At 32.4% G+C, this 230686-nt stretch carries 195 protein-coding genes, 6 tRNA genes and 1 pseudogene (1 of these 202 cut by a window edge); 123 read left to right on the forward strand and 79 right to left on the reverse strand.

From position 1 onward, the window contains the following. From LPB87_RS01275 to LPB87_RS01290, 4 genes are all read right to left on the reverse strand, one after another. Positions 1-651, reverse strand: the 5' portion of a protein-coding gene (locus tag LPB87_RS01275) for a DUF2268 domain-containing putative Zn-dependent protease (RefSeq protein WP_129537380.1). The gene continues 618 nt to the left of window position 1, outside the view; only the first 651 of its 1269 coding nucleotides appear in the window; the start codon lies at positions 649-651; its stop codon lies off the left edge, out of view. A gap of 554 nt (positions 652-1205) precedes the next feature. After that, the gene (locus LPB87_RS01280) at positions 1206-1760 is read right to left on the reverse strand and encodes a porin family protein (RefSeq protein WP_129537381.1); all 555 of its coding nucleotides are present in this window, start codon (positions 1758-1760) and stop codon (positions 1206-1208) included. Positions 1761-1847: 87 nt separating this feature from the next. Continuing rightward, the gene (locus LPB87_RS01285) at positions 1848-3002 is read right to left on the reverse strand and encodes a helix-turn-helix domain-containing protein (protein WP_230604511.1); all 1155 of its coding nucleotides are present in this window, start codon (positions 3000-3002) and stop codon (positions 1848-1850) included. A 357-nt stretch (positions 3003-3359) separates the two neighbouring features. After that, entirely contained in the window at positions 3360-4571 is a 1212-nt protein-coding gene (locus LPB87_RS01290) for a PQQ-binding-like beta-propeller repeat protein (RefSeq protein WP_230604512.1), read from the reverse strand. A 280-nt stretch (positions 4572-4851) separates the two neighbouring features. On the opposite strand from LPB87_RS01290, the gene LPB87_RS01295 reads away from it, so the two are divergent. The 4 genes from LPB87_RS01295 (at position 4852) to LPB87_RS01310 (ending at position 10244) form a co-directional block, all read left to right on the forward strand. Beyond that, complete coding sequence (locus LPB87_RS01295; protein ID WP_230604513.1) at positions 4852-5658, forward strand: SUMF1/EgtB/PvdO family nonheme iron enzyme; 807 nt, start codon at positions 4852-4854, stop codon at positions 5656-5658. A 360-nt stretch (positions 5659-6018) separates the two neighbouring features. Next, positions 6019-8034: a M13 family metallopeptidase gene (locus LPB87_RS01300; protein WP_230604514.1), complete on the forward strand. Its 2016-nt coding sequence runs from the start codon at positions 6019-6021 to the stop codon at positions 8032-8034. 340 nt (positions 8035-8374) lie between these two features. Next, complete coding sequence (locus tag LPB87_RS01305; RefSeq protein WP_230604515.1) at positions 8375-9511, forward strand: hypothetical protein; 1137 nt, start codon at positions 8375-8377, stop codon at positions 9509-9511. Positions 9512-9536: 25 nt separating this feature from the next. Next, the gene (locus LPB87_RS01310) at positions 9537-10244 is read left to right on the forward strand and encodes a DUF6090 family protein (protein WP_230604517.1); all 708 of its coding nucleotides are present in this window, start codon (positions 9537-9539) and stop codon (positions 10242-10244) included. A 200-nt stretch (positions 10245-10444) separates the two neighbouring features. On the opposite strand, the gene LPB87_RS01315 is transcribed toward LPB87_RS01310, so the two are convergent. Continuing rightward, entirely contained in the window at positions 10445-10672 is a 228-nt protein-coding gene (locus tag LPB87_RS01315) for a helix-turn-helix transcriptional regulator (protein WP_230604519.1), read from the reverse strand. 168 nt (positions 10673-10840) lie between these two features. Here LPB87_RS01315 and LPB87_RS01320 point away from each other — a divergent pair, with 168 nt between their 5' ends. From LPB87_RS01320 to LPB87_RS01345, 6 genes are all read left to right on the forward strand, one after another. Then, positions 10841-11158 (forward strand): hypothetical protein, encoded by a 318-nt coding sequence (locus tag LPB87_RS01320; protein WP_230604521.1) that lies wholly within the window; start codon positions 10841-10843, stop codon positions 11156-11158. 268 nt (positions 11159-11426) lie between these two features. Beyond that, positions 11427-11762, forward strand: coding sequence for a hypothetical protein (locus tag LPB87_RS01325; protein WP_230604523.1), 336 nt, complete (start codon positions 11427-11429; stop codon positions 11760-11762). Positions 11763-12074: 312 nt separating this feature from the next. Beyond that, entirely contained in the window at positions 12075-13046 is a 972-nt protein-coding gene (locus tag LPB87_RS01330) for a hypothetical protein (RefSeq protein ID WP_230604525.1), read from the forward strand. 486 nt (positions 13047-13532) lie between these two features. Continuing rightward, a complete protein-coding gene (locus LPB87_RS01335) occupies positions 13533-13961 on the forward strand; it encodes a hypothetical protein (RefSeq protein ID WP_230604526.1) in 429 nt (142 codons plus the stop codon). Between the two features lie 155 nt (positions 13962-14116). Continuing rightward, positions 14117-14746 carry a hypothetical protein gene (locus LPB87_RS01340; RefSeq protein ID WP_230604527.1) on the forward strand — a complete coding sequence of 210 codons (630 nt, stop codon included), beginning with the start codon at positions 14117-14119 and terminating at the stop codon, positions 14744-14746. Positions 14747-15243: 497 nt separating this feature from the next. Continuing rightward, complete coding sequence (locus LPB87_RS01345; RefSeq protein ID WP_230604530.1) at positions 15244-15381, forward strand: hypothetical protein; 138 nt, start codon at positions 15244-15246, stop codon at positions 15379-15381. Positions 15382-15416: 35 nt separating this feature from the next. Here LPB87_RS01345 and LPB87_RS01350 read toward each other — a convergent pair. Then, positions 15417-15489: transfer RNA gene (locus LPB87_RS01350), tRNA-Met, on the reverse strand. A 118-nt stretch (positions 15490-15607) separates the two neighbouring features. Here LPB87_RS01350 and era point away from each other — a divergent pair. The 3 genes from era (at position 15608) to LPB87_RS01365 (ending at position 20984) form a co-directional block, all read left to right on the forward strand. Beyond that, positions 15608-16489: a GTPase Era gene (gene era / locus LPB87_RS01355; RefSeq protein WP_230604533.1), complete on the forward strand. Its 882-nt coding sequence runs from the start codon at positions 15608-15610 to the stop codon at positions 16487-16489. 274 nt (positions 16490-16763) lie between these two features. Continuing rightward, complete coding sequence (gene der / locus LPB87_RS01360; RefSeq protein WP_129537396.1) at positions 16764-18074, forward strand: ribosome biogenesis GTPase Der; 1311 nt, start codon at positions 16764-16766, stop codon at positions 18072-18074. A gap of 168 nt (positions 18075-18242) precedes the next feature. Next, positions 18243-20984: an outer membrane beta-barrel protein gene (locus LPB87_RS01365; protein ID WP_230604535.1), complete on the forward strand. Its 2742-nt coding sequence runs from the start codon at positions 18243-18245 to the stop codon at positions 20982-20984. Between the two features lie 203 nt (positions 20985-21187). Here LPB87_RS01365 and LPB87_RS01370 read toward each other — a convergent pair whose 3' ends face one another. From LPB87_RS01370 to LPB87_RS01405, 8 genes are all read right to left on the reverse strand, one after another. Beyond that, entirely contained in the window at positions 21188-21925 is a 738-nt protein-coding gene (locus LPB87_RS01370; protein ID WP_230604537.1) for a DUF2490 domain-containing protein, read from the reverse strand. Between the two features lie 222 nt (positions 21926-22147). Then, positions 22148-24697 (reverse strand): TonB-dependent receptor, encoded by a 2550-nt coding sequence (locus LPB87_RS01375; RefSeq protein WP_230604539.1) that lies wholly within the window; start codon positions 24695-24697, stop codon positions 22148-22150. Between the two features lie 238 nt (positions 24698-24935). After that, positions 24936-25349: an Rrf2 family transcriptional regulator gene (locus LPB87_RS01380; RefSeq protein ID WP_035619335.1), complete on the reverse strand. Its 414-nt coding sequence runs from the start codon at positions 25347-25349 to the stop codon at positions 24936-24938. 75 nt (positions 25350-25424) lie between these two features. Beyond that, positions 25425-26231, reverse strand: a complete 807-nt coding sequence (locus LPB87_RS01385; protein WP_230604541.1) for a TPM domain-containing protein — start codon at positions 26229-26231, stop codon at positions 25425-25427. After that, complete coding sequence (locus LPB87_RS01390) at positions 26231-26668, reverse strand: TPM domain-containing protein (protein WP_230604544.1); 438 nt, start codon at positions 26666-26668, stop codon at positions 26231-26233. Before LPB87_RS01390 ends, LPB87_RS01385 begins: the two co-directional genes overlap by 1 nt. Positions 26669-26759: 91 nt before the next feature. Continuing rightward, positions 26760-27341 (reverse strand): LemA family protein, encoded by a 582-nt coding sequence (locus tag LPB87_RS01395; RefSeq protein WP_129537402.1) that lies wholly within the window; start codon positions 27339-27341, stop codon positions 26760-26762. A gap of 32 nt (positions 27342-27373) precedes the next feature. After that, positions 27374-27706: a MerR family transcriptional regulator gene (locus LPB87_RS01400; RefSeq protein WP_129537403.1), complete on the reverse strand. Its 333-nt coding sequence runs from the start codon at positions 27704-27706 to the stop codon at positions 27374-27376. A 1-nt stretch (position 27707) separates the two neighbouring features. Next, entirely contained in the window at positions 27708-28685 is a 978-nt protein-coding gene (locus LPB87_RS01405; RefSeq protein WP_230604547.1) for a M23 family metallopeptidase, read from the reverse strand. Positions 28686-28881: 196 nt separating this feature from the next. Between LPB87_RS01405 and alaS the strand changes: the two genes are divergently transcribed. Beyond that, positions 28882-31521, forward strand: a complete 2640-nt coding sequence (gene alaS / locus LPB87_RS01410; RefSeq protein ID WP_230604549.1) for an alanine--tRNA ligase — start codon at positions 28882-28884, stop codon at positions 31519-31521. A gap of 201 nt (positions 31522-31722) precedes the next feature. Continuing rightward, positions 31723-32469, forward strand: a complete 747-nt coding sequence (locus LPB87_RS01415) for a hypothetical protein (protein ID WP_230604551.1) — start codon at positions 31723-31725, stop codon at positions 32467-32469. A gap of 63 nt (positions 32470-32532) precedes the next feature. Here the strand turns inward: LPB87_RS01415 and LPB87_RS01420 are convergent, their stop codons facing one another. Continuing rightward, positions 32533-34278, reverse strand: coding sequence for an ABC transporter ATP-binding protein (locus tag LPB87_RS01420; protein ID WP_129537406.1), 1746 nt, complete (start codon positions 34276-34278; stop codon positions 32533-32535). Between the two features lie 216 nt (positions 34279-34494). Between LPB87_RS01420 and LPB87_RS01425 the strand changes: the two genes are divergently transcribed. From LPB87_RS01425 to LPB87_RS01450, 6 genes are all read left to right on the forward strand, one after another. After that, positions 34495-35328: a hypothetical protein gene (locus LPB87_RS01425; RefSeq protein ID WP_230604552.1), complete on the forward strand. Its 834-nt coding sequence runs from the start codon at positions 34495-34497 to the stop codon at positions 35326-35328. Between the two features lie 95 nt (positions 35329-35423). After that, complete coding sequence (locus LPB87_RS01430; RefSeq protein WP_230604554.1) at positions 35424-36380, forward strand: GSCFA domain-containing protein; 957 nt, start codon at positions 35424-35426, stop codon at positions 36378-36380. Between the two features lie 188 nt (positions 36381-36568). Then, positions 36569-41656, forward strand: a complete 5088-nt coding sequence (locus tag LPB87_RS01435) for a translocation/assembly module TamB (protein ID WP_230604561.1) — start codon at positions 36569-36571, stop codon at positions 41654-41656. Positions 41657-41660: 4 nt separating this feature from the next. Further along, entirely contained in the window at positions 41661-43961 is a 2301-nt protein-coding gene (locus LPB87_RS01440; protein WP_230604564.1) for a BamA/TamA family outer membrane protein, read from the forward strand. Between the two features lie 448 nt (positions 43962-44409). After that, positions 44410-45417 (forward strand): LLM class flavin-dependent oxidoreductase, encoded by a 1008-nt coding sequence (locus tag LPB87_RS01445; protein WP_230604566.1) that lies wholly within the window; start codon positions 44410-44412, stop codon positions 45415-45417. A 60-nt stretch (positions 45418-45477) separates the two neighbouring features. Beyond that, entirely contained in the window at positions 45478-46098 is a 621-nt protein-coding gene (locus LPB87_RS01450; RefSeq protein ID WP_230604568.1) for a DUF4230 domain-containing protein, read from the forward strand. 220 nt (positions 46099-46318) lie between these two features. Here the strand turns inward: LPB87_RS01450 and LPB87_RS01455 are convergent, their stop codons facing one another. The 6 genes from LPB87_RS01455 to LPB87_RS01480 form a co-directional block, all read right to left on the reverse strand. Next, positions 46319-48076 (reverse strand): aromatic amino acid hydroxylase, encoded by a 1758-nt coding sequence (locus LPB87_RS01455; protein ID WP_230604570.1) that lies wholly within the window; start codon positions 48074-48076, stop codon positions 46319-46321. A 59-nt stretch (positions 48077-48135) separates the two neighbouring features. After that, complete coding sequence (locus LPB87_RS01460) at positions 48136-48525, reverse strand: group III truncated hemoglobin (RefSeq protein WP_129537415.1); 390 nt, start codon at positions 48523-48525, stop codon at positions 48136-48138. A 195-nt stretch (positions 48526-48720) separates the two neighbouring features. Continuing rightward, a complete protein-coding gene (ilvA, locus tag LPB87_RS01465) occupies positions 48721-49965 on the reverse strand; it encodes a threonine ammonia-lyase IlvA (protein ID WP_129537416.1) in 1245 nt (414 codons plus the stop codon). A 209-nt stretch (positions 49966-50174) separates the two neighbouring features. Then, positions 50175-50720, reverse strand: a complete 546-nt coding sequence (locus LPB87_RS01470; RefSeq protein ID WP_129537417.1) for a DUF4136 domain-containing protein — start codon at positions 50718-50720, stop codon at positions 50175-50177. A gap of 34 nt (positions 50721-50754) precedes the next feature. Next, complete coding sequence (locus LPB87_RS01475; RefSeq protein ID WP_230604572.1) at positions 50755-52731, reverse strand: urocanate hydratase; 1977 nt, start codon at positions 52729-52731, stop codon at positions 50755-50757. A gap of 623 nt (positions 52732-53354) precedes the next feature. Continuing rightward, positions 53355-53531 carry a DUF5522 domain-containing protein gene (locus LPB87_RS01480; RefSeq protein WP_164998635.1) on the reverse strand — a complete coding sequence of 59 codons (177 nt, stop codon included), beginning with the start codon at positions 53529-53531 and terminating at the stop codon, positions 53355-53357. 116 nt (positions 53532-53647) lie between these two features. On the opposite strand from LPB87_RS01480, the gene LPB87_RS01485 reads away from it, so the two are divergent. Genes LPB87_RS01485 through hemL form a run of 4 tightly spaced genes read left to right on the forward strand, consistent with a single transcriptional unit; the run spans position 53648 to position 57082 of the window. Next, positions 53648-53983: a hypothetical protein gene (locus tag LPB87_RS01485; protein WP_230604574.1), complete on the forward strand. Its 336-nt coding sequence runs from the start codon at positions 53648-53650 to the stop codon at positions 53981-53983. A 9-nt stretch (positions 53984-53992) separates the two neighbouring features. Further along, positions 53993-54889 (forward strand): pyridoxal-phosphate dependent enzyme, encoded by an 897-nt coding sequence (locus tag LPB87_RS01490; protein WP_230604576.1) that lies wholly within the window; start codon positions 53993-53995, stop codon positions 54887-54889. After that, positions 54882-55757, forward strand: a complete 876-nt coding sequence (locus tag LPB87_RS01495; protein WP_129537421.1) for a glucosaminidase domain-containing protein — start codon at positions 54882-54884, stop codon at positions 55755-55757. The genes LPB87_RS01490 and LPB87_RS01495 overlap by 8 nt, the downstream gene beginning before the upstream one ends. A 38-nt stretch (positions 55758-55795) precedes the next feature. Then, positions 55796-57082: a glutamate-1-semialdehyde 2,1-aminomutase gene (gene hemL, locus LPB87_RS01500; protein WP_230604578.1), complete on the forward strand. Its 1287-nt coding sequence runs from the start codon at positions 55796-55798 to the stop codon at positions 57080-57082. Positions 57083-57230: 148 nt separating this feature from the next. Here hemL and LPB87_RS01505 read toward each other — a convergent pair whose 3' ends face one another. Continuing rightward, the gene (locus LPB87_RS01505) at positions 57231-57662 is read right to left on the reverse strand and encodes a hypothetical protein (RefSeq protein ID WP_129537423.1); all 432 of its coding nucleotides are present in this window, start codon (positions 57660-57662) and stop codon (positions 57231-57233) included. A gap of 134 nt (positions 57663-57796) precedes the next feature. Here LPB87_RS01505 and LPB87_RS01510 point away from each other — a divergent pair, with 134 nt between their 5' ends. The 10 genes from LPB87_RS01510 to LPB87_RS01555 all read left to right on the forward strand — a co-directional run bounded on the left by LPB87_RS01510 (position 57797) and on the right by LPB87_RS01555 (position 66179). Next, the gene (locus LPB87_RS01510) at positions 57797-58162 is read left to right on the forward strand and encodes a hypothetical protein (protein ID WP_230604918.1); all 366 of its coding nucleotides are present in this window, start codon (positions 57797-57799) and stop codon (positions 58160-58162) included. 111 nt (positions 58163-58273) lie between these two features. Then, complete coding sequence (locus tag LPB87_RS01515) at positions 58274-59074, forward strand: MbnP family protein (protein ID WP_230604579.1); 801 nt, start codon at positions 58274-58276, stop codon at positions 59072-59074. 153 nt (positions 59075-59227) lie between these two features. Next, the gene (locus LPB87_RS01520; protein WP_230604581.1) at positions 59228-60265 is read left to right on the forward strand and encodes a cytochrome c peroxidase; all 1038 of its coding nucleotides are present in this window, start codon (positions 59228-59230) and stop codon (positions 60263-60265) included. 220 nt (positions 60266-60485) lie between these two features. Further along, positions 60486-61445 carry a transporter gene (locus tag LPB87_RS01525; protein WP_230604583.1) on the forward strand — a complete coding sequence of 320 codons (960 nt, stop codon included), beginning with the start codon at positions 60486-60488 and terminating at the stop codon, positions 61443-61445. An 80-nt stretch (positions 61446-61525) separates the two neighbouring features. Continuing rightward, positions 61526-61921, forward strand: a complete 396-nt coding sequence (locus LPB87_RS01530) for a hypothetical protein (protein ID WP_230604585.1) — start codon at positions 61526-61528, stop codon at positions 61919-61921. Positions 61922-62096: 175 nt separating this feature from the next. Beyond that, positions 62097-63017: a DUF4274 domain-containing protein gene (locus tag LPB87_RS01535; RefSeq protein ID WP_230604587.1), complete on the forward strand. Its 921-nt coding sequence runs from the start codon at positions 62097-62099 to the stop codon at positions 63015-63017. 38 nt (positions 63018-63055) lie between these two features. Beyond that, positions 63056-63301 (forward strand): hypothetical protein, encoded by a 246-nt coding sequence (locus LPB87_RS01540; RefSeq protein WP_230604588.1) that lies wholly within the window; start codon positions 63056-63058, stop codon positions 63299-63301. Between the two features lie 135 nt (positions 63302-63436). Continuing rightward, the gene (locus tag LPB87_RS01545) at positions 63437-64369 is read left to right on the forward strand and encodes a glycerophosphodiester phosphodiesterase family protein (RefSeq protein WP_129537430.1); all 933 of its coding nucleotides are present in this window, start codon (positions 63437-63439) and stop codon (positions 64367-64369) included. Between the two features lie 108 nt (positions 64370-64477). After that, positions 64478-65503, forward strand: coding sequence for a 2-hydroxyacid dehydrogenase (locus tag LPB87_RS01550; protein WP_305070206.1), 1026 nt, complete (start codon positions 64478-64480; stop codon positions 65501-65503). A 70-nt stretch (positions 65504-65573) separates the two neighbouring features. After that, positions 65574-66179 (forward strand): hypothetical protein, encoded by a 606-nt coding sequence (locus tag LPB87_RS01555; protein ID WP_129537431.1) that lies wholly within the window; start codon positions 65574-65576, stop codon positions 66177-66179. 276 nt (positions 66180-66455) lie between these two features. Here LPB87_RS01555 and lysS read toward each other — a convergent pair whose 3' ends face one another. After that, on the reverse strand, positions 66456-68156 hold the full coding sequence (gene lysS / locus LPB87_RS01560; protein WP_230604589.1) for a lysine--tRNA ligase: 1701 nt from the start codon (positions 68154-68156) through the stop codon (positions 66456-66458). A gap of 888 nt (positions 68157-69044) precedes the next feature. Between lysS and LPB87_RS01565 the strand changes: the two genes are divergently transcribed. The 6 genes from LPB87_RS01565 (at position 69045) to LPB87_RS01590 (ending at position 73592) form a co-directional block, all read left to right on the forward strand. Then, positions 69045-69773 (forward strand): hypothetical protein, encoded by a 729-nt coding sequence (locus tag LPB87_RS01565; protein WP_230604591.1) that lies wholly within the window; start codon positions 69045-69047, stop codon positions 69771-69773. Between the two features lie 26 nt (positions 69774-69799). Beyond that, on the forward strand, positions 69800-70573 hold the full coding sequence (locus LPB87_RS01570; protein ID WP_230604593.1) for a hypothetical protein: 774 nt from the start codon (positions 69800-69802) through the stop codon (positions 70571-70573). 69 nt (positions 70574-70642) lie between these two features. Next, entirely contained in the window at positions 70643-71392 is a 750-nt protein-coding gene (locus LPB87_RS01575; protein ID WP_129537434.1) for a hypothetical protein, read from the forward strand. A 4-nt stretch (positions 71393-71396) separates the two neighbouring features. Then, positions 71397-72095, forward strand: a complete 699-nt coding sequence (lipB, locus tag LPB87_RS01580) for a lipoyl(octanoyl) transferase LipB (RefSeq protein WP_129537435.1) — start codon at positions 71397-71399, stop codon at positions 72093-72095. A gap of 115 nt (positions 72096-72210) precedes the next feature. After that, on the forward strand, positions 72211-72792 hold the full coding sequence (locus LPB87_RS01585; RefSeq protein WP_230604595.1) for a Crp/Fnr family transcriptional regulator: 582 nt from the start codon (positions 72211-72213) through the stop codon (positions 72790-72792). A gap of 59 nt (positions 72793-72851) precedes the next feature. Beyond that, positions 72852-73592, forward strand: a complete 741-nt coding sequence (locus LPB87_RS01590; RefSeq protein ID WP_129537437.1) for an SDR family NAD(P)-dependent oxidoreductase — start codon at positions 72852-72854, stop codon at positions 73590-73592. Positions 73593-73762: 170 nt separating this feature from the next. On the opposite strand, the gene LPB87_RS01595 is transcribed toward LPB87_RS01590, so the two are convergent. From LPB87_RS01595 to LPB87_RS01615, 5 genes are all read right to left on the reverse strand, one after another. Then, positions 73763-74704 carry a proline dehydrogenase family protein gene (locus tag LPB87_RS01595; RefSeq protein ID WP_164998637.1) on the reverse strand — a complete coding sequence of 314 codons (942 nt, stop codon included), beginning with the start codon at positions 74702-74704 and terminating at the stop codon, positions 73763-73765. 259 nt (positions 74705-74963) lie between these two features. Beyond that, positions 74964-75764 (reverse strand): AraC family transcriptional regulator, encoded by an 801-nt coding sequence (locus LPB87_RS01600; RefSeq protein ID WP_230604596.1) that lies wholly within the window; start codon positions 75762-75764, stop codon positions 74964-74966. A gap of 22 nt (positions 75765-75786) precedes the next feature. Then, positions 75787-76917: an MBL fold metallo-hydrolase gene (locus LPB87_RS01605; RefSeq protein WP_230604598.1), complete on the reverse strand. Its 1131-nt coding sequence runs from the start codon at positions 76915-76917 to the stop codon at positions 75787-75789. Positions 76918-77173: 256 nt separating this feature from the next. Continuing rightward, on the reverse strand, positions 77174-77986 hold the full coding sequence (locus LPB87_RS01610; RefSeq protein ID WP_230604600.1) for a hypothetical protein: 813 nt from the start codon (positions 77984-77986) through the stop codon (positions 77174-77176). Positions 77987-78091: 105 nt separating this feature from the next. Then, positions 78092-78385: a DUF3861 domain-containing protein gene (locus tag LPB87_RS01615; protein WP_230604602.1), complete on the reverse strand. Its 294-nt coding sequence runs from the start codon at positions 78383-78385 to the stop codon at positions 78092-78094. Between the two features lie 279 nt (positions 78386-78664). On the opposite strand from LPB87_RS01615, the gene LPB87_RS01620 reads away from it, so the two are divergent. Further along, positions 78665-79618 (forward strand): bifunctional helix-turn-helix transcriptional regulator/GNAT family N-acetyltransferase, encoded by a 954-nt coding sequence (locus LPB87_RS01620; protein WP_230604604.1) that lies wholly within the window; start codon positions 78665-78667, stop codon positions 79616-79618. Between the two features lie 23 nt (positions 79619-79641). Continuing rightward, entirely contained in the window at positions 79642-80589 is a 948-nt protein-coding gene (locus tag LPB87_RS01625) for a ketopantoate reductase C-terminal domain-containing protein (RefSeq protein ID WP_230604605.1), read from the forward strand. Between the two features lies 1 nt (position 80590). On the opposite strand, the gene LPB87_RS01630 is transcribed toward LPB87_RS01625, so the two are convergent. Beyond that, positions 80591-81250: a ribonuclease HII gene (locus LPB87_RS01630; RefSeq protein ID WP_129537445.1), complete on the reverse strand. Its 660-nt coding sequence runs from the start codon at positions 81248-81250 to the stop codon at positions 80591-80593. A 338-nt stretch (positions 81251-81588) separates the two neighbouring features. On the opposite strand from LPB87_RS01630, the gene LPB87_RS01635 reads away from it, so the two are divergent. The 11 genes from LPB87_RS01635 to LPB87_RS01685 all read left to right on the forward strand — a co-directional run bounded on the left by LPB87_RS01635 (position 81589) and on the right by LPB87_RS01685 (position 98555). Beyond that, positions 81589-84720, forward strand: a complete 3132-nt coding sequence (locus LPB87_RS01635; protein WP_129537446.1) for a SusC/RagA family TonB-linked outer membrane protein — start codon at positions 81589-81591, stop codon at positions 84718-84720. Between the two features lie 4 nt (positions 84721-84724). Beyond that, positions 84725-86125, forward strand: a complete 1401-nt coding sequence (locus tag LPB87_RS01640; RefSeq protein ID WP_230604608.1) for a RagB/SusD family nutrient uptake outer membrane protein — start codon at positions 84725-84727, stop codon at positions 86123-86125. 465 nt (positions 86126-86590) lie between these two features. After that, positions 86591-88186, forward strand: a complete 1596-nt coding sequence (locus LPB87_RS01645; protein WP_230604610.1) for a T9SS type A sorting domain-containing protein — start codon at positions 86591-86593, stop codon at positions 88184-88186. Between the two features lie 229 nt (positions 88187-88415). Next, on the forward strand, positions 88416-91187 hold the full coding sequence (locus LPB87_RS01650; protein WP_230604612.1) for a prolyl oligopeptidase family serine peptidase: 2772 nt from the start codon (positions 88416-88418) through the stop codon (positions 91185-91187). A gap of 344 nt (positions 91188-91531) precedes the next feature. Then, positions 91532-91900, forward strand: coding sequence for a hypothetical protein (locus LPB87_RS01655; protein ID WP_129537452.1), 369 nt, complete (start codon positions 91532-91534; stop codon positions 91898-91900). A 372-nt stretch (positions 91901-92272) separates the two neighbouring features. After that, positions 92273-92602, forward strand: coding sequence for a hypothetical protein (locus LPB87_RS01660; RefSeq protein WP_129537453.1), 330 nt, complete (start codon positions 92273-92275; stop codon positions 92600-92602). A gap of 373 nt (positions 92603-92975) precedes the next feature. Beyond that, a complete protein-coding gene (locus LPB87_RS01665) occupies positions 92976-94943 on the forward strand; it encodes a putative porin (RefSeq protein ID WP_230604614.1) in 1968 nt (655 codons plus the stop codon). A 51-nt stretch (positions 94944-94994) separates the two neighbouring features. Then, positions 94995-96356, forward strand: coding sequence for a pyridoxal-phosphate dependent enzyme (locus LPB87_RS01670; RefSeq protein ID WP_230604616.1), 1362 nt, complete (start codon positions 94995-94997; stop codon positions 96354-96356). Between the two features lie 90 nt (positions 96357-96446). Next, positions 96447-96929, forward strand: a complete 483-nt coding sequence (locus tag LPB87_RS01675; protein WP_129537456.1) for a 3'-5' exonuclease — start codon at positions 96447-96449, stop codon at positions 96927-96929. Positions 96930-96988: 59 nt separating this feature from the next. Continuing rightward, a complete protein-coding gene (locus LPB87_RS01680; RefSeq protein WP_129537457.1) occupies positions 96989-98260 on the forward strand; it encodes a DUF2851 family protein in 1272 nt (423 codons plus the stop codon). 67 nt (positions 98261-98327) lie between these two features. Continuing rightward, on the forward strand, positions 98328-98555 hold the full coding sequence (locus LPB87_RS01685; protein ID WP_129537458.1) for a PspC domain-containing protein: 228 nt from the start codon (positions 98328-98330) through the stop codon (positions 98553-98555). A gap of 75 nt (positions 98556-98630) precedes the next feature. Here LPB87_RS01685 and LPB87_RS01690 read toward each other — a convergent pair whose 3' ends face one another. Beyond that, on the reverse strand, positions 98631-100082 hold the full coding sequence (locus tag LPB87_RS01690) for an amino acid permease (RefSeq protein WP_129537459.1): 1452 nt from the start codon (positions 100080-100082) through the stop codon (positions 98631-98633). 393 nt (positions 100083-100475) lie between these two features. Between LPB87_RS01690 and LPB87_RS01695 the strand changes: the two genes are divergently transcribed. The 21 genes from LPB87_RS01695 (at position 100476) to LPB87_RS01795 (ending at position 121095) form a co-directional block, all read left to right on the forward strand. Then, positions 100476-101207, forward strand: coding sequence for a helix-hairpin-helix domain-containing protein (locus LPB87_RS01695; protein WP_347348810.1), 732 nt, complete (start codon positions 100476-100478; stop codon positions 101205-101207). Positions 101208-101217: 10 nt separating this feature from the next. After that, positions 101218-102360, forward strand: a complete 1143-nt coding sequence (locus LPB87_RS01700) for an acyl-CoA dehydrogenase family protein (RefSeq protein WP_129537461.1) — start codon at positions 101218-101220, stop codon at positions 102358-102360. Between the two features lie 380 nt (positions 102361-102740). Continuing rightward, a complete protein-coding gene (rpsU, locus tag LPB87_RS01705; protein ID WP_039111382.1) occupies positions 102741-102935 on the forward strand; it encodes a 30S ribosomal protein S21 in 195 nt (64 codons plus the stop codon). A gap of 164 nt (positions 102936-103099) precedes the next feature. Continuing rightward, a complete protein-coding gene (locus LPB87_RS01710) occupies positions 103100-103996 on the forward strand; it encodes a tyrosine-type recombinase/integrase (RefSeq protein ID WP_129537462.1) in 897 nt (298 codons plus the stop codon). A 31-nt stretch (positions 103997-104027) separates the two neighbouring features. Then, positions 104028-104330 carry a ribosome-associated translation inhibitor RaiA gene (gene raiA, locus LPB87_RS01715; RefSeq protein ID WP_129537463.1) on the forward strand — a complete coding sequence of 101 codons (303 nt, stop codon included), beginning with the start codon at positions 104028-104030 and terminating at the stop codon, positions 104328-104330. Positions 104331-104420: 90 nt separating this feature from the next. Further along, positions 104421-104494 (forward strand) — tRNA-Thr (locus tag LPB87_RS01720). A gap of 54 nt (positions 104495-104548) precedes the next feature. Further along, a tRNA-Tyr gene (locus LPB87_RS01725) sits at positions 104549-104629 on the forward strand. Between the two features lie 52 nt (positions 104630-104681). Next, a tRNA-Thr gene (locus LPB87_RS01730) sits at positions 104682-104753 on the forward strand. Positions 104754-104808: 55 nt separating this feature from the next. Then, a complete protein-coding gene (gene tuf / locus LPB87_RS01735) occupies positions 104809-105996 on the forward strand; it encodes an elongation factor Tu (RefSeq protein WP_129537464.1) in 1188 nt (395 codons plus the stop codon). 61 nt (positions 105997-106057) lie between these two features. Beyond that, positions 106058-106128: transfer RNA gene (locus LPB87_RS01740), tRNA-Trp, on the forward strand. A gap of 18 nt (positions 106129-106146) precedes the next feature. Beyond that, entirely contained in the window at positions 106147-106344 is a 198-nt protein-coding gene (gene secE / locus LPB87_RS01745; protein WP_035619188.1) for a preprotein translocase subunit SecE, read from the forward strand. A 10-nt stretch (positions 106345-106354) separates the two neighbouring features. Further along, entirely contained in the window at positions 106355-106906 is a 552-nt protein-coding gene (gene nusG, locus LPB87_RS01750) for a transcription termination/antitermination protein NusG (protein WP_129537465.1), read from the forward strand. Positions 106907-106973: 67 nt separating this feature from the next. Continuing rightward, on the forward strand, positions 106974-107411 hold the full coding sequence (gene rplK, locus LPB87_RS01755; protein WP_035619182.1) for a 50S ribosomal protein L11: 438 nt from the start codon (positions 106974-106976) through the stop codon (positions 107409-107411). A gap of 13 nt (positions 107412-107424) precedes the next feature. Beyond that, positions 107425-108114, forward strand: a complete 690-nt coding sequence (gene rplA / locus LPB87_RS01760; RefSeq protein ID WP_055094620.1) for a 50S ribosomal protein L1 — start codon at positions 107425-107427, stop codon at positions 108112-108114. Between the two features lie 22 nt (positions 108115-108136). Further along, positions 108137-108637 (forward strand): 50S ribosomal protein L10, encoded by a 501-nt coding sequence (gene rplJ, locus LPB87_RS01765; protein ID WP_129537466.1) that lies wholly within the window; start codon positions 108137-108139, stop codon positions 108635-108637. Between the two features lie 93 nt (positions 108638-108730). Continuing rightward, complete coding sequence (rplL, locus tag LPB87_RS01770) at positions 108731-109099, forward strand: 50S ribosomal protein L7/L12 (RefSeq protein WP_039111372.1); 369 nt, start codon at positions 108731-108733, stop codon at positions 109097-109099. Between the two features lie 262 nt (positions 109100-109361). Further along, a complete protein-coding gene (gene rpoB, locus LPB87_RS01775) occupies positions 109362-113174 on the forward strand; it encodes a DNA-directed RNA polymerase subunit beta (protein WP_230604620.1) in 3813 nt (1270 codons plus the stop codon). A 316-nt stretch (positions 113175-113490) separates the two neighbouring features. Then, positions 113491-117801 (forward strand): DNA-directed RNA polymerase subunit beta', encoded by a 4311-nt coding sequence (gene rpoC / locus LPB87_RS01780; protein WP_230604622.1) that lies wholly within the window; start codon positions 113491-113493, stop codon positions 117799-117801. Positions 117802-117812: 11 nt separating this feature from the next. Then, positions 117813-118124 carry a DUF3467 domain-containing protein gene (locus LPB87_RS01785; RefSeq protein WP_129537468.1) on the forward strand — a complete coding sequence of 104 codons (312 nt, stop codon included), beginning with the start codon at positions 117813-117815 and terminating at the stop codon, positions 118122-118124. Positions 118125-118495: 371 nt separating this feature from the next. Beyond that, a complete protein-coding gene (gene lnt, locus LPB87_RS01790) occupies positions 118496-120022 on the forward strand; it encodes an apolipoprotein N-acyltransferase (RefSeq protein WP_230604624.1) in 1527 nt (508 codons plus the stop codon). A 41-nt stretch (positions 120023-120063) separates the two neighbouring features. After that, on the forward strand, positions 120064-121095 hold the full coding sequence (locus LPB87_RS01795) for a T9SS type A sorting domain-containing protein (RefSeq protein ID WP_230604626.1): 1032 nt from the start codon (positions 120064-120066) through the stop codon (positions 121093-121095). An 88-nt stretch (positions 121096-121183) separates the two neighbouring features. On the opposite strand, the gene LPB87_RS01800 is transcribed toward LPB87_RS01795, so the two are convergent. Together LPB87_RS01800 and LPB87_RS01805 are read right to left on the reverse strand one after the other, a co-directional pair. After that, positions 121184-122773, reverse strand: a complete 1590-nt coding sequence (locus LPB87_RS01800; RefSeq protein ID WP_129537472.1) for a peptide chain release factor 3 — start codon at positions 122771-122773, stop codon at positions 121184-121186. A gap of 176 nt (positions 122774-122949) precedes the next feature. Beyond that, entirely contained in the window at positions 122950-124383 is a 1434-nt protein-coding gene (locus LPB87_RS01805) for an alpha-amylase (RefSeq protein ID WP_230604627.1), read from the reverse strand. Positions 124384-124952: 569 nt separating this feature from the next. Between LPB87_RS01805 and LPB87_RS01810 the strand changes: the two genes are divergently transcribed. From LPB87_RS01810 to LPB87_RS01825, 4 genes are all read left to right on the forward strand, one after another. Further along, positions 124953-126383, forward strand: a complete 1431-nt coding sequence (locus LPB87_RS01810) for a peptidylprolyl isomerase (RefSeq protein WP_129537474.1) — start codon at positions 124953-124955, stop codon at positions 126381-126383. A 79-nt stretch (positions 126384-126462) separates the two neighbouring features. Next, positions 126463-127416: a MoxR family ATPase gene (locus tag LPB87_RS01815; RefSeq protein WP_230604629.1), complete on the forward strand. Its 954-nt coding sequence runs from the start codon at positions 126463-126465 to the stop codon at positions 127414-127416. A 285-nt stretch (positions 127417-127701) separates the two neighbouring features. Next, positions 127702-130473 (forward strand): bifunctional aconitate hydratase 2/2-methylisocitrate dehydratase, encoded by a 2772-nt coding sequence (locus LPB87_RS01820; RefSeq protein ID WP_230604631.1) that lies wholly within the window; start codon positions 127702-127704, stop codon positions 130471-130473. Between the two features lie 128 nt (positions 130474-130601). Continuing rightward, the gene (locus LPB87_RS01825; protein ID WP_230604632.1) at positions 130602-132866 is read left to right on the forward strand and encodes an aconitate hydratase; all 2265 of its coding nucleotides are present in this window, start codon (positions 130602-130604) and stop codon (positions 132864-132866) included. Between the two features lie 258 nt (positions 132867-133124). Here the strand turns inward: LPB87_RS01825 and LPB87_RS01830 are convergent, their stop codons facing one another. Further along, the gene (locus LPB87_RS01830; protein WP_230604635.1) at positions 133125-134504 is read right to left on the reverse strand and encodes a carboxypeptidase-like regulatory domain-containing protein; all 1380 of its coding nucleotides are present in this window, start codon (positions 134502-134504) and stop codon (positions 133125-133127) included. Between the two features lie 242 nt (positions 134505-134746). Between LPB87_RS01830 and LPB87_RS01835 the strand changes: the two genes are divergently transcribed. After that, positions 134747-135940 (forward strand): peptidoglycan endopeptidase, encoded by a 1194-nt coding sequence (locus LPB87_RS01835; RefSeq protein WP_230604636.1) that lies wholly within the window; start codon positions 134747-134749, stop codon positions 135938-135940. Positions 135941-135984: 44 nt separating this feature from the next. Here the strand turns inward: LPB87_RS01835 and LPB87_RS01840 are convergent, their stop codons facing one another. The 3 genes from LPB87_RS01840 to LPB87_RS01850 form a co-directional block, all read right to left on the reverse strand. After that, positions 135985-136350, reverse strand: a complete 366-nt coding sequence (locus tag LPB87_RS01840; protein ID WP_129537476.1) for a DUF1801 domain-containing protein — start codon at positions 136348-136350, stop codon at positions 135985-135987. A gap of 138 nt (positions 136351-136488) precedes the next feature. After that, a complete protein-coding gene (locus LPB87_RS01845; RefSeq protein ID WP_230604637.1) occupies positions 136489-137895 on the reverse strand; it encodes a serine hydrolase domain-containing protein in 1407 nt (468 codons plus the stop codon). 92 nt (positions 137896-137987) lie between these two features. Continuing rightward, positions 137988-139088 (reverse strand): glycosyltransferase family 9 protein, encoded by a 1101-nt coding sequence (locus LPB87_RS01850; protein WP_129537477.1) that lies wholly within the window; start codon positions 139086-139088, stop codon positions 137988-137990. A gap of 478 nt (positions 139089-139566) precedes the next feature. Here LPB87_RS01850 and LPB87_RS01855 point away from each other — a divergent pair, with 478 nt between their 5' ends. Next, positions 139567-140976 (forward strand): amino acid permease, encoded by a 1410-nt coding sequence (locus LPB87_RS01855; RefSeq protein ID WP_129537478.1) that lies wholly within the window; start codon positions 139567-139569, stop codon positions 140974-140976. Between the two features lie 143 nt (positions 140977-141119). Here the strand turns inward: LPB87_RS01855 and ald are convergent, their stop codons facing one another. Continuing rightward, positions 141120-142238: an alanine dehydrogenase gene (gene ald, locus LPB87_RS01860; protein ID WP_129537479.1), complete on the reverse strand. Its 1119-nt coding sequence runs from the start codon at positions 142236-142238 to the stop codon at positions 141120-141122. A 202-nt stretch (positions 142239-142440) separates the two neighbouring features. Between ald and LPB87_RS01865 the strand changes: the two genes are divergently transcribed. Further along, positions 142441-142902: an Lrp/AsnC family transcriptional regulator gene (locus LPB87_RS01865; protein ID WP_129537480.1), complete on the forward strand. Its 462-nt coding sequence runs from the start codon at positions 142441-142443 to the stop codon at positions 142900-142902. A gap of 188 nt (positions 142903-143090) precedes the next feature. Here LPB87_RS01865 and LPB87_RS01870 read toward each other — a convergent pair whose 3' ends face one another. Further along, positions 143091-144539, reverse strand: a complete 1449-nt coding sequence (locus tag LPB87_RS01870; RefSeq protein WP_129537481.1) for a glyceraldehyde-3-phosphate dehydrogenase — start codon at positions 144537-144539, stop codon at positions 143091-143093. Between the two features lie 159 nt (positions 144540-144698). Next, positions 144699-146105 (reverse strand): trypsin-like peptidase domain-containing protein, encoded by a 1407-nt coding sequence (locus LPB87_RS01875; protein ID WP_129537482.1) that lies wholly within the window; start codon positions 146103-146105, stop codon positions 144699-144701. Between the two features lie 145 nt (positions 146106-146250). Between LPB87_RS01875 and dapF the strand changes: the two genes are divergently transcribed. The 4 genes from dapF to LPB87_RS01895 all read left to right on the forward strand — a co-directional run bounded on the left by dapF (position 146251) and on the right by LPB87_RS01895 (position 149871). Continuing rightward, entirely contained in the window at positions 146251-147033 is a 783-nt protein-coding gene (gene dapF / locus LPB87_RS01880; protein ID WP_230604639.1) for a diaminopimelate epimerase, read from the forward strand. A 55-nt stretch (positions 147034-147088) separates the two neighbouring features. Further along, positions 147089-147622 carry a GNAT family protein gene (locus tag LPB87_RS01885; RefSeq protein ID WP_129537484.1) on the forward strand — a complete coding sequence of 178 codons (534 nt, stop codon included), beginning with the start codon at positions 147089-147091 and terminating at the stop codon, positions 147620-147622. 56 nt (positions 147623-147678) lie between these two features. Beyond that, positions 147679-148719, forward strand: a complete 1041-nt coding sequence (mltG, locus tag LPB87_RS01890) for an endolytic transglycosylase MltG (protein WP_129537485.1) — start codon at positions 147679-147681, stop codon at positions 148717-148719. A gap of 507 nt (positions 148720-149226) precedes the next feature. Further along, positions 149227-149871: a peptidoglycan-binding protein LysM gene (locus tag LPB87_RS01895; RefSeq protein ID WP_230604920.1), complete on the forward strand. Its 645-nt coding sequence runs from the start codon at positions 149227-149229 to the stop codon at positions 149869-149871. Positions 149872-149927: 56 nt separating this feature from the next. On the opposite strand, the gene scpA is transcribed toward LPB87_RS01895, so the two are convergent. From scpA to dnaA, 10 genes are all read right to left on the reverse strand, one after another. After that, entirely contained in the window at positions 149928-152066 is a 2139-nt protein-coding gene (gene scpA / locus LPB87_RS01900; RefSeq protein WP_230604641.1) for a methylmalonyl-CoA mutase, read from the reverse strand. Between the two features lie 39 nt (positions 152067-152105). Then, a complete protein-coding gene (locus tag LPB87_RS01905) occupies positions 152106-153476 on the reverse strand; it encodes a methylmalonyl-CoA mutase subunit beta (protein WP_230604642.1) in 1371 nt (456 codons plus the stop codon). Positions 153477-153500: 24 nt separating this feature from the next. After that, positions 153501-153824 (reverse strand): septum formation initiator family protein, encoded by a 324-nt coding sequence (locus tag LPB87_RS01910; RefSeq protein ID WP_129537487.1) that lies wholly within the window; start codon positions 153822-153824, stop codon positions 153501-153503. Positions 153825-153935: 111 nt separating this feature from the next. After that, entirely contained in the window at positions 153936-154544 is a 609-nt protein-coding gene (gene udk / locus LPB87_RS01915; RefSeq protein ID WP_230604644.1) for a uridine kinase, read from the reverse strand. A 200-nt stretch (positions 154545-154744) separates the two neighbouring features. After that, entirely contained in the window at positions 154745-155626 is an 882-nt protein-coding gene (locus LPB87_RS01920; protein ID WP_164998639.1) for an SDR family oxidoreductase, read from the reverse strand. 77 nt (positions 155627-155703) lie between these two features. Further along, entirely contained in the window at positions 155704-156831 is a 1128-nt protein-coding gene (locus tag LPB87_RS01925; RefSeq protein WP_230604646.1) for a methionine aminotransferase, read from the reverse strand. Positions 156832-156931: 100 nt separating this feature from the next. Next, entirely contained in the window at positions 156932-157225 is a 294-nt protein-coding gene (locus LPB87_RS20775; protein ID WP_129537490.1) for an energy transducer TonB, read from the reverse strand. A 170-nt stretch (positions 157226-157395) separates the two neighbouring features. Then, positions 157396-158118 (reverse strand): SAM-dependent methyltransferase, encoded by a 723-nt coding sequence (locus LPB87_RS01935; RefSeq protein WP_129537491.1) that lies wholly within the window; start codon positions 158116-158118, stop codon positions 157396-157398. Positions 158119-158136: 18 nt separating this feature from the next. Continuing rightward, complete coding sequence (locus LPB87_RS01940) at positions 158137-158622, reverse strand: low molecular weight protein-tyrosine-phosphatase (RefSeq protein WP_129537492.1); 486 nt, start codon at positions 158620-158622, stop codon at positions 158137-158139. A 7-nt stretch (positions 158623-158629) separates the two neighbouring features. Next, complete coding sequence (gene dnaA, locus LPB87_RS01945; protein ID WP_039111581.1) at positions 158630-160057, reverse strand: chromosomal replication initiator protein DnaA; 1428 nt, start codon at positions 160055-160057, stop codon at positions 158630-158632. Positions 160058-160245: 188 nt separating this feature from the next. Between dnaA and LPB87_RS01950 the strand changes: the two genes are divergently transcribed. Further along, entirely contained in the window at positions 160246-160656 is a 411-nt protein-coding gene (locus tag LPB87_RS01950; protein ID WP_129537493.1) for a thioesterase family protein, read from the forward strand. 24 nt (positions 160657-160680) lie between these two features. Here LPB87_RS01950 and LPB87_RS01955 read toward each other — a convergent pair whose 3' ends face one another. Genes LPB87_RS01955 through ribD form a run of 3 tightly spaced genes read right to left on the reverse strand, consistent with a single transcriptional unit; the run spans position 160681 to position 162973 of the window. Continuing rightward, positions 160681-161313 carry a YigZ family protein gene (locus LPB87_RS01955; protein WP_230604647.1) on the reverse strand — a complete coding sequence of 211 codons (633 nt, stop codon included), beginning with the start codon at positions 161311-161313 and terminating at the stop codon, positions 160681-160683. A gap of 9 nt (positions 161314-161322) precedes the next feature. After that, positions 161323-161925, reverse strand: coding sequence for an HAD family phosphatase (locus LPB87_RS01960; RefSeq protein WP_230604648.1), 603 nt, complete (start codon positions 161923-161925; stop codon positions 161323-161325). Then, positions 161918-162973, reverse strand: coding sequence for a bifunctional diaminohydroxyphosphoribosylaminopyrimidine deaminase/5-amino-6-(5-phosphoribosylamino)uracil reductase RibD (ribD, locus tag LPB87_RS01965; protein WP_230604650.1), 1056 nt, complete (start codon positions 162971-162973; stop codon positions 161918-161920). The genes LPB87_RS01960 and ribD overlap by 8 nt, the downstream gene beginning before the upstream one ends. Before the next feature lie 106 nt (positions 162974-163079). Between ribD and LPB87_RS01970 the strand changes: the two genes are divergently transcribed. From LPB87_RS01970 to prmC, 3 genes are read left to right on the forward strand one after another with little or no spacing between them, the layout of a single operon-like run. Then, positions 163080-163565, forward strand: coding sequence for a GNAT family N-acetyltransferase (locus tag LPB87_RS01970; RefSeq protein WP_129537497.1), 486 nt, complete (start codon positions 163080-163082; stop codon positions 163563-163565). Between the two features lie 4 nt (positions 163566-163569). Further along, positions 163570-164379: a hypothetical protein gene (locus LPB87_RS01975; RefSeq protein ID WP_230604652.1), complete on the forward strand. Its 810-nt coding sequence runs from the start codon at positions 163570-163572 to the stop codon at positions 164377-164379. Between the two features lie 32 nt (positions 164380-164411). Then, the gene (gene prmC / locus LPB87_RS01980; RefSeq protein WP_230604654.1) at positions 164412-165266 is read left to right on the forward strand and encodes a peptide chain release factor N(5)-glutamine methyltransferase; all 855 of its coding nucleotides are present in this window, start codon (positions 164412-164414) and stop codon (positions 165264-165266) included. Between the two features lie 92 nt (positions 165267-165358). Here prmC and LPB87_RS01985 read toward each other — a convergent pair whose 3' ends face one another. After that, the gene (locus LPB87_RS01985; protein WP_230604655.1) at positions 165359-166603 is read right to left on the reverse strand and encodes an ABC transporter permease; all 1245 of its coding nucleotides are present in this window, start codon (positions 166601-166603) and stop codon (positions 165359-165361) included. 144 nt (positions 166604-166747) lie between these two features. Here LPB87_RS01985 and hisS point away from each other — a divergent pair, with 144 nt between their 5' ends. From hisS to LPB87_RS02040, 11 genes are all read left to right on the forward strand, one after another. After that, a complete protein-coding gene (hisS, locus tag LPB87_RS01990; protein WP_230604657.1) occupies positions 166748-168121 on the forward strand; it encodes a histidine--tRNA ligase in 1374 nt (457 codons plus the stop codon). A 306-nt stretch (positions 168122-168427) separates the two neighbouring features. Beyond that, positions 168428-168498, forward strand: a tRNA-Trp gene (locus LPB87_RS01995). A 353-nt stretch (positions 168499-168851) separates the two neighbouring features. Continuing rightward, positions 168852-169430 carry a nucleotide exchange factor GrpE gene (locus LPB87_RS02000; RefSeq protein ID WP_129537501.1) on the forward strand — a complete coding sequence of 193 codons (579 nt, stop codon included), beginning with the start codon at positions 168852-168854 and terminating at the stop codon, positions 169428-169430. A 96-nt stretch (positions 169431-169526) separates the two neighbouring features. Continuing rightward, complete coding sequence (gene dnaJ / locus LPB87_RS02005; protein WP_129537502.1) at positions 169527-170642, forward strand: molecular chaperone DnaJ; 1116 nt, start codon at positions 169527-169529, stop codon at positions 170640-170642. Between the two features lie 169 nt (positions 170643-170811). Further along, positions 170812-171732, forward strand: a complete 921-nt coding sequence (locus tag LPB87_RS02010; protein ID WP_230604660.1) for an ATP-binding cassette domain-containing protein — start codon at positions 170812-170814, stop codon at positions 171730-171732. A gap of 150 nt (positions 171733-171882) precedes the next feature. Next, positions 171883-173199, forward strand: coding sequence for an ABC transporter permease (locus tag LPB87_RS02015; RefSeq protein ID WP_129537503.1), 1317 nt, complete (start codon positions 171883-171885; stop codon positions 173197-173199). Between the two features lie 175 nt (positions 173200-173374). Beyond that, positions 173375-174538 (forward strand): sigma-54 dependent transcriptional regulator, encoded by a 1164-nt coding sequence (locus tag LPB87_RS02020; protein WP_230604662.1) that lies wholly within the window; start codon positions 173375-173377, stop codon positions 174536-174538. Between the two features lie 97 nt (positions 174539-174635). Beyond that, positions 174636-175289: a DEAD/DEAH box helicase gene (locus LPB87_RS02025; protein WP_230604664.1), complete on the forward strand. Its 654-nt coding sequence runs from the start codon at positions 174636-174638 to the stop codon at positions 175287-175289. A gap of 38 nt (positions 175290-175327) precedes the next feature. Beyond that, positions 175328-175546, forward strand: a complete 219-nt coding sequence (locus LPB87_RS02030) for a DUF2007 domain-containing protein (protein ID WP_129537506.1) — start codon at positions 175328-175330, stop codon at positions 175544-175546. 80 nt (positions 175547-175626) lie between these two features. Next, positions 175627-176430, forward strand: a complete 804-nt coding sequence (locus LPB87_RS02035) for a Cof-type HAD-IIB family hydrolase (protein ID WP_230604666.1) — start codon at positions 175627-175629, stop codon at positions 176428-176430. 2 nt (positions 176431-176432) lie between these two features. Then, positions 176433-176960, forward strand: a complete 528-nt coding sequence (locus tag LPB87_RS02040; protein WP_230604668.1) for a GNAT family N-acetyltransferase — start codon at positions 176433-176435, stop codon at positions 176958-176960. A 151-nt stretch (positions 176961-177111) separates the two neighbouring features. Here the strand turns inward: LPB87_RS02040 and LPB87_RS02045 are convergent, their stop codons facing one another. Further along, the gene (locus tag LPB87_RS02045) at positions 177112-177630 is read right to left on the reverse strand and encodes a hypothetical protein (protein ID WP_129537509.1); all 519 of its coding nucleotides are present in this window, start codon (positions 177628-177630) and stop codon (positions 177112-177114) included. 626 nt (positions 177631-178256) lie between these two features. Here LPB87_RS02045 and mtaB point away from each other — a divergent pair. After that, complete coding sequence (gene mtaB / locus LPB87_RS02050; protein ID WP_129537510.1) at positions 178257-179591, forward strand: tRNA (N(6)-L-threonylcarbamoyladenosine(37)-C(2))-methylthiotransferase MtaB; 1335 nt, start codon at positions 178257-178259, stop codon at positions 179589-179591. 144 nt (positions 179592-179735) lie between these two features. Here mtaB and LPB87_RS02055 read toward each other — a convergent pair whose 3' ends face one another. Next, positions 179736-180452 carry a 3-ketoacyl-ACP reductase gene (locus tag LPB87_RS02055; protein ID WP_230604670.1) on the reverse strand — a complete coding sequence of 239 codons (717 nt, stop codon included), beginning with the start codon at positions 180450-180452 and terminating at the stop codon, positions 179736-179738. 263 nt (positions 180453-180715) lie between these two features. On the opposite strand from LPB87_RS02055, the gene LPB87_RS02060 reads away from it, so the two are divergent. Beyond that, complete coding sequence (locus tag LPB87_RS02060) at positions 180716-181561, forward strand: L,D-transpeptidase (protein WP_230604672.1); 846 nt, start codon at positions 180716-180718, stop codon at positions 181559-181561. Positions 181562-181623: 62 nt separating this feature from the next. On the opposite strand, the gene LPB87_RS02065 is transcribed toward LPB87_RS02060, so the two are convergent. From LPB87_RS02065 to LPB87_RS02075, 3 genes are all read right to left on the reverse strand, one after another. After that, positions 181624-182211 carry a phospholipid scramblase-related protein gene (locus LPB87_RS02065; protein WP_230604674.1) on the reverse strand — a complete coding sequence of 196 codons (588 nt, stop codon included), beginning with the start codon at positions 182209-182211 and terminating at the stop codon, positions 181624-181626. Positions 182212-182322: 111 nt separating this feature from the next. Next, the gene (locus tag LPB87_RS02070) at positions 182323-182949 is read right to left on the reverse strand and encodes a hypothetical protein (protein ID WP_230604676.1); all 627 of its coding nucleotides are present in this window, start codon (positions 182947-182949) and stop codon (positions 182323-182325) included. Between the two features lie 151 nt (positions 182950-183100). Then, the gene (locus tag LPB87_RS02075; protein WP_230604678.1) at positions 183101-183937 is read right to left on the reverse strand and encodes a hypothetical protein; all 837 of its coding nucleotides are present in this window, start codon (positions 183935-183937) and stop codon (positions 183101-183103) included. Between the two features lie 257 nt (positions 183938-184194). On the opposite strand from LPB87_RS02075, the gene LPB87_RS02080 reads away from it, so the two are divergent. The 6 genes from LPB87_RS02080 (at position 184195) to LPB87_RS02105 (ending at position 191800) form a co-directional block, all read left to right on the forward strand. After that, positions 184195-185076 carry a PPK2 family polyphosphate kinase gene (locus tag LPB87_RS02080; protein ID WP_230604679.1) on the forward strand — a complete coding sequence of 294 codons (882 nt, stop codon included), beginning with the start codon at positions 184195-184197 and terminating at the stop codon, positions 185074-185076. Between the two features lie 197 nt (positions 185077-185273). Then, complete coding sequence (locus tag LPB87_RS02085; protein WP_230604681.1) at positions 185274-186731, forward strand: hypothetical protein; 1458 nt, start codon at positions 185274-185276, stop codon at positions 186729-186731. 96 nt (positions 186732-186827) lie between these two features. Beyond that, positions 186828-188609 carry a cytochrome c peroxidase gene (locus LPB87_RS02090; RefSeq protein WP_230604683.1) on the forward strand — a complete coding sequence of 594 codons (1782 nt, stop codon included), beginning with the start codon at positions 186828-186830 and terminating at the stop codon, positions 188607-188609. A gap of 216 nt (positions 188610-188825) precedes the next feature. After that, positions 188826-189425, forward strand: coding sequence for a porin family protein (locus tag LPB87_RS02095; RefSeq protein WP_230604685.1), 600 nt, complete (start codon positions 188826-188828; stop codon positions 189423-189425). A gap of 114 nt (positions 189426-189539) precedes the next feature. Further along, a complete protein-coding gene (locus LPB87_RS02100) occupies positions 189540-190592 on the forward strand; it encodes a histidine kinase (RefSeq protein WP_230604687.1) in 1053 nt (350 codons plus the stop codon). Between the two features lie 494 nt (positions 190593-191086). Continuing rightward, the gene (locus LPB87_RS02105) at positions 191087-191800 is read left to right on the forward strand and encodes a LytTR family DNA-binding domain-containing protein (protein ID WP_207209614.1); all 714 of its coding nucleotides are present in this window, start codon (positions 191087-191089) and stop codon (positions 191798-191800) included. 1 nt (position 191801) lies between these two features. Here the strand turns inward: LPB87_RS02105 and LPB87_RS02110 are convergent, their stop codons facing one another. Both LPB87_RS02110 and LPB87_RS02115 read right to left on the reverse strand, forming a co-directional pair. Next, on the reverse strand, positions 191802-192737 hold the full coding sequence (locus tag LPB87_RS02110) for a DUF6268 family outer membrane beta-barrel protein (protein ID WP_230604689.1): 936 nt from the start codon (positions 192735-192737) through the stop codon (positions 191802-191804). A gap of 173 nt (positions 192738-192910) precedes the next feature. Next, positions 192911-193426 (reverse strand): hypothetical protein, encoded by a 516-nt coding sequence (locus tag LPB87_RS02115; protein WP_129537522.1) that lies wholly within the window; start codon positions 193424-193426, stop codon positions 192911-192913. 193 nt (positions 193427-193619) lie between these two features. Between LPB87_RS02115 and LPB87_RS02120 the strand changes: the two genes are divergently transcribed. From LPB87_RS02120 to LPB87_RS02130, 3 genes are all read left to right on the forward strand, one after another. Further along, the gene (locus tag LPB87_RS02120; protein WP_129537523.1) at positions 193620-195005 is read left to right on the forward strand and encodes an MATE family efflux transporter; all 1386 of its coding nucleotides are present in this window, start codon (positions 193620-193622) and stop codon (positions 195003-195005) included. A 92-nt stretch (positions 195006-195097) separates the two neighbouring features. Next, positions 195098-195325, forward strand: a complete 228-nt coding sequence (locus LPB87_RS02125; RefSeq protein WP_129537524.1) for a hypothetical protein — start codon at positions 195098-195100, stop codon at positions 195323-195325. Positions 195326-195379: 54 nt separating this feature from the next. Beyond that, positions 195380-197317, forward strand: a complete 1938-nt coding sequence (locus tag LPB87_RS02130) for an LTA synthase family protein (RefSeq protein ID WP_129537525.1) — start codon at positions 195380-195382, stop codon at positions 197315-197317. 85 nt (positions 197318-197402) lie between these two features. Here the strand turns inward: LPB87_RS02130 and meaB are convergent, their stop codons facing one another. From meaB to LPB87_RS02145, 3 genes are all read right to left on the reverse strand, one after another. Further along, positions 197403-198497, reverse strand: a complete 1095-nt coding sequence (gene meaB / locus LPB87_RS02135; protein ID WP_230604691.1) for a methylmalonyl Co-A mutase-associated GTPase MeaB — start codon at positions 198495-198497, stop codon at positions 197403-197405. Positions 198498-198768: 271 nt separating this feature from the next. After that, positions 198769-199410, reverse strand: coding sequence for an NAD(P)H-binding protein (locus LPB87_RS02140; protein WP_230604693.1), 642 nt, complete (start codon positions 199408-199410; stop codon positions 198769-198771). Between the two features lie 55 nt (positions 199411-199465). Continuing rightward, positions 199466-199873 carry an Rrf2 family transcriptional regulator gene (locus tag LPB87_RS02145; RefSeq protein WP_129537528.1) on the reverse strand — a complete coding sequence of 136 codons (408 nt, stop codon included), beginning with the start codon at positions 199871-199873 and terminating at the stop codon, positions 199466-199468. Between the two features lie 115 nt (positions 199874-199988). Here LPB87_RS02145 and LPB87_RS02150 point away from each other — a divergent pair, with 115 nt between their 5' ends. From LPB87_RS02150 to LPB87_RS02160, 3 genes are all read left to right on the forward strand, one after another. After that, on the forward strand, positions 199989-200900 hold the full coding sequence (locus tag LPB87_RS02150) for an AEC family transporter (protein WP_230604695.1): 912 nt from the start codon (positions 199989-199991) through the stop codon (positions 200898-200900). A 33-nt stretch (positions 200901-200933) separates the two neighbouring features. Beyond that, the gene (locus LPB87_RS02155; RefSeq protein ID WP_230604697.1) at positions 200934-202151 is read left to right on the forward strand and encodes an MFS transporter; all 1218 of its coding nucleotides are present in this window, start codon (positions 200934-200936) and stop codon (positions 202149-202151) included. A 99-nt stretch (positions 202152-202250) separates the two neighbouring features. After that, complete coding sequence (locus tag LPB87_RS02160; protein WP_129537531.1) at positions 202251-202889, forward strand: peroxiredoxin; 639 nt, start codon at positions 202251-202253, stop codon at positions 202887-202889. A 53-nt stretch (positions 202890-202942) separates the two neighbouring features. Here LPB87_RS02160 and LPB87_RS02165 read toward each other — a convergent pair whose 3' ends face one another. From LPB87_RS02165 to LPB87_RS02180, 4 genes are all read right to left on the reverse strand, one after another. Then, on the reverse strand, positions 202943-205189 hold the full coding sequence (locus LPB87_RS02165; protein ID WP_129537532.1) for a cation:proton antiporter: 2247 nt from the start codon (positions 205187-205189) through the stop codon (positions 202943-202945). Between the two features lie 172 nt (positions 205190-205361). Next, positions 205362-206708, reverse strand: coding sequence for an adenylosuccinate lyase (purB, locus tag LPB87_RS02170; protein ID WP_230604699.1), 1347 nt, complete (start codon positions 206706-206708; stop codon positions 205362-205364). 93 nt (positions 206709-206801) lie between these two features. Beyond that, on the reverse strand, positions 206802-207494 hold the full coding sequence (locus tag LPB87_RS02175) for a sterol desaturase family protein (RefSeq protein ID WP_230604701.1): 693 nt from the start codon (positions 207492-207494) through the stop codon (positions 206802-206804). Between the two features lie 12 nt (positions 207495-207506). Next, complete coding sequence (locus tag LPB87_RS02180) at positions 207507-208202, reverse strand: NAD-dependent deacylase (RefSeq protein WP_230604703.1); 696 nt, start codon at positions 208200-208202, stop codon at positions 207507-207509. A 185-nt stretch (positions 208203-208387) separates the two neighbouring features. On the opposite strand from LPB87_RS02180, the gene cysC reads away from it, so the two are divergent. From cysC to LPB87_RS02195, 3 genes are all read left to right on the forward strand, one after another. Next, positions 208388-208924, forward strand: coding sequence for an adenylyl-sulfate kinase (gene cysC, locus LPB87_RS02185; protein ID WP_129537536.1), 537 nt, complete (start codon positions 208388-208390; stop codon positions 208922-208924). A gap of 116 nt (positions 208925-209040) precedes the next feature. Continuing rightward, positions 209041-210018, forward strand: coding sequence for a sulfotransferase family protein (locus LPB87_RS02190; RefSeq protein WP_230604705.1), 978 nt, complete (start codon positions 209041-209043; stop codon positions 210016-210018). Positions 210019-210081: 63 nt separating this feature from the next. After that, positions 210082-210744, forward strand: coding sequence for an RNA methyltransferase (locus tag LPB87_RS02195; protein ID WP_129537538.1), 663 nt, complete (start codon positions 210082-210084; stop codon positions 210742-210744). Between the two features lie 101 nt (positions 210745-210845). Here LPB87_RS02195 and secA read toward each other — a convergent pair whose 3' ends face one another. From secA to LPB87_RS02215, 4 genes are all read right to left on the reverse strand, one after another. Then, positions 210846-214187 (reverse strand): preprotein translocase subunit SecA, encoded by a 3342-nt coding sequence (gene secA / locus LPB87_RS02200; RefSeq protein WP_230604707.1) that lies wholly within the window; start codon positions 214185-214187, stop codon positions 210846-210848. Between the two features lie 91 nt (positions 214188-214278). Then, positions 214279-214500, reverse strand: a complete 222-nt coding sequence (locus LPB87_RS02205; RefSeq protein WP_007138072.1) for a DUF2795 domain-containing protein — start codon at positions 214498-214500, stop codon at positions 214279-214281. 149 nt (positions 214501-214649) lie between these two features. Continuing rightward, positions 214650-215219 (reverse strand): cob(I)yrinic acid a,c-diamide adenosyltransferase, encoded by a 570-nt coding sequence (locus LPB87_RS02210; protein ID WP_230604709.1) that lies wholly within the window; start codon positions 215217-215219, stop codon positions 214650-214652. A 36-nt stretch (positions 215220-215255) separates the two neighbouring features. Beyond that, positions 215256-215948 carry an ABC transporter ATP-binding protein gene (locus LPB87_RS02215; RefSeq protein WP_129537541.1) on the reverse strand — a complete coding sequence of 231 codons (693 nt, stop codon included), beginning with the start codon at positions 215946-215948 and terminating at the stop codon, positions 215256-215258. A 314-nt stretch (positions 215949-216262) separates the two neighbouring features. On the opposite strand from LPB87_RS02215, the gene LPB87_RS02220 reads away from it, so the two are divergent. Beyond that, positions 216263-216913, forward strand: coding sequence for a DUF6565 domain-containing protein (locus LPB87_RS02220; protein WP_129537542.1), 651 nt, complete (start codon positions 216263-216265; stop codon positions 216911-216913). 107 nt (positions 216914-217020) lie between these two features. Here the strand turns inward: LPB87_RS02220 and LPB87_RS02225 are convergent, their stop codons facing one another. Together LPB87_RS02225 and LPB87_RS02230 are read right to left on the reverse strand one after the other, a co-directional pair. After that, on the reverse strand, positions 217021-217875 hold the full coding sequence (locus LPB87_RS02225) for an alpha/beta fold hydrolase (protein WP_230604711.1): 855 nt from the start codon (positions 217873-217875) through the stop codon (positions 217021-217023). Between the two features lie 49 nt (positions 217876-217924). Further along, positions 217925-218719, reverse strand: a complete 795-nt coding sequence (locus LPB87_RS02230) for a class I SAM-dependent methyltransferase (protein WP_230604713.1) — start codon at positions 218717-218719, stop codon at positions 217925-217927. Between the two features lie 287 nt (positions 218720-219006). Between LPB87_RS02230 and LPB87_RS02235 the strand changes: the two genes are divergently transcribed. After that, complete coding sequence (locus tag LPB87_RS02235; protein ID WP_230604922.1) at positions 219007-220557, forward strand: SDR family oxidoreductase; 1551 nt, start codon at positions 219007-219009, stop codon at positions 220555-220557. Between the two features lie 122 nt (positions 220558-220679). On the opposite strand, the gene LPB87_RS02240 is transcribed toward LPB87_RS02235, so the two are convergent. From LPB87_RS02240 to LPB87_RS02255, 4 genes and pseudogenes are all read right to left on the reverse strand, one after another. Continuing rightward, positions 220680-221126 carry a GNAT family N-acetyltransferase gene (locus tag LPB87_RS02240; RefSeq protein WP_230604714.1) on the reverse strand — a complete coding sequence of 149 codons (447 nt, stop codon included), beginning with the start codon at positions 221124-221126 and terminating at the stop codon, positions 220680-220682. A 138-nt stretch (positions 221127-221264) separates the two neighbouring features. Then, a complete protein-coding gene (locus LPB87_RS02245) occupies positions 221265-221735 on the reverse strand; it encodes an FKBP-type peptidyl-prolyl cis-trans isomerase (RefSeq protein ID WP_230604716.1) in 471 nt (156 codons plus the stop codon). Between the two features lie 147 nt (positions 221736-221882). Continuing rightward, positions 221883-222251 (reverse strand): annotated as a pseudogene (locus tag LPB87_RS02250) (four helix bundle protein). Between the two features lie 249 nt (positions 222252-222500). Further along, positions 222501-224363, reverse strand: a complete 1863-nt coding sequence (locus LPB87_RS02255; RefSeq protein ID WP_129537546.1) for an ABC-F family ATP-binding cassette domain-containing protein — start codon at positions 224361-224363, stop codon at positions 222501-222503. A gap of 748 nt (positions 224364-225111) precedes the next feature. On the opposite strand from LPB87_RS02255, the gene LPB87_RS02260 reads away from it, so the two are divergent. The 3 genes from LPB87_RS02260 to LPB87_RS02270 all read left to right on the forward strand — a co-directional run bounded on the left by LPB87_RS02260 (position 225112) and on the right by LPB87_RS02270 (position 229100). Further along, positions 225112-227415 (forward strand): hypothetical protein, encoded by a 2304-nt coding sequence (locus LPB87_RS02260; protein WP_129537547.1) that lies wholly within the window; start codon positions 225112-225114, stop codon positions 227413-227415. Between the two features lie 22 nt (positions 227416-227437). Next, positions 227438-228232, forward strand: a complete 795-nt coding sequence (locus tag LPB87_RS02265) for a histidine phosphatase family protein (RefSeq protein ID WP_230604718.1) — start codon at positions 227438-227440, stop codon at positions 228230-228232. A 67-nt stretch (positions 228233-228299) separates the two neighbouring features. Further along, positions 228300-229100 (forward strand): histidine phosphatase family protein, encoded by an 801-nt coding sequence (locus LPB87_RS02270; protein WP_230604720.1) that lies wholly within the window; start codon positions 228300-228302, stop codon positions 229098-229100. Between the two features lie 225 nt (positions 229101-229325). Here LPB87_RS02270 and LPB87_RS02275 read toward each other — a convergent pair whose 3' ends face one another. Together LPB87_RS02275 and LPB87_RS02280 are read right to left on the reverse strand one after the other, a co-directional pair. Then, positions 229326-230333 carry an ATP-binding protein gene (locus LPB87_RS02275; RefSeq protein WP_129537550.1) on the reverse strand — a complete coding sequence of 336 codons (1008 nt, stop codon included), beginning with the start codon at positions 230331-230333 and terminating at the stop codon, positions 229326-229328. A 2-nt stretch (positions 230334-230335) separates the two neighbouring features. Continuing rightward, a complete protein-coding gene (locus tag LPB87_RS02280; RefSeq protein ID WP_230604722.1) occupies positions 230336-230683 on the reverse strand; it encodes a hypothetical protein in 348 nt (115 codons plus the stop codon). Positions 230684-230686: the final 3 nt, after the last annotated feature.

A 230686-nucleotide genomic window follows, 5' to 3' on the forward strand; every position in this document is an offset into this window, starting at 1 on the left:
TTTTTTAAAATCCTTTTTATAATCATCAACTTTTAAAGTGTTTTTTCGGATAGATTGATAAAACTTAGGAGCAGATTTTATATGGTTTATAAACTGATCAATACTACCAACTTTACTACCAAAATAATCATTCATTCCAATGCTTGCTTTGTCAAAGTAATTAGTCTTAAAAATCTCTTTGTACTGAGTCGGGTTTTTGTTGGCTAAATCGTATGCTTTCCAGAATCTATGAATATCTTCAGTAAAAAACGAAACTTTTGCGGGATTGCCGTTTAGCTGTTTTGTTACTTTAAGTTTTTTTACAAGATTATTCCATTCGCTATTTCCATGAAGTGAATTTAAGTCAGAATCATTTATAATATTTAATTTATCATCATAGCCTAGATCTACAGCTTTGTTTATAAAAATTAAAGCACTGTCTTTTTTATTTTGAAGAGCCAAACAACAAGCTGCATTATAGAAAGAGCTTCCTTTTCTATTGGGGAAATCAGCAAACTGTGATGCTTTTATATAAAAATTTGTAGCTAAGTTGTAGTTTTTTTCTTTGTACAAACTATCTGCAATGGAACTGTAATTTATTAAAGATTCGTTTTGCCCGAAACTATTAATGTTGAATAAGAGTAAAAGTAATACAATTTTAAAATGTCTCATTTTCAAATTTCTATTTGTTAATTTATTGGAAGGTTTCATTTAGGTGGTACTCAACGTCAGCTTATCTAAAAACGTATGAGCATCATTTCTCAAGTAAATGTAATTGATTTTTACTGCGATATTTCTTATTGGGACAAAATAAGAAGTTCATTTTCAAAAAATAAATGCTTTAAAGATTTTAAAAGCATCTTAAAGCTTATAATTAGTTGATCTTTAGGATATATTCTAAATTGGTATAAATTTAGTTAGTTCTCCAAAGTATGCGAATGAAAAACTGCGAATGTTTCCTGACTTCGTTCCCGCAATCTTTATCTAGGAAACAAAATTGATGATTCTTAAACGGAGAAGTAAGTAGTTTAAAAATAAAAAGCTTCAGATTTCTCTGAAGCTTTATTTTAGCAGCTCTAACGGGACAATTCTCGAACCGTTTTGTGAATGATTTAAGGACATTGAAAGAGCAAAATGATTAATTCAAAATTTCCAGATCCTCTAAGAAATGATGAGTTAATACATTTATGATGCAGCTTGTAATTTTATTATAGTATTATTAAGTTTTAGAAAAAGAAATAACCAACTGATAGCTGGAATACTCCGTTTTTATTTTTACTAGAAGATCCTTCTATATTATTGATATCAGTTAATCCCAGATTATATCTTGCACCAAAATTAAGTCCGTTGTCAAGTTTATAGCCTACACCAAAATTAACACCAAAATCAAAAGTATTAAACGAATCTTTTACATTCGTTTTCTCATTTTTAGCGGCAAGTAAAAAACCTATTTGTGGTCCAGCTTCAAGACTCAATCCTTTTGTTAAATAATATTTTCCCATTAAAGGAATGTTCAGATAACTTAAGGCAATTGTATTATCGTCAAAACTATATCCCTGACCAGAATACATTAATTCAGGTTGAAAAGAGAATTTATCAGAAAGTGGAATTTCTGATAAAACACCAAAATTAAATGATGTTACGACATCTATACCTTTGGTATCATCTCCGCTGATAGATGCAAAGTTTAAACCTCCTTTAGCTCCAAATTTAATTTTTTGGGCATTAACATTTGTAAATCCTAAAACTGTAATAACAGTTAGTAATAAAAATTTTTTCATAAAAAGTGATTTGAATTATTAAGTGCAAAATTCACATAAGAAAAACTAGAAAAGGTTTCAAAAGCTTAAAAATGTATAAAATGGTACTTATTTGCTGGTATTTTTATATTCATTTGGTGTTTGACCAGTAACTTTTTTAAAGGCTTTATAAAAAGTCGTTTTTGAAGTAAATCCAGATTCTAATCCCATCGCCAACAAATTATAGTTTTCATATTCCGAATTTGATATCATCTCCTTGACAGCCTCCACTCGATATTGATTGATATAATGGGCAAAGTTGTCTCCTGTTATCGTGTTTACTATTTGTGAAACATATCCGGAGCTTATACCTAGTTTTTCAGCGACCTTTTCTCGGTTTAATGTACTATCAGTATAAATGTGTTGCTCTTTGCAAAGAAGTTCCAGTTTTTGAAAATAAAGATTATCTGCCGTGATAGATTCTCTGTATTCTTCCTGGGTATTATTTTCTTCTGATAGGCTGGTTTCTATAATTTGGAGATTGGGAGACGAAACAACTAAATTTGTATTTAGAAAATTATAGATGGCATCTTTATTTTTGGCAAGCCTATATTTGTAAATTCCTATATAAGCTGTCCAGTGCATTATTAATGTTGCCGATATAGCCACCCCACTCATGGTAGAGGAAATATCTAATTGAAAAAACAGACCAATCAAATAGGTCGTTAGCCAGATAAATAAGAGCAAATACATGATAGTTAATAAGGTAATGACCCATTTTCTCTCTTGAGGGTCTTTTAAATGCCTTATCATAAAATAAGAGTAAAGAGGTAGAAACAGGATGATAATAATGGCCAATAAAATCTGAATCAGCTGAAGTATATTGATTAGGTACATGTAGGACTCAGGGATTTTATAAATTCCTGCTACATGATCAAGTTGGATTGTAATATTAAGAGTAGAGGCATAGACAAATGGAATATAACACAAATAAATTTTTTGTCTGTTTTTTACCGCATCATCAATACGGTTTATAATAAACAAAAATGTGAAAACAGGTAATAGAAATACCCAATCGATAGCGTCTATAAAAAGTATTAAAGGATAGGATGTAAATACACCTTCAATTTCAAAAACATAATTTAATAAAACAATGGAAAGTGCAAATAGTAAGAAGGCCAGGTATTTATTTGAATTACTATTGAATATAGAAGACTTTAAAATAATTAAGCCTAAGACTATTCCCTGAAAAATCGCAATATTTAAAAGTGTTGTATAAATCAATTTTTTAATATAAAAGTTGTTTTAATATTTTTTCAGGATATTATGATAATTAGTCATTTTTTTAAAACGTAGCTTATTTCATAATAATTGACAAGGCGAATTTATATTAATGCTGATGAACTTTCTTAAGGGATTAAGAAATGATTAACTAAAATGACCCGCTCCCCGAAGCGTTCTCATACAGGCGAATGTCTTCTAGCTTCGCACTTGTAATCTGAATCAGAGATTGTTTTGTAAATTTACACAAACAAAAAAAGCTCCAGATTTCTCTGAAGCTTTGTCTTAGTAGCGGATAATATTGAAACTTAATTTTATTTTGATAAAAGCATTCTGATGCTGAGAAAGTTTCTTTTCTTGTTATTGAATTAATTTTATGTATGCACTATAGATGTCGTCCTTAAGAGAGGTTCGCATATAATATACAATTTCTTCTTTATCTTTTATATTGTATTCAATTAAACCAGCATCACAATAATAATAGAACAAGTTGTCATCTTCAGGAAATTCGATATTTGAAACAGGTAGGGTTGTTAATTTAATTTCTAATACTATTTCACCATTCGTTAAGTTTAGTTTAAAAAGTTTTCCTTTACGAGTATATCCCCAAATTGTATCATCATGTTCGGTAATATATTCGATATTATCATCTTTAAAATCAGTTTTCCATAGCTGAGCTCCTGTTTTTGAATCAACAGCATATACAGAAGAAACTGTGGAACCTTGTGCAGCGAAATATACTTTTTTGTCTTTGCAGAATATGCGTTCCTTGATATTATGTTGATTTTCATCTAATTTATATTGCCATAAAATGTCTAGTTTATTAGGACTTAAGGCAAAAAGAAGATTTTTTTCATTTGCTATAAATATATTCTCACCATCTGTTACAGGTTTTCCATGCATAGGTTCTTCAAAGCTTTTTTGGCTAAGAACTTTTCCTGTATTGGCATCAAAGCTATAAACATTCGAAGCACTTTGAGTAAAAATTTTGTTATCAAAAAAGAGTACTGGAATGTCGTTATTTGGAGTGTCTAATTTGTAGCTCCATGATAAACTCCCGTCTTTTATATTAAGAGCATATATGTTACTGCTTTGATCTTGATTTTGAGCAGTTATATACAGTTTTCCACCATTTATAATTGGAGTTTGATCTTTTAGAACGATTTGATCAGTAATATTGCCTAATCTTGATTTCCAAAAAGCCTCACCAGTTACGTTGTCTATTGCAAAAATTTCACCGTTTATAAACGGAACATATATAACGCCATCATGTATGGTTACTTTATTTGCACACATTTCAGTATTAGAATCTGTAGCTTTTATAGTCCAATTAATATCTTCGGAGTCGAAATCATATGAAAAGATAGAGCCATCGTAATCATAAAGTAGGATTGCTTCTTCGTCTAATTCAACTTTTTTAAGCGGACTTATAACCTTATTAGTAACTGCTTCACTAAGAGGTAATTTATCATTAGAATAATTCGTTTTATCAGGTTTTGATGTGGCTGTAATTTGGCCAAACATATTTATAACAGTAAATATAAATAAGATAGTTATTAGTTCTTTTTTCATTTTTATTTCTAATTGTAATGTTTGATTTGGGTTCAGTATTTTATTCTTAAAATACATTAATGTTGGCAAATATAAACGAAAAAAGCTTCAGGTTTTTCTGAAGCTTTTGTTTTAGTAGTGGGAAACATTCAAATAGCGAATCAGTTTATTGAAGATTGCGAGAGAATTATTGCTTATAAATTTTAATGATTTATATTGAGAAAATATTCCCAATTTGGATAGCTTTGTGTGGTTTTTTGCACACATTAAATAAGTTAACGGTAATTTAAAAACAGACATTATGACAAAACAGACATTTATACTCTTCCTTGGGCTTTTGATACTAAATTCCTGCAGACAAGACAATATTGACTATGTTTTTGTAGAGGGCGGGGCTTTTGAACAAGGTAAAAACAAAATCGTCATTAGCCCCAAAGGCGACACAATAAATGGTTTTACAAGTCCACACCGAATGGTTGAACTTGATGATTTTTATATAAGTAAATATGAAATAACCGTAAAACAGTTTAGAGAGTTTTGTGAAAAAACAGGCAGAAAAATGCCTGAAGCACCTATTGAAAACGCTCATGGAATAAAAGTATATTATAAATGGATAGACGAAAACCCGATGCTTGCAACTTGGGATGAAGCTAATGACTTTGCAAAATGGGCAGGCGGAAGATTACCAACGGAAGCAGAGTGGGAATATGCCGCTAAAGGAGGAAAGAAAACTAGAGGCTATAAATATAGTGGCAGTAATAATCCAATCGAGATTGGATGGGTAAAAGAAAACTCAGACAGCACCTTTCATAAAGTGGGGTTACTTAAACCTAATGAACTAGGGATCTATGATATGACTGGAAATGTTGGTGAATGGGTTTTTGATTGGTATAACCCTGAGAAAGATAGTTTAGTGAGTAAAAAAAATCCACAAGGACCAACAGAAGGAGCATATAAAATTTCGAAAGGAGTTAGCTGGTTTTACGAAACCCAAAGCGCTGATGGAAAGCCATTAGAATATGGAATTCATATGCCAGAAGTTAGATACCAATCTCCAAAAGGTACACGAAATGATGGATTTGGATTTAGAATCGCGAAAAATAAATAAAAACTACTGTCAGTACTTACTACAGTAGATTTGGGCAATAGGCTTAATAGAAAGTTGGTTTTGTATTTAGGATGATTTACGTCGGCTGTTCGTTATCGTTTGGTTGGCAATATGAATAATGGGATTAATTTAGTTTTAAAGCCACTGTAGTCTCAAAATGTTATGCCGGATTACTACATTAACGATAAATAACTGCTTGTAATTAGCGTTTTTATAAATAGTAATTCTAACAAAGACTTTAGAATTAAAAACTGAATTCGTATATTGTTCTGCTAAATTTAACTATACCAGTTGTATACATTTTAAAATGCCTGCTTTCAAATATTTTTCAGTTCATTTTTAATAGAAATCATCTAAACTATGAAAAATTCATTAATACCACTCTTCGTTGCATTCTTAGCTTTTACAGCATGCTCAAAACATCAAGGAAAAAAAAACATTGCTATCACTGGAATAGATTCCACATTGCGACCAGGTGATGATTTTTTTAAATATGTAAATGGGAAATGGTACGACTCTATACCAATACCTGCATCTCAGGCCGGAGTTGGTGTCTATATGTTTATGAATTACCCGCAACGTATGCGCCTGCAAGGAATATTAGACAGTATTTCGCAAAGCAAGAATCCAGCAGGAAGTATAGCACAAAAGGTAGGAGACTTTTATGCATCAGGAATGGATACGGTTACTGTTGACAAACGCGGTTATACACCAATAAAGCCCTTACTTGCCAAAATTGAAGCAATTAGCGATTTACCGTCCTTAATGAATTTTGTAGTTAATGAAGTAAAAGTAGACAATTCTTCTATTATAGGTTTTGGAGTGTCACCTGATGATAAAAACAGCAGTATGAACATTGCCCAAATCTATCAAACGGGTATCGGTTTACCTGATAGGGACTATTATTTCAAATCAGATTCGCCAACTATTGCCATACAGGAGGCATACAAAAAATACCTTACTGCATTATTTCAACAAACAGGAAGCAATACCAACGAGGCTAAAAAGAATGCTAATTTGGTTTATGATATTGACAAACAACTCGCCATTTCGCATAAAACAAAAGTTGAACTTCGAGATGTACAAGCAAATTATAATAAAATGGCTGTGGCAGATCTTGTAAAAAGACATCCCAACATAGGCTGGACTGCTTTTTTAAAAAATTTAGGAGCGCAAACCGATTCTATTAATGTAGGTCAACCTGCTTATTATGACGCCCTTAATAAGCTATTAAAAACCATTCCTATTAATAATTGGAAAATTTATTTGAAAGCAAATTCTATAGAGAGATATGCAGAAGATTTAAGCAAACCTTTTGTAGATGCGTCATTTGAGTATACTAAAGTGCTTTCTGGTCAAGCTGTTCAAAAATCACGTGGCGAAAAAATGGCTAGTGTTCTTGATGCTTACTTAGGCGATGCGTTGGGTGAATTGTATGTAAAGAAATATTTTTCAGAAGATGCAAAAAAACGGATGTTGATCCTCGTGAATAATTTGCAAAAAGCATATGCCAAAAGAATTGATAAATTGGAATGGATGAGCCAAAGTACCAAACAAAAAGCGAAAGAAAAATTGTTTGCCATGACCAAAAAAATAGGATATCCAGATAAATGGAAAGACTATAGCAATGTACATATAGCTAGAGATGCCTATTTTGAGAATATGGTTTCGGCTGCTAAAGCGGCATATCAATTTCAATTGGCAAAATTGGATAAACCTGTCGATAAATCAGAATGGTATACTACAGTTCCAACAGTTACAGCCTATAATAACCCAACTGCAAATGAAATTGTTTTTCCTGCAGGTATTTTACAGCCCCCATATTTTGATAATAATGCAGATGATGCACTTAACTATGGAGGTATAGGAATGGTTATAGGCCACGAAATAACCCATACTTTTGATGATCAGGGTGCTCAATATGACAAAGATGGAAATTTAAAAAGCTGGTGGACAAAAGAGGATTATGCAAAGTTTAAATCAAGAATACAACAGGTTATCAATTTGTATAATACCTATACCGTTTTAGGTGATTTACACATTAATGGAGCGATGACAGTTGGCGAAAATACGGCAGATATTGCTGGAATAGCAGTTGCATATGATGCTTTTAAAATGACCAAAGAAGGACAAGGGAATACAAAAATTGACGGTTTTACTCCAGATCAACGTTTCTTTATTTCTTTAGCTAGAATATGGAGAGTAAAAATGAAAGACGAGTACCTGCGTTTATGGATTAACAATAATCCACATTCTCCACCAAATTGGCGTGTGAATGGCCCTCTAATGAATACGACACCTTTTTACGAAGCATTTGATGTACAATCTGGTGATAAAATGTTCTTGCCGAAGAAAGATAGAATCACAATTTGGTAGTGCCGTTGTTCTTCAAAGTGCTTACATGAAAAATTGCGCAAAGGTCATAGAGACATTTGCGCAATTTTTTTGTTTGCATATCCACATTCACGTAAGTATCAAAAACATCCAGCTAAATAAAAGTTCTTTTGAATAATTTATAATGTAAAAATTATATATTTGAAAATAAATAATGTGTAATACTTATCACATATATCTGCCCTAATTTGGGGCGTTTTCTGTGGTTTTGTCATACGTATAAATTAGTTGGAGGCAATTTTCGGGAACCTTAAATAATAAAAAATAAACCAAATAAAAATAAACCAAAAAAAAATAAACCAAAAAAAAAGTTAATACAAAAATGAAAAAAATAATACTCTTACTTCTTACATTATTCATTACAAATTTTAATTATGCTCAAAACAGATTACTTGACAGTTTAGTTCAAAAGAATGCTTTTCCTTTCCAAAATGATAAAAACATTTCATTTCAAGGAAAAGGATGGGATGTTTTGTTAGACGAAATAAAACAATCTAATTCGGTTTTGTTGGGAGAATCTCATTTTACAAACGAAATACCTTATTTCACAAATGCTATTATCAATGAGGTAAAGTTCGACAACTATTTTCTTGAGGTAGATCCTTATTCAGTAGATATAATCGAAAAAAAAATTAAAACTCTATCTCCCGAACAGCTTGATTTTTTTGTAAAAAAATATAGTACAAACTTTTCTTTTTTAGAGTATGAACCCGAATTTAATTTGTTTAAGGATTTAGTTAAACGTAATACCAAAATATATGGTGCCGAGCAAATTAGCCTTTTTGCAGATCAAATGATAATTTCAACTTTAAAAGAAACTTCGAAAAATAAAAAAGTAATTGAGATCTATGAGCAAATGCTTCATAATTCCAAACTAGCTGCGTCTAAAGAGGGGTTTGAAAAATTCTACTTATTATCCGAAGATTGTCTTCAAAAAATAGATTCGTTGTTGAAGCTAAAACTTTCTGATAATGAGCGAAAACAAATTGAGGCATTAAAGTTAAGTAGAGAGATTTATATTAATAGAAATCATCCCTTAAGAATTCAACTGATGAAAAGCATCTTGCTAAACCAAATGCCTAATTGGAAAGACAAAAAAAATCTTTTCAAATTTGGTGCGGTCCATTTACCAAAAGGGGAAACCATATTAATGAAAACTGATATATATGATATTGGTAGTTTAGTTCTTAATATTGAAGAGGCAAGTTTTAGGAAATCGTTGCATATAATGCTTATCGGAAAAGGAGAAGACGAAAGTGATGACACTAGTTTTAAATCTTTTTTAAATGTACAAAAAGAGGAACAATGGTATTGTTATGATTTAAGACCTTTAAAGAAATCTATTCTAGAAAACAAGCTGAAACTAGATGATGCGTACTTATCGAGAGTTATAAAGGGGTATGATTATCTTATTTATATTCCTAAAGTGACTAAAAGTAAAGAAATCTCAATAAAATAATAGAAAGATATTTTAATAAAAAAAGATGCAAGAAGAAATAACGAAACATTCAGGAAAAATTTATAAAACTGTGAAAAATTCAAAACATACATTTGGTGAGAAAGTGAAGGAAATTATTATAGAAATTTTTATAATCGTTTTTGCTGTAACACTTTCAATATCGCTACACAGCTGGAGCGAACACAAACATCAACAAGAAGAAGTGACGGTATTTCTTGAAAATTTAAAGAATGATTTACAAAATGATGTAAAAAACATCGACATTGAAAAGGAAGCATACAAAAAGTCAAACATAAGCTATGAAAAAATTTTAGCACTAACGACTTTCGAACTTGACAGTATTTATAAGTCTAAAAATAAAGTTGATTTCCCAATTTATTCACATGGACCAAAAATGAATATTGGTAATTATGAAGGTTTTAAGTCAAGTGGTAAAATTGGCTATATTGAAGACGAAAAATTAAAACAGAAAATCTTAAATTATTACCAAATATTTGTACCGGCAATTAACGAAGTCGATAAATATTATAATGATTTTCTGTTTAAGTGTTTTGATAAAATGATAGAAAATGCAGATAAACCAGAAAAAGAGTTATACTCAGACCCAAAATTTAAGAAGACAATTGAATTTCTTGTCAAACTAGGTAATAATAATATAAGAGTTTACGACAAAAATACAAAACCACTAACAATTGAACTTATTAAAGAAATTGAAAAAGAGTTGAATAAATAAAAACTCCTGCTGGCGATAGCGTCTCGCTCGTGAACGTAGCGCGATGATAGTAAAGAGAGCTCTAAAGAAAGATAGCTACTAAAAAAGCTTCAGAGAAATCTGAAGCTTTTTTATTTTAGTAGCAGGAATAAGACTCGAATCTGTGACTTTTCGCTCTGTTATTGTGTATATCCATGCAACTGGGTTAAAATTTAAATGAATTATATTTTGCGAAACAGTTCTGAGATATCGACATTTAAAGCTTTGCTGATGCGTATAAGTTTATCAATACCCATAATTTGTTTGCCTAACATGTATCTTCTTAATGCTTCAATATCTAAATCTGCATCGTGAGCTACATTACGTACTTTAAGATTTTTCTCTTTAATAATCTCTTTTATGTTATTTCCAACAATCTTCACAGATTGTGGTACTTCAGTTTTTCTCATCACATATTATTAAGACTTGAAAATTATAATTAAGTAGCTGAAAAAACAGGAACGTATATATCCAGTCAAATAAGTCTGTTTTTTGTGTATATTTGTTTAATCGTACTAAAAATGTAGTAATAAATTCAATGTAGAGTATAAAATACAAGAGTATTAAAAATTGAAACTATGGAAACGCAACAAAAAGAATTAGCCACAACTATTTTAGAATTAATGAGTAAAATGAACTATTTCACAAAACTAGAACCCGATGCTGAAAATAATTCGTTTAGCGTACCAATAAAATTATCTTCTTATTATGAATTAAATCTAACCGTTTCCTCTTTGCTTAAAACATGTATTAGCTTACTTAAAAAAGATATTTCCTCTGATGTTACAATTGATTTAATAATCTTACTTGAAATCGCTTTACAGCTTCTTCCTGAAGATGAAATGGAGTTGCTGGATAAGATGCGTGAAATAAATCATGATCATAAGGACCTGTAATTTGTAAGTATAAAGTGTTCTTGTGAAAAGCTGACGGATGTATTCGACTTTTGCGCCCATAATCGGAATCAGACATTATTTTTTATGCCTAAATAAAACAAAAAAGCTTAAGATTTCTCTGAAGCTTTGCCTTAGTAGCGGGAAGCATTCAATTATCTAACCAAATTATTTATTAGTCTTTATTTTATACAATTTTTTATTAATATTTTTGATACTTTACATATACTAAATTTAGCTTCTTAGAGAGGTTAAAATAAAATATTGAAGAGTGAATAAACAATTCAAAAAGAATATAAAAATGCAAATCGAAAACGACAATAAAATCTCATTGTTAAGCAAGGAATTGAAAGCGCAAGGCGAAATAAATCTTTATATAAAACTAAATAGATTGAATTTGCCAAAAGAAAAAGAATGGGATGAATTGTTACCTGATATGATAAAGGAGTTGCTTGAAATTGGATGGAGCACTGATATGAAAATTAATACTAAAATAACTTATGGAAGTTATCGAATAGAGGTAATCACTGAAAATTCTAATTTACGAACGAAATTAAATGAAATAATAGATAAGTTTATTGAGAAATTTGAAATTGAAAATCTTTAAAAACAAAAAAAGCTTCAAATTTCTCTGAAGCTTTTGTCTTAGTAGTGGAGTAGGACTCGAACTCGATACTGGCTACTGAAGGTTTAGTTTATTAGCTACTACAGCGGATTTAGGCAATTGGCTTAATGGAAAGTTGGTTTTGTATTTGGATGTTTTGGTAAATCTAAATAATGAGCTTTAGTTTAATCTCAAACTTGATGTATCAAATGGGCGTTGATATATTTTAGAGAAACAAAATAAAATTAAAAAATGAATCTAAACTTAAACTGTTTTAATACAAAAATTCTAATTAGTAATGAAAACATAATTGGAATGGATTTAATTAATTTCAAACATCAAATTGCTTTAGTTACAGTTGATAACTTATGTAGGTTGTTTTTAAAAGTTTTTGATATTGAAAATGGAGATTTTGTCGATATTATTTCGTTAAATGATTTTCACGGAAATCCAAAAGATTTTAATCTTTTTAATAATGTTAATAAATCTTCAAATGATTATTATTCCCGTTCTCTCTATCTTAATGATAAAATTTTATGTAAAGTAAATAAGTTTAATTCTTTATCAAATAATAATTTTTATTTACACCTGACAATTGAAGGAGGCGATTGGCATATAGAAATTGCCCCAAATGGAAACGTCATAAAAAAGATTGAAGATGATGTTCAAAAAAGAGTTGAATTTTATTGTGATCAAAACTATATAATATTTGATATTGAAAATTTTAAAGAACATAAGCTATTCGAGTTTTTTGACATTTTTTTTGAAAGTGATGATTTCTCATATAATCGTGTAATGGATAACTATGTGTTCAGTCTTTTTCTATCATCAGATAATAAAAAACTAGGTTTTATTTATTTTAATAAGGATGATAATAGTCCAAGAGGAAATTATTCAGTATTTGAAGTCAGTGATTTTAATAATCCCCAATTAATTTTTTCTTACCGAATTGACGAATGCGGAAATGGACATAGATTTAATTCTGATAATAACAAAATAGTCTATAGGCTACATGACGAAGTAGTTATTCGAGAATTAGATAATAATAAATTCGAAAAAGAAATTAGAATTGAAACCAATATTTTAAAGGATACTTATCATTGTCAAGGGTTATACAATATTAAAAATTTCATAGTAGAGGTTTATTATAATAAATTTTATTTTTTGAACATTAATACCAAAGAATACTTTTTAGTAGGAAGAGAAGTTGGTTCAACGTATTGTATTAAAGAAGATAAGATGTTTTATACAGAAGGGACTAAATTGAAAATGATAACTATAGATTAAAAGAAAAATATCTAAAACAGATATAATAACGAATTTAGCAATTGGCTTAATGGAAAGTTGGTTTCGAATTTGATATGATTTACTTCCCTGCTGACGCTAGCGTCCTGCTCGTGAATACAAAGTGCTTCAAAGTAGTCGAAAACAAAAAAGCTTCAGATTTCTCTGAAGCTTTTGTCTTAGTAGTGGGAAGCATTCAATTATCTAACCAGATTATCTTGGATTATTACAGTATTTTAGCATTTGCATCTTGATTTTTTCTCTGGTTTTTGTTTGCATTACCACTCATATAAGTGCCAAAAGGATCAATCCAATTTAAAGCCACTTTAATAGTTTGTAGTGAAAAAACTATATATTTGAAGATAAATAATGTGTAAAATTTATCACACATATCTACGCAAATTTGGATGGCTTTGTGTGATTTTGTCACACATATAAATAAGTTATCTGATATTTGCAGAAACATACTGCTAAATAAGAAGCAATCAAATGAAATCGATAAAAGAAAGATTAGAAGAAAACTATATTCTTGGATGTATAAAATATAAAGATGATTATCACTTTTATATTATGCCTATTGCTTGGTGGATTCTTGATTATGTAAAAAATGATCCTTCAATATTAACAGATGATCCATTCAATTTTAGAAATGGAGTTTACATAGTAGCCGAGGATAAAATTGATAAATATCTTGAATCAATTGCTGAAGATAAAATCTCAATTGCTGAAGTAAAAAACATAATGGAGAACTACGCAGAAGAATATTCAAGAATGACTTTTTTTGTAGATTTCGATAAGAAAGAATATATAAATGGATTCGACGATATTGATGTTTTAGACTATTTGCCAAATTCATCTTGGATTGGCAAATTTGATTGGAATCCGATAAATTATGTTCCAGCAGAACTTATAAATTAAAAACATCAAATAACAGCTACTGCAACTGATTTGGGTAATTGGGCTTAATGAGAAGTTGGTTTTGTATTTGGAAGTTTTGGCATAACCGAAAGATTACGCATTTTTAATCCCAAACCCGTTGTAGTACCAGAACGTTAGGAGCAAGCAAATAAAAAATGAGCAAACTAAAATATCTTATAATAATTTCTATTCTTTTTTTCTCTTGTCAAAATCATGAGAGAGAATCATTAATTAATAAGCTTAACGTACAAAGAGAAAAAAACGGTTTAAGCAGTTTAAATGAAAATCTAAAATTAGATTCAATCCTTCATGTGAAAACAGATGAAAATGATTGGAATCTAATAAATTACATTGCTAATTATGAAAAGCTAAAATTGGATAAAAATGATAGAATTAGTGATTTTGGCATAATAGATTTTTATTCTAATACAAATAACAATCAATATAAAACAGTCTATTATAATAAAAATAAAGATGTTTTGAAATTAGTATCTGAACAAGATAGATTTTACAGAAAATTAAATGATACCATAGAAATCTATCTAAATCACAATTATAATTATCTTAAAAATCAAACTATATATTCCATTGACTCGCTTCCAACAAAATTATTTATTGAAAAAAATCAAAAGAAATTAAAGGATATGTTTGACTATGCAAAAAGAAATAATTTAGAATTATGTGGAACTTCTGCAAATGAAATTTTAGTAAAAGGGTTTCCTAAAAGGAATACAGAAATAAATTATTTAAAATTTAACGAAGTCAAAACTGAACTAAATAGATAAAAGCCAGCGCCTAACAGCTACTACAACTGATTTGGGCATTTGGCCTAATGGAAAGTTACTATTGTATTTGGGAGATTTGGCAAATCCGAAGAATAGGCTTAATTTAATCCCAAAACCCGAATCCCGAAGAGTTCTTATGAAAAGCTGGCGAACATCTCCTGACTTCGCACCAGCAATCGAAATAGCTTAATTGTTTGAAACTTAATATAAATGAAGAAAGCTCCAGATTTTTAATATACAACAAATTAAAAACTAGTTGACAAGCAAGTGAACCTGCTTTCTGAAATGTTGCTTATGAAAAGCTACGCAAATGTTTCTGACTTTGCGTAATTTTTTTGTTTCTTATAAATTGCAAACCTGATAAAAGTCTCAAGACTTTTTATGTTTAGTTCTTTTATTACCTTGATTTTTGCATTCATGAAACAATATTCTGAGAAAATTAGTTTTAAAGTCAGAGATTTTATGAGGTTTCGGTTTTTCAATTATATTTGTTTAAAATGGCGCAATGTCTCCTGACTTCGCACCCACAATCTAAAGCAATTAAGCAAGAGTTACTTTCTATGAATTTCTTGCGTAATTATCTTTGCGTTCCTTCGACTTCGCTCAGGATGACAGACGAAAAAATTACTGCATAAAAAAAGCTCCAGATTTCTCTGAAGCTTTGTCTTAGTAGCGGGAACAGGACTCGAACCTGTGACCTTCGGGTTATGAGCCCGACGAGCTGCCTACTGCTCTATCCCGCGTTGTTTCGGGTGCAAAGGTATAACCAATTATTGGATATTTCAACAAAAAATTAAAAAAATGTTTTTATTTTCTGTATTGGCTTGATATAACTACCTTTGCAGAATAAATAGTACACAAATGTCACATAAAGCAGGTTTCGTAAACATTATCGGAAATCCAAACGTTGGAAAATCAACACTTATGAATGCTTTCGTTGGAGAACGATTGTCAATCATTACATCTAAAGCACAAACTACACGTCATAGAATCCTAGGAATCGTAAATGGAGAAGATTTTCAGTTAATCTTATCTGATACTCCTGGAATCATCAAACCAGCATACGAAATGCAGGAATCGATGATGAACTTTGTAAAATCGGCTTTTGAAGATGCTGATATCCTAGTTTATATGGTTGAGATAGGGGAGCAGGAACTTAAGGATGAAGCTTTCTTTAATAAAATCATCCATGCTAAAATTCCAGTATTGTTGTTATTGAATAAAATCGATAATTCAAATCAGGAACAATTAGAAGAGCAAGTAGCTTTTTGGACTGAAAAAGTTCCTAATGCAGAGATTTTTCCAATTTCGGCATTACAGAATTTTAATGTGCCTGAGGTTTTTGGAAGAATTATCGAATTATTACCAGAATCGCCAGCATATTATCCAAAAGATCAATTGACAGACAAGCCTGAGCGTTTCTTTGTAAATGAAACTATCCGTGAAAAAATCTTGTTGAATTACAGCAAAGAAATACCATACGCAGTAGAAATTGTAACCGAAGAATTTTTTGAAGATGAGAATATCATCCGTATTCGTTCTTTGATTATGGTGGAGCGCGATACACAAAAAGGAATTATCATCGGGCATAAAGGAGCTGCTTTGAAAAAGGTAGGAACAGAAGCTCGTGCCGATTTGGAGAAATTCTTCGGAAAACAAATTCACATCGAACTATATGTAAAAGTGAATAAAAACTGGAGAAGTAATGCTAATATGCTAAAACGTTTTGGGTATAACCAATAGTTTTTGTTTAATTGTTAGTTTGTTTCAAGTTTCAGGTTTGAAAATGTAATGTTTAGAATAAAATTGAAAACTGGATTTTAGCCTGTAGGGATAGCTCCGAAAAGATAAAAAACATAGGTACTTAGAAACTTAGTGACTTAGCCACTTTTTTAACTACCTTTGCAAAAAATTAAAATAAAGTATTTTGGATTACAAGTGATTAGGCTTTTAGGAGACTGAGAATTTGAAATCTAAAATCTGATCCCGATAGCTATCGGGACTAAAACAAAAAAAAATGAATAACATTGTTGCGATAGTAGGAAGACCTAATGTAGGGAAATCAACCCTTTTTAATAGGCTGATACAAAGAAGAGAAGCTATTGTAGATTCAGTTTCGGGAGTGACCCGTGATAGAAACTATGGTAAAAGCGAGTGGAACGGAAAAGAATTTTCTGTAATTGATACTGGAGGATATGTTCGCGGAAGTGATGACGTATTTGAAGGAGAGATCCGCAAACAAGTAGAATTAGCTATTGACGAAGCTGATGTAATTATTTTTGTAGTTGATGTTGAAGAAGGCATCACTCCAATGGATGATATTGTTGCTCGTTTGTTACGTAAAGTTACTAAGCCAGTTTTATTGGCCGTAAATAAGGTAGATAATGCCATGCGTGAGAAAGATGCTATTGAGTTTTATAACCTAGGTTTAGGTGAGTATTTTACTTTTGCTAGTATTTCAGGAAGTGGAACTGGAGATTTATTAGATGCTTTAATTGAATCTTTTCCAGTAAAACCAGAACCAGTTCAGGAAGAGGTTGTTTTGCCTCGTTTTGCGGTTGTGGGACGTCCTAATGCAGGAAAATCAAGTTTTATCAATGCATTAATTGGTAAAGAACGTTTTATGGTAACTGATATTGCGGGAACAACTCGTGATGCGATTGATACTAAATTTGACCGTTTTGGTTTTGAATTTAATTTGGTTGATACTGCGGGAATCCGTCGTAAAGCTAAAGTAAAGGAAGATTTAGAGTTTTACTCAGTAATGCGTTCAGTTCGTGCAATTGAGCATGCAGATATCTGTATTTTGGTTATCGATGCAACTCGTGGATTTGAAGGTCAGGATCAGAGTATTTTCTGGCTGGCAGAGAAAAACCGTAAAGGGGTTGTAATCTTAGTTAATAAGTGGGATTTAGTAGAGAAAGATACTATGTCAACTCGTGATTACGAAGAGAAAATCAAAAAAGAATTAATGCCTTTTACTGATGTGCCAATTCTTTTTGTTTCAGCTTTAACAAAACAACGTTTGTTGAAAGCATTAGAGGCAACAGTTCAGGTTTATGAAAACAGACAACAAAGAATACCTACATCTAAATTTAATGAATTTATGTTGAAGGTAATCGAAGCATATCCACCACCAGCAACTAAAGGAAAATATGTAAAAATTAAGTATTGTATGCAGTTGCCAACACCAACGCCTCAGTTTGTGTTTTTTGCAAATATGCCACAATACGTTAAAGAACCATATAAGAGATATCTTGAAAATAAGATTAGAGAAAACTGGGACTTCTCAGGAGTACCAATCGATATTTATATTAGAGAGAAATAATAAAAAGAAATCCCGAGAAATCGGGATTTTTTTATGGAATGAAGTGCGATCGTGAAATATTTATATCTTTAGTAAGTTATCTTTGTTTAGAAAATTATTTGTCTAACAAAAAAATAGATTAAACCTTTGGCTGTTTTTTTGAGTCTTACACTATTAAAAAATTCTTTCATGTTTAGATTGTACTTCTTTTTATTGTTTTTTGGTTTAGGTTATACTGTTAGCGCTCAGAATGATATTGTTATTAAAGGTACAGTCGTTGACATAAATACGCAATTACCATTAGAACTTGCTACAGTTTATTTTTCTGCAGCCAAAGATTCAACTGTAATTGATTATGCAACGACAGATAAAAATGGTTTTTTTAGTATAAATACCAAGAAATACGATAAACCAGTTTTTTTAAAGATAAACTACATGGGGTACCAACCTTATTTTGAGGAAGAAAAAGGGCTTTTGGTAAGTAAGGATTACGGGAAATTATATTTATTAGAAAATGTAAATGCCTTAGATAATGTAATTATAAAAACAGAAGCTCCTCCAATAACAATGAAAAAAGACACATTGGAGTTTAATGCGTCTTCTTATAAAGTACGTCCAGACTCAAATGTAGAAACCTTATTAAAACAATTGCCAGGTGTTGATGTCGATAATGCAGGTAAGGTTACTGTAAATGGAAAACAAGTAACTCAATTTTTGGTAAACGGAAAGCCATTTTTTGATAAAGATGGTGCGATTGCTTTGAAAAATTTGCCAGCAGAAATTATAAAAAAAGTTCAGGTATCTGATTTTAAAACCAAAAAAGAAGAGTTGTCGAAGCAAGAAGCTACTTCGGATTATTCCAGCATTAACTTAACGATAGACGAAAAAAAGAATAAAGGTTTCTTTGGTAAAATTCTTGGGGGCTATGGCTCTGATGATCGGTATGAAAGTAGTCTTATCATGAATTTTTTTAATAACAAACAAAAAATAAGTGTTTTAGCGTCTTCTAATAATATTAATTCTTCGGGGTTTTCTATGGATGAAGTATTTGATAATATGGGAGGAGGAAGGAATAGTAAAGGAATAGGAGCTTCTGGAGGAGGTAGAGGAATTACTCAGTCTAGTTTGGTTGGATTTAATTATTCGGATGAATGGGCAAAAGATTTGGAAGCTTCAGCGAGTTATAATTTTTCGAATTCAATTAATAATAATGCAAGCAAATCAGATCAAACGAGCTTCTTGCCTACAGGAAATATTGTAACAAGTTCTGAATCGAATTCAAGAAATGAAAACACAGGAAATACTGTAAACCTTGATTTAGAATATAAAGTCAGTCCTAGCATTCATATTTTTGTTTCTCCAAAGTTGGGGCAAACACGTTCTAATAATAATGCTGATTCTTTTAGCTTTTCAGAAGATGAAAATGGTGTGTCTTTAAATGAAAGTAATTCAAAATCGTATTCAGAAACGGAGAATAATAGTTTTGGTAATACTATAAATTTCAATAAGAATTTTGAGAAAAAAAAGCGTAACCTAAATTTTGTATTTATGAATAATAATACAAGTAATGATTCGGATGCTTTTAATCGCTCGAAGACTATTTTTTATAAAGACAATAAACCTGATGATGAGAGAAATCAAAATACTAAAAAGAATACTGTAAATGATTCCTATTCGTTAGATTTAGAATATACAGAGCCTATTACGGATTCTTTGCGAGTGCGATTTGGTACAAATTTGGATTTTGTAAGTGCAGTAAACGATGAAAAAACATTCAATTTTGATGCAGACACCGAATCGTATTCAAACTTAAATTCAGCATTGAGTAATTATATCACATCAAGACAAAATACATTTAGCCCTAAAGTTGGAATTACTTGGCAAAAAAGTAAATTTACCATTAATATGAATTCCAGAACGGCTGTTGTTGATTATGATAATCATTCTTTGTATTTGGATAAAACGACAGATTTAAATAGAAAATATGCTTTGTCTTATGGAGATTTCCAAATTAGATATAAGTTTAGTAAATCTAAAAATTTGTCATTTAGGTTAGATCATTCTAATTCGCTTCCTACTTCAATTCAGTTATTACCAGTTTTGAATTTGAGCAATCCATTGAATACTATAATAGGAAATCCAGATTTAAATCCGATAGAAAAAAATAGTGTTAATTTCAATTTTAGAAATTTTGATTTCCGTACACGTTCAGGTTATAGTATGTTTGCTCGGGCAGATTTTTATAATAATGATGTAGTTTCGACTTCTGTTTACGACGACAGTGGAAAAAGAACTACTACTTATACAAACATTTCAGGAACTTATAGTACTTCTGTAGGTGGAAACTGGAATCAATCGATTAAGAAAGATGCTCATGTTTTAAGATACGGCTTGGGATTAAATGGGACGTATGCTTTTGATAAAGGGTATACAAATGCTGTTTTATACAATGCAAAATCTACGGCAATCACGCCAAAAGTGTATCTGTCATACGAATATGGGGAACTGCTTACTATTGCTCCATCGTATAGTTTGTCTTATAATGAGACAAAATATGAGAATTCCTCTAGAGATGCTACTTCGAATGTGATTCATAATATCAATTTACAAGCAACAACATATTGGCCTGAAAATTTGGTTTTTGGTAATGATTTTGGATATACTTACAACTCTAATATTTCTAGCGATTTCAAGAAATATTTTTTCTTGTGGAATACAAGTTTGTCTTATGGGGTTTTGGATAAAAAACTGTTCGTAAAAGTAAAAGTGTATGATCTTTTAAATCAAAACCAAAGTGCAACGAGAACAATTTCGTCAACCTCGATTCGTGATGAAGAAAACACAGTTTTAAAACGTTATGTGATGTTTTCGTTATCGTATAAAATTGGAAATTTTGCGTCGACCAAAAAAGGATCTAAGAGAAAAGGCTAAAGGTTTAGGTGCTAAGGCTCAAAGTAACAAAGGGACAAAGAGACAAAGGTTAAAAATTGGCATTAGCCAATTTTTAAACATCTAACATCTAACATCTAACATCTAACATCTAACATCTAACATCTAACATCTAACATCTAACATCTAACATCTAACATCTAACATCTAACATCTAACATCTAACATCTAACATTTTTCACAATTTACATTTTGCGATTAATTTTGTGATAAATAGTAAAACGCATGATGTCTCGGTTATAAAAATCGATTCCGCTAGCTCTTCTTTGAAAGCTATTTAAATAGCCTAATTCTAAGCCAATATTTGGGGTGGGATGATAGCGTAACGCGAGGTAAATTCGATTTTGATCAAAGGTGTTTTTCTTGTTGTCTTTTCCAAAATTAAACAGTATTTCATCAGAAATAGTTCCTTTAAGGCTTTGTTTGTCTTTTTCCCAAATCGTAAAAGTAGATTGTAAGCGGTATCTAATACGGAAAGAAAAAGAGAAATTATCCAGTAATTCTGTTTTGCTTGCTTTTTGAATAAAGCGTTCTTCTAGCTGCAAACGATTGTGGAGAGTAATTTTGGCGATGTCATTTATAATCGTAATGTCTTGTTGTCCTCTGTATTCTGGGACAGAAAAATCAGGATTCCTATTAGGATCTTGTGTATTAACATGAAAATAAGCAAATCCTCCGCCTAAATCAATAAGTTTAGTTGCTCTATGTCTTCCCTGTATTCTTAAAACCCATAGATTCTCATGAATGGGATTAATGAAGCTTCGGTTATCGAATTCGGAATGAAGTGACCATTTTTCTGTCAGTGGTGCTATATTGTAATATCTAATCCAGGTAAGAGTTTGTTGGTCGATATTTTTTTTGGTTTGCCCTGCCAGTATTTGACTTGTAAGTACTAGTAAAAAAAGTAATCTGCAGGATTTCATTCAGTTGTTATAAATTCAGGTTGCGAATATATACAAATGATGCCGATTATAAATGGGCTTTTGGTGTGATTTTGTGATTTGTCGGCTTGATTAAAAATAGAACGCGAATCCGTTTCATTAGCATTCCTTTCTAGACAATCTATGCAATTTTAATAAAAAAACTGGAGCAAGTTATTTTGAAACTTACCCCAGTTAATAGATATTTAATTTTTATGTTTGGTTCTACAAAGAATATTTTAAAGTAACTCCATAGGTTCTTTGATCACCTAATACACCAGCATATTGCCCTGTATTTCCTCCTGCAGGTAATAATTGCTCGTAGTAATCTTTGTTTAAAATGTTACGTCCCCAGAACTGAACAGATAGCCCTTCGGATGCACGGAAACCTAAACGAGCATTAAAAATGGCATAACCCGGAACAACTAAATATTTAGATGCAGATGGACTTGATGAGAACTCAGAACGAGCGTAAGAATCAATTGCTACGAAAACTTTACCAACATTTCCGAAGAACTTTGCTTTATCAGAAAGTTCTCCTCCTAATGATCCTGCCCATTTTGAAGCACCAGGTAAAGCCGTTCCTGAAACATCTTTGAATGCTACTGGGGCTCCAGTTTCTTCTAACGGAAGTGGCGCATTGGTAAATTTAACATATTTACCATCAGTATAAGTAGCAGCACCATTTATGGTTAGATGGCTGTTTACTATAAAACTAGCGTCTAGTTCAGCACCTCTTACACGTACTTTATCTGCGTTAGCAAGATACCCACGATTTACACCCAATTCGGCAGCTTGAACATTGGTTTGAAAGTCTTTAATATCTGTATTAAAGAATGCTAAGTTGAATATTGAATTTTTGAAAGGAGATGTTTTAATTCCTATTTCATAATGATTTACCTTTTCGGGTTTAATTACAGCAAGATCAAGTAATGGCTGTCCTTTTGAGTCAGTTGGAAGTCCCGCTACATTTACACCTACTGGTTTATAGCTTTTTGCATAAGTAGCATATCCATTGATTTTATCTGAAGCTTTATAAGTTACCGTTAAGTTTCCTGAAAAGTCAGTATTGTCTGTGTCAGAAGTAAAAGCTTGGTCGTTATAAACAGATTTTTTCAATGCTAGTAATGCTGGATCAGTAGTTTGAAGCCCTCCGTAAGTTGTACGAGAATAATCGGCTTCTTTTTTGTCAAAATTATAGCGTACACCCGGAAGTACATGCAAACGATCTGTAATTGCCCAATCTAACTGTCCGAATACGGCAGCACTGGATGATCTAATTTTTGCATCAGTTTTTATCCCATATCCTTCAAAAAGACCTTGAGTTTTCCATAATGGGCTAGTTGAACTTTGAGAAAATCGCCATTGTGCATTTCCAGATTCTTCAGTACCATTTGTGTGTGATGTTTGATCAATAAAAAAGACTCCTACAACACCACTTATTTTTGATGTAAGCTGTCCTGCATAACGAATTTCTTGTGTTATTTGCGTTTGTCTAGTAGGATTTTGAGATTTTGCAAGTACTTGTAATCCTGTAAAATCTCTATCATTTGAAGGATCCCAGTTCCAAAAACGCCATGCTGTAGTAGAAGTAAGGGTACCATTTCCAATTTTCGTATCAACATTAAGTGAGATACCTCCTAAATCTTGTCCAGAACGCCATGGTGTATCTTGATCAATTTTACGGTCAAATGCATTTAGAGTTGGAAGTTTGTAGTTTAAATCGGCAGTAATTGCATTAAATTGGCGATAAGGAGCTCTTTGTGTTGGAGCAACACCCGCAACTACCTGTGCATATCCATCAGGACGTTGCGTTGTAATATCTGCAGCAAGGATGATATTTGTATTTTCTGATGGAGTATAAAGTAATTGCCCTCTAATTCCTTGATTGTTTAATGTGTTTGTAGCTCTGCCAGTTACAATGTTGTCGATTAAACCATCGCGTTGCGTACCTGAGAATGATAATCGGCCCGCTATTTTACTGCTTAATGCTCCTGTAACCGAAGCTTTGGCTTGCAGAAAAGCATAGTTTCCGTAACTAACTTCAAAATCGGCACCAGATGTAAAACTTGGTTTACGAGTAGTAATGTTAAAAGCCCCAGAAGTAGTGTTTTTACCAAACAAAGATCCTTGTGGGCCACGTAATACTTCGATTTGCTCTACATCAATAAAATCTAGTGTTGTTGCAGCCGGACGTGCATAATATACGCCATCAACATAGAATCCTACTCCAGGATCGATCCCATCGTTAGTAAGCCCGAAAGGTGAGCCTAGGCTTCGGATATTAATACCTGTATTTCTGGGATTTGATGAATATAGTTGTACTGATGGAACCAGTTCTTTAATACGATTCACGTTAAAAGCACCAGTTTGCTCTGCCTGCTTTCCTGTTATAACAGATACTGCAATAGGGACATCTTGTGCTCTTTCTATTCGGCGTCTTGAGGAAACTACTACTTCTATAAGAGCATTTTCTTCGTTTAGTGTTATTAGTAATGGAGTAGATATCGGTAATTGTGTAATTTCTATTTCTGTAGTTTTGTATCCTACATACTGAACTAAAAGTGTTAGTGGAAGTTTTCCTTTAGATTCAATGGTGAATTTTCCATTTTGATCTGTAATTGCGTTAGAAGTTGTTCCTTTTATGACAATGTTAGCGGCTTCTAATGGAATGTTTTCGCTGTTTGTAACAACGCCTTCGATATTTTGTGCAAATGTGACTGAGAAGGTTAAAACTAATAGTACTGTAAATGTATTTTTTATAGAATTTTTCATTTTATATTAAGTATATGTAATTAGTAGAATTTAAATTAAATTTTTTTTACTAACACATACACATAATAAGGCTATTATTGTTTTTTACAATAGGTTTTGGGATGCTGCTCTGCAGCCAGCTTGTTTTTGCAACAAGGTTTTTACGTGATTTCATAAGGTTGGTTTTAATTAGTGTGTGTTTATTTTTGGCAAATATATATAAATTCTACATAATTAATAGAATTTAAAATATATTTTTTTATTTTTCTACTAATGAGGCTATTGTAATCCCCTGCATCGCTTGTAAAGTTTTATCTCGAATAAGCATTAAGCCGTGTCTTAAGTGGCATTCTGATTCGGTTTTACAATCAGAGCAAGGCTCGTAAAAGTTTAAAGATGCGCAAGGTAAAAGTGCAATTGCACCATCAAATAGACGATGAATTTCGGCTAGGGTAATGTCGTTTTTAGATTTTATAAGATAATAACCACCGTATTTTCCTTGCTTACTGCTCACAAAATGACCTCGTTTTAGATCAAGTAAAATTTGCTCTAAAAACTTTTTAGGAATATTGGCTCCCTCAGCAATTTCTATAGTTTTAGAAATGTGATTTTCGTCTTGCTCCGCTAAATAAAGTAATGCTTTAAGAGCATATTTGGCTTTATGTGATAACATTATTATAAATTATGAATTGCAAATATATTATAAGTTTTTAAACTGTGACTCGTAACTGTCATTGAAAAGTAAAAATTACCAGCTTCCGCCAGAACCTCCACCAGAAAATCCGCCTCCGCCAAAGCCTCCACCAAAACCGCCACCGCCGCCAGATGATCCGCCGCCAAAGCCTCCAAAACCACCTCCGCCGCTTCGACCAAGATTACTTAAAATGATAACATCAAGTAGGCTAGGACCTCCACCGCCGTTGTTTCCTGAGTTTCCGCCTCCACCTTTATTTCTTGATATAAGAAATATGATGATAGCTATAATAATGATGAAAATGAAAAAAGGAAAATCTTGTCCTTCAGCTGCCTGTTTTCGGGTTCCTTTGTATTTTCCTTTAAAGACATCAAAAAGAGCGTCAGTACCTTTATCTAGTCCCTTGTAATAACTTCCCGCTTTGAATTCTGGGATAATAATGTTTCGGATAATTTCTCCACCAATACCAGCAGTTAATTTGTCTTCTAGTCCATAACCAGGTGATATCCATATTTTTCTTTCGGCTTTAGCCAATAAAATAAGAACACCATTATCATCTTTTGCAGTTCCACCAATTCCCCATTCCTGTCCCCATTTTGGAGTTAATATCCCTATATCTTCGCCTTTAAGACTTTCTATGGTAATTACAACAATTTGGGTAGTGGTAGAGTCAGAATAGCGAATAAGCTTTTCTTCTAACTGTGTTTTTTCTGTAGGGCTTAAAACATTTGCATAATCGTAAACAGAAGTCTGAAATTTTGGTTTTTCAGGAATTGTAAATTGAGCAAAACCTATTTGGGTAAAGAATAGACAAACAATTAATTTTAGGAAAATCGAGGTATTTAGTTTGGGTGTAATCATTATCCTTTTGAGATTTCGTTTGATAATTCGTTAGTATCGTCAGCAGATCCAGGGAAGTATTTTTTTAATTGTTCACCTGCTACCAAGATACCATCAATAAGTCCTTGTTTGAAATTTTGTTGTTTGAATTGTGATAACATCGCTTCTTTGGTAGAATCCCAAAAATTAGGATGCACAACATCATTTATTCCTTTGTCTCCGCAAATAACAAATTGCTTGTCATCTACAGCTACATATATTAAAACACCATTTTGTAATTGTGTTTCATCCATTTTTAGTTCATGAAAAACTTCCAAAGCTCTATCATAATGTGCTTTAGTACTCGATTTTTCTATATGAACTCTAATTTCGCCAGAAGTGTTTTTTTCGGCCACGCGAATAGCTTCAACAATTGCTTCTTCCTCTTCTTTGGTTAAAAAATCTTCTACTTTTGACATTGAAATTATTTTTTGAATGGATAGTAATGATTTTCAATTGTAGCAATTGGTTCTACAATTGAAAATCATTTATTAAAGGTATAAACTTCTTTTAGAATTTTACTTCTACAGGTTTATCAGCTCCTGTAACAGCTTCAAAATATGGTTTTTCTTTGTAATCTAAGAACCATTTGTTTGGAATAGAAAGGATGTATCCGTTATATTCTTGTACAGATTCATTGAAACGAGTTCTTGCAGTAAGAATTTGATTTTCTGTACTAGCCAATTCGTCTTGTAATTTTAAGAAATTTTGGTTTGCTTTTAAATCAGGATATCTTTCTACAGATACTAATAATTTTGATAAAGAAGATGAAACTCCGCTTTGAGCCTGATTAAATTGTGCTAATTGTTCTGGAGTAACATTGCTTGGATCAATTGTAACAGAAGTAGCTTTTGCACGTGCTTCGATAACAGCAGTTAATGTTGATTTTTCAAAATCAGCAGCTCCTTTTACGGTGTTTACTAAATTTCCGATAAGGTCATTACGTCTTTGGTAAGCAGTTTGTACATTACCCCATTCTTTATTAACGGCTTGGTTGTATTTTAAACCAGTATTTTTAATTCCGATAGACCAAAAAGCTATAATAGCGATTAATGCAATAATAATTCCGACAGGTATTAACCATTTTTTCATATTTTTCTAATTTTAAGTTTATTAATTTATTGTTACAATTCGTTTTTAATTTCTATCAATTCTTTTTTTATCGACTCTAATTTACGTATTATTTCGAATTTATCTAATGTTTTCTTTTGTCCTTCTTTTAAGTGGATTTTGGCTCCTTCGAGTGTAAAGCCACGTTCTTTTACCAAATGAAAGATTAACTGCAGGTTTTTTACATCCTCAGGCGTAAACATTCTGTTGCCTTTAGCGTTTTTTTTAGGTTTAAGAATATCAAATTCTCCATCCCAAAACCGTATCAAAGAAGCATTCACATTAAATGCTTTGGCGATTTCGCCAATACTATAATATCGTTTGTCAGGTTGTAATTCTATGTGCATTTTAATCTAATGATTGATTTTCTTGGTTTGCTAATTGCGAAATGGCGACGTATTCTACTGCTGAAATATTTCCGTAATAAAAATTAAGCGGGTTTACTACTTTACCATCTTTATGAACTTCGTAATGACAATGTGGTCCTTCTGATCTTCCTGTGCTTCCTACATATCCAATTACGTCACCACGTTTTACTCTTTGTCCAGGTCGGCAGTTGTATTTGCTTAAATGGGCATACAGAGTCTCGTAGCCAAAACCGTGCCTAATTACGACATGATTACCAAAACCAGAAGCATTATTATCAGCTCTTTCTATGACACCATCTCCAGTGGCATAAACGGGAGTTCCTACTTTGGCTGTAAAATCCATACCCTCATGCATTTTACGTACTTTGGTAAAAGGATCTGTTCTGTAACCAAAACCAGAAACCATACGTTTTAAATTTTCATTCTGTACTGGCTGAATGGCAGGGATTGCAGATAATAAATCTTCTTTGGCACTAGCTAGTTTTAAAATTTCATCTAATGATCTCGATTGTATTGCTAATTGTTTAGATAGAACATCAATTCTTTTAGTTGTTTTGATTACTAATTGTGAATTGTTATACCCTTCTAACGCTTTATATCTTTCAATTCTGGAAAAACCTGCTTTTCGTATCGAATCTGGAATCTCTTTTTTATTAAAATAAACCCTGTATAAATTATTGTCACGTTCTTCAAGACTCTCAACTACAGCATCAATCTGATCCATTTTTTTATTTAAAATCGAATAATTCAATTTTAAATTTTCAATTTCACGAGCTTGTAAGCGGTCTTTTGGAGTTTCAAAGTAAGGAGTGTTCAACAATATTACAAAAGCCAAAAAGCCAAATAATGTAGAAGCCACTAAAAACAAGACAACAAAGCCAAATTTAGTCCTTTTTTTAGTTTTTATTTTTCGGTAGGCCAAATTTTCCGAATCGTAATAATATTTTACTTTCGCCATATTTTAAAATACCCTATTTTTGCACATTGTAAAAATGTTAGTCGAACAAATTTAATAAATTGTTTCAGTTGTTCTGCCCTTTTTTCAATAATAAAATAATTAGTCAGTTAGATAATTTATAATTTAGATAATTAAAAATAGAGTTATCTATACATAATTGACACATTTTCAAATTGGCACATTTTCAAATTTAAATATGAAATCACAAGACGTACGCAAGCAATTTTTAGACTTTTTTCAGAGTAAAGGGCATTTAATTGTCCCATCTGCTCCAATTGTTCTTAAAGACGATCCAACCCTAATGTTCAATAATTCGGGAATGGCCCAGTTTAAAGAATATTTTTTAGGAAATGGAACGCCAAAAAGTCCTAGAATAGCGGACACGCAAAAATGTCTTCGTGTTTCAGGAAAACATAATGATCTTGAAGATGTAGGTTTTGATACGTATCACCATACAATGTTTGAAATGCTTGGAAATTGGTCTTTTGGAGATTATTTCAAAAAAGAAGCAATTAATTGGGCATGGGAACTATTGACTGAAGTTTATAAAATTCCAAAGGAAAATCTTTATGTTTCTGTTTTTGAAGGAAGCAAAGAAGATAATGTTCCGTTTGATCAGGAAGCTTGGGATATTTGGAAGACTCTAATCGATGAAGATCGAATTATTCTTGGAAACAAAAAGGATAATTTTTGGGAAATGGGTGATCAGGGACCATGCGGGCCATGTTCAGAAATTCATGTTGATTTACGTACAGAGGAAGAAAAAGCAGAAGTTTCAGGAAAGAGTTTAGTTAATAACGACCACCCGCAAGTGGTAGAAATCTGGAATAATGTATTCATGGAATTCAACCGTAAAGCTGACGGATCTCTTGAAAAACTTCCGGCACAACACGTTGATACCGGAATGGGATTTGAGCGTTTGTGTATGGCATTACAAGGAAAAACGTCTAATTATGATACAGATGTTTTTACACCGCTTATTGAAAAAGTAGAACAAATTACAGGTTTTAAATACACTTCTGACGAAGTTAAAAATATAAGTGAAGAGCAAAATAAAACTAATATTGCGATTCGTGTAGTAGTAGATCACGTTCGTGCTGTTGCATTTGCAATTGCCGATGGACAATTACCATCAAATACAGGAGCAGGATATGTAATACGTAGAATATTGCGTCGTGCTATTCGTTATGGATTTACTTTTTTAGATACCAAAGAGCCTTTTATTTATAAGTTGGTAGATACGTTAAGCACACAAATGGGTGTTTCGTTTCCAGAAATTAAATTGCAAAAAGAACTTTGTGCAAATGTAATTCGTGAAGAAGAAAATTCTTTTTTACGTACACTGGATCAAGGATTGGTATTACTAGATAATATTATTGCAAATAATAGCGATAAAGTTATTTCGGGGAAAAAAGCATTCGAATTATATGATACTTATGGTTTTCCAATTGATTTAACAGCTTTGATTCTTTCTGAAAAAGGATTTAAATTAGACGAAGCAGGTTTTGAATCAGAATTGCAAAAACAAAAAGAGCGTTCTCGTGCTGCTTCAAAAGTAAAAGCAGGAGATTGGCAAATTTTGATTGATGATGAAGATGAAGAATTCATAGGGTATGACCGTACTGAAGCGATGGTTAAAATTACTCGTTACCGTAAAGTCGAGAGCGCTAAGGATGGAGAAATTTATCAAATCGTATTTAATATGACGCCTTTTTATCCAGAAGGTGGAGGACAAGTAGGTGATAAAGGATATTTTGAGGCTAGTAATGGAGATGTGATTTATATTATTGATACTAAGAAAGAAAATAATGTAATCATACATTTTGCTAAAGAAATCCCAAATAATTTATCAGAGACTTTTAAAGCTTATGTAGACGTAAGTACAAGAAAAAGCTCTGCTTCAAATCACTCAGCGACACACTTAATGCATCAGGCATTGCGTACTATTTTAGGAACGCATGTAGAGCAAAAAGGATCATTGGTAAGTCCGAAATATTTAAGATTTGACTTTTCTCATTTCTCAAAAGTAACTGACGAAGAATTACAGCAAGTTGAAGACTTTGTAAACGCAAGAATTCAAGAGCAATTGCCATTAATAGAGAGAAGAAATGTACCATTTGAACAAGCTGTTCAAGAAGGTGCAATGGCTTTGTTTGGTGAAAAATATGGAGATCACGTACGTGCAATCAAATTTGGTGATAGTATGGAATTATGTGGTGGTATTCACGTAAATAATACTGCTGATATTTGGTATTTCAAGATTGTGAGTGAAGGAGCAGTTGCATCTGGAGTTCGTCGTATCGAAGCAATAACTTCAGAAGCTGTAAAAGAATATTTTGCAAATCAAGCTGAGAAATTAAAAGAAATAAATGCAGTTTTAAAAAATGCACAAGATCCTATAAAGGCAGTTATTTCGTTACAAGATGAAAATGCTAAATTGAAAAAACAGTTGGAATCTTTATTGAAAGATAAAGCTAAAAACATGAAAGGAGATCTGGCTAAGGAATTACAGGAAATAAATGGAGTACAGTTCTTAGCAAAACAAGTTGATTTATCTCCAGAAGGTGCTAAAGATTTAGTTTATGAACTTGGAAATTTAGGAACTAATTTATTTTTACTTTTGGCTACAGCCGAAGAAGGAAAGCCGATGTTAACATGTTATATCTCTAAAGAATTAGTTGCAGACAAAAAACTAAACGCAGGACAAGTAGTTCGTGAATTAGGGAAATATATCCAAGGTGGAGGAGGAGGACAACCCTTCTTTGCAACTGCTGGAGGTAAAAATGCAGATGGAATTCCAGAAGCTTTAGCAAAAGCTATTGAGTACGTAAAGTAAGGATTTAAGGGACTGGGTTTCTAGGAAGTTAAGTCTCTAAGATTTAAATATTCTTAAAATATAATGTAAGCTCAAACAAAAAAATAGTTTTATTGTTTTGTTTGAGTTTTTTTGTTGTGTTTAAGTATGTTTTTGTTAGGTTATTTGTTAATTTTTGATTTACATTTGTTGCTTATTGTTAATATATAACCTATTAAAAAAATGAAAAAAAATCTACTTTGCCTCTTTAGTGCTTTATTAGTACTGGTTTCTTGTTCAAGTGATGTGACTAGAGAAGATGAAATTATTGATGACATACCTACACCTGTTGGTCAGATTCTGTTAACAAAAATGATTGAAAAAAATGCAAAAGGAATAACTCGAACAATCATTAATACTTATGCAGGGAATAAAATAGTTAGTCAAGTATATAATAATACCAAAGAAGGTATCTACTACACATATACAGGAGATTTAATTACTAAAATGGAGTTTAAACTTGCAGATGGAACTGTAGAGCAAATAAACACGTATAAGTATGATGGAAATAAAAAACTAATTGAATTTTTTAGGACACAACCTGGACAAGAAGATTGGGATACTAAAGATATTTTTGTTTATAATGCGGACGGCACAGTATCAGTATATGATGAAGATGGATTTAAGAATTCGACTATTACTTTTTTAAATGGAGAAGTAAGTGAAGTTGTTAGTGAAAATTCACCAAATTTTAAGTATACGTATGATACTAAAAATAATCCGTTTAAAAATGTTTTAGGGATGGATAAAATTGCTTTTATAGATGGTGAAGGTAACGGAGTTTTGCATAATATTATTTCTGAAACATCAAGTTTTGGTGATGAAACTACCACTACTACTTCAAAAATAACATATAATGCGGATGGTTATCCAGTAAAATCTTTTGATAATTTTGAAGATGCAGGAACTACTACAGAGTACTTTTATTAGCTAATTTACAAAAGATAAAAAAGCCCAATATCTTCTTTAATAGATATTGGGCTTTTTTATTGATTATTTACGTTCACCAATTTGTTGACGCCACATGGCATAATACAATCCTTTTTCGAGTACTAAATCATCGTGTTTACCTTGTTCGATAATTTTACCTTGTTCTAATACAAATATTTTGTCAGCATGCATTACAGTTGATAATCGATGTGCAATTAAAACTGTAATTCTGTTTTTGTCCGATATATTTCGGATTGTAGTATTAATTTCTTCTTCGGTAATAGAGTCTAATGCTGAAGTTGCTTCGTCAAAAATTAACAAATTAGGATTTCTTAAAATGGCGCGTGCAATAGATAAACGCTGTTTCTCTCCACCTGAAACTTTAATTCCTCCTTCACCAATTGTCGTGTTTAAACCATCTTCGGCACGCTGTAAGAGCTTTTCACAACTGGCTCTTTTCAGAGCATCATGTAAATCTTCATCTGTAGCGGATGGTTTAACAAACAATAAATTTTCACGAATTGTTCCTGAAAATAATTGTGCATCTTGGGTTACAAATCCCAGTTGTTTTCTTAAATCTAATAAATCAATTTCGGTTGAATCGATATCATTATAAAGAACTTTACCTTGAGCAGGTGTATATAATCCAACCAATAGTTTTACTAAAGTGGTTTTTCCAGAGCCAGATGGACCAACAAAAGCTACTGTCTCTCCTTGTTTAATATCAAAATTAATATTCTCTACAGCTTTGAATTTAGCGGTTTTATGTTGAAAGCTTACATTCGAAAAAAGCAACGAGCGAATGGCTCCAACGTGTTTTGGGTTTTTTGGACGAAATTCTTTTGGAGCGCTTAATAAGGTTTTAAAATTTTCCATAGAAACTTTGGTTTCATTAAGAGCAATTATAAAGTTTCCTAATTCTTGTAAAGGTCCAAAAATGAAAAAAGTAAAGAATACCATAGTTAGTAAATCACCCACAATTATTTTTTGTCCAAACAAGAAATAGTACAGTGTAAAAACGACACAAGTTCTTAAAAAGTGAACAGTTGTACCTTGAATAAAACTTAAACTTCTGATGAAACGGATTTTTTGCAATTCCAATTGCAGGATTTTGAAGGTGTTTAAATTCAAACGTTTTTCTTCCTGATACGTTAATCCAAGACTTTTTACAAGTTCGATATTTCTAAGACTTTCGGTAGTAGAACCAGCCAAAGCATTGGTTTGATTTACAATTTTTCGAGAAACAATTTTTATCTTTTTACCTAAATAAGAACTTACTAAGGCGATAATTGGAGCTGTAATTAAGAATATTATAGAAATGCGATAATCAATTCGGGCAACATAAATGATTACAAATATGAATCCGATAACAGTTTGAAAAATTAGAGAAATAGAAAGTGTAATTAATTTTTCAGAATCAGAGCGTACTTTGGTCAGTTTACTTAAAGTTTCGCCACTACGCTGGTCTTCGAATTCAGCAAAAGGTAAATCGAGTGATTTTTTAATACCATCAGTATACATTTGAGCACCAGTTCGCTGAATAACAACATTGGTGAAATAATCCTGAAAGTTTTTGGTAATTCTTGAAATCATTGCTGCACCAAGTGAAAGACCAAGCCAAAATGCTACAGATTTAATAAAACCAATCTCATTTCCCTTGTATTTAGCTAATCCAACACCGCAATCTTGCATTAATTTCCCCGTAATTACAGAATCGGATAAGCTGAAGCAGATGTTTATAGTTGCCATAACCAAGGCTAGAAACAACAGCATTTTATGTTTGATTATATAGGAATATAGTAATTTCATATATGAATATTAATTTAAAAGAGATGCAAAAGTAATGAATTGATTGGCTTTGTACTGTTGTTTTAAGGTATTAAAATTGTGATTTTTAGTTTAATTGCTGATTTGGCATATGTTAAAACATCTCTTAATTCATGATAGAAAAAAGACCTTTAATAGTTTGTGTTAGGTTTTTTAAAAAGATACTTTTGAGCAAATTATAAACCTACAAATTTATTTATGAAAAATTTTTTATGCCTATTTAGTGCTTTGACTTTAGTTTTAGCGTCTTGTTCAAATGATAAAGATGATAATTCTGTTAATGATTCTGTTGGAGATGTTAGTGTAATTCTTCCTAAAATATTGAAATATAAGGATATGGAAGATCCATCTGAAAATGCTACATATATATCTACATATAATGGGAATAAAATTTTGAGTGTCAAAGATGAGGCAGGAAGAACAGATTATACGTATGATGGTAATTTTATTGTAAAAGAAATTAATTATGATACTGAGAGCATACCTGGTAAAGATGTAATAAGCGATGTGACAGTTTATTCTTATTTAAATGGTAAACTAGTAGAATCATCATATACGGAGGCTTACTCGACAGATTTCCCTAATGGACAATACAAAAGGAGAACAGTACTTAGTCACAATATTGATGGTACAGTAAAAAGAGAGGTTTATAAGACAGATTATGCTACTGGAATAGAAGAAAAAAGTAATTATGTTGAAGTCCTTACTTATACAAATGGGAATTTAGTTAAAAGCGTAGAAACAAATAGCGAAACAAACAGTGTTTTTACAGCTACATATGAATACGATAATAAAAACAATCCTTTAAAAAATATTTTAGGATTTAGTTTGTTAATAGATCATAGTGAAGGAGAAGGATCTATGAGTTCTGTTAATAATACTGTAAAATATACGGCTTCGTATAGTACTGATGTTGAGGCTAGGGTTTATAAAAGAGAGTTGGTTTATGATGAGAAGGGATACCCAACAAAAATTACATCTTATAAAAAAGATGGTACAACTGAGAATAGAATAGATGAATACACATATTAATTATATTTTTTTAAATTATTTAAAAAGCCAAATACTTCTGTGTTTGGTTTTTTTGTTTGTATAAAATGGTTGAAATTTGTTTAAAACTTTAAATCATGCAATTCAGAACTCAGATACCTATTTCACAAAGTAATAATCCGATTGATTATAATTCTAAAGTATTGTCATTAGGTTCTTGTTTTGCTGTAAATATGGCAGAGAAACTAGATTATTTTAAGTTCAATAATAGTTGCAATCCATTAGGAATTTTATTTCATCCTTTGGCAATTGAAAAATTAATAAGTTTTGCGGTTTTGCAGAAGACATTTACAGAAAAGGATGTGTTCTTTCATAATGAACGTTGGCACTCGTTTGATGTACATTCCGATTTAAGTAATGCTAATAAAGAAGATTTGATTTATCATCTCAATCAGATTACTAAAAAGACACATCAAGAATTAACTGAAGCGACTCATGTTATTATAACTTATGGAACTTCGTGGGTGTATCGTGCAAAAGAGAGTAACGCAGTAGTTGCTAATTGTCATAAAGTACCACAAAAACAATTTACTAAAGAACTGTTACCGGTTGAGATAATCAAAGAAAGCATTAAGAATACAATTGACTTAATCGCTTCGATAAATCCAGAAGTGAAAATCATTTTTACTGTATCTCCAGTTCGTCATATAAAAGATGGTTTTGTTGAAAATCAATGGAGTAAATCAAATTTAATTTCTTCACTGCACCCTATTTTAAATAGAGAAGAATATAAGATGCAAACAGAATACTTTGCTTCTTATGAAATCATGATGGATGAACTTCGCGATTATCGATTTTACGCTGAAGATATGTTACATCCCAATCAAATTGCTATCGATTATATTTGGGAAAGATTTAGTGAGAACTACATTTCTAAAGAAGGGATTACTGTAATGAGAGAGATCTACGAAATACAAAAGGGACTTTCCCATCGAAGTTTTAATCCAGACTCAGAACAGCATCGTGCTTTTTTATCAAAATTGCATAAGAGAATAAAAAGTATAGAAGAAAATTGGTCATATATAAAATTTTAAACGCGTTCTTTGTTTAAATATTAAGCAAGAATATACTTATAATGGTGTTTAATTCTAGAATAAGTTTAAATAATTGTGTAAAGTATTGAAGTATATTTTTTACAATTTTGTAAATTGTATATAGTTAGCTAAATTAGTGACTACGTATCTATAATATAAACCAGTTTTATTAGCCCTATTTTCTTTATATGAATAAGAAACGAATTTCTTTTCTAAAAAAAATACTTCGTGTGCTGCTTTGGTGTGTCATAACATTAGTGACATTATTGTTATTGATTATAATTTTAATTCAAGTTCCAGCAGTACAAAATTTTGCCAAAGATAAAGCAATCACCTTTTTGCAAAAAAAGATAAAAACTAAGGTTTCTCTAGATAGAATTTCTATTGATTTCCCTAAAGATATTGTATTAGAAGGGTTTTATTTTGAAGACCAAAAGAAAGATACGCTACTTAGCGGGAAACGTTTAGAAGTTGATATTGATTTGTTTAAATTAATAGACAGTGAGGTAGAGATCAACTCTATTTCTCTTGAAAATACTACTGCTAATATTTCGAGAAACAAAGAAGGAGTTTTTAATTTTGATTATATAATTGCTGCATTTGCTTCCAAAGAGCCAGAGCCAGTAGATCCTAATAGTAAGCCATTTAAAATATCGGTTGTAAAAATTAATTTGAATAAAATCAATCTGAATTTTAAAGATGATTTCTCTAAAAATGATATTCGTGTTAAACTGACTGATTTTCAAACAGAATTTAAAAAATTCGATTTGGATAAAATGGATTTCGATATTCCGAATATTGATTTAAACGGATTGAAATTAGTCTTAAATCAGGATTTGGTTGAAAAAATAGCTGAAGTTTCGGTAAATACAGTAGATACAATTTCTAAAAGATCAGATTTTAATTTGAAATTAAATAAAATCAAACTGTCTAAAATTGATATTTCCTATGATAATAAAGATTCTAAACTTGCTTCAGGAGTAACACTTGATAAATTACAATTGTTGGTCAATACATTAGATTTAAATAATCAAATGCTAGATTTTGATGCTTTTGAGTTAAAAAATCTAAAAGGGAATTTACAATTAGGAGTAAGAGAAAAACAGATTAAAACTCCAGATTTAGATTCTACCGCAATTCCTCAAGCAGGATGGAAGTTAAAATTGAAATCTGCTGATATACAAAATGTTGCTTTTAAATATGATGATATGCAATCGAAACCTAATAAAAAAGGAATTGATTATGGACATATTGATTTGGATAATTTTAATTTAAAAGCCGAAAAACTATATTATGCAAATGATACGATTTCGGGAAGTATAAAATCATTCGCAGTAAACGAAAAAAGCGGACTTAAAATTCAGGAATTTAAAACTGATTTTTTCTACGGGCCTAAAAATGCATATTTAAATAATCTATATTTAAAAACGCCACAGACTTTATTACAAAAAGAGATAAAAGTAGGTTATCCATCAATTGCATCGATTACTAAGAATATTGATAATCTTACATTGGATGCTAATTTAAATCAGGCGAAAATAGGATTTAAAGACATATTACTTTTTGTTCCAGATTTACAAAATACCAATCCGTTTAAGAGTAATCCTAATGCGATTTTATCTGTAAACGCACGAGTGAATGGGAAAGTAAAAGATTTAGTAATTCCGCAGTTTGAAATGGCTGGAATTGGATCTACAAAAGTTTCTATTTCGGGAAAAATTACTGGAATGCCAGATGCGCAGAAAGCCTATTATGATTTAGATATTAAAAATTTTGTGAGTTCATCAAAAGATGTGATTTCGTTTGTGCCAACAGGAACAATTCCTAAAAATATTCAGTTGCCGTCACAATTTAATTTAAAAGGAAAATTTAAAGGATCAGTTAATAATTTCAAAACCAATTTGGCATTAAATAGCAGTTTCGGAAATGCCAAAGTGGATGCTTTATTTGATCAGCGAATTAAGAAGTCAGAGAGATATGACGCAACAATTTCATTTACAGAATTTGATTTAGGTAAATTAATAAAAAATGATTCATTAGGAAAAATTACGCTTAAAGCAAAAGTAAAAGGGAAGGGACTGGATCCCCAAACGGCACAGGCTCATTTAGATGGGATTGTACAAAAAGCAGTATTTAATAAATATACATACAAAGATTTAACTTTAAACGGAGAGATTGCCAAAGGAGCATTTGCAGTTAAGTCAGGAATAAAAGATCCGAATTTGAATTTTGGTTTAGTTGCCAATGGGAGATTTGATGATAAATATCCAGCAGTAAAATTAAAATTAAACTTAGATATTGCAGATCTTGAAAAGCTAAATCTTCATGCAGGCCCGATGAAACTTCGAGGAAACATTGATGCAGATATAATCAATAGTAATCCTGATTTTTTAAACGGAAAGGTTTTCTTATCAAATATTCAGGTTTTAAAAGGGGCACAACCAATCGTATTGGATTCTATTAAAATTTTGGCTTATGCCGATAAAGAAAGAAATAATATTAAGATACAGTCGCAATTTCTTAAAGCCGAAGTTGATGGAAAGTATAAGTTAACGACATTATCGGTAGCATTAAAAAAATCACTGTCAAAATATATGGATCTCCAGGTTCCTAAAACAAAAGGGGATTCAGATGAACAACAAGTAGCGTTTAGTTTATCGGTAGATAGTGATCCATTGTTATTTCAGCTTATTCCAAAACTTAAAGGTTTAGAGCCTATCAAAATTACTGGAAAGTATAATAACGTGGTAGATTCTTTGGAAGTAAAAGGAACTATTCCGAAAATTATTTATGATACAAATACAATTTCTGATGGTAAAATAAATATAGAAGCAAAGGACAGAGCATTAGAATATCAGGTTTCTGTAGCTCCTGTAGAGAGTGGAGATTTTAAAATACCATTTGTTGGCTTGTCAGGTAAAATTGAAAACAATATTTTAGAGTATGCATTGCAAATAAAAGATAAAGAAGACAAGGAACAATATTTTATTAAAGGAGAATTACTTCACGAAAATGCAAAAAGTACTATAAAATTTGATTCAGATAATTTTGTTTTGAATTATGATAAATGGAATTTGAATTCAGAAAACTGTATTGAATTTGGAGATAAAAGACTTTATATAGATAAGTTCTTTTTAGATAATTCAGGAAATGAACTAAAAATTCAATCTCAAAACGAAGGGAAGAATGCACCATTACAAATAGATTTTGTCAATTTTAAAATTGAGACCATTTTAAATATGGTTACCAAAGACAAATTGTTAGCTCAAGGATTGATAAATGGATCGGCTTTGGTTGAAAATGTTATGACAAAACCAACTTTTACATCTGATTTAAAAATAGACGATTTTAGTTTTAAAGGAGAGCCAGTTGGGGATATAGGTATAAAAGTAGATTACAAAACCAATAATTTATTAACAGCTAATATTACATTAAGTGAGCAAGGAAATGATGTAAATCTTACAGGAAATTATAAAATTGATGATAGTACTTTTGATTTTGATGTAGCTATAAATCATTTAAATATTAAGAGTATTCAGGGCTTTAGTATGGGTAATCTTAAAGATGGTTCAGGTTACTTATCAGGTAATTTTAAAATTACAGGTAATGCTGATGCTCCAAAAGTAAATGGGGAACTGGATTTTAATGATACAGCTTTTAAAGTGACAAAATTTGATTCTAATTTTAAAATAACTAATGAAAAAATAAAATTAGAGGATGGTGCAATAATTTTCGATAACTTCTCTGTTTATGATGAAAATAAGAATGAGTTATTTGTTAATGGAAAAATCAATTCTAATGATTTTAAAAATTATGATTTTGGATTAACAATAAAAGCAGACAATTTTAGAGCTATTAATTCTACCGAAGCAGATAACGATTTGTTTTATGGAGATTTATTTCTAGATGCTAATTTGAATATAAAAGGAACGCTTGATAATCCAGTTGTAGGTGGAAACATAAAAATTAATGAGGATACAAAATTTACAATTGTTATGCCTCAATCAGATCCATCTATTGCCGATAGAGAAGGAATAGTAGAGTTTGTGAACGAAGATAATTTACTGTTGAAACAAACTGTTGCAATGGAAAATAAACTTAATCAATCTCAATTAATTGGTATGGATGTGAGTGTTGCTATTTCTATAGACAAAAAGGCAGAGCTTACTTTGGTTATAGATAAAGGAAATGGAGATTATCTGAGATTATTGGGTGAAGCAGATCTTATTGGAGGAATTGATCCTTCGGGAAAAACCACTCTTACGGGAAAATATGAGTTTAGTGAAGGGGCATATGAGATGAGTTTTAATATGATAAAACGAAAATTTGATATTCAAAAAGGAAGTTATATTATATGGAATGGAGAGCCTACAATGGCAAATCTAAATTTAACTGCAATATATAAAGTAAATACTGCTCCGATAGATTTATTAGGCAATCAGTTAGGAAGTAAGTCGCAAGCAATTAAAAATACATACAAACAAAAAATTCCGTTTCAAGCTTTATTAAAGATGAATGGGGAGCTTATGAAGCCTGAGATTTCTTTTGATATTGTTCTTCCTGATGGTAACTATGATGTTTCATCAGATATTATAACTACTTCTCAAGCAAAATTACAGCAATTACGACAAGATCCAGCTGAATTAAATAAGCAGGTTTTTGCACTTTTACTCTTAAACCGATTTGTTGGTGAAAATCCTTTTGCAAGCGAAAGTGGTGGTACAAGTGCTGAATCTATGGCGAGACAAAGTGTGAGTAAAATACTTTCGGATCAATTAAATAATCTTGCAGGCGAATTGATAAGTGGAGTCGAACTGGAATTTGATTTAGAATCTACAGATGATTATACTTCGGGATCTAAACAAAACAGAACAGATTTAAATGTTGGAGTTTCTAAAAAGCTATTAGACGATAGATTAAAAGTAACCATTGGAAGTAGTTTTGCATTAGAAGGACAGGAAAGAGAGAATGAGCAGGATGCAAATATAGCAGGAGATGTTTCTATAGATTACCAACTTACAAAAGACGGACGATATATGCTTAGAGCATATAGAAAAAATCAATATCAAGTAGCAGTAGAAGGTCAGGTTATTGAAACTGGAGTTGCATTTATTATTACGATGAATTACAATAAGTTTAGAGAATTGTTTCATCGTAGCAAAGAAGAAAAAGAACTAATTAGAAAAGAAAAATTACGCAAAGAGAAAGAAAGTCAAAAAGAGAAGGAAGAGAAAAAGAAAGAAGAATTAGATAATGAACAAGAGCAAAAAACGTAGCAATATGGGAACTAAATATTTAAAATATTTTATAATACTCTCTTTGTTTTTTGCATTTGGATGTAGTAATACCAAGTATTTGCCCAAAGGAGATTTATTGTACACAGGCGCTTCGGTAAAAGTAGAAGACTCTATTCTTAAAAAGAAAGAAAAAACAGCACTTCAAAATGAACTGCAAAGTTTGTTGCGCCCTTTGCCTAATAAACAATTTTTAGGATTGCGTATTAAATTATGGATATACAATATAGCTGGCGAACCAAAGAAAAAGAAAGGAACAAGGTATTGGTTAAGGAATAAAGTTGGAGAAGCTCCAGTACTTTACAGCAAAGTCGATTTAGATTATAATTCGGCAGTGCTAAGAAATTATGCTGAAAACAAAGGTTTTTTTAAAGTAAGCGTCAGTGCAGATTCTACTGCAAAAAATAAAAGAGCAACGGCAGAATATACTGTTATACCTAGAAAGCAATATAAAATAAAGAGTGTTAGCTTTCCGGATGATTCTTCGGCTGTAGCCAAAACAATAGCTAAAACAACTCGTAGATCATTGCTAAAAGTAGGTAAGCCTTATGACTTGGACGTTATAAAATCAGAGAGAGAGCGTATCGATTCGCGATTGAAAGAAAAGGGATTTTATTATTTCAATTCAGATTATATCTTGGCGCAAGTTGATAGTACAAAAGGAGATCACGAGGTAAGTATAAAATTAAAAATAAAAGACGAAACGCCAGCCAAAGCCAAAGTGCCTTACACAATAAATGATATAGTTGTATATCCTAATTTTTCTATTTTAAAGGATAGTACAGCTGTAGCATATAAAAAAGAGGATATCGTAAAGTATAAAGATTTCACGATTATAGATTCCACAAATACATTTAGACCCAGAGTATTTGATAGAGCTTTGTATTTTAAGAAAGGAGATTTTTATAATCGATCCGATCACAATCTTTCTCTGAATCGTTTTGTGAATTTAGGAACGTTTAATTTTGTAAAAAATGAGTTTAAAGAATCTGATAGTATAAAAAATGCTTTAGATGCCTATTACTACCTAACCTTATTGCCAAAGAAATTTATTAGAGTTGAGGTATTAGGAAAAACCAATTCGGCTAGTTATTCAGGTACAGAGATTAATGCAAACTGGAATAACAGAAACTTACTTAGAGGGGCTGAATTATTTACATTATCAGTATTTGGAGGAGCAGATTTTCAGATTTCGGGACAAAATAAAGGGAATAATATATATAAAATAGGAGGGGAAGCAAGTTTAACCTGGCCAAGATTAATTACGCCGTTTAATTTTCAAGGTTCTAGTGAGTTTGTTCCAAGAACAAAAGCGAGTTTAAGTTATGAATATCAAAACCGAATTAATCTATATGCTTTAAATTCTTTTAGAGGATCCTTTGGTTATTCATGGAAAGAAAATGTTCGAAAAGAACATCAATTGGATATCATAGAGGTTAATTATGTAAGTCCAAATCATGTAACACCTTATTATTTAGAACAGGTAGAGAAAGATCAATCATTATCTAAAGTACTGGAAAAACAATTGATTTTTGGGCCTACGTATTCGTATACTTACACCAATACGATGCAAAAGAGAAAAAAGAATACATTCTATTTTAATGGCGAGCTTGATTTAGCTGGTAATATAACAGGTTTGGCAACAAAAGCCAATATCAAGAAGGATAATACCATAAAAATATTTGATGTTCCTTTTAGTCAATATGTAAAACTAAAAACTGATTTTAGACATTATTTGAAGCTAGGAAAAGAAAGCCAATTAGCAAGCCGACTTATTCTTGGAGTAGGCTTGCCGTATGGTAATTCTTCTTCTTTGCCTTCGATAAAGCAATTTGTTGTAGGAGGAACTAATAGTATTCGTGCTTTTAGAGCCCGATCAATTGGTCCGGGTAGTTTTAAGAGTCAAGATACAATAAGCAACTTTTTGCCAGATCAGTCAGGAGACTTAAAACTAGAATTTAATACAGAGTACAGAGCTAAACTATTTAGTATAGTACGAGGAGCAATATTTCTAGATGCTGGAAATGTTTGGCTACTCAATAATGACATAAATAAAGCTGGAGCAAAAATCAGTAAAAACTTCATGAAAGAAATTGCTGTTGGTGCTGGAGCAGGATTACGTTTCGACTTATCATTTTTAATATTAAGAACCGATATTGCATTTCCGTTAAGAATACCATATTTACCTGAAGGACAACGATGGGTAATAGATGATATTAATTTTGGAAGCGGTTCTTGGAGAAAAGATAATCTGATACTTAATATCGCAATTGGATATCCTTTTTAGGAGTAGCCAATACAAAACTAGCGTATGTAGAGATGTGCTTTTGCTGTACTAAGGCTAAAATAGCATCGTACTATTAACATCTATACCTTTAAGTAATTGGACGTTTGTTTTTAATAAATTAGATAAAAGCAACTTTTTAGACTTATCCTTATTGCCGCTTATATCTCTGAGGATTCTGTAAATATATCGCTTAGTGATATATTTAATTTTTCTACGAGTTTTCATAAACAAGGGATTTATAATTTGTTATTTAAAGTTACAAAAAATAACTCATGGATTCATTAAGTTGGCCTAATAAATTTAGTATCATCAAACTATTATGTAATCATTCAAAATAAAAATTCACATATTTATCGATGTTAGATTTATTTAACACTGTTAAAAATTTATAATTCAATTAACAATTGAGAATTTATTAATGGTTAATTTTGTAAAAAGATTAATCACAATGAATAATAATATACCAATTTCTTTATTAGAATTAGCATTAATTACAGAGGGTAGTGATGCAAAAGAAACATTTCAGAAAACAAAAGAGCTTGCTCAACTAGCTGATACTTTAGGATACAACCGATTTTGGTTGGCCGAACATCACAATATGGAGCATGTGGCTAGTACAGCAACAGTAGTTTTAATAGGTTACATAGCAAGTCAAACGCAAAATATTCGCGTTGGTTCAGGAGGAATAATGCTTCCCAATCATTCACCGCTTGTTATTGCAGAACAATTCGGAACATTAGAAACACTTTATCCTAACCGAATAGATTTAGGTTTAGGTAGAGCGCCAGGAACTGATTCTTTAACTGCTCAGGCTATTCGTGAAGATTTTTACGCACAGTCGCAACAATTCCCGAAAAACGTTCAGGCTATTCATAATTACTTTTCACCTGATAATGCTTCCGCAAAAGTACGTGCTTTTCCTGCCGAAGGAACTAATGTGCCAGTTTGGATATTAGGCTCTAGTATGGATAGTGCTTCGTTAGCTGCCGCAAAAGGATTGCCATATGCATTTGCAGGGCATTTTGCACCAAGAATGATGTTGCAAGCATTTGAGTTTTATCGAGAAAACTTTATTCCTTCAAAATATTTAAGTAGCCCTAAAACAATGGCGTGTGTAAATGCTATTGGAGCAGATACAAATGAAGAAGCCGAAGTTTTATCAACTACTTTATATCAAATGTTTTTAGGGTTAATACGTAATAGCAGGAAGCCAGTTCAAGCACCACTTGCATCATTAGATGGATTAATGAGTGAGGAAGAAAAATTCCATGTAGATCAAATGGTCGCTTGTACTTTTGCAGGGAATAAAGAAAAGTTAGAAAAAGACTTAAAACAATTTATAGCGCGTTCAGGTATAGATGAATTGATGATTACCAGTCCAATTTTTGATCATCAGGATAAACTAAAAAGTTTAAAAATTCTTAAAGAAGTTATCGACAACATAAATAAAGCGTAGTGATGCTTTCTAAAAAAATCACTAAATTGGCTACATAATAGTCATCATTAAAACATAATTATGTTGAGAAGAATCTTAATAGGAATTGTAATTATAGTCGGAATCGTTCTTGCATTTAAGTATTGTGAATTCAAGAAAGATGATTCAACGAGTTTGGATTATAACACCAATTTAATACAGCAACAAATTGTAAACGTTGGGAAGCTGATAGTTACCGAAGGACATTTCTCTGAAGTAGTAACCTATAAAAACTCAAATAAGTACTTGCTGGATATGCTTTCTTTTGAAAAGAAAGCATTGATTGTAGTGAATGCAAATGTTACAGTAGCATATGATTTACATAAAATGAAGTATGAAATTGATGAAAAAAATAAGGTTATAAAAATCGTATCAATTCCAAAAGAGGAAATTACTATCAACCCAGATATTCAATATTATAATGTTGAGCAAAGTCAATTAAACGCATTTACGGGAGATGATTATAATAAAATAAACAAATCAGTTAAGGCGAATTTGGCAAAGAAAATAGAAAAATCATCGCTTAAAACAAATGCGCAAAATCGACTGATTAGCGAGTTGTCTAAGATTTTAATCCTGACAAATTCAATGGGTTGGAAGCTACAATACGATGGTAAAACAATTCAAAACGAAACAGAGCTTAGTAACGATTTGAAGTTATAGAAATCTAAGTGAAAGATTCAAAGTGACAAAGGTACAAAGTTTTTCTTTTAGTCTTGTCATGATGAGCGGAGTCGAAGCATTATATTGTTAACGCCCTTCGACTACGAAGAAAAAGATAAGATTGTGGTCAATATTACACAGATTTTGCAATCAGAATATTTATGTAATCTTTGTCAAAGTTTTGAACTTTGACAAAGATCTCCTTTATAAAAGTTTCTTTCTAACACTTTTCCTTATCAAAAATCAAGTCCAGACCGCCTGAAATTAAATGGGCCACTTCTGGTCTTTTTGTTTTTAAATTTTCAAGATGTGCGAGTACTTCCTGTAACAATTGAGGTTGATTGCTGTTCTTTAAAAGTTCTGTAATCTCTACAGATAACAACCAGTCATTAGGATGATTTGTCTTTACTTTTTTAAAGATAGAAGTCAATAATGTTTCATGAGAATTGGTTTCTCTTATAGATCTAACTTGTTGGTATAATTCTTCTAGCTCATCACGTTCCTTAGAATGTTTGGCTTTGATTGTTTTTGTTTTTGGAACTGAATTGATGAGGTCAAAACTATTAACATCGGCTGGTCCAGAAAAAGCAGAAACTACTTTCTTGCCAATTGCCATATCATAATTACCCCACTCTGGTTTAAATAAAATAGTGTCTCCGTGAGTTACAGTGCAATTTTTAAAGCTGATTAAAATAATCTCACCATGTAAGTTTCTAGAACCAGTAATGATTTCTCCTTTTACAATAATTCCGCCTTCAAATTCTAATTTTACAGTTTCATTTTCAACTATTTTGTAGGCATTTAAATCCATCGGGCTCATATCTTCGATAGCCAAATTAAAGCCTTTTAATTTTCCGATAGGGCTACCAAAACCTTCAGGATGCGTTAGTGTTCCGTGCCCAACTAATTCTTTTTCACGGTAAGATAAAGCTGTTTTTCCTGTTGTTTGTATGTAAATAGGCTTTCCATCAGCTTCTATAACATTGGTAAAAACGCCAGAAATTTGTAAACCAGTGCTTAATTCAATCGTTCCTAAAGCATTCGAATTAATTAATTTTTGAATACCAGAAATCCCACCTGTACGCAATGCCATTTTATTAGCAAATTCTTCAAGAATAAGACTTAAATAGGCAAAAGTAGGTGTAACGTATAGTTGAGGTTGTAATTTTGTAATATCAAAACTCTGATTTGCTGCCGAGATATCATATGGAATTTTGGTAACATTATCAGTCATGCACCAAGCGCTTTCGCCAATTGATGATAATAAACCAGCACCATAAATCTTAGGATCTTCGATAGTTCCAATTAAGCCATATTCAACAGTCCACCAATGTAAGTTTCTAATTTGTGCCATTTCTGACAATTCTCCCATATTATTTTGTAAATCTTCAACCGCTTTTTCTGCTTGATCAATATCCGCTTGTGGAGTTCCTTCAGCTTCTTTTAAGATCGAAAGCAATCGAATAGCTTCATACATTTGGTAATCTTTGTGTGAAGAGATAGCTTTACAACCAATTTCACCAAAGCGGCGTAAGTATTCAGCATATTCAGGATTAGCAATAATAGGAGCATGCCCAGCACCTTCGTGAATAATATCGGGTGCAGGTGTATATTCGATATGCTCGAGCTGACGAATATCAGAAGCGATTACCAAAACATTATAAGCCTGAAATTCCATAAAGGCATTTGGTGGAATAAAACCATCAACTGCTACAGCAGCCCAACCAATTTCAGTTAGAATTCGGTTCATCCCGTACATGCTCGGAATGTTATTAATTTCGATTCCAGTTTTTTTCAATCCATCTAGATAGGAATGATGCGCTACTTTAGATAAATAATCTACATTTTTGCGCATCACATACCTCCAAACCGCTTGATTAATGGGAGTATAATCACTATAATCTTGAGGTTTAATAAATTGCTTTAAATGATTAGGCAATCGATCTAATAAAGGATTTGTTTCAATAGTTGGGTTCATTTCGAAATCGTTGTAGTTCTTTTGCGAAATTACAAATTTAAAGAACTATTTTTAGTTTTTTATTTAGATGTTTTTTTTAAATCTCTAAAATATTCAATTTTATAGAGGAACATAGAGGCCATATTTACACCACGCATCTTAGCCTCTTCGGCAAGAATACCTATAAAAAGACTGTCTACTGTTTTTGTGAAAATTTCAATCCATCTGTTAAAATGGGATTGGTCTACAGGCAAATGTTTGTGTGGTGGAAATGGACTTCCAGAATAGCTATGTTGTTCTAACAAGATAGTTTGCCAAAATTTATACATTGTTTCTAAATGTTCTGGCCATCTTCCTTGGATTCTTTCATTGAATATTGGTCCAATAAGGTCGTCTTTTTGAACTTTGGCATAAAAAGTATTGACTAATAATTTTATGTCTTCGATTGTTGTTATGTCTAAAATTACCATATTTTTATGTAAAAAGATTATATGCAAAAATACAACTTAATGCAGGGTTTTTCTCTTTAGTTTAGTTAAATGAATCTAAAAAAATGTATGAATAAAGTTATAATTTATCATTTTTGATGCATTGATTAGTTAACGGGTTACAAAATCGAATATTTTTTTTATACCAACATATTTCAGAACGATACAAATGGTATTTTATCCAATAAGTTGTGTGTATAAATCCTGATTTTCATTGAGGTATTGAAACTCAAATCCCTTGGTTATCATATTACTTTTAATGTTTTTGATATCTTTTTTGTTTTTTAGTTCTAATCCAACTACTACTGAACCTACTTCTCTGCTATTTTTCTTTGCAAATTGAAAATAAGTAATATCATCATTAGGTCCTAAAATATCATTTACAAATTCTTTAAGTGCACCCGGACGTTGCGGAAACTGAATCATGAAATAATGCATCAATCCTTCGTAAAGGAGGGAGCGTTCTTTTATTTCGGCAGTTCGCTCAATATCGTTATTACTTCCGCTTACTACGCAAACAATTGTTTTACCTTTTATTTTTTCTTTATAGAAATCCAATGCAGCTATTGTAAGCGCTCCTGCTGGTTCTACAACCATAGCTTCTTCATTGTACAATCTCAAAATAGTAGTACAGACTTTACCTTCGGGTACAAGAATTATATCGTCTAAATTCTTGCGACATATATCAAAGGTCATGTTCCCGACTTGTTTTACTGCAGCGCCATCTACAAATTTATCAATCGTTTTTAAAGCGGTGTTTTTTCCATCGATGATAGATGTTTTCATTGATGGGGCTCCTTTTGGTTCTACACCAATAATTTTAGTATCTGGGCTTAGATGTTTAAAAACTTCTGAAAGTCCCGATGCTAATCCGCCACCGCCTATAGGAACAAAAACATAATCTATAGGTTCTTTATATGATTCCAAAATTTCAAGCCCTACGGTTCCTTGCCCTGCAATAACTTTTAAATCATCAAAAGGATGAATGAAAATTCTATTACTCATTGTAGCATCTTCTGTTGCAGAAGCGTATGCATCATCAAAAGTATCTCCAGTAAGAACAATTTCTACAAAAGACTTTCCAAATAATTGTACTTGTTTTACTTTTTGCTTTGGGGTAGTTTTTGGCATGTAAATCTTGCCTTTAATTTGTAGTAAATTACAAGAGTAAGCAACACCTTGTGCATGATTTCCAGCGCTTGCGCATACAATACCTTTTGTTTTTTCTGTATCATTAAGAGAAGAAATTTTATTGTAAGCACCTCTAATTTTATAAGAACGTACAATTTGCAGGTCTTCTCTTTTTAATAAGACAGTTGCCTTAAATTCATCTGAAAGATTGAGGTTTTGTGTGAGTGGAGTAGCGGCAACTACTTTGCTTAGTTGTTCTTTGGCTGTAATTACTTCGTTAAATAGCATCATGTGTTTTGGTTGTTTTTTAAAATAAAAAAACCTCCCGATTTGGGAGGTTCTAATAAATTGTATTTTGTTTACTTATTTATATAACACCTCGCCACTATTGTTGAATTACAATAATGTTAATAGCGATAATAATGTTATTTAAATTTGTCATTGTTTATTATTTGAAAAAAACAAATGTATTAATTATTTGATAAGAACACGAAAAAAGATTATTTTTTTGCAAGATTTGGAGGATACTGCGCTAGTATTTTGCCCACAAACTCAGCAACTACTTTATCTTTTTTGTCAGGTCCTTGGTTGGTTAAATAACCAACTCCTTCACCTTGCCAAATCATTTCTTTTTTCTTAGCATCGATAAAATCGATGTATAAAGTTCCTTGGGTAGATGTTGATACAGAAGTTTGATTTCCCATCATTAGGTAAGGATTCCATCCATAACCCCATCCGTAACCCCATCCAGCGTTAAACTGGTTTACATTTACTTCTTCTCTTGCTTTAGTAAAAATGTTTATTAATAAATCTGGATTATCACTTTTAGTAAAACCTTTTGCTGCCATTTGTTCATCGATAGCACGTAAAATTCTTCTTTTATCTAAATCAGAAATTTCAACTTTATCGATACCAGGTTTGAAATAAGCATATGTTTTATACTTTGTAAAATCAACAGATTTATCATAATCGGAGTATACACTAATACTACTACAAGAAGTTAGAACTAGAAGTAATAGAATTGGTAAAATAAATAATTTTTTCATGTTTAGATAGTTTTTAAGTTATACCGACTTTGATTTAAAATAATGTTTCGTCAACTATATTAGGGATGGTCACTTTCAATAAAGGTTGCGTGTGCATCGCTCTTTTTATTGCAAAAATTGCTTCATCATTACGCGCCCAACTTCTTCTTGAAATACCATTGTTAACATCCCAAAAAAGCATTGACGCTAAGCGTCTAGATGCCTCTTTAGTTCCATCAAGAATCATACCAAAACCACCATTTATAACCTCTCCCCAGCCTACGCCACCACCATTATGGATAGAGACCCATGTTGCGCCTCTAAAGCTGTCACCAATGACATTTTGTATCGCCATATCAGCAGTATATCTTGATCCGTCATAGATATTAGATGTTTCTCTGTATGGAGAATCAGTTCCTGAAACATCATGATGATCACGACCTAAAACTACGGCTCCAATTTCTCCTTTTGCAATTGCTTGGTTAAAAGCTTCAGCAATTTTGATTCGACCTTCGGCATCAGCATATAAAATGCGTGCTTGTGATCCTACAACTAATTTGTTTTCTTGAGCTCCTTTTATCCATTTGATGTTATCCTGCATTTGTTGTTGAATTTCATCAGGTGCAGTTTTTGCCATTTCTTCTAAAACTTGTGATGCAATGGTATCTGTTTTTTGTAAATCTTCTGGTTTTCCAGACGTACAAACCCATCTAAAAGGGCCAAACCCATAATCAAAACACATTGGTCCCATGATGTCCTGAACATAACTTGGGTATTTAAAATCGATATTGTTTTCAGCCATTACTTGCGCACCAGCACGAGAAGCTTCTAGTAAAAAAGCATTTCCGTAATCAAAGAAATAAGTTCCTTTGGCAGTATGTTTGTTTATGGCATCTGCATGTCGACGTAATGTTTCCTGTACTTTTTCTTTAAATAGATCAGGATTGTTTGCCATCATTTCATTTGCTGCTTCAAAGGTAATTCCGACAGGATAATACCCACCAGCCCAAGGATTGTGTAATGAAGTTTGGTCTGAACCTAAATCAATTTTGATGTTTTCCTGGTCGAATTTTTCCCAAACATCAACCACGTTTCCTAGGTATGCAATAGAAACTACTTCTTTATTGGCTTTTGCCAAAGCAACTCTTTTTACTAATTGGTCAAGATCTTCTACAATCTCATTGATCCAGCCTTGTTCGTGGCGGATTTTAGTAATTTTGGGATTCACTTCAGCACAAACGGTGATGCAACCTGCAATATTTCCTGCTTTAGGTTGTGCACCGCTCATTCCTCCTAATCCTGAAGTAACAAATAAGTTTCCTTCTGGATTTAATTTTATTTTTCTGAAACCATTTAAAACTGTAATTGTTGTTCCATGTACGATTCCTTGTGGTCCAATGTACATATAACTACCTGCTGTCATTTGCCCATATTGAGAAACTCCAAGCGCATTCATTTTTTCCCAATCGTCAGGTTTTGAGTAATTCGGGATTACCATTCCGTTAGTCACAACTACGCGTGGTGCTTCAGCATGTGAAGGAAAAAGCCCCATCGGATGACCAGAATACATAGTAAGCGTTTGCTCATTTGTCATTTCAGATAAATACTGCATAGTAAGTAAATACTGTGCCCAGTTTTGAAAAACAGCACCATTACCGCCATAAGTAATTAATTCATGTGGATGTTGTGCAACTGCATAATCCAGATTGTTCTGAATCATTAGCATAATTCCTTTTGCTTGTTCTGATTTTCCAGGATATTCGCTAATTGGTCTGGCGTACATTCTGTAATCTGGGCGAAAACGGTACATGTAGATACGGCCGTATTGTTCTAATTCTTCTGAAAACTCAGTAATTAATTCAGCATGATGTTGCGGTTCAAAATAGCGTAATGCATTTTTTAATGCCAATTTTTTTTCTTCAGCCGAAAGAATTGCTTTTCGTTTTGGAGCGTGATTTATAGCTAAATCGTATATTTTTTTTGGAGGTAATATTGATGGGATTCCTTGTTGAATTTGTTCTTGGAAAGTCATTTTTTAAAGGTGCTTAGTTGCTAAGATTCTATGTTGCTAAGGTATTTTAGCTAGATTAACAACGGATTAATTTTTTGTTCTTCAGATTATTGTCGATCTGTTGGGGCTCAAATACTAATCGATAAATTTTATTTCTATAAAATATTGTAATCCTAACGAATTTATTTTTTCAGCCTTGTTAAAGGCGTAATATTAATAGAAAACAACACGATCAGTTGGTAAAAGCTCCATAGGAGCGAAATACTATCAATGCAAATTCAATCTGAAATAATTATCTCATTTTCAAATTGACTCATTGGCACATTTTCTAATTAAAAGCTAGGGATACCGGATATCCGACCTATGATAGGATTTGTGGATAGTAATCCTATATTTTTGTGAACAGATATCCATATTTTTATATTTAAAGGTTCAAGAATTTAAATGTTGGAAAAGTCAATTAAAAAGAATTATCTTATTTTTTTATTGAGATATTTCCTAATTATCCTATTATAAAGATTCGGAAATTTAAAGATTTAAAAACTTGTTTCAAAATAATTTTAGATTTCTTATGATTTTGACTTTTAGGATAATCTAAAAATAGCATTATCTAATTTTGAAATCGGTACATTTTTAAAATAATCTTATTTTTTTATCTCTCCAGTTTTCTTATCATATCCATAGGGACAATGGCGACAGCCACTTTTGCAACAATAACCTCTTTTTAAATGGTGTTTTTCTGTAAAACATTTATATCCTTCGGGGGTATAATAAAAATCTTCGCCCTCAATTAATTTATTTTCCTTATTTTGTTCATTCATAATCCTGAATTTGGCAAAAAGCTATTTTTATCTTTAATTTTAAGTAAATTCGGTTGATTATGTTTTTCTTTGTGTAGAAGTAATTTACTAGTACAAATTTATAATTTTTACAGCGAATGTTTTTGATTATTGCTAAATATTTAATTCCGAAAGGATATCGCGGAATGGCTGTATTTCCTTTTGTGCTTATGAAATACCCTTCGGATAAAAAAAATGAAGTTCTTATTAATCATGAAAAAATACATTTACGCCAACAGATAGAATTATTGATATTACCTTTTTTTCTTTGGTATTTAATTGAATATGTAGTGCGGTTATTTCAATATAAAAATGCTGATTTGGCTTATCATAATATTAGTTTTGAAAGAGAAGCATATCAAAATGAAGCTAATATGAATTATTTAAAAAACAGGCCTTTTTTTCGGTTTGTACAGTATTTAAATTACAAATAAAATAAAATTTTGAATCAAAAAATCTATACTATTTTTCCAAACAATATTTCACTTACAATCAAAAGAGAAGACTTGATTCATCCTTTTATTTCAGGGAATAAGTATCGGAAATTAAAATATAATTTACTTCAGGCGAAAGCCGAAAATCAAGAAACGCTACTCACTTTTGGTGGTGCTTTTTCTAATCATATTGCAGCTGTGGCTTATGCAGGAAAAGAAAGCGGATTTAAGACCATTGGGATTATTCGCGGAGACGAACTTATTGATAAAATAGAAGGAAATCCCACTTTAAAATTTGCTCAGGAAAACGGAATGCAATTAGAATTTGTTACTAGAGAGGATTACCGACTTAAAAACGAAATAGATTTTCTTGATAAGCTGAAACAACAATTTGGAGCGTTTTATCTAGTGCCCGAAGGAGGAACAAATGCACTAGCAGTTAGAGGTTGTGAGGAGATTTTAACCCCTGAAGATGCCGAGTTTAATTATGTATGTTGTGCAGTAGGAACTGGCGGAACTATTTCAGGAATTAGCAATAGTGCGTTACCAAATCAAAAAGTTTTAGGGTTTCCAGCGTTAAAAGGGGATTTTTTACAAGATGAAATTCGTATTTTTGCAAAGAAACATAATTGGGAACTGATTACTGACTACCATTTTGGTGGTTATGGCAAAGTCAATTTTGAGCTAATTGCCTTTATTAATCAGTTTTTTGATGAAAATCACATCCCTTTGGATCCAATTTATACAGGAAAGATGGTTTTTGGCGTTATAGATTTAATTAAGAAAAACTATTTTCCTGCAAATTCTAAAATTTTATTGATTCATACAGGAGGATTACAAGGAATAAAAGGAATGAATATAAAGCTGATGAATAAAAACGTACCAATAATAAAAAGCAATGTTTAAAAAAACACTCTTACTCTTACTAACGATAACGCTAATAGGTTGTAATGCAAGCAAACCTGCTATTGTAACAACCCAAAAGAAAGCTACTAATCAGAAACACAAGGTAGCAATAAACACAAAGAAAAAGCCCACTTATACTAAGCCATCTCCAAATAGTAAAACAGAGGTTATTGAGTCAACCTCAAAAACAGTTGTTACTAATAACCTAATTGGGGATTATATTTCTCAGTATAAGGAGATTGCAATGGGGAATATGAAAAACTACGGAATTCCTGCAAGTATTATTTTGGCACAAGGAATTTTAGAATCAGGTGCAGGAAGAGGAGATTTGGCACTTTCATCAAATAATCATTTCGGAATAAAATGTCATAAGGATTGGGTAGGCGAGAGTGTTCGTCATGATGATGATTCATTGCAGGAATGTTTTAGAAAATACAAAGACCCATCAGAATCGTTTCGTGATCATGCTTTGTTTTTGACTGGAAAGAAACGATATGCTGCATTGTTTACTTATGAAAAAGGAGATTATAAAGCTTGGGCAAAAGGATTAAGAGCTGCAGGATATGCAACTGACCCTAGATATCCTGAGAAATTAATCAGCTATATTGAGCGTTATGAATTGCATCAATATGATAATCAGGCTATGGGTAAAGACTACGTTGTAGTTGAAAAAACAACTACAGTTGTTGTTCCAAGAACTCCTAATGCAGCAAATAATATAAATAACCTTGCTTCGTACGAAGTTCAGAAAGGAGATACATTGTATTCTATTTCAAAAAAATTCAACGTACTTGTTGATGATTTAAAGCAAAAAAACAATCTTGTCGATAATACCCTTTCTATCGGACAACGGTTAATTGTAAAGTAAAATTCCAATAAAGATAAAAGTCAAAAGATAAAATTAAAATGATATATCAAAGAAGTAGTCAGCTTTTTGCTGAAGCAGAAAAAGTAATTCCGGGTGGTGTAAATTCACCTGTAAGAGCATTTAAAGCAGTAGGAGGAACTCCAATTTTTGTAAAAAGTGCACAAGGAGCCTATTTATTTGACGAAGACGGAAATAAATTGATAGATTACATCAATTCGTGGGGGCCAATGGTTTTAGGTCATGCCTATGCTCCAGTTGTTGATGCTGTAATTGAAAAAGCAAAATTAGGCACATCTTTTGGAATGCCTACAGAATTGGAAACACAAATTGCAGCTTTAGCAGTTTCGATGGTTCCAAATATTGATAAAATCCGTTTTGTAAATTCAGGAACAGAGGCTTGTATGAGCGCAATACGTTTGGCAAGAGGGTTTACAAAGAGAGATAAAATTATAAAATTTGCAGGTTGTTACCACGGACATTCTGATTCGTTCTTGATTCAAGCGGGAAGTGGAGCTGTGACTTTTGGTAGTCCAAATAGCCCTGGAGTTACTGAGGGGACAGCAAAAGATACTTTACTAGCAAAATATAATGATTTAGAAAATGTAGCGACATTAATTGCAGCGAATAAAGAAGAAATTGCTGCAATTATTATTGAGCCTGTTGCAGGAAATATGGGTTGTATTCCGCCAAATAAAGGATTCTTAGAAGGTTTACGTCAATTGTGTACAGAAAACGGAATTTTATTAATCTTTGATGAGGTTATGACCGGTTTTAGACTAGCGCGTGGTGGAGTTCAAGAATTATTTAATATTAAAGCTGATATTGTAACTTTTGGAAAAGTAATAGGTGGTGGTTTGCCAGTAGGAGCATTTGCTGCTCGTGCAGAAATCATGAATTATCTAGCTCCAATAGGACCAGTTTATCAAGCAGGAACATTATCAGGTAATCCGTTGGCAATGGCAGCAGGATTAGCAATGTTACAAGCTTTGGATAATGACCGTGCGATCTTTACTCGTTTAGAGGAGAAAACGGCTTACCTAGAAGCGGGAATTGATAGAGTTCTTAAAGCTAATAATGTAGTTTTTACGATTAATAGAGTGGGTTCTATGATTTCGGTACATTTTGATGGTGCTCCAGTAACTGATTTTAAAAGTGCTGCTAATGGAGATAACGAAACGTTCAAGAAATTCTTCCACGGATTATTGAATGAAGGTGTTTACATTGCTCCTTCGGCATATGAAACATGGTTTATTACAGATGCATTGACATACGAAGATTTAGATTTTACAATTCAAGCAATTGATAAAGTTTCTAAAACTTTTTAGTTTTAAGATCTCACAATAAATAAAATATTTAAGGTTTGACTTTTTAATTAAAGTTGAGCCTTTTTTATTTTATGGATAAAATGATTCAGGTGAAAATAAAAAAGTCGGAAGAAAACTCTTCCGACCATGACTAGTACAAAGTCTCTTTTTATTTATTTCTTCTTTCCTTCATTTTGTCTTTCATTTTCTCCTTGTTTTCTTCTCTCATTGCAGTCCATTTTTTGTATTGATCTGCATTTAAAATTGATTTCATCTGCGCTTCAGTTGCAGTTTTTTCATCCATTATTTCTTTTTTAAGAGCCGCTTTCTCTTCGGCAGTTGGTTTTACGTTACTGTCTTTTCTGGCTTTACGCATTTCCATGTGTTTTTGTGCTTTGGCACTTTTGTCAGCTAGTAACTTTCCAATCTGAGCTTGTTGGTTGGCATCTAAATTTAATTCGGTAGTTAGTTTTTTTAAATGTTTTTCATTTCGTTGTTCAGGAGTCAACCTTTCTCTTTGTTGTTTAGTAGGTTGAGTCGCGTCTTGAGCAAAGCTTACCATTCCAACGAACAATAGAGCAGCGATAAATAATTTTTTCATGATTTGTTTGTTTTAAAAGGTTATTGGTATTAGACAATTATAAAATAAATAGGTTTAATGCACTTTTTTTAATTATAATTTATTTAACAGGTGATAAAATAAATTTTGTTTCTTAAATTCGCATCGTGAAAAAAATGGTCTTCATATTGATTCTAGCTATTTTTCTAAAACCTGTATTTCCGGTTATAGAGTATATTGTTAATTATGATTATATTTCGACTGTACTTTGCGAGAATAAAGCGCAACCTGTTATGCAATGTAACGGAAAGTGTCATTTAATGAAAGAATTGGCCAAAGCTGCCGATGCCGAAAAACCTTCTTCATCTGATAAAAAACACACTCTTCTGGATAAAGTCGATTTAATGTTTGAATCTACAAATGCATTTGCATTACAATTTTATCCAAACAATACTAAATCACAAATTAATGCGACTTACGCTAATTTGTATTCGCATCTTAATGCTGATTTGTTTTTTCATCCGCCTGCACGTATTTCTTAAATTTTAATTAAAAACACTTTTGTGTCTTGCTATTTCATTTGATTGTTGTCATTTGAGGTAAGCCTATGCACATACTATTTTAAATATCTATTAAGAATATACAACTCAAAAATGAAAAAAATATTATATAAAGCAGTAGCTATTTTAGCTATAACTGTTGCTGTATCAGCATGTTCAAGTGATAATAACGAAGAAGTTTCTGGAACGGGTAAAATCGGATTAAAATTTGACAACTCATTTGGGTCCAATGATTTAATTTTGGAAACACAAGGGAATAAAACTTCTAATAATGAGGTATTAAAAATCACCAACGTTAAATACATCGTAAGTAATGTTGTTTTAACTAAAAGTGACGGAACGTTGTTTACATACCCAAAGGCAAAAAGTTACTTTATTGCTGACGAAGCTAGTGATGCTGGTTACAAATTTATATTAACAGATATTCCTGCTGGAGATTACGTAAAAGTAAAATTTGGAATAGGAGTAGATAAAGAACAATGGCAATTAGGTGCTTCTGGGCAAGGCGATTTTCTTGCGCAAGCTCAGGCGGCAGGAATGTTATGGAACTGGACTGCCGGATATAAATTTCTTGCTTTCGAGGGTAATTTTACTTCAGAAACAGTGACAGCTCCGCTTCCTTTTATGATTCATACAGGACAAACAGGAACCGATTATAATTATACAGAAGTAACATTAGATTTCCCAACTAAAGCTTTGGTGAGAACCAATATTCAGCCAGATGTACATATTATAACCGATTTATCTAAAATTCTTGACGGACCAAATAAAATCAAACTTTCAGATTACAATAAGGGCGGAATGGGCGCTATGATTATGGGTGGAGCAGCTTTGCCTTTAATTACTGCCAATGTAGCAACAATGTTTAGAGTAGATCACGTACACAACGATTAATTTCATTTTTAGGAGCACAGAAGTTGTTTTTCATTAGGAACTCTTGTCCCGCTTTTTGCTATATCTTTTTTATTTTGAAAAAAAATAAAAAAGGATGTCGCGGCAATCGGGGCTAGAAATGAGCTTTTGTGCTTCTTTTAAAATTTAGAAACCATGAGAATAAAATATTTTCTTTGGGTCATGATTCCGTTGTTATATAGTTGTAGTGATCAGGATGATGAATATATAAATGTGCCTTTAGACTTTAAAGTGCCTTCTAATTTCCCAGCTTTAACTTATGATATAACTGCAAATCCACCAACTGTAAAAGGATTTGAACTTGGTAAAAAACTTTTTTATGATGGGCGATTGGCTTCTGATGGAATTGTTTCTTGTGGTTTTTGTCATATACAGGAAAACGCATTTACACATCATGGGCACACAGTGAGTCACGGTGTAGGCGATGCACTAGGTATTCGAAATGCACCACCGATACAAAATCTGGCTTATCAAGCAACTTTTATGTACGATGGTGTAACGAATCATTTAGACTTGCAGCCTATAATTCCATTAACGAGTGAAATCGAAATGAATGGTAATTTAAATGCTATTCTAGAAATGATGCGAGGTGATAAAACCTATCGGACTTTGTTTGGACAAGCTTTTACTGATGGTGCAATTACTACTGAGAATATGTTAAAAGCACTTTCGCAATTTATGGTAATGGTAACCTCTTCTAATTCGCGCTTTGATAAATTCCGTCGTAATGAAACAGGAGGAACGCTTACAGCCGATGAATTGGCAGGATATGCATTGTTTAATTCTAAATGTGCTTCATGTCATGCAACTGATTTAATGACCGATGATTCGTTTCGAAACAATGGTTTGGCAGTAAACCCTAAAGTAAACGATGTGGGACGTTATAAGGTTACTGAACTGGCTAGTGATTATTATAAGTTTAAAGTACAGAGTTTAAGAAATGTAGAAGTTTCTGCTCCTTATATGCATGATGGGCGATTTGGAACACTAGAAGCCGTTTTGGATCATTACGCTAGCGGAATTGAGGCTTCGCCAACTTTAGACCCGATCCTGAGGCAGAATGGAAGGCTGGGTATTCAACTTTCGGAAATGGATAAAAAACAGCTAATCGCTTTCTTAAAAACATTAACCGATCGTCAATTTCTAACAGATAGACGATTCTCGGAGTTTTAAGATTCTCCTAATAGGGTTTTTGAAACCTCTTAGAATATAATATAACAAAAATTGGAGTTTTAGCCCCGATTGTAGTGTAAAGCCTTTTTGAGTAAAGCCCTTATTTTTTCTTGGGTTTACAAAGTGACCAGCGGAAACTTTGTAAATGTATAGAAAAATGGGATTTTAAGAAAAGCTTGCAACGAAAAGCGGGTTGGGAGCTCCTAAAAAAAATAATAAAATGAAAAAAATAATAGTTTTAAGTTTGGTTTTAGTTTGCAATTTTACTTTTGCTACAACGGTAAAAGATAGTATTTCGAGCTTTACATTTCAGCGTTTGGCAATGATGGAAGACTTTGATTGCGATGCTTGTGGCTGTTCTGCAAGTGGTGGAAGCATGGGTTTTAGCTCGATGTTAAATACTAATTTTGTTGGAATACGTTATTTCAACCAAAGTTATACGAGCCGCGATGGTATTTTTGCTAATTCTCCCTGGATAGATGAAAATTTTAATACGGTTCAGGCTTGGGCAAGAATTCCTGTTAGCAAGAGAGTTCAGATTTCGGCATTGGTTCCGTATCATTTTCATAGCCGTGAATTAACCACAGGAACTGAGAGTATTTCGGGATTAGGAGATATTTCGGTAATGGCACTTTATACTGTGTTTGAAACGCAAAAAGACAGTACTGTTTTTACACATAAAGTTGAATTTGGTGGTGGTGTAAAAATGCCAACAGGGAGATTTAATGAGGCGAATAATGCAGGGAGTGTAAACAAAAGTTTTCAGTTAGGAACAGGAAGTTGGGACTATTTGCTAGTTTCTGAATATGTAATTAAGAGAAAGAATCTGGGGCTGAATACTATGTTGAACTACGTTATAAAAACCGAAAATGAACAGAAATACCAATACGGGAACCAGTTTAATTATTCAGGAACATTCTTTTATTTATTTGATTTGCCATCTGTGCAATTAGTTCCTCAATTGGGTTTTGCCGGTGAAGTTTATGCTACAAACAGACAACACGGATTAGACTTACCAAATACAGCGGGAGATATTCTTTTTGGGAAATTTGGATTAGAGGTTGGGAAAGACAAATTTTCGGTTGGTGTAAATGGGATGCTTCCTATAAACCAAAACTTGTCTAGTGGCGCTATGGAGGCTAATTATCGTTGGAGTATAAATCTGAATTATACACTGTAGCTGGATTCATAATCTTTGAGATTTATTAAGTTTGCTTTGTAAGATTTATATATTAATTTCACGATGTTTTATTTGTAGATATGAAATTAAGAAAAATAACTATCGAGGATGAGGTTTATCTATATGTGATGAAGGGAAATATTGATTTTTCTTCTCAAGAGAGCACATTGTCATTAAAAATATTTCTAAGCGATTATAAGCTAACCCCATTGTTCGTTAATTTTGTAACCTGGGATGATCCAATAATTGGGCATCCTTTGAATTTTGGATTTCCACTCTTTAAGTCATTAACTGGCGAAAAGGAGGTTGTTAATCTGAATAGACCTAAATATGTTAGAGCATGTATTTTATATGGTTTGGAAAAAGGATGGAATGGGAAAAATAAATTGGAACCACTTGATGGATTAGAAATATTAAGTAATCTGGGTTATGATGTTTCTATTTTAACCATTAAAAAAGAGGATAGTACTAAATAGCACTAAATAAGAGAAGACTTCTATATCAATACGTTTAAAAACTTGTGGATATGGGAGTTTTTTTATGCGTGATAGTTAAGGGAAATTATATGCTATTATGATGATTTGTAAGAATAGGTTTTTAAATTTGTGAAGCGATTGAGCAAATTAAATTAGATAGAAGTAAAGAGAAAGAATGGAGTTTAATAAGAAAAGTAAAAATAGGGTTCTTAAAGCTGTTAATAGTGAAATGTCTTATAAGAAATTAACTGCTCCCGAGTTACATCAGTTCGTTCAGCATTGGAATTATGATGATGGTATTGAGCCTTTTAATTGGATCGTAAAGCAAAAGATTTGTGATAAAGGTACCGCTCTTTGTTTGTATTGGTTTCTTCAGCCCGATTATTTTTGCAAGTTTAAAAATGAAAACGAAATAAAAGAGGATGTAAATTATGAAACGTATAAGTTAATAAAAGAAATTGAGCAGCGATACTGTAACAGTTTTTATGAGGATGAGAATTTCTCTTTCAATCCTAAAGATGAATTTCTGGATGAAAATTCTAATACGAGATGTATTCCTAAAGAAATGCTTGAGAAATCAGCAGGAACTATTTTTGAACGACAGGATATTGAATTTGCTTTTTTAAGAAAGCCAAATGAAAAAGAATTAAAAGCGATTGATGCTAAAATAAAAGATGCTATAAAAACGATTCAAGGTTCAAATTCTGATTTTATTTATGGTGAAACCGATATTGCAATTCAAGCAATAATAGAAAGTATTGAGTACTGGAAAGGAAAAGAATTAGGGAAAATAAAAATTAATAACCTGTCTTATTTATGGATGGACTGTGTGCACAAACAGCACAATTGGGATTGGATTATCTGGGATTGGGAAACAGGAAATAATGTAGGTGTAGCAAACGCTACAAAAGAACTGACTTGCCTAGCTGATACAATTATAAATCATACAATAGATGGATTTATGCCAAGTTCAATAATTGCCGATTTATATAAAGATCTAGAAGGAGTAACTAATTTTTATGATTTAAAAAGAGATCCTTATAGCGGTATTGGATTGTTATTTAGTACCGATCATATGAGTTTTAGAGATTTATAAGTAGTGTTTTTATTTGTAGATTCAAAAGAAAGAAATATATGGAATCAATTATTGCGAAGAGAATAAAGAAAGCTTTTTTAACTGAGTTTCCATCAGAAACACTAAGACAACTGGCAATCGATTTGAATAAAGATGGGATTAGTAAGGAAAGTATCTTAAAAGAATTTTATGAGTTTGATGCTTTTTTGATAGAGGAGCGAAGGGATAGTGAAGTTGATATTCTTGAGGATGTAATAGACATGATGACAGGTTATTATGTAGGTAGGAATTTAGATTTAAAATAATCAGATGCAAGTATTTTGCCTAGAGGGTAAATAATAAAGGAAAATACAGTTGAAGTTTATAGTAATTTCGCTTTTAATAGCGTCTTACATAGTTGGAATTGCTTAATTTTGCAGTCCAATTTTAATAAAAATAATATGTTTCAGAGTAAAAATTTGTGGTTTGTAGTTTTGGTTTCGTTCATTTTTAATTTTGGTTTTGCCCAAGAAAATGAATATTTATTAAAGTTTAAAACCGCTAAAGAACTGCAAAAGTTTTTAAAATATTCTAAAAAAACTATTCCATTGGTAAGTGCACATAGAGGTGGTCCAACAGTTGGGTTTCCTGAAAATTGTACACAAACATTTGCTAATGCAATAAAGTATAATCCAACAATTGTAGAGACAGATATTGCTTTTAGTAAGGATTCAGTTTTAGTAATGATGCATGATAATACGCTAGACAGAACAACAACTGGAACAGGTGTAATCGAAGGATATACTTATAAAGAATTACAACAGCTTTTCTTAAAAGATACAGAAGGAAAAGTAACTCCATATAAAATTGAAACTTTAGACGAAATTTTGCAATGGGGTAAAGACAAAGTAATCTATAATTTGGATATTAAAAAAGGAGTTCCAATGCAAATGATTGTTGATGCAGTAAGAAGAAATAAAGCAGAGGCTTATTCTGTAATTATTACTTATAACGCAACACAAGCTGCTGAGGCCGCTAAATTGGCGCCAGATTTAATGATTTCGGTTTCGGCAAGAGGAAAAGAAGATATAGAACGTATGGAAGCATTAGGCGTTAAAGCCAATAAAATGATTGCATTTGTAGGTACTAAAGAACCAAAACCAGAAGTATATGAGTATTTACACAGTCGTAAAATTTCTTGTATTCTTGGAACAATGGGGAATCTTGACAAAAGTGCTGCCGCTAAAGGTGATGAATTGTATTACAATCTGGTTGCTAATGGAGCCGATGTGCTTTCGACAGATCGTAACGTAGAAGCGGGTAAGCAACTAATGAAATATGCAACAGATAAAAAATTAAAGTCAAAACATATTGTGGTTAAGAAAACTAAATAATAAAAAAAAAAGCTTCAATTGAAGCTTTTTTTTTACCTAGAAAACTACTTTGCGATTAATTACTTAATTTTAATGAATAAAGAATTCTAATTTTAAAGATAGCACCATATGGATTTAGATCGAGTAGCAGGCATGAATAAAATAACATTTTTCTCGGCTCAGCCATATGATAAAACTTTTTTTAATAAGCATAATTGTGAGTTCGGATTTGATCTGGAGTTTTTTGAAACACAGCTTAATAAGCATACCGTAAATTTAATTCAGAGTTCAAATATTATCTGTGTTTTTGTAAATGATATAGTTGATGAAGCAGTAATTAAACAGCTAGCAGAAAAAGGGGTAAAGATAATTGCTTTGCGTTGTGCGGGTTTTAATAATGTTAATCTTGAAGTTGCAAAGAAATACGGAATTCAGGTATGCAGAGTTCCTGCGTATTCTCCCGAAGCTGTTGCCGAGCACGCAATGGCAATGATCCTTACTCTTAATCGTAAAACGCATAAAGCCTATAACAGAGTTCGTGAGCAGAATTTCTCTCTAAATGGATTGTTAGGATTTGATTTGAATGGTAAAACAATAGGCATAATTGGTACAGGTAATATAGGTAAAGCTTTCTCTAAAATTGTAAAAGGTTTTGGGTGTAAAATTCTTGCTTATGATATTGTCGCCAATCCCGAAATGGAAAAAGATGGTGTTGTGTTTACCAATTTGCAAACTGTTTTTAAAGAAAGTGATATTATCTCATTACATTGTCCGTTAAACGAAAAAACAAAGCATATCATAAATAAAGATTCATTGATACACATGAAAAATAATGTGATGATTATTAATACTAGTCGTGGTGCATTAATAGAAACGGCAAGTGTTATCGAAGCACTTAAAGAAGGTAAAGTAGGGTATTTGGGTATTGATGTGTATGAACAAGAGGAGAAGTTATTTTTTAGAGATCTTTCTGAAGATATTATAAAAGATGATGCCATTCAGCGATTAATGAGTTTTCCTAATGTGTTAGTTACGGCACATCAGGCTTTCTTTACCAGTGAAGCATTGACACAAATTGTACTAGTAACGTATAATAATATCAAAGAATTATTGATAAAAAAAGATATTGAAAATAAATTGGCTTTGTTAGTATAAAGCAGATTTACTTGTATGTAGCAATAATTTATTTTTGTAATTTTAAGACTTTTAAAAAAAATATGAAATCATGAGAAAGACAATTCTTCTAGGCTTAGTATTAATTAGTTTGTATTCTTGCCGCGAAAAAGAAACTTCAATCGATGGGGTAAAAGATATTGATTCAACTACAATGGAGGCCAATACTCAAAGCGACTCAATAATAGCAAATGATAATTTATCAGGGATAGATGAAAAAATAGTTGATTTAATTCGCAAACAACTAACTACAGTATTATTGAAAAACGATTTGGCAGCAATGACAAAAGAAGATCGCTTTTTTTACTACGATGCTTTTGATTTAAATAATGACGGAAAAGACGAGTATATTGTTGGTTTCTCTAGCCCTTATTTTTGTGGTACGGGAGGCTGTTCAGGCTTTATTTTAAAAAATGACGGAAGTTTATTGAATAATTTTACAGTAACCGATTTTCCTTTTTTTGTTGGTCCTAATACTTCTGAGAAATTTCAGGATCTTATAGTAAGCAGTAAAGGAGTTTTATATAATGTAAAAATGAAAAATGGCAAATATCCTTCTAATCCATCAGTTCAGGAAAAATGGAAAGGGGAAGTTCCAGAAGAATCTCCTTCAATTCTGGATATAGATAATAAAAAATTTCAGAAGATTTCCTTTTAAGGATTTAGAAGATTAAAAAAATAACCCCGACAGATTTTAAAATCTGTCGGGGTTATTTTTTGTATTAAATAGAGAATAATTAAACGATTTGTTTAATTATTTCGATAGCCATTCTAGATCTTCTTTGCTTTTATATAGAATATCTTGTTCTTCTTCTATTAATTTGTAGATACTCATATTGCTATAGTTTTGATTAATAAAAGGGTGCAAAAAATCAATAAAAAACCCGATAGATTTTAAAATCTATCGGGTTTGTATTTTATGATAAATAGTGAATTACTCAACCAATTCGACAAATTTAAATTCGCCTTCAACTGCAACTTTAGTCAAACCGTGTTTTGACAAATTTTTCATTGCAGCGTCCCATTTTTTACCGCTTAAATTAGCTGTAACTTTTAGTTGTGCAAGATCCATTTTGTTTTCGTTTTCTTTAAGGAAGTGTATAATTGCTTTCTCCTCATCAGATAATTCAATAGATTGTTTTTTCTCTGGACGCATTTGTGGGAACAATAATACTTCTTGGATAGAGGCATTATTGGTTAAGTACATAATCAAACGATCCATTCCGATACCCATACCAGATGTTGGAGGCATACCGTATTCTAGTGCTCTTAAGAAATCTTCGTCGATAATACCATTAGCTTCATCATCACCTTTTTCAGACAAACGCATTTGATCTTCAAAACGCTCACGTTGGTCAATTGGGTCATTCAATTCAGAATAGGCATTTGCTATTTCTTTACCACAAACCATTAATTCAAAACGTTCTGTAAGTTCTGGATTGTCACGGTGTTCTTTACATAAAGGAGACATTTCTTTAGGGTAATCGGTGATGAAAGTTGGCTGAATGTAGTTTCCTTCGCATTTTGCTCCGAAAATTTCATCAATTAGTTTTCCTTTCCCCATTGTTTTGTCAACTTCAATTCCCATTCCTCTTGCAGCATCAAACAACTCTTCTTCTGTTTTACCAGAAATGTCAAAACCTGTAAAATGTTTGATAGAATCCGTCATTGTAACACGAGCATAAGGTGCTTTAAAGTTAATTTGGTGTTCACCAAAAGTAACTTCGCTAGTACCGTTTACTGCAATAGCACAATGCTCAAGCAAACCTTCAGCAAATTCCATCATCCAGTTGTAGTCTTTGTAGGCTACATATATTTCCATAGCGGTAAATTCAGGATTATGTGTTCTATCCATTCCTTCATTTCTAAAGTTTTTAGAGAACTCATAAACACCTTCAAAACCACCAACAATTAATCTTTTTAGATACAATTCGTTTGCAATACGCATATAAAGCGGAATATCAAGCGAATTATGATGCGTGATAAAAGGTCTTGCCGAAGCTCCACCTGCAATTGATTGTAAAATAGGAGTCTCCACTTCAAGGTAACCTGCATCATTAAAATAGTTACGCATAGCGCTAAACAATTTCGTACGCTTAATGAATGTTTCTTTAACATGTTGATTAACCGTTAAATCTACATAACGCATTCTGTAACGCAATTCAGCATCATTAAATGCATCGTGTACATTTCCGTCTTCGTCTACTTTTGGTAAAGGAAGCGGACGCAATGTTTTACTTAAGAAAGTAAAGCCACTTACACGAATACATTTTGCTCCAACCTGAGTCGTAAACAATTCTCCTTCGATACCAATAAAATCACCTAAATCAGTTAGTTTTTTAAATACCTGATTGTATAACGTTTTATCATCTCCTTCACACAAAACATCACGATTAACATATAATTGAATACGTCCTTCGCTATCTTGTAATTCAGCAAAACAAGCTTTTCCCTGATCTCTAACACTCATCAAACGTCCAGCAACAATAACCTTCTTACCTTCTTCAAAAGACTCCTTAATTTGCTTCGAAGTATGATTTACAGGAAAAAGATTAGCAGGATAAGGATTGATTCCTAAGTTGCGTAAGTTTTGAAGTTTTTCTCTTCGGATGATTTCTTGTTCAGATAAGGCCATTATATACTGTTTTTTAAGTGTGCAAAGATAGTCAAATTTGAAAAAGTGGCAATTTCAAAATTTGAAAATAATTTTAGTTTTTTTAGAAGCAGAAATATTTCGATTTTAGATGGCGTTTTTGAGAGAGAAGGAGGGGATGTGAAAAGAGGAAAGAGAAAAGAGAAAAGAGAAAAGAGAAAAGAGAAAAGAGAAAAGTGAAATGTAAGATGTGAAAAGTGATTTGTTGTTAGTTTCAAGTTTCAAGTGAAAAATCTGCCAAATCTCCTAAATCTGCGTGCTAAAAAAATCATTAATTAGTCACTAATTATTTTTAAACTTCAGGTTAAAAAACTGCGGCTTGGCGAGAGAATTATCAGACGATGTAGTTCTTGTTGTTTCAAGTTTCAAGTTTCAAGTGAAAAATCTGCCAAATCTCCTAAATCTGCGTGCTAAAAAAATCATTAATTAGCCACTAATCATTTTTAAACTTCAGGTTAAAAAAACTACGGCTTGGCGAGAGAATTACCAAACAATGTAATTTATTTTGTTTCAGGTTTTAAGTTTTAGGTTAAAAAACTTTGCATCCCTTGCGTATCTCAACAGCAATTAGCATTGCGCCCTTTGCGGTTAAGTTTCAAGTTTCAGGTTTCAAGTGAAAAATCTGCCAAATCTCCTAAATCTGCGTGATAAAAAAATCAATAATTAGTTAATAATCATTTTAGGTTTCAAGTTTTAAAAATGCGTTCCTTGCGTATCTCGACAGTAATTAGCATTGCGAACTTTGCGGTTAAGCTTCATGTTTCAAGTTAAAATAGTGCTAGTGTTTTCTCTGAGAAACTTCGCAGGATAACTTTTTTAGAACAAAACTTCAGTACATTAGCAACTCAGATTCTAAGCCTTTAAATAAATATGAAAAATTATTTTTGTTTTCTTTTACTCACAATATTTTTTACAAGTTGTCAAGTTACCGAAACAATAAATCTGAGCGAAGATGGAAGTGGAACCATTGAAATAATTCAGCTTAGAGATGAACACAGTTATATGCTTTTGGCGGGAGAAAAGTACTCTAAAGAAGATAAGTTTCAAGATACAACCTATGTTTTTCGAGATTATATTGCAAAATATAACGAAACGTTTTTAAAATACACCCAACTAGAGCAACAGCTATTTCAAAAATATACAAATGTAAAAGTGCATGTAAGGAAGAGCTCTTTTGACAAGGAATTTAAAACTATTATTACATTTCCTTTTACCAAAATAGATGCTGTTCCAAATTTATATAACACAGAAGATTATGCAAGTGATCTTGAGAATAATTATGCGCTTACAGCCGAAAAACATTTTTTTGATGTACAATATAGTTTTGATGGAACAGTTTTTAAACGGATTTTGAATGTTATCAATGAAGCTGAAATTCAAAAAAATAAAAGCCAAATAAAGGATTTTAAATCTAAAACGCATTCTTTAGATCTAACGCTAACTTACACACTTAAATACAATTTTCCTCGTAGGATAAAATCAGTTTCGAATGCTGCAGCAATACTTAGCTCAGATAAAAAATCATTAACACTTACGTTTCAACTTTTAGATTGTTTGCAAGATCCTGCGAGTACTAGTTTAGAAGTTGTTTTAGAATAAATAAAATTAAATATATAAAAAAGAGAATGAAGAAAGTTTTAGTTTGTCTATTGATTGTTTTGGCTTTGTCGAGCTGTACTATGAAAGAAAAAATGGTTATGCATGAAGATGGTTCGGGGAGTTTTTCATACGGATTTGATTTGTCCGGAATATTTAAATTGGGTTTTAAGAGTACCGATTCTACAAAGAATAGTAAAGTAATTGATAGTGTTTTTACTTTCAAAGAAGTTTTTGCAAAAGTAAAAGATAGTGTTGCCAAATTACCAGAGTCTGAAAGACGAAAAATTAAAATGCTTGAAAACTTTAAAGTCAATGTAAAAGCAAATGATGCTGAAAAACAATTGAAGCTTGACATGGAATATAATTTTCAGTCAATAGATAGTCTTAAAAATATGCTTTCGCCTTTAGAGGTTCTTGAAGCAATGCCGAAAATTGGTCCGGGTAAACAGTTAGGTAATTTGAGTGTGCCTGAAAAAGAAAATAAAAAAACAATGTTTTCATATAATTATGATGGAAAGGTTTTTGAGAAAGTGATTTTACTTCCCGAAGGTGCTAAAGCAAAAAAAGAGAAGAAGAAAAAAGAAAAAAATGCAGCTAATGATTTTTCAAAAAAGATGGATGAAATTTTAAAAGAATGTAAATATTCAATTGAATATCAATTTCCAAAAAAGATAAAAACGGTGTCATTAAAAAATGCAATAATCTCAAAAGATAGAAAAAGCTTTATTCTTGAAATTCCGATGAAAGATTTTCCAGATGATGAAAAAAAACTTGGTTTTAAAGTAACATTTGAAAATTAATAGCAACTCTTAAAGACAACAATTCTTTTAAATAGACTTTGTATCTTTGAAGAAAAATATAATCTACATATGAGACTATTAAAATTTCTTAGTTTTTCCTTTTTATTGACAACTTTAACGAGTTGTACTTTTACAGAAAACATCAATATTACAGATAACGGAACGGGTAAATTCTCACTCGAGATGGATGGATCGGCATTGATGGCGATGGCAGGGGAACAATTAGGGAATGAAATGAATGATTCAAAACAAAAGATCGATACCACTTTTTCTTTTAAAGAAATGTTTAAAAATAAGAAAGACAGTATTGCTAAACTTTCTTCAGAAGAACAAAAAGAACTTAAAAAATTAGAAAATTTTGTGGTTAATATGAAGATGAATACAACAGAAAACCAGTTTTTGTTGAATTTAAATTCTGATTTTAAAAATGTAAACGAATTGCAGGATATGGTAAAAAGCTTGAGTGCAATTCAAAATATTGAAAAAAATAATTCACAAGACAAACTACCTTTTGGCGGGAATTTTAATAATAATAGTACTGTAAGCTTTAATTACGATGGTAAAAAGTTTAACCGAAAAGTTATCTTAAATCCAAAAGAAACAAATAAGCCTGTAGAAGATTCATTAGGAATGAATAAAATGATTTTTGCTTCTTCAACTTATATTTTAAAATACAATTTTCCTAAAAAGGTAAAAAAAGTATCTAATAGTAATGCTGTATTTAGCGAAGACCGTAAAACGATAACTATTGAATACCCTTTTACCGATTATATGGAAAATCCAGCTAAAATGGCGCTAGAGGTAGAGTTTGAAAAATAATACAATGAATAAAAAAATCCAACTTCAAGATTTAGGTCAAAAAGATTATAAATCTACTTGGGAATATCAAGAGGAATTATTTGCAGCTATTGTAGATTTAAAAATAAAAAATAGGAGGGAGGAACTTGATCTGCCAACTCCTAATTATTTTCTTTTTGTCGAACATCCACATGTATATACTTTGGGGAAAAGTGGTGATTTGAGTAACCTACTGTTGTCTGAAAAGCAACTGGAAGCCAAAGGAGCAACTTTTTACAAGATAAACCGTGGTGGCGATATTACGTATCATGGTCCAGGACAAATAGTAGGATATCCTATTCTGGATTTAGAAAATTTCTTTACCGATATTCATAAATACTTGCGATTACTTGAGGAGTCTATTATTCTTACTCTTCAGGAATACGGATTAGAATGTGGCCGAAGCGAAGGCGAAACGGGAGTTTGGTTAGGTGTAGGAACTCCGTTTGCCCGCAAGATTTGTGCGTTGGGAGTACGTGCTTCACGCTGGGTAACGATGCATGGTTTTGCCTTAAATGTAAATGCCGATTTAGGTTATTTTGACAATATTATTCCGTGTGGAATACGTGGTAAAGCCGTCACTTCACTTCAGGTAGAGCTTGGTGTAGAAAAAGTAGATGAAGCTGAAGTAAAAGCTAAAATCCTAAAACATCTGACAGAATTGTTCGAAGCCGAATTTGTTTAAGTAAGCTTTCACAATGTAAAAATAGTATCATAAATGCTGAATAAGATCAATTTTAGAATTGTTTTATTCAGCATTTTACTTTTATGAATTAGAACACTCTTAAGTAAAATTATGTATGGAGAATAGAGATAAAAAATCAATTTTAAATCGTTTAGCACTTCCTGAAAAAGAGCTAGAGGAGCTATTGGATATTTCTTTTTATAAAGTAATTCAGAAAGGAGATTGTTTTATTAATGCGGGAGAGATACCCCGAAAATTTGCTTTTATTACAAAAGAATTGTTTCGCTATGTTTATATTCATGAAAATGGGAATGAGTTTACAAAAAGTATTATAACAGAAAATAATTTTGTTAGTTCATATTCTGCGATGATTTATAATAGTCCATCCTATTTTTTTATTGAGGCTTTAGAAGAAGTTGAAATTTTAGAAATTAATTATGAAAATTGGTTAGAGTTAAAAGAGAAGAATCCATTTTGGAATATTTTTTTGCTGAAAATAATTGAAAAAGCCTTTTCTGTTAAAGAAAAAAGAGAACGAGAATTGTTGCTTTTGGATGCAGAAAAACGATATGAAATATTTGTAACAGAATTTCCAGATTTAGAAAATCGCATTTCACAACAAATTATAGCTTCATATTTAGGCATTCAGCCAGAATCATTAAGTAGGATTAAGAGAAAATATAAGGGCTTAACATAGATCAATGGAATAGCATAATTGGCAGGCTATTTTTGAAACCTAATTTTAAAACTAAAGTTATGGTAATCTCAAATAGTACTATCGTTATTACTGGAGGCAGTTCTGGCATTGGATTAGAAATGTGTAAGCAGTTTATTAAAAATGGAAATAAGGTAATTACCTGTTCACGGTCTTTAGAAAAACTCAAACTAGCACAAGAAATAGTGCCAGATTTAATCATTTATCCCTGTAATATTGCAAACGAAAAAGAATGTGAGGAATTTATAAAATGGATAAATGATAATCATCCAGAAGTCAATATTTTAATCAATAATGCAGCAATTGTAACCAGAACTACTTTTATTGAAGATGATTTGATTCTGGAAAAGATGGATAATGAAATTGCTACTAATTTTATTGCTCCAATTCGTTTAATAAAACAGTTCTATCCTACATTAATTAAAAACTCTAATCCTAAGATTATAAATGTCACCACAGGATTGGTTTATGTTCCCAGAGGTTTTTATATTTTTTACAATGCCACAAAATCAGCATTGCATTCCTTTACGCAGGTCTTACGATATCAGCTTAACAATAAGCCCATACAAATTATTGAAGTGTTGTTTCCAGTTGTAAATACACCTTGGCATAACGGCAATCCTCCTAAAATTGCAATATCTCCAGAAAAAGCAGTAGCCGAAATGTTAAGAGAAATTGCTTTAAATAGAGATGAAATTAGAATAGGAAAGGTCAAGATTCTTTATTTACTTTCCAGAATTGCTCCCAATTTTGCGTTTAAGAAAATAAATAGTTTGAATTGATTTTTTTAATTTTAAATGACTTTGAGAATTGTGTTTTATCTCGAATATATTTTGCTAAACTAGCATTGCAACGTCTGGATTTGGGTATCAATTTCAGTTTTAGTAATTCTAAAATAAGGAGGATATAAAACAAGAAACAAATCTTTTGTTTCTTGTTTCCATTTGTTGTTTTAGCTTACGATATCATCCAATGCCTGAAATAAATTCAAAGGATATTCGGCTATTCTGTTGCATAAATACAAATACCATTCTTTGCCATATACAAAGTATAGTTTAGTTGAATACCCTTGTTCTTTTAGGTTTCTCAATTGTTCTGTTTGGATTCCGTATAGGCTTTCGAATTCATAAATATCATTACTCGTTTTGTATTTTTTAAGTAACGACACAACTTCTTTCTGGATATAATCATGGTGGGTTGCAATTGCACATCGATGATTTTTTGATAGTAACTGATCAATATAATACAAATAGCGCTCATCTAATGCCGCACCTCTTGGAATTGAAAGGTTAGGAGGAGTGTCAAAAGCTCCTTTTACAATGCGTATTCTTCCGTTTTCTTGAATCAATTCTTTAAAATCGTCTTGAGATCTATGTAAGTAGGCCTGAAGCGTAATTGAAGTATTTTTGTAGGTCTGGGATGCTGTTTTGTAAATATCAATAATAGCGTCTGTTATTTCAACGTTTTCAGCACTTATAGTAACTTCTATATTTTCTTTTTCAGCTTCTTGGCATATAGAGCTCAAATTATTTAAACATAAATCTGGAGATATAGATAATCCAATATGAGATAAGTCTAAAGAAACAGTCGAATCAAGCTTTTGGTTTTTAATTTCTTGTGCTATTCTAATAAACTCTTTGGTAGCTTCATTAGCTTCAATTTCGGTTAGGGTATTTTCACCCATAAATTCCATAGAGCATTTAAAACCTTCCTTGTTTTGTGTTTTAACCTTAAGAATTGTTTCTTCTAATGTTTCTCCGCCTATATACCTGTCTGCTGCTTTTTTTAAAGTTCTGAATAATATTTCGTTAGAGAGTATATGCTCTTTCGCTTTGTTATTCATGGCAGCTCTTCTTAAAGCATTAGCTCCAAGTAGTATTAAATCTTTTTCCATTATTATGTGTTGTTTTAGTGCTTCTAATATAGAAAAAACTTCATGATAAATGAATTTTAGCAGGCAGATTCAGGAGATTAGGCAGATTTTTCACTTAAAGGCTGAAGTCTGAAACTTAACCGAAAAGTTCGCAATGCCAATAGCTATCTAGATACGCTAGGAACGCAAAGTTTTTTAACTTGAAACTTGAAACTTGAAACTTGAAACTTGAAACCTGAAACAAAAAAAACATTTACATTTTCTGCTTACTAATTGATAATTAGGATTGTAAATTTCCTTTTATCAGACTTGTAGGATTGTATCCAAATTGTTTTTTAAAAGCAAATGAAAAATGCGAAATGTTCTCGAAGCCCAAATCGAGGTAGATATCAGATGGCTTTTTCTTTTCTCTTTCAATTTGAAAATGGGCTTCTTGCAGTCTTTTATGCATTAACCAACGATTAGGAGTGTCATTAAATATCTTTTTAAAATCTCTTTTAAAAGAAGATAAACTTCTGCCAGTTAGGTAAGCTAGTCTTTCGAGGCTCACATTAAACTTATAATTTCGGTATATAAATGCTTCTAAATCTAATTTTTCGGGGATACTTTGGTCAAATAATACATCCGAAATTTCGGGATTGGTTTGTAGTAATATTAATAAAAGCTCTTCTCTTTTTACTTTCGAAAAGGTTTCATCTATAACACCTCCATCATTGTAATACGGCATTAACGAACGCACAAAATTTGGTACTAGAACATCTTTTTTAAGAATAATAAATGCATTCTTAGAGTTCGATTTTACGTTTGTAATGGCGTGATTTTTTTTAAATTCTGTCAAAAAAAACTCATCAAAAATGACTACAACTTTTTCAAATTGCCCATTATCTTTCTGTTTGTTGTATTTAGCCAGATGGTTTTTCCTTACAATACAGTAGTCTCCCGATTTAATGGTGTGCATTTCATTTCCGTCATAACCTTCAATTTCTCCTGCAGCCAGATACAAGAAGATGTGTTCGGGAACAAATTGCTCTGGGGAGATTTCAGGGCCAATATGACAGGATTTTATTTCGGTAATTTTCATCTTGATTTAGATTTAACTAATGCTAATTTACATCTTTCCACCATTCTTTAAAAACTTGTGTACTATCATTTAAATTCACAACTTCTCCAATCATAGGAGTTACCAATGGTAAATGAGCCGCTTTGCTAAGTGTTGATAGTTTTTCTAAAGGCTCATCCCAAGAATGCATGGCTAGTTTAAATTTTGAAGAATGCACAGGAAATACTCTTTTGGCATTTAAATCTTGTGCTGCTTTAAGTACTTGTTCAGGAAGCATATGAATGGCTTCCCAAGCCAGATTATATTGTCCGTTTTCTAGAATTGCAAAATCTATCGGTCCGAATTGCTCTCCAATTTTAGCAAAATGGGTATCGTAACCACTATCGCCACCAATGTATATCTTGATATTTGGCGTTTGTAAAACATAAGATAGCCATAGTGTATTGTTTTTAGAAAAACCTCTTCCTGAGAAATGTCTGGCGGGAGTGGTATGTACTTTAAAACCATCTTCGAGAGTAAAGGTTTCGTTCCAGTCTTTTTCGATTATTTTAGCAGTAGGATATCCCCAACGCTCAAAATGTCCGCCAACTCCAAGACCACAAATCACTTTTTTTACTTTCGACTTTAAAGCAACTATCGTTTCATAATCAAGATGATCGTAATGATCGTGGCTAATGAATAAATAATCGATTGTTGGTAAATCATCTACAGTATAGTCATTTGCTCCTTTAAATGCGGTTACAGTTCCTGGCAAAGGCGAAGCATTTCCGCTAAATACAGGATCTACGAGAAAACGTTTTCCGTCTATTTGCATAAAATAAGAGGAATGTCCAAACCAAATTAATAGATCGGTATCTGGCGAAAGGTGATGCAAATCGGTTTTTACTGATGGAATGGAAGTAACAGGTTCTCGCCTAGGATGATTCCCAAATAGCTGGTCATAAAGAATACCGCCAAAACTATATCCTTTTGTAAGACTTGGTGTGTCATGGGTATTTTGAAATTTCCCATCACTATAATTTTTAGAATTTTTTATTAATTCTAAGCGATTACCTTCAGGTGCTTTACCAAATTTTGGGTGCATCATGTATAAAAAAGTAACCAAGGTTAAAACGGTCAAAATGCTTATTACTGTTATCATAATTCTTTTTGTGATTTTTAAAAATCGTTTCATTCGATTTGTTTTAGTATTGATTTTATGGAATCAAATTCAAGTAAATTATTTGTGGTCGCAACATACTTTAAATTAAAACTCCTGTGATCTTCTTAATTGATGGTACAAAATTGCATCAAAATAAGTAGCCTTACTTTGTTTAAAAGTCCAATTTTACTTTGTTGAAAAGTTCATTTTTAGCAGTTAGGAATAAAAAAAGCTAACCGTTTTTAAAGTTAGCTTTTATTAAGAGATAAATGTGTTGATTTTTAGTGGTTTATCTGTTCGTGTGGATGACTATGGATTCGTTTTTAATTGTATTAAATTTTGCCACATAATCATAGCCCAGTTTTCCTTTTAACATGCATAATTCAATTTCCCCGCCTTCTGTTAGTTCATCATAAAGTACTTTTTTTATAGAAAAACGCTCTTTTGTATTGTTTTCTGTAATTATATGAATAAAGTGCTCTTTGTTTCGAGATCCGCTAATTGCTTTTTCTAAAATTGTATACTGCTTACAAGATTCGGTGGGAGCTGCATAAAAGTGATTTATAAAACTAGTTGTGGCAGCTGTAAGTAAAAATAGCCCGATAAATAGTCCAAAGTGAACTACATATCTTCTTTTGCTTTCAAAATATACTGATGGATTTCTAACTTTTAAAATGATTGTAATTAAGATAGCTAAAACAACTCCAGAAAAACCAGCTCTCCAAAAAAGCTGTGTTCCGTTTATAGTGTTGTCGATTTTTCTTATTTCAAAAATTAAAAAGACCAAGCTTACAAAAAACAAAGCAGATGAAAAATAATACATAAACTTATCAAATGGTTTGGTGACTTTCTCAAATGCTGTTTTAGGAGGAAAAAAATCATCAATTATTAGTTGCGAAAAGCTTATTATTAATAGTAGATTATACATTCCGATTAAAAAAAATGGAAGAGGAACTAATCTATAAGTTCCCTTATCGTTTCCAAATAAAACAATAGGACTAATACAAAGCGCAATATAGAGAAGTCGTTTATAAAACTCTTTTCTTATTCCAAATAGTTCATTTTTTTTCTTTTTTAAAAAGGGATATTTTCGTTTAATCATTTTGATTTTTGGGGAGGCTTGTTTTTGAGAAATGGGGTAGGCAGAAAAATAATGTTGCTAGCTGTTAAAAGTAGTTATACCCAATAAACTATAGATTATTAGGTATTATTGGCTTTTTAGTTTTTTCATGAATTCTCCAAATGCAGGAAAAAAATCCTCAAAAAGCGGATGCTTTCTATTCTTAAGCATAACTTCGCTAAACAGTTTTAATCCAATAGCAAATTCTGTAGCTTGATTTTCATTCTCAAAAAGATTCTTCTCTTTTATTATATCGATAATTTTAAAAATTTCATCGTGATTTTCAAATTCTAATGATACAGGTTCAGATAAAGGAGTTTCTCCTTTCATTAGAGAAACCTGTTCTAAAGTAAGTTTATATTTATTAGCTCGTTTTGTCATAATTTTAATTTTTTAAGTATCTAAAAACCCTAGATCTACTTGTAAAAGTAGTGCTTAGCTAGATTTTATGGAAGAATAATTTAATCTCTATATTTAGATTGAGAGATTTTTGCAGAACGAAAATACAAATTATTTAGTTTTAAAACCTTGCATTTTCTGAGATTACAGCAATTAACTATTTCGATAAGGAGTGTTGCTAGATTCGTTTTACAGCAATTTTATTTGATGAATATTTTTTTTTATTACATTTGCATAACTAGTTATATAATTAATTATAATATGGAGTTTTTTAATAAAGTAGGCAAGATGGCTTTAGGGAGCCGATTGCGTTTAATGAGCACAATGATAACTGATGATGCTGCTAATATTTATGAGCTTCATGGCATAGATTTTATTCCGAAATGGTTTCCTGTATTTTATTTGCTTTCTGAAGAAAAGGAAATTACTATCACCGAAATTGCCAATGAGATAGGTCATTCACAGCCCTCTGTTAGTAAAATTGTTCAGGAAATGATTGCTGCGGGATTGATTCAGGAAAACGTAAAAACGACCGATAAACGTAAGAATGTTATTGTTTTAACAGAACAGGGTTTGTTGGTTTTTAATAAACTTAAATTACAATGTGTTGATGTTGAAGCCGCAGTAGAAGATCTTATAGGGGAGTCCAATCATAATTTATGGGCAGCTCTGGAAGAATGGGAGTTTTTGCTTGGGCAGAAATCGTTATTTAAGAGAGTCAACGAACAAAAGAAACTGCGTGAGAGTAGAGCAGTGCAGATTGTGGAGTATAATGACGAGTATCAGTCGGTATTTAGAGCACTTAATGAAGAATGGATTTCTTCTTATTTTAAAATGGAAGCAGCAGATTATAAGGCTTTGGATAACCCAAAAGAATATATTCTGGACAATGGAGGTAAGATATTTGTAGCACTTTATGAAAATGAACCAGTAGGTGTTTGTGCCTTGATAAAAATGGATGATCCGGATTATGATTTCGAATTGGCAAAAATGGCTGTTTCGAATAAGTGTCAGGGAAAAAATATTGGTTGGTTACTTGGTCAGGCAGTTACAAATGCGGCAAAAGAGCTAGGGGCATCCAAAATTTATTTGGAAAGTAATACTATTTTAAAACCAGCAATTAATCTCTATCAGAAGTTAGGATTTAGCAAAGTTGTAGGGCGCCCGACTCCTTATGAACGTTGTAATATCCAAATGGAACTTAAGTTAAAGTAAATACTGCATAAAGGATTATAATTATGGGACTAATAGCAGAAAATGAATCTGGTTTGCATCAGGTTTTATACATTATTGGTAATGGTGTTATCGCAAAAGCTTTGGCAGTTGCTTTGACTATCAATGGAAGAAAAGTAATAATTCTGAGAGGAAGTATTGACGATCAATCGGTTCACACGGAGAATATCGAAGTAGAAACAGATGGTAATATACTGAATGCCGAGATTACAATTAGTTCAATAAGTAATTATGAATCGCTTAATGGAATTATATTATTAACGAACAAATCATTCGGAAATGCTGCGCTTGCAGAAAAGCTTAAGGATAAAGCTAAGACTTCGCCAATTGTATTTCTTCAAAATGGACTGCATATCGAAAATAGTTTTGTAGAAAAAGGCTTTACTTCTCTTTACAGATGTGTGTTATTAGCAACAAGCCAATTAGAGTCCAAAAACAGAGTGAGGTTTAAACTTGTTGCTCCATCGCCAGTTGGTATTATCCAGGGATCAGATGAGGTGTTGCAAAGTATAGTAAATATACTCAACACATCGCTTTTTACATTCCGCAGTGAGGATGATATTCAGACCGTAATTTGGAAAAAAGTAATTAGTAATTGTGTTTTTAATTCTATTTGCCCTTTACTAGAAGTCGATAATGGCATTTTCCATCGCAATGAAGTGGCTTTAAAAATTGCAAAAACAGTTATTCTTGAGTGTTTAACGGTTGCGAAGCAATATGGTATTGAACTAACTATGGATGAAGTATTGCAAAATATTATTGCTATAAGCAAAATGTCTGATGGGCAAAAAATATCAACATATCAGGACATACTCAATAAACGGGAAACGGAGATTGATACGCTAAATTTTGCTGTTGCCAAAGCTGCTTTAACGAGTGGTATTGAAGCAGTTCCTGTTACTGCTTTATTAGGTGAAATGATAAAGTTGAAGTCTGATTTATCAAGGAATTAGTCTAAAATATCAACTCCAATTGGTCAGGCAATAATCTAAAAGACATTCGATGGTACTTAGTGGGGCCATATTTTTTTATTGCTTCACGATGCTCCTTAGTTGGGTATCCTTTATTTTTTTTCCAATTGTACATCGGGAACTCTTCGTGAATCTTGTTCATATATTCGTCGCGATAGGTTTTGGCGAGAACAGATGCCGCTGCTATGCTCAAAAATTTTGCATCTCCTTTTATAATACTCTGGTTAGGTATAGATTTTAATAATTCAATTTCTTCTTGTGTGAATTGTTTCCCAGTAGTATTCTTTAATCCCAATTTTGCATTCAGCATTCTGTTACCATCCACAATAATAAATTCAGGAATTTGGGTTAATTTCAAGATACATTCCTGCATTCCTTTCATTGAAGCATTTAGGATGTTAATTTCATCAATTTCATTAGGATGCAAATGGGTAATGGCAAATGAAATCGCTTGTTCTTCAATTACGGGTTTAAGATTTTCTCTCGCTTTTTCGGATAATTGCTTGCTATCGTTTAGTGTTTTATTCTCAAAATTTGACGGCAAAATTACTGCTGCTGCCGTTACAGGTCCAGCAAGACAGCCACGACCAGCTTCGTCGGTTCCCGATTCTAAATTATATCCTGAAAAATTGAGTTGAAGCATGCTTTATTTTTAATCGCAAAGATTATAATTTTTTTCTTGAAATAGGCTACAAAAAAAGAAATTGAAACGTAATAAATAGCTAACAGATTATGAAATAAAATGGTTTTATCGTAAAATATTAAAATTTAACATTTTGTTTCTTGTTAAAAATAATTAATTATTATTTGTAAATTTTTTACTATAATTCATTAAAACGCCATATAAGCTTACTTTTTTTGTTGTATTTGCGTTTTTAAATAAAATAAAGTAAGAAAATTATTTTATATTTTTTGATAAAAATTGCTATTGTAGGAATAATTTATCATTTTTGAGGAATTATTAACCAAAAACAATTTAATATGAAGGTAAAATTTACATGGATTTTAACATTATTTACAGCGTTAACCATGCAATTTTCTTTTGCACAAGAGAAAATTATTTCTGGAATTGTTTCAGATGCAATATCAGGTCCAATTCCAGGTGTAAACGTTATTGTTAAAGGAACAAAAACAGGTGTTCAAACGGATTTTGACGGTAAATATTCTGTTAAAGCAAAAACAGGAGATGTGCTTGTGTTTTCTTATATGGGAATGCAAGATATGACGGCAATAGTTGGTAGCTCTTCAGTGATTAATATGAAGATGCAAGAAGATGGGAAAGCGTTGGATGAAGTAGTAGTAATGGGGTATGTTACAAAAACTAAAAGCAATATGACGGGTAGTTCTAAACAGCTTTCTGGTAATGTTTTAAGTGGAATTCCAACAGTTTCTGTTGATCAGGCTTTACAAGGTAAAGTAGTTGGTTTGCAGGTATCAAGTTCTTCTGGGACTCCAGGTTCTGTTCAGGATATTCGTATTAGAGGAACAGGCTCGATTTCTGCAAATAATCAACCTTTATATGTTATTGATGGTGTGCCTGTAATAAGTGGAGATCTATCTGGAGGTAATGATAATAAAACAATTCAGACAACAACGAGTTCAGCTTCGTCAATGTCGGTTTTAGCGACTTTAAATAGTCATGATATAGAAAGTGTAACGGTTTTGAAAGATGCGTCTGCAACTGCAGCTTATGGAGCAAGAGGATCTAATGGTGTAATCGTAATTACAACGAAAAGAGGAAAAGTTGGAAAACCGTCTTATAACTTTAGTAATTCTATTGGTTTTCAGAATAATGCAGTTACAGGCAGAAGACCTCTTACAGGAGATCAAAGAAAAGAATTGTACTTAGATGCAGTTTATAATACTTATGGTGCTTCTAAAGGTTTTGATAGAATGACAGCCGAAAATTGGCTATTGAATACTCCCGAGGGATTAAGTATTGATGCTAGTAAAGCAAGTTTGCAAGATTGGGATGGGGTAAGTCATAACTGGGGAGAGCTATTAAAGAATAAAGATGCCTTAGTTCAGAATACAGATTTTTCTGTATCTGCAGGAGATGAGAAAACGACCTTTAATGCTTCGCTTGGATATAATAAGACAGAAGCTACTGTTAGAGGAGCTGAATTTAGAAGATTTACTGCTACGATAGGAGTTACAAGAAAATTAAGTGAAACACTTAAGTTTAGTACTGCAAACTTTTTTTCTGAAGCTAAGCAAAATGGTATTCTAGAAGGGACAGGAACCTTTAGTAACCCTAATTTGACAAAATATTTTATGAATCCTTGGGTGAATCCTTATAATAGTGATGGTACGTATAATATTGGTACTGGAGCAAATGTTTCAGATATTGGATATTGGACTTCTTTACATAATACTTTTTATACTTTAGCAAATAACGTTAAAACTAATAATTTATTAGGGCTTAGGTCTAATAATACTTTAGACTGGAAAATCTCAAATCATTTCAAGTATAAATCAGTATTTGCAGTAGATTATAATATGAATACTTATCATAATTATAATAATAGACTTCATGGAGATGGAAGGACTCGAAATGGTTCCATAGAACAGAGCATTAGAAGGAATACGAATCTAGTTTCGCAGAATTCGATTAATTACACTTTGAAATTAGATAAGCATAATTTTGATGCAACTGCACTATTTGAGCACCAAAAAAATAAAAATGACCTTGTTGGAGGATACGGTGAGAATATTGCTTCGGATGACTTGATTTATTTGGATGTTGTTTCTAAAAACAAAAGAACGATTGGGAATTTTTCAGATTGGTTAAATGTTTCTTATTTAGGCTTGTTTAATTATAATTATAATAATAAATATGTACTTGATGCTACATATAGGAGAGAAGGATCATCCAAGTTTGCTCCAAAGCATCGTTTTGGTAATTTTTGGTCTGTAGGAGCTGCATGGAATATTAATAATGAAGTGTTTATGCAAGGTTCTGTTTTTAATAATTTAAAACTTAGAACTTCTTATGGAACTTCTGGAAATAGTGGTATAAACGAGAATTCATATCAAAGATTAATTGCATTTGATGCTAGTTATGATGCAGAACCTGTAGCTTATCCATCCACTATAGGTAATGAGTTGTTGACTTGGGAAAAAAATAAAACAATTGATGTAGGTTTAGAATTTGGACTGTTTAAAAATAGGCTTTCGGGAAGTGTATCTTATTACAATAGGGATACGTATGATCTACTACAGAATGTGCCAGTTTCATTAACACAAGGAGTTCCTACAGGAACTAGTGTGATACAATTAATGAATGCAGGTGCAGTTTTAAATCAAGGAATAGAAGTTGAATTGAATGTAGATATTTTCAGAGGAAAAGACTTTAATTGGTCTATCTCAGGTAATTATTCACACAATGATAATGAAGTTAAAAAATTAGCAAAAGATCCAGCAGGAAAAGACATCGAGATTACTACAGGAACTAAAGTTACTAAAGTTGGAGAGTCAATAGGGACATGGAATATGCGCAAATGGGCTGGTGTAGATCCTGCTAATGGATTACCATTGTGGTATGTTAATGGTGTAGACGGAGAAACAACTTCAGTTTACAACAATGCCAAAGTGGCAATGCAAGGAAAATCAGCTCCAGTTTATTCAGGTGGATTCGGTACTCATTTTGATTATAAAGGAATTTATTTAGATGTTTCTTTCTATTTCGCAGGAGGACACAAAGTGTATGAAGATTGGACTAGTTATACTCAAAGTACAGGAGATAATACTTTTGTTTCATTTAACGGTACAGAAAATCTGATGGATAGATGGCAAAAACCAGGTGATATTGTTTCGACTCCTAAGATGGAGCTTGGGGCAGGGAGAAATGCAGCAACTACATCAACAAGATTTTTGTATGATGGAGATTATATAAGAATGAAAGATTTGGTTTTGGGATACAGATTCGGTCCAGAGACGGTTAAGTTTATGAGCCTTGCAGGATTAGATCTATCATTGAGAGGGACAAACTTATTGACTTTTGTGAAAGATGGCAAGATGAAATACGATCCAGAGGTAAGGGCAGATGGGTTTACGAGTCTAGTAAGTCCGCCAGTAAAATCGGTAGTATTTGCAATTAACATAAAATTATAATAAAATGAGAAAAATAATATACACATCTTTAGCTCTTTTAGGACTTATTTTAAGTTCATGTACAGATGGAGATTTGGATCCTAAACTAAGTATAAACAAACCCAACACAGAGATAAAAACAGTTGGAGATTTAAAAGTTGTACTTGGTGGTGCTTATGATATAATGACCACATATGCTTATTATGGGCGAAATGTAATAGTTTTTGGAGATGTCCGTTCTGATAATGCTTATGCAAATGGTAATTCAGGGCGTTTTAGAACTTCGGCAGCAATGGATATGACAAATGCTGATTCTGATGCAAATGATGCCTTTTTGCGTATGTATGCAGTAATTGCAAATTGTAACATTATTATAGATGCAAATATTGTTGCTGATCCAAATATTGTGGGAAATGAAGCAGAAATTAACTACGTAAAAGGACAGGCTTTAGCCCTACGTGCTTTGGTTCATTATGATTTAGTACGTATGTATGGGCAACAACATGTTGCAGGTGGAGATTTAAATTCTTTGGGTGTAGCTTATGTTAAGCATTTTTTAGATGTAGACGATATGAAGCCCAAAAGAAGTACTGCAGGAGAAGTGAAATCTTTTATTTATTCAGATTTGGATAAAGCTTTATCAATGATGGATAAATCGTTTGATAAAGGAAATAAAAAGGTAGTTAGAACAACTATGGTTTATGCAATTAAAGCTAGAGTTGCACTATATTTCGGAGATTGGGATATAGCTAAAGTATCCTCTCAGGAAGTTATTAATAATAGTGGAGCGAGAATACTTACAGCAGTAGAATATGCAGAATCTTTTAAAGCAAATCTTCAACCTAATTCTATTTTTGAGTTGGCATTTACTTCAGATGACAACCGTGGTAACGACAGTTTGTTTAGGATATATAATAATACAGCTTATGGTGATATTGTAGTTTTGGAAGACTTAAAAAATCAATTCTCTTCTTCAGATGTTAGAGGGAATATGATTACTATACAAGAAAGATTGCGTTTGAGAAATACAGGCAAGTTTGTAAAAGTTGATATAAATGTTGTTTTGTTTAGATTTGAAGAAATGTTATTGATAAATGCAGAATCTTCTTTTAGACTTAATGCAGCAGATCCACTTGCATTGACAAATTTAAATCTAGTAGCAACAAATCGTAATGCTACACCTTATATGTCGGTGTCAATTGATAATATTCTTTTAGAACGCAGAAAAGAATTATGTTTTGAAGGTTTTAGGTTTGATGATATTGCAAGGACTAAGATGAATATGCCAGTGGTAGATCCTGTTAAACAAACTTATGACGATTTAGGTTTAGAAGGAATCACTTATGGAAGCTCTAGATATGCATTTCCTATTCCATTGAAAGAAATGAATGCAAACGCTAATGCAATTCAAAATAAAGGCTATTGATTTTAGTACTGCTAGGTAGTTTAAGTTATAATTAAATTTAAGATTATTACAAAGTTCTAGAGCCAATAAACTATAAGAACTGTCCAATATTTTGGACAGTTTTTTTAGACACTATCCTAAAAGTGTATAAGCTTAAATTCATCACTGTTATCATTAACGGTTGCTATTGTACAATATGCTGACCGTAGATTTTTATGACCAATACCACAAATTAAATTGACAGAAAACCCTGGATTAGGGACAAACTGTTAGCTTTATTCACTAGTCCAGATATAATAGAATGTCTTAAGAGATAAAACAAAACGAACTTTAATCTTGATAAATTAGAAAAAAGGAAGTCTCAATATCCTGAGATTTCCTCTTTTTTATTATGAATTTAGAATTGGGTTGTGAGTTCTAAAGTAGCTTTTTTTGAAAATTACTTGATAAATAATTATTTGAATTATAACCTTAATAGAATTAATCATGAAAAAAATTATAACCACAAGTCTTTTTCTGTTTTTTATAAATTTCATTAATGGACAAGTTGCAGCAATGTATGATGTAGTAGTTAATGGAAAAATAATTACTAATTGTAGTACAATTGCACTAGGTAATAATAGCTCGGTAGTAGTGAATTTTACATTAAAAGTTACTAAGCCTGCTTATTTTGATGTTTCACCAACAGCAACCTTTAAAGTATATTTAAAAAAAAGTGATGTAAGTAATCCAATTCAACTTGATGCTATCATTGTAAATAACTCAGCTTTTGGATCAAAAGGAACTACTTGGGAAGGAAAATTTAGTAAAACAATATCAAAATCAGATATTGGTAATTTTGATAATTTTTTTTACGGAGAATATAGTTTAGGGTCAGTTGCACCTTTGAAGACATGCACGTATTTGATAACTAAAAATCCATCTCCAACTTTTGAAATTAGACCTGTATCACAGGTGATTTATTGTGATCCTTTATATGGGGGGTACCGATTTTATGTCTCGAATAGTTATAATTCTCCTGGTAGTTTATCTTATACTTGGGATGTTGGGTGGGGATGGAGTAGAAATGGAGTTCCAGTCAATGGGAGGTTTTCTACGACAGAAGCTTATATAGATTTACGTCCCACTGATTTCAAGTTCTTACCCTCAGATGTTCAAGTTACTCCTGTTTTGAATAATGTAAATCAGGCTACAAAGGTTTGTTCTATATCGAGAAATAGTTTTGGTGGAGATTTCTTTAAAATTAGTGGTAACAGTTCAGTTTGTATTCAATCAGTTTCAGAAGTATACGATGTTGTAAATCTTTTTAATGGATGCACAATTAGTTGGGATTCATCAAATATCTCAGTGGCAAAAGTTACCACTTCGGGAACTCAAGCTATAGTTGTTCCAGTTTCAAAAGGGGTTTTTAATTTGGTTGGAGTAATAACAAATGAATGTGGTCAAAATACAACAATTACAAAATCTATTAGTGTTATTGATTCATCAGGTTTATATTTTGAAATAGAAAGATTGAATCATTGTGAGTTTAGATATATTGGAATTAACAGGAATGGCGGTTCTTTTGTTTATAATTGGGAACTTGTTAAAAGTGAGGGTGTTTCGAGTTTTTATGGAGGCAATTCGGAGGCTTATTTTTCTGCTTGTCCGCCATTCTCGATAACAATGAGGTTAAAAGGGACAAATACGTGTGGTACTTTCGAGCGATTAGTATCGGATTGGTTAAATAATGATGATGAAGAATTACAAAGAATTGTGAACCCAAATAAATCAAATCTCATTTTAGATAACTATTCTGTTAGTGAGTTTGATTCTAATATTGTTAATAATGCGGAGTTTGAAATATATCCTAATCCATCAAATGATATTGTAAATATAAAATTTAAGAGAGATAATTTTAAGTTAAAATTAAATTCTAAAATTATTGCTAAGCTTTATGATATTAGTGGTAAGAAAAAAAGAGAAGTTGTAATTTCTGACAGTGTTACTCCAATTGATGTACATAGCTTGCAAAAGGGGATTTATATTTTAAAGATAAGTACAAATGAATATGAAGAAAGTCATAAGGTATTAGTTAATTGATTTGTTTTCTAATTGTTTTGATAAGTACTGGTGCTTTTTACTGATTGATTGTTGAAAAAATAATAATAAAACGCAAAAGCTACAGCAGTAATGTTGTGGCTTTTGTTTGTTATAATTTAAGGTTAACGTATTTCTGTAGAGAGGTGTTTGTGGAATGTACATTATTTATGTAGTTTTACGAGCAATAGTTGAATTGTTGAACTAGAATTATCCCTAATAAAATAGAATTATGAAGTTTAAAATGTATTTGCTTGTTTCTTTCTTTTTTGTTGCAATTGCATCATTTGCACAAAAAAAATCACTTACTGTAGATGATTTTGATAATTGGAAACAAATAGAAAAAGCACAATTATCAGAAAATGGCGCTTATTTAGTATACGAATATAATCCCGGAAATGGTGATGGTAAGCTTGTTATTGTTAATGTTAAAACAAAAGTATCTGATACAATTTCTAGAGGATATGATGCTCAAATTAATGGTAAAAGTACGTTTGTATCATTTAAGATAAAACCAGAAATAGCCGTTAGACGAAAAGCTGAAACAAAGAAATTAAAAAAAGAAAAACTGCCTATTGATTCTTTGGGAATCTATGTGTTTAAAACCAAAGAGATAAAAAAATATCCAAGTCTGAAAAATTTTAGTCAACCCACTGAAGGAGGGGATTGGCTTGCCTATAAAACTATTTTAAAAACAGTAAAAGCCAAAGATTCAGCTGGAGTTGATAAAAAAATAAAGGTAAAACCAAAGAGTGATACTCTAGTGGTAATTTATAATCCGATAAATAAAGATAGTATCGCATTTTTGAACATCAAAACATTTAGTTGGTCGAAGAAAGCTGACAAATTATTGCTTCATTCAGAGAAAAAGAAAGATTCTTTAACCGCATCTGCATTATTATATTTTGACGCAGGGAGTAAAAAGACGGATACTATTTTTAAATCAAAAGGAACAATATCAAAGATTGCTATAGAGGATAAGGGAGAAAAGTTAGGATTCCTATTTTCATCAGATACAACAAAAATAAAAAAATACCAGTTGTATAAAGGGACAAAATCATTGTTAGCAGAATTAAAAGCGAACAGAATTAAAAACCTCCCTGAGAACTGGAATTATTCAGATAAAGGAGATTTGTTTTTTTCGAAAAATGGGAAAAGATTATTTTTTGGAAATGCTTTATTTGAAGGGGAAAAGCGTAAAGATACTTTATTAAACAAAGAACGTGCGACATTAGATATATGGGCATGGACAGATAAAGAATTACAGCCAGAACAGATTGTAAATAGTAAAAAAGAACAAAACAGAACCTATCAAGCAGTATATGATTTTAACTCAGATAAAGCAGTACAGTTAGCAAACACTGTAGTTCCAGATATTAAAGTATTAAATAACGGAGACGGAAATTTTGTTTTAGGAGCTGATGATGAATCTTATAAAAGAGCTTCTTCATGGAATGCTTTAGCTATAAAAGATTTTTATAAAATTGATATTAATACAGGAGAACAAAGCCTATTGATTAAAGAACAAGAGCAGATATGGTTTGGAGGTTCTCAAAAATATGCTGTTTATTACAACAGAAAGGATAGTATTTATTATACTATTGATTTAAAAAACAATCAGCAGAAACCATTAACCAAAGGGACAAATGTGGTTTGGTATGATGAGAGAAATGATCAGCCTAATGAGCCTTCTCCATACGGTATTGCTGGTTGGGATGAAGGAGATAAATTCGTTTATATCTATGATCGTTATGATATTTGGAAGTTTGATCCAGAATCAAAAATACAACCTAAAAGAATCACTAAGAACGGAAGAGAAAACAAAAGGATATATCGATACCTTCAGATTGATAGCGAAGAGAAATTTATAGATTCTAAAAAACAAGTTCTATTGTCTGTTTTTGAAGAAAGTACTAAAAAAGCAGGATATGTATATTCCGATTTTAACAAAGAAAAAACACCGACAGTTATAACGGAAGGGGATTATTTCTTTACAGCTCCAAAGAAATCAAAAAATAGTAAAATGATTTTTTATACTAGACAAAATTATCAACAGTATCCTGATGTTTGGATTAGTACAACTGATTTTGAATCTCCTGAGCAAGTAACAAATGCAAATCCGCAACAAAAAAATTATAAATGGGGTTCAGTAAGTTTGGTAGAGTGGAAAAATAATGATGCAATTACTTTACAGGGATTATTGTACAAGCCAGAAAATTTTGATCCTAACAAAAAATACCCAATGGTAGTATATTTTTATGAATTGAGTTCAGATACATACCACCGCCATTATGCTCCTCAGCCTAGCAGATCTACAATTAATAGAACATTATACGCTAGTAATGATTATTTTGTTTTTGTTCCTGATATCATTTATAAAAAGGGGCTTCCTGGAGAGAGTGCTTATAACTGTATTGTGAGTGGCGTGGAGAATATGATAAAACAATATCCAGCAATCGATGCGAAACATATAGCGCTTCAGGGACAAAGTTGGGGAGGATATCAAACGGCATATCTTATAACGCAGACAAATATGTTTGCAGCTGCTATGGCAGGAGCTCCAGTTAGTAATATGACTAGTGCTTACGGAGGTATTCGATGGGAGACAGGTATAAGCAGAATGTTTCAGTATGAACATACGCAAAGTAGAATAGGCGAAACTATTTGGGGTAATTTAGATGCTTATATAAAAAATTCCCCTTTGTTTTATGCCGATAAAGTGCAAACGCCTTTGTTAATGATGCATAATGATAATGATGGGGCAGTGCCATGGTATCAAGGAATTGAATTTTTTACTGCATTACGCCGTTTAGATAAGCCAGTATGGATGTTAAATTATAATGGAGAACCGCATAATCTTAAGGCTGATAGCTGGGGTAACAGAAAAGATTTGTCAACGAGAATGAAACAATTTTTTGATCATTATTTAAAAGGTGAAAAAACTCCAGAATGGATGCTCAAAGGAAGATTAAATCTTGAAAAAGAAAGCAATAAAGCATATTAAAATAAATAGGTATGTGAGATTAAATGGAGTTAATTTTTTTACATCGATGAGGTAACTATACAGCTCTTAATTTTAAGAATTTGATAAAACTGTCCAAAATATTTTGGGCAGTTTTTTTTTTGAACAAGAATTTCTATGGAATTTAAAATAAAATGTCTTTTTAGCTATTGATGAATATATAGCGGATATTGTTGTTGAGTGGTTTGTTATTTTGTGAATAAGTAAAATATTAAGTGTAAAAAATGCTAAATAATTGTATTATTAACTTTATATTAACTATTTTATTGTTAGTAAAATATATATTTGATATTCTATTAATAAAATATTAACCAAAATAAAACAAAATGAAAAAATTACTTTATTTACTAGTTTTCTGTCCTTTTTTAGGTTTTTCACAAAATGACCCTAACTATGCTGTAGATTGTGATGCAAATGACATTATAAAAGAAATATATTACCAAGATGGCTATACTGTAATGAAATGTACAGATGCTAATGGGAACTATGTTCTAAATGTAATAGGTGTCGCTCCTGGATCTGGTGGAAGTAACGGAGGAGGTAGTGGAGGAGGTAACGGTAGTGGCGGACCTGGAGTTGATACAGGAATGTCTGAAGATCCAGGACCAGAAGATTCAGGACCAGGTAGAACTTGTATTAACACTTGGGTAAGGGATAATAATGCATGGCAACAAACTGTATACTGTGGAGGATAATGGTTTTAATCCTATCGTTCAAGTAATAGAAATGGTTAAGTTTGTATCTGAACTTGTATAATTAGGATTGGAATAGCAAAATAAAAGGCATTAAAAAGTCTTTCAAAAAGAAAAGGAGTGGGAATCCATTATGGATTTTAACTCCTTTTCTTTTTGAATTTATGTAAAATTTAAAATAAAATGCCTTTTTAGAATCGATGAATATAACAATGTATATTAATATTTAATAGCACGTTATTTTGTGAATAAATAAGGTATTAATCATTAAAATTGATAAATGGTTAAATGATTAACTTTATGTTAACTATTTTATTGTTAGTAAAATATATATTTGATATTCTATTAATAAAATATTAACCAAAATAAAACAAAATGAAAAAATTACTTTATTTACTAGTTTTCTGTCCTTTTTTAGGTTTTTCACAAAATGACCCTAACTATGCTGTAGATTGTGATGCCAATGATATCATGAAAGAAATATATCAAGAAGGGAATAATACCATTATAAAATGTACTGATAAAGATGGCAATTTTGTATTAAATGTAATACCGAATAATCAGGGCGGAGGTGGTAGTGGAGGTAATGGGTCTGATACAGGTTTGTCTCAGGATCCTGGTAAGGAAGAAGGTCCTGGAAGAACATGTATTAATACATGGGTAAGAGGAGAAAAGAATTGGGTGTTAGTTTCTTATTGTGGATAATCTTAAAATAGTATTGATAATTATAGGGTAGTTTTACAGACTTTGATTCGCAAATGAATTTAAAAAGTCATTCCGTTATCTAGTATTAAAGAAAGAGCTAAAAGTACTAAAATAAGAAAAGGAGTAGGGATCTATGTAGATTCTAGCTCCTTTTTTTATTTCTAAGCATTTAAGAGAGGATATTAATTGAAGAAGTAGAAGTTTTTAATACCTGATTATTCAAAGAGATTTTTTTGTAGAGTATTGACTTGTAATATACTTAAGCAATATTTACCAATATCCTATTTCTTTAGTTCTAGTCAAATTTTTTTCATTTACCTTTGCCACATTCAAATAGTTGATAATAATATCTAAATATATATAACCCTTTCAAATGAGAATTCTTTTTTTAATTTATCTTTTAGTACTACCCACACTATTGTTTTCTCAGGCAAAAGTAAATAATAAAAGTAATCTAGACATGAATGGTGTTCATCGTGGGCTTAACGATACCATAAAAGCGAAGAAGAAAGTTGCAAGGATAGATCAATATAGATATATAACACTTGAACGTGATACTACTTATGTAGATACGTCGCTTACAATCCAAAAAGAATACAGTCATAATTATTTGCGAAAAGATAATTTTGGATTATTACCTTTTTCGAATATTGGACAAACATACAATACACTTCAATACAATTTAACTGATTTTACTCCATATCCAGAAATGGGGTTTAAAGCCAAACACTTTAATTTTCTTGAAGCCAATCAGGTTCAATATTATTCTGTAGCAACTCCATTGACAGAATTGTTTTTTAAATCGACAATCAATAAGGGACAATTGCTAAATTCATTTATCACCTTGAATATGAGTGAGCGATTTAATATTTCAGCAGAATACAAAGGGTTACGATCTGAAGGGAATTATATAAATCAATTGTCGAGTACAGGAAATTTTAAATTAACAGCAAGTTATAGTACTAAAAAAGGACAATATTATATTAACGGACATTATACTTATCAAGATATCTTGAATGAAGAAAACGGAGGGATAACTACGGCAGAAGATTTTGAAAGTGGCGATCCTGATTTTAAAAACAGACAAAGATTAGAGGTGTATCTTACTGATGCAGAATCATTCTTAAAGGGAAAGAGACTGTTTTTTGATCATGCATATAGAATAAATGAGACCCAAGGAAATAATAATCTATATGTCACTCATCAATTTAATTATGAAAATAAATTTTTCGAATACAATCAACCTACAGTGTTATCAGCGGTTCTTGGTTCAAGGAATGTACTTCGATTTGGAGAGTCGTACGTAACAAGTAATATTAATGACCAGTCGCATTATAACAAAATGTATAATAAGGCAGGAGTAGTATATGAAAATATATTGTTAGGGAAATTTCAATTTTTTGTAGATGATTTTAGAAGTAATTCATACTACGGAAGAGTTATAATTTTAGATAAAGGAAAAATTATCCCTAGTTCATTAAATCAAGAGATTAATAGTTTTGGAGGTCAATATGAATATCAAAAAAATAAGTGGAATGGAAGATTTTTGTATTCAAGATCAATTACAAACCAGTCGCTATCAAATTTAGAAGCAAAGCTTAAACATGATTTTAGTGATAAAATTAAATTTTCATTTGAATATCAAAACATAAATAAGCTACCTAATAATAATTATTCTTTGTATCAAAGTAGCTTTGTAGAGTACAATTGGTCTGAAAGTTTTAAAAATGAGAAGATTAACTCTTTAAGCGCAAGTGCAACTACACCATGGGTTAATATGTCATTTCAGTATTCAGTATTGAATGATCATCTCTATTTTGAAGATAAATCGACAGCTTTACAAGCTAATCAAGGTACTCAAATTATAAAACCAGCCCAATATAGTGGTGCAATTAATTACTTAGAAGTAAAGGCAGGAAAAGAATTTAAATTTGGACGCTTTGCCTTAGATAATACAATTTTATATCAAAAAGTAGATCAGGCTGATGCTATATTAAATGTACCAGAAATTGTAACAAGAAATACGCTGTATTACACTAATTATCTATTTAAAAAAGCACTTTTTTTTCAAACAGGAATTGTGTTTAATTATTTCACTAGTTATTATGGAAATGATTATAATCCTGTAATTGGTGAGTTTTTTGTTCAGAATAAGAAAGAAATAGGAAATTACCCGAACTTAGACTTTTTTATAAATGCAAGAATCAGACAAACAAGAATCTTTTTTAAAATAGAGCATTTTAATTCGTCGTTTTCAGGTAGTAATTACTATTCAGCACCTAATAATCCTTACCGTGATTTAGCTATCCGTTTTGGTTTAACTTGGAATTTCTTCCAATAAAATAATTAATAATAATGGGAATCAGATTGTATAATTTCCAAACTTAATAAAATGAATTACTCAAAAAATATTTTAGAAACAATCGGTAACACGCCTTTAGTAAAACTTAATAAAATCGTTACCGAAATAGATGCTTTGGTTTTAGCCAAAGTAGAAACTTTTAATCCAGGAAATTCGGTTAAGGATAGAATGGCAGTAAAAATGGTTGAAGATGCCGAAGCCGATGGACGTTTAAAACCAGGAGGAACCATTATCGAGGGAACTTCAGGTAATACAGGAATGGGATTGGCACTAGTTGCAATTATAAAAGGATACAAGCTTATTTGTGTAATTTCGGATAAGCAATCAAAAGAAAAAATGGACATCTTGCGTGCTGTGGGTGCAAAAGTTGTGGTTTGCCCAACAGATGTAGAGCCTACAGATCCTCGTTCATACTATTCAGTATCGAAACGATTGGCAGAGGAAACTCCAAATTCGTGGTATGTAAATCAATATGATAATCCATCAAATGCATTAGCGCATTATGAGCAAACTGGACCTGAAATCTGGGAACAAACAGCTGGTAAAATAACACATTTTGTAGTTGGAGTAGGTACAGGAGGAACAATATCGGGAGTTGCAAAATACTTAAAAGAGAAAAACCCTAATATTAAAATCTGGGGAATAGATACTTATGGATCAGTTTTCAAAAAGTACCACGAAACTGGTATTTTTGATGAGAACGAAATTTATTCATATATAACTGAAGGAATTGGAGAAGATATTTTACCAAAAAATGTTGATTTTTCGTTGATAGATGGATTTACAAAAGTAACAGATAAAGATGCAGCTGTTTATACTAGAAAAATTGCACTTGAAGAAGGAATTTTTGTGGGTAACTCAGCAGGAGCTTGTATAAAAGGATTGTTGCAACTAAAAGAACATTTTACAAAAGATGATGTCGTAGTTGTTCTTTTTCATGATTCTGGAAGTCGTTACGTAGGTAAGATGTTTAATGATGATTGGATGCGTGAGCGCGGTTTTCTAGAAGAAAATATTACTAAAGCCGAAGATGTTATAAAAGATCATATCGACAAGCAATTAATTGTTGTACGTACGGAAGAATTGGTTTCACACGCTATTGAAAGAATGCGTAAATATAAAATATCTCAAATTCCAGTAGTTGATATTACAGGCTTTGTAGGTTCAGTTGATGAAACTGATTTATTTAGAAGTTACGTAGCAGATAAAAATGTAGCCGAAAAACCAATTAAAGAAGTAATGGGAAAACCTTTTCCTATTGTGAAATTAGGAACACCGATTGAAGAAGTTTCTAAACTTTTTACAAAAGAAAATGATGCTGTCCTTGTAGAGCTAGGAAACGGAAGGCATCATATTATAACAAAATACGATATTATTGGTTCGATAAAATAAAGCAATAGTTCGTACAATTTAAATAGCCACAAATCTAACGGGAGTTCTCGTTGAATTTGTGGCATTTTTAGCTTATAAAAAATATTAAAAATGACTTTTACAGCTATAGATTTTGAAACAGCTACAGGACACCATCCCTGTTCAGTAGGTATTGTTACAGTAGAGAATGGGGTAATTGTAGATGAGTTTGTTACTCTGATTAAACCGCCTAATAACGAGTACTCGCCATTTACAATTAGAGTGCATGGTATTTATCCTCGAGACACAATAAATGCTAAAACATTTACTCAAGTATTTCCAGAAATAAAAAAGCGTCTAGAAAATAGAATTGTTGTTGCTCATAACGAAAGTTTTGATCGTAATGTATTAGCGAAATCAATGGCATTATATGGTTTAGATTATGAAGATTTGAATATTGCTTCACGTTGGGAATGTACCGTTAAAATCTATAAAGCAAAAGGACTAAAGCCAACTAAGTTGAGTGATTGTTGCCGTGAAATGAATATTCAACTTAATCATCACGAAGCCTTGTCAGATGCACGTGCTTGTGCTAAATTATATTTATTGAGGTAATTTTCTTATATTTTTAAGTTTTTTTGAATTACTTTAGTCAATCTTTAAAAGACTAAATAATGAAAGAAGATTTTCTACATTACCTATGGAAATATAAAAAGTTTGACACTTTAAATCTCAGAACGTTCAATAATGAGGAACTTGTAATAATTAATGTTGGTCAGTATCTAGAATTGGCAGGGCCAGATTTTTTTAATGCTCAAATAATAATTGGGAATCAAAAATGGGCAGGAAACATTGAAATTCATTTAAAATCTTCTGATTGGTATTTGCATAATCATGAAAAAGATATAGCCTATGAAAGCGTTATTCTTCATGTAGTTTGGGAACATGATAGTGAAGTATTCAATCAAAATAACTCTGAGATACCCGTTTTGATTTTAAAAAATTATGTTTCAGAAGAAATTATTAAAAATTATAAAACGTTAATAACTCCTAAATCTTGGATTTTTTGTGAAAAAGAGATTAAAGATATTAATAAGTTTTCATTTCTAAATTGGCAAGAGCGCTTGTTTTTTGAGCGATTAGAGCGTAAATCGAAGGCTGTTTATGATCTATTAGAAAAAACTAATAATGATTGGGAAGCAGTTTTATTTTGCTTCTTAGCTAAAAACTTTGGTTTAAACACCAATGGAGATTCTTTTTTACAATTAGCCCAATCAATACCGTTTACTATTATTAGAAAAGAAAGTTTTGAAGTTGAAAATTTAGAAGCTTTACTTTTTGGTAATGCTGGATTATTAGATGCTGATAAAGAAGATAATTATTTTAAAGATTTAAAAATCAGGTATTTTTATCTATTGCATAAATATCAATTAGAGAGAGTGCATGTTGAGCCCGTGCAGTTTTTTAAGCATCGTCCTGACAATTTTCCGACTATCCGCCTTTCTCAATTGGCTAATTTGTATCATAAATACCAAAATTTATTTTCAAAGATTATAAATTTAAAGACGGTTCAGGAAATTTATGATTTGTTATTGGTTCCGGTGGCTCCATATTGGCAAAATCACTATCAGTTTGATAAAGAAAGTCCTTTTAAATCAAAGAAAACGGTTTGCTCCTTTGTCGATTTACTTATTATTAATACTATTATTCCAATAAAGTTTGCCTATACTAAAAAACTAGGTGAATTTATTTTAGAAGATTTAATTGTTATTTTAAATGAAATTAAACCTGAGAAAAATGCCGTTATTGATAAGTTTAAAGCATTCGATATTAACGCAGTTAATGCTTTAGAAACACAATCTTTACTACAGCTAAAAAATGAATATTGTAATAAAAATAGGTGTCTTGATTGTGTTGTTGGATTGGAATTGTTAAAGGGTAATTAGAGAAAACAAAATTAAGGAATCAGAAGATGGGTAAATTTTGTATTTTTGTCTATTATTTGAAGTATATATGTCAGCAATTATCAAACTTAAATTCTTTTTTGAAAAATACGGTTTTCACGTTTCTTCTAGGTTAGCCGATAGATTAGGAATGCGCGTAACAAGCGTTCGTTTATTCTTTATATATATATCTTTTGTTACGGCTGGACTTTGGTTCGGAGTCTATTTAACATTAGCGTTCTGGATTAGATTAAAAGATTTGGTTCGTGCAAAAAGAACTTCTGTTTTCGATTTATAACTCATTTTACTCCATAAAAAAAAGGGATTACAAAGCAATAAAACTTTGTAATCCCTTTTTTAGTATTTTTATTTTTTATTTATCTGGATTGTTTAATTTACTGTTTTTCTTACCGTAGGTAAAGTAAATAAGTACACCCAAACTCATCCATATTACAAGTCTTACCCAGCTTTCATTTGGTAATGAATACATTAATGCTAAGCAAATTACAATTCCAGCAATAGGCACAAAAGGAACTAATGGAGTTCTAAAAGATCTTGGAGCATCTGGCATTTTTTTACGCATTACCATTACCCCAATACATACTAATACAAATGCTAATAAGGTACCAATACTAACCATATGACCTAAATCACTCACTGGAACAAATCCAGCAAATAGACTTACAAATATCAAAAAGAAAATGTTAGTTTTCCAAGGAGTACGGAATTTAGAGTGAATTTCACTAAAGAATTTTGGTAATAATCCATCTTTACTCATAGTGTAAAACACACGGCTTTGTCCCATTAACATTACTAATATTACAGAGGTGTAACCAGCTAAAATTGCAACGATTAAACCTGTTTGTAAAAATGAATATCCAGTTTTAGCAAAAGCAGTTGCGGCAGGTTTTGCATCGCCAGCAAATTCGTAATATGGTACAAGTCCAGTCATTACGTGAGCAAATAAAACATATAGTATAGTACAAATTACTAGTGATCCTAAAATACCGATAGGCATTCCTTTTTGTGGGTTTTTTGCTTCTTGTGCAGCTGTAGAAACTGCATCAAAACCAATGAATGCAAAAAATACCGTTCCAGCTCCAGCAGCGATACCAGACCAACCAAACTCACCAAAAACGCCTGTATTATTAGGAATATAAGGAGTGTAGTTTGCTGTGTCAATATGGCTCCATCCTAATACAATAAAAACGATTACAACGGTAACTTTTAAAACAACTAAGAAATTGTTTATAGAAGCTGATTCTTTTGTACCTCTAATTAATAATAATGAAAGTAAAGAAACAATTATAATTGCAGGAAGGTTCAATATCCCTCCCTCGATAACAGTTCCGTCGCTAAGTTTTAATGTTTCCCAGGGAGAACATATTAAATTATGAGGCAAATGTATATTATATTTATTAAGCAATTCGAGTAGATAACGAGACCAACTCACGCCGACTGTCGCAGCTCCTAATGCATATTCTAGTACTAAATCCCATCCAATTATCCAAGCCATGAATTCACCCATTGTGGCGTAAGAATAGGTGTAAGCACTACCAGCAACAGGTATCATTGAAGCAAATTCAGCGTAACAAAGACCAGCAAAAGCACATCCTATGGCGGCAAGAATAAACGATAATGTAACTGCAGGTCCAGCATGTTCTGCTGCAGCAATTCCTGTTAGTGAAAATAATCCCGCTCCAATAATTGCTCCTACTCCAAGTGCTACTAGAGAGCGTGAAGATAGAGTTCTTTTTAAGCCTCTTTCAGATTCGGAAGCTTCATTAAGCAATACCGATAGTGGTTTAGTTTTCCAAATTGACATATATTATTTTGGTTAATTGTTATTAAGCTTCAAATGTATTGTTTTTTATAAAAAATAAAAACATTTAGTGCGTTTTAAGTTGTAAAATAATTAATTTTATGAAGAATTGTTGGTTTGTCCTACTTTTTATCTTGACTATATTGCTCGTTTTAGTTTTTAAATATAAAATAAATCTTGTTAAATTTATATTTTTTTGGCTTAATTTACAATTCCAAATAAAATATAATTTACTTAAAGATGAATTTTAGAAAAATCCTTACTTATTTTAAATTTAGCAGAGATCAAAGAATTGGTATTTATTTACTTTTTGCAATTATAATAGTTTTGCAGTTGATCTATTTTTTTGCAGATTTTAGTTCGTCATCATATTTCTTTCCTGAAAAAGAAAAATGGATGTCTTTACAAAAAGAGATAGATTCAATTAAAAATAATGATGGCGATAAAGAAGAAAAAAAGTATTCATTTAATCCTAATTTCATTACTGATTATAAAGGCTATAAATTAGGTATGACTGTAGATGAAATTGATCGGTTGTTGGTTTTTAGAAAAGAAAATAAATATGTTAACTCACCCAAAGAGTTTCAGGATGTAACTAAGGTTTCAGATTCTTTATTAGCCACTATGGTTCCTTATTTTAAATTTCCTAATTGGATACTTAATAAGAAAGAAGTAAGAGGTAATAAAAGTTATTCAAGCGAGAAAAAATTTCTTAAAAAGAAGAAAATTATATTAACAGATATTAATCAGGCATCTCAAGAAGATTTGGTTAAAGTTTCTGGTGTAGGAGAGGTTCTTTCTTTGCGGATTTTAAAGCAAAAAGAAAGATTTGGATATTTTGTTTCGATGGAGCAACTTAAAGAAGTATGGGGGCTTTCGCCAGAAGTCATTTCGAATTTGAATAATCATTTTGAAATTTCAGAACTCACTTCTTTTAGAAAAATAGCAATAAATGACGCTTCTCTAAAGGAGCTTTCTAGCTTTCCGTATTTCCGATATGCGCTAGCAAAAGCAATAGTAACTCATCGAAGTATGAATGGAAATATAAATAATATTGAGGATTTGATAAAAATTAAGGGCTTTCCTGTTGAAAAAGCAAATATAATTCGTTTATATTTGGAGTTCTAAAAATATACTAATGAATTTTGAATATAACGAAACGCAATCTATGATTGCTCAGTCCATAAAAGAATTTGCTGAAAAAAATATCCGTCCATATATAATGGAGTGGGATGAAGCGCAAACATTTCCAATTCCGCTCTTCAAAGAATTAGGAGCAATGGGGTTTATGGGGGTCTTGGTTCCAGAAGAATATGGTGGATCAGGATTGGGATATCATGAATATATAACGATTATTGAGGAAATTTCAAAAGTAGATCCTTCAATTGGATTGTCAGTCGCGGCTCACAATTCATTATGTACAAACCATATTTTGACTTTTGGTAACGAAGAGCAAAAGAAAAAGTGGATTCCTAAATTAGCAACTGCAGAGCATATTGGTGCGTGGGGGCTAACAGAACATAATACAGGTTCAGATGCAGGAGGTATGAATACAACGGCTGTTAAGGATGGAGATTTTTGGGTTGTAAATGGAGCGAAAAATTTTATAACACATGCTATTTCGGGAGATATTGCAGTTGTAATTGTTCGTACTGGAGAAAAGGGAGATTCTAAAGGAATGACGGCTTTTGTTTTTGAAAAAGGAATGCCAGGCTTTTCGTCAGGAAAAAAAGAGAATAAATTAGGTATGCGAGCAAGCGAAACAGCGGAGCTGGTTTTTGATAATTGCCGTGTGCCAGATGCTAATAGATTAGGAGAGGTTGGACAGGGTTTTGTACAAGCAATGAAAATCTTAGATGGAGGGAGGATTTCAATAGGAGCATTATCTCTAGGGATCGCTAAAGGAGCATATGAAGCGGCGTTGAAATATTCAAAAGAAAGGTATCAATTCGGGCAACCAATCAGTAGCTTTCAAGGGATCTCGTTCAAGTTGGCAGATATGGCAACTGAAATTGAAGCTTCAGAATTATTATTGCATAAAGCAGCGTTTTTGAAACAACAACATAAACCAGTAACCACGATGGGAGCAATGGCTAAGATGTATGCTTCAGAAGTATGTGTTAAAGTGGCTAACGAAGCAGTTCAAATTCATGGAGGATATGGATATACAAAAGATTTTCCAGTAGAAAAATTCTATAGAGATTCTAAGTTGTGTACTATAGGTGAGGGAACTACCGAAATTCAGAAACTAGTTATTTCAAGAAATATCTTAAAAGATTAGATTATATAATTAAGAACATGTTTGTAAAAAAATGCCTCAAATAGTGTCTGACTTTTTGGGGCATGTTCATTTGTGTTGATTGGCTTCTTCTTTTATGGTTGGCTTTCTGCTATAAACGAAGTTCATTGAGTATCAATTAAAATAAATGTTAAGCGAAGTGATTCTTTTGTTCTTAAAGAAAGAACAAAAAAGGATTTTCGCTTCAATTCCTCACGTAATGATATAATGTTGTTGTGTCGTGTATTGATTAATAAAATATTTATGATCGCTTATCTCAATAATAAATATTTCATTAGGAAAAAAAATAATTCATAATTTATAACTCGTAATTGGAAATAATGTTTACTTTTGCACACTTAACGAAAGGGGGTGTCAATATTATGTTAATTATACCAATTAAAGACGGAGAAAATATCGATAGAGCATTAAAGCGCTATAAAAGAAAATTTGATAAAACAGGAACTGTTCGTCAGTTAAGAGCACGTACTGCTTTTATTAAGCCATCTGTAAAAAATAGAATCAAAATTCAAAAAGCTGCTTACATTCAAAACATGAAAGACAACTTGGAGAGTTAGATAAAATCTATATTCAAATAAATACCGTTAGTCATCAAAATTTTATAACTTTGATGCTAACGGTTTTTTCGTTTTATAAATCGAACGATTCTGAATCTTGGAATTGTAAAGGAGGGATGGTAGTGTTGTGTTCTTTAGAGAAGTAAAAAAAACATAAGGTAAGAGTGAAAACAAATAAGCAGGCATTTCAAGAGTATCTTCAGTTGGAGAAAAAATATTCTTCACATACTTTGGGTGCTTATATGAATGACGTTGTTTCTTTTGAGTTATTTAATAAATTGCATTTCGATCAGGAAAATATTGATCAGGTGAATTATAGTCAGATTAGGTCATGGGTGGTTTCACTTGTGGATGCTAATGTGTCAAATGTTTCTGTTAATCGTAAGATGGCGTCTCTAAAAGCATTTTATAGGTTTTTGTTAAAGACGAAGCAAATAGAGATTAGTCCAATGCAGAAGCATAAGGCTTTAAAGACTCCTAAGATGGTGCAGGTGCCGTTTTCGGAAAAGGAATTGATAGATTTGATAAATCAAATGGGAGATTCTGAGGGGTTTGAAGGGGTTAGGGATAAATTGATAATTGATTTGTTTTATACGACAGGTATCCGAAGGGCGGAGTTGATAGGTTTGCTTGGAGTTAATGTTGATCTGTCTGCTAATACGATTAAAGTGTTGGGGAAGCGTAATAAAGAACGAATTGTTCCTGTTTTGCCTGTTGTTGCTGAGCAGTTTTTGTTGTATGTAAAAGAACGTGAAAGTGTTGAGAATATAGTTGATGGGGAATATTTTTTTATTACTAAAAAAGGGTTAAAATTGAATGAAACCTTTGTGTATCGATTAATAAATTCATACTTTAGTAAAGTCTCTGAAAAGGTAAAAAAAAGTCCTCATGTGCTCCGGCATACATTTGCGACTCATTTATTGAATAACGGGGCTGATTTGAATTCAGTAAAGGAATTATTGGGACATTCAAGTTTGGCATCTACACAGGTATATACGCATAGTAGTTTGGCGACTCTTAAAAAAGTGTATGCAGATGCGCATCCTAGGAATAAAAAGTAGTTCTTAAATGTTTAATTCTAAAATAACTATTATGAAGGTAAGTATTAATGCGGTTAACTTTACTGTTGACAGAAAATTGGTAGATTTCGTTCAAGAAAGAATGGATAAGTTGGAAAAGTATTATGACAGGATGGTATCAGTAGATGTTTTTTTGAAAGTTGAAAAAACAAGTGACAAGGAGAATAAAATTGCTGAGATAAAGATTAATGTTCCTGGTGATGATTTTTTGGTTAAAAAGCAATGCAAAACCTTTGAAGAGGCGGTTGAGCTTTCGGCCGAGTCCTTAGAAAGATTGTTGGTTAAGAGGAAAGAAAAAATAAGAACACATATTTAATGTAATTTTTTTGAAAAAATGTTTTGATTCAAAGATAAAATAGCTACATTTGCAGTCCGTTAGAAATAGCGGACTTTTTTTATCAAAAATGCCAGCGTAGCTCAGTTGGCTAGAGCAGCTGATTTGTAATCAGCAGGTCGTGGGTTCGAGTCCCTCCGCCGGCTCTAAATAGTTCAAATGCGATTTGAAATTGTTCATGTAATTATTGATAAAAAAAAGGGGAGATACTCAAGCGGCCAACGAGGGCAGACTGTAAATCTGCTGTGAGAACTTCGCAGGTTCGAATCCTGCTCTCCCCACAAAAAAAAGATTTTAAATAGTGATATTTAAAGTCGAAGATTAAAATGCTCTGCCGGTGTAGCTCAGGGGTAGAGTGCTTCCTTGGTAAGGAAGAGGTCTCGGGTTCAATTCCCGACATTGGCTCAAGTAAGTAGGAAATTGAAAATTAATATATAACTAAGATTAAAAATTAAGTAAAATGGCAAAGGAGAATTTTAATCGTTCCAAACCGCACTTAAACATAGGTACAATTGGACACGTAGATCACGGAAAAACTACATTAACTGCAGCAATTACTAAAGTATTGTCTGATGCAGGTTACTGTCAAGCTAAATCGTTTGATCAAATCGATAACGCTCCAGAGGAGAAAGAAAGAGGTATTACAATTAATACTTCACACGTAGAGTATGAAACAGCTAATCGTCATTACGCTCACGTTGACTGTCCAGGTCACGCGGATTACGTAAAGAACATGGTTACTGGAGCAGCTCAAATGGATGGAGCTATCTTAGTAGTTGCTGCTACAGATGGTCCAATGCCACAAACACGTGAGCACATCCTTTTAGGACGTCAGGTTGGTATTCCAAGAATCGTTGTTTTTATGAACAAAGTGGATATGGTTGATGATGCTGAGTTGTTAGAGCTTGTTGAGATGGAAATCAGAGACTTGTTATCTTTCTACGAATATGATGGAGATAATGGTCCTGTTGTTCAAGGTTCAGCTTTAGGAGGATTGAATAATGATCCTGCTTGGGTTCCTAAAATTATTGAATTAATGGAGGCTGTTGATGCTTGGATCGAAGAGCCAGTGCGTGACGTAGCTAAACCATTCTTGATGCCAGTTGAAGATGTATTTACAATTACAGGACGTGGAACTGTTGCTACAGGTCGTATCGAAACTGGTATTGCTAATACAGGAGATCCTGTTGAAATCATTGGTATGGGAGCTGATAAATTAACTTCTACTATTACAGGAGTTGAGATGTTCCGTAAAATCCTTGATAGAGGAGAAGCTGGAGATAACGTAGGTTTATTGTTAAGAGGTGTTGATAAAGAATCTATCAAAAGAGGAATGGTTATCATTAAGCCAGGATCAGTAAAACCACACGCTACTTTTAAAGCAGAGGTTTATATCTTGAAAAAAGAAGAAGGTGGACGTCATACTCCATTCCATAATAACTACCGTCCACAGTTCTACGTACGTACAACTGACGTAACAGGAGTTATTACTTTACCAGAAGGAGTAGAGATGGTAATGCCAGGAGACAACTTGACTATTAATGTTTCTTTATTAAGCCCAATCGCAATGAGCGTAGGTTTACGTTTCGCTATCCGTGAAGGTGGTAGAACTGTAGGAGCAGGTCAGGTAACTGAAATCGTAGGATAATCCTATAAAATAAATTTTAAAAGCCAGTTGGTTTTCTTAACTGAGACCACTGGCTTTAATTACGGGCGTAGTTCAAGGGTAGAATAGCGGTCTCCAAAACCGTTGATGGGGGTTCGAATCCCTCCGCCCGTGCAATAATAAATATATCTCATGACAAAAGTTGTTAATTACATATCAGAAGCATTCGAGGAATTGAAGTCAAATGTAACTTGGCCAGCATGGGCAGAAGTGCAACGATTGACAATTGTAGTAGCTGTATTTTCAGTATTATTCGCTTTGGCAACTTGGGGAGTAGATGAATTTTTTGCAAAAGCATTGGCTGGATTTTTTAACTGGATAAAAGCGTAATTTTTTTGTAATGGCAGATAATAATGTGAAAAAGTGGTATGTGGTTCGAGCAGTAAGTGGACAAGAAAATAAAGTCAAAACTTATATCGAAACGGAAATTGCCAGATTAGGTATGGGTGATTATGTTTCCCAAGTTTTAGTTCCTACTGAAAAAGTAGTAACTGTGAAAGAGGGTAAAAAAATAGCTAAGGATAAAGTATATTTTCCTGGATATGTTATGATCGAAGCCAATTTAGTTGGTGAAATACCTCATATTATTAAATCAATAACTAGTGTAATTGGTTTTTTAGGTGAAACTAAAGGTGGAGAACCTGTTCCGCTTAGATTATCTGAGGTAAACAGAATGCTAGGTAAGGTTGATGAACTGGCTGTTAATACAGATACACGTTCGATTCCGTTTAACTTAGGAGAAACAATTAAGGTTATTGATGGACCTTTCAATGGTTTCAATGGAACAGTTGAAAAAATCAATGAAGAAAAGCGTAAGTTAGAAGTAATGGTTAAAATTTTCGGAAGAAAAACTCCATTAGAGCTAAGTTTTATGCAAGTAGAAAAAGTATAATTTTCGTTACATCTATAATAATCACTACAATTGCTTCCAATAATTGCAGTGTTAAATTTTTTAAAAAATGGCTAAAGAAATTAGTAAGGTAGTTAAACTACAAGTTAAGGGAGGTGCTGCGAATCCGTCGCCACCGGTTGGACCTGCTTTAGGAGCTGCTGGGGTTAATATCATGGAGTTCTGTAAGCAATTTAATGCTAGAACACAAGATAAACCTGGCAAAATATGCCCAGTACAAATTACTGTGTATAAAGACAAATCATTTGATTTTGTTGTAAAAACTCCTCCAGCAGCAGTTCAGTTAATGGAAGCTGCAAAGCTAAAATCTGGTTCAGGTGAGCCTAATCGTAAAAAAGTAGCTAGTGTTACTTGGGAACAAATTAGAGCTATTGCTGAAGACAAGATGCCTGACTTAAATGCATTCACTATGGAGTCTGCAATGAGTATGGTCGCTGGAACAGCTAGATCTATGGGTATAACTGTATCAGGAGATTCTCCTTTTTAATTAAGAGAAAGACATGGCAAAATTGACAAAAAAGCAAAAAGAGGCTGCTTCAAAAATTGAAAAGAACAAACTATATTCTTTAAAAGATGCAGCTGCATTAATTAAAGTTATAGCTTCTGCAAAATTTGATGAGTCTGTTGATATCGCAGTTCGATTGGGTGTAGATCCAAGAAAAGCGAATCAAATGGTTAGAGGTGTGGTAACATTACCTCACGGAACAGGTAAAGATGTAAAAGTATTAGCATTAGTTACTCCAGATAAAGAAGCAGAAGCTAAAGAAGCTGGAGCAGACTATGTAGGTCTTGATGATTATTTACAAAAAATAAAAGATGGTTGGACTGATGTTGATGTTATCATCACTATGCCAGCTGTAATGGGTAAATTAGGTCCATTAGGTCGTATTTTAGGACCTAGAGGTTTAATGCCAAACCCTAAAACAGGTACTGTAACTATGGATGTTGCAAAAGCTGTTCAAGAGGTTAAAGCTGGTAAAATTGACTTTAAAGTTGATAAAACTGGTATCGTACATGCAGGAATTGGTAAAGTTTCTTTTGGAGCTGAGCAAATTTATGACAATGCACACGAAATTATTCAAACATTAATCAAACTTAAACCAACTGCTGCTAAAGGTACCTACATTAAAGGAATTCACCTTACTAGCACTATGAGTCCAGCAATTGCTTTGGACCCTAAAGCAGTATAATTGGTAGTTAAAAATTTTTAGTATGACTAGAGAAGAAAAATCAATCGCGATTGAAGATTTAACTGCACAGTTAGCTGGTACAAATATTGTTTATGTAGCAGATATTTCTGGACTAAATGCAGAAACAACTTCAAATTTGAGAAGAGCTTGTTTTAAAGCAGGTATAAAATTAGAGGTTGTAAAAAATACATTGCTTGCAAAAGCTATGGAAGCTTCTGAAAATAATTATGGTGAGTTACCTTCAGTATTGAAAGGAAACACTTCAATCTTTATTTCAGATGTTGCAAATGCACCTGGAAAAATTATCAAAGATTTCCGTAAGAAATCTGATAAACCAATTTTAAAAGGAGCTTTTATTAATTCAGAAGTTTACATTGGAGATGATCAATTAGATGCATTAGCAACTATCAAATCTAAAGAAGAACTTCTTGGAGAACTTATTGGATTACTTCAATCTCCAGCTCAAAGAGTTATCTCTGCTTTACAAAACCAATTCGCAAACAGCGAAGAGGCAGAAGCATAATAACAAAAATGCGAGGGGATCGTATTTCCTTGCTGCTTAAATAGCGCACAATAAATAATTATATTTTACAAATCATTTTAAACGATAGAAAAAATGGCAGATTTGAAACAATTCGCAGAACAATTAGTTAACCTAACAGTTAAAGAAGTTAACGAATTAGCAACAATATTAAAAGACGAGTATGGTATTGAGCCTGCTGCTGCAGCTGTTGTAGTTGCTGCTGGTGGTGATGTAGCTGCTGAAGAAGCACAAACAGAATTTACAGTTGTATTGAAAGAAGCTGGTGCTTCTAAATTAGCTGTAGTTAAATTGGTAAAAGAACTTACAGGTTTAGGTCTTAAAGAAGCTAAAGATGTAGTTGATAGTGCTCCAAGTAACGTTAAAGAAGGTGTTTCTAAAGAAGAGGCTGAAGGTCTTAAAAAATCATTAGAAGAAGCTGGAGCTGTTGTTGAGCTTAAATAATTCAACTCAGTTTTAAGAACTAGGTTTAGGTCTTGAGTTATCTCAATGGCCTAAACCATTTTTCGTATAATAAAATATAGCATGTTTTATTATCAAATAGTTTAAAATACGAAAAAGTTTTTGATCAATACGAAGAAAAAAAATTGAACCGAATTTATCGGATTATTTTTAAAGATGTATTGATTATAAAAAGAAAGTATAAATTAAACAATGTGTTTTTACACAAAAAACTACTTTTTTTTAATCAAAATTTTGTCCATTGATGATAACAAATCAGACTGAAAGATTGAATTTTGCCTCTACAAAAAATATCCCTGTATATCCAGATTTTCTAGATGTTCAGGTTAAATCTTTTAAAGATTTTTTTCAATTAGAAACTAAATCTGATGAAAGAGGCAACGAAGGGTTGTACAACACCTTCATGGAAAATTTTCCAATCACAGATACAAGAAATAACTTTGTGTTGGAGTTCCTAGATTATTTTGTTGATCCACCACGTTATACAATTCAAGAATGTATAGAGAGAGGTCTTACTTATAGTGTGCCTTTAAAAGCTAGGTTAAAACTATATTGTACAGATCCAGAACACGAAGATTTTGAAACTATTGTACAAGATGTTTATCTTGGAACAATACCTTATATGACTCCAAGCGGTACTTTTGTAATCAATGGTGCTGAGCGTGTTGTAGTATCTCAACTACACCGTTCTCCTGGGGTTTTCTTTGGACAATCATTCCACGCAAATGGAACAAAACTTTATTCTGCAAGAGTAATTCCTTTTAAAGGATCTTGGATAGAATTTTCTACAGATATCAATAGCGTAATGTATGCTTATATCGATAGAAAGAAAAAATTACCAGTTACAACTTTATTCCGTGCAATTGGATTCGAAAGAGATAAGGATATCCTTGAGATTTTCGACCTTGCTGAAGAAATTAAAGTTTCTAAAACAGGTATTAAAAAATATATTGGAAGAAGACTTGCTGCACGTGTATTAAATACATGGCATGAGGATTTCGTTGATGAAGATACTGGTGAAGTAGTTTCTATCGAACGTAACGAAATCATCCTTGATAGAGATACTATTATCGACAAAGATAATGTTGAAGAAATTATCGATTCTAACGTTAAATCTATTTTGTTACATAAAGAGGATAATAATCAAGCAGATTATGCTATTATCCACAATACATTACAAAAAGATCCAACAAACTCTGAAAAAGAAGCTGTTGAGCATATTTACCGTCAGTTGCGTAACGCTGAACCGCCTGATGAGGAAACTGCTCGTGGTATTATAGATAAATTGTTCTTCTCTGATCAACGTTATAACTTAGGTGAAGTTGGTCGTTATAGAATGAACAAAAAACTTGGTTTAGATATTCCAATGGAAAAGCAAGTGCTTACCAAAGAAGATATCATTACCATTGTAAAATATTTGATTGAATTAATCAACTCTAAAGCTGAGATTGATGATATTGATCACTTATCAAACCGTCGTGTTAGAACAGTTGGAGAACAATTGTCTCAACAATTCGGTGTTGGTTTAGCACGTATGGCTAGAACTATTCGTGAGAGAATGAACGTTAGAGATAACGAGGTGTTTACACCAATTGATTTGATTAATGCTAAAACATTATCATCAGTTATCAACTCTTTCTTTGGTACTAACCAGTTGTCTCAATTTATGGATCAAACGAATCCACTTGCTGAGATTACGCACAAAAGAAGATTATCTGCACTTGGACCAGGTGGACTTTCTAGAGAAAGAGCTGGTTTCGAGGTACGTGACGTTCACTATACGCATTACGGACGTTTATGTCCAATTGAAACTCCTGAGGGACCAAACATTGGTTTGATCTCATCTCTTGGTGTTTATGCTAAAGTTAACGGAATGGGTTTCATCGAAACTCCTTACCGTAAAGTAACTAACGGTGTTGTAGATTTAGAAACTACTCCAGTATATTTAAGTGCTGAAGAAGAAGAAGGAATGTTGATTGCGCAAGCAAACATCGAAATGGATGCAACAGGAAAAATTATCGCTGAAAACGTAATTGCACGTCAGGAAGGTGATTTCCCTGTAATCGACCCAACACAGGTAGATTATACAGACGTTGCTCCAAATCAAATTGCTTCTATTTCTGCATCTTTGATTCCTTTCTTAGAGCATGATGATGCGAATAGAGCCTTGATGGGATCAAACATGATGCGTCAGGCAGTACCTTTAATTCGCCCTGAAGCTCCTATTGTAGGAACAGGTTTAGAGCGTCAAGTTGCGTCTGATTCAAGAGTATTGATTAATGCAGAAGGAGATGGAACAGTAGAATATGTTGATGCAAACATCATCACTATTAAATACGATCGTTCTGAAGAAGAAAGAATGGTTAGTTTTGAGTCTGATGAAAAAACATATAATCTAATTAAATTTAGAAAAACCAATCAAGGAACAAGCATCAACTTGAAACCAATCGTTAAGAAAGGTGATAGAGTAGCACTTGGTCAAGTATTATCAGAAGGATATGCTACACAAAATGGAGAATTAGCTTTAGGTCGTAACCTAAAAGTAGCGTTCATGCCATGGAAAGGGTATAACTTTGAGGATGCGATTGTAATTTCTGAAAAAGTAGTTCGTGATGATATCTTTACTTCAATTCACGTAGATGATTATTCATTAGAAGTTAGAGATACAAAATTAGGTAACGAAGAGTTAACTAATGATATTCCTAACGTTTCTGAAGAAGCTACTAAAGATTTAGATGAAAACGGTATGATTAGAATTGGAGCAGAGGTTAAACCTGGCGACATTCTTATCGGAAAAATTACTCCAAAAGGAGAATCAGATCCTACTCCAGAAGAGAAATTGCTTCGTGCAATCTTCGGAGATAAAGCAGGTGATGTTAAAGATGCTTCATTAAAAGCTTCTCCTTCTTTACATGGTGTAGTTCTTGATAAAAAATTATTTGCAAGAGCCGTAAAAGATAAACGTAAACGTACACAAGACAAAGATGCTTTAGGTGCTTTGGAAATGGAATTTGAAACTAAATTTGTTGAATTAAAAGACAGATTGGTTGAAAAATTATTCTTGATCGTTAACGGAAAAACATCTCAAGGTGTAATGAATGATTTGGGTGAAGAAGTTTTACCAAAAGGTAAAAAATATACTCAAAAAATGCTTTACGCTGTAGAAGATTTTGCTCACTTAAGTAAAGGTCAATGGGTTGCAGATGACGCAACTAATAAAATGGTTAATGATTTAATTCATAACTATAAAATTAAGTTGAATGACTTACAAGGATCTTTAAGAAGAGAGAAATTCACTATTACTGTTGGAGATGAATTGCCAGCAGGAATTTTGAAATTAGCAAAAATTTATATTGCTAAAAAACGTAAGTTGAAAGTAGGGGATAAAATGGCAGGACGTCACGGTAACAAAGGTATTGTTGCAAGAATCGTTCGTCATGAAGATATGCCTTTCCTTGAAGACGGAACACCTGTAGATATTGTATTGAATCCACTTGGGGTACCTTCTCGTATGAACATTGGTCAGATTTATGAAACGGTTTTAGGTTGGGCTGGACAAAATTTAGGTAGAAAATTTGCTACTCCAATTTTTGATGGTGCTACTTTAGATCAAATCAACGAATTGACTGACGAAGCGGGAATACCAAGATTCGGTCATACGTATTTGTATGATGGAGGAACAGGAGAACGTTTCCACCAAAGAGCAACTGTAGGTGTAATCTACATGTTGAAATTAGGACACATGGTAGATGATAAGATGCACGCACGTTCTATCGGACCATACTCGTTGATTACACAACAACCACTTGGAGGTAAAGCTCAATTTGGAGGTCAGCGTTTTGGAGAGATGGAGGTTTGGGCACTTGAGGCTTATGGAGCATCAAGTACACTACGTGAAATCTTAACTGTTAAGTCTGATGACGTTATTGGTAGAGCTAAAACTTACGAAGCAATCGTTAAGGGAGAGTCAATGCCAGAACCAGGTTTACCAGAATCATTCAATGTATTGATGCACGAATTGAAAGGTCTTGGACTTGATATTCGTCTAGAAGAATAAATAAAGTTTTCAGTTACAGTCTCAGTATTCAGTTCACACTGAAAACTGGGACTTAAGCTGTTTACCAAAATAAAAGTTTTTAGGATTTATACCCGTAACCCGTTCCGATTTTTTATTTAAACCTGAAAAGTTTTATAATTAGCACTTCAAAATAGAGGTTTGAAGTTTAGAGAAGTAACCCGAGGTAGTTTTTAAGTCGAAAGTTTGAAAGTCCAAAGTATAAAGTCATTCGTGACTTTAAAAACTTTAAGACATTTGACTTTAGATTAAAACAAGAATCAATTTTTTAATTGCAAATAAATCAATAGTAAAAACTATGATGAATAATAGAAACAATAATAAAGATAAAAATCCAGTTAAAAGATTTAATAAAATCTCTATCGGATTGGCTTCACCAGAATCTATCTTGAAAGAATCAAGAGGAGAGGTGTTGAAACCAGAAACAATTAACTACAGAACTCACAAACCAGAACGTGACGGACTTTTCTGCGAAAGAATCTTCGGACCTGTTAAGGATTTTGAATGTGCTTGTGGTAAATATAAAAGAATTCGTTACAAAGGTATTATATGTGACCGTTGTGGTGTTGAAGTTACTGAAAAGAAAGTACGTCGTGATAGAGTAGGACATATCAACCTTGTTGTGCCTATTGCTCATATCTGGTATTTCCGTTCTCTTCCTAATAAAATTGGTTATATCCTTGGGCTTCCTTCTAAGAAATTAGATATGATTATTTACTACGAAAGATACGTAGTAATCCAAGCAGGTATTGCTAAAAATGCAGATGGAGAATCTTTACAAAGATTAGACTTTTTAACTGAAGAAGAATATTTAAATATTTTAGATTCTCTTCCTCAAGACAATCAATATTTAGATGATTTTGATCCTAATAAATTTGTTGCCAAAATGGGAGCAGAGTGTATTATGGATTTATTGGCACGTATTGACTTAGACGAGTTATCTTACCAACTAAGACATAGCGCTAACAACGAAACATCTAAACAACGTAAAACAGAAGCATTAAAAAGATTACAAGTAGTTGAGTCTTTCCGTGAGTCTAACTTAAACCGCGAAAACCGTCCAGAATGGATGATCATGAAAGTGGTTCCTGTTATTCCACCAGAATTACGTCCGCTTGTGCCACTTGATGGAGGTCGTTTTGCAACTTCAGATTTAAATGATTTATACCGTCGTGTAATTATACGTAACAACCGTTTGAAAAGATTAATGGAGATTAAAGCTCCAGAAGTTATCTTAAGAAACGAGAAACGTATGTTGCAAGAATCAGTAGATTCATTATTTGATAATACGCGTAAAGCTTCTGCTGTTAAAACAGAATCAAACAGACCATTAAAATCATTATCAGATTCATTAAAAGGTAAACAAGGACGTTTCCGTCAAAACCTTTTAGGAAAACGTGTGGATTATTCTGCTCGTTCGGTAATTGTTGTTGGACCGGAATTAAAATTATTCGAATGTGGTATCCCTAAAGATATGGCATCTGAATTATACAAGCCTTTTGTTATCCGTAAATTGATAGAAAGAGGTATTGTTAAAACGGTAAAATCTGCTAAAAAAATTATAGATAAGAAAGAGCCAGTAGTTTGGGATATCCTTGAAAATGTAATTAAAGGTCACCCAATATTACTGAATCGTGCTCCTACTTTGCACAGATTAGGTATCCAAGCATTCCAACCAAAATTAATTGAAGGAAAAGCAATCCAATTGCACCCTCTAGTTTGTACGGCATTTAATGCCGATTTTGATGGGGATCAAATGGCGGTACACTTACCATTAGGACCAGAGGCTATTTTAGAAGCACAATTGTTAATGTTGGCTTCTCACAATATCTTGAACCCTGCTAACGGTGCGCCGATTACTGTACCTTCTCAGGATATGGTCTTGGGTCTATATTATATGACCAAAGAACGTCTTACTACTCCAGAGCTTACAATTTTAGGTGAAGGCCTAACTTTTTACTCTGCAGAAGAAGTAAATATCGCATTAAACGAAGGAAGATTAGAATTGAATGCTTCAGTGAAAATTAGAGCAAAAGATTTTAATGAAGCTGGAGAATTAGTGTACCAAATCATTAAAACTACCGCTGGTCGTGTATTGTTTAATGAAGTAGTACCTGAGGCTGCTGGATATATTAATGATGTATTGACTAAGAAAAACCTTAGAGATATTATTGGACACGTTTTAAGCGCAACCAATGTACCTACTACTGCTGCCTTCTTGGACAATATGAAAGATATGGGGTATAAATTTGCCTTTAGAGGAGGTTTATCATTCTCTCTTGGTGATATTAGAATTCCAGAACAAAAAACTAAGTTGATTGCAGATGCTAGAGAGCAAGTTGAAGGTATCTCAACAAACTATAACATGGGTCTTATTACCAATAACGAACGTTACAACCAAGTTATTGATGTTTGGACTTCTGCAAATGCTCAACTTACAGAGTTAGCAATGAAAAATATTAGAGAAGATCAACAAGGATTCAACTCTGTATATATGATGCTTGACTCTGGAGCAAGGGGATCTAAAGAACAGATTCGTCAGTTAACTGGTATGCGTGGTTTGATGGCTAAGCCTAAAAAATCTACTGCTGGTGGTGGTGAAATTATTGAAAACCCGATTCTTTCTAACTTTAAGGAAGGACTTTCGATCCTTGAGTACTTTATTTCTACTCACGGTGCTCGTAAAGGTCTTGCGGATACGGCTCTTAAAACTGCCGATGCTGGTTACTTAACAAGAAGATTACATGACGTTTCTCAAGATGTTATTGTTAACATTGAGGATTGTGGTACTCTTAGAGGTGTTGAAGTTTCTGCATTGAAAAAGAATGAAGAGATTGTTGAATCGTTAGGAGAAAGAATATTAGGACGTGTTGCATTGCAAGATGTAATTAATCCTTTAACAAGTGACTATTTAGTAAGATCTGGTGAGCAAATCACAGAAGCTATAATGAAAGCAATTGAGGCTTCTCCAGTTGAGAAAGTTGAAGTTCGTTCTCCATTAACTTGTGAAGCTGTTAAAGGAATCTGTGCTAAATGTTACGGTAGAAACTTAGCTACTGGTAAAATGACTCAAAGAGGTGAGGCAGTTGGAGTAATTGCTGCTCAATCTATTGGAGAGCCAGGAACACAGTTAACATTACGTACTTTCCACGTTGGAGGGGTTGCGGGTGGTATCTCTGAAGAATCTAGCATCATTACAAGATTTAATGGTAAACTAGAAATCGAAGATTTAAAAACTGTTAAAGGTGAGGATAACGAAGGAAATGCAGTTGATATTGTAGTATCTCGTTCTACTGAATTGAAATTAATTGATGAAAGAACAGGTATCTTATTAAGTACAAACAACATTCCTTACGGATCTAGTATCTTTGTAAAAGATGGACAATCGGTTGTTAAAGGAGATGTTATTTGTAAATGGGATCCATATAATGGAGTTATTGTTTCTGAATTTACTGGTAAAATTGCTTACGAAGATTTAGAGCAAGGTCAATCATTCATGGTTGAAATTGATGAGCAAACAGGATTCCAAGAAAAAGTAATTTCTGAATCAAGAGCTAAAAAATTAATTCCAACTTTATTAGTTTACGGTAAAGAAGGTGAATTAATTCGTTCTTATAACTTACCAGTTGGAGCCCACTTAATGGTTGAAAACGGTGAGAAGATTAAAGCAGGTAAAGTATTGGTGAAAATCCCACGTCGTTCTTCTAAATCAGGAGATATTACAGGAGGTTTACCAAGAATTACAGAGTTGTTAGAAGCTCGTAATCCTTCGAACCCAGCTGTAGTTTCTGAGATTGATGGAGTTGTTTCTTTTGGAAAAATCAAAAGAGGTAACCGTGAGATCGTTATAGAATCTAAATTTGGTGATGTTAGAAAATACTTGGTTAAATTATCAAGTCAAATTCTAGTTCAAGAGAATGACTTCGTTAGAGCAGGTGTACCATTGTCAGACGGTGCTATTACTCCAGACGATATTTTAAGAATTCAAGGGCCAGCAGCTGTTCAACAGTACTTGGTAAATGAAATTCAAGAGGTATACCGTTTGCAAGGGGTAAAAATCAATGACAAACACTTCGAGGTTGTTATTCGTCAGATGATGCGTAAAGTAAGAGTACAAGATCCAGGTGATACTTTATTCTTAGAAGATCAATTGATTCATACTAAAGATTTCATCGTTCAAAACGATAAATTATACGGAATGAAAGTTGTTGAAGATGCTGGAGATTCTAGTGTATTAAAAGCGGGTCAGATTATTTCTCCTCGTGAATTACGTGATGAAAATTCATTATTGAAACGTACAGATAAAAATCTAGTAGTAGCTAGAGATGTAATTACTGCAACTGCAACGCCAGTTCTACAAGGTATTACAAGAGCTTCGCTACAAACTAAATCATTCATTTCTGCCGCTTCTTTCCAAGAAACAACAAAAGTACTTAACGAAGCTGCAGTAGCAGGTAAAGTAGATTACTTAGAAGGATTGAAAGAAAATGTAATTGTTGGACACAGAATTCCTGCAGGAACTGGTATGAGAGAATACGATAATACAATTGTAGGATCTAAAGATGATTACAACGAAATGATGGCTAATAAAGAAGAATATATTTATTAATTTAGGAAACTATGAGTAATTCGAACCAACAACAAGAGCAAATTAATATAGAATTAGATGAGAAAATTGCTGAAGGAATTTATTCCAACTTAGCAATTATTAATCATTCTTCTTCAGAATTTGTTTTAGATTTTGTAAGTATTATGCCAGGTATTCCTAAAGCCAAGGTAAAGTCAAGAATTGTCTTGACACCGCAACATGCTAAACGATTACTAAAAGCTATTGGAGAAAATATTCATCGATTTGAAGTCGCTCATGGCGAAATCAAGGAAACTGAACAAGCACCGATACCGCTTAACTTCGGTCCGGCAGGACAAGCATAAATTTTAAAAGCCCCAGGAATGGGGCTTTTTTTATACCCTAGAATTTGATACTTCTATTTTTGAAGAATGAGGTTGTTTATGAATAAGATACATTTTATCCGATTTTAGGCGCACTTTATCGACTTAATTTTATTCTTAGAATGTCTTTTTATAATTTGCAACTTCCTAGAAATTGAATACTCACTCGAGGTTGTTTTTTTGTTAATTCACATATTCAAAAAAAGCGCTACTTAATAAAGTAGCGCTTTTTTTATATGATAAATCCAGAAAAAAATCTGTTTAATTTTCATATTGTTTTATATGTTAAAAAAAGTATATTTGCCGTCTTAAAATTGTTAAAAAAACCACTTTGATTTATTAAATTAATATAAATGGGAATAAAAATAAATACTTTATTAATAACGCTTGCTTCAGGATTACTATTAAACTTTGCGAATACTCATCTCTGGATTTTGCTTATCTGTATTGCATTGGTTCCTTTATTTGTAATTATCAATGTAAGTTCTATAAAAAAATCAATTGCTATTGGTTTTATTTTTGGTTTTGGAATAGGAATAGGGATGTTTTCATGGATGATTCAAGGGGTGAGTCATTATACAGGAAATAGCTCTCTTTATGGAGTTTGTGTTTGTATTATTAGTAGTATTTTTTTAGGTCTTTATTTTTCTATTCTTTTTTGGGTTATTAGGATGATATGGGTTACAAAAGTAGAATCAAATAGTACATTGTTTCTTAATAGATTATGTGTAGCGGCAATTTGGGCAATTTCGGAGTTTGGATTAGCTTTTGTATTGCAGTCATTTCCATTACATTATTTTAGAATTGGTTTTCCTTTTGTTACCAATCTTTATACTATTCAATTAACAAGTTTGGGAGGTTTGGTATTATTAAGCTTTTTGACGGTTTTGATTAATCTTTTTATAGCTGATTTTTTTATACAAAAAAAGAAAATATATTTAGGCTATAGCTTTTTAACTCTTGCCCTTATGTTTGTATCGGGGTATGTTATTTTTAATACTTACACTCTTGATCCAGTTGGAAAATCTTTTAAAGTAGCTATTGTTTCAGATAATACGAATCCTGAGACTAAATGGAATAGCGAGAATGGGAATACATTAGCTAATAATTACTTTCAACTTTGTAAAGACGCGGCAGCACTTAGACCAGATTTTATTATTTGGCCAGAAACAACAATACCATGGACTTATAATGTCAATGACGATTTATTGAGGGAAATAATAAAAATAAGTAGTAGTGGTGATCCTATTCATGTTATTGGAATTAATAATCAGGATAGTATTCGTAAAAAACTTTATAATTCGATTTTTTATATAGATAACCAAAACAAGGTTAATGGAATTTATAACAAACAGGTTTTGCTTAAGGGTATCGAGGAGCCATTAGGAAGATTTCTTGTTCCTTTTTTGACTCAAGAGGGTTTTGTTCTGTCAAAAGGAGAAAGTAATCAACCTATTCAAACTAGTTTTGGTAAAGCCGGTAATTTAATTTGTAATGAGGTAGTCGTTGAAAATAGTGGAGTGGAACAGGTTAAAAACGGTGCCAACTTTTTTTTTAATCTAAGTAATGATGGCTGGTTCAAAGATAACTATATATCCGATTTACATTTTTATTATGCTCGTCTTCAGGCTGTAGAAAATCGCAAAGATATTTGTATTGCTAATAATTGTGGCGTTAATGCAATAATTAATAGTGATGGGGTAATTGTCTCAGAGAAAAAAGAAACTAGTAATACATTGGTTTCTGGAACCATTCAGCCAAATAATAATTTGTCAATATTTACAAAGTACCCTTTGTTTTTTCCTTTATTTCTTACCCTTTTTGTATTATTTTATCTATTAACCTTAAAATTTAAAACTATAAGAGTAGACACAAATTAAAACTTTAAAAACAAATTAATTAAAAATAAAATAATAAGAATATGAATAAAACTTTACTTTTTACATTATTACTTGCTAATTTCTTTTATGCCAATGCAAACACAAGAATGTCTGCTTACCGTTGGCGAAATGATAATGGAGATGAAACAACAGCGACTTGGAAAGCCCCATTAAACACACCTTTGACAATTTATAATCTTGATGCTATCAGACTTAGAGTTACTGTTGAGGATAATAATTCTCCAACAGGACATAATCTAGCTTATCAATCAAATATTCAATTTTCTACTGATGCTTTAAATTGGAAGAATCTTTCAAGTCCTGGTTCGCCTTTTACTTATGTAGGGTCAGCTTATGTGGCTGATGGTAGCGTTACTACTAAGCAGATATCTGTAACTAACTTAAATAATTTTGAGGGTGGATTTTTTGTTAGTTCTGATACTAATCCTGCAAAGATTCTACCTTCAGGGAACAATATGTTTACTGAATTTGAGTTTAGTATTAAGCCAAATGCGTTTATTTCTATTACGGAGGTTTATTATTTTAGAGTATTGAATGCAATTAAGCTTGAAGATGCTGTTCTTCGTTATTGTTCTACTCAAGTAGCTTTGGTGAATTCTCCGCAAAATTTAAGCACTAACGCAAAAGTTCAAGATTTGACAGCTGTTGGTGATAACTTAAAATGGTATAATCAAGCTGAAGGAGGTACTGAATTGGATCCGGTAACTACACTAGTAACTGGTAAATATTATGTTTCCCAAACGGTCTCTTGTGAAAGCGAACGTACAGAAGTACAGGTTAATGTTGGTTCTCTAGGCGTAGATGACCATGATTTAGATTTTAATGGTGGTTTAAAAGTGTATCCTAACCCATCAAGTAATGACTTTTCTGTAGATAGCAAATCAAACGGTACAATGGTTTTATTTGATTTGTCAGGAAAAACTATTCAGTCTCAAAAAATGAATTCTGGTACAACTACACTTGATTTAGGTAATGCACCAAAAGGGGTTTACTTATTAAAAGTAACAAATGAGAATAATCAATCTAAAACAGTTAAATTGATTAGAAATTAAAATTCCTTATTTTTTTTAAATGTTTCAGGATAAGAGATTAAATGTAAAACGCCAATTTTTAAGTTGGCGTTTTTTTTATGTAATAACATTATTCAAATTCAGAAGTGAAAAATAATTTTACACTTGGATATTTATTTTGAGTCATTTGTATTGTAAAGTCCGAGTCAGCTAAAAATACCAATTGACCGTATTTGTCTTTTGCTAAGAATTTTTGTTTAATACGTTTAAATTCTTTGAATTCATCATTTTTAGCATCATCAGGTTTAACCCAGCAAGCTTTATGAACAGGGAAATTTTCATACGTACATTTTGCACCATATTCATGTTCCAAACGATATTGAATTACTTCATACTGAAGTGCACCAACAGTTCCGATAACCTTACGGTTATTCATTTCTAGAGTAAACAATTGCGCAACACCTTCATCCATTAATTGATCGATTCCTTTGTCTAATTGCTTAGCTTTCATCGGATCGGCATTATTAATGTATCTAAAGTGCTCAGGAGAGAAGCTAGGAATTCCTTTAAAGCTCATTACTTCACCTTCAGTTAATGTATCTCCAATTTTAAAGTTTCCTGTATCATGCAGACCAACAATATCACCAGGATATGAAATGTCTACAATTTCTTTTTTCTCAGCAAAAAAAGCATTCGGACTAGAGAATTTTAAATTCTTTTTCTGACGTACATGATAATACGGTTTATTTCTTTCGAAAGTACCAGAAACGATCTTTATAAATGCTAAACGATCTCTATGTTTAGGATCCATATTGGCATGTATTTTAAATACAAAACCTGTCATTTTTTCTTCGGTAGGTTCAACCAAACGTGTTTCAGATTCTTTTGGTCTTGGAGAAGGAGCAATTGTAACAAAACAATCTAATAATTCGCGTACTCCAAAGTTATTTAAAGCAGAACCAAAGAATACAGGTTGTAATTTTCCATCTAAATAATCCTGACGATCAAACTTAGGATAGACTTCATCAATTAATTCTAATTCTTCACGTAGCCTATCAGCAGGTTTTTGACCAATGATTTTTTCTAGTTCAGGGTTTTGTACATCAGAGAAAGCTATGGTTTCTTCAATGTTTTTACGGCTGTCTCCACTAAATAAATTGATGTTTTGTTCCCAAAGGTTGTAGATTCCTTGAAAATCATATCCCATACCAATAGGGAAACTTAATGGAGTTACAGTCAAACCTAATTTTTGTTCTACTTCATCCATCAAATCAAATGCATCTTTACCTTCACGATCTAATTTGTTTATAAAAACAATAATCGGAATTTTACGCATTCTACATACAGCAACTAATTTCTCCGTTTGTTCCTCAACCCCTTTAGCAACGTCAATTACTACAATTACACTATCTACAGCGGTTAAAGTTCTAAAAGTATCCTCCGCAAAATCCTTGTGTCCAGGTGTATCAAGGATGTTGATTTTTTTATCTTTATAATTAAAGGCCAATACAGAGGTAGAAACCGAAATTCCTCTCTGACGCTCAATTTCCATGAAATCACTCGTAGCTCCTTTTTTTATTTTATTGTTTTTTACTGCACCAGCCTCCTGAATAGCACCACCAAATAACAATAGTTTTTCAGTTAATGTTGTTTTACCAGCATCGGGATGCGAAATAATTCCAAATGTTCTCCTACGTTGTATTTCTTTTAAAAAGCTCATATTTAATATCAATAGTTTGCAAAAGTACTATTAATTACGGCTTAAAAAAAATAGTAGCTTCTTAATTTAAGTCTGTTTCGTTTAGAAACTACGTTGTTATTATCTGGTTGTTTGAATAAAAAAGAGGCTGATTTAAATAATCAGCCTCAAAATTAAATGTATTTATTAGGTAATAATTAATTATTAATCGACCAAATGGTATAACCTTTTGGAGGACATTGAATTTTCACCCATTGGTCAGCTTGAGTTGTAGGGTACCAACTTGAGTTCCCTGTAAAATCTTTGATTTGAGTATTTGCCCAATTGGTTTGAATCCATCTTTCCTGCCATGATGTTGAATTGTTGATGTATACTACCAATCCAGGGTTTCCGTTATATCCGTTTCTGCGGGCAATATATTCATCATTATCAGAGTATAAAATAGAAGTGGTTCCAGTGGCTTTGTTGTTATGAATCCAGATAAGGTTGTTTAATTTATTTTTATCAAGCCATTCTTCGTAGTCTCTATAAAAAATAGTTGGATATCCTTCATGAGTTAATATATAGGAGTAAGCCAATAATTTATTCGAAATTTCGTCAGTGTCATGATTGGTAACAAAAGTAACAGCTTTGTATGGGTTTCTTTTCCACATCATATCGTCATTTAATAGAGCAAGATTATTTCCATCAAAGGCATCATTCATTTTATAATAACAAGCAAAATCAAAAACTGAACTATTAGCATTATTAGCCCAGTCATTTAATACGTTTACATTCGAATCCCATAATTCGCCAACAGAAAAGCCACCTACATTTGCATTCCAGGCGTTTACAACCCACGCACCAAATCCTTTAACGTAATCAAATCTCCAACCATCAAATTTCATAGTATTTTTATAATATTTACCGACCCCATCAGCTCTAAGCCATAACCAATCTTGTACATGAGGATTTGCGTGGCATAAATCTGGGAAACCACCAAAAGAGCCTTCGTCATTATTACCATAACTATTTTTATAAAAGTCATTATAATTACGAGTGAATTTTCCTGAAGAAACTCCGCTAAAGTTGGTCCAAGTATTGGTTCCTGTAAACGGATTTGCTTCCGATTGCCCGCCACTATTATGGTTAATTACAATATCAGCATAAACCTGCATGTTTTCAGCGTGGGCTTTGGTGATCAAACTGACCAATTCTGTTTTAGATCCAAATCGAGTTTCTACAGATCCATTTTGATTATAATCTCCAAAATCAAAATAATCAGTTGGATCATAACCCATCGAAAAAGCACCATTTTGTGCCTTTGATGCAGGTGGTAACCAAATGGAACCAATTCCAGCATTTGACCAATCCGTAATTTTAGTATTAATAGTATTCCACCAATTTCCACCAGCAGGAACATCCCAATAAAAAGCTTGCATCATTACTCCTCCACCCGGATTTGCAACATATTTTCCTGTAGTGGAAGTTCCTGTGCTGAACGGGCGGCCATCATGATTGGTGACATTTATAACTTTAAATTTGGAATTCGCAGCTTCAATTTCCGAGTCAGTATTTTCGTTTGAGCTACAAGAATAAAAAAAAGCTGTTAGAGCACTAATTAAATAAAGCTTTACAATTTGTTTTTTCATAATTAAATGGTTTTTTAGGTTAATTGTAGATTTGGGTGATAAAATTGTGATTAATTAAATAATAAATATAAAGTTTGATTTATTTGTATATTTTTGGGACAAATAACAGTAATCACATATCGAATGTAGGTAAAATTAGCTTGTGTAAGCATTTGAAGATTTTAATTTTGAAGCGAAAACGTTGTAGTGTTGAAAACTTTAAGTTATTTGGTTTAAAATGAGTTTCTTGCGGATGGGTTTTGATAGGGGTTAATCTAGATTAGAGTAGAAAAGAGTTTGAGAGATCTTATAAATTATTCCAAATATTAGATGTGATTAATTTTTAGATACGAGATTTTTTTTGATAGCATATAATTTTTTGTTAATAGTAATAAGTTAACTTGTATTATGTGATTGAATTGTTATTTTTGTTCGTTATAAGTTAATTAAGCAATGTTTGTTAGATTTGTAAAGATTTTTATTTTCTGAACATTTAAAATATATATTGAAATATTCGGTTTACTATATTTGTAACCGAAATAATGCTAAATAATAAAGCTTCTTTACATTAAAATTAAATTTTAAAAATAATGCTATTAAAAAAATTACGAATAAAAACTATCAATTGTCAATTTGTATTTACAATAAGTTTTTTGCTTCTTTTCACTTCGCTAACCAGAGCGCAAGAAATTATTAAAGATACAGTTGTTAAAAAACCAGTTGTAGTTAAAAGTAATCAAAAACAAAAAATAGATGGTATTATCGCTACAGTAGGTGATTATATTATTTTAGATTCAGATATTGATAAAAGTTATTTAGAAATTAGTGGTCAAGGAGGATCGGTTAAAGATATTTCAAGATGTCAAATGCTTGGAAAACTTTTGGAAGATAAGCTATATGCACATCAGGCTATTCAGGACAGTATTATTGTAAGTGATGCTGAAGTAAAAGGTATGATGGAAGAACGATTGACTTATATGGTTCAGCAAATCGGAGATATAAACAAGGTAGTTCAGTATTACAAAAAGAATTCTGTTGAAGAGTTTAGAACTTATTTTGCAGATATCTTAAAAGAGCAAAAGTTAGCATCAGAGATGCAAAAGAAAATTATTGATGGAGTAGAGATTACTCCAGAAGAGGTTCGTAATTTCTTTAAAAAAATACCGAAGGATGAATTGCCAACTTTTGGAGCAGAAATGGAAGTAGCACAGATTGTAGTGGAACCTAAAGTTTCTAAAGAAGACAAGCAAAAAGTTATAGACAGGCTCAACAGTATTAAAAAAGATGTAGAGGATGGCGCTAGTTTTGCAACTAAAGCCGTTTTGTATTCACAAGATCCAGGTTCTAGCTCAAATGGAGGATATTATAAGATGAATAGAAAGACAGCTTTCGTAAAAGAATTTAAGGATGTTGCTTTTAGTCTTCAAGAAGGGGAAATTTCAGCTCCTTTTGAAACTATTTTTGGATTTCATATTATAAAAATTGATAAGATTAAAGGACAAGAGGTAGAGTTACGACATATCATAATTGCTCCGGCTGTTTCTGAAGAGGCTTTGAAAGAAGCAAAAGAAAGAATCACAGCAATTAGAGAAAAAATAGTAGATAAGAAAGTTACTTTTGCTGAAGCTGCAAGAGCAGATTCAGACGAAAAAGAAACACGTGCAAATGGTGGAGCATTAATTAATCCAAATACGCAGGATACACGTTTTGAATTAACAAAAATGGATCCTACATTATATTCTCAGGTTTCAAATTTAAAAGATACTGATGTTTCGCAACCAATTTTGAATACAGATGATAAGGGTAAAAAAACATATAAGTTAATTACTGTAACGAATAGAATCGAAGAGCATGTTGCTGATTATGGTAAAGATTATATCAAGATTAAAGATTTAGCTTTAAAGGAAAAACAGATCAATGCTATTGCAAAATGGTTTGATGAAAAAATAAAAGAAACTTATATTAAAATTATTGGAGAGTACAGAGATTGTGCCTTTACTAATAATTGGTTGAAAAAATAATTTTTATAAAATAAATAAAAAGAGTTAGTTTTATGAATTCATAGAACTAACTCTTTTTAATTTTAAATACATTCATAAGATGTCTGATGTAACTGCAATTCATAACTTAGTCCAAAAACGTAATGAATTAAAAACTGAAATCGCAAAAATAATTGTAGGTCAGGATGATGTTGTAGATCAAATTTTGATTTGCATTTTTTCTGGAGGGCATGCTCTTTTGATAGGTGTCCCAGGATTAGCAAAAACATTATTGATAAATACACTGTCACAGGCTTTAGGACTTGATTTTAAGAGAATTCAATTTACTCCAGATTTGATGCCGTCAGATATTTTAGGAAGTGAAATTTTGGATGAAAACAGACGATTCAAGTTTATAAAAGGGCCTGTTTTTTCGAATATCATTTTGGCAGATGAGATTAATAGAACACCGCCAAAAACACAAGCGGCTTTACTAGAAGCAATGCAGGAACGTTCAGTAACGATAGCTGGTGAAAATCATAAATTAGACTTGCCTTATTTTGTATTAGCAACACAAAACCCTATTGAGCAAGAAGGAACTTATCCTTTGCCAGAAGCACAATTGGATCGTTTTATGTTTGCTATAAAATTAGAGTATCCAAGTTTTGAAGAAGAAGTGCAAGTTGTAAAACGTACTACTTCAGATAATACAAGTGTAATTAACCCGTTGTTTACGGCCCAGGAAATTATCGATTTCCAACATTTAATCCGTAGAATCCCTGTAGCAGATAATGTGATAGAGTATGCGGTAACTTTGGTTAGTAAAACCCGTCCTGATAATAGTTTGACGAATGATTTTGTTAAAAATTATCTAGATTGGGGGGCAGGACCGAGAGCTTCGCAAAATTTAATTTTGGCGGCCAAAGCGCATGCTGCATTCAATGGAAAATTTTCGCCAGATATAGAAGATGTAAAAGCGGTAGCAACTGGTATTTTGAGACATCGAATCATTAAAAATTACAAAGCCGATGCTGAAGGAATTACAGAAGAAATTATAATTCAGAAGCTACTATAACGTTATAAAAACACTTATTTAGAAAGGTTCTTTGCTTAAAACATAGCAAAGAACCTTTTTCTTTGGAATAAAGAATTTCGACTTTGTCAAAGAAAGGATTTTATATTATTAATAATTTAATATTTTGACGTTAAAATGCAATTTTGCTAAATTTACGCAATGTAAATCGTTATTTTTTAATAATAACTTTTGAAAAGGCGAGTTCTGTTATATTTTTTTTAATTCTCGGCTTTAATTTTTAAATTTGCGTACAAAAAAATAAGATACTTAGAAAAGACTTCGATTATGAATACTTATAACGATTACATTAAAGAGATTGCAGAACGAAAAGACCAAGGTCTTCACCCGAAGCCAATAGATGGTGCTGAGTTGTTAAGCGTGATTATTGCTCAAATTAAAGATTTAGATAACGAGTATCGTGAAGAATCTATTAAACACTTTATTTATAACACTATACCAGGTACTACAAGTGCTGCAGGTGTAAAAGCTAAGTTTTTAAAAGAGATTATTCTTGGAGAATCTGAAGTGAAAGAAATAACACCAGCTTTTGCATTTGAGTTATTATCGCACATGAAGGGTGGACCTTCTATTGAAGTGTTGTTAGATTTAGCTTTAGGTAATGATGCTGCTATTGCAAAAGAAGCAGGAAATGTTCTTAAAACACAAGTTTACCTTTACGAGGCAGACACAGATCGTTTAAAAGAGGCATTTAAAAATGGTAATCCAGTTGCTATAGAAATTATTAAAAGCTACGCACAGGCAGAGTTTTTTACTAAATTGCCAGAGGTAGTTGAAGAAATTAAAGTAGTTACTTTTATTGCAGGCGAAGGTGATATTTCTACGGATTTATTATCTCCAGGTAATCAGGCTCACTCACGTTCTGATCGTGAACTTCATGGGCAGTGTATGATTACACCTAAAGCACAAGAAGAAATTAAGGCATTACAAGCACAGCATCCTGATAAAAGTGTGATGTTAATTGCAGAAAAAGGTACAATGGGAGTTGGTTCTTCTAGAATGTCAGGTGTAAACAACGTGGCACTTTGGACAGGAAAACAAGCAAGCCCATATATTCCATTTGTTAATATAGCTCCAATCGTTGGGGGAACAAACGGTATTTCTCCGATTTTCTTAACAACTGTGGATGTTACGGGGGGTATTGGTTTAGACCTTAAAAACTGGGTTAAAAAGCTTGATGCAGATGGGAATGTTATTCGTAATGAGAATAATGAACCAATTCTGGAAGAAGCATATTCAGTTGCTACAGGTACAGTGCTTACTATAAACACTAAAACAAAAAAGCTTTATAACGGAGACAAAGAATTAATTGATATTTCTAAGGCTTTTACACCTCAGAAAATGGAATTTATAAAGGCTGGAGGGTCATATGCAATTGTATTTGGTAAAAAACTTCAGACATTAGCAGCTAAAATTTTAGAAATTGAGGCTCCTCTTGTATTTGCTCCATCAAAAGAGATTTCTCTTGAAGGACAAGGTCTTACAGCAGTAGAAAAAATCTTCAACAAAAATGCTGTTGGTATAGCTCCAGGTAAAGTATTACATGCTGGTTCAGATGTTCGTGTAGAAGTTAATATTGTAGGTTCGCAAGATACTACTGGGCTTATGACAGCTCAGGAGTTAGAGTCTATGGCGGCTACAGTAATTTCTCCAATTGTTGACGGTGCATACCAATCAGGTTGTCATACTGCTTCAGTATGGGATAAAAAAGCTCAGGCAAACATTCCAAAATTGATGAAATTTATGAATGATTTCGGTTTAATCACTGCACGTGATCCGAAAGGTGTTTATCATGCAATGACGGATGTAATTCACAAAGTCTTAAATGATATTACAATAGACGAGTGGGCTATTATTATTGGTGGTGACTCTCATACAAGAATGTCAAAAGGTGTAGCTTTTGGAGCAGACTCTGGGACAGTAGCGCTTGCACTTGCTACAGGTGAGGCTTCAATGCCAATTCCTGAATCTGTAAAGGTGACGTTTAAAGGAGAGATGAAAGATTATATGGACTTCCGTGATGTAGTTCATTCAACACAAGCACAAATGCTTAAAAAGTTTGGTGGAGAGAATGTGTTCCAAGGTAGAATTATCGAGGTTCATCTTGGTACTCTTACTGCTGACCAGGCATTTACGTTTACAGATTGGACTGCAGAGATGAAAGCAAAAGCTTCTATTTGTATTTCTGAAGATGATACTTTAATTGAATCTCTTGAGATTGCAAAAAGCAGAATCCAGATTATGATCAATAAAGGAATGGATAATGAAAAACAAGTTCTTCAGGGATTGATTAATAAAGCAGATAAGAGAATTGCAGAAATTAAATCGGCTGAGAAGCCAGCTTTAACTCCAGATGCAAATGCGAAGTATTATGCTGAAGTTGTTGTTGATTTGGATCAGATTATAGAGCCTATGATTGCTGATCCAGACGTGAATAATGCTGATGTTTCTAAAAGATATACTCACGATACAATCAGACCATTATCTTTTTATGGAGGAGAGAAAAAAGTAGATCTTGGATTTATTGGTTCTTGTATGGTTCACAAGGGCGATATGAAGATCCTTGCTCAAATGCTTAAAAATATAGAAGAACAGCACGGTAAGGTTGAGTTTAAAGCACCACTTGTTGTAGCACCGCCTACATATAATATTGTGGATGAACTTAAGGCTGAAGGAGACTGGGAAGTTTTACAGAAATACTCAGGTTTTGAATTTAACGATAGCGCTCCTAAAGGTGCTGCACGTACAGAATATGAGAACATGTTGTATCTAGAACGTCCTGGATGTAATCTTTGTATGGGTAACCAAGAAAAAGCTTCAAAAGGAGATACTGTAATGGCAACATCTACTCGTCTTTTCCAAGGAAGAGTAGTAGAGGATACAGAAGGTAAAAAAGGAGAATCGTTACTTTCTTCTACGCCTGTTGTAGTTTTATCTACAATTTTAGGTAGAACTCCTACTTTAGCTGAATATACAGTAGCTGTAGAAGGTATTAGTTTGACTAGGTTTGCGCCTTCTCATAAACTGTTGGTGATGTAATTTACGATAAGTTATAATGATTATATATAAAAGGCCTGAGTGATAAACTCAGGCTTTTTCTTTTACAGCTACTCTATTTTTTGTAACTTGTCATGTTCAAAAAAGAATAAAAATAAAACAAGTATATTATGGCATTTGATATTGAAATGATTAAAAAAGTGTATGACAACATGCCAAGTCGTGTTGATAAAGCACGCGAAATTGTTGGTCGTCCACTTACTTTAACGGAGAAAATTTTGTACAATCACCTTTGGGATGGAACTCCAACCAAGGCGTTTGGAAGAGGAGTTGATTATGTTGATTTTGCACCCGATCGCGTTGCATGTCAAGATGCAACTGCACAAATGGCATTGTTGCAATTTATGCATGCAGGTAAATCAAAAGTAGCAGTTCCTACAACAGTACATTGTGATCACTTAATTCAAGCTAAAGTAGATGCTGTAACCGATTTGGCTAGAGCAAAAACACAAAGTAATGAAGTGTTTGATTTTCTTTCATCAGTTTCTAATAAATACGGAATTGGTTTCTGGAAGCCAGGAGCAGGAATTATTCACCAAGTAGTACTTGAAAATTATGCTTTTCCAGGAGGAATGATGATTGGTACCGATTCACATACTGTAAATGCAGGAGGATTAGGAATGGTTGCTATTGGTGTTGGTGGAGCCGATGCAGTAGATGTTATGTCAGGAATGGCATGGGAATTAAAATTCCCTAAATTAATTGGAGTAAAATTAACTGGTAAATTATCAGGATGGACAGCTCCTAAAGATGTTATCCTTAAAGTTGCTGGAATTCTTACTGTAAAAGGTGGTACTGGTGCTATTGTTGAATATTTTGGAGAAGGTGCTACTTCTATGTCATGTACAGGAAAAGGGACTATTTGTAATATGGGGGCTGAGATTGGAGCAACGACTTCAACTTTTGGATACGATGCTTCTATGAGTCGTTACCTACGTTCTACAAACAGAGCAGATGTTGCAGATGCTGCAGATAAAATAGCTCCTTACTTAACAGGAGATCCAGAAGTATATGCAAATCCAGAGCAATATTTTGATCAAGTTATCGAAATTAACTTGACAGAATTAGAGCCACACTTAAACGGACCTTTTACACCAGATTTAGCTACTCCAATTTCTAAAATGAAAGAAGCGGCAATCAAAAATAATTGGCCATTAAAAATTGAAGTTGGTTTAATTGGTTCTTGTACAAACTCATCTTACGAAGATATTGCACGTGCAGCATCTTTAGCAAGACAAGTTTCTGCTAAAAAATTAAAAACAAAATCACAGTTCACAATTACTCCAGGTTCAGAGGTAGTTCGTTATACAATCGAGCGTGATGGTTTTATCGATACATTCCATAAAATTGGAGCGACAGTTTTTGCTAACGCTTGCGGACCATGTATTGGTATGTGGGATAGAGAAGGAGCAGAGAAAGAAGAAAGAAATACAATCGTTCACTCTTTTAACCGTAACTTCTCAAAGCGTGCCGATGGTAATCCAAATACATTAGCATTCGTAGGTTCGCCAGAATTGGTAACTGCTATGGCTATCGCAGGAGATTTAAGTTTTAATCCATTAACGGATACTTTGATCAATGAAGATGGAGAAGAAGTAATGTTAGATGAGCCTACTGGAGACGAATTGCCTCCAAAAGGATTTGATGTTAAAGATCCAGGATTCCAGGTTCCGGCTGCAGATGGCTCAGGAGTTCAGGTAGTTGTAAGTCCAACATCAGAGCGTTTACAGTTGTTAGCACCGTTTGATGCTTGGGATGGTAAAAACATAACAGGAGCAAAATTGTTAATCAAAGCGTTCGGAAAATGTACTACAGATCATATTTCTATGGCTGGACCATGGTTGCGTTTCCGTGGACATTTGGATAATATTTCTAACAATATGTTGATTGGTGCAGTAAATGCATTCAACCAAAAAACGAATTCAGTTAAAAATCAACTAACAGGAACTTACGATGCAGTTCCAGCAGTGGCCCGTGCATACAAAGCTGCAGGAGTTCCGTCTGTTGTTGTGGGAGATCATAACTACGGAGAAGGTTCTTCACGTGAGCATGCAGCAATGGAGCCACGTTTCTTAGGAGTTAAAGCAGTATTGGTGAAATCTTTTGCTCGTATTCATGAAACTAACCTTAAAAAACAAGGGCTTTTAGGATTAACATTTGCTAACGAAGCAGATTATGATAAAATCCAAGAAGATGATACAATCAATTTTGTTGATTTAGTAGATTTTGCTCCAGGAAAACCATTAACGTTAGAATTCGTTCACGCAAATGGGACTAAAGATATAATCTTAGCAAATCATACGTATAATGCAGGACAAATTGGCTGGTTTGTAGCTGGTTCAGCATTAAATTTAATTGCTGCAGGAAAAGCGTAATTAAAGATTTAAACTATATTAAAAACTCTCAAGGTAACTTGGGAGTTTTTTATTTGAAGTCATTTACTTCGTCGGTTCGTATCGCTCGGGTCCAGCTATCCGTTATATCTTTTCTTTTTTTAGGAAAAAAGAAAAGGATGCTGCTTTTATCTGGGCAAGGAAGTCTATTTGAAAAAGAAATTTAGTTAAAGATCTCCAAGAATTTTTTTATCTGTCAGGTATTATAATTTCACACATTATAACTCTGACATTATAAAACTAACCCTGTATTTTTGCCAGAGTTGTTTCTTGAGATAAGCTTTTAATCTTATTCGGATTTGTTAATTTAAATTCATTTAAATCTATACTAAAAACTTTTGCAGAAGGAATTTTAGAGTAACTATTGTCAATACGTCCGCCCAAAATATATAATTTATTATCGTTATAATACATGGCTGAATATTTTATAGGAAGGTTGATTTCGTATTCTTTTAATAGCTTTGATTTTAGATTGTAAGTATACATTTTTTCATCCTCAAAAAAATAAATAATATCGTCATTGTAAGCAATAGCAGGTCTTTCTAATCCTGAAAATAGTTCCCCCTCAGTTTGCCATTTTTCTGATACTAAATCAAAGGTTTCTATTTTAGATATTGGTTTTCCGTTATTTCCGCCAATAAGGTAAATTGTATCGTCTATCAGTATTCCGGTAGTTTCTTCTGCCGTTGGCATGCTCGTAAGTTCATACCAATATCCGGAAGTAATATTGTACAGATGCACTTTATTTGTAAAATCTTTTACACCACTTTCAGTTGCTTTTATAGAACCTCCCATTACAACAATATTATCCTTATAAGTAAAAGAAGCAAAATCAGCAGCTTGATGTGGATTTGTTTTGTCGACTTTAACGCTACGTTTTTCAAGATCTAAAACTTCTATTTGATCTTGTAAGTATTCCCAACTACTTACTTCATTTACGAACATTTTTTTTCCTCCCAAAATATAAATCAAATTGTTGTAGAAATGAATGTTATGATACGCCCTAACCTGTAGTTTTAAATCAGGGAATTCCCAAGAGTTGGTTTTGATATCATAAATAGAAAGATACTTTTTGTAATGTCGTTTAGTTGCCCATTTTCCTTCATTAAAAAAATCCTGAAAGGTAGGGGTGGCTATTTTTGCTCGCACTTTAGCCATGTGATCAATTTCAGGATAAGCGTCACCGCCACTAATATAAATTTTGTCGTCTTTTAAAAAAGATCCAAATGAATAAACAGGATGTTTCAAAGAAGTTATTTCTGTAAAAGCAAGTTTTGTTTTTAATTTAGGATTGGTGGCAATTGTAACACCTAATAAATTTTGTACCTCTTCTTCAAGAAAAACTTTGTAATTATTCTTTATCAGGTAGCTTAAAGAAATTTTTTTAGTGATGTAGCCAATATGAGAAAATTCTAATGTTTCATCGTCTTTGAATTCAGGATGAACTTTCAAACTAAATTTACCACTTTCATTGGTTATAGTTCCAGCTTTACTAGATAATGCAAATACATTGGTGTCTTCAACCGGAAGATTGTCTTTCAGAGAAATTACATTGCCTTTTATATTTTGAGCAATAAATATTGCAGGAAAAAGGATGAAAATAAAAATTAATTTTCTCAAGGAATCATTATTTTAATTGATTATTCATTCTTTAAAAGTAAGAATATTTTTCAATAAAAAATAATTGAATTAATATAGAATGATTATGTTTTATGCGAAATTTGTTAATTTGAATATAAAGAGTTGTTAAAAATTAGCAATTTTTAGTTTAAAAAATTAAATTAGCTTTTTAAGTAATTTAGATTGATGTTTTGGTTTTTTCAATAAATCAAATTAGAATCTGCGAATGTAATTTGAGTAGCATGAAAAGTTTTGGACTAGTATTAGCGTTGTTTTTTTTTAGTTTTGGTGTTTTTTCGCAAGAAAAATATATCAAGCATAAAATTACTAAAGGAGAGAATGTTAGTGTAATAGCAAAAAAATATAATGTTAAAGTAAAAGAAATTCTTGATTTAAATCCTAAAGCAAGCCAGTTATTGAAACTGAATTCAATCTTGCTAATACCAAATTCAAAGAAAACGATTGCTAATAAAACAAAAAAGACCAAAGAAGTAATTGCAAGTAATGTAACAAATAGTCTTCAAGAAACTACTACACATGAAATTTTAGCAAAAGAAACATTGTATGGGATTTCAAAGCAATACCAACTTACAGTTGAAGATCTTAAAAAAGCCAATCCAAAATTAGAGAGCGAAGGACTTAAAATAGGGCAGCAAATTATAATACCAGGAAATGCTAAGCCAATTATAAAAGCCAATTCTCAAGAAGAAATAGCTTCATTGGAGAATGCAACAATTACTACAACTCAACCAGAGATAATTGAAAAAACGGTAGAAGCTGAAGTTGTACGGAAAGTTTTGCCTAAAGAAACTAAATATGCAATTGCTAAACAATACGGGCTTACAGTTGCTGAATTAGAAAAACAAAATCCGTTTATAAAAAAGAGATTACCAGTAGGTTCCGTTTTAAAAATTCATCCTTCAGGAACTTACGTTGAGAATAATGTACAAGAAGAAGCTAAAACTTCAATTGATAATACCGCTACTGCAGTAGCAACAGTAGTTGTAAAAGATACTGCTACAACAACTGAAGGAAGATTTACTCATAACTCAGATTTATTAAACCAATTGGTTTTAAACGCAACCGAAAATGTAGGAGTTCGTTATCGCTCAGGTGGTACAACTAGATCAGGTTTCGATTGTTCAGGTTTAATGGTAACAACATTTGGTAGTTTTGATATTAAGTTACCTAGAAGTTCTATTGAACAATCTCGTATTGGAGTTAAAATTGCTTCAGAAGAGGCAAAAAAAGGAGATCTAATCTTCTTTAAAACAAATGGAAGACGTCAGATAAATCATGTTGGAATGGTAATAGAAGCCAACGATGGTGAAATTAAATTTATTCATTCATCGGTACATCGTGGTGTTATTGTGTCTTCGACAAAAGAGGCATATTACGAAAGAAACTTTACTCAAGTTAATCGTATTTTAGAATAAAATATTTACTGAAGATATTGCCTTAACTACTCATTTTAGAATAGCTATTTTTTTATTTTTTCTAAATTTTCTTTAACTCGAAAATTTACAATCTTAGTTATTAAATCCAAAGGCATTGGTTTGTTTATTGGGAATTGAATTGAACCTTTTCCTTTTTTATAAGTAGATAGTTCATGCTTGAACGCTTCATTTCCAGAAGGCATTGCATAAAAACCGATATGATTTTTGAAAGCAGCAAAATGGACTAAATTTCCATTAAGAGTAAAAGTAGGAATAGCATAACTTATTTTTTCTTCGGCAGTAGGAGCCACTTTTTTTATTGTTTGGCGGACTTGTTCCAGTATTTCCTGAATCTCAGTTGGAAAGCTAGCTATATATTCATCAATGGTTTTAGGCTTAGAGCTCATCATAGTTGTGGTTTTATAAAAGAAAACTGCAATTTAGAAAAATTACAGTTGTTCTAATAAGTTTGTTAAAATCGTTATTTTGATATTTCTTCTAATACTTTTTTCGCATTTTCATTTTTTGGATCAAACTGTAATGACTTTCTATAGTTTATAATAGCAAGTTTTTTTGTCTCCATCTTTTAAATAAGCTTCACCTAAGCTATCATATACATTACCAGATTTAGGAAAAGTGTCTGCATTTATTTTAAAAACAGCTATAGCTTCTTTGGTTTTTCCTGATTGTAATAATTGATATCCAGCACTGTTCATTTCGTTTTCCTTAATAGCATATTCATCAGATTTGTTGAGTTCTTTTAGTTTTGCTAAGCCAGCTTCTAGTCCTTGGGATTTAATAATATCTAAAAAAACATATGCACTAGATTTCTTAGGCATGTCATATGGTTTGTCATATAAAATAGCTCTTATTGCACGACACATCTCATTAAGACTTGCTCCGCCAGTATTATTTAATAAAACTATCAGATCTTTAGATAAAGGAATTCGGGTGATTAATGTATTGAAACCATTTATGCCTCCACCGTGTTCGACAATTTGTACTTTTTCGTCTGATTCTCCAATGTTGATATCTTCAATAGACCAGCCGTATCCATAATAAGATGGCGGTCCAGCAGGAATGTATTTGCCAAATAATAAATCTCTGTATTTAGCTGATAGTAGTTTTTCAGAATAAAGAGCTTGATCCCATAAGTATAGATCTTCTACAGTCGAATATAGAGAACCAGCTGCGTAAGGAAGAGACATATCTATATAACGTGAGTTTACATAGGCTTTTCCGTTTCTTTCATATCCAGTAGCTCTATTTTCTATAATGTCACTATGATGGTCGTATCCGGAATTAATCATCTTAAGTGGTGTGAAAATGTTTTCTTGCAGGTATTGCTCATAAGTTTTTCCTGTAACTTTTTCTATGATGTAACCCAATACAAAATAGCCAGAGTTGCTATAAGCAAATTTTTCTCCTGGTTTGAATTGAAGTGGTAAATCAGCAAATGTCTTTATAAAAACTTCTGGCGTATATGGATTTCTGCTAATATCTGGAAAAAAATTAGGAAATGAAGTGTAATTAGGTATTCCCGCTGTGTGTGTTAGTAATTGATGAATGGTTATTTTGTCGCCATTAGTTTTAGAGTAGTCAGGAAGATAAGTAGATATTGGAACATCTAGTTTAAGTTTTCCTTGTTCCACTAGTTGGAGTATTGCTAGGGCAGTAAATTGTTTAGTAATAGAGCCTAATCTGAATTTTGTATTAGGCTGGTTGGGGATTTTCCATTCCATATTGGCTAATCCAAAGCCTTTTTTATAAATAATCTGACCATTTTCTGTTACAAGGGCAGTACCTGTAAACTGATCGTATTTTGAATATAAGCTTAGTAGTTCATTTATTTTGTCGGCCTTGGTTTGTGCAATACTTGTGTTTGTTAAGATTAACTGAAAAAGAACACTGAAAATAAGCACTTTAAATAAAGAGTGATTTGATTTTTTTTTCATGATGATTGATGATTTTTGGTTACTATATTTTAAGTATATATTAGTAATAGACGATTAAAATTTAATATAGTTACTAAAAATCAAAAATTTACTTAAGAAAAAGCGATAATTGTAGATGTAGTAGTAACTCTAAGCGATAAATTATGACTAATCATGTATGCTATTATTTTTATAGATTGTAAAATAGAAGTTTTGTTAGTATTTATAGCTATACTATGATTACAATAAGGCTCATATTTTTTTTGCTCACTAATTGAGAATAAACCGACTGTAGGAGTTTGTACAGAACTTGCTAAGTGCATGATCCCAGAATCAGCTCCAATGAAAGCCTCAGTATTCGCAATTAATGCACCAATTTGACGAATATCTTTACTGTAAAAATGAGTGGCTTTAAAGTCTATTTGTGAGACATTTTCGATAGGTAAAATTTCAATAATATTATGATTGGGATATTGAGTTTTTAGTTTTTTGTAAAATTTCCCCCACCAAGATTTCGAATGGCATTTATCGCCAGTGGCATAGGTATAAATGCAAATTGTCTTTTTGTCATTATCGATCAAGTTTTCTAATATTTTTTTACCTTCAGTGATTTCAGAATTACTTAATCTAAGGTTTAACGCTGAAATAGGAGTATCACTAGGAATAAAACCTATTTCATTTAAAAAACTTCTAAAATTATATACAGGGTATTTTGCAATATGATCATAATCATTGTATTTTAATTGAATGTCTTCAGTAGTAGGATCTCCAAAGAATTTGAATTTTGAATTTGAAAATTTTACTGAAAGTCTTCCAGAGGATGAATTTTTATCTACATTAATTGCAATGTCATAATGTTGTTGTCGAAGTGATATCCAGACTTTAATGTATTGAAGTAAACTCTTAAAAGGCTTTTTAGGTAGTTGGATTATTGTATCGACATTATCATAGTTTTCGAATAGAATAGGAGCCAGGCTTCCTTTTACAAATAGATCTATTTTGCATCCTGGAAATGTATTTATAACTTCTTCTAATAACGGGGTAATTAATAATAAGTTTCCTAATCGAGCATTAGGTCTGGAAATTAAGACTCTTTTAATATCGGGTTTAATTATTAAATCACTTTTTTTAGAGGGTTTCGTATAGCTAATGTTTTTGGTTAAACGATGCATCAAATTACGTCTTACTATATTTATACTTTTTATTATTTTCATAGTGCAAAGGTTATTTGTTAAACTCGGTTTTATTAAAAGAATAAATGATTAACTCAAAAATTAGCAGTGATAAACTATAAATGAATAAGACTCTTTTTATAATTAGTATTGTAAAATGACTTAATTAATTATTTAGTAAAGCGCTTAATGTAAAGTTAATTTGTTCATTTATAGGATGATTACATAATTTTATCTTTTTCTTATATGATTAAACGAAATTATTTTTTTTAAAATAATTGGTGGTAAAGTATTAGTTATCTTGTGATTAAGTTTTTGTATGCTGAGAATAATAGAGAAATAGGTTGTTCATCGATTTTTATATTTTGTATTGTAAATAAAAAAAAGCTTAGGCTTTACTTTGCTTGATGATGATGATAAAACCAAAGATTATAACTGCTATATAATCTAAAAATCAAGAGTCTAAAAACTAAAATTTCCAAAAAAAGTATATCTTTAACCAACCAAAAAACCAAAATATATGCAAGAAAACAAACCAGAAGATTTTAAAAGAGAACTCGGATTATTAGATGGAACCATGCTCGTGGTAGGATCTATGATTGGTTCAGGAATATTTATTGTGAGTGCTGATATTGCGCGACAAGTAGGATCTGCTGGTTGGTTAACCTTAATATGGTTGATCTCAGGGTTGATTACTGTTATTGCAGCAGTGAGTTATGGAGAGCTAAGTGCTATGTTCCCAAAAGCAGGTGGACAGTATGTTTACTTAAAAGAGGCTTATAACAAATTAATAGCTTTTCTGTATGGGTGGAGCTTTTTTGCAGTTATCCAAACGGGTACAATTGCAGCTGTAGGTGTTGCTTTTGCGAAATTTGCAGCTTATATCTATGAACCTTTTAGTGATGAGAATATTCTTTTTGAAATTGGTTCTTTTGATTTAAATGCGGCTCAATTGGTTTCTATCGTTACGATTGTTTTGTTAACGTATATTAATAGTCGAGGAGTTAGGAACAGTAAAATTCTTCAAACTGTCTTGACAATTATTAAAATTTTATCACTTTTAGGATTAATTGTTTTCGGATTAACACTTGGGGCAAAAGCTTCTGTTTGGGATGCTAATTGGGTAGATGGTTGGTCTACAAGAGCTTTTGATGCAGATACTAAATCTTGGTTTCCAATAGGGGGAACAGCATTACTTACAGGTATTTCGGCTGCTATGGTTGGATCTTTGTTTTCTAGTGATGCTTGGAATGGAGTGACTTTTATTGCAGGAGAAATTAAAAATCCAAAACGGAATGTAGGTTTTAGTTTGTTTTTAGGAACTTTTATAGTTACAATTATCTATGTTTTGACAAATTTAATGTATTTGGCTGTTATTCCTTTTGACGAAATTGCTACGGCAAAATCAGATAGAGTAGCTGTTGTGGCATCACAATATATTTTTGGTAATATCGGAACGTTAATTATTGCAATTATGATTATGATTTCGACTTTTGCTTGTAATAACGGCTTAATTATGGCTGGTGCGAGAGTGTATTATACAATGGCTAAGGATGGTTTGTTTTTTAAGAAAGCAGCTATTTTAAATGAATCTAGTGTTCCTGCATGGGCTTTATGGGCACAATGTATTTGGGCTTCGGCTTTATGCCTGACAGGAAAGTATGGTGATTTACTTGATTTTGTGATTATCATTGTTTTAATATTTTACATTCTAACGATATACGGAATATTTATTTTACGCAAGAAAATGCCAAATGCAGAGAGACCTTATAAAGCTTTTGGCTATCCATTCTTGCCTATTTTGTATATTCTAGTAGCGTCAGCAATTTGTATTTGCTTGTTGCTTACCAAATTTTCTACATGTGGTTGGGGCGTTTTAATTATGCTAACAGGAATTCCAGTATATTATTTGACGAAGCCGAAAGAATAATTCAAGCTAACTGTAAAGTTTTTTTCAAGGAACATAAATTTTTATCTTAATAAAAACAGGGTATAACAATAACTACATAAAACAGAAAACCCGTCATATGACGGGTTTTCTAGTGTAGTAAGCACTTATATAATGTTAGAAACTTATACGTTTGCTAACACTAATTCTTCATTATAAGGAAGATTCCAAGCTTCGGCAACTCCTTTATAAAGAATTTTTCCATTTGCGATATTTAATCCTTTTCTTAATTCTTCATTTTCGTTACATGCTTTTTGCCATCCTTTATTAGCTAATTGTAAAGCATAAGGAAGAGTAGCATTAGTTAAAGCAAGCGTAGATGTGTAAGGTACAGCACCAGGCATATTAGCCACACAGTAGTGTACTATATCATCAATAATAAAAGTTGGGTTTTCGTGAGTTGTAGGAGTACAAGTTTCGATACATCCACCTTGATCAACAGCAACATCTACAACAACAGTTCCTGGGCGCATTAATTTAAGCATATCACGAGTAACTAAGTGAGGTGCTTTTGCTCCTGGAATTAAAACAGCTCCAACTACTAAATCAGCATCAGCAATTGCTTTAGTGATATTATAATGGTTAGACATTTCTGTATTTACATTTGCAGGCATAATATCATCTAACTGACGTAGACGTGCTAAACTTACATCCATGATAGTAACTTGAGCTCCTAAACCAGCAGCCATTTTTGCAGCTTGAGTACCTACGATTCCACCACCAAGTACTAATACTTTAGCAGGAGGAACACCAGGAACACCACCTAAAAGAATTCCTCTTCCTTTTAATGGCTTCTCTAGGTATTTTGCTCCTTGTTGGATAGACATACGTCCAGCAACTTCTGACATTGGAACTAATAAAGGTAAACTACGATCTGTTTTTTCAACAGTCTCATAAGCTAAACATACAGCTCCTTTTTCGATCATAGCATGTGTTAACGGCTCTGATGAAGCAAAGTGAAAGTATGTAAATAATAATTGATCTTTTTTGATTAAGTCATATTCAGAAGCAATAGGCTCTTTTACTTTAATGATCATTTCAGCAATAGCATATACCTCTTCAATAGTTGCTAGAACCTGAGCTCCAGCCGCTGTGTACTCCTCATCGCTAAATCCACTTCCTAAACCTGCAGTTGCTTGAACATAAACAACATGCCCATGTTTTTTCATTTCAGAAGCACCAGCTGGTGTAACAGCTACACGGTTTTCGTTATTCTTGATTTCTTTTGGAACACCTATTATCATTATCTTAAGTTTTTTTGTTTTTGTTAATTTTGTTTTACAAAGCTACATATAGAGAATATATTATTGATATTCTGATTATAATTAAGAAAATATTGTTTTTATTTAATATTTTTACAAAAAAATATTCTTTTTAAGGAGCATTTAACGTCTGTAAAAAGAAAAAATGACTGATTATCAATAATTATTTGAAACGCTTTTTACTATGCTTTTAGACGAAACTGACAAAAAAATCCTACGCCTTTTACAAGAAGATGCGCGTCATACTTTAAAGGATATAGCAAATAAAATAAATTTGTCTCTTACGCCTGTTCATGATCGAGTGAAACGTCTTGAAAGAGAGGGAGTTATTGAGAAATATGTCTCTATTTTAAGTAAGAAAAAATTAGGGAATAATCTTACTGTTTACTGCCAGGTAACGCTTACAAAACAAACCTATGATACTTCGGAAGGATTTAATCAATCTATTTTGAATTTGCCCGAAGTTGTAGAATGTAATTATGTTTCAGGAAATTTTGATTATATGCTTAAAATTATCATTCCTGATATGGAATCTTATCATCATTTTCATCAAAAGAAATTATCGATTTTACCTGAAGTTTCTTTAATCAATACAGTCTTTGTAATATCCGAAGTAAAAAGTACTACAGTCTTACCAATAATATAATAGTTATTATCTAGTTAAGTTATTGTAATAAAAAATGAACCATGTAAATAGTTTGAGTTTTATACGGATCTTTAATACTTAGTTCACTTAAATCCATTAATTAATAGGTTAGGAGAATTATCTAAAAAACAAAAAACCATCAAGAAATCTTGATGGTTTTGAAAATATTGGTTTTGGTTGTTTGTATGCTAGTAATAAGTAAAACGTCTTACTTTTGCAATATATTTGGCTAATCGAATTACTTGATGGCTGTAGCCGTATTCATTATCATACCATATATATAATACAATGCTTTTTCCGTCTTTAGAAACTATTGTGGCGTTACTGTCATAGATAGATGGAGCCGAAGTACCAATTATATCTGAAGAGACTAGCTCAGTATTCAAAGAGTATTTTATTTGCTCAACAAGTTCCCCTTCAAGCGCATATTTTTTCATTATTTTATTGATTCCAGCAATCGAAGTAGCTTTTTTTACATCAAGGTTCAATACAACTAGTGATCCATTAGGAACAGGAACGCGTATTGCATTAGATGTTAGTTTTCCTTCAAGTGACGGTAACGCTTTTGCTACAGCACTTCCAGCGCCAGTTTCGGTAATAACCATATTTAAAGCCGCTGCTCTACCACGGCGGTATTTTTTATGCATATTATCAACAAGATTCTGGTCGTTTGTATAAGCATGAATAGTCTCTAGGTGACCTTTAACAACTCCAAGAGTATCTTCTATCGCTTTTAAAATAGGAGTAATAGCATTTGTAGTGCACGATGCAGCTGAGAAAATATCATTTTCATCAGGATTGTACTCGTTATGGTTTACACCATGTACAATATTTGGTACTCCTTTACCAGGGGCAGTAAGTAAAACTTTGTCAACACCTTTAGAAACTAAATGTCTGCTTAATGCTTCTTGCGTAGTAAAAGCACCAGTGTTGTCAATTACTAAAGCATTGTTGATGCCATATAGAGTATAATCTATTTCTTCAGGAGAATTTGCAGAAATAACGTGCACCGTAGTTCCGTTAATTAATAAAGCATTATTCTTAGGATCAGCAGTTACAGATCCTTGAAAATCTCCATGAATAGAATCATATCTTAATAAAGAAGCTCTTTTTTCAAGATTAGCAAGTTCACTTTTGTCACGAATAACAATAGCTCTTAATCGCAATTGATTTCCTTTTCCTGTTTTCGACATTAATTCTCTAGCTAATAAGCGACCAATTCTACCAAAACCATAAAGAACAACATCTTTAGGTTGAATTTCTTCAGTTGATTTAGCTTCCTTAAGTTTTTCAATTACGAAATGACGAGCATCAGGGTATTTTTCATCCTCCAAACGATATTCATAAGTTAGCTTTCCAATATCTATTTTGGCTGGTGGTAATTTTAGAGATAAAACAACTCTTGCAATTTCTACAGAGTCAAAAACAGTGATTGGTTTACCTACAAATTCTCCTGCATACTGATGCAAGTTGATAATGTCACTTACATTTTTGTCTAGCAATTGATTTTTAAACAAAACCATTTCGATGGATTTGTCATACCATAAATCGCTTATGATTTTAATCAATTCTACTCCGGCTTTTCGTCTGTCGACTTGAAATGATACTTCTTTTTGGTACAAAGATTTTTTGCTCATAGTTGAAAATTTCTAAAAATAAAATAGCTTGTTTTTTTAAATTTGGCGCAAAAGTACCTATTTCAATCGATTTCGTAAGCTATTTTGTGATTTATTTTAGAAATAAAAAAGCCATCTTGATTTTTACAAGATGGCTTACGCTTTTGGAAATAATAAGAATTAGATGATAACTCGAATAACCTCTCCGTTTTTATTTATCATTTCAATTCGGACACTTTGGTTTTCGTCTTTTTTATTCAAAACTTTTGAAACCGTTTCAATATCTGTTGCTTTTATGTTATCAATACTTAAAATAATGTTGCCTTTTAATTCATCATTATATTGTTGCAAATTTTCATTTGTAAGGGCTTTAATTTTTACCCCGTAATTGATGCGGAATTTTTTTTTATCATTGGCATCGATATTTTCTAATTCGATTCCTTTAAATTCAGTACTAAAGAATTCGTTTTTACTTAAAATAACTGGAACTACTTTGTTTTTTCCGTCACGAATAAAAGTTACCTGAACTTTATCATTTGGTCTTTTTGTATTGATGTATCCAGAAAGATCCGCAAAAGTAGAGATGTCATGATTGTCAAGTTTTACAATGATATCTCCTTTTTGAAGACCCGATTTTTCGGCACCAGAATTTTTAGTCACTTTGCTAACGTAGAAGCCTTCTGTTTGAGCAATACCTAGCTCTTTAGAAGCAGCGTTATTAAGTTCTCCTCCTTCAACACCAAGAATACCTCTTTGAACATTACCAAATTGCATAAAGTCTTCGATGATTTTTTTAGTAATATTAGACGGAACTGCAAATGAATATCCTACGTAAGAACCTGTTGTAGATGAGATCATAGTATTGATTCCAACTAATTCTCCTTTTGTATTCACCAGCGCACCACCACTATTACCTGGGTTTACAGCAGCATCAGTCTGAATAAATGACTGAATGCCATTTGTGCCTAAATTTCTAGCTTTTGCTGAAATAATTCCAGCAGTTACTGTAGAGTTTAGGTTGTACGGGTTACCAACTGCCAATACCCATTCACCAACTTTTACTGCATCAGAATCTGCGAATATAGTATATGGTAATTTTTCGTCAGGATTAATCTTTAATAAAGCAATATCCATTTTAGAATCGGTTCCTATTAATTTAGCAGGATACGATTTTTTATTATTTAAAGTAATTTCAATTTCAGTTGCTCCTTTAATTACGTGATTGTTAGTTACGATATAACCATCTTGAGAAATAATTACCCCAGAACCTGTACCTACTTGTTCTTGTAATTGTTGACCACCATAACCATAAAAATATTCCAACATCGGATTAGTTACTGTTCTACGAGCTACATTTTTTACGTGTACCACAGTATGAATAGTTTTGTCTGCGGCGGCAGTAAAATCAACTGTTTCGATAGGTAATCCTAATCCAACTTGTTTAGAGTAAGAATTTGGTGCGACAGTTACAATTGAGTTTTTTTCACCAAAAAGGGAGCCGTTGTTATCAAATAATAACTTGTAAGCACCAAGTGTAGTAGCTCCGCTTAATAAAGACACTAAAAATAAGGTTGAGAATCGTTTCATAGTTGATTAGTATTTAGGTTATCTATTGTAAATTTATATCAAAAAAAAAGTGAAGTAAAGTGGTTTAACTCTCTTTAACAATGATTAACATTTCATTAATAGTTCGTACTTTTGTAGTTAATAATTCAAGAATAATTCAACAATAATGCAAGTAGAATTTTATAAATATCAGGGAACTGGAAATGATTTTGTAATGATTGATAATCGTTCAGAATTTTTCCCAAAGAAAGATACAAAATTAATTGAACAGTTGTGCCATAGAAGATTTGGAATTGGTGCAGATGGACTTATTTTGTTAGAAAATGATTCTGAAACCGATTTCAGAATGGTATATTATAATGCTGATGGAAACCAAAGTTCTATGTGTGGTAACGGTGGGAGGTGTTTGGTAGCATTTGCTAAAAAACTTCATGTAATCGAAAATGAAACTACTTTTATAGCTACAGATGGTTTACATCATGCTACAATAGCACCAGATTCGATTGTTTCATTGCAAATGATTGATGTTGATACTGTAAATAAATTTGAAGATCACACCTTCTTAAATACAGGTTCTCCTCACCATGTGCAACTAGTTGATGATTTGGAACATTATAACGTTAAAGAAAAAGGTGCAGCTATCCGATATGGCGATTTGTATGGTAAACCAGGAAGTAATATCAATTTTGTAAAAAAAATAGATGATAAAACATTTTCATTACGTACTTATGAAAGAGGAGTAGAAGATGAAACTCTTGCCTGTGGAACTGGAGCTACAGCAGTGGCAATAGCAATGAATGCAATAGGCGAGACAAACGAAACTGATATCAACTTAAATGTTGAAGGAGGTAAATTAGTGGTTTCTTTTGAAAAAATGGGAGAACATTTTACAAACGTTTTTCTTAAAGGACCTGCTGAATTTGTATTTAAAGGAACAATAGAAATATAGATATTGTGATCTAATTATTAGCCTGGCAAAATTTAAGGCTAACTAAAAGCATCAAATGATAACATTAAAAGGAGATACTATTTATATACGAGCATTAGAGCCCAATGATTTGGAGTTTATTTATGCTGTCGAAAACGATCTTAGAATTTGGGAAGTAAGTAATACTCAAACCCCTTATAGCCGGTTTTTGATAAAACAATATTTAGAAAATGCACATCAGGATATATATGAAGCTAAGCAATTAAGGCTGGCAATTTGTCAAGAGCAAGATTTCCCTGCTATTGGTTTGGTTGATTTATTTGATTTTGATCCTAAAAATAATAGGGCAGGCATTGGAATTGTAATTCAAGATAACGAAAAGAGGAATCAAAATATTGGTTCAGAGGCTTTAGAGTTATTAATTAGGTATTCTTTTTATCATCTTAATTTGCATCAATTATATGCAAATATTGGTGTTAAAAACGAACCAAGTAATGCACTTTTTACTAAATTTGGCTTTGAAAAAATTGGAACTAAAAAAGATTGGCTTTTGGTTAATGGTGTATACCAAGACGAAGCAATGTTTCAGTTAATTAATAAGAAGTTTTAAAAAAGTTTAGTTTTAGGTTATAATTTTAGAAATACTAGCAAATAATGCAACCCCATATGAATATAAAGAAAATTATAACGATAAGTGCCGTTATTGTAATTTCGGTTTTGATGGTTTATGGATTCATTTTAATAAACCAGATTTTTAGTGCTAATACTAAATTTTCAGAGAAAGAGGTATATGTATATGTGCCTACAGGATCTAATTATGACGATGTCAAAAAGTTATTAGAGCCTTATGTAAAGGACTTAAGTAATTTTGAAATGGTTGCCAATAAAAGAAATTATCCTGAAAATGTAAAACCAGGACGTTTTTTATTGACCAAAGATATGAACAACATGGATTTGGTAAGAGCAATGCGTTCAAATGTTCCAGTTAAATTAGCATTTAATAATCAAGAACGTTTGGAGAATTTTGCAGGACGTATTGGTTCTCAAATTGAAGCAGATAGCTTGTCTTTGTTAACAGCTTTTAAAGATCCTGAGTTTTTGAAAGAAAATGGTTTTAATGAAGAAAATGTATTTGCAATGTTTATTCCGAATACTTATGAAGTGTATTGGAATACTTCGGCATTGAAGTTTCGTGATAAAATGATCAAAGAATATCATAATTTTTGGACAGATGAACGAATTGCAAAAGCCAAAGCACAGGGATTAACACCTGTAGAAGCTACTATTTTAGCTTCAATTGTGCATAAAGAATCAGTAAAAAAGGACGAGAGACCAAGAATTGCAGGGGTTTACTTAAACAGATTGCGTTTAGAAATGCCATTACAAGCAGATCCAACGGTTATTTATGCAATTAAAAAGAAAACAGACAATTTTGACCAAGTAATAAAAAGAGTTTTCTATAAAGACTTAACTATGTCTTCTCCGTATAATACATATATGAATACAGGACTTCCTCCAGGACCAATTGCTATGCCAGATATAACAGCATTAGAAGCAGTCTTGAATCCTGAAAAAAATGATTACATCTATTTTTGTGCAAGTGTAGACCGTTTTGGCTATCATGAGTTTGCTTCTACTTTAGCGCAACACAATGTAAATGCAAAAAAATATTCAGATTGGATTAACAGCCAAGGAGTGGTAAGATAGTTTTTAGGAATAAAAACTTCAATTTTATCTAGACAGGGTTTTAGATACAATTTAAAAATATAAAAGATGCTGGAGCTTTAAAACTTCAGCATTTTTTTTGTGAATTATTGAAACGTAATATTTGTTTATTGAATTGATCAAATTTACTTGAATAATAGAGTTTGGCATTAGTAAGATACTTGACTTGTTTTTATTAAAAATACAGAAAAGAATGACATTTTTTTGCGTATTTAGTATTCAATAATTGTTTGTAGGTTTGTCTGTCTCTCGACGTTTTTCTTACAAAAATTGAAGGAAAATTACTTTTTACGAAAACGTTTTTAGTGGCTTTTAGCAGTATTATGAATTAAAAATATTTTTTGGAACGTTCTTCTAATTAGGGGTTTAAGGCGGATATTTTGTGATTTTAGAAAAGTTTAACTAGTTGATTTATAGCTTTGTAAAATTTGTTGTATCTTTGCAGGCAGAAATTTTTGAATGGGACAGCGTTCAAAAGAAAAACAATCTATGATAAAGAAATGGTATTTTTACACAACGTTAACAGTTATAATTGCATTTTTAAGCACGGGTTTTAAGCCCTTTAAATTAGACGCCAAACCTTGGTTTCTTACAGAAAATACAGATGGGACCGAATACTTATTACCATCTAAAGAAAAGAAAGATTACCCTGTCGCAGACAGTATTCCTTTCACCGGAAACCACCTAATCGGTTTCAAAGAAGCAATCGCTTTAAAAGAATCTCAAGGAAAATACAGAAAAGTAAATACACTTGGTTATATGGGGAAATATCAATTTGGTACCCAAGCCTTGCGTGCAATTGGAGTTCGAAATGAGGAAGCATTCCTGAAAAATCCTGCGTTACAAGAAAAAGCATTCCTTGCTTTGTTGTCAAAAAACAAATGGATATTAAGAAAAGAAATCGAAAAATATGAAGGGAAGCTAATCAGCGGAATTTATATTACTGAATCAGGGATATTGGCAGCAGCCCATTTAGGAGGCGCTGGTTCTGTTAAAAACTTTTTTAAGCAGAATGGAAAAAAGTATTTCAGAGATGCTTATGGAACGTCTATAAGAAGTTATATGAAAGCTTTTGGAGGTTATAATGTCTCTTCTGTCGAAGCAGATAATGATGCTACGGTACATTCAATATAATTCATCAGAATTAAGGATATAAAAAAACCTGCAAGTGATTGCAGGTTTTTTGTTTTTTAATCAATTAGGATTTCTAAGATTGTTATTGCGGCTTCACTAATTTTTGTTCCAGGGCCAAAAACAGCAACTGCGCCAGCATCAAATAAATATTGATAATCCTGTGCAGGGATTACGCCACCCACAATCACCATAATATCTTCGCGGCCATGTTTTTTAAGTTCTTCAATAACCTGTGGCACTAGCGTTTTGTGTCCTGCAGCAAGTGAAGAAACACCTAGAATATGAACGTCGTTTTCTACAGCTTGCTTGGCTGCCTCTGCGGGGGTTTGGAAAAGCGGACCAATGTCTACATCAAAACCTACATCGGCATAACCAGTTGCAACTACTTTTGCACCTCTGTCATGTCCGTCTTGCCCCATTTTGGCAATCATAATTCTTGGGCGACGACCTTCTTGTTTTGCAAAGGTGTCGGCCAATTGTTTTGCTTTCTCGAAGCTTTTGTCGTCTTTTATTGCTGCACTGTACACGCCACTAAAGGATTTAATTTGTGCTTTGTATCTGCCAAAAACAGTTTCTAATGCATCACTAATTTCGCCTAATGTGGCACGACTTCTAGCTGCATCAATAGCTATTTCAAGTAAATTTCCGTCGCCAGTTTTTGCACAATGGATTAATTTTTCGAGTATTACTTTTACTTTTTCAGGATCTCTCGTGGCTTTAATATGGTCGAGTTGGGCAACTTGTTGTTTTCGAACCATTTGATTGTCGACATCAAGAATCTGTAAAGGATCTTCTTTTTCTAGTCGGTATTTGTTAACACCAACAATTATATCTTGTCCGCTGTCTATTCGGGCTTGTTTTCTTGCCGCAGCTTCTTCTATTCGTAATTTTGGAATTCCAGCTTCGATGGCTTTGGTCATTCCGCCTAGCTCTTCTACTTCTTCAATAAGTTTCCATGCGTTGGTAACTATCTCATTTGTTAAGCTTTCTACATAATAACTACCTGCCCAAGGGTCAACAGTTTTTGTTATTTTGGTTTCTTCCTGCAAGAAGATTTGTGTATTACGAGCAATCCTAGCCGAAAAATCGGTTGGTAAGGCTATGGCCTCATCAAGTGCATTTGTGTGTAAAGATTGTGTTCCACCAAAAGCTGCTGCAGTGGCTTCAATACAAGTACGTGCCACATTGTTAAATGGATCTTGCTCAGTTAGACTCCATCCGCTAGTTTGACAATGTGTTCTTAATGCTAAAGATTTTTCGCTTTTGGGATTAAATTGCTGGACCAATTTAGCCCAAATCATTCTTCCAGCGCGCATTTTGGCAATTTCCATAAAGTGATTCATTCCTATTGCCCAGAAAAAAGACAATCGTGGCGCAAACTCATCTATAGACATTCCGGTTGCTAATCCAGTTCTGATGTATTCTAATCCGTCAGCAAGAGTGTAAGCTAATTCAATATCAGCTGTTGCGCCTGCTTCTTGCATATGATATCCTGAAATAGAAATCGAGTTGAATTTTGGCATTTTTTTGCTTGTAAATTCAAAGATATCAGCAATGATTTTCATCGAAGGAGTTGGTGGGTAAATATAAGTGTTACGCACCATAAATTCCTTTAAGATATCATTTTGTATTGTTCCTGAAAGTTTTACTGGAGGAACACCTTGCTCTTCGGCAGCCACAATATAAAAAGCCATAATTGGTAAAACGGCGCCATTCATTGTCATGGAAACTGACATTTCTTCAAGTGGAATTTGATCGAATAAGACTTTCATGTCTTCGACTGTATCAATTGCAACCCCAGCTTTTCCAACATCACCCACAACACGTTCGTGATCTGAGTCGTAGCCACGATGTGTAGGCAAATCAAAAGCTATTGAAAGGCCTTTTTGTCCGGCAGCAAGATTTCTTCTGTAAAAAGCATTACTTTCTTCAGCGGTTGAAAATCCGGCATATTGACGAATTGTCCACGGACGTCGCACATACATAGTGGCGTATGGCCCGCGTAAATTGGGCGCAAAACCAGCTCCAAAACCAATGTGTTCTATATTTTCAAGATCTTGTTCGGTATAAGTTGCTTTTAAATCTATACCCTCGGCAGTTTCAAAGTTTTTAGCTGGTTGTTGGTTCTTAGAAACAACGTCTAACTTCTCACTTTTGACATCTAGCTTGATATGGTTGAGGTCTTTTCGTATCATTGAAACACTTTTTGTATGGGTTGTTACTTTAAAATTGAATTATTCAAGAGCTAAACGTTCCTGTTCTAATTTCTCAGACAACCGTTTTTCTATTATTGGTGTAATTAATGTCTTTCTAGGTTTTATTTTTACAAAAGGAAAGAGTTCTAGATCATGTTTCATTTTGTCGTCTTTGTTCGGGTATTTATTTGTTCCGAGCAATATTTCTTTCTTTGTGTCAAATAATTCTTGTTCCTTATCTGCACTTTCCTGAATTCTTCTTTTGATGGTTCCTTCGGTCAAAAGTTTTAAGAAACCACCATTGGTCTCGATTTCTTTAAAAAGCGTTAATGCTTTTTCAGCAAGTTGCTTAGTAAGACTTTCGATATAATAACTTCCGTCGGCAGGGTTATTGACTTTGTCAAAATAACTTTCATTTTTGAGAATCAATAGTTGATTACGAGCAATTCGATCTCCAAATTCATTGTCTTTGTGATATAAAGCGTCGTATGGTAAATTAGCAATTGCATCAGCACCACCAATTATTGCCGACATGCATTCGGTTGTGGTACGTAGCATATTTACATTGTAATCATACAAGGTTTTATTTCGTTTTGTTGGCGAAACTAATAAATGACATTCTAGATTCGGATTGTATTCAGTTGCAACTAAATTAAAAAGCAATCGCAAAGCACGAAGTTTTGCTATTTCAAAAAAGTAATTAGTACCCACAGATATTTCTAATACTATAGTTCCATTTATAGAAGGAATTCTATTAAAATATTCGTTGGCATGAGCAACAGTGTAAGCAATTTGTTGCACCATATTGGCACCTGCATTTTGATATAAACCTGAATTTATACTTATTAATGACTCATTTGGAATTTCTTTTGAAAGAATTTCAAGTGTTTCAAAATTGTTCTTTTGTTTGGTTGTAAATGAAAACCAATTTCCATCTTTGGCCAATTGCCCAATTGGATCAATAGTGTAATAAAAAGTGGCTTTTTTTTGTTTCGAGATTGTATTTAATCTTTTAACGAAATCGATTGAGATGAAATTCAAATTGAAGTAAACGTTTTTATTTTCTAACGTTAAATTTTGGAATAATTTTTCCACATCAATGGAGTCGTCCTCAATCGTAAAGCGTAGGCTTTCGGCTCCTCTTTTTAAAGAATCTATAGCCCTTTCAACTGATTTTAAAAGGTCATGAACAAAAATGTTCTGGCATATTTTAAAATCAGTTGCTTTGGTTGTTATATCAACAGGCTTTATATCTTCATCATTATGATAAAATGGTTTTACCTGAATGTCTTCTGGTGAATTCCAAATCAGGGTTTCGTTATAATCGGCACCATCCAATTCAAATTGTATTTGTTGTTTCCACTGTTTGGATGATACAGGACTAAAATTATCGAAAAGGGGAGTAGCCATTTTTATCTTTTTATAATTCTGAGTTTATTTTTTTTTGATTGTGTCGCCTTCAAATTCGATGATGTAAATGTCTTCACTATCTTTTTTCATAAAGTACTTTTCTCTAGCATATTTCTCAATCTGCTCAGGGTTTTTAAGTTCTTTTATTTGTTCCTGATCTTTTTTTATTTCTTCCTGATAATAGGTTTTATTGTCTTGTAACTCATTTATTTGATTATCGAGGAAGCGATGGTCAAAATAGGAGTAATTATCTAGAAAAACCATCCAGATTATAAAAAACAATAAGACCCAAACGTATTTGTTGCTTAGGAATTTAAACCAAGATTTGTCTTTATATGGATTTTTCATTTTTTATTTTTTAGCCCCGGTAGAGTCGATATCCTTTGTGAGGAACGAACAAAGATAAAGGCGAAAACGGGATTAGCTCCTAATTATTAATGCAATAAATTTACAATAAAATTATAGAATACGTTGCGTAATTACTGCACGAACTACATCTATTGCTACAGTGTTGTATTTGTCGTTTGGAATTATGATGTCTGCAAAAGCTTTAGTTGGTTCTATAAATTGTTCGTGCATAGGTTTTAACGTGTTTTGGTAGCGTGTTAAAACTTCATCTAAATCACGTCCACGTTCTGCGATATCACGCTTTAAACGTCTGATAAGTCTTTCGTCTGAATCGGCATGAACATATACTTTAATGTCAAAAAGATCTCTAAGTTCTGGGTTTGTAAGAATTAAGATTCCTTCTACAATCATTACCTTTCTTGGGTGTGTGCTAATTGTATCTTCGGTTCTGTTATGAGTTATAAAAGAATAAACAGGCTGATCGATAGTTTTTCCTTCTTTAAGGTCTTTTAAATGGCTTACTAATAAATCGAAATCTATCGCACGTGGATGATCAAAATTAATTAGAGCTCTTTCATCAAAAGATAGATTTTTATTTTCTTTGTAATACGAATCCTGAGAGATTACGCCCACTTCAGCATGAGGTAATTCATTCATGATTTGATGTACTACGGTTGTTTTCCCGCTTCCTGTTCCGCCTGCAATTCCAATAATGAGCATAAAAATGTTGTTATAATTTGAAGCCGCAAAAATAATAATTAATACGGATTTGTCATTAGATAAAATTTTTAAAATTGCATATAGTTTTTATCTTGTTTTTTGATGGATTATATAAAAATAAAAGGCTTCAATTACACTGTAATTGAAGCCTTTTGTGCAATCAGAGATTTGTTTAAATACCTGACTTTAGTAAGCACTTATTATTTGTTTTTCTTTGCTTTTATCATCATTTCTAGCTGATCCCAAAGTTCTTCTGGAATTGCTTCTAATAAATTAAATTGCCCAGCTCCTTTTAACCATTCGCCACCATCGATAACAATTACTTCGCCATTTACGTAGGCTGAGAAATCAGAGACTAAATAAGCTGCTAAATTGGCTAATTCTTGGTGGTCTCCCACACGCTTTAATGGCACTTTTTTTGACATGTCAAATTTTTCTGCAAGATCTCCAGGAAGCAATCTATCCCAAGCTCCTTTTGTTGGGAATGGTCCAGGAGCAATTGCATTAGTGCGAATTCCGTATTTTGCCCACTCAACAGCAAGACTTCTTGTCATGGCAAGAACACCTGCTTTTGCAGTTGCGCTAGGTACCACATAAGCAGATCCTGTCCAAGCATATGTAGTTACAATATTTAAAACCGTTGCAGCTGTTTGTTTGGTGTCGATCCAGTGTTTTCCAAAAGCAAGAGTACAGTTTTTAGAACCTTTTAATACGATATCGATAACAGTGTCAAAAGCATTAGCAGATAATCTTTCGGTTGGTGAAATGAAATTTCCAGCAGCGTTGTTTAGTAAAACATCTACTTTACCAAAAGCTTTTAAAACTTCTTGTAGCATGTTTTCTACTTCTTCATAATGACGTACATCACATTGCAAGGGCAGGCAGGTTCCACCAGTTTGTGCCTCAAGTTCTGTTGCTGTGTTTTTTAGTTTTTCTAAATCTCTCGACGTAATAGCAACTTTTGCACCTAATTCTAAAAAGTATTTGGTCATCGCTTTTCCTAAGCCACTTCCTCCACCGGTTACCACTATTACTTTGCCTTGCAAGGCATCGTCTCTTAACATTTTATCTGTATAACTCATGTTTTTTTAAGTTTAAAAGGTAAATATATGAATTTAATAGTATGCATGCATAATATATATGTTAATTTTAGTTTGTGCTAAATGCTACATAATCGTTTGGCAGCTGCTTCTAGTGTAGTGTTGTCTTTGGCGAAACAAAAACGGATTAATTTTAAATCTTTTCCATTAGCATAGAAAGTTGAAATAGGTATTGCGGCTACTCCGTATTCTGTAATTAATTTTTTGCAAAAAGTAACATCATCTTCATCGGAAATTGACTTATATGATGCGACCTGAAAATAAGTTCCTTCGCAAGCTTTTAATTCGAATCGGCTTTTTTCTAGTAGTTTTTTAAAGTAATCTCTTTTCTCTTGATAGAATTCGCCAAGTTTGGTTACATCAACAATATCTAGATATTCGCTTATGGCTACTTGAGAAATGCTGTTTACGCTAAAAACTAAAAATTGATGTACTTTTTTAATCTCTATCATTAAGTGTTCTGGTGCTACTACATATCCAATCTTCCATCCTGTAATATGAAATGATTTTCCAAAAGAAGAAATCATGATACAACGATTAAGGAGTTCTTGGCGGGTATGTGCTGAGATGTGTTTTTCTTCAAAAGTGATGTATTCATATACTTCGTCAGATAAGACTAATAGATCGGGGTATTTTTCGAGGATTTTTTCTAATCTTATAAAGTCCGCTTCTGCTAAAATTTTCCCTGTCGGGTTATGCGGATTATTGATAATTATCATTCGGGTTTTTGCCGAGCAAGCCTTTTCTATAATTTCCCAATTTGGTGTATAATCATCGTTTAAGGGAACTCGTACAGAATGTGCATTGCACAATAATACAGGAGCTTCATAGCAGTCATAACTCGGATCGAGAATTATTACTTCATCGTTTGCTTTAATTAATGCTAATATGGTGGTGAAAATACCTTGTGTAGCCCCAGCAGTTACTAAGATTTCGGTTTCTGGTTGAACTACCCGTTTGTATGAATCTAGAACAAGTTTGGCTATTTTGGTTAATAGCGGTGGGTAACCTGACATGGGTGTATATTGGTGAACATTCTCGGTTGCGAGACGTTTTACAATACTAGTTAGTCGTTCGTCAACTGGAAAATTTGGAAATCCTTGCGATAGATTAATTGCATTGTGTTCGTTTGCCATTTTAGACATAACGGTAAAAATACTTGTGCTAATCTGTGGAAGTTTGCTCATAAAAATCTATAATTACTTTCATAAAGATAGCTTTTTTATGATAATTTGAATTTCTTTTATGAAATCAATATTTTTTTCTAAAAAGAGAATTTGTGATTTGTTAGTTTATAGCAATTGGCAAAGTATAAACTACTCTTACGGGGTTGTTTTTTATTTTTGCGGGTGTCCATTTTGGAGATATTTTTAAAACCTGTATAGCTTCAGCTCTATGGTCCATGTCTCCTAAAACTTTAATATCGCTTAATGTTCTATCTTTTTCTATTACAAAGCCTATATGTATTCTTCCTGTTATTTCTGTTTTTGGATTTTTATAGTTCTCTTTTATAAAACGTTCAAGTGCTTCCGCGCCTCCTGGGAATTCTGATTTTATGTCAGCACGTTCATTGTAATAGATGTGATTTTACTATAATATACAGTTTGTTTCGGGATAGTTTTATCAACTAGACCTACTGTAAGAACAAGAAGGTCGTCTTCTTTAGTAGCTTGAGAAAATATATTTTGTATAAAGCAAATCAAAATGAGGATTAAAAAAATCTTCATAGATGATATGGTTATGCGATTTGATTACATTTTGTGGATAATGAAAATCGTTGGGCGATTGTGTAAATCTACTTTTATTTTTTTCCAATCAGAAACACGCATCGTTTTGATAAACTCGGTTGGTAGAGTAATGTCTGTAGCAATACAAAGATGCGTTGCGGGATTTAATATTTGTAAAATATCTTCGACTAATTTATTGTTTCTGTATGGAGTTTCAATAAAAAGCTGTGATTGATTTTTATCCTGGGATAACTTTTCAAAATACTTTAATGCTGATTTTTTTTCGTCTTTATCAATAGGTAAGTAGCCATTGAAAGTAAAGCTTTGTCCGTTCATTCCAGAAGCCATCATGGCCAGTAAAATTGAAGAAGGGCCCACTAGCGGCACCACCTGAATTCCTTTTTCATGTGCTAGCTTTACAATTACAGCACCTGGATCGGCAACGCCAGGGCAACCAGCTTCGCTCATTAGCCCAACGTTTTTACCTTCTAATAGAGGTTTTATGAAGTCTAAATGTTCGCTTGGTTCTGTGCGTTTATTTAGCGCAAAAAGTATTAGTTCGGATTGTTTTTTTTCGGGAGAAACTGCTTTTATTGACTTTCGTGCAGTTTTTTCGTTTTCAACAATATAATGATCAATGAAATCAATGCTTCTCTTTATTGTTTGTGGTAAGACATCCATAGGATCGCTTTCGCCTAAGGTTGTCGGAATCAAATAAAGTTTACCTAATAAAGAAGTGGGTTTCATGTGTTTTATTTTTTTGTTTTATACAGCCGAATTTGGATTTTGATGTTTGGCTATTAGTTTTTTTGCAATCACTTCAGAAACTTGGTCTAGCATTTCGTAAACTGAGTCAAATCCGTTTGGTTTTCCATAATAAGGGTCTGGAACATCAACATTTTCGGAAGGGAATAATTCGTTTAGAATAAGTTGAACTTTGTCTTTTTGTTCTTGGTTTTTTGTCAATGTAACCACGTCATCATAATTAGAATTATCCATGACGTAGATGTAATCGAAAATATCAAAATCAGAAGTTTTGAATTGTCTTCCTTTTTGGTTGGAAATATTTAATCCATTTTTTTTTGCTATGGCAATAGAGCGTTCGTCGGGAGCGCTACCAACATACCAAGAACCTGTACCCGCCGAATCAACTAAAAAATCATCTTTAGGTAATTTTGAGGCTAATATGCCTTCGGCTAATGGTGATCTGCAAATATTACCCAAGCAGACCATTAAGATTTTTATGGGCATGTTGCGTTTATAGCGTTAGTTTTTTATTGATATCTTCGACAAATTTTTTGAATTGTTTGTCTGTAGAGACTAAGTTGTCAACAGTTTTACAAGCATGTAATACAGTTGCGTGATCACGATCACCAATTTGTGAGCCAATATTTGCTAAAGATGCTTTGGTGAATTTCTTTGCAAAAAACATAGCTAATTGTCTTGCTTGAACAACGTGCCTCTTTCTAGTTTTAGATTGAAGTGTTTCGATGTCTAGCTGGAAATAATCAGATACAATTTTTTGAATGTAATCAATAGAAATTTCTCTTTTTACATTTTTAACGAATTTTTCGACTACACTTTTAGCCAGTTCAATTGTTACTTCTTTTTTGTTGAAAGAAGATTGCGCAATTAATGAAATAATTGCTCCTTCTAGTTCACGTACATTAGATTTAATGTTGCGTGCTACATATTCGATAATATCTTCTGGAATTTCAACTCCATCACGATACAAAATGTTTTTTAAGATAGAAATTCTTGTTTCGTAATCTGGTTGATGTAATTCAGCAGATAATCCCCATTTAAAACGTGATAATAAACGTTGTTCAATGTCTTGCATGTCTACAGGAGCTTTGTCAGAAGTCAAAATTACCTGTTTTCCGTTTTGATGTAAGTAATTAAAAATATGAAAGAAAACGTCTTGAGTACCTGATTTTCCAGATAAGAACTGAACGTCGTCAATAATTAAAACATCGATTAACTGATAAAAGTGAATGAAATCATTACGATTGTTCTTCTTTACCGAGTCAATATATTGTTGTGTGAAAATTTCGGCAGAAATATATAAAACCGTTTTTTCTGGATATTTGTCTTTTACTTCAACGCCAATTGCGTGAGCTAAGTGTGTTTTACCTAAACCTACGCCACCAAAAATCAATAAAGGATTAAATGATGTTCCTCCAGGTTTGTTGGCAACAGCCATACCTGCAGAACGAGCTAATCGGTTAGAATCTCCTTCAAGGAAATTGTCAAAGCTATAATTTGGGTTTAATTGAGACTCAATTTTTAAATTACGTATTCCAGGAATTACAAAAGGATTTTTTAATTCAGGATTTAAGTTTTTAAACGGAGCATCAACGTCTTGAGGTTTCATTGGGCCTCTATTAGCACTTGGTAACTGTTCCGTAAACGGTTGTTTGTTACCATAAGTGTTTTCCATTTTAATTTTATAGAGTAACTTTGCATTTTTCCCCAGTTCTTTGGTAAGGGCAACTTTAAGTAATTTTACATAGTGCTCTTCCAACCATTCGTAGAAAAATTTACTTGGGACTTGAATATATAATGCGTTGTCGGTTAGCTCAACTGATTTGATTGGCTCAAACCAAGTTTTGTACGCCTGATCTTGAATGTTGTCTTTTATGAAAGACAAACAGTTTTCCCATACCGATTGTGCAGTTTTAGTCATAGATTCAATTAAATTTATGTGTATTGATAATATTAGTCTTATAAAAACGAGGTTGGATATTTGTCATTTTTTAAGATAACAAATATGTGAACAAATTTCGTTAAAAAAAAATATTTTGGATGGTAATTTTATAAAATATTATTGTAAGGCATGCTGTAAAATGTAAAATTTTTTTTAATAAATATATAATGAAAAATCATCAAACTCAAGTGCGTGTTCGTTACTCAGAAACGGATCAAATGGGAGTCGTTTATCACGGGAATTATATTCCCTATTTTGAAATAGGTCGAGTGGAATGGCTTAGAAATAAAGGGGTTTCGTATAAAAGCATGGAAGAAAGCGGTATTGCTTTGCCGATCGTTTCTATGAATATTAATTATAAAAAATCCGCACGATATGATGAATTATTAACAGTGCATACAACATTTAAAAGTCAGACTTCTGTTAAGATAGAATTTGATTGCGCAATCTATAATGAATCAAATGAGTTATTAACAACTGCTGTGTTTATTTTGGTATTTGTATCTCTAAAAACAGGTCGTCCAATGGCTCCTCCGAGCTACATTTTGGAGCTTCTTAAAAACATTGATAATTGCTAATATTTGGCTTAAATGAGGGCGGTTTCAGCAAGGTTTTATATCTATTTCAAACATTGAATCAAAAATGTCGAATACCATTTCGGCATTTTTTTTGCGTATTTGAACCGTTATCTTACCAATTGGCAGGCCTGAAACCTCGTTTATTTCCATTTCTTGGGATATAATTTCTAATTTTTTTTCTTTAATTACGCGCATTACTTTGTTCATGTTTTTGTAATCAAACGATATTAAAAACTGAACATCAATCGTTTTTTCGACAATTTCACAAACTTCTAATGTCATTTGTGCTGTTGTTCGGTACGCTGCAATTAAACCTCCAACACCTAATTTGATTCCTCCATATATACGTACAATAACAATAATAACGTTTGTGACGCCAAAAGATTGTATTTGTCCATAAATAGGCATTCCTGCAGTATTGCTCGGTTCTCCATCGTCATTGGCTCTGTAGCTTATAGTAGGTTCAATTCCTAATTGATAGGCATAGCAATAATGTACAGCACTTGGATGTTGTTTTTTTAAAGTTTCGATAATGGGTTTAACTTCTTCTTCGGATGTTATTGGGTAAGCATAGCCAAAGAACTTGCTGCTTTTTTCTTTGTACAAGACTTCTTTCGAAGGGTAAGCTATTGTTTGGTAAGTATCTTTGATTTCCAAGATTATTTTTTAAATTATTTTTTTGTCAAATAAATCTACGACATCTTCTTTTCCTACTTGTAGGTTCCAGACCTGAAGGCCTAATTCGGCTGCGGCATTGGTGTTTTCGATTTTGTCGTCAACAAACAACGTTCGTTTTGGGGATAGCTCGTGTTTGTTTATAATGTAGTTGTAGGCTTCGTGATTTGGTTTTCTCATTCCAATTTCGAACGAAAAATAGACTTTTTCAAAACATTGGTAGAAATCACTGTAAAAGGAAACTCCAGTTCTGTGTTCGAATGTTTTAATATGAATTGAATCGGTGTTGCTTAATAAGAACAGCCTATATTTTTCAGAAAGCATTTGAAGGAATTCTAATCGGTATAAAGGGAAATCAAGTAAGATTGCATTCCAGGCATTGAGAATATCTTTTGTTGAAGCATTTGGGATTTCTTTTTGAAATCCGGCTATAAATTCTTCTGGTGTGATATTGCCTGTTTCGAATTTAATATTCAATTGATCTAAATTATTATTCCATTCAGATAGGCCAAGTTTTTTTAACCCATCAATTGTGGCTTGTTTGTCTAGGTTGATAAAAATATCCCCAAAATCAAAAATGATAGTGTCAATCATGGTTTCTAACTTGTATTAATTCGTCTTTGCCAATGTATGTTGTTTCTGATTTTTTACTAGCAACTTTAGGAGCTTTAGTGCCTTTTGTAAAGTAAGTATTTCCAACAAAAAAACGCCCTTCATCCCAAAGATTAGTGTCAATAAAGGTTTGTAAAGTTTGCAGTCCGCCTTCAATAATAATCGATTGAATTTGGTGTTGGTACAAGACTGCAAGTATTTGCGGGATTATATTTTCTTTAAAATCAATTACTTCAAAGATAAGGTTTTCTTTTTCAATGGCAATTTTGATTTTTGTAAATACGATAGTTTTAACATCGTTGCTAAAAATATGACTGTCTTGTGGAATGCGATTGTTCTGGTCTAAAATTATCCGAACAGGGTTGTTTCCTGCCCAATCACGAGTGTTTAATTTAGGGTTGTCATCGATTACGGTTTGTGTTCCTACTAAAATGGCTTGTTCCTCACTTCGCCATTTGTGTACTAGCTGTCTGGAGTATGTGTTTGTAATCCAGATAGGTTCTCTTTTTGCGATTGTATTGTTGTCTTTTTCTGGAGCTAAAAATCCATCTTTGGATACTGCCCATTTTAAGATTATATACGGTCTTTTTTGTTGGTGAAATGTAAAGAAACGCTTGTTTAGTTCGTTACATTCGTCCTCTAAGACTCCAATAACAACTTTTTTTCCAGCTTCAAGGAGCTTTTTAATTCCTTTACCTGCAACTTTTTCGTTTGGATCAACTGTTCCAACTACTACATTTGGAATCTCATGTGTGATAATTAAATCGCAGCAAGGAGGTGTTTTTCCAAAATGGCTACAGGGTTCCAGGCTTACGTAAATAGTTGCTTTTTTTAGTAACGATTTATCTTTTACGGAGTTTATAGCGTTTACTTCGGCATGAGGCTCGCCGGCTTTTTTATGCCAGCCTTCTCCTATAATCGTATTATTATAAACAATTACACTACCAACCATGGGATTTGGGTATGTAGTTCCTAAGCCGTTTTTGGCAAGCTGAATGCAGCGTTTTATGTATTTTTCATGTATATTCACAATGCAAAAGTAGTTATTTTTGAGTTTATGATTTAGTTTTGAAACTATCTAAAATAACAATAAAGTATATTTACTTTTGTGTTTAAATAAGGCAGAATACGAAGAAATGGAAAATTTGATTATCAGAAAAATAATAAAAGAAGACAATCAGGCTGTGGCACAATTAATAAGAGCAGTTTTTGATGAGTTGAATATCCCGAAAGTAGGAACGGCATATGAGGATCCGTATTTAGACTTTATGTTTGAAGAATATAATAAGCCCAAATCAGTTTATTATGTGGTTGAAAACAATGGTAAAATCGTAGGATGTGCAGGAATTGCTCCTTTAGCGAATGAAGTACCAGTAATTTGTGAGTTGCAAAAGATGTATTTCTTGCCTGAAACTCGTGGCTTAGGAATAGGAAGTAAAATGATGGACAAATGTTTGGAGAGTGCTAAAAAATTTGGTTTTGAAAATTGTTATATCGAAACAATGCCTTTTATGCATGCTGCCCAAAAATTATATAAAAAATCAGGTTTTGAATATCTTGATGCTCCAATGGGGAGCACGGGTCATACTTCATGCCCAGTATGGATGTTGAAAAAACTATAAGCGTATGAAAAAATTAGTTGTTGGAATTGTTTTGATTTCAATCCTATTGTCGTGTAAAGATTCTAAAGAAGTAAAAATAGAAAAAACTGTCGGAGTTAGTGAAAAACCAATTGTAAAAGATTCTGTTCAAAAAGTAGAAGAAGTTTCGGATGGAGATTTAAAAAATGACTTTGATATTTTGTTACCTAGAAGTTATAGAAGTTATGAAGGTGAAAATCCTGCTGCTTCTTTAACTAAAGCATGGATTGATTTATATGAACAGAATGGGGAGTATTATTTAGGGAAGGCAGATTATAAAACAGAAAAAGGATTCGATGAATGTTCTGGAGATTCTTTAATATCAATTATTCCTAAAAACAAATCAATTATTTTTATGGATTATCCTAGTTTGAAATTAGGGAAAATACAGTCTTTAAAAATTAATAAAGACAAAATATGGCCAACCGAAAAAGTAACTTATACATTTAATAATATCAATTATACTTTGCGTGCCGAAGGCAAAGTGCTTTCTTCTGAAATAGTTTCTACAGATGATAATAAAGAAGAGGTTTTTAAGAAGGTCGAAAGCTATAAGCTTTATTTAACTGCGGGGAATACTTCGGAAAAATTACTTTTAACAGAGCAGTCATTTAACGATACATTTGTAGTGTTGCTTTTTGTTGGAGATATTGATGGTGATGGAAAATTAGACTTTGTTTTTAGTGCAAATAGGGATTATGAAGAGGAACGAGTAATTTTGTTTCTTTCATCAAAAGCAAAAAGTGGAGAAGCGATGAAAAGAGTTTCTGAAGTTGCAGTGCAATTTGATTGCTAATTAAGGGCTGCTTTTTAATAACAAATATAAAAATGAAAATAAAACAATACAGAACGCAATTTATTCAAGAGCTTTCAGGGATTTACGATGTTCTGGAAGTGGAGAGTTTTTTCTATTTAATTTTAGAAGAGAAACGAAATCTTAAGCAAATAGATTTGGCTTTAAATCCAGATTTGTCTTTTTCAGACGAAGAAATTAAGGATTGGAATATTCTGGTTACTGAATTAAAAAAGGAAATCCCAATTCAATATTTGTTAGGGAAGACTAATTTCTACGGATTGGATTTTGAGGTAAATCCCAATGTTTTGATTCCGCGACCAGAGACAGAAGAGTTGGTGGAGTGGATCATATCTAATCATCTTGCAACTCAAAAAAACAAAAGTTTAAAAATTTTAGATATAGGTACAGGAAGTGGTTGTATTGCAATTTCGTTGGCTAAGAATCTTCCTAAGGCTCAGGTTTTTGCTATTGATGTTTCAGAAGGAGCTTTGGCTACAGCCAAAAGGAATGCTATCTCTAATGACGTTTCGGTTACTTTTTTGCATCGAAATATTCTGGAAACTGATGATTTAATGCAGGGATTTGATGTTATTGTATCGAATCCGCCTTATGTTCGAAATTTAGAAAAAGAAGAAATCAAGAAGAATGTTTTAGATAATGAGCCTCATTTGGCGCTTTTTGTAGCCGATAATAATGCATTGATTTTTTACAGAAAAATAGCAGAATTGGCACAGAAAAATTTAGTAAAAAATGGAAGCCTTTATTTTGAAATCAATCAATATTTAGGCAAAGAAACAGCTGAGTTACTCGAGAATTTAGGCTTTAAAAACATTGAATTGCGCAAGGATATTTATGATAATGATAGGATGATTTTTTGTGTGAAATAAATTTTTTGTTTTGTGAAAAGTGAAAAGTAAAATGAGAGTTTCCTCCAAGGTTTTTTGTAACCTTGGAAGAAATACTACGACTGTAAACTGAATTATTCGTAGCGTAAAGCTTCGATAGGGTCAAGTTTGGATGCTTTTATTGCGGGATATAATCCTGACACAATGGCAACTACAAAACTGGTGCTGAAAGCAGCGAAAATTGCCATCCAAGGAATTACGAATACAAATTTCATTGCAGATGCAAATGCAAAACCAACCAGGATTCCTAGAATAATTCCGATTAAACCACCTAATTGTCCTATGAGTAAGGTTTCGATAAAGAATTGTACGGCAACCGTCGACTTTTTAGCTCCCAAAGCTTTACGAACACCGATTTCGCGGGTACGCTCTGTTACCGACACGATCATGATATTCATTAAAGCAATCGATGAACCTAAAATAGTAATGATGCTAATAGCCCATGCTGCTAAGCCAAGGTATTGTGTGATACTGAGGATGCGATTGATAAGATCATCGCTTCGTACTACGCCAAAATTATTATCGCGTATGGGGCTTAATTTTCGAACGCGACGCATGGTGCTTGTTGCATTATCGATAGCTTGATCTAGTAATTCTTTTTTAGAAACCATTACGCTTATCGTATAATTTATGTTTGGTGCTGTAAATAAAGAACGGGCTACTTGTATCGGAATTAGTACGCGTAAATCCTGACTGTTTCCAAATGTGGATCCTTTTTCTTTTAATACGCCAATAACTTTAAATCGTGCGCCACGAATAGAAATAATTTTATCAATTGGATTTACGTCTTTTAACAATCCTTTCATGAAATCAGAGCCTAATATGCATACGTAAGTATTGTTCTCGATATCAAATTGATTAAAGGTTCTACCTATGCTAGTTTCTAAGCCTGAGTTACCAATAAAGTGCTCGTCGACACCTAGAACTTTAATTTCGGGATCGGTTTTAGTGGATAGGTATTTTACTTCGGCGGTAGAAGTTGCTGTAAATGAAAGCGATGTTTCGGTAAATGGGTATTTGAATTTGTTTTTGAAAGCGACAGCTTCGGGATACGAAATGATAGGGTTTATGATTTCTCTTTCGTTTCCACCACGATTTCTAACTTCGTTTTCGTATTGATTAATATTGAAGGTGTTTGCTCCCATAGAAGCAAAATCGGTAGAAATGGTATTTTCTAAAGCCGAAACTACGGTTAGAATTCCAACTAAAGCAGTGATGCCGATTGCAATAATTAAAACGGTAAGAATCGTTCGTAATAATTGAGTTCGGATCGAACCAAATGCAATTCGGATATTTTCTTTGAATAATTTTAGCATCATACTAGTTTGTCACGAAAATACAATTTTTGTTACAAGTTTGTTTTAGAAGAGTCATTATTTATTTTAAAATTGAGATATTTGCATTCGATTTACAATTCTGAGAAATCTGAAACTATAAGTCTAAAATTTAAAATACCAAATTAAATGGCATCAAAACCTAGTATTCCTAAAGGAACCAGAGATTTTTCACCAACCGAGGTGGCAAAGCGTCAATATATTATTCAAATTATAAGAAGTAATTTCGAGAAATTTGGTTTTCAACCAATAGAAACGCCTTCATTTGAAAATTCGGAAACCTTAATGGGTAAATATGGCGAAGAAGGTGATCGCTTGATTTTTAAAATATTGAATTCAGGTGACTATTTGTCTAAAGCAAACGAAGCGCATTTAGAAGCAAAAGACAGTACGAAATTAACTTCTAGTATTTCTGAAAAAGCCTTACGTTATGATTTAACTGTTCCTTTTGCAAGATATGTGGTACAGCACCAAAACGAAATTGAATTTCCTTTTAAAAGGTATCAGATTCAGCCAGTTTGGCGTGCAGATCGTCCGCAGAAAGGACGTTTTAGAGAGTTTTTCCAGTGTGATGCCGATGTTGTTGGTTCAAAATCATTGTGGCAGGAAGTAGAGTTGGTACAATTATATGATACTGTTTTTACTTCTTTGGGGTTAAGCGGTGTAACAATAAAAATTAACAACCGAAAAATATTATCTGGAATTGCAGAAGTTATTGGAGCTTCGGATAAATTAATTGATTTCACAGTTGCATTAGATAAGCTTGATAAAATAGGTGAAGATGGTGTGAAAAAAGAAATGATGGAGAAAGGAATTTCGGAAGAAGCCCTTGTAAAAGTGCAACCATTATTTAGTTTTACAGGAACTATTTCAGATAAAATTAATCAGCTTTCTGATTTATTAGCTTCTTCAGAAGAAGGGATGAAAGGAGTAGAGGAATTGCGATTTATATGTGACAATGTTTCTAGTTTAGGGTTGTCTACTGCAATCTTAGATTTGGATGTTACTCTTGCTCGTGGCCTCAACTATTACACAGGAGCAATTTTTGAAGTTGGTGCGCCAAAAACGGTTGCAATGGGATCTATTGGCGGTGGCGGAAGATACGATGATTTAACTGGTATTTTTGGATTGAAAAATATGAGTGGTGTTGGAATATCTTTTGGATTAGATCGTATTTATTTAGTATTAGAGGAGTTGCAATTGTTTCCTGAAACTGTTACAGCAACTTCAAAAGCTTTGTTTATAAACTATGGTGATAAAGAAGCATTTTATGCGCTAAAAGCCATTCAGGAATTAAGAAAAGAAAATATTAAAGTTGAATTATATCCTGAGAATGTAAAGGTAGGAAAACAGTTTCAGCATGCGGATAAACGTGCAATTCCTTTTGCGGTTATTGTTGGTGATGTAGAAATGGAATCAAATTTGTATTCGCTTAAAAATTTGCTAACAGGCGAACAAGTTTCGGTTGATTTAGAGGGATTAAAGAAAGCATTATTGGTATAAGAGTTTAACCGCAAAGTGCGCTAAGATTTAATTTTACTCACGCATAGAAAACACAAAGTTCGCAAAGCTAGATCAACACAAAGCTTTGTGAACTTTGTGTTTTTATAAAACAATACTTTTAAAAACTTGATGGTCTTTGCGGTTATTTCACAAAGTTTTTGTTTTGATTAAAGAATGTAAAATCCACAAAGTTCTGGAGGTGATTGTGTTAGTGGATTGTTGGAATTTATTAGCTTAAATCTTTTCAAATTTGCGTGAAATAATTGGTGAGAAAGAAAAAAAAGCGTTTAATTTGCGGCTCTAGTTACGGGCGTAGTTCAAGGGTAGAATAGCGGTCTCCAAAACCGTTGATGGGGGTTCGAATCCCTCCGCCCGTGCAATTACTTTGACAGAGGCTTTCAGTTAGAAGGTGTAAAAAAAGCAAAAAAAAGCTTCGTCTATTAGGCGAAGCTTTTTTTATTATAGTAAAGTTGAATTAATAATTTATTATAAAAGCCGAAGGCTAACCTTTGATTCAATTTTAATAGATAATAATAACGATTTTGTTATTACCTCAAATGTATTTAATCCTGAAGGTAATTCTCTTAAAATTATATTAATTTTTTGAGAATATCATTGCTTTAGATGGATTAAATCGTGGCTGAATAAAATGAATATTTGTCAAAAGATGACAATTTGACATTTTATAAGATTTGGCAGTACTTTTGCAATCCATAGAAAAGAATAAAAAATGAAGTTTAAGAATATTTTTAAAAATAAAAGTAATATGACTACGGAGAATACAGAAATCGATCAAGAAATAGATGACGTAACGTTAGAGAATAATGCCAATGGCGAACAAATTATTATTGAGGAATTAAGTGTAGAAGAACAATTAGCTCAAGACTTAGCCAAAGAAAAAGATAAATTCTTGAGATTGTTTGCTGAGTTTGAAAATTACAAAAAAAGAACTTCAAAAGAAAGAATGGATTTGTTTAAAACCGCTAATCAAGAGGTGTTGTTAGCAATGCTTCCTGTATTAGATGATTTTGACAGAGCAATGGTTGAAATCAGCAAATCTAATGATGAAACATTGACTAAAGGAGTTGAGCTAATTCACGAAAAACTAAAAAGCACTTTAGTTGCTAAAGGTTTAGAGCAAATTGAAGTGAGAGCAGGAGATGCATTTAATGCAGATTATGCAGAAGCTATTACTCAAATTCCAGCACCTTCAGATAAATTGAAGGGTAAAATCGTTGATGTTATAGAAAAAGGATACAAATTAGGAGACAAAATTATTCGTTTTCCTAAAGTTGTCGTTGGAAACTAAAATAACAAATTATAAATCCCAAATCCCAAATAGATAGTTTTGAATTTTCAGAATTGAGTTATTTATTGGGTTTTGTTTTTTGGAATTTAAACAATTATGAAAAAAGATTTTTACGAAATATTAGGCATTTCAAAAAATGCGGATGCTGCTGAGATTAAAAAAGCGTACCGTAAATGTGCGTTAAAATATCATCCGGATAAAAATCCGGATAATAAAGAGGCAGAAGAGAACTTCAAATTGGCTGCAGAAGCATATGAAGTTTTAAGCGACCCTAATAAAAAAGCCAAATACGACCAATACGGACACCAAGCCTTTGATGGTTCAGGTGGTTTTGGAGGTGGTGGACATGGTGGCATGAATATGGATGACATATTCAGTCAGTTTGGCGACATCTTCGGAGGCGGATTTGGTGGTTTCGGAGGAGGCGGTGGCGGAGGCCCTCGTCGTACTAAAGGAAGTAATCTTAGAATTAAAGTTAAATTAACTTTAGAAGAGATTGCAAATGGTGTTGAGAAAAAAGTAAAAGTAAAACGTAAGGTTCAAGCCAAAGGGGTTACTTATAAAACATGTTCTACATGTAATGGTCAAGGGCAGGTAATGCGTGTGACTAATACTATTTTAGGTAGAATGCAATCCGCTTCGACTTGTCCAAGTTGTGGAGGTTCTGGTCAGATTTTAGATAAAAAACCTGCCAATGCAGATTCGCAAGGAATGGTTCAGGAAGATGAAACTGTATCAATCAAAATTCCTGCAGGAGTTGTTGATGGAATGCAGTTAAAAGTTTCTGGTAAAGGAAACGATGCGCCAGGAAATAGCGTACCAGGTGATTTAATTGTTGCAATTGAAGAACTTGAGCACGAATTACTGAAGCGTGAAGGAGAAAATTTACATTACGATTTATATATAAGTTTTCCAGAAGCTGTTTTAGGTATCTCAAAAGATATTGAAGCGATTAACGGAAAAGTACGAATTAAATTAGAAGAAGGAATTCAATCTGGGAAAATTCTAAGATTGAAAGGAAAAGGAATTCCAAGTATCAATGGATACGGAAATGGAGATTTATTAGTACATGTGAATGTTTGGACACCAAAAACATTAAGCAAAGAGCAAAAACAGTTCTTTGAAAATGCTTTGAATGACGAACATTTTACTCCGCATCCTGAGAAAACGGATAAATCATTTTTTGAAAAAGTAAAAGATATGTTTTCATAAACAATCTTAATCTTTTGTAAAACGTTATAATTAATTTACAACCCGTCTTAAACTTTGTTTAAGACGGGTTTTTTTTTGTAACAATATGAAGTATTCGCTACTAATTATTTACTTTTACACACGCGAGGCCAAAAAGGCCATATTGATTTAGTAAATCCAAAAAAAAAGCATGAGCAACTTACTCGAAGTACATAATGTCGTAAAACAATACGGTGATTATGTTGCGCTTAATGAAGTTTCATTAGATGTTCCTAAAGGTAGTATTTACGGACTGTTAGGGCCCAATGGAGCAGGAAAAACATCACTTATACGAATTATAAATCAGATTACTTATCCAGATAGTGGTGAGGTAATTCTTGATGGCGAAAAATTAGACCCAAAACATGTTCAACATATTGGATACCTTCCTGAAGAAAGAGGTTTGTATAGTTCTATGAAAGTAGGAGAGCAATGTTTGTATTTGGCTCAGATGAAAGGATTGTCTAAAGCCGAAGCTAAAAAACAATTGGAATATTGGTTTGATAGGTTAGAGATACAAGGATGGTGGAACAAAAAAGTTCAGGAATTGTCAAAAGGAATGGCACAGAAAATCCAATTTGTAGTTTGTGTATTGCATAAACCAAAATTGTTGATTTTTGATGAGCCATTTTCAGGTTTTGATCCAGTTAATGCCAATGTCATAAAAGATGAAATTTTGGCATTAAAAGAACAAGGGGCAACAATTATTTTTTCGACACACCGAATGGAAAGTGTAGAGGAACTTTGCGATCATATTGCTTTGATTCATAAATCGAATAAACTGATTGAAGGAAAATTGGTTGATGTAAAAAGACAATTTAAGACAAATAGTTTTGAGGTTGGTATATTGACAAATAACGTCGAAGGTTTGATGTATGATATTACACAAAAATTCACTGTTTTGCCTGCAAATTTTAAATCATTAGGAGATGAATTAAAACTAGAAATTCAAATAAATAACGCTACTCCAAATGAATTATTGAATATATTGACACAACGCGGACAAGTGACACATTTTGTTGAGAAAATTCCAAGTGTAAACGATATTTTTATTCAAACAGTAACGAAATAGATTGTTAGACTTGCTTAGATTTTTGGACTACTTAGGTTAATCTTAAAATCTAATAAGCCCAAGAAAGTCTAGAGAAATCAAAAAAAATGAATAATCAAATAATCTAAGCAAGTCTAAGTAGTCTAAAAATCTAACAATCTAAAATAAAAAATGAGTATTATATCATTAATTATAAAAAGAGAATTTATTTCTAAAGTTCGTAATAAGTCATTTGTTGTAATGACTTTTTTAAGTCCGCTATTGTTTGTTGGGATAGCTGCTTTTATCGGATATTTAAGTTCTATGAAAGCTGAAACAAAACGTATTGCAATTCATGACGAAACGGGTTTGTTTGCTTCACAGTTTACAAAGCAGAATGCGAAAAATATTGAGTTCAGATATCTTGATTTATCAAAAGTGCCATTACAATCACTAAAAGATAGTATTGCCAAAGAAAGTTTAGATGGATTGCTTTTGATTCCTAAAACGGATAAGATAAAAGATTTAGAAGGTCGGATTGAATTTATATCAAATAATAGTCCAAGTATTTCTTTTATAGAAAACACACAAAATACAATTGCGGACGAGATTACGAGAATTAATTTTCAAGAAGCAGATTTAGATACATTAGCGATAAAAAATGCTCAGGCAAAAGTAAATATTCATCTTGCAAAAGCATCTGGAGAGGAAAGTTTAAAAGGACTAAATGAAATAAAAATTGCTATTGGAGGATCATTTGGCTACTTGATAATGATGTTTATTGTTATTTATGGTAATATGGTTATGCGAAGTGTAATCGAAGAAAAAACCAATAGAATTATTGAGATTATTATCTCATCAGTAAAACCTTTTCAGTTAATGATGGGTAAGATAATTGGAACTTCATTAGCAGGGTTGTTACAGTTTTTAATTTGGGCAGTAATAGGATTTGCTTTAATGTTTGCTGCATCGGCATTTTTTGGTGTAAATGTTGGTCCAACCGCCAAGATTCCGCCAGAGTTAATGCATGCAGCTCAAAAGGAATTTATAGGAACAGCACAAATGTATATCAATGAATTATGGAATTTGCCAATTGCAAGTATCTTAATGGGATTCGTGGTTTATTTCATAGGAGGTTATTTTTTATATAGTTCGTTTTATGCCGCTATTGGGGCAGCGGTTGATAACCAAACTGATTCGCAGCAATTTCTTTTGCCTATTATTATGCCTTTGATTTTGAGCGTTTATATTGGTTTCTTTACTGTGGTGAATGACCCGCATGGGACTATTGCTGTAGTGTTTTCGATGATACCGTTAACCTCACCGATTGTTATGTTAATGCGACTTCCGTTTGGAGTGCCTTGGTGGCAAATAGTTATTTCAGTAACTTTATTGTTTGCTTCGTTTTTTGCAGTAGTTTGGTTTGCTGCCAAAATTTATCGCGTAGGAATATTGATGTATGGTAAGAAACCTACATGGAAAGAATTATATAGATGGCTTAAATATTAAAAAAGTAACAAAGGTACTGAGCGACAAAGGGACAAAAGCTTTAGGTTTTGTGCCTTTGTTCTTTTTTAACCTTGTGGTTAATATTAAAATAATAATAAAGCTGTTGGGTTATAAAGTGACAAAGATTTTAAACTTTGTACCTTTGTGCCTTTGCAACTTAGAATCTCAAAAAAAAATGAGTAAAATACTAATTATAGAAGACGAAGCAGCTATTCGTAGAGTACTTACCAAAATACTATCAGAAGAAAATGATAGCTATCAAGTGGAGGATGCAGAAGATGGTATTTCGGGACTTGAAAAGATAAAAAATAACGATTACGATTTGGTTTTGTGTGATATCAAAATGCCAAAAATGGATGGTGTTGAGGTATTGGAAGAAGTGAAGAAAATCAAACCTGAGATTCCAATGGTTATGATTTCTGGCCATGGTGATATGGAAACAGCAATTCATACCATGCGCTTAGGAGCATTTGATTATATTTCAAAACCGCCAGATTTAAATCGTTTGTTAAATACAGTTCGTAATGCTTTGGACAGAAAAAAGCTTGTTGTTGAAAATAAGATTTTAAAGAAAAAAGTAAGTAAAAATTATGAAATGATCGGTGATAGTGAAGCTATTAGTCATATTAAAATTATGATTGATAAAGTAGCCGAAACCGAAGCAAGAGTTTTAATTACAGGGCCTAATGGAACCGGAAAAGAATTGGTTGCACATCAACTGCATGAAAAAAGCGGACGTTCTAATTATCCTTTAATTGAAGTAAACTGTGCTGCGATTCCTAGCGAATTAATCGAAAGTGAGTTGTTCGGACATGTAAAAGGTGCTTTTACATCGGCTGTAAAAGACAGAGCAGGTAAGTTTGAAGCAGCTGACAAAGGGACTATCTTTCTAGATGAAATTGGGGATATGAGTCTTTCGGCCCAAGCCAAAGTTTTGCGTGCTTTACAAGAAAGCATGATTACAAGAGTAGGAGCTGAAAAAGATATAAAAGTAGATGTTCGTGTGGTTGCCGCAACGAATAAAGATTTAAAAATCGAAATTGCAGAAGGACGTTTTCGAGAAGATTTATATCATCGTTTGGCTGTGATTTTGATAAAAGTTCCACCTTTGAACGATAGAAGAGAAGATATTCCTGCTTTGATTACTCATTTTGTTGAGAAAATAGCATCAGAGCAAGGAAATGCTGTTAAGTTATTTTCGCCTCAAGCAATACAATTATTGCAAGAATATGATTGGACAGGAAACATAAGAGAGTTAAGAAACGTTGTGGAACGCCTCATTATATTAGGTGGAAGTAAAATTTCTGAAACAGATGTAAAAATGTTCGCAAGCAAATAAAAATTAATTTAATGATTTAAAAATTTAAAAATTTAAAGATTGAACTAACGTAGAATCTTTAAATTTTTAAATTTTTTAAATTTTTCAATCTTTGAAGATGAAACTAAAAAAAATAAACGAAAAGTTACAGGAAGCATTAATTGAAAACGGTTTAACTGAAGCTAATGCATTGCAGCAGGAAACTTTTTCTACACTAAAGAGTGGGGTAGATTGTATTGTTGTGGCTCCAAAAGGAAGTGGGAAATCAACAACGATTGTATTGAATGTTATTCAGCAATTGGCAGGTAAAAATGAAGAATCACCACGTGCTTTGATTATCGTAGAAGACAAAGCAAAGGTGCTAGAAATGGAAGAACTTTTTGAAAAATACGGTAAGTATAATAATCTTGAGGTTTACGGAGTACATGACAAAGGAGATATGGATTATGATAAAAACTATATATCGACTGGGATTGACGTTTTAATCGGTACGCCAAATAAACTAAGCGATATGTTTACTACTGCAGGATACAATGTAAACCGTTTGAAAATGTTTATTTTAGATGATGCTAATCCAATCTTAAAATTACGTCATGAAACTAAAATCATGCGTATTTCAAATAGTATTGCTAAAACGCAACGAATTGTTTTTGCAGAACAACTGACAGAAAGCATCGAAATTTTAACTGATAAAATGTTACTGGAGCCTTATTTATTCGAAATAGATGAGGATGAAGATAACGAGGATGAAGAAGAGGATATTGAAGAATAGATTTTAATTAAGACATTAATAAATAAAATAGAAATGATATGGGATTAATGAAAGTATTTTCGGGGAGTGAAATTTTAGCACAAGCGTTACAGCAAAAATTGGAAGAGGCGCAAGTAGATACAGTAATTAAAAATAATATCCAATCGGCTCGTTTAGGTGGTTTTGGAAATACAGATTTAGCTGTTGAAGTATTTATTCAAGAGACTGATTTTGCAAAAGCAAATCCAGTTATCGAAGACTTTAGAATGAGTCTTTAAGGACAAGTAATTAAGCTTACAGTTTTCAGTCGCAGTTTACAGTGTTTACTGTGACTGAAACGGGTAACTAAAAAAAGAATATGCAATATAAAATGCTGGTTTTAGACATGGATGATACCTTGTTGACCGATGACCATAAAATTTCGGAAATTAATAAAGAAATGCTTCTTAAGGCTCAAGAAAAGGGCGTTTATGTAGTTTTGGCTTCTGGTAGACCAACTTCGGCTATGACTTCTTTTGCAAAAGAATTGGAATTAGATTTAAATAATTCCTATATGATTTCTTTTAACGGAGCTGTTATAAGTAGCGTAAAAGAGGATGAGGTGCTTTTTGAGCAAACTTTGTCAAAAGAACAAATACACGAATTGTATGATTATAGTGTGGAAAAGAAAACACACATTATTACCTATTTGAATAACGAGATTATCAGCGAAACAGACTCTGAGTTTATTGAAATAGAAAAGACAATTACTGGTTTAAAGCATACTAAAGTCACAAGTTTTAAAGAGGCAGTTACTACTAATGCTGTGAAATGTATTTTGCTCGAAGAGCCAAATTATTTGAAAGGTCTTGAAAGTGATTTAAAAGCGAGAATGCCTCATTTAAGCGTTGCAATGTCTAAGCCTTTTTTCCTTGAAGTAGCTCAAAACGGAATAGATAAAGCAGCAAGCCTAAAGCTTTTGGCAGATAAATTAAACATTCATCAAAGCGAGATTATTGCTGTAGGAAACGCAGGCAATGATTTAACGATGATTGAATATGCAGGTTTAGGAGTTTGGGTAGACAACGTTACTCCCGAATTACGAGATAGAGCCGATGTTATTGTTGCTTCAAATAATGATCATGGTGTTGCCGAAGTAGTGCAACGATATATTTTAAACTAAGTATGAAAACTCCAATTGAGACAGAACGATTGTTATTAAGAGAACTTCTTTCTACAGATGATGTAGGGCTTTTTGAATTGGAATCTAATCCTAATGTACATAAGTATGTAGGGAAGAAGCCGATTACTCATATTGACGAAAGCCGTGCTTATATTAAATTTGTACAACAGCAATATGAGGATAATGGAACTGGTCGCTGGGCTGTAGTTCTCAAAGAAACCAATACTTTTATAGGTTGGTCTGGAATAAAATTTATTACCGAAAGCATCAATAATCACAAGGATTTCTACGAAATAGGATATCGTTTTATTGAGGAGCATTGGGGTAAAGGATATGCTACTGAAGCTGGGAAAGCTTTTATAGATTATGCTTTTAATACAATGAAAGTAGAAGGAATTTATGCTTATGCAGATGCAGGAAATAGTGGTTCTAGAAGTATTCTAGAAAAACTAGGACTAAAGTATGTGAATTCTTTTATGCTTGATGATGAACAAGAAGTTTGGTATGAACTGAAGAATCCTCATCTTTAGGCTTTAAAAAACACAATGCCTCCCAAATCTTTACAATCTCTTAGTTTTAATCTAGAAACAAAATGTAGGTAAGTTGTTGCTGATTTTGGTATGTAAAGATTTGGTAACACAGTTCCGTTACTAGATAACGGTATATCTTATACTTTTGAACTTATTTTTTCGCAACTGAAATAAAATATTTATTTCCATCTCCCATTGTAAGTTTCACACGTTCGTCGCAAAGGTCAATAGAGTAATTAGCATTCTCATAACAAGAACAAGTTGTGTTTTTGTCTTTTGACATTTCTGTTTTACAGTTGTTGCTTTTGTATGTTGACAATTGTGGTGTGTACAATGATACTAAATCTGTCGAAGCAGTTACTAGTGATATAATACTTGCAGTATTACCATTTGCAATTCTATAAACGATTCTGTCTGTATAAGAAATGTCGTTTACAATTACTTTTCTGATGTAGGTATAAGCAGTTGAACCTTCCTCAACAGATTTTACTTCAAATTTAAATCCAATACCACGAACTTCAATATCAAATTTTGATTGTGAATTGTAACTTGCCCAAGAGGTAAGTGTGGTAATAGAAGGAAATGGATTTGTAGTAGCACTAGTAGTTTGTGCTTGTACTCCAAAAGTAGTTAATAGCATTAATAAGATTGTAGGGAAAAATGCTTTCATGTTTTTGTAATTAATTTTAATATACCTACTCTATATGGTTTTCGGTTTGCCCATTTATATTTTCATTCAGTTAAGAATTCAATATGTTTATGAAAAAGTAACTAACGTAAATTGATGCCAATTAGTATTGTTTTTACCACATTTTTCGTGGCGTGAATTTAAGGCGAATATTTACGCGAACAAAGCGTATAATAGGAAAACTTTATTTTTTAAATTTTTTATTTTTCATTGGGTGTATCTTATTGATAATTATATAATTGTGTGGTTTTTTTTCAATATAAAAAGGCTCTGTAGAAAAAAAATAGGATATATAAATAGGATTTATCTGCTAGTTAAAATGCTTTTTTGATTTTGATCTCTAAAAAAAAGTCTAGAGAGCATTATTATTGGGGTAAAATGAAACTTTTTGTTCGTTTTTTCTAGATTTTTCGTTTCATTTTTCTCAAAAGTAAAAAGAGTATTGCTTTTTCGGTATTTTTTGGAGGAAATAAAAGTTACTGTAAGTCAAAATATTGATATATAGCTTATTATTGATTTCATTTTAAAAAATATTGTACGTAAATTTGCAAACTCTTTTGTAAAGAGATAAATTATAATAGATACTACTTAAAACGTAGTTTATTGCTATGGAAAATAGAAAAAAAGTTGCTTTTTATACGCTTGGATGTAAACTGAATTTTTCAGAAACATCAACAATTGCCAGAAATTTTAATGATGAAGGTTTTGATCGTGTCGATTTTGAAGATGTTGCTGATATATATGTGATCAATACATGTTCAGTTACTGAAAATGCTGATAAACAGTTTAAGCAGGTTGTGAAGAAAGCGATGAAACTTAACGATAAAGCATTTGTTGCAGCTGTTGGGTGTTATGCACAGCTTAAACCAGAAGAATTGGCATCGGTAGATGGTGTTGATTTGGTTTTGGGTGCAACCGAAAAGTTTAAGATTACTGATTATATCAATGATTTGAGCAAAAATGATATGGGCGAAGTTCATTCTTGTGAAATTTCGGAAGCCGATTTTTATGTAGGAAGTTATTCAATTGGAGATAGAACTCGCGCCTTCTTAAAAGTACAGGATGGTTGTGATTATAAGTGTACCTATTGCACAATTCCGCTTGCAAGAGGAATTTCACGTAGTGATGCTTTGGAGAATGTATTACAAAATGCAAAAGAAATATCAGCTCAAAATATCAAAGAAATAGTTCTTACTGGAGTTAATATTGGAGATTATGGAAAAGGGGAATTCGGGAATAAGAAACACGAACATACTTTTCTGGATTTAGTTCAAGCTTTGGATAAAGTAGAAGGAATTGAACGATTGAGAATTTCTTCGATAGAACCCAATTTGTTAAAAAATGAAACAATTGAATTTGTATCTAAGAGCAGAACTTTTGTGCCACACTTTCATATTCCGTTACAATCAGGAAGTAATGATATTTTGAAATTAATGAAGCGTCGTTACCTTCGTGAAGTATATACAGAGCGAGTAAATAAAATTCGTGAAGTTATGCCTCATGCTTGTATTGGAGTCGATGTAATTGTTGGATTTCCTGGTGAAACGGATGAGCATTTCTTAGAGACCTATCATTTTTTGAATGAAATGGATATATCTTACTTACACGTTTTTACTTACTCTGAGCGTGACAATACCGAAGCGGCTAATATGCCTGGAATTGTTCCTGCAAATGTGCGTGCCAAACGTAGTAAAATGCTACGAGGATTATCAGTAAAAAAACGCCGTGCTTTTTACGAAAGTCAATTAGGAGCTAATAAAACTGTACTTTTTGAAAGTGAAAATAAAGAAGGCTACATTCATGGCTTTACTGAGAATTATGTAAAAGTGAAAACGCCTTGGAATCCTGAACTAGTAAATACGCTACACGAAATTAATTTAACTACCATTGATGAAGACGGAAGTGTACGATTAGAGTTTGTAAATAAATTAGCAGAAGCCTAAAAGAGAAAGATAAGACTGAGCAAGAAAGCAAGACTTACGAGATTTTATAATAGAAGAAAGAACAAACACAAATTCCACAAATTTACACGAAACAGTTAGTGTAAATTTGTGGAATTTGTGTTTAATATAATTAACAGTTTTTAATTAAGGATTTGTAGACCAAATACTACTGTTTTTAATAAATACTCTTCGGTTTAGTTTAAGTTGGGCAATGATTAGTTCTGCAATATCTTCAGATTGCATTACTTTTTCAGGATTACCATCTGTTAGTTTTAATTCTTTTGCCATATCGGTTGCTACAGTACTTGGTGTTAAAGCAGTAACTCTGATATTGTGCTTTCTCATTTCTTGCATTAAAGAGTCAGTTAGTCCTAGAACTGCAAATTTTGAAGCACTATATGCGCTAGTCAATGCATTTCCGTTTAAACCTGCTGTTGAAGAAATATTGATGATATCTCCAGTTTGGTTTGCAATCATATTTGGTAAAACGGCACGAGTTACATAATAAGTACCCATTAAGTTTACCTGAATAATTCTTTCCCAAGCAGCTGGCTCTAATTCTAAGAAATTACCAAATGCTGCAATTCCTGCATTGTTAATTAAAATATCGATAGTTTTAAATTCGGCTAATGCTTTCTCTACGGCATTATTTACAGAGTTAATGTCAGATACGTCAGCAGTAATTGCTAATGATTTTACTCCAAGTGTATTTATTTCGGCTGCCACAGTATCAATATCAGCTTGAGTTCTTGCCATTAAAATTACATTTACACCTTCTTTTGCCAATGCAATAGCAACTGCTTTTCCAATTCCTTTTCCTGCACCAGTAATTAGCGCATTTTTATTTTTTAGATTACTCATAGTAGTTATTTTTATGTATTGTAAAGTACAATTTGTTTAAAATAGTTTGTCATGCAAAAATACCTATTTTCAACTTTGGATGTGGCTTTTAATAGGGATTCTTAATATAAAATTAACTGGTTTGTCACTATTACGTTTTCGCTTTTTTATTTTAAAATACATTAAATATTTTATTGATATCTTTAAATAAAGAAACAAAAGGAGAAAATTATGTAATGCTTTTTTCTATTTAATAAGCCAAATTTGTAATAAACACATTTATTATGAAAAAGACACTTCTTATTTTAGCTATAACAATTCTGTCATTCTCATGTAAAAAAAATGAGACTCCAGAGATTAAAGAAATAGAAATACGAAAAAAACCTGCAACTATTTCTTATCGTATAGAAAACAGAAAAGATTGGTTAAAGGCCAATACTACTGCCGATACGCAGTTAGATATCCTTGTTGCTGTTAACCGAACTGATAAAACCAATTTTGCCAAGATGGATTCTATTTTGGTACCTTCTGATTTAAAAGGTAAGATCGAACATTATCTCCCGTTTCCGTTGACAGTACCCTATTTGAGAGCTATCGATAAGGTAATTTTCTTTTCATACCCATCGCAAACTTTTGCCGCTTATGAGAAAGGACAGTTGGTTTATACAGGACCTACTAATATGGGGAGAAAAAAGGATCCTACTCCAACAGGGCTTTTTTATACCAATTGGAAAGCAGTGAAAACAGTAAGTACTTTTAATGACGAGTGGGATTTAAAATGGAACTTTAATATAGAGAACAAGAAAGGTGTCGGTTTTCATGAATATGCTTTGCCGGGATATCCTGCTTCGCATTCGTGCTTGCGACTTCAGGAAAAAGATGCTCGTTATCTTTACGATTGGGCCGATCAATGGGTATTGGCAGATAAAGAGAATGTGAAGGTTAAAGGAACTCCTGTGATCGTTTTTGGTACTTATGATTTTGATGGAAAGAAACCATGGTTGCAATTAGCTAAAGATCCTAAAGTTTTGGAAATTTCTGCTGAGGAAATAGAAAAGGAAACAAAGCCTTTCTTGGATAAGATTTTGACTGAACAGAAAAATAGAGAAGCATACCAAAATAATAAATAATAAAAAAAGCCACGAATCCTTTTTGTTGAGAATTCGTGGCTTCAATTATTTTAGGTGTAATTTTATTCTTTCAATACCATATCAATACACATTACCGCTGCTAAGATAAGTTGTCTAGAGCTATCATCTTGGCTAACGGTATTTTCAATTTGAAGTACATAATTATCAGCACTAGTAAAGAATTCTTTTCCGATACCTGCCCATTTTTTATTTACTTGCCCAAGCATTTTGGTGTCTTTAGTAAATTTAAAATCCCAACCAGTCCATTTTCCTTGTAGCATACAAACGGTTTTTTCATTCTTATCTAAAATTTCAAATTTTCCTCCAATAGAAAGTAATTTTTGTTTGAATGTACCAATTAAGCATTCTTTTTCGTCGAATACTTCTACTGTAGATCGAAAAATTGCTACTCCACGTTTTATATTGATTATTTTTTCTCCTGCAGGTGTTGCAATTTCTATGTTAAAAGGTGTTGCTCTTTTAAAATCGGTAAAACGTAATACTTTAGTAAAAAAGCCTAGATTTTTTTCTCGGCAATTCATTATTAGTTCGTTGTTCTCTGGATTGTAGATATCGTAGTTATTTGCAGCTTTGAACATCCCGACATGTTCTTTTACTAAAAATAAATTTTGATTCAAGATTGGGTTCATTCTAATTGTTTAAAGTTAATTTATTAATTGTTTTTTGTAATATCCTTTTGGGTTTTAAGATCATTAATAATAATCTCAGTTCCATTAGGATAAATTATTTTTAAATATGATTTATTGTTCGTAACAAATGTCATTGTAAAATTCGACGATTTGTTCAATATCAGTAAAAAGCCATTTATCGCCTTTTAATTTTTTAACGATATAATCACAATCCGCGAAAAATTTAGAAGTATTTCTTCTCCAGGAATTGATGACTCCACAATTTAGACAAGTTGGATATTTATCTTTTCCTTTTTTAACATAATAAAATTCAGGGACGTCTCTTGGTTGAGAATATTGTCCGTTAATATATGAACCATAAGATTGTACTTCATCATGCGGATTTGAGATATGATCAAAAAGGCTGTAATCTGAACCTAGTTTTTTATACAAAGTAGCTTCTCCTTCTGTAATAACCTCCACTAGTTTAGGTTTGTCTAGTGAGTTTAATGTGACATATTCAAAGGTTCTTTTTATTTCAAAACCAAAGAATGTGATTTTTTTAATGTGTTCGTAATCCCATGTATCGGTTTTATCGTCAAGAGAGATTTTAAATTTTATTTTATTGAATTTTAGTGCAGCAAAACCCTCAATGGAATCACCATTTTTAAAAAAAATTATTGCCTCCTGTGTTTGGGAGTAACTTTTAAGATTGATAAAGAATAAGATGATTATAATGCTTTTGTAAAGTTGCTTCATTTTTAGGTTTGCTGATATCCGATGACTTGAATTATTGATCTGTTTTACAGAAGAGGCGCAACTTCTTATTGTAATTTACATTAGGGCAATCTTTAATATTCTTGAGATTGTCTTTTTTGCAATATTTATCCAGTTGATTATTGTTTGTGAATTACTTAATCGGAAGGTTTAATTTAAAAATGGTAGTCTCTAATAATTCCGTATCGTTGTCTTCGCAAAGTAAAAATTCGATTGTATTGTTTGATTTTTTATATAAAGTCAATCCTTCGAATTTATTGGTAGAACTTATTTTTTTGGTGTAGTCTATTTTCATAGTTTTAAGATCCATTTGACCAATGAAGCTACCTAATATTTCTCCATCATTGTAAGTTGATTTTGTGTCTTCGGCTGTAGCCAAAAAGTAAATTTTATCATCAACGAGAATTGCATCAGTAAAACTGCTTCGAACTCCTTTTATCTTTGGGAGTTTATAATCTACAGAAATAAGACTAAATTCTTCTCCTAAACTTTTGGCATGTATGGTGAATATGGCATTTTTATTGGTTTTTCCGTTTCCACGATTGAATAAATACCAATTCTCACCATCAAAAATAGCGCCTTCGAGGTTGAAGTCTTCTGGTTTGATGCCTGAGAAATTTTGCATTACAGCATAAAAATCAGTTAAATTGTTTGTAGCGATTTTAGTTTTTGATTTTAAATCGAATTCGACCATTTTGTTTCGTTGATCGGTAGAGCCGGAGCCAAAAATATAAAGTGTATCATTATGGTTTGTGATGGACTCAAAATCAGGTTTTTGGTTTTTGGCAATATTTTCGGTTGCATTAGCAATTATTTCATGTTTTTTTAAATCGGAGTTATCGATGTTGTATTCGTATAAATAACCACTATTGTCGCCAATTATAAATAATGAATTATCTTGATATATAAGCCCTGATGCAGAACCAATTCCGATGATTTGGAATAGGATTTCTAGTGTGAATTTTTCCATGATTGTTGTTTTTTAATGTAGCTGTTTTTAGCCCCGATTACTTCACTATATTTTATTTTAAATGAGGTTCAGTGAATTCCATTTGTAATGAAAATACCTTGAGAGGAAATTGTTGTTTTTTCTAGAAGAAACAGCGTAACCAGCGGAAACTCCTGTTACTTTATTAGAAAAAAGCAATTTACTGAAAAGTATTGTAATTCAAAGCGGGAAAAAGCTGACCAAAAATAGTATATTTACTTTAATTAAAATGATGAAATATGAAATCAATTGACCCAAAAAATTTTAAAGTTGTTGATAAAATAAAATTATCAAAAATTCCAACTTTACTGGATATAGATGCTGATGAAAAGGAAAAGGAAGTAAAGCTGGATAAGGTTCAAGCTAAATTGAGTAAACTGCAAGATGTGATGTATGCGCATAATAGGTATGGCGTTTTGATTTGTTTGCAAGGAATGGATACTTCGGGAAAGGATAGTTTGATTCGAGAGGTTTTTAAGGAGTTTAATCCGCGTGGGGTTGTGGTTCATAGTTTTAAAACGCCTACTTCGGCGGAGTTAGAGCATGATTATTTATGGAGACATTATCTGGCTTTGCCCGAAAAAGGGAAATATGCGATTTTTAACCGTACGCATTACGAGAATATTTTGGTAACACGTGTGCATCCTGAATTTATATTAAATGAGAATTTGCCTGGAATCGAGAAGGTAGAGGATATTCCGGAGGATTTCTGGAAGGACAGGATTGAGCAAATTAATAATTTTGAGAAGCATATTACTCAAAACGGAACTATTGTTCTAAAGTTTTACCTGCATTTGAGTAAAGAGGAACAACGCCAAAGATTATTACGACGATTGGAGAAAGAAAAACATAATTGGAAATTCTCTGTGTCGGATTTGAAGGAACGTGGGCATTGGGAGGAATATCAGCAATATTATGAGGAAGCGATAAATAAAACTTCGACCAAAGATGCTCCCTGGTATATTGTTCCTGCTGATGATAAAGAAATGGCACGTTATATTGTTGCCAGAATTATTTGGGAAGTAATGCAAAAACATGCTGATATTAAGGAACCAGAATTGCCTGAAACGATAAAAGATAATATCAAGATGTATAAACAACAATTAGAAAACGAGTCTTAGAAATAAGGCTCTTTTTTTTGGTTTGATGTTAATGCAAGTTTATGAATGTTTTGTATTACTAATTTAATGTTAATTATTTTATGGTTTATTGGGTAGTTTTGATGTGACTTTTGTTTTTTTGATAATATCTAAATCATTTTTAGTTAAAGAGTGGGGGCTTACTTTGCCAAAAAAATATAAACCAACTTAATACTAAAATGAAAAGAATTATTTTACCCCTAATTATTCTAGGATCATTAATTACATCGTGCAACAACGATTCTAAAGATCAAGAAGAAGTTGCAACATCTAGTGTTGTATTAAAAGATCAATCGGTTACGCCAAGTTTATTAAAAGCTAAGGCAGGATTTGAAAGTTTAAAGATTTATTCTCTTTTTAGTTCGGATGATGTTTTCCCAGATAGCCCTAAGTTTGTTTTTGGAGGTTCTGCTGATGGTTCTGGTTTGTTAAAAAATACTGATGGAACTTTTACTTTTTTGGTAAACAACGAAGATAATTTTGCAGTTTCCAGAATTACTTTAGATAAGACATTTAAACCTACTAAAGGAGAATATTTGTTGAATTCTAGTGGAGGTACTTGGAGATTATGTGGAGCTACAATGGCTACGCCAGCTGAGCATGGTTTTGGACCATTATATTTAACTTGTGGAGAATCTGGTGAAGAATCTCGTACGCATGCATTAGACCCTTACGGAAGTGTAGGTTCTGCATCAGTATCTAAAGAGTTAGCAGGATTTGGCCGTTTGAGTGCTGAAAATGCTTTGCCTTTACGTACAGGTGCTTATAAAGGAAAAACAGTTGTTGTAATTGGTGACGATGATTCAGGAACTTACGGAGGTCAGGTTTTTATGTATGTATCGAATACTGTAGGTGATTTATCAGGTGGTTCTTTATATATGTTAAAAAGAAACGATGATAACCAAAGAGAGATGGATATGGTAGTTAGTAAAACTTACCCTATTTCTTTTGTAAAAATTGATAACCATAAAACACTTACGGGTGCTCAAATCAATGCATCAGTAAATACTTTAAAAGCAATTAAATTTGGTCGTGTTGAAGATTTAGATTACCGTAAAGGTGGTGGTGCAGCAGATCGTGAATTGTATTTTAATGCTACAGGACAAAATACAACTGGAACAAATGCAGATGCTTCTAGAACTAAATATGGTAGAGTTTATAGATTAAATCTTGATGCAGCTGATCCATTAAAAGGAACTTTAGAGGTTGTTCTTGATGGAGATAATCGTTCAGGAATTGCAGGTAAATTTCAGAATCCAGATAATATTTGTGTAACTAAAAACTTTGTTTACGTTCAGGAAGATGCTAACGGATATGGTGATGAAACTCATGATGCTTATATCTATCAATATAATATTGCAACTAAAGATTTAAAAGTTGTGGTTGAATTGGATCACCGTCGTACACAAGCAGATGCAGCTAAATATAACGTAGGTGGTATGTCTAAATTTGGAGATTGGGAATATGGTGCTTTGATTGATGTTTCTGAGCAAGTTGGCATCGAAGATACTTTTATGTTAAGTGTTCAGCCTCATAGCTGGACTGGCGATAAATATAAAGGCGTTGATGGTGGAACAAACCGTCCGAATGAAAAACAAGCAAGTCAAATCTTAGTTCTTAAAGGTTTAGCAAGATAATTTTTTAAGTAATTATAAAACAGCTATCCACTACTTCAATATGAGGTAGTGGTTTCTGTTTTTCTGAATATTCCTCTTTTTAATTGTTATTAAATCATGAAAAAAATATACTGTTTGTTGTTGCTAGTAATGTTAGTTGCTTGTCAGAAAAAAAACAAACATCAAGAAGTAAATGAATTGTTTAAAGCTGATATTACTTTATTGATTCAGAAAGTTGCCAAGCTCAAATATTCGGTTCAATCTGATTCGACCGAAGCACAAATTCAGAGACAATTTTTAGAGGCTCATCAAAGTTATAAGAAAGTCGAGATGATAAGTGAATATTACTCGCCAACAGTTTCTAAAGCTATTAATGGCCCTGCAATAAGTGAGTTTGAGGAAAATGATAAGATAACTGTTCCGCCTGAGGGATTTCAGGTTATCGAGGAATTAGTTTTTCCAAAATATAATGCCACTAGTAAGAAAGAATTAGTTCAGGAATTGGGAGTACTTACTGCTAATTTAACTCGTTTAGAAAAAGTTTCTAGTACTAATGAACTGACCGATGCTCATGTTTTTGATGCTATGCGATTACAAGTATATCGAATTATTACTTTGGGAATTACAGGATTTGATTCGCCAGTTGTGTTTAACTCCATTCCCGAAGCATTGGTGTCTTTAGAAACGATTGAAAAATATTATCGTGTTTTTGTAGAAAATAAGAAGGTTTCGAATGCTAAAGAGGTTCTTGATATCTTTGAGAAAGGAAAAAAATACTTAAAATCAAATACTGATTTTAATACTTTTGATCGGGCACATTTTATTAGAGAAATTGCGAATCCGTTGAGTAGAGGACTTTATAAAACTCAAATAGAATTAGGGATTCCGTTTATGACAGAATCTAGAGGTTTAAAACCAACAACACAAACTATATTTGATAAGGATGCATTTGATGCAGAAGCATTTTCGGGTTTTCCAGATTATAAAACAACACCAGAGAAAATAGCGTTAGGGAAAAAATTATTTAATGATCCTATTTTATCTGGAAATAACACAAGGTCTTGTGCTTCGTGTCATCATGAAGAAAAAGCATTTACGGATGGCTTAGAACGAGCGATTTCATTAGACGGAAAATCGATGCTTCAACGTAATACGCCAACGCTTGCTAATATTGCTTTCCAGCGAGTGTTTTTCTCTGATTCCCGAGTAGGTTATCTCGAAGATCAGGCAGTTGCAGTTATAAAAAATGAAAACGAAATGCATGGTTCTTTAGAAAAATCAGCTATTGCGATCCAGAAAAATCCAAACTATGTAAAGGAATTTAAAAAGGCATTCCCGAAAGGAGAAATAAATGAATTTGAAATAAAAAATGCTTTGGGATCCTATATTCGTTCTTTGAGTCATTACGACTCTAAGTTTGATAGATATATGCAAAATAAAGAAGCATTTACAGCAGATGAAAAAGCAGGTTTTAATTTGTTTGCAGGTAAAGCCAAATGTGCGACTTGTCATTTTATTCCGCTTACAAACGGAACCGTTCCTCCAAATTTTGACAGATCAGAGAGTGAAGTATTAGGTGTACCAAATAAAAATAAAACACTTGATGGTGATTTAGGGAAGTTTGTTTTAACACAAGCGGCTATTCATAAGTTTTCGTTTAAGACACCTACAATAAGAAACATAGAGCTTACGGCTCCTTATATGCATAATGGAGTCTATAAAACACTTGAAGAAGTTGTTGACTTTTATAATGAAGGTGGAGGGATAGGTTTAGGATTTGATCTTCCTAACCAAACGTTACCTGAAGACAAACTAAACTTAACTGAAAAAGAAAAGAAACAATTAATTGACTTTATGAAGACGCTAACGGATGAGAGATATCTAGGGAGTAAGAAGTAAGAAGTGAGATGGGGGGAGAAGCTAGATTATAGAGGTAAGATGAAAGACTGAGAGATTATATATAATTTAATCTGCTAATGGGTCACGTGTTGCTTTACGAACTTTGTGTTTAATTTTTCTGTCCGTTGGTCAAAAGACTAATGCTGTTCATCAAACTAATTTTAATAGGGATTATAGTTTATGCTCCTTTGCATCAAATTAATAAAAACTATTATCATGAAAATTTACAAATTAGTATTGTTCACAGCTGTTTTCTTATTAGGCTTAATTTCTAGCAAACTTCATGCGCAATCTCCACTACCGATTCATTTTGGTATAAAAGGTGGAGCAAATTATTCAGAGTTGCCTGTTTCAGATGGTTTTAGCTCTAAATATGCGTCAGGTTATTTTGGAGGAGCAATGGCACGGTTTGATGTAGGGAGATTTTATATTCAAAATGAAATTTTGTATAGCGAGAAATCTTCAAAAATTGAAAAGACTTCTTTAATGGGGGCTCGAAATGTAAAATGGAAAAGTATTGAGGTTCCATTAGTGATCGGTTATAAAGTAGTAAACTTTGATGCACTTAATGTGAGAGTTTTTGGAGGAGGGGTTTATTCTTATGTTATCGACGAGAATGTTGCGTCATTAAATCAATTAAAGAACTCATTTGGAAAATTTAATAAGTCCAATATAGGATATCAGGTAGGAGCTGGTGTCGAGATGTGGAAATTTACTTTAGATTTTACTTATCAAGGAGGCCTAAATAATATTAGTAAAGACTTCAATTCTAAAGCGAATTCTTTTAATGTGAGTGTTGGATATTTTATTTTATAACCTCTTTTAAGGTTAACTCAAAAGCAGCAGCAAAGAATCTTTTTGGTTCTTTGCTGCTCTTTTAGAAATATCGAGTTACTTTTGACCACTAATTTTCTCTTATTTCCTTTTTAGATGAAAACAAAAAATAAAGATCAATTTCACTGGATATTTTTAATCTTTTTCTGGTTTATACTCGGGACAACCATTTGGGCGCAACTGATTGCTGATTATGGTACAATGGAGGCTATACGCCAGTCAGCTCTAATATTATTAAGCGCTATTGTTTTGGCGCATTTTCTTAGTGATGTAATGCTTCCTAAGGCATTACGCAAAAATAAAATGACACTATTTGCGATACAGGCTTTTGTTGTAGTATTGCTTTTGTCACTTTGCCTAGCTGTCATTTATGCCAGTTTTTCAGATCCGCGCACACGTAACCGATTATATCCAGAAGAAGCTGATATGACTACTATTCAGTTTCTGTGGGCTCGGTTTTGTGGAAGTATTCCCGCTGCAATTTTGATTTGTGGCACCGCTTGCGGACTTCGATTTTATCAGGAACATAATGAGATCGAAAGAAATCATGCCGAATTAAAACAAGTTCACTTAGAAGCTCAGATAAAAATTCTGCAAGATCAAATCAATCCGCATTTGATGTTTAATATCTTGAATCATATTCATATTTTAATGCAAAGTAATGTACAACTAGCTTCAGATTTATTGATTCAGTTCTCAGATATTTTACGATACCAATTGTATGAATGTAATAAAGAATATGTTTCGTTGTATCTCGAAATCAAGTATCTAAAAGATTTGGTTTCGGTCGAAAAAACCAGATGGGGCGATGAACTAGATGTGAAAACTAATTGGAATATCGAAGACGGACAGTTACAAATTGTTCCATTGCTTTTAGTTCCTTTAATAGAAAATGCGTTTAAACACGTTTCACGATTACCACACCAAAAAGGGTATGTGCATTTATCTTGTGGACAAGAAGATAAACAATTAATTTTTCAAATAGAAAACTCATATACAGAGCAATACAAAATGCCATCTAAGAGTCAGGGGTTAGGGCTTGAAAATGTTAAGAAGAGACTTGCAATTCAGTATCCAGACCGGAATGAATTAAGGATAAACAAGACCGATTCGGATTTTACAGTTAGGCTTGTTTTGGATTTAAAGTAATCAACATCAAGCAGATTTTTTATCGCAGCGGGTGCAAAGATTTTACATACTGATGGTTTTGTAAAAACGTAAAGTTCGCAAAGCTTTGTGTTGAACCAGCTTTGCGAACACTGCGGTTAATTTTTTAGCCACAGATTGTAAGGATTAAAAGGATTTTATATGTAGTATAAATGATAAATCTGCTCAATCTGCAAAATCTGCGTGTAAATTATCATTAAGTGATCCAGATTATCTGATTTATCTTTGGACGAAAAGATAAATCAGATAAACTTTGTGAGCTCCGTGGTTATTTTTTTGCTACAGATTATAATGATTAAAAAGATTTTAAAAAGCTTTGTGTTGAACTAGCTTTGCGAACTTTGCGTATCCCGATAGCTATCGGGACTGTGCCCTTTGCGGTTAATTTTAAGACACAGATTAAAAGGATTAGATAAAGCTTTACGAACTATGCAGTTAAGTTTAAAGCGTTAAGAATTTAAAAAAAAATATAAGTTATGACCATGAAATGCCTGGTAATTGATGATGAACCTATAGCTAGAAATGGGATTGTAGATTTTGTTTCTAAGATTGATTTTCTGGAAGTAATAGGTACCTGTGCTTCGGCTTTGGAAGCTACTTCATATATTCAGGACAAGCAAGTAGACTTACTATTTCTTGATATTAATATGCCCTATCTTTCAGGATTAGAATTTTTGGAGTCTTTGGATAATCCGCCGTTGGTAATTTTTACAACAGCTTATTCCGAACATGCTTTGGATGGTTATCGTTTGCAAGTGATTGATTATTTATTAAAGCCCATTACATTTCAGCGTTTTTATCAAGCTTCTTTAAAAGCAAAACAATGGCATCAAATGATTGGAGCTCCTAAACAAACTCCACTAGATTCATTTCTGTATGTGCGTCAAGAGGAAGGATTTCAAAAAATTTCTTGGGTTGATATTTTATATATAGAAGGAATGCAAAATTATGCTAAGCTGCATTTTAAAGATAGAGTGCTTGTGATTCATCAAACTATGATTTCGTTGGAAGAAACACTTCCAGCGGATATTTTCTTTAGAATTCATAAATCATTTCTAGTAAATATTACTCATATCGATTCAGTTTCTGGAGGGCGTTTATTTATAAAAGGGCAAGAACTACCAATTTCAAGAACACGTAGAGAAGCGTTATTGAAAGAGGTAGTTTATAAGAATTTATTGAGCCGATAATCTAGAACTTCCATTTAAGAGCAACAGCTCCATAGAATGTGGTTGTGAATTTTGGGTCAGCAAGGTCTTTTTCTTTAAAAATTTCCTTTATTTTTCGATCATTGGTCGAGAAAGAGCGAACTAAAGTTGATCCTATAGTAGGTTCAAATATCCAATTTTTACCCAGTTTTACTTGTGGCTTAATACCAGCAATAATTTGTTGGTATCCTAATAACATTGATTTGTTTCCTATTCTGGTTTCGGCTGTCATTCCGCTTAATTCCAAAACAGCTTTTAGGTCAAAATTTTCAGTCATTCGATAACCCAATTCGATTCCTTCTGGAAAATTAACTTTAAAATGTAAAGCGCCATGAGATTCCCAATTAAAATAAATTCCTGGAAGAACCATCGGAACACCAAAACTATTGGTAAGAACTGGTCCTAAACCGAAAGCTAAATTAGGGTTGAATTGTTTTATAAAAATTACACCTCCTTGAACCAATACATCATCCTTGTTAATTTGCTCCATATCGCTATAGACACCAACAGAAGCCATTATTAATAAAGACCAAGACTGAGAAATTGAGCGTAAGTGTTTAACTCCGATTTGTGCATTTAAAATCTCTGTAGGGAATCCATTTGGTAATTCTGCAGGAAGCAATTGCATGTCGTAATCTTTATTTTCCATTTTAGCATAAGCTCCCATAAGCAATACTGACCATAATCTAGGGTTATTGTATTTGTCCATTTTTAAAGAAATGGGAATTTCTAGAGCAACTTGAGCTCTTTTAAAATTACTCTTTGCATCAGTTTTAGAACTGTCTATTGGACGAACATAATTAGAAAACGGGACATAATCAATTTTAGCTTCTCCAGATATACCGGTTTGTGCTTTTGCAGAAATTGAAATTAATAGAAATAAGAACAGTTGAGATAGATAAAAAACAGATTTTTTCATGATTTAAATTAAAATTTTACACGAAGTACCATGTTCTATAGTGATCCTAAAAATAGGTTTGACTAATGGTTGCTATCTGTTGACCAATGGTAAAAATTAGCATATATTAAATTGCATAAAACTAAAAAAGCCTCTCTTTCGAAAGGCTTCTTATGAATGTTTTATAATGAAGTTTACAATTTAAACCCGTATGCCAGTCGCAATGCAACCTGATTGGTGTTGAATTTTGTATAATCTTCATATCGCACACTTATATCAACATATTTATTAGCATACCCAATTCCAGGAGCCCACAAAAATGTAGTGTCATTGTATCCGTTTGTAACTGCAAAACCTGCACCAACTTCACCTAATACATAAAATTGATCTTCCCAGATAAAAGCTTTGAAACCTGCTTTTGCAGGAATGAATCCGATGTCTTTTAAGTCCTGTTTGTTAACAAATAAATTGGTAAAACCAGTTGTTAGGGTTAAAGATGTTTTCATAGATAAATCATACTGTAATCTAACATCACCACCTAAAGACCAGCTATACACTTTATTTGTCGGAATTCCACCGTTTAAACCAAATCCTAAACGGAAACCTTGATCATATTTTTTTATTTCGGTGCTTTGTTGTGCCGTTGCAGAAGTATATATAATTGCAAAAACTGCAATTAATAGCATTTTTAAATTGATTGTCTTTTTCATAATATCAGATGTTTTAGTTTATTAATGATGTAAAAGTAGTAGTAGGGTAGTGTGAGGACGTTATATAATTATTAGCTTTTATTATATAATATTGAGGTTATCAATAAATTGAATAATAATTAGGCTTATAAATTGAATAATAGAGAAAGAATTGAAAGCTTCTAATTATCTTTGCACACTAAAAAAATACAAAGTGAACTTTTCTCAATACACAAAAGAATTTTCTTATAATCTAAAATTAGCTTATCCAATAATATTAGGAATGGTAGGACATACCCTTATAGGTATTGTCGATAATATAATGGTGGGAAAACTAGGAAGTACAGAGCTGGCTGCAGTTTCGTTAGGTAACAGCATGATTTTTATTGCAATGTCATTAGGAATTGGATTCTCGACCGCAATTACTCCTATAGTAGCCGAAGGCGATGCCGAGAAGAATGATAAAAAAATTCGCAACGCATTTCATCATGGATTATTTTTATGCACCATTTTAGGATTAATGCTTTTTGGAGTAGTTGTTTTAGCAAAGCCCATAATGGAATTACTGAAACAACCAGCTGATGTAATTGCACTTGCTAAACCTTATCTTGACTGGGTTGCTTTCTCATTGATTCCTTTAATTATGTATCAGGGATACAAGCAATTTGCAGATGGACTTTCGCTTACTAAGTATTCGATGTATGCTATGGTTATGGCAAATGTGCTGCATGTAGGTATAAATTATTTGTTGATTTATGGTATCTGGATTTTTCCTAAAATGGGAATTGTTGGAGCAGCACTTGGAACAGTAATTTCAAGAATATTTTTGGTAATGTTTATGCACATTATGATATCTAGAAGAGAAGAATTAAAACATCATTTTCAGAATTTTAGTTTTTCAGAAATTAAAAAGGAAACCATTAAAAAAATTATAAGTATAGGATTTCCATCAGCGATGCAAATGCTTTTTGAAGTAGTATTGTTTACAGCATCAATTTGGCTTTGTGGTAATATTGGAAAAACGAGCCAGGCTGCCAATCAAATTGCTTTAAGTTTGGCTTCGATGACCTTTATGTTTGCTATGGGATTAAGCGTAACTTCAATGATTAGAGTTAGTAATCAAAGAGGATTAAACGATTTTAAAAACTTAATTGTAGTGGCACGTTCTATCTTTTTACTAGCTATTATAATCGAAACTGTTTTTGCTATTCTGTTTATAGCCTTCCATAATTACTTACCACATATCTTTTTGAATATGGAAAATGGAGGACAGCTTCTAGATAATAATGAAGTAATAGCTATTGCATCGAAATTACTCTTAATAGCAGCAATTTTTCAAATTTCAGATGGAATTCAGGTAGTTGTTCTAGGAGCTTTACGCGGATTACAAGATGTTAAAATACCGATGTATATTACATTTGTAGCCTATTGGATTATCGGTTTTCCTATTTCCTATTATTTAGCCGAATATACCGATATGAAAGCAGAAGGAGTTTGGATAGGTCTTTTGGCAGGATTAACTGCAGCGGCTATATTTTTGTATATTCGTTTTCATTACCTAACAAAAAAATTAATCAATAATTCAGTTTCAAATTCATAAATTTGGAGCACAATAAATACACACAGACAAAGTAAATCTGTATAAAAAAACAGTCTGTATAACAGACAATAGAAAAATAAAACAAAAACAAAATGGAATTACCTAAATTTTTACTCGGCGACAATACTGATTTCCCAGATGATATCTTCATTATTCATCTTGATTACCCAAGATTTATTATCAATTTAAAAGATGATGAGGTTGAGTTTATGGAAGAAGCAGAAGATCTTGATGAGGCTGAATTAAATGCCGAAATGGAAGGATTAATTGTTCTTGCTAATGAGTTTTATGATAGAGAGATAAAACTTTACGAAGAATAAGTACCTTATTTTAATTTAAATATTTTTTTCAACACTTTAAAAAATCCTTATTAAATGAAAAAATTCGCTTTTTTAAAACCGATTTTTAATTTTATAGCAATTGGATTGCTAATTACTACATTAAGTCGAATATTTTTATTTTTCATATTTAAGGATAGAGTAGTTGAAACTCCTAATTTCTGGTATATCTTTCCAATCGGGTTACGAATGGATTTGATATTGCTATGTTATTTGTCATTTCTTCCAGCACTTTTGGTTACTTTATTACCAAATAACTGCATCAAATTCACCAATAAGTTCTTGGTGTTTTATAGTTTCTTATTTCTTTTTCTGATTCTTTTTGTAGAATTGGCGACACCTGATTTTGTAAAACAATATGATACGCGTCCAAACAAGATATTCTTAGATTATTTAATATATCCTAAAGAAGTTGTAGGCATGCTTTTAAAAAGTTACTTGGTATCTATCATCGTTACTTTTATAATTTTAGGGGTTGTAGTATATTTTGCTTTTAAGAAAGGACAAAAATATTTTCATACCCATCCGGCAGATTATAAATTAAAATTAATTGTATTTCCATTAGTGGCTTTTCTGTTGTTCTTTGGAGCACGTTCAAGTCTTACATCTAAACGACCAATTAATGCAAGTAATGCGGTTTTTTCTACAGATCAGTTAACAAATACTTTAGGATTAAATTCATTTTATACAGTAGCTTTTGCAGCTTACTCTATTAAAAATGAAGGAAACACTAAGATGTATGGTAAAATGGAGGAAGCAGAAGCTATTGCTCGTGTAAAAAAGTACATGACAGTAAATCCTAATGATTTTACAGATCCAGAAATTCCATTTTTACACATTCAAAATCCAGATACACTTTTAAAGCGACCATATAACTTGGTTATATTTTTGCAAGAAAGTCTTGGGGCAGAGTATGTTGGGATTTTAGGAGGTAAGCCATTAACTCCTGAGTTTGATAAACTTTCAAAAGAAGGATTACTTTTTACAAATTTATATTGTACAGGAACGCGTAGTGTTCGAGGAATTGAAGCTGTTGTTACAGGATTTCTTCCTTCACCCTCAGAAAGTGTAGTAAAATTAGGAAACTCGCAACAAGGATTTTTTACTTTGGCAGATGCCTTAAAACAAAAAGGATACGAAACTAGTTTTATATATGGAGGAATGGCCAATTTTGATAATATGGCTTCTTTCTTTAACGGAAATGGATTTCAAGATATCGTAGATCAGGAAGATTTTGATAGCGATGGACATAAATATGCATTTAAAGGGACTTGGGGGTATTCTGATGAAGATTTAGTTGTAAAAGCAAATAATTATTTTAAAGCCAAAGGAGATAAACCATTTTTCTCATTAATGTTTTCAACTTCCAATCACGAACCATTCGAGTATCCTGAAGGTAGAATAAAACCATATGATAAAAAAGCTGCTACAGTTAATAATGCTATGAAATATGCCGATTTTTCGATTGGTAAATTCTTCGAAATGGCTAAAAAAGAACCTTACTTTAAGAATACTATTTTTATCGTAATTGCAGATCATAACACAAGAACATACGGAAAGAATTTAGTACCAATAAACAAATTTCATATTCCAGCCTTAATTATGGGGCCTGGAGTTCCTAAAGGGAAGGCATATGATAAATTGGCGAGCCAGATTGATATTCCTCCTACGTTACTAAGTTACATCGGAGCACAGTTTGAAACGCCAATGATAGGACGAAATTTAACTAAAATAGGGCCAGATGTAAAAGGAAGGTCAATTATGCAGTTTAATGATATTAATGCTTTTAGAGTAGAGAACAAGGTTGTAATTATGCAACCAAATTTAAAGCCATTGCAATTCGAAATTAAAAATGATACAACCTTAATTCCTGTTAAGCTTGACGAAGAACTTGCAAAAGATGCTTTGGCACACGTAGTAACAGCTGGGAATTTATATAAACAAAATAAGTATAAGCTTAGAAAGAAAAAGTGATTTTGAAATACAAAGGTGCAAAGTGACAAAGGTTTTTTAAGTAGTTACTAAGATTTAGAGGTTAAAAAGTCTTGTTGAATCTTTGTTACTCTGTCCCTTTTTTGAACAATTCCAACAAAATAGTAGCAGCTGCAAAAGGTGAAATTTCATCATTTTGCACTGCTTTTTTGTTTTTATCAAGTTCAGCTATGATCTCAGGATGATTGTAGAAGTTTGTTTTTAATTGCTCATTGATAGTTTCCATCATCCAAAATTGATTCTGCTCTTTTCTTTTTTCTTGAAAATAAAGCGTGTCTTTTGCCATTTCTAGATAATCAAGGATAGTTTGCCAAACCTCAGGGATTCCTTCATGAGTAATAGCACTACAAGTTGTTACAGTAGGCTGCCATCCCGATTTTTTGGAAGGGAATAAATGCAAAGCTCTATTGAATTCAGTTTTAGCAAGTCTAGCTTTTTTTATGTTATCACCATCTGCTTTGTTTATAGCAATAGCATCAGCCATTTCCATAATACCTCTTTTAATGCCCTGTAATTCATCGCCAGCGCCAGCAATTTTAAGTAATAAGAAAAAATCAACCATGCTATGAACAGCCGTTTCACTTTGGCCAACGCCTACAGTTTCAATTAGTATGGTATCAAATCCTGCAGCTTCACAAAGTATAATTGTTTCTCTGGTTTTTCGGGCAACACCACCAAGTGTATCACCTGATGCGCTAGGTCGGATAAAGGCGTTTTTATCTTTAACAAGTTCTTCCATTCGTGTTTTGTCACCAAGAATACTTCCGTGAGAGAACGAACTGCTTGGATCGACTGCCAATACAGCTAATTTCTTTCCTAATTCAGTGAGTTGTTTGCCAAAGGCTTCAATAAATGTACTTTTTCCAACACCGGGCACTCCTGTAATTCCTATTCGAACCGATTGATTGGCATGAGGTAAGCAATCATTGATTATCTCATTTGCTTTGGCCAAATGGTCGGGATTGGTACTTTCTATAAGTGTGATTGCTCTGCTTAATGCAGTTATGTTTCCTGACAAAATACCAGAAACTAATTCTTTTGCAGTAGGTTGAATCCGTCTAAAACGCTGAATTTGCTCAATTGATGTTCCACTGGTGATTTCAGGTTGTGAAATTCCAGGTTTTTCATTTAAACTGCTCCCTTGTTTTTTATGTGCTGACAAACTCTTTACTTTTGAAAGGTAAAAGTAATCAAAACAAGAACAGTTTCAAAAAGACTATATGCCTTTTGAAACTGTTATTTTTTGTCGCAAATTCACAAATTAAATAATTTCTGTATGTCATCTCGAGGAACAGGGGATTTCCAGAAGAAACTCTACAATCAAAATCTCCAATCTTTATCAAGCTACTTGTGGAGATCCTTCCTCCGTCAGGATGACAAAAATGAGGTAATAATTCGAGTAAATTCGTGCGATTAGTGGCAGAATAAAAAAATTAATATGCTGCAGTAAAACGTACTTGATGGTGTTTAGGAGTTTCAGCTTCGTCAGTAATTACTACTGCTAAATCTTCTACAGATAGGATACTTCTTTGGTTCTCATCAAAAATAGGATTATCTAATCCCAAACGATATTTACCAGTTCTACCTGTAGTAATTCCAGGATGCATTTCAAAAGCTGGGCTGAAAAATGCCCAATCCAAGTCTTTTTCTTCTTTAAGGATATTCAAATAATCTCTTGCTGCCGATGCTCCAGCGTAGTATTCTTTTGGAAAATCAGGAGTATCTACAGCTTGTAAATTAGGTGCAACAAATAAACTTCCGGCTCCTCCAATTGTAATAAAGCGTTTTACTCCCGATTGTTTAACAGCTTCTTGAATAGATTTTGAGCCTGCTATAAAATCATCATATAAATTAGGGTTTGTCCAACCAGCATTATAAGCACTAATTACAACATCGTTTCCTTTTAAAATACTTGCTAATTCTGTTGTATTCAGGATATCAGCTTTTACCCAATTTACATTAGCAGAATCTTTTGGATTTCTTGCTATTGCGGTAATTTCATGATTGCGATTTGCTAATTCATTTAAGATTGTTGAGCCTACAAAGCCTGTGGCTCCAATAATTGCGATTTTCATAATGTATAATTTAATTAGTAATAAAAAATGTTACAGTTTTGTGTAAAAAAATAGATTAGAACTGATTTGAAAAATTTTCTAATGTGATTGTGCTTAGTTGCGCATTTATTTTTTCGTTGATATCAGCATATAATAAGTCTAGATTTTCGTTTATTTTCTTTCCAACAGGACAATCAGGATTAGGCTGATTTTTAGCGTAACCAAGATTTACGGTATCAAAAGTCATTTTAAAAATATCAAGTAAACTGATTTCTGATGCAGGTTTTAACAATCGTGTACCTCCGTTTTTACCTTCCTTACTCTCTACAATATGATTTTTTTTAAGGTTCGAAATTTCTTTTCTTACCAAAACAGGGTTCAAATTTATGCTACCCGCAATATATTCCGATGATAAATAATCATTAGGGAATTTAGAGAGTAACGTAAGAATATGTGTCGTTATGGCAAACTTACCTGAAATCATACTGTAATAAAATATGTTACAAATTTATAAATTTTTATTCAACTGACAAAATAATTTACTTTAAAATTAAATAATTTAAGAAGATATTAAGTAGTATTTTTGTTTTTTTTCAAAGATGACCAACTTTATTTTAATTTTTGTTTTTATTACTGCGGGGCTTATATTGCAAAATATCAAGGGTTTCCCTATACATATCTATAAGACGTTAAACAAAATCGTAATTTATTTATGTCTTCCTGCTTTGGCATTGTTTTTTATTCCAAAAATAAAATGGAGCACAGAATTGCTATTTCCTATTGGAGCTGCGTGGATTGCTTTTGTAGTTGCATTTCTTCTTTTTTCGATTTTAGGAAAAAAGTATGGATGGTCAAATAAACTAATAGGATGCTTGATTCTCACAGCTGGATTAAGTAATACCTCATTTCTTGGTTATCCTATAATAGAGGCATTGTATGGAAAATCAGGTTTAGAAACCGCAATTTTGGTAGATCAGCCAGGTTCCTTTGTTGTCATTTCGACCTTGGGTGTTTTTGTAGCGGCATTTTATTCTAAAGGAAGTCCTAATTCATTCGCAATTGCAAAGAAAATATTGACTTTTCCACCTTTTATTACTTTTGTAGTGGCTTGCTTTATGAATGTTTTTAATTATGATTTTGATGAAAATCTTCAATTTGGATTTCAAAAGTTAGGTAGTTTGGTTACACCACTAGCATTACTTTCGGTAGGTTTGCAACTTCGTTTTGAAAAGAATAGCAGGCATTGGAAGTTTTTGACCTTAGGATTGTTTTTTAAGCTTATTATCACACCATTATTATTTTTGATATTGTATGTCTTTGTTTTAAAACAAAATTCATCAGTAATTAAGGTTACAATTATGGAAATGGCTATGGCGCCTATGATTACAGGAAGTATTTTGGCCTCGACTTATGGTTTAAAACCCCGATTAAGCAGTATGATGATTGGTTTTGGAATTCCTATTTCATTTGTGACACTTGCTGTTTGGTATTTTATTATGAATCTTATCTAGTTTATATATTAATTTTTTTAGTTCAATTTTATTATGAGTTCGTCTAGTAATACAGCTACAATCGATGGTTCGGTTTTAGTTCAAAAAACAGTTTATTCTGTATTGTTTTCAATAGCATTTGCGCATTTGTTAAATGATTTAATGCAAGCAGTAATCCCTGCTACATATCCTATATTAAAAGATAATTTTAATTTAAATTTTACTCAAGTTGGATTAATCACTTTTGTTTTTCAGCTTACCGCTTCTTTATTGCAACCTTTCATTGGATTTTATACTGATAAAAAGCCTATGCCATATTCATTAGTTATAGGTATGATTTTTACTATTTCGGGTTTATGTCTGCTGTCTGTATCTAGTGAATTCTGGATGCTGTTAATTTCAGTTGGATTAGTAGGAATTGGTTCTTCTATATTTCATCCAGAGGCTTCTAGGGTTGCATTTCTAGGCTCAGGAGGAAAGCGAGGCTTGGCACAGTCCATCTTTCAATTAGGAGGAAATGCAGGAAGTGCAATAGGGCCATTATTAGTAGCTTTAGTAGTTGCTCCTTATGGACAATCGCATGTTGTTTGGTTTGTGATTGCAGGAATATTGGGGATTATCATTTTATCTAGAATTGCAGTTTGGTATGAAAATCATATGAACTTGCGAGCTGCAAAAAAAATAGATTCAGAAGAGACTACCGTTCCTTTGTCTAATAAAAAAATAACTATTTCAATTGTTGTTTTATTGATGCTTATCTTTTCTAAGTTCTTTTATATGGCAAGCATGTCTAGTTATTTCACTTTCTATTTGATAGATAGGTTTGGAATGAGTATTCAGGATTCTCAGTTTTATTTATTTGTTTTCTTGGCATCTGTTGCAGCAGGAACATTAATAGGAGGGCCATTAGGAGACCGTTTTGGAAGAAAGTATATCATTTGGATTTCTATACTTGGAGCAGCACCATTTACGTTGCTTTTGCCTTATGCTAATTTATTTTGGACAGGAATATTGTCTGTGATAATTGGAGTTGTAATTGCTTCTGCTTTTTCGGCAATTTTGGTTTTTGCGCAAGAATTAAAACCTGGTAAAGTGGGAATGATTTCTGGTTTATTCTTTGGGTTTGCTTTTGGAATGGGAGGATTAGGCTCGGCAGTTTTAGGTTATGTTGCTGATCAAACAACTATTGAGTATGTGTTTAAAATAAGTTCATACTTACCTTTAATAGGAGTTCTTACTTATTTCTTACCAAATATCAAAAAGAAAGCCTAATTCTATCAAGTCTATCAACTTTATGATTTTTTTATAGTAGTAGATGTTTTCCTTGTACTTTTTTTACTTATTTTTAAATAAAATTTTAAATAAATACTCATGGCAACATTACGATTAGGAGATATAGCTCCAGATTTTGAAGCAGATACCACTCAAGGCCCAATAAAATTTCACGAATGGTTAGGAGATTCTTGGGGAGTGTTATTTTCTCACCCCTCAGATTTTACCCCTGTTTGTACAACAGAGCTAGGAACTGTGGCTAACTATTACCCAGAATTTGTAAAAAGAAATACAAAAGTTATTGCTCTAAGTGTAGATGGTTTAGAGTCACATTTAGAATGGATTAAAGATATTAACGAGACTCAAAATACGACTGTAAATTTCCCTATTATTGCCGACGAAGATAAAAAAGTGGCAAATCTATATGATATGTTACATCCAAATGCGAGTGATAAATTTACTGTACGTTCCGTTTTTATTATTGGAAACGATAAAAAGATAAAACTGACATTGACTTATCCAGCATCAACAGGAAGAAATTTTGATGAATTGCTTCGTGTGATTGATAGTTTGCAATTAACAGCAAATTACAGTGTTGCAACACCAGCAAACTGGAAAGACGGTGAAGATGTGGTTATATCTCCATCAATTCCTGACAGTGATATTGCAGCTAAGTTTCCAAAAGGACATAATCCTATAAAACCATATTTAAGGATGACTCCTCAGCCTAATAAATAGATTTAGGTATTAAATAAAAAAAAAGGTATAATGAAAATTATACCTTTTTTGTGTTATACTTTTTTTCCGAATTGTTTCATTCGTTTTTTGTCTCCAACGACCCAGATGATATCATCTTTTTCCAAAATCAGCTGTGATTCTGGATTAAGGATTCGTTTACCGTTTCTCTCGATTCCAACTACTAAAGCATTTGTTTGATGTCTGAATTCACTAATAGTTTTCTTAGCAAATTCATTGTCAGATATTTCTAATTGATTTAAAACAATCTCTGATTCTTCAACAGCTTGTGGTATTTCAATTTCATTTTTGGTTAGGTAATTTGTAAACTCATTAACTTGTGCATCAGTACCAATTACGCATATTTCATCTCCAGGAAATAAACGTTCTGTTTTAGTTGGAATTTGAATAGTAATATCGCCTCGTCTTATAAAAGCGATATTGATTCCTAATTCTTCTCTAATTTTTAATTCTTCTAGTGTTTTACCAGCGAGATTAGATTCTTTTGCAATTTCAAATATCGACATGTGACCATCCCAAGGAGTTAAGTTGGCATATTTTCTATCTATTTTAGTCGATGATTCACGATCATTAAGGTTTTTTAAGAAATGACTCTCTATTTTGTGGTATTGTTCGTTTAGTTTTTTAGGGAAAAATTGATATGCAGCTACAGCAATAACTAAGGCAATAAAAGCAACCAAAGGAGAGAAGAAGATATTCAATAGGAATCCTACATAAAATAATCCTAGTCCGATTCGTATTAAGATCATCATCATAATCGGGCCACGGTATTTTCTTTCTTCCCATAAAAGTTCTACTTCTTTTACTGCAACTCGTCTTAATGAAAGTGCCCATAAAAATGGAGCTATAACGACAAGAGTTATAAATGCGGCAATTGCATTTCCAAATCGGGTGTCTTCAACTAATGGAGCTATATATTTAGAAGAAAGTAAAATTACTGCTGTTATTATTATTGTGTGTATTACAATTTGAGTGATGTAAGAGCGTAATACAATCTGCCAGGTACTAACAGATTTTATTGCTTGTGCATTAAGACTATAACGGTTGATGTTTTTGATCCATTTACGAGGTAGTTTTCGTTCTAAGTAATCTGAGAACGGACCTGCAAATTTAACCATAAATGGGGTCGTAAATGTGGTTACAGCAGATACTGCAACAACTATTGGGTATAAAAAGTCGCTCGTTACATGAAGTGACATTCCCAGCGTGGCTATAATAAATGAAAATTCCCCAATTTGAGCCAAACTCATCCCTGTTTGTACCGATTGTTTTAGCGGTTGTCCAGAGAGTAAGGCACCAATAGTAGAACTTATTGATTGACCGAAAATCGTAACAAGGGTTAAAATAGCTACTGGAATGGCATGTGTAATAAGCATTTCAGGATTGATTAACATTCCTACTGATACAAAGAAAATAGCACCAAATAAATCTTTTACAGGTTTTACTAAATGCTCAATATGTTCTGCTTGTGTTGTTTCGGCAATAATAGATCCCATAATAAAAGCTCCCAAAGCTGGAGAAAAACCAACATTTGAAGCTAAAATCACCATCATTAAGCATAAAGCAAGAGAAATGATAAGCAACATTTCATCTGTTAGTAAATGCTTAGCTTTTTTTAATAAAGTCGGGATAAAGAAGATTCCTCCAACAAACCAGGCAGTAAGAAAAAAGGCTAGTTTTAATACTGAAAGTAATAATGCACTTCCCGAAAATTGTTGGCTTACTGCAATAGTCGATAGTAAAACCATCATTAAAATAGCAACTATATCTTGTACAATTAGAGAGCCTATTACGATACCGGCGAATTTTTGTGCCTTGACACCCAACTCATCAAACGTCTTGAGGATAATGGTGGTGGAGGAGATCGATAAGATTACACCTAGAAAGATACTATCCATTTTAGACCAATCCATCCATTGGCCGACCAGATAGCCTAAGGCGACCATTGTTATTATTTGGGTAATTGCAGTTATAGAAGCGGTACCACCAACTTTCATTAATTTCTTAAAGCTAAATTCGAGTCCTAGACTAAAAAGTAAAATAATTACACCAATTTCGGCCCAAACTTCTACACTTTTATTATCGGTTACAGAAGGAAAAAAATCAATATGATTTCCTGCTAAAAAACCAGCGATTAAGTAGCCAAGAACCAAAGGCTGTTTTAATTTTTTAAAAATTAGCACAGCAATTCCTGCAGTCATTAGGATTAATCCTAAGTCACTAATTAATGGTTCTAAATGTTGTGTGGCATTTGTTACAGTCTCTGTTGGACTCATGGGCATATACTTTTATATATTTATTTTTTGAATTGTTGTAAGTTAGCAAAAATTAAAAAAAAATGAAAGTATTTAGATTTAGAAATACAAAATTTAAGATAATTTTATAAAAGAAAATCTCGTTATTTATAGTAAAAGTACTTATAATTAACGAGATTTTTATCTGTAAATGAGTGTTTTAGATACCTAAAAAGTTGCTAGGTGTAATTTTCATCAGCTCAGCTTTGATTTCTTCTGAAACATCTAGAGTTGCAATAAAACTATGAATAGCGTTTTTGTCAATTGCTTCATTTGTTCTTGTTAAACCTTTTAATGCTTCGTATGGATTTGGATATGCTTCACGACGCAAAATGGTTTGAATTGCTTCGGCAACAACTGCCCAGTTTTTTTCTAAATCTTCATGGAATTTTGATTCATTTAAAAGTAATTTATTCAATCCTTTTAATGTCGCTTCAAAAGCAATGATGGTGTGACCAATAGGAACACCAACATTTCTTAAAACAGTACTGTCAGTTAAATCACGTTGTAATCTTGAGATTGGCAGTTTAGCCGAAAGATGTTCAAAAATTGCATTGGCAATTCCTAAGTTTCCTTCAGAATTTTCAAAATCAATAGGGTTAACTTTATGTGGCATAGCCGATGAACCAATTTCTCCAGCTTTGATTTTTTGTTTGAAATATTCCATTGAAACATAGGTCCAGATATCTCTGTCTAAATCAATGATTATATTGTTGATTCTTTTTAAAGCATCAAAAAATGCTGCAAAATGATCGTAATGTTCTATTTGTGTCGTAGGAAAAGAATGATGTAATCCCAAAGTATTTTCTACAAAATTACCTCCAAATTTTTTCCAGTCAATTTGCGGATAAGCAACATGGTGTGCATTGTAGTTTCCAGTTGCTCCACCAAATTTTGCAGCAAATGGAATATTAAATAACAAACGCATTTGCTCCTCGATACGTTCCACAAAAACGCCAATTTCTTTACCTAAACGAGTAGGAGAGGCTGGTTGTCCATGAGTACGAGCAAGCATAGGAATGTCTTTCCATTCTACACTAAGCTCTTTTAATTTGGCAGTAAGCGTAATTAATGATGGCATGTATACTCTTTCAAAAGCTTCTTTTGTAGAAAGAGGGATAGCTGTATTATTAATGTCTTGAGAAGTTAATCCAAAGTGGATAAACTCTTTGTATTCAGACAGGCCTAGTTTTTCAAAAGCATCTTTGATAAAGTATTCAACCGCTTTTACATCGTGGTTCGTTACTTTTTCAGTTTCTTTTATCCAAAGGGCATCTTCTGTAGAGAAGTTTTTATAAATGTCACGTAAACTTTCAAAAAGATCTGAATTTACGTTTGCAAGCTGTGGCAATGGCACTTCGCATAAAGCAATAAAGTATTCAACTTCAATCAATACCCGGTATTTAATTAGCGCTTCTTCAGAGAAAAATGGAGCTAATGAAAGGGTTTTGTTTCTATATCTTCCGTCAATTGGCGATATGGCATTTAATTCGTTTAAAGTAGTCATTGTTGTGTTGTTAATTTTGAAAGATGCAAATGTAAGTTATTGTTAAAACTTCTGAAAGTTACTTGCAAGTTATTATAGTTAAACATTGTAATTTTAAATGATTGTCTTAAAAATTTTATCCCAAATAGTAAAATAAAAGCCAAAATTGTGAGATTCATTTTTATGATGGTTTGAATGGAATTGCGTGGTCGAAATCCATTTAGTAACACTATTTTCTTTCCAGAATTCAGGAAAAATGTCTTTGTTTAAATGTCCTAATATCCCGTAAGATAAATTGAGGATTAAATATAGTATTATACTGAAACAATTGAATTCTAATATAGAAATTAGAATAAGCCATATAGCGCCAAAACCTAGAGTCTCGATTGGATTAAGAACAAATAAGCTATATACATTTGTGTCGATATGGGTGTGATGTAATTGATGAATGGGGTGAAACCACGCTAACTTATGAGCCAAATAATGAAAGCAAAACATAAAAAAATCCATCAAGAAAATTAATAAAAGAGTGTCTAATACTATTGTAAAAAATGAAGTAGAAAAGTCTATTTTAATAATTTGAGATTGATATAGTTTATAGCCTATTAAAGTTACTAGCGTGTTACATAGTAAGGTGCTAACAACCCATTTTATATCTGATTTTTTTATTTTTGTAACCTCAGGATCAATTATTTTACCAATACCAATTGCTAAAAACATAAGTGCTAAATTCTCGATAAGAAAAATTGTTATAACAGTATATATGTTACAATATGATAATAAGTCGAGTAATTCTTTTAGTATCACGTTTATAGTTTTCTAATTTGTTATTTCAGCTAATTTTGTTTTTAAGATTTCCATTCCTTTTGAGGCTATTTCTGGAATAACTTCAATTTTGTTTCTCAAGTTTGGAATTTTAATGGGCTTTGGATCAATGTAAAAAAGAGGTGCGTTAGCAGGAGTATATGAGATTAATCCAGCAGCAGGGTATACTTGCAGTGAAGTTCCTATTACAGCAAAATAATCTGCTTGTTCCGCAATTTCTATTGCTTCTTCTAAGGCTGGAACTTCTTCGCCAAACCAAACGATATGTGGGCGAAGTTGATTTCCTTTTTTGTCTAAATGGTTCATTAATAAATCATCATGCCAATCTAAAATATAATTTAAATCTTGGGAACTTCGTACTTTTAGTAATTCACCATGCAAATGCAGAACTTTGGTGCTTCCAGCACGTTCATGTAAATCATCGACATTTTGAGTTATGATATGTACATCAAAATCCTTTTCCAATTCGGCTAAAATAATATGCCCTAAATTAGGCGTTACTTCTTTGAGTTGTTTGCGTCTTTGATTGTAAAAATCAAGAACCAATTCAGGATTTTTGTACCAACCGTCAGGTGTTGCTACATCCATTACATCATGACCTTCCCATAGACCATCACTATCACGAAAGGTTTTTATACCACTTTCGGCGCTAATTCCAGCTCCAGTTAAAACGACTAGTTTCTTTTTCATTTCTATCTTATTCTAAAAAAAATAAAATTAGTCAATTTATAAGCAAAACAGACTATCTATTTTGTAAAGAATGAATTTATCAAAGTATATGTTTTTTTAGTATTTTTACTATAAGTTAATTTCAAAAGATTGATCTATATTGTTTTGGATTTGCTAACAAACACATACTTATTGAAGATTTTTAAATGATATTAATACAATTTACAGGTTTATCGGGTTCTGGAAAAACTACATTGGCAGAAAATGTGGGGAGTTTATTATTAGAAAAAGGATATAAAGTTGAAATAATCGACGGTGATATATATAGAAAAACACTTTGCAAAGATTTAGGATTTTCAAAAAATGACAGATGCGAAAATGTGAGACGCCTTTTTAATGTTGGTCAGGATTTTATTAAATCAAAAGTTATTGTATTAATGTCAGTAATTAATCCTTACGAAGATTTACGAAATGAGATAGGACAACATGAGTTTGTTAAAACCGTATTTTTGGATAGTTCTATTGATAACTTAATTAAAAGAGATCCTAAAGGTTTGTATAAAAAAGCCTTATTGCCAGATAGTGATAGTAATAAAATTAGAAATTTTACGGGAATAAGTGATGTTTATGAAGTTCCCTTACATGCTGATTTAATGCTAAAAACTGACTCAGAATCGGTGTCGGTTTCAACTGATAAACTTTATTGTTTTATAATAGAAAATATACCTAATACCACTATTTAAAGTATTGTTTATTTCTAACAGTCATTTATGTTGATTGTTTTTGTGAAATATATATGTTTACGTTGCAATACGATAGAAACTTAATAATAAATTTATAAGAAAATATATTTATAAAAATGGAAAACTCAGATCATCCTCTTTTAAATTGGATTCCGAATAAGTTAGTCGAAACAGATGGTAACATCTATTTTGAATGGATTTATCTAGGAGATAAAAGGTATGTAGATCCTTTTTTTGATGAAACTCTTATGAAATGTAAAGTTCATTATAATAATTCAACAAGATACAAAGTAGTGAGTAGCGTAGAAAATCTTATTGACTGGTCTACAGAATTGGTTTCTGTAGAGTTAAAGTCATTATTGTTTCATGTGTCTCGTTGTGGTTCTACAATGATGTGTCAGTCTTTGGCTGTTTCTCCTCAAAATATCGTGGTTTCTGAAGCTCCAATTATCGATCAAATTATAAGAAGTGATCTTTTTGATCTGGATAAAAAAAGGATTCTTATTAAATCAGTAATAGCATTATTGGGACAGAAGAGATTTGTTGAAGAAAAGAATTTAATTGTAAAATTGGATTCTTGGCATACATTTCAAATTGATGAATTGAGAGCGATTTTTCCTGAATTGCCTTTTGCACTGCTTTATAGAAACCCAAGTGAAGTATTGAAATCTCATGCAAAATTAAAAGGAATGCATATGGTTCCCAATTTGTTGCCTGCTACTGTTTTCGGAATTAGTGATGAGGAAATTCAAACAATTAGTTTTCAGCAATACGGAGCTGTAGTTTTAGAAAAGTATTTTCAATCTTATCTTGATTTTTACGGGACAGACAAAAATGTTGTAATGTATAACTATGAAGAGGGGATGAAATCTATTTTGGAACGATTTTTATCTTTTATCGATGCCGATTATTTTGTAGAAGAAGTAGATCAAATGTGTGAACGCTTAACAAGACATTCTAAAAAAGGAGATGTTACTTTTAAGGGAGATTCTTTTACAGATGATGTTTTGGTAATAGATTTGACTAAGGGGAGTAGTCTTTATGAAAAATTAAATAGTAGCATAGCTAAATCTTTGGTTGCCAATATAACTTAGGAAATTGTTTTTATAGTCTTAATTGTGTGGGTTTTTAGTATTTTTGCCACAAATATTATTGAAATGATTGATTTAGATTACCTCGCTTTCCTTGAAAACATACTTACCGAAAACCGAAAGAACAAATTTTTAAAGGTTCTCGAAAACCGCACTAAACACTTTACTATTGTTGTCGAAGATATTTTCCAGATGCATAATACTAGTGCTGTTATGCGCAGTTGTGAAGTTTTTGGAATTCAGGAACTCAATGTTATAGAGCAACGTTATGGTAAAAGGATTGATAAAGAAATTGCTATGGGGGCTCAGAAATGGGTTGATATCAACGCGTTTGATAACATTAGTAATTGTGTAGATACATTGAAGAATAAAGGATATCAAATTATTGCTACAACACCTCATGAGAATGACTGTTTGCTGGAGGATTTTGATATAACTAAGCCCAGTGCTTTATTTTTTGGTACCGAAAGAGATGGTTTATCAGAAGAGATTTTACAAAAGGCAGATGGATTTCTTAAAATTCCGATGGTAGGATTTACAGAAAGTTTGAATATCTCGGTTTCGGCTGCGATAATTATTCAGAATCTAACAAGCAGATTGCGAAATACAGAGATTGACTGGCATTTATCTGATGATGAAATTTTAGAAAAACGTTTGGCTTGGGCCAAAAGCTCAATTAAAGATATCAAACGAATTGAAGCTCGCTATTTTGAAGAGAATCCAAAATAAAAAAATCCCCAATTACAATGTAATTGGGGATTTTTTTTGAGTTTCTAATATCTATATTCAGTCTCAAAGGTGATAGAGACTGAATATAGATATTGAAGATATTATTTAACGATAACCCATTCGCCAGAAGCTAATAAACTTTCTGCTTTTTTAAATTTCATCGTTTCGATTGCTCCAGTAGCAACTTGTTGTACTGTTACATTATCATTACGATTAATTTTAGGCATATCTCTAGTAATAGTTTCAGTTACTTGACGTTGCTGAGTTTCTCCAGCTTCGCGGTTGATATCTTCGCTATTTTCGATTTCGTCTTTACTTAATTTATAATTTTCTTTCTGACGGACTTCTCTTGCTTCCTGAATTTCTGGAGCGTTTTGAGCAGGTAAATCACCTTTGAATAAGAATGAAATTACTTCTCTATTTACGTTATCCAACATTGAACGGAATAAGTTAAAAGCTTCTAATTTATAAATAAGTAATGGATCTTTTTGTTCGTGAACGGCTAATTGAACTGATTGTTTCAATTCGTCCATTTTACGTAAATGTTTTTTCCAAGCTTCATCAACAATAGATAGAGTGATGTTTTTTTCGAAATCAGCAACTAATTGTGCACCTTCAGTTTCGTATGCTTTTTTAAGATCAGTAACAACATTTAATGTTTTGATACCATCTGTAAACGGAACTACAATACGCTCAAATTGATTGTTTTTCTCTTCGTAAATACCTTTAATGATAGGGAAAGCTTCTCTTGCACTACGTTCTGTTTTTTCAGTATAATAGGCTAAAGTTTCTTTGTATAATTTTCCTGTAATCTCATTTTCTGGTAATTTGATAAAATCAGCTTCAGATATTGGAGATGTTATAGAGAAATAACGAATTAATTCAAACTCGAAATTTTTAAAATCATTTGTTGCTTTGTTTTGGTTTACGATAAGTTCGCATGTATCGTAAAGCATGTTTGCGATATCAAGTTTTAAACGCTCTCCAAACAAGGCATGACGACGACGTTTGTAAACTACTTCACGTTGTGAATTCATAACGTCATCATATTCTAATAAACGCTTACGAACTCCAAAGTTATTTTCTTCTACTTTCTTTTGAGCACGCTCAATAGATTTTGTCATCATAGAATGTTGAATTACTTCTCCTTCTTGTAATCCCATTCTATCCATTACTTTGGCAACTCTTTCAGAACCAAATAAACGCATTAAGTTATCTTCTAGAGAAACGTAGAATTGAGAGCTTCCTGGGTCACCTTGACGACCAGCACGACCACGTAACTGTCTGTCAACACGACGCGAATCATGACGCTCTGTACCAATAATTGCTAAACCTCCTGCAGCTTTTACTTCTGGAGACAATTTAATATCGGTACCACGACCAGCCATATTGGTTGCAATGGTTACTACTCCTGGTTTTCCTGCTTCTTCTACAATTTGTGCCTCTTGCTTGTGCATTTTGGCATTCAATACGTTGTGTGCAACACCTCTCATTTTAAGCATACGGCTTAATAACTCAGAGATTTCTACTGATGTTGTTCCAATTAATACTGGTCTTCCTGCGCTAGATAGTTCAGTTACATCTTCGATTACAGCATTGAATTTTTCACGTGTAGTTTTGTAGATATAATCTTCCTTGTCTATTCTAGCCATAGGGCGATTTGTAGGAATCTCAACTACGTCTAATTTATATATTTGCCATAATTCTCCAGCTTCTGTTACTGCAGTACCAGTCATACCAGCTAATTTGCTGTACATTCTGAAATAGTTTTGTAATGTAACAGTTGCAAAAGTTTGTGTAGCGGCTTCAATTTTTACATTTTCTTTAGCCTCAATCGCCTGGTGTAATCCGTCTGAGTAACGACGACCATCCATGATACGACCTGTTTGCTCATCAACAATCATAATCTTGTTGTCCATGATAACGTATTCTACATCTTTTTCAAAAAGAGCATACGCTTTTAACAGCTGTGTTAAAGTATGAATACGTTCGCTTTTTATACCAAAATCTTGAAATAACCTTTCTTTGGCTTCAGCTTCAGCGTCTTTATCTAATTTTTGTTTTTCGATAGCAGCAATTTCCGTTCCGATGTCTGGTAATACGAAAAAGTCTGCATCTGTATCTCCTGAAAGGAATTTGATTCCATTATCAGTTAGTTCTACTTGATTATTTTTTTCTTCAATTACAAAGTATAAAGCCTCATCAATTTTATGCATCTCACGATTGTTGTCTTGCATGTATTGATTTTCGGTTTTTTGAAGTAATTGTTTGATTCCTTCTTCACTCAAAAATTTAATTAAAGCTTTGTTTCTAGGTAAACTTCTGTAAGCTCTTAATAATAAGAATCCACCATCTTTAGTGTTTCCTTCTTTTATTAATTTTTTAGCTTCTGCTAAGAAACCATTTGCCAATTGGCGTTGTAAACTTACTAAGTTTTCAATTTTTGGTTTCAATTCATTAAATTCATGACGGTCTCCTTGAGGAACTGGACCAGAAATGATAAGTGGTGTTCTTGCATCATCAATTAATACTGAATCGACCTCATCGACGATTGCATAATTGTGTTTTCTTTGTACCAAGTCATTTGGCGAATGCGCCATATTATCTCTTAGGTAGTCAAAACCGAATTCGTTATTTGTTCCGTAAGTAATATCTGCATCATATGCTTTCTTTCTTCCTTCTGAACTTGGTTGGTGATTATCAATACAATCAACAGTTAAACCATGAAATTCAAATAAAGGTGCTTTCCATGTGCTATCACGTTTTGCTAAGTAATCATTCACAGTTACTAAGTGCACACCGTTTCCTGTTAAGGCATTTAGATAAAGAGGTAAAGTTGCTACCAAGGTTTTACCCTCACCAGTTTGCATCTCTGCAACTTTTCCTTCGTGTAATACCATACCACCAATTAACTGAACATCGTAGTGAACCATGTCCCATGTAATTTCTTTACCAGCAGCATTCCATTTATTAGCCCAGATAGATTTTTCTCCATCTATTGTAATATATGTTTTTGTAGCCGAAAGTTCGCGGTCTTTTGCTGTAGCAGTAACTTCAATTTGTGAGTTATCTTTAAAACGGCGAGCTGTTTCTTTTACTACTGAAAATGCCTCTGGAAGAATTTCCATTAATGTTTTTTCCGAAATTTCGTAAGCTTCTTTTTCTAAAGTATCTATAGCTTCGTAAATGTCTTCTCTTTTGTCGATATCTTCAATGCTTTCTACTTCTGCTTTAAGAGAAGCAATTTTCGCATCTTTTTCGGCTCTTGCGTCCTTTATCTTTTGTTTAAAAAATGCTGTCCTAGCCCTAAGTTCGTCATGCGACAAAGCCATTAAGCTAGTTTCGAAAGTTTTAATTTTGTTTAAATAAGGTTGTAAAGCTTTGACATCTTTTTGTGATTTATCACCTACAAAGACTTTAATAATACTGTTAATGAAACTCATGATCTGTTGGTATTTCTATAATTTATCTAAATGTGTAAATTTAAACAAAAAAAAAGCCTCTTTTTTGAGACTTTTTCTTTGGGGTTACTTTTTAATATTCATCCTCATTCCAAAGATAATCTTCGTCTGTTGGATAATCCGGCCATATTTCTTCCATTGATTCATATATCTCACCTTCGTCCTCAATTGACTGTAGGTTTTCTACTACTTCTAATGGAGCTCCTGCTCTAATAGCGTAGTCTATAAGTTCGTCTTTGTTAGCAGGCCACGGCGCATCACTTAAATATGATGCTAATTCTAATGTCCAATACATCTTTTGTCAATTTAGTTTGTGCAAAAATAATTTTTTTACTGAGAAAGACAAGTAAAAAATGATTTATTTTAATAAAATTTAAGAACGTTCCTTTTAGTATTCAATTTTCTGTTACAGTTTACATTGCAAATACTAAAAACTGTAGCAGATTACTTTCTCGGAATCCATTTAACTTCCTCCGCTTTTAAGTCAGAAGACAACTTTCGTGCCAAGACAAAAAGGTAGTCAGAAAGTCGGTTTAAGTACTGAATAGCTATTTCTGGAACAGCCTCATTATGACTCAAATGGACTGCCAGTCGCTCAGCACGACGACAAACGCAACGCGCGATGTGACAATATGACACGGTTTGATGCCCTCCAGGTAATACAAAGTGCGTCATTTGTGGAAGTGCTTCTTCCATGGCATCGATTTCATTTTCAAGTAATTCGATGTCAGTTGCTACAATACCTAGATTTTTAAGACGTAATTCACCGTTCTTTAAGACTTCTTTTTCTACAGGAGTAGCTAGAATTGCTCCTACGGTAAATAATCGGTCTTGAATTTCGATCAAAATAGCTTTATAATGTGCATTCATTTCCTGATCTCGTATAAGACCTATATGTGAGTTTAGCTCATCAACGGTCCCGTAACTATCAATACGGATATGGTCTTTAGGAACGCGGGTACCGCCAAAAAGAGCAGTAGTTCCTTTGTCTCCAGTTTTTGTATATACTTTCATTTTTTAAAGGGCTGATTTTTTAATTTATATCCTAACCTATTTTATGGTCTTTGTATCGCTTTCGATAAGTCCATCACGCAAACGAATGACGCGGTGCGCATAGGCGGCAATATCTTCTTCGTGTGTTACTAGAATCACGGTATTGCCGTTGGCATGAATATCACCAAATAGTTTCATAATCTCTACAGAGGTTTTACTATCTAAATTTCCAGTTGGTTCATCGGCGAGAATAATCGATGGTTTGTTAACTAATGCTCTTGCAATAGCGACACGTTGGCGTTGTCCTCCTGAAAGTTGATTAGGTTGGTGATCCATTCTGTCTTCAAGATTTACTTGTTTTAATACTTCGGTAGCACGTACAATTCGTTCCGATTTAGAGTATCCGGCATAAATCATTGGTAGAGCTACATTATCTAATGCAGTAGTCCTTGGTAAAAGATTAAATGTCTGGAAAACAAAGCCAATTTCTTTATTTCTAATTTCTGCCAATTCATCATCTTTCATCTGGCTAACATCTTTTCCGTTTAAGATATAAGTTCCAGAAGTTGGAGTGTCTAAGCATCCTAATAAGTTCATTAATGTTGATTTTCCTGAACCCGATGGTCCCATTAAGGCAACATATTCTCCTTTATTTATTTCTAAATCAATTCCTTTTAAGACATAAACAATTTCGTTTCCAAGTACAAAATTTCGTTTAATATTGGTTATTTTAATTAATGGATTTGCCATTGGAGTTTATGATTGTTGATTTACAATTTTTAGATTTTAAAAGTACAAAACACTTTTGAATTAATCATAAGTAGTTTAAAATACATTTTTGTTACAGTCAATTGTTGTTTGCGAGGAGATAAGGATGTTTTTTAGGTGTAAGCTACAAAACAGATAAAAACACTTTATATAATTATTTAAAAATTTTACATAATTATCATATTTGATTAATTTTTGTAATTTTTATTTAAGTAAAATCATAATATTTTGATAAATATTTAATTTTATTTAAAAATAACATTATATTTGATGAATAACATTAACAAATCAGAATTATGAAAAATACACAATTATTATTCGGACTAGCATTTGTTGCCATGGGATTTGTCTCGTGTAAAGATGAAAAAGCAGCGCAAGCTGAAAAAACTATTGATTCATATGTAGTATATGTAGATTCAATAAAAAATGTAACTGCAGAAAACGCTAAGACCAATTGGAAAGCAATTGAAAGTGGGTATGCAACACGTGTAGAAAAAGCTGAAATGGCTTTGGCTGATATCAAAGAGAATGCAAAAGCTCAAGAAAGATTAGAATCAAGTAAGGCTAAATATGAAGCTTTTAAAGCCGAAATGGCCGCTCTTAATGCACCAAGTAAAATGCAAAAAATGCGAGATGCTTTATTTGGAGAAGGAAAAATAGGAGAGGATATGAATTTTGATTGGGTAAATGCCAAAAACATTCATAGTGTTTACCAACAATTTGTACACACAGTTGAAAATAATAAAGACAGTTATTCTCGAGAAGACTGGGATAAGATTAAAATGATGTACGAAGCTCTTGATAGTCGTAAAAACACAGTTGAAAAAGAAGGACTTTCATCTGAAGATAATAGAAAAATTGCTGGGTTGAAATTGAAATTTGCACCAATGTATACATTAAATAGAATGGGAGCAAAATCAGAAGAAACTGCTAAAGCAAAAGAGTAGGTTAATTAAGTATTTATATTAGGATTAGGTTAAATTTGAATTTTGAGCAAAAATGACAGTCAGGAATGGCTGTCATTTTTTTGTTTATCTAATTTGATTTTCAATCATCATGAGATTTCAAATTTTTTTAAATCTTGTAAAAAAAGTTGCCAGATGGTCTCTTTAAAATTAGTCTTAAAAACACCAAAATGACCAATGTTTTTGACACTGAATTCTTTTGCTGTTAGATGTATTCTTGTTGTTTTAGCATTTTTAAATTGTGCGATGATCCAATCGATTGCAGCAACTGGAGCATAAAAATCATTTTCAATACTGTATGATAGTATATTACAATTTATTCTGTTATAGTTTTCATGAGCATCTTTAATATAGTCAAATTGATAGTTTGGGTTCCTACACCATTTGGCCCATTCTAAAACCATTCCTTTTGGTAAGTCTTCCATGCCACTAACTCTTTTGGAAGGAAAATAATTAAATAAATTAGTTATAATAGGAATTCCTAAGTACCATAAAAGTTGCATTTTAATTCTGTCAAAACCTTTCCAATGTATCCAACTTCCTGATTGTGATGCTACCATGATAACACCATCGAATAAATTATTAGAAGGGACTAAACCTATAAGTTGACCGCCAATACTATGAGTTATAATAAATAATTTGCTCTTTGGATTTTTGTTTTTAACGTATTGAACTACACTTTCAAAATCGTTTTGTGCCCAATTTGAAGCTGTTGTAGAAAATTTAGAAAGTGGTGTGGGTTTAGATTGGCCAATTCCACCGTAATCAAATGTGTAGACAGAATAATGATTATTGGAAAGAAACTTAGCAAAATTGGAATAGTAATTTTGCTTAACTCCTGTGGCAGAGGCAATAATTATGCAATTTGCATTTGGAGTATCTGAAATGAACTCTTTTACAGCTATTGAATAGTGTAATGGCGTATCGATTTTTATTGCTTCCATAATTATAAAATTAATTATAAATGTAGAAAAAATAGTATTTCTTGTGTAATTAAGAAGCTCTAATTATAAAATGTTCTTTTTCTTGTTCGTACCTAAAAAAGACTAATCCCCATTGGTATGTATCGATGGTAACTTTTACTTTGGGATGGTTTTTTATTATTTCCCAGGCTTCTTCCATTTCTGGAGACCAATGAATGTCATCGAAAATCCAAACGGTATCATTAGAAACTGTGGGTAGCAAAAGATCAAAATAATCTAAAGTTGCTTTTTTAGAATGATTTCCATCAAAATAGATGAGGTCATAGTTTTTAGTTTCAGTTTTCAATTTCAATTGAAGACTTCTAAAGTAACTTTCAAATTCTGTAACAACCGATTCTACATTAGTACAATTAAATTTTTGTAATTGTAATTGAGCTAGTCTTGCCGTTTCAGGGCAACCTTCAAGTGTTGTAACTGTAGCTTTTGGGTTTCCTAAGGCTAGGGCAGAAGTGGCTAATCCTAATGATGTTCCGATTTCGAGAATAGAATTAGGTTTAAAGTAAGCTGTAATTCGGAATAGTAATTTAGTTCTTTTAGGTGAAATTCCAGCTGTTTTTGCAATTTTAGAGATCTGTCTCGTATTATTTTCAAAGATTTTTGATCCTGCACCAAAATCAGTTACTTCGATTGTGTTTTTATTTTGTAAAAATGATTTTCGATAAGTATTTAAAATGGCATATTCTGATTTTGCTTTCTTATCATAAAAACATTTCGTTAGTAAGTTAAACACAAAAGGGGAGTGTACCGCGTGTTCGTTTTTGGATTTCCAAAGGAATTTTAGATATGATTTTATTTGAAATAACATAATGACTTTTACAAAGTAGGCGCGAAGATACTAAGAATAGTCGAAAGTCGTAAAGTTTGAAAGTCGAAGGACTCTTAATTAAGAAGAAGTGGATAGAATGATAGCTGATTTTTGATTTCAGATGAGTGAAATCTCAAAAAATAGACAATCTGAATTATTTGCCCATATCAAATCAGAAATCTTTAATCTCTTATGCTTTATGACTTTACTACTTTCGACTTTCAGACTCTAAAAAAAGCTATATTTGCGGGCTTTTAAAATTGAGCTAATAATATGCATTTTTTATGATGACGAAGGAAGAAATAGAAATTAAGAATACGATAACTTCGGAAGAAATAGACCGATGTATTGCTGTTTTGGCACAATTAAATACCGATACAGATCAAATATTTGATATTCCCAGAGAACAAAGAATTGCTCTGCTTAAAGAAGCGGGTATGTTTTCCAGACCAGATAGAGATGAGTTTTCTCGAAGAATTAAGGATGGTAAGGAAGCTGTTAAGCGTAAAAAGGAAAAGAAGGACAAAACGGCTCGTAAAGAAACCGGAATTCGTCATGCGCGTGAAGCAAGTATATTTGTTGCACCAAAGTTATTGGCTTATAACGATCTTGCTCACAAAGAACAATTGGAATTAGAAACGCCTAGGAATTGTTACGTATGTAAAACGGGTTTTACTAAGATGCATCACTTTTATGATACAATGTGTACTGACTGTGGGGATTTTAATTATGCCAAACGTTTTCAAACAGCTGATGTAAAAGGGCAAGTTGCTGTTATAACTGGTTCTCGTTTAAAGATAGGGTATCATATTACTTTGATGCTTTTGCGTGGTGGAGCAACTGTTATTGCAACAACTCGTTTCCCTGTTGATTCTGCATTGCGATTTTCTAAAGAAGAAGATTTTATGGAATGGGGGCATCGCTTAAAAATTCACGGATTAGATTTACGACATATTCCTAGTGTGGAGATTTTTTGCAATTTTATAGAGCAAAAGTATGAGCGATTGGATATTTTAATTAATAATGCAGCGCAAACGGTGAGACGTCCAGCAGGATTTTATACCCATTTGATGGAAAATGAAGAGCTTGCAATATCTTCTTTACCAAAACAAGCACAAGAATTATTACTAGATCATACTAATTGTTTGGATGAGCTAAAAGTATTGACTTCGGGAGCTTCTTCTAATCAAAATATGCCAGTAACATGGCACGGTCCTGAGCCTGGAATTGGATTACGTGCTTCGGCTAAATTATCTCAAATTCCGTATTCTTTTGATAATGCGCTTGTTGCAAATGAGGTTTTTCCAGAAGGAGAGCTTGATGCTGATTTACAACAGGTTGATTTACGTAAAACCAATAGTTGGCGCCTAAGATTGGGACAAATAGAAACGACTGAGATGATTGAAGTTCAATTAGTAAATTCGGTTGCGCCTTTTGTTTTATGTAATCGTCTTTCGGAAGTAATGAAGAAAGATAATACAGGGAAAAAACATATTATAAATGTTTCGGCTATGGAAGGAAAGTTTCATCGCTTTTTTAAAGAAGATCGTCACCCACATACCAATATGGCAAAAGCTGCCTTGAATATGTTAACGCATACTTCATCGGGAACGTTAGCAAAACATGGAATTTTCATGAATGCTGTTGATACAGGTTGGGTAACCGATGAAGATCCTGCTGAATTAGCCAAAAAGAAACAAGAGCTTGAAGATTTTCAGCCGCCATTAGATATTGTAGATGGAGCTGCGCGTGTAATGGATCCTCTATTCGACGGAATTAATACAGGAAAGCATTGGTGTGGTAAATTCTTAAAAGATTATAACCCGATTCCTTGGTAGAATTAGTTTTGAATCTCTGACACAGTCTCAGTTTTTTATCTCATAAAAAAAGCCACAACAGAATTAAATTTTGTTGTGGCTTTTTTTGCTTGAGTAAATGATGCTGTCTAAATTACAATTAGTTATTTCTTGATATCCAGTTTCATTTTTAAAATAGGATACTCTTTTCCTTCATCATCTTTATCGGTTCTGTCGTATGGTAGAAAACCAAATTTGGAGTAAAAATTAACTGCATTATGATTTTGTTCGTTTACATCAACTTTGTTAACGCCAAGTTCATTGATGGCAAAATTCATCAATGTCTTGCCAAGTCCTTTTCCTATATATTCTGGAGCTAAAAATAACATCTCAATTTTATTCTCTGCAATACCAATAAAACCAAGAACCGTATCAGCTTCTGTCAGGCAAAAAACGGGAAAAGAGTTAAAATCGATAGACGATACGATTTTTTTATAATAATCAATGTCAGATGGAACAAGGAAATCATGTGTGGCACGAACAGAATTTTCCCAAACAAGAATCAACTGTTCTTTAAATTTATCATTGTAAGGTTGTATTTCAAAGCTCATTTTGTGTTTTTTACAATAGTTATTTTATAAAATAAAACCACAACAGAATTAGATTTTTGTTGTGGCTTTGTTATTTAATTAAAGCTAGGCTTTTAGTATTCTTTTCAAGGTTTAATAAATAAACAGTGAGGTAGTAGTTTAGTTTATAGAAATTAATTTAATGTCAAAAATAAGCACTGATCCTCCGGGAATAGAGCTATAATCATTGTCTCCATATCCTAAATGTGCAGGAACGATAAGTGTACCGCTACCTCCAGTTTTAAAATAAGGAATACCTTCTGTCCATCCTTTTATAACTTGGTTTAAACCAAAAGAAATTCCAGCACTACTTTCGTCAAATACTTTTCCATCGATAAATGAGCCTTTGTAAGCTACTGTAACATTAGAGGTTGGTGTTGGCTGCACTCCAGTTCCAGGTTCGTTAATTACATAATATAAACCAGATTCAGTTCTATGAGCATCTAATTTATTTTTGGCTACATAATCTTTGATTTGTTGTTCGTTTTTAGCAATATTGTCAACAGGAGCGTCAGTGCTTTCGGCTTTTTTGTTTTTAGCACAAGAAATAAAAAGTGTTAAGGCTAATAGTGCAGGTATAAAGTGTTTCATGTAAAGTAATTTTTTAAAGGCGTAAATATAGTATAATTTTAGTCTCAGTTTTCAGTCCCAGTTTACGGCCTCGGTACGCATTGCTATTATTTATGTAGCAACTTGATATTTGGCTATCTTGTGTAAGCTGAAAATTGTAACTAATTACTAAATCACGCAACTAAATTTATTAGGATTGTTTATCATGTAATTGATTAGTTTTCCAATTTCAATGCTTCTGTCATTTAAATTATCAAAAGTTTCTTTGGTTATGTAGTTGTATTGTAAACAAAATTGTAACCAAACATTTGTTTCAGAGTTTTCAGCATCGCTATCAGTAAGTTTACTTATAAAATGATTCACCTATCTTCTTTTCCGATATGATTCAGAAATATTAGCAGATGCGCTTCTGGATGAACGACGTATTTGGTCGTTAAGAGAGTATTTTTCTTCAGAAGAAAATGATTTTGATAGTTCAAATATTTCCATTGGAAGTTGAAATGATTTTTGATACGCTAATAATTCTTTAAATCCCATTAATTTAATTTTTACGAGTAAAGTAAAATAAGACAAAACCTGCTATTTTGATTTAAATAAGTTTTGGTTAAAAATTAAATATAAAAGGAAAATCATAATTACTGGGGAAAATTAAAAAAGCCACAATAAGATTTTACTTTATTGTGGCTTTTATTTTTATATAAAATAAGAGCTTTTACTGTTCAACTGTAACTAAAAGCTACTTCTGAAACAGAAAACTAAGACTGGGACTGAAAACCGATACTGAATCTATCCTTCAATCTTAGCAGAAAGCTCAAACCAGCGTTCTTCTTTTTGATCTATTTTATTAATGATATTTTGTAACTCATTAGCTTTTTTCTCAATGTCGGCATCGGCTACTTTTCCGTCAGAGAATAATTGCTCAATTTTAGTTTTATCTATCTCTAAATCTTTGATTTCTCTTTCTAGTTTTTGATATTCTTTTTGCTCATTAAAAGTTAGGTTTCCAGTTGGATTGTTTTGTTTCCAATCTTTCTTTTCGGCTTTGTTTTCTTCTTTTTGGGCTACATCAGCACTATCTTCATACGCTCTAAAATCGGAGTAGTTTCCAGGAAAATCCTCAACAACACCTTGTCCTCTAAAAATGAATAAGTGATCTACAATTTTATCCATAAAGTATCTATCGTGAGAAACTACTAATAAACATCCTGGATAATCTAAAAGAAAACTCTCCAAAACGTTTAATGTTACGATATCTAAATCGTTTGTAGGCTCATCTAGAATAAGGAAGTTAGGATTCTGAATTAGGACAGTACATAAATACAAACGTTTTAATTCTCCACCACTTAATCTATCTACAAAATCGTATTGTTTTTTAGCATCAAAAAGGAAACGTTCTAATAATTGTGAAGCCGATATAATCTTTCCTTTCATCAACGGAATATATTCTCCGTATTCTTTGATAACATCGATAACACGTTGTCCTGGTTTTGGGTTGATTCCGCTTTGAGTATAATATCCTATTTTTATTGTTTCTCCAACAACAACTTTTCCTGAATCTAGCGGAAGTGTCCCCGTTAATAAATTAAGGAAAGTCGATTTTCCAGTTCCGTTTTTACCAATAATTCCGATACGTTCTCCACGTTGAAAATCAAAACTGAAATTGTCTAAAATAACGTGATCTTTGAATTTTTTAGAAATTTTGTGAAGCTCAATAATCTTGCTTCCCATACGTTCCATATTAATTTCAAGCTCGACTTTATTTTCGCGACGACGGCTTTGTGCTTTTTCTTTAATTACATAAAAGTCATCCTGACGCGATTTAGATTTTGTTGTTCTCGCTTTTGGCTGGCGACGCATCCATTCTAATTCTTTTACGAATAGGTTTTGTGCTTTATCTACACTTGAGTTTTCAGAGGCAATTCGCTCTTCTTTTTTCTCTAAGTAATAAGAGTAATTCCCTTTGTATTGGTATAATTTTCCGTTGTCTAATTCTATGATTTCATTACAAACACGCTCCAAGAAGAAACGGTCGTGTGTTACCATAAACAACGTGATGTTTTCTTTTGCAAAATAACTCTCTAACCATTCAATCATTTCAAGATCCAAGTGGTTGGTAGGCTCATCCAGAATTAATAAATCAGGACGATTGATAAGAATAATGGCTAATGATAAACGTTTTTTCTGACCTCCAGAAAGACTTTTTACTTTTAGTTTAAAGTTCTCTAGTTTTAGTTTAAACAGAATTTGCTTGTATTGTGTTTCGAAATCCCAAGCATTATGTTGATCCATTCCGTCAAAAGCTTTTTGATATGCTTCTTCATCTTCAGGATTTTCTAATGCTTTTTCGTAAGCTTCAATAACTTTTAGAGTTTCATTATCAGAAGCAAATATGCTTTCTTCGATAGTAAGTTCCTCTTGTAAGTTATTGTTTTGCGAAAGAAAAGCCATTCTGATTCCTTTTCTTAAAACTACCTGACCTGTATCTGGTTCTTCTAAACCATTGATAATACTCATAATAGTTGTTTTTCCAGAGCCGTTTTTGGCAATGAAAGCAATTTTTTGGTCCTTATTGATTCCAAAAGAGATGTTGTCAAATAAGGTTCTTTCACCAAATGACTTGGATATATTTTCTACAGATAAGTAATTCATGGAAATTTGTAACTGAAAATCAGTTTTTTATTGTTTAAAAATAAGTAACTCAATTAGTCTCTACATTTTAATAGCAGTTCCTAAAAAAGTTCGCGCAAAGATAGCCTTTTGGAGCAAACAAAAAAAGGGACTTTTTAGCTATCTTTTTCATTGTATTTTACATAGTTAATTTAAAATAACATCCCTTTTTATGAGAGTTGGTAAGTCAGTTTGTTTTGATTGAATAGGTATAGTAAGGGTATCATAAGAAAAAGGACTGAGATTGTAAGAGTCATAAAATAGGTTTGCTTCTGTTTGTTTAAGAAAACAACTACAATTTTTAATTTTGTATTCTTACAAAAAACAAATGGATTAATTGTCATAAGTCCAAAAATGACATACTCAATCAGTATGTTTTTTTCTTAAAATATTTGAGTCTCCAATTTTTCTTAAAATTCAAATATTACAGGGAAATTGTAGCATATGCCAATATTTTTTGGATGTATAAATTGCAATAAAATCATTTTGAGATAGTCTCATCTTATTGCTAAAATTATTTCGCTATACTTTTTTTTAAACTTCTTTTCTTGCTAATTATTTAATTTTAACAGTATTTATTTTTCAATATTGAAATATTAATTTATTATTGCTTCATAAAGAAGCGATAGAAAGATTGAATTAATTTACTTCTATTAGATATCGTTATGAGGTTAAAATGGAATTTTATAAAAAGAAGATTAGAAGTAATATTAACTAAAACCAAGCAAATATGAGATGTAAAATTATGTATGGAATTATTGTGATGAATATGGTGTTTTCTATCGCCAGCTATTCTCAGATAAAGAAAGATAGTATTGTAAGAATAGAAAAAGACAAAAAAGAGACAAAATTAGTTAAGGAAGAAGCACAAAACGTGATGTTGAATGCTTCTAATGATAATGGTCCCCGAAATGTAAATATTGGTTTACCAGCTAGTATTGGTGGTACTACAATATTAGAAAATGGACTTCCTGTTGTTTACAATTGGGTAGGTCAAAATCCTACAAGCGCTTGGCGAGCAGGATCTGGTTTTAGTAAATTTCAGGTGCAAACAGTTGGTGAAACTGCTATTTCTATAGGTGATGTGGGAGTTTCAGTAAGTACCTATAGTAATAGAGGAACAGAAAAGCATCAGCAGAATTTGGCTTTTAATTCTAATGGATTTGGGCTTTTAAGGGGAGATGTGAGTTTTAGTGGCCCTTTAAAAAACAATTGGTATTATGCTGGAAGTGTGTTTTTAAATTTTGACCCCGGTACTTTTAAATCTGATTTCACAAATTATTTTGATAAAACTCAAATTTATAAAGGGGTAATTAGTAAAAAATACAATGGAGGCAAAGGAGAGATTTCTGTGCAATATAAGTTTGCAAATTCAGAAGGAATTAGTTCAAAAGTAAGTCCATATACCTATAATTTGGATGGAACAGTAAGTCAGTTTGGGAATTTTAAAATTGGTAGAGATTCCTATTTAGAACGTTCTGGAAAGTCAACAATCATTAATCCGATTACGGGACTAAGAGAAACACTTGATCAGATGAAAGATATGGGATCTACGACTAATGCTGTAGATATCATGGGAAACAATGCATTAACTAATGGTATGAAGTTAGATTACGTTGTTCGTTTTCAAAATGCTAAATCGGGTTTGTATAATCCCTATTTTACAAGTTTAAGAAAAATTGATGCTTCAAAAAATCGCTATGTGTATGTAGATGATCAGGATCAAGTATATCAAGGGGATTATGTACAGGGAGTATTAGCTCTTAATACACCAAAAATTTCTCAGAATACTATTATGGGAAGAGTTGATCTAAGTAAAAAAACACAAAAACACCATTGGTCAATTGGTTTAAATGAATTTAATTATAAGATAGATAATTCTTATCAGGCTAGCTATAATATGGTTCAGGAGGTAGCAGATAATCCTGGTAAATTAATTACTCAGATAAAAGATAGTAATGGAAACTGGATAAATGATTCAAAAGTTGATGAGTATGGAAATTCAGGTTATAATGCGGCATTACAATATTATTCGGGTAACGAGAATAAATTAGCACTTTACGGTACTGAAAAATGGACAGTGAATGATAAGTTAGAGTTTAATTTTGGAGCTCGATTAGAATGGCAACGTATTGATGGTTTGTGGTATCCTAAATCTAGCAGGGATGCTGCAAAAGAAGATGGATTTATAAACAATCAAATGGATATGTCTAAAAGACAGGCAATACAAAAAGATTGGTTCAATAAAGCATTCACGGCTAGTTTCCTTCATAAAACATTTGATAATGTTGGTTTCTTGGGAGACATTTCTTATACAGAAGTAGCAGGAAATTTAAGTAGTTATTCGGGTGCTGATGATCCTAATATTTCGCCTTCGCAGATTCCTGGAGCCTCTGTGGGGACTTATTTTAATCATCCTTTAGTGAGTTTAGTTTCTAAAATTACGTACATACAACGCAACAATTTTAAAAACAATTCTTCTTTTCAAGGTGGGCACAAACAGACTATTACCTACGATATTCAAACAATAGGATGGACAACCGATATGGAAGTAAAGCCCTTTAAAGGTTTTAAATTTCATGCGTTGCTGACTCTTCAAAATCCAGAATACAAAAATTTTGTGGTTGACTTAAGTGAAGTTGCCGCTGAAGGAAATAAAATTTATGATTTTAGTGGAGGAACTGCTCGTAGTGTATCAAAAGTGCTTATTGAGTTGGATCCAAGCTATTCTTATAAAAATTGGAGATTATGGGTTAGTACACGTTATTTTAGTAAAGAAGCGGCTAACTATCCGAATACGCTGTTTTTTGCAAGTCGCTGGGAAACCTTTGGAGGTGTTGCTTGTAAGTTGAATAAAAAAATAGATTTGAATCTTAATGTTGTGAACTTTTTAAATCAAAAAGGAGCACAAGGATCTATTTCTGGAACAAATACAACTACTATAGAAGAGGCTCAAGCCTTTGATGGTAGGCCATTAGTTGGGACTTACATACGACCTTTTACAGTTGAATTTGGAATAAAAGTAAAATTATAATTAATTAACGAAATCTATCATTATGAAAACGCATAAAATCATCTTCTTATTGGTTGTCTTTTTTACAGCAACTTCAATTAGTACGGCACAAAAATCTAAAAAAGCAATTAAAACAAGTCCACAAAAGGTTACCTTTTATATTGCTCGTCACGGAAAAACGATGCTTAATACACTCGATAGAGTACAAGGTTGGTCTGATGCGCCATTAACTCAAGAAGGAGTTGAAGGAGCAGAATTTTTAGGCAAAGGGCTTAGAGGAATTGACTTTAAAGCAGCTTATACAAGTGATTTAGGACGTGCGACTCAAACAACCAATATTGTATTACAAGCGAAAGGAGATAAAAAAATAGCTATTATTGAGAATGAAGGATTGAGAGAAACCAATTTTGGAAGTTATGAAGGTGACTTAAATTCAAAAATGTGGGGTGATGCCGCAATCTATTTACATTTTCCGACTACAGAAGCTCTTTTTGCTGATGTAGGCAAAAAGGGAGTGAAAGAAGTGCTTTCGGTAGTGAAAATACTCGATAAATTGAATATGGCAGAAGATTATGACCAAGTAAGAACACGTACTCAAAATGCACTGAAGTCTATTGCCGAAAAGGAAGCGACTAGTGGTGGTGGAAACATATTTATGGTAGGACATGGAATGGCAATAGGTACTATGTTGTCTAATATAACAGGAGAAGAAGTACCACGTTCCCATATGGCAAATGCTTCTGTGTGTAAAGTAATCTATGACAAAGGTAAGTTTACTGTAGAATCTTTTGGAGATACGAGCTATATTGAAAAAGGAAGACAAAGCATAGGTAAATAGAAAGGAAAGCAATTTGTTGCTTCGAACAAAATAAAATGAAAAAAGGCATGACCTAAAAACTTAATATATGAAAACAAAAACCATAAAAACAGTTACAATTCTCTTTTTATTCCTTTCTTTTTTTAATGTAAATGCACAAAAAAATAAAAATAAAACTGCTTCAGAAGATAATATTGTTACTTTTTATATCGCTCGTCATGGAAAAACTATGATGAATACTCTAAAAAGAGCTCAAGGTTGGGCAGATACGCCACTTACTCCACAAGGAATAGAAGTAGCTGAATATTTGGGAAAAGGACTAAAGGACATTTCTTTTAAAGCAGCTTATTCTAGTGACTTAGGCAGAGCACATCAAACGGCTCGAATTGTATTAGATACAAAAGGAGATAAAAACATGAATATTATCACAAATGCAGGATTTCGAGAAGCATGTTTTGGTCGTTTTGAGGGCGATTTAAATGACAATATGCTTACAGCAGCTTCTATATATATGCATTATCCTTCCACAGAAGCCATGCTAAAAGATTCTGGAGAAAAAATGATGCGAGATTTATTTTCAGCTATAAAAGCAATGGATAATCTTGGAATGGCAGAAAATTTCGATGATTTGAGGTACCGTACACAAAGAGCATTTCAGGAAATAGCTGAAAAAGAAGCCGCAACAGGAGGTGGAAATATCTTGCTTACGTCACACGGATTGGCAATAGAAGTTATGCTCTCAGGTTATGATTCTAAAATACCAGTTACCGCACAATTAGGAAATGCCTCTGTGAGTAAGGTAATTTATAAAAATGGAAAATTTACAGTAGAATCTGTTGGGGATATGAGTTATGTAGAAAAAGGAAAAAAAGAATTATCATCTAAATAGGTTACTCAAAAAAGATGCAAATAAATAATAAAAAAGAGGTTTAACTTTTAATTAAAGTTGAACCTTTTTTTTTGGAATGTAATTGATAATCACTCTTTAATTAAGGAGTGACATTTGTTTATTCTTGGTTCTTGTTATTTCTTCATAAACTTGTACTTCATTTTTTTTCATCCTCTCAAATAGAATAGTTAAGTCTGGTTGAAAAAGAATAGCATAAAAAAGAGGCTAAGTCAAATTCAAAAAGATAGAGAAGGAAGTGCCTGATTTTCCATCGCTTTCCATTTTTATGGTACCACCATGTAGTTCTACAATTTGTTTGGTAAGATGCATACCTAGTCCAGTTGTGTATTCACCAGCTGTTCCTACACGTTTTGCTTGGGTAAATTTATCATATATATATTCTTGTAAATTTTTGGGAATACCAATTCCATCGTCTTTTACAACTAGTTTTAGTTTATTGTTTTCGGTAGAAGTAGAGATGTCAATAGCTCCATTTTCATATGTAAATTTAAGACTGTTAGATAGTAAGTTATGAATTACTCGTTCGAATTTTGGACGGTCAATCTTAATCGTTTTACCGAAATTAAGGCTCTTTACTAATGTAATCTGTTTTTGCTCCAGTTCCTTAGAGAAATAAGTAATGGATTCTTCAATTAGACTATCAAAATTTTCTTGTGTATAAAAGGTTGGTTCTTCAGTTACTTGCTCAGTTATTAGAACATCTTCGATAATTTTAAAGGCAAAGTCACAACTTTGATTTAAATAGTCTACCAGCTGTTTGTTTTCTATAAGTTTAAGATTATTTTGAAGCATGTCGCTTATCATTCTTATAGAAGCAATTGGATTCTTTAGATCATGAGCAGCCCATTGCATGGTTTGTTTTTGAATGCTAAGGCTAGAATTTAGATGATATATGATGTCATTTTGAGAAATTGTACCTACAAAAGTCTCCTTGTCATATACCATTAAAACATTTTGTCCACTACTGTCCATGATATTAAGAACATCAGTAATTTTATCCGTTTTGTAAACAACAGGTTTTTCGGTGAGGCAATCTATAATAATTAAGTGTTGTTTTTTGGCTAAATCAGAAGAGGTAAGAATACCAATGGCTTCATTTTCTTCCATTACAACAATCCCTTTTTCTATATACTCGCTACGTCTTGCTGTTACAACACCTGCATAGGCATCTAATGTAACATAATCGTAATTTACAAATGGTGTTATACTCATAGTTAAAAATCCTTAAGCACTATATTTTTTACAGAAATATTTATTTTGAAATCTACACTTATAAGTTCGCCTTCTGATATATATGGGAAGACATTTTTTTCTAAAATTTGGATTACCTTTTTTTTGTCAATCTTAGTAAGTATGTTTTTATTGACAAAAACAGTTTCTATATTTTTATTGCCAACGTCGATAGTTTCAAAGCCATTCGGAACTAATAATTCAAATGATTTTGAAAGTCCAATTTTACCTTGAATTGAATTTTTTGCAAGAACAAGAATGTCTTGAAAAGGAGGAAGCTTTATTTCTTCAAAACTAAGATTAATGGTGTATGTTTTGTTTAAATCGTTCATATT

It is taken from the genome of Flavobacterium sp. EDS, assembly GCF_020991525.1.
Classification (GTDB): Bacteria; Bacteroidota; Bacteroidia; order Flavobacteriales; family Flavobacteriaceae; genus Flavobacterium.

Excerpts from the sequence above, each read along its gene's own strand:
- LPB87_RS01280 (WP_129537381.1), bottom strand. The coding sequence starts at position 1,760 with ATGAAAAAATTTTTATTACTAACTGTTATTACAGTTTTAGGATTTACA.
- LPB87_RS01290 (WP_230604512.1), bottom strand. The coding sequence starts at position 4,571 with ATGAAAAAAGAACTAATAACTATCTTATTTATATTTACTGTTATAAAT.
- LPB87_RS01295 (WP_230604513.1), top strand. The coding sequence starts at position 4,852 with ATGACAAAACAGACATTTATACTCTTCCTTGGGCTTTTGATACTAAAT.
- LPB87_RS01300 (WP_230604514.1), top strand. The coding sequence starts at position 6,019 with ATGAAAAATTCATTAATACCACTCTTCGTTGCATTCTTAGCTTTTACA.
- LPB87_RS01305 (WP_230604515.1), top strand. The coding sequence starts at position 8,375 with ATGAAAAAAATAATACTCTTACTTCTTACATTATTCATTACAAATTTT.
- LPB87_RS01310 (WP_230604517.1), top strand. The coding sequence starts at position 9,537 with ATGCAAGAAGAAATAACGAAACATTCAGGAAAAATTTATAAAACTGTG.
- LPB87_RS01315 (WP_230604519.1), bottom strand. The coding sequence starts at position 10,672 with ATGAGAAAAACTGAAGTACCACAATCTGTGAAGATTGTTGGAAATAAC.
- LPB87_RS01320 (WP_230604521.1), top strand. The coding sequence starts at position 10,841 with ATGGAAACGCAACAAAAAGAATTAGCCACAACTATTTTAGAATTAATG.
- LPB87_RS01330 (WP_230604525.1), top strand. The coding sequence starts at position 12,075 with ATGGATTTAATTAATTTCAAACATCAAATTGCTTTAGTTACAGTTGAT.
- LPB87_RS01335 (WP_230604526.1), top strand. The coding sequence starts at position 13,533 with ATGAAATCGATAAAAGAAAGATTAGAAGAAAACTATATTCTTGGATGT.
- LPB87_RS01340 (WP_230604527.1), top strand. The coding sequence starts at position 14,117 with ATGAGCAAACTAAAATATCTTATAATAATTTCTATTCTTTTTTTCTCT.
- LPB87_RS01345 (WP_230604530.1), top strand. The coding sequence starts at position 15,244 with ATGGCGCAATGTCTCCTGACTTCGCACCCACAATCTAAAGCAATTAAG.
- era (WP_230604533.1), top strand. The coding sequence starts at position 15,608 with ATGTCACATAAAGCAGGTTTCGTAAACATTATCGGAAATCCAAACGTT.
- der (WP_129537396.1), top strand. The coding sequence starts at position 16,764 with ATGAATAACATTGTTGCGATAGTAGGAAGACCTAATGTAGGGAAATCA.
- LPB87_RS01365 (WP_230604535.1), top strand. The coding sequence starts at position 18,243 with ATGTTTAGATTGTACTTCTTTTTATTGTTTTTTGGTTTAGGTTATACT.
- LPB87_RS01370 (WP_230604537.1), bottom strand. The coding sequence starts at position 21,925 with ATGAAATCCTGCAGATTACTTTTTTTACTAGTACTTACAAGTCAAATA.
- LPB87_RS01375 (WP_230604539.1), bottom strand. The coding sequence starts at position 24,697 with ATGAAAAATTCTATAAAAAATACATTTACAGTACTATTAGTTTTAACC.
- LPB87_RS01380 (WP_035619335.1), bottom strand. The coding sequence starts at position 25,349 with ATGTTATCACATAAAGCCAAATATGCTCTTAAAGCATTACTTTATTTA.
- LPB87_RS01385 (WP_230604541.1), bottom strand. The coding sequence starts at position 26,231 with ATGATTACACCCAAACTAAATACCTCGATTTTCCTAAAATTAATTGTT.
- LPB87_RS01390 (WP_230604544.1), bottom strand. The coding sequence starts at position 26,668 with ATGTCAAAAGTAGAAGATTTTTTAACCAAAGAAGAGGAAGAAGCAATT.
- LPB87_RS01395 (WP_129537402.1), bottom strand. The coding sequence starts at position 27,341 with ATGAAAAAATGGTTAATACCTGTCGGAATTATTATTGCATTAATCGCT.
- LPB87_RS01400 (WP_129537403.1), bottom strand. The coding sequence starts at position 27,706 with ATGCACATAGAATTACAACCTGACAAACGATATTATAGTATTGGCGAA.
- LPB87_RS01405 (WP_230604547.1), bottom strand. The coding sequence starts at position 28,685 with ATGGCGAAAGTAAAATATTATTACGATTCGGAAAATTTGGCCTACCGA.
- alaS (WP_230604549.1), top strand. The coding sequence starts at position 28,882 with ATGAAATCACAAGACGTACGCAAGCAATTTTTAGACTTTTTTCAGAGT.
- LPB87_RS01415 (WP_230604551.1), top strand. The coding sequence starts at position 31,723 with ATGAAAAAAAATCTACTTTGCCTCTTTAGTGCTTTATTAGTACTGGTT.
- LPB87_RS01420 (WP_129537406.1), bottom strand. The coding sequence starts at position 34,278 with ATGAAATTACTATATTCCTATATAATCAAACATAAAATGCTGTTGTTT.
- LPB87_RS01425 (WP_230604552.1), top strand. The coding sequence starts at position 34,495 with ATGAAAAATTTTTTATGCCTATTTAGTGCTTTGACTTTAGTTTTAGCG.
- LPB87_RS01430 (WP_230604554.1), top strand. The coding sequence starts at position 35,424 with ATGCAATTCAGAACTCAGATACCTATTTCACAAAGTAATAATCCGATT.
- LPB87_RS01435 (WP_230604561.1), top strand. The coding sequence starts at position 36,569 with ATGAATAAGAAACGAATTTCTTTTCTAAAAAAAATACTTCGTGTGCTG.
- LPB87_RS01440 (WP_230604564.1), top strand. The coding sequence starts at position 41,661 with ATGGGAACTAAATATTTAAAATATTTTATAATACTCTCTTTGTTTTTT.
- LPB87_RS01445 (WP_230604566.1), top strand. The coding sequence starts at position 44,410 with ATGAATAATAATATACCAATTTCTTTATTAGAATTAGCATTAATTACA.
- LPB87_RS01450 (WP_230604568.1), top strand. The coding sequence starts at position 45,478 with ATGTTGAGAAGAATCTTAATAGGAATTGTAATTATAGTCGGAATCGTT.
- LPB87_RS01455 (WP_230604570.1), bottom strand. The coding sequence starts at position 48,076 with ATGAACCCAACTATTGAAACAAATCCTTTATTAGATCGATTGCCTAAT.
- LPB87_RS01460 (WP_129537415.1), bottom strand. The coding sequence starts at position 48,525 with ATGGTAATTTTAGACATAACAACAATCGAAGACATAAAATTATTAGTC.
- ilvA (WP_129537416.1), bottom strand. The coding sequence starts at position 49,965 with ATGATGCTATTTAACGAAGTAATTACAGCCAAAGAACAACTAAGCAAA.
- LPB87_RS01470 (WP_129537417.1), bottom strand. The coding sequence starts at position 50,720 with ATGAAAAAATTATTTATTTTACCAATTCTATTACTTCTAGTTCTAACT.
- LPB87_RS01475 (WP_230604572.1), bottom strand. The coding sequence starts at position 52,731 with ATGACTTTCCAAGAACAAATTCAACAAGGAATCCCATCAATATTACCT.
- LPB87_RS01480 (WP_164998635.1), bottom strand. The coding sequence starts at position 53,531 with ATGAATGAACAAAATAAGGAAAATAAATTAATTGAGGGCGAAGATTTT.
- LPB87_RS01485 (WP_230604574.1), top strand. The coding sequence starts at position 53,648 with ATGTTTTTGATTATTGCTAAATATTTAATTCCGAAAGGATATCGCGGA.
- LPB87_RS01495 (WP_129537421.1), top strand. The coding sequence starts at position 54,882 with ATGTTTAAAAAAACACTCTTACTCTTACTAACGATAACGCTAATAGGT.
- hemL (WP_230604578.1), top strand. The coding sequence starts at position 55,796 with ATGATATATCAAAGAAGTAGTCAGCTTTTTGCTGAAGCAGAAAAAGTA.
- LPB87_RS01505 (WP_129537423.1), bottom strand. The coding sequence starts at position 57,662 with ATGAAAAAATTATTTATCGCTGCTCTATTGTTCGTTGGAATGGTAAGC.
- LPB87_RS01510 (WP_230604918.1), top strand. The coding sequence starts at position 57,797 with ATGGTCTTCATATTGATTCTAGCTATTTTTCTAAAACCTGTATTTCCG.
- LPB87_RS01515 (WP_230604579.1), top strand. The coding sequence starts at position 58,274 with ATGAAAAAAATATTATATAAAGCAGTAGCTATTTTAGCTATAACTGTT.
- LPB87_RS01520 (WP_230604581.1), top strand. The coding sequence starts at position 59,228 with ATGAGAATAAAATATTTTCTTTGGGTCATGATTCCGTTGTTATATAGT.
- LPB87_RS01525 (WP_230604583.1), top strand. The coding sequence starts at position 60,486 with ATGAAAAAAATAATAGTTTTAAGTTTGGTTTTAGTTTGCAATTTTACT.
- LPB87_RS01530 (WP_230604585.1), top strand. The coding sequence starts at position 61,526 with ATGAAATTAAGAAAAATAACTATCGAGGATGAGGTTTATCTATATGTG.
- LPB87_RS01535 (WP_230604587.1), top strand. The coding sequence starts at position 62,097 with ATGGAGTTTAATAAGAAAAGTAAAAATAGGGTTCTTAAAGCTGTTAAT.
- LPB87_RS01540 (WP_230604588.1), top strand. The coding sequence starts at position 63,056 with ATGGAATCAATTATTGCGAAGAGAATAAAGAAAGCTTTTTTAACTGAG.
- LPB87_RS01545 (WP_129537430.1), top strand. The coding sequence starts at position 63,437 with ATGTTTCAGAGTAAAAATTTGTGGTTTGTAGTTTTGGTTTCGTTCATT.
- LPB87_RS01550 (WP_305070206.1), top strand. The coding sequence starts at position 64,478 with ATGGATTTAGATCGAGTAGCAGGCATGAATAAAATAACATTTTTCTCG.
- LPB87_RS01555 (WP_129537431.1), top strand. The coding sequence starts at position 65,574 with ATGAGAAAGACAATTCTTCTAGGCTTAGTATTAATTAGTTTGTATTCT.
- lysS (WP_230604589.1), bottom strand. The coding sequence starts at position 68,156 with ATGGCCTTATCTGAACAAGAAATCATCCGAAGAGAAAAACTTCAAAAC.
- LPB87_RS01565 (WP_230604591.1), top strand. The coding sequence starts at position 69,045 with ATGAAAAATTATTTTTGTTTTCTTTTACTCACAATATTTTTTACAAGT.
- LPB87_RS01570 (WP_230604593.1), top strand. The coding sequence starts at position 69,800 with ATGAAGAAAGTTTTAGTTTGTCTATTGATTGTTTTGGCTTTGTCGAGC.
- LPB87_RS01575 (WP_129537434.1), top strand. The coding sequence starts at position 70,643 with ATGAGACTATTAAAATTTCTTAGTTTTTCCTTTTTATTGACAACTTTA.
- lipB (WP_129537435.1), top strand. The coding sequence starts at position 71,397 with ATGAATAAAAAAATCCAACTTCAAGATTTAGGTCAAAAAGATTATAAA.
- LPB87_RS01585 (WP_230604595.1), top strand. The coding sequence starts at position 72,211 with ATGGAGAATAGAGATAAAAAATCAATTTTAAATCGTTTAGCACTTCCT.
- LPB87_RS01590 (WP_129537437.1), top strand. The coding sequence starts at position 72,852 with ATGGTAATCTCAAATAGTACTATCGTTATTACTGGAGGCAGTTCTGGC.
- LPB87_RS01595 (WP_164998637.1), bottom strand. The coding sequence starts at position 74,704 with ATGGAAAAAGATTTAATACTACTTGGAGCTAATGCTTTAAGAAGAGCT.
- LPB87_RS01600 (WP_230604596.1), bottom strand. The coding sequence starts at position 75,764 with ATGAAAATTACCGAAATAAAATCCTGTCATATTGGCCCTGAAATCTCC.
- LPB87_RS01605 (WP_230604598.1), bottom strand. The coding sequence starts at position 76,917 with ATGAAACGATTTTTAAAAATCACAAAAAGAATTATGATAACAGTAATA.
- LPB87_RS01610 (WP_230604600.1), bottom strand. The coding sequence starts at position 77,986 with ATGATTAAACGAAAATATCCCTTTTTAAAAAAGAAAAAAAATGAACTA.
- LPB87_RS01615 (WP_230604602.1), bottom strand. The coding sequence starts at position 78,385 with ATGACAAAACGAGCTAATAAATATAAACTTACTTTAGAACAGGTTTCT.
- LPB87_RS01620 (WP_230604604.1), top strand. The coding sequence starts at position 78,665 with ATGGAGTTTTTTAATAAAGTAGGCAAGATGGCTTTAGGGAGCCGATTG.
- LPB87_RS01625 (WP_230604605.1), top strand. The coding sequence starts at position 79,642 with ATGGGACTAATAGCAGAAAATGAATCTGGTTTGCATCAGGTTTTATAC.
- LPB87_RS01630 (WP_129537445.1), bottom strand. The coding sequence starts at position 81,250 with ATGCTTCAACTCAATTTTTCAGGATATAATTTAGAATCGGGAACCGAC.
- LPB87_RS01635 (WP_129537446.1), top strand. The coding sequence starts at position 81,589 with ATGAAGGTAAAATTTACATGGATTTTAACATTATTTACAGCGTTAACC.
- LPB87_RS01640 (WP_230604608.1), top strand. The coding sequence starts at position 84,725 with ATGAGAAAAATAATATACACATCTTTAGCTCTTTTAGGACTTATTTTA.
- LPB87_RS01645 (WP_230604610.1), top strand. The coding sequence starts at position 86,591 with ATGAAAAAAATTATAACCACAAGTCTTTTTCTGTTTTTTATAAATTTC.
- LPB87_RS01650 (WP_230604612.1), top strand. The coding sequence starts at position 88,416 with ATGAAGTTTAAAATGTATTTGCTTGTTTCTTTCTTTTTTGTTGCAATT.
- LPB87_RS01655 (WP_129537452.1), top strand. The coding sequence starts at position 91,532 with ATGAAAAAATTACTTTATTTACTAGTTTTCTGTCCTTTTTTAGGTTTT.
- LPB87_RS01660 (WP_129537453.1), top strand. The coding sequence starts at position 92,273 with ATGAAAAAATTACTTTATTTACTAGTTTTCTGTCCTTTTTTAGGTTTT.
- LPB87_RS01665 (WP_230604614.1), top strand. The coding sequence starts at position 92,976 with ATGAGAATTCTTTTTTTAATTTATCTTTTAGTACTACCCACACTATTG.
- LPB87_RS01670 (WP_230604616.1), top strand. The coding sequence starts at position 94,995 with ATGAATTACTCAAAAAATATTTTAGAAACAATCGGTAACACGCCTTTA.
- LPB87_RS01675 (WP_129537456.1), top strand. The coding sequence starts at position 96,447 with ATGACTTTTACAGCTATAGATTTTGAAACAGCTACAGGACACCATCCC.
- LPB87_RS01680 (WP_129537457.1), top strand. The coding sequence starts at position 96,989 with ATGAAAGAAGATTTTCTACATTACCTATGGAAATATAAAAAGTTTGAC.
- LPB87_RS01685 (WP_129537458.1), top strand. The coding sequence starts at position 98,328 with ATGTCAGCAATTATCAAACTTAAATTCTTTTTTGAAAAATACGGTTTT.
- LPB87_RS01690 (WP_129537459.1), bottom strand. The coding sequence starts at position 100,082 with ATGTCAATTTGGAAAACTAAACCACTATCGGTATTGCTTAATGAAGCT.
- LPB87_RS01695 (WP_347348810.1), top strand. The coding sequence starts at position 100,476 with ATGTCTTTACAAAAAGAGATAGATTCAATTAAAAATAATGATGGCGAT.
- LPB87_RS01700 (WP_129537461.1), top strand. The coding sequence starts at position 101,218 with ATGAATTTTGAATATAACGAAACGCAATCTATGATTGCTCAGTCCATA.
- rpsU (WP_039111382.1), top strand. The coding sequence starts at position 102,741 with ATGTTAATTATACCAATTAAAGACGGAGAAAATATCGATAGAGCATTA.
- raiA (WP_129537463.1), top strand. The coding sequence starts at position 104,028 with ATGAAGGTAAGTATTAATGCGGTTAACTTTACTGTTGACAGAAAATTG.
- tuf (WP_129537464.1), top strand. The coding sequence starts at position 104,809 with ATGGCAAAGGAGAATTTTAATCGTTCCAAACCGCACTTAAACATAGGT.
- secE (WP_035619188.1), top strand. The coding sequence starts at position 106,147 with ATGACAAAAGTTGTTAATTACATATCAGAAGCATTCGAGGAATTGAAG.
- nusG (WP_129537465.1), top strand. The coding sequence starts at position 106,355 with ATGGCAGATAATAATGTGAAAAAGTGGTATGTGGTTCGAGCAGTAAGT.
- rplK (WP_035619182.1), top strand. The coding sequence starts at position 106,974 with ATGGCTAAAGAAATTAGTAAGGTAGTTAAACTACAAGTTAAGGGAGGT.
- rplA (WP_055094620.1), top strand. The coding sequence starts at position 107,425 with ATGGCAAAATTGACAAAAAAGCAAAAAGAGGCTGCTTCAAAAATTGAA.
- rplJ (WP_129537466.1), top strand. The coding sequence starts at position 108,137 with ATGACTAGAGAAGAAAAATCAATCGCGATTGAAGATTTAACTGCACAG.
- rplL (WP_039111372.1), top strand. The coding sequence starts at position 108,731 with ATGGCAGATTTGAAACAATTCGCAGAACAATTAGTTAACCTAACAGTT.
- rpoB (WP_230604620.1), top strand. The coding sequence starts at position 109,362 with ATGATAACAAATCAGACTGAAAGATTGAATTTTGCCTCTACAAAAAAT.
- rpoC (WP_230604622.1), top strand. The coding sequence starts at position 113,491 with ATGATGAATAATAGAAACAATAATAAAGATAAAAATCCAGTTAAAAGA.
- LPB87_RS01785 (WP_129537468.1), top strand. The coding sequence starts at position 117,813 with ATGAGTAATTCGAACCAACAACAAGAGCAAATTAATATAGAATTAGAT.
- lnt (WP_230604624.1), top strand. The coding sequence starts at position 118,496 with ATGGGAATAAAAATAAATACTTTATTAATAACGCTTGCTTCAGGATTA.
- LPB87_RS01795 (WP_230604626.1), top strand. The coding sequence starts at position 120,064 with ATGAATAAAACTTTACTTTTTACATTATTACTTGCTAATTTCTTTTAT.
- LPB87_RS01800 (WP_129537472.1), bottom strand. The coding sequence starts at position 122,773 with ATGAGCTTTTTAAAAGAAATACAACGTAGGAGAACATTTGGAATTATT.
- LPB87_RS01805 (WP_230604627.1), bottom strand. The coding sequence starts at position 124,383 with ATGAAAAAACAAATTGTAAAGCTTTATTTAATTAGTGCTCTAACAGCT.
- LPB87_RS01810 (WP_129537474.1), top strand. The coding sequence starts at position 124,953 with ATGCTATTAAAAAAATTACGAATAAAAACTATCAATTGTCAATTTGTA.
- LPB87_RS01815 (WP_230604629.1), top strand. The coding sequence starts at position 126,463 with ATGTCTGATGTAACTGCAATTCATAACTTAGTCCAAAAACGTAATGAA.
- LPB87_RS01820 (WP_230604631.1), top strand. The coding sequence starts at position 127,702 with ATGAATACTTATAACGATTACATTAAAGAGATTGCAGAACGAAAAGAC.
- LPB87_RS01825 (WP_230604632.1), top strand. The coding sequence starts at position 130,602 with ATGGCATTTGATATTGAAATGATTAAAAAAGTGTATGACAACATGCCA.
- LPB87_RS01835 (WP_230604636.1), top strand. The coding sequence starts at position 134,747 with ATGAAAAGTTTTGGACTAGTATTAGCGTTGTTTTTTTTTAGTTTTGGT.
- LPB87_RS01840 (WP_129537476.1), bottom strand. The coding sequence starts at position 136,350 with ATGATGAGCTCTAAGCCTAAAACCATTGATGAATATATAGCTAGCTTT.
- LPB87_RS01845 (WP_230604637.1), bottom strand. The coding sequence starts at position 137,895 with ATGAAAAAAAAATCAAATCACTCTTTATTTAAAGTGCTTATTTTCAGT.
- LPB87_RS01850 (WP_129537477.1), bottom strand. The coding sequence starts at position 139,088 with ATGAAAATAATAAAAAGTATAAATATAGTAAGACGTAATTTGATGCAT.
- LPB87_RS01855 (WP_129537478.1), top strand. The coding sequence starts at position 139,567 with ATGCAAGAAAACAAACCAGAAGATTTTAAAAGAGAACTCGGATTATTA.
- ald (WP_129537479.1), bottom strand. The coding sequence starts at position 142,238 with ATGATAATAGGTGTTCCAAAAGAAATCAAGAATAACGAAAACCGTGTA.
- LPB87_RS01865 (WP_129537480.1), top strand. The coding sequence starts at position 142,441 with ATGCTTTTAGACGAAACTGACAAAAAAATCCTACGCCTTTTACAAGAA.
- LPB87_RS01870 (WP_129537481.1), bottom strand. The coding sequence starts at position 144,539 with ATGAGCAAAAAATCTTTGTACCAAAAAGAAGTATCATTTCAAGTCGAC.
- LPB87_RS01875 (WP_129537482.1), bottom strand. The coding sequence starts at position 146,105 with ATGAAACGATTCTCAACCTTATTTTTAGTGTCTTTATTAAGCGGAGCT.
- dapF (WP_230604639.1), top strand. The coding sequence starts at position 146,251 with ATGCAAGTAGAATTTTATAAATATCAGGGAACTGGAAATGATTTTGTA.
- LPB87_RS01885 (WP_129537484.1), top strand. The coding sequence starts at position 147,089 with ATGATAACATTAAAAGGAGATACTATTTATATACGAGCATTAGAGCCC.
- mltG (WP_129537485.1), top strand. The coding sequence starts at position 147,679 with ATGAATATAAAGAAAATTATAACGATAAGTGCCGTTATTGTAATTTCG.
- LPB87_RS01895 (WP_230604920.1), top strand. The coding sequence starts at position 149,227 with ATGATAAAGAAATGGTATTTTTACACAACGTTAACAGTTATAATTGCA.
- scpA (WP_230604641.1), bottom strand. The coding sequence starts at position 152,066 with ATGATACGAAAAGACCTCAACCATATCAAGCTAGATGTCAAAAGTGAG.
- LPB87_RS01905 (WP_230604642.1), bottom strand. The coding sequence starts at position 153,476 with ATGGCTACTCCCCTTTTCGATAATTTTAGTCCTGTATCATCCAAACAG.
- LPB87_RS01910 (WP_129537487.1), bottom strand. The coding sequence starts at position 153,824 with ATGAAAAATCCATATAAAGACAAATCTTGGTTTAAATTCCTAAGCAAC.
- udk (WP_230604644.1), bottom strand. The coding sequence starts at position 154,544 with ATGCTCATTATTGGAATTGCAGGCGGAACAGGAAGCGGGAAAACAACC.
- LPB87_RS01920 (WP_164998639.1), bottom strand. The coding sequence starts at position 155,626 with ATGAGTTATACAGATAAAATGTTAAGAGACGATGCCTTGCAAGGCAAA.
- LPB87_RS01925 (WP_230604646.1), bottom strand. The coding sequence starts at position 156,831 with ATGAGCAAACTTCCACAGATTAGCACAAGTATTTTTACCGTTATGTCT.
- LPB87_RS01935 (WP_129537491.1), bottom strand. The coding sequence starts at position 158,118 with ATGAAACCCACTTCTTTATTAGGTAAACTTTATTTGATTCCGACAACC.
- LPB87_RS01940 (WP_129537492.1), bottom strand. The coding sequence starts at position 158,622 with ATGCCCATAAAAATCTTAATGGTCTGCTTGGGTAATATTTGCAGATCA.
- dnaA (WP_039111581.1), bottom strand. The coding sequence starts at position 160,057 with ATGACTAAAACTGCACAATCGGTATGGGAAAACTGTTTGTCTTTCATA.
- LPB87_RS01950 (WP_129537493.1), top strand. The coding sequence starts at position 160,246 with ATGAAAAATCATCAAACTCAAGTGCGTGTTCGTTACTCAGAAACGGAT.
- LPB87_RS01960 (WP_230604648.1), bottom strand. The coding sequence starts at position 161,925 with ATGATTGACACTATCATTTTTGATTTTGGGGATATTTTTATCAACCTA.
- LPB87_RS01970 (WP_129537497.1), top strand. The coding sequence starts at position 163,080 with ATGGAAAATTTGATTATCAGAAAAATAATAAAAGAAGACAATCAGGCT.
- LPB87_RS01975 (WP_230604652.1), top strand. The coding sequence starts at position 163,570 with ATGAAAAAATTAGTTGTTGGAATTGTTTTGATTTCAATCCTATTGTCG.
- prmC (WP_230604654.1), top strand. The coding sequence starts at position 164,412 with ATGAAAATAAAACAATACAGAACGCAATTTATTCAAGAGCTTTCAGGG.
- LPB87_RS01985 (WP_230604655.1), bottom strand. The coding sequence starts at position 166,603 with ATGATGCTAAAATTATTCAAAGAAAATATCCGAATTGCATTTGGTTCG.
- hisS (WP_230604657.1), top strand. The coding sequence starts at position 166,748 with ATGGCATCAAAACCTAGTATTCCTAAAGGAACCAGAGATTTTTCACCA.
- LPB87_RS02000 (WP_129537501.1), top strand. The coding sequence starts at position 168,852 with ATGAAGTTTAAGAATATTTTTAAAAATAAAAGTAATATGACTACGGAG.
- dnaJ (WP_129537502.1), top strand. The coding sequence starts at position 169,527 with ATGAAAAAAGATTTTTACGAAATATTAGGCATTTCAAAAAATGCGGAT.
- LPB87_RS02010 (WP_230604660.1), top strand. The coding sequence starts at position 170,812 with ATGAGCAACTTACTCGAAGTACATAATGTCGTAAAACAATACGGTGAT.
- LPB87_RS02015 (WP_129537503.1), top strand. The coding sequence starts at position 171,883 with ATGAGTATTATATCATTAATTATAAAAAGAGAATTTATTTCTAAAGTT.
- LPB87_RS02020 (WP_230604662.1), top strand. The coding sequence starts at position 173,375 with ATGAGTAAAATACTAATTATAGAAGACGAAGCAGCTATTCGTAGAGTA.
- LPB87_RS02025 (WP_230604664.1), top strand. The coding sequence starts at position 174,636 with ATGAAACTAAAAAAAATAAACGAAAAGTTACAGGAAGCATTAATTGAA.
- LPB87_RS02030 (WP_129537506.1), top strand. The coding sequence starts at position 175,328 with ATGGGATTAATGAAAGTATTTTCGGGGAGTGAAATTTTAGCACAAGCG.
- LPB87_RS02035 (WP_230604666.1), top strand. The coding sequence starts at position 175,627 with ATGCAATATAAAATGCTGGTTTTAGACATGGATGATACCTTGTTGACC.
- LPB87_RS02040 (WP_230604668.1), top strand. The coding sequence starts at position 176,433 with ATGAAAACTCCAATTGAGACAGAACGATTGTTATTAAGAGAACTTCTT.
- LPB87_RS02045 (WP_129537509.1), bottom strand. The coding sequence starts at position 177,630 with ATGAAAGCATTTTTCCCTACAATCTTATTAATGCTATTAACTACTTTT.
- mtaB (WP_129537510.1), top strand. The coding sequence starts at position 178,257 with ATGGAAAATAGAAAAAAAGTTGCTTTTTATACGCTTGGATGTAAACTG.
- LPB87_RS02055 (WP_230604670.1), bottom strand. The coding sequence starts at position 180,452 with ATGAGTAATCTAAAAAATAAAAATGCGCTAATTACTGGTGCAGGAAAA.
- LPB87_RS02060 (WP_230604672.1), top strand. The coding sequence starts at position 180,716 with ATGAAAAAGACACTTCTTATTTTAGCTATAACAATTCTGTCATTCTCA.
- LPB87_RS02065 (WP_230604674.1), bottom strand. The coding sequence starts at position 182,211 with ATGAACCCAATCTTGAATCAAAATTTATTTTTAGTAAAAGAACATGTC.
- LPB87_RS02070 (WP_230604676.1), bottom strand. The coding sequence starts at position 182,949 with ATGAAGCAACTTTACAAAAGCATTATAATCATCTTATTCTTTATCAAT.
- LPB87_RS02075 (WP_230604678.1), bottom strand. The coding sequence starts at position 183,937 with ATGGAAAAATTCACACTAGAAATCCTATTCCAAATCATCGGAATTGGT.
- LPB87_RS02080 (WP_230604679.1), top strand. The coding sequence starts at position 184,195 with ATGAAATCAATTGACCCAAAAAATTTTAAAGTTGTTGATAAAATAAAA.
- LPB87_RS02085 (WP_230604681.1), top strand. The coding sequence starts at position 185,274 with ATGAAAAGAATTATTTTACCCCTAATTATTCTAGGATCATTAATTACA.
- LPB87_RS02090 (WP_230604683.1), top strand. The coding sequence starts at position 186,828 with ATGAAAAAAATATACTGTTTGTTGTTGCTAGTAATGTTAGTTGCTTGT.
- LPB87_RS02095 (WP_230604685.1), top strand. The coding sequence starts at position 188,826 with ATGAAAATTTACAAATTAGTATTGTTCACAGCTGTTTTCTTATTAGGC.
- LPB87_RS02100 (WP_230604687.1), top strand. The coding sequence starts at position 189,540 with ATGAAAACAAAAAATAAAGATCAATTTCACTGGATATTTTTAATCTTT.
- LPB87_RS02105 (WP_207209614.1), top strand. The coding sequence starts at position 191,087 with ATGACCATGAAATGCCTGGTAATTGATGATGAACCTATAGCTAGAAAT.
- LPB87_RS02110 (WP_230604689.1), bottom strand. The coding sequence starts at position 192,737 with ATGAAAAAATCTGTTTTTTATCTATCTCAACTGTTCTTATTTCTATTA.
- LPB87_RS02115 (WP_129537522.1), bottom strand. The coding sequence starts at position 193,426 with ATGAAAAAGACAATCAATTTAAAAATGCTATTAATTGCAGTTTTTGCA.
- LPB87_RS02125 (WP_129537524.1), top strand. The coding sequence starts at position 195,098 with ATGGAATTACCTAAATTTTTACTCGGCGACAATACTGATTTCCCAGAT.
- LPB87_RS02130 (WP_129537525.1), top strand. The coding sequence starts at position 195,380 with ATGAAAAAATTCGCTTTTTTAAAACCGATTTTTAATTTTATAGCAATT.
- LPB87_RS02140 (WP_230604693.1), bottom strand. The coding sequence starts at position 199,410 with ATGAAAATCGCAATTATTGGAGCCACAGGCTTTGTAGGCTCAACAATC.
- LPB87_RS02145 (WP_129537528.1), bottom strand. The coding sequence starts at position 199,873 with ATGATTTCAGGTAAGTTTGCCATAACGACACATATTCTTACGTTACTC.
- LPB87_RS02150 (WP_230604695.1), top strand. The coding sequence starts at position 199,989 with ATGACCAACTTTATTTTAATTTTTGTTTTTATTACTGCGGGGCTTATA.
- LPB87_RS02155 (WP_230604697.1), top strand. The coding sequence starts at position 200,934 with ATGAGTTCGTCTAGTAATACAGCTACAATCGATGGTTCGGTTTTAGTT.
- LPB87_RS02160 (WP_129537531.1), top strand. The coding sequence starts at position 202,251 with ATGGCAACATTACGATTAGGAGATATAGCTCCAGATTTTGAAGCAGAT.
- LPB87_RS02165 (WP_129537532.1), bottom strand. The coding sequence starts at position 205,189 with ATGCCCATGAGTCCAACAGAGACTGTAACAAATGCCACACAACATTTA.
- purB (WP_230604699.1), bottom strand. The coding sequence starts at position 206,708 with ATGACTACTTTAAACGAATTAAATGCCATATCGCCAATTGACGGAAGA.
- LPB87_RS02180 (WP_230604703.1), bottom strand. The coding sequence starts at position 208,202 with ATGAAAAAGAAACTAGTCGTTTTAACTGGAGCTGGAATTAGCGCCGAA.
- cysC (WP_129537536.1), top strand. The coding sequence starts at position 208,388 with ATGATATTAATACAATTTACAGGTTTATCGGGTTCTGGAAAAACTACA.
- LPB87_RS02190 (WP_230604705.1), top strand. The coding sequence starts at position 209,041 with ATGGAAAACTCAGATCATCCTCTTTTAAATTGGATTCCGAATAAGTTA.
- LPB87_RS02195 (WP_129537538.1), top strand. The coding sequence starts at position 210,082 with ATGATTGATTTAGATTACCTCGCTTTCCTTGAAAACATACTTACCGAA.
- secA (WP_230604707.1), bottom strand. The coding sequence starts at position 214,187 with ATGAGTTTCATTAACAGTATTATTAAAGTCTTTGTAGGTGATAAATCA.
- LPB87_RS02205 (WP_007138072.1), bottom strand. The coding sequence starts at position 214,500 with ATGTATTGGACATTAGAATTAGCATCATATTTAAGTGATGCGCCGTGG.
- LPB87_RS02210 (WP_230604709.1), bottom strand. The coding sequence starts at position 215,219 with ATGAAAGTATATACAAAAACTGGAGACAAAGGAACTACTGCTCTTTTT.
- LPB87_RS02215 (WP_129537541.1), bottom strand. The coding sequence starts at position 215,948 with ATGGCAAATCCATTAATTAAAATAACCAATATTAAACGAAATTTTGTA.
- LPB87_RS02220 (WP_129537542.1), top strand. The coding sequence starts at position 216,263 with ATGAAAAATACACAATTATTATTCGGACTAGCATTTGTTGCCATGGGA.
- LPB87_RS02225 (WP_230604711.1), bottom strand. The coding sequence starts at position 217,875 with ATGGAAGCAATAAAAATCGATACGCCATTACACTATTCAATAGCTGTA.
- LPB87_RS02230 (WP_230604713.1), bottom strand. The coding sequence starts at position 218,719 with ATGTTATTTCAAATAAAATCATATCTAAAATTCCTTTGGAAATCCAAA.
- LPB87_RS02235 (WP_230604922.1), top strand. The coding sequence starts at position 219,007 with ATGACGAAGGAAGAAATAGAAATTAAGAATACGATAACTTCGGAAGAA.
- LPB87_RS02240 (WP_230604714.1), bottom strand. The coding sequence starts at position 221,126 with ATGAGCTTTGAAATACAACCTTACAATGATAAATTTAAAGAACAGTTG.
- LPB87_RS02245 (WP_230604716.1), bottom strand. The coding sequence starts at position 221,735 with ATGAAACACTTTATACCTGCACTATTAGCCTTAACACTTTTTATTTCT.
- LPB87_RS02255 (WP_129537546.1), bottom strand. The coding sequence starts at position 224,363 with ATGAATTACTTATCTGTAGAAAATATATCCAAGTCATTTGGTGAAAGA.
- LPB87_RS02260 (WP_129537547.1), top strand. The coding sequence starts at position 225,112 with ATGAGATGTAAAATTATGTATGGAATTATTGTGATGAATATGGTGTTT.
- LPB87_RS02265 (WP_230604718.1), top strand. The coding sequence starts at position 227,438 with ATGAAAACGCATAAAATCATCTTCTTATTGGTTGTCTTTTTTACAGCA.
- LPB87_RS02270 (WP_230604720.1), top strand. The coding sequence starts at position 228,300 with ATGAAAACAAAAACCATAAAAACAGTTACAATTCTCTTTTTATTCCTT.
- LPB87_RS02275 (WP_129537550.1), bottom strand. The coding sequence starts at position 230,333 with ATGAGTATAACACCATTTGTAAATTACGATTATGTTACATTAGATGCC.
- LPB87_RS02280 (WP_230604722.1), bottom strand. The coding sequence starts at position 230,683 with ATGAACGATTTAAACAAAACATACACCATTAATCTTAGTTTTGAAGAA.